The sequence below is a fragment of the Streptomyces sp. NPDC087901 genome (assembly GCF_044742205.1).
GTDB lineage: Bacteria > Actinomycetota > Actinomycetes > Streptomycetales > Streptomycetaceae > Streptomyces.
Genome location: NZ_JBIUUC010000014.1, coordinates 1 through 230,686 on the forward strand (window position 1 = coordinate 1; position 230,686 = coordinate 230,686).

The 230,686-nt window shown below is 70.2% G+C and carries 170 protein-coding genes, 5 pseudogenes and 1 riboswitch (1 of these 176 cut by a window edge); of the genes and pseudogenes, 77 read left to right on the forward strand and 98 right to left on the reverse strand.

Translation table 11 applies throughout. From position 1 onward, the window contains the following. From ACIOEW_RS32295 to ACIOEW_RS32305, 3 genes and pseudogenes are all read right to left on the reverse strand, one after another. Positions 1–83, reverse strand: a pseudogene (locus ACIOEW_RS32295) (electron transfer flavoprotein subunit beta); the annotation flags it as partial. 199 nt (positions 84–282) lie between these two features. Continuing rightward, positions 283–789 (reverse strand): flavin reductase family protein, encoded by a 507-nt coding sequence (locus tag ACIOEW_RS32300; RefSeq protein WP_362552755.1) that lies wholly within the window; start codon positions 787–789, stop codon positions 283–285. Positions 790–985: 196 nt separating this feature from the next. Continuing rightward, positions 986–1,312, reverse strand: a complete 327-nt coding sequence (locus tag ACIOEW_RS32305; RefSeq protein ID WP_362552758.1) for a thioredoxin family protein — start codon at positions 1,310–1,312, stop codon at positions 986–988. A 218-nt stretch (positions 1,313–1,530) separates the two neighbouring features. On the opposite strand from ACIOEW_RS32305, the gene ACIOEW_RS32310 reads away from it, so the two are divergent. Continuing rightward, on the forward strand, positions 1,531–2,253 hold the full coding sequence (locus tag ACIOEW_RS32310; protein ID WP_401968151.1) for a lysophospholipid acyltransferase family protein: 723 nt from the start codon (positions 1,531–1,533) through the stop codon (positions 2,251–2,253). Positions 2,254–2,366: 113 nt separating this feature from the next. Here ACIOEW_RS32310 and ACIOEW_RS32315 read toward each other — a convergent pair whose 3' ends face one another. The 4 genes from ACIOEW_RS32315 to ACIOEW_RS32330 all read right to left on the reverse strand — a co-directional run bounded on the left by ACIOEW_RS32315 (position 2,367) and on the right by ACIOEW_RS32330 (position 6,294). Next, positions 2,367–2,966 carry a transglutaminase domain-containing protein gene (locus tag ACIOEW_RS32315; protein ID WP_362552764.1) on the reverse strand — a complete coding sequence of 200 codons (600 nt, stop codon included), beginning with the start codon at positions 2,964–2,966 and terminating at the stop codon, positions 2,367–2,369. A 75-nt stretch (positions 2,967–3,041) separates the two neighbouring features. After that, entirely contained in the window at positions 3,042–4,106 is a 1,065-nt protein-coding gene (locus tag ACIOEW_RS32320; RefSeq protein ID WP_401968468.1) for a threonine aldolase family protein, read from the reverse strand. After that, a complete protein-coding gene (locus ACIOEW_RS32325) occupies positions 4,103–4,870 on the reverse strand; it encodes an SDR family NAD(P)-dependent oxidoreductase (RefSeq protein WP_362552944.1) in 768 nt (255 codons plus the stop codon). Before ACIOEW_RS32325 ends, ACIOEW_RS32320 begins: the two co-directional genes overlap by 4 nt. Before the next feature lie 26 nt (positions 4,871–4,896). Beyond that, a complete protein-coding gene (locus ACIOEW_RS32330) occupies positions 4,897–6,294 on the reverse strand; it encodes a DUF6421 family protein (protein ID WP_401968154.1) in 1,398 nt (465 codons plus the stop codon). 338 nt (positions 6,295–6,632) lie between these two features. Between ACIOEW_RS32330 and ACIOEW_RS32335 the strand changes: the two genes are divergently transcribed. After that, the gene (locus ACIOEW_RS32335) at positions 6,633–6,785 is read left to right on the forward strand and encodes a hypothetical protein (RefSeq protein WP_401968157.1); all 153 of its coding nucleotides are present in this window, start codon (positions 6,633–6,635) and stop codon (positions 6,783–6,785) included. Positions 6,786–6,837: 52 nt separating this feature from the next. Continuing rightward, positions 6,838–7,521 carry a glycerophosphodiester phosphodiesterase gene (locus ACIOEW_RS32340; protein WP_401968159.1) on the forward strand — a complete coding sequence of 228 codons (684 nt, stop codon included), beginning with the start codon at positions 6,838–6,840 and terminating at the stop codon, positions 7,519–7,521. A gap of 72 nt (positions 7,522–7,593) precedes the next feature. Here the strand turns inward: ACIOEW_RS32340 and ACIOEW_RS32345 are convergent, their stop codons facing one another. Continuing rightward, the gene (locus ACIOEW_RS32345; protein ID WP_362552776.1) at positions 7,594–8,151 is read right to left on the reverse strand and encodes a GNAT family N-acetyltransferase; all 558 of its coding nucleotides are present in this window, start codon (positions 8,149–8,151) and stop codon (positions 7,594–7,596) included. Positions 8,152–8,393: 242 nt separating this feature from the next. Between ACIOEW_RS32345 and ACIOEW_RS32350 the strand changes: the two genes are divergently transcribed. The 6 genes from ACIOEW_RS32350 (at position 8,394) to ACIOEW_RS32375 (ending at position 12,212) form a co-directional block, all read left to right on the forward strand. After that, complete coding sequence (locus ACIOEW_RS32350; RefSeq protein ID WP_401968162.1) at positions 8,394–8,984, forward strand: DUF5134 domain-containing protein; 591 nt, start codon at positions 8,394–8,396, stop codon at positions 8,982–8,984. Between the two features lie 86 nt (positions 8,985–9,070). Next, complete coding sequence (locus ACIOEW_RS32355; protein ID WP_362552782.1) at positions 9,071–10,006, forward strand: M56 family metallopeptidase; 936 nt, start codon at positions 9,071–9,073, stop codon at positions 10,004–10,006. A gap of 142 nt (positions 10,007–10,148) precedes the next feature. Further along, the gene (locus ACIOEW_RS32360; RefSeq protein WP_401968165.1) at positions 10,149–10,841 is read left to right on the forward strand and encodes a phosphatase PAP2 family protein; all 693 of its coding nucleotides are present in this window, start codon (positions 10,149–10,151) and stop codon (positions 10,839–10,841) included. Positions 10,842–10,887: 46 nt separating this feature from the next. After that, the gene (locus ACIOEW_RS32365) at positions 10,888–11,589 is read left to right on the forward strand and encodes an HAD family hydrolase (RefSeq protein ID WP_401968167.1); all 702 of its coding nucleotides are present in this window, start codon (positions 10,888–10,890) and stop codon (positions 11,587–11,589) included. A 70-nt stretch (positions 11,590–11,659) separates the two neighbouring features. Further along, on the forward strand, positions 11,660–11,839 hold the full coding sequence (locus ACIOEW_RS32370; protein WP_362552791.1) for a hypothetical protein: 180 nt from the start codon (positions 11,660–11,662) through the stop codon (positions 11,837–11,839). Between the two features lie 148 nt (positions 11,840–11,987). Continuing rightward, on the forward strand, positions 11,988–12,212 hold the full coding sequence (locus ACIOEW_RS32375) for a hypothetical protein (RefSeq protein WP_266775677.1): 225 nt from the start codon (positions 11,988–11,990) through the stop codon (positions 12,210–12,212). A gap of 279 nt (positions 12,213–12,491) precedes the next feature. Here ACIOEW_RS32375 and ACIOEW_RS32380 read toward each other — a convergent pair whose 3' ends face one another. Beyond that, complete coding sequence (locus ACIOEW_RS32380; RefSeq protein WP_401968170.1) at positions 12,492–13,982, reverse strand: LVIVD repeat-containing protein; 1,491 nt, start codon at positions 13,980–13,982, stop codon at positions 12,492–12,494. Positions 13,983–14,157: 175 nt separating this feature from the next. On the opposite strand from ACIOEW_RS32380, the gene ACIOEW_RS32385 reads away from it, so the two are divergent. Then, complete coding sequence (locus ACIOEW_RS32385; protein WP_362552796.1) at positions 14,158–14,826, forward strand: DUF305 domain-containing protein; 669 nt, start codon at positions 14,158–14,160, stop codon at positions 14,824–14,826. Positions 14,827–14,936: 110 nt separating this feature from the next. Next, on the forward strand, positions 14,937–16,310 hold the full coding sequence (locus ACIOEW_RS32390) for an FAD-dependent oxidoreductase (protein ID WP_401968173.1): 1,374 nt from the start codon (positions 14,937–14,939) through the stop codon (positions 16,308–16,310). Between the two features lie 40 nt (positions 16,311–16,350). On the opposite strand, the gene ACIOEW_RS32395 is transcribed toward ACIOEW_RS32390, so the two are convergent. Further along, complete coding sequence (locus ACIOEW_RS32395) at positions 16,351–16,734, reverse strand: ArsR/SmtB family transcription factor (protein WP_401968175.1); 384 nt, start codon at positions 16,732–16,734, stop codon at positions 16,351–16,353. A gap of 149 nt (positions 16,735–16,883) precedes the next feature. Here ACIOEW_RS32395 and ACIOEW_RS32400 point away from each other — a divergent pair, with 149 nt between their 5' ends. Next, on the forward strand, positions 16,884–17,459 hold the full coding sequence (locus ACIOEW_RS32400; protein ID WP_401968177.1) for a YdeI family protein: 576 nt from the start codon (positions 16,884–16,886) through the stop codon (positions 17,457–17,459). A gap of 7 nt (positions 17,460–17,466) precedes the next feature. Here ACIOEW_RS32400 and ACIOEW_RS32405 read toward each other — a convergent pair whose 3' ends face one another. The 7 genes from ACIOEW_RS32405 to ACIOEW_RS32435 all read right to left on the reverse strand — a co-directional run bounded on the left by ACIOEW_RS32405 (position 17,467) and on the right by ACIOEW_RS32435 (position 25,200). Continuing rightward, a complete protein-coding gene (locus tag ACIOEW_RS32405; protein ID WP_362552947.1) occupies positions 17,467–17,883 on the reverse strand; it encodes a thioesterase family protein in 417 nt (138 codons plus the stop codon). A gap of 69 nt (positions 17,884–17,952) precedes the next feature. After that, positions 17,953–19,032, reverse strand: coding sequence for an aldose epimerase family protein (locus ACIOEW_RS32410; RefSeq protein ID WP_401968179.1), 1,080 nt, complete (start codon positions 19,030–19,032; stop codon positions 17,953–17,955). 103 nt (positions 19,033–19,135) lie between these two features. Further along, positions 19,136–20,170, reverse strand: a complete 1,035-nt coding sequence (locus ACIOEW_RS32415; RefSeq protein WP_362552806.1) for a LacI family DNA-binding transcriptional regulator — start codon at positions 20,168–20,170, stop codon at positions 19,136–19,138. A gap of 97 nt (positions 20,171–20,267) precedes the next feature. Further along, complete coding sequence (locus tag ACIOEW_RS32420; RefSeq protein WP_362552809.1) at positions 20,268–21,308, reverse strand: ABC transporter permease; 1,041 nt, start codon at positions 21,306–21,308, stop codon at positions 20,268–20,270. Next, positions 21,305–22,279, reverse strand: a complete 975-nt coding sequence (locus ACIOEW_RS32425; protein WP_401968183.1) for an ABC transporter permease — start codon at positions 22,277–22,279, stop codon at positions 21,305–21,307. Before ACIOEW_RS32425 ends, ACIOEW_RS32420 begins: the two co-directional genes overlap by 4 nt. Next, a complete protein-coding gene (locus ACIOEW_RS32430; protein WP_362552815.1) occupies positions 22,276–23,946 on the reverse strand; it encodes a sugar ABC transporter ATP-binding protein in 1,671 nt (556 codons plus the stop codon). Before ACIOEW_RS32430 ends, ACIOEW_RS32425 begins: the two co-directional genes overlap by 4 nt. Positions 23,947–24,114: 168 nt before the next feature. Continuing rightward, positions 24,115–25,200 (reverse strand): ABC transporter substrate-binding protein, encoded by a 1,086-nt coding sequence (locus tag ACIOEW_RS32435; protein ID WP_326734578.1) that lies wholly within the window; start codon positions 25,198–25,200, stop codon positions 24,115–24,117. 513 nt (positions 25,201–25,713) lie between these two features. On the opposite strand from ACIOEW_RS32435, the gene ACIOEW_RS32440 reads away from it, so the two are divergent. Together ACIOEW_RS32440 and ACIOEW_RS32445 are read left to right on the forward strand one after the other, a co-directional pair. Further along, a complete protein-coding gene (locus ACIOEW_RS32440) occupies positions 25,714–28,161 on the forward strand; it encodes an RICIN domain-containing protein (protein ID WP_401968186.1) in 2,448 nt (815 codons plus the stop codon). 97 nt (positions 28,162–28,258) lie between these two features. Next, positions 28,259–30,604, forward strand: a complete 2,346-nt coding sequence (locus ACIOEW_RS32445) for an AbfB domain-containing protein (protein ID WP_401968189.1) — start codon at positions 28,259–28,261, stop codon at positions 30,602–30,604. A 93-nt stretch (positions 30,605–30,697) separates the two neighbouring features. Here ACIOEW_RS32445 and ACIOEW_RS32450 read toward each other — a convergent pair whose 3' ends face one another. Both ACIOEW_RS32450 and rph read right to left on the reverse strand, forming a co-directional pair. Continuing rightward, complete coding sequence (locus tag ACIOEW_RS32450) at positions 30,698–31,189, reverse strand: GNAT family N-acetyltransferase (protein WP_401968192.1); 492 nt, start codon at positions 31,187–31,189, stop codon at positions 30,698–30,700. A gap of 185 nt (positions 31,190–31,374) precedes the next feature. Further along, positions 31,375–33,981: a rifamycin-inactivating phosphotransferase gene (rph, locus tag ACIOEW_RS32455; protein ID WP_401968194.1), complete on the reverse strand. Its 2,607-nt coding sequence runs from the start codon at positions 33,979–33,981 to the stop codon at positions 31,375–31,377. Positions 33,982–34,445: 464 nt separating this feature from the next. Between rph and ACIOEW_RS32460 the strand changes: the two genes are divergently transcribed. Further along, positions 34,446–35,543, forward strand: a complete 1,098-nt coding sequence (locus tag ACIOEW_RS32460) for a MerR family transcriptional regulator (protein ID WP_401968472.1) — start codon at positions 34,446–34,448, stop codon at positions 35,541–35,543. A 319-nt stretch (positions 35,544–35,862) separates the two neighbouring features. Here the strand turns inward: ACIOEW_RS32460 and ACIOEW_RS32465 are convergent, their stop codons facing one another. From ACIOEW_RS32465 to ACIOEW_RS32525, 13 genes are all read right to left on the reverse strand, one after another. After that, positions 35,863–39,156 carry a LamG-like jellyroll fold domain-containing protein gene (locus tag ACIOEW_RS32465; protein WP_401968197.1) on the reverse strand — a complete coding sequence of 1,098 codons (3,294 nt, stop codon included), beginning with the start codon at positions 39,154–39,156 and terminating at the stop codon, positions 35,863–35,865. Positions 39,157–39,375: 219 nt separating this feature from the next. Beyond that, positions 39,376–41,814 (reverse strand): GH92 family glycosyl hydrolase, encoded by a 2,439-nt coding sequence (locus tag ACIOEW_RS32470; protein WP_401968199.1) that lies wholly within the window; start codon positions 41,812–41,814, stop codon positions 39,376–39,378. A gap of 268 nt (positions 41,815–42,082) precedes the next feature. Then, complete coding sequence (locus ACIOEW_RS32475; protein ID WP_401968201.1) at positions 42,083–43,180, reverse strand: NADH:flavin oxidoreductase/NADH oxidase; 1,098 nt, start codon at positions 43,178–43,180, stop codon at positions 42,083–42,085. A 141-nt stretch (positions 43,181–43,321) separates the two neighbouring features. Then, positions 43,322–43,594, reverse strand: a complete 273-nt coding sequence (locus tag ACIOEW_RS32480; protein WP_219572999.1) for a DUF1876 domain-containing protein — start codon at positions 43,592–43,594, stop codon at positions 43,322–43,324. A gap of 102 nt (positions 43,595–43,696) precedes the next feature. Beyond that, positions 43,697–44,092, reverse strand: coding sequence for a hypothetical protein (locus ACIOEW_RS32485; protein ID WP_401968204.1), 396 nt, complete (start codon positions 44,090–44,092; stop codon positions 43,697–43,699). A 36-nt stretch (positions 44,093–44,128) separates the two neighbouring features. Beyond that, entirely contained in the window at positions 44,129–47,311 is a 3,183-nt protein-coding gene (locus ACIOEW_RS32490; protein WP_401968206.1) for a glycosyl hydrolase 115 family protein, read from the reverse strand. Between the two features lie 83 nt (positions 47,312–47,394). Further along, positions 47,395–48,927: a sodium:solute symporter family protein gene (locus ACIOEW_RS32495; protein ID WP_362552846.1), complete on the reverse strand. Its 1,533-nt coding sequence runs from the start codon at positions 48,925–48,927 to the stop codon at positions 47,395–47,397. 66 nt (positions 48,928–48,993) lie between these two features. After that, positions 48,994–50,262: a glucarate dehydratase family protein gene (locus tag ACIOEW_RS32500; protein ID WP_401968208.1), complete on the reverse strand. Its 1,269-nt coding sequence runs from the start codon at positions 50,260–50,262 to the stop codon at positions 48,994–48,996. Positions 50,263–50,297: 35 nt separating this feature from the next. Next, entirely contained in the window at positions 50,298–51,398 is a 1,101-nt protein-coding gene (locus tag ACIOEW_RS32505) for an endo-1,4-beta-xylanase (RefSeq protein ID WP_401968211.1), read from the reverse strand. 175 nt (positions 51,399–51,573) lie between these two features. Continuing rightward, positions 51,574–53,988, reverse strand: a complete 2,415-nt coding sequence (locus ACIOEW_RS32510) for a glycoside hydrolase family 3 N-terminal domain-containing protein (RefSeq protein ID WP_401968214.1) — start codon at positions 53,986–53,988, stop codon at positions 51,574–51,576. A gap of 51 nt (positions 53,989–54,039) precedes the next feature. Beyond that, positions 54,040–54,933: a carbohydrate ABC transporter permease gene (locus ACIOEW_RS32515; protein ID WP_362552858.1), complete on the reverse strand. Its 894-nt coding sequence runs from the start codon at positions 54,931–54,933 to the stop codon at positions 54,040–54,042. A gap of 4 nt (positions 54,934–54,937) precedes the next feature. Further along, positions 54,938–55,867, reverse strand: a complete 930-nt coding sequence (locus ACIOEW_RS32520) for a sugar ABC transporter permease (protein WP_362552861.1) — start codon at positions 55,865–55,867, stop codon at positions 54,938–54,940. Positions 55,868–55,869: 2 nt separating this feature from the next. Then, positions 55,870–57,120 (reverse strand): extracellular solute-binding protein, encoded by a 1,251-nt coding sequence (locus ACIOEW_RS32525; RefSeq protein WP_401968217.1) that lies wholly within the window; start codon positions 57,118–57,120, stop codon positions 55,870–55,872. Between the two features lie 214 nt (positions 57,121–57,334). Here ACIOEW_RS32525 and ACIOEW_RS32530 point away from each other — a divergent pair, with 214 nt between their 5' ends. The 3 genes from ACIOEW_RS32530 to ACIOEW_RS32540 all read left to right on the forward strand — a co-directional run bounded on the left by ACIOEW_RS32530 (position 57,335) and on the right by ACIOEW_RS32540 (position 60,201). Beyond that, positions 57,335–58,393, forward strand: coding sequence for a LacI family DNA-binding transcriptional regulator (locus tag ACIOEW_RS32530; protein ID WP_362552864.1), 1,059 nt, complete (start codon positions 57,335–57,337; stop codon positions 58,391–58,393). Between the two features lie 46 nt (positions 58,394–58,439). Then, positions 58,440–58,955: a GNAT family N-acetyltransferase gene (locus ACIOEW_RS32535; protein WP_362552867.1), complete on the forward strand. Its 516-nt coding sequence runs from the start codon at positions 58,440–58,442 to the stop codon at positions 58,953–58,955. Positions 58,956–59,112: 157 nt separating this feature from the next. Beyond that, positions 59,113–60,201 carry an exo-alpha-sialidase gene (locus ACIOEW_RS32540; protein WP_362552869.1) on the forward strand — a complete coding sequence of 363 codons (1,089 nt, stop codon included), beginning with the start codon at positions 59,113–59,115 and terminating at the stop codon, positions 60,199–60,201. 147 nt (positions 60,202–60,348) lie between these two features. Here ACIOEW_RS32540 and ACIOEW_RS32545 read toward each other — a convergent pair whose 3' ends face one another. After that, a complete protein-coding gene (locus ACIOEW_RS32545) occupies positions 60,349–61,026 on the reverse strand; it encodes a uracil-DNA glycosylase (protein WP_362552872.1) in 678 nt (225 codons plus the stop codon). Positions 61,027–61,183: 157 nt separating this feature from the next. Here ACIOEW_RS32545 and ACIOEW_RS32550 point away from each other — a divergent pair, with 157 nt between their 5' ends. Further along, positions 61,184–62,245, forward strand: a complete 1,062-nt coding sequence (locus tag ACIOEW_RS32550) for an N-acetylglucosamine kinase (RefSeq protein ID WP_401968222.1) — start codon at positions 61,184–61,186, stop codon at positions 62,243–62,245. 80 nt (positions 62,246–62,325) lie between these two features. Beyond that, positions 62,326–63,249 carry a hypothetical protein gene (locus ACIOEW_RS32555; protein ID WP_362552878.1) on the forward strand — a complete coding sequence of 308 codons (924 nt, stop codon included), beginning with the start codon at positions 62,326–62,328 and terminating at the stop codon, positions 63,247–63,249. Between the two features lie 122 nt (positions 63,250–63,371). Here ACIOEW_RS32555 and ACIOEW_RS32560 read toward each other — a convergent pair whose 3' ends face one another. The 6 genes from ACIOEW_RS32560 to ACIOEW_RS32585 form a co-directional block, all read right to left on the reverse strand. After that, positions 63,372–64,442 carry a lactonase family protein gene (locus tag ACIOEW_RS32560; protein ID WP_401968224.1) on the reverse strand — a complete coding sequence of 357 codons (1,071 nt, stop codon included), beginning with the start codon at positions 64,440–64,442 and terminating at the stop codon, positions 63,372–63,374. A 147-nt stretch (positions 64,443–64,589) separates the two neighbouring features. After that, positions 64,590–66,098 (reverse strand): FUSC family protein, encoded by a 1,509-nt coding sequence (locus ACIOEW_RS32565; protein ID WP_401968475.1) that lies wholly within the window; start codon positions 66,096–66,098, stop codon positions 64,590–64,592. A 517-nt stretch (positions 66,099–66,615) separates the two neighbouring features. Then, entirely contained in the window at positions 66,616–67,581 is a 966-nt protein-coding gene (locus ACIOEW_RS32570; RefSeq protein WP_401968227.1) for an ABC transporter ATP-binding protein, read from the reverse strand. After that, a complete protein-coding gene (locus ACIOEW_RS32575; RefSeq protein WP_401968229.1) occupies positions 67,578–70,298 on the reverse strand; it encodes an FtsX-like permease family protein in 2,721 nt (906 codons plus the stop codon). Before ACIOEW_RS32575 ends, ACIOEW_RS32570 begins: the two co-directional genes overlap by 4 nt. A gap of 1 nt (position 70,299) precedes the next feature. After that, positions 70,300–73,623, reverse strand: a complete 3,324-nt coding sequence (locus ACIOEW_RS32580) for an FtsX-like permease family protein (RefSeq protein WP_401968232.1) — start codon at positions 73,621–73,623, stop codon at positions 70,300–70,302. A 161-nt stretch (positions 73,624–73,784) separates the two neighbouring features. Further along, positions 73,785–74,519, reverse strand: a complete 735-nt coding sequence (locus ACIOEW_RS32585; RefSeq protein WP_401968234.1) for an ABC transporter ATP-binding protein — start codon at positions 74,517–74,519, stop codon at positions 73,785–73,787. 415 nt (positions 74,520–74,934) lie between these two features. Here ACIOEW_RS32585 and ACIOEW_RS32590 point away from each other — a divergent pair, with 415 nt between their 5' ends. The 4 genes from ACIOEW_RS32590 (at position 74,935) to ACIOEW_RS32605 (ending at position 78,300) form a co-directional block, all read left to right on the forward strand. Beyond that, positions 74,935–75,525, forward strand: coding sequence for a lytic polysaccharide monooxygenase (locus ACIOEW_RS32590; RefSeq protein WP_401968237.1), 591 nt, complete (start codon positions 74,935–74,937; stop codon positions 75,523–75,525). 133 nt (positions 75,526–75,658) lie between these two features. Next, positions 75,659–76,144: an Lrp/AsnC family transcriptional regulator gene (locus tag ACIOEW_RS32595; RefSeq protein WP_362552901.1), complete on the forward strand. Its 486-nt coding sequence runs from the start codon at positions 75,659–75,661 to the stop codon at positions 76,142–76,144. 25 nt (positions 76,145–76,169) lie between these two features. Continuing rightward, positions 76,170–76,895: an HAD family hydrolase gene (locus ACIOEW_RS32600; protein WP_401968240.1), complete on the forward strand. Its 726-nt coding sequence runs from the start codon at positions 76,170–76,172 to the stop codon at positions 76,893–76,895. 277 nt (positions 76,896–77,172) lie between these two features. Beyond that, positions 77,173–78,300 (forward strand): serine/threonine-protein kinase, encoded by a 1,128-nt coding sequence (locus ACIOEW_RS32605; protein ID WP_401968242.1) that lies wholly within the window; start codon positions 77,173–77,175, stop codon positions 78,298–78,300. Between the two features lie 9 nt (positions 78,301–78,309). Here the strand turns inward: ACIOEW_RS32605 and ACIOEW_RS32610 are convergent, their stop codons facing one another. Beyond that, a complete protein-coding gene (locus ACIOEW_RS32610) occupies positions 78,310–79,302 on the reverse strand; it encodes an aldo/keto reductase (RefSeq protein ID WP_401968245.1) in 993 nt (330 codons plus the stop codon). 90 nt (positions 79,303–79,392) lie between these two features. After that, entirely contained in the window at positions 79,393–80,307 is a 915-nt protein-coding gene (locus tag ACIOEW_RS32615; protein ID WP_401968247.1) for an aldo/keto reductase, read from the reverse strand. Positions 80,308–80,888: 581 nt separating this feature from the next. Between ACIOEW_RS32615 and ACIOEW_RS32620 the strand changes: the two genes are divergently transcribed. Then, on the forward strand, positions 80,889–84,368 hold the full coding sequence (locus ACIOEW_RS32620) for a M28 family peptidase (RefSeq protein ID WP_401968477.1): 3,480 nt from the start codon (positions 80,889–80,891) through the stop codon (positions 84,366–84,368). Positions 84,369–84,425: 57 nt separating this feature from the next. Here ACIOEW_RS32620 and ACIOEW_RS32625 read toward each other — a convergent pair whose 3' ends face one another. Beyond that, positions 84,426–85,844, reverse strand: a complete 1,419-nt coding sequence (locus tag ACIOEW_RS32625) for a helix-turn-helix transcriptional regulator (RefSeq protein WP_401968249.1) — start codon at positions 85,842–85,844, stop codon at positions 84,426–84,428. 486 nt (positions 85,845–86,330) lie between these two features. Here ACIOEW_RS32625 and ACIOEW_RS32630 point away from each other — a divergent pair, with 486 nt between their 5' ends. Continuing rightward, positions 86,331–88,514 carry a discoidin domain-containing protein gene (locus tag ACIOEW_RS32630; protein WP_401968251.1) on the forward strand — a complete coding sequence of 728 codons (2,184 nt, stop codon included), beginning with the start codon at positions 86,331–86,333 and terminating at the stop codon, positions 88,512–88,514. A 72-nt stretch (positions 88,515–88,586) separates the two neighbouring features. Here ACIOEW_RS32630 and ACIOEW_RS32635 read toward each other — a convergent pair whose 3' ends face one another. Next, positions 88,587–91,181: a SpoIIE family protein phosphatase gene (locus ACIOEW_RS32635; RefSeq protein WP_401968254.1), complete on the reverse strand. Its 2,595-nt coding sequence runs from the start codon at positions 91,179–91,181 to the stop codon at positions 88,587–88,589. Positions 91,182–91,812: 631 nt separating this feature from the next. Here ACIOEW_RS32635 and ACIOEW_RS32640 point away from each other — a divergent pair. Continuing rightward, on the forward strand, positions 91,813–93,138 hold the full coding sequence (locus ACIOEW_RS32640) for a geranylgeranyl reductase family protein (RefSeq protein ID WP_401968256.1): 1,326 nt from the start codon (positions 91,813–91,815) through the stop codon (positions 93,136–93,138). Between the two features lie 114 nt (positions 93,139–93,252). On the opposite strand, the gene ACIOEW_RS32645 is transcribed toward ACIOEW_RS32640, so the two are convergent. Both ACIOEW_RS32645 and ACIOEW_RS32650 read right to left on the reverse strand, forming a co-directional pair. Further along, positions 93,253–93,399 carry a hypothetical protein gene (locus tag ACIOEW_RS32645; RefSeq protein WP_401968258.1) on the reverse strand — a complete coding sequence of 49 codons (147 nt, stop codon included), beginning with the start codon at positions 93,397–93,399 and terminating at the stop codon, positions 93,253–93,255. A gap of 181 nt (positions 93,400–93,580) precedes the next feature. Then, complete coding sequence (locus ACIOEW_RS32650; RefSeq protein WP_362552928.1) at positions 93,581–94,000, reverse strand: MerR family transcriptional regulator; 420 nt, start codon at positions 93,998–94,000, stop codon at positions 93,581–93,583. A 409-nt stretch (positions 94,001–94,409) separates the two neighbouring features. On the opposite strand from ACIOEW_RS32650, the gene ACIOEW_RS32655 reads away from it, so the two are divergent. Next, the gene (locus ACIOEW_RS32655) at positions 94,410–95,207 is read left to right on the forward strand and encodes an alpha/beta fold hydrolase (protein ID WP_401968261.1); all 798 of its coding nucleotides are present in this window, start codon (positions 94,410–94,412) and stop codon (positions 95,205–95,207) included. A gap of 214 nt (positions 95,208–95,421) precedes the next feature. Here the strand turns inward: ACIOEW_RS32655 and ACIOEW_RS32660 are convergent, their stop codons facing one another. Both ACIOEW_RS32660 and ACIOEW_RS32665 read right to left on the reverse strand, forming a co-directional pair. Continuing rightward, positions 95,422–96,639 (reverse strand): acyl-CoA thioesterase/bile acid-CoA:amino acid N-acyltransferase family protein, encoded by a 1,218-nt coding sequence (locus ACIOEW_RS32660; protein WP_401968480.1) that lies wholly within the window; start codon positions 96,637–96,639, stop codon positions 95,422–95,424. A gap of 271 nt (positions 96,640–96,910) precedes the next feature. After that, positions 96,911–99,484 carry a SpoIIE family protein phosphatase gene (locus ACIOEW_RS32665; RefSeq protein ID WP_401968262.1) on the reverse strand — a complete coding sequence of 858 codons (2,574 nt, stop codon included), beginning with the start codon at positions 99,482–99,484 and terminating at the stop codon, positions 96,911–96,913. Between the two features lie 134 nt (positions 99,485–99,618). On the opposite strand from ACIOEW_RS32665, the gene ACIOEW_RS32670 reads away from it, so the two are divergent. After that, a complete protein-coding gene (locus tag ACIOEW_RS32670; protein WP_351001160.1) occupies positions 99,619–99,789 on the forward strand; it encodes a hypothetical protein in 171 nt (56 codons plus the stop codon). Positions 99,790–99,976: 187 nt separating this feature from the next. Here the strand turns inward: ACIOEW_RS32670 and ACIOEW_RS32675 are convergent, their stop codons facing one another. Further along, entirely contained in the window at positions 99,977–100,165 is a 189-nt protein-coding gene (locus ACIOEW_RS32675; protein ID WP_362553633.1) for an antitoxin, read from the reverse strand. Between the two features lie 249 nt (positions 100,166–100,414). On the opposite strand from ACIOEW_RS32675, the gene ACIOEW_RS32680 reads away from it, so the two are divergent. Beyond that, positions 100,415–101,998 carry a GMC oxidoreductase gene (locus tag ACIOEW_RS32680; protein ID WP_401968263.1) on the forward strand — a complete coding sequence of 528 codons (1,584 nt, stop codon included), beginning with the start codon at positions 100,415–100,417 and terminating at the stop codon, positions 101,996–101,998. A gap of 96 nt (positions 101,999–102,094) precedes the next feature. Here ACIOEW_RS32680 and ACIOEW_RS32685 read toward each other — a convergent pair whose 3' ends face one another. From ACIOEW_RS32685 to ACIOEW_RS32715, 7 genes are all read right to left on the reverse strand, one after another. Next, positions 102,095–102,574 (reverse strand): carboxymuconolactone decarboxylase family protein, encoded by a 480-nt coding sequence (locus ACIOEW_RS32685; RefSeq protein ID WP_401968265.1) that lies wholly within the window; start codon positions 102,572–102,574, stop codon positions 102,095–102,097. Further along, on the reverse strand, positions 102,571–103,650 hold the full coding sequence (locus tag ACIOEW_RS32690; protein WP_362553625.1) for a dihydrodipicolinate reductase: 1,080 nt from the start codon (positions 103,648–103,650) through the stop codon (positions 102,571–102,573). The genes ACIOEW_RS32685 and ACIOEW_RS32690 overlap by 4 nt, the downstream gene beginning before the upstream one ends. Before the next feature lie 113 nt (positions 103,651–103,763). After that, entirely contained in the window at positions 103,764–105,257 is a 1,494-nt protein-coding gene (locus ACIOEW_RS32695; RefSeq protein ID WP_401968266.1) for an esterase, read from the reverse strand. Between the two features lie 232 nt (positions 105,258–105,489). Beyond that, complete coding sequence (locus ACIOEW_RS32700) at positions 105,490–106,368, reverse strand: transglycosylase SLT domain-containing protein (protein ID WP_401968268.1); 879 nt, start codon at positions 106,366–106,368, stop codon at positions 105,490–105,492. A gap of 5 nt (positions 106,369–106,373) precedes the next feature. Beyond that, a riboswitch (cyclic di-AMP (ydaO/yuaA leader) is annotated at positions 106,374–106,557 on the reverse strand. A gap of 296 nt (positions 106,558–106,853) precedes the next feature. Continuing rightward, positions 106,854–107,687 carry an ABC transporter ATP-binding protein gene (locus ACIOEW_RS32705; RefSeq protein WP_401968271.1) on the reverse strand — a complete coding sequence of 278 codons (834 nt, stop codon included), beginning with the start codon at positions 107,685–107,687 and terminating at the stop codon, positions 106,854–106,856. A gap of 7 nt (positions 107,688–107,694) precedes the next feature. Further along, entirely contained in the window at positions 107,695–108,744 is a 1,050-nt protein-coding gene (locus tag ACIOEW_RS32710) for a FecCD family ABC transporter permease (protein ID WP_401968273.1), read from the reverse strand. Next, entirely contained in the window at positions 108,741–109,823 is a 1,083-nt protein-coding gene (locus tag ACIOEW_RS32715) for a FecCD family ABC transporter permease (protein WP_401968276.1), read from the reverse strand. Before ACIOEW_RS32715 ends, ACIOEW_RS32710 begins: the two co-directional genes overlap by 4 nt. A 163-nt stretch (positions 109,824–109,986) precedes the next feature. Between ACIOEW_RS32715 and ACIOEW_RS32720 the strand changes: the two genes are divergently transcribed. The 7 genes from ACIOEW_RS32720 to ACIOEW_RS32750 all read left to right on the forward strand — a co-directional run bounded on the left by ACIOEW_RS32720 (position 109,987) and on the right by ACIOEW_RS32750 (position 119,664). Then, a complete protein-coding gene (locus tag ACIOEW_RS32720; RefSeq protein WP_362553607.1) occupies positions 109,987–110,982 on the forward strand; it encodes an iron-siderophore ABC transporter substrate-binding protein in 996 nt (331 codons plus the stop codon). Further along, the gene (locus tag ACIOEW_RS32725) at positions 110,979–111,776 is read left to right on the forward strand and encodes a 2,3-dihydro-2,3-dihydroxybenzoate dehydrogenase (RefSeq protein WP_401968279.1); all 798 of its coding nucleotides are present in this window, start codon (positions 110,979–110,981) and stop codon (positions 111,774–111,776) included. Before ACIOEW_RS32720 ends, ACIOEW_RS32725 begins: the two co-directional genes overlap by 4 nt. A 113-nt stretch (positions 111,777–111,889) precedes the next feature. Next, positions 111,890–113,107, forward strand: coding sequence for an isochorismate synthase DhbC (dhbC, locus tag ACIOEW_RS32730; RefSeq protein WP_401968281.1), 1,218 nt, complete (start codon positions 111,890–111,892; stop codon positions 113,105–113,107). Further along, on the forward strand, positions 113,104–114,864 hold the full coding sequence (locus ACIOEW_RS32735) for a (2,3-dihydroxybenzoyl)adenylate synthase (protein ID WP_401968283.1): 1,761 nt from the start codon (positions 113,104–113,106) through the stop codon (positions 114,862–114,864). Before dhbC ends, ACIOEW_RS32735 begins: the two co-directional genes overlap by 4 nt. An 11-nt stretch (positions 114,865–114,875) precedes the next feature. Beyond that, the gene (locus tag ACIOEW_RS32740) at positions 114,876–115,508 is read left to right on the forward strand and encodes an isochorismatase family protein (RefSeq protein WP_401968286.1); all 633 of its coding nucleotides are present in this window, start codon (positions 114,876–114,878) and stop codon (positions 115,506–115,508) included. A 5-nt stretch (positions 115,509–115,513) separates the two neighbouring features. Continuing rightward, positions 115,514–115,741, forward strand: coding sequence for a phosphopantetheine-binding protein (locus tag ACIOEW_RS32745; protein ID WP_362553593.1), 228 nt, complete (start codon positions 115,514–115,516; stop codon positions 115,739–115,741). After that, on the forward strand, positions 115,738–119,664 hold the full coding sequence (locus tag ACIOEW_RS32750) for an amino acid adenylation domain-containing protein (RefSeq protein WP_401968288.1): 3,927 nt from the start codon (positions 115,738–115,740) through the stop codon (positions 119,662–119,664). Before ACIOEW_RS32745 ends, ACIOEW_RS32750 begins: the two co-directional genes overlap by 4 nt. A gap of 27 nt (positions 119,665–119,691) precedes the next feature. Here the strand turns inward: ACIOEW_RS32750 and fes are convergent, their stop codons facing one another. Continuing rightward, on the reverse strand, positions 119,692–120,960 hold the full coding sequence (gene fes / locus ACIOEW_RS32755; protein WP_401968291.1) for an enterochelin esterase: 1,269 nt from the start codon (positions 120,958–120,960) through the stop codon (positions 119,692–119,694). A gap of 271 nt (positions 120,961–121,231) precedes the next feature. Here fes and ACIOEW_RS32760 point away from each other — a divergent pair, with 271 nt between their 5' ends. Together ACIOEW_RS32760 and ACIOEW_RS32765 are read left to right on the forward strand one after the other, a co-directional pair. Beyond that, entirely contained in the window at positions 121,232–123,034 is a 1,803-nt protein-coding gene (locus ACIOEW_RS32760; protein ID WP_401968294.1) for a hypothetical protein, read from the forward strand. Positions 123,035–123,170: 136 nt separating this feature from the next. After that, positions 123,171–124,232: a YncE family protein gene (locus ACIOEW_RS32765; protein ID WP_401968297.1), complete on the forward strand. Its 1,062-nt coding sequence runs from the start codon at positions 123,171–123,173 to the stop codon at positions 124,230–124,232. 99 nt (positions 124,233–124,331) lie between these two features. On the opposite strand, the gene ACIOEW_RS32770 is transcribed toward ACIOEW_RS32765, so the two are convergent. From ACIOEW_RS32770 to ACIOEW_RS32790, 5 genes are read right to left on the reverse strand one after another with little or no spacing between them, the layout of a single operon-like run. Continuing rightward, a complete protein-coding gene (locus ACIOEW_RS32770; protein ID WP_401968299.1) occupies positions 124,332–127,130 on the reverse strand; it encodes a hypothetical protein in 2,799 nt (932 codons plus the stop codon). After that, positions 127,127–128,239 carry an AAA family ATPase gene (locus tag ACIOEW_RS32775; RefSeq protein WP_351001216.1) on the reverse strand — a complete coding sequence of 371 codons (1,113 nt, stop codon included), beginning with the start codon at positions 128,237–128,239 and terminating at the stop codon, positions 127,127–127,129. Before ACIOEW_RS32775 ends, ACIOEW_RS32770 begins: the two co-directional genes overlap by 4 nt. Positions 128,240–128,251: 12 nt before the next feature. Beyond that, entirely contained in the window at positions 128,252–129,742 is a 1,491-nt protein-coding gene (locus ACIOEW_RS32780) for a VWA domain-containing protein (RefSeq protein ID WP_401968302.1), read from the reverse strand. Continuing rightward, entirely contained in the window at positions 129,739–131,130 is a 1,392-nt protein-coding gene (locus ACIOEW_RS32785) for a hypothetical protein (RefSeq protein WP_401968482.1), read from the reverse strand. The genes ACIOEW_RS32780 and ACIOEW_RS32785 overlap by 4 nt, the downstream gene beginning before the upstream one ends. Further along, positions 131,130–131,603, reverse strand: coding sequence for a hypothetical protein (locus tag ACIOEW_RS32790; RefSeq protein ID WP_401968305.1), 474 nt, complete (start codon positions 131,601–131,603; stop codon positions 131,130–131,132). Before ACIOEW_RS32790 ends, ACIOEW_RS32785 begins: the two co-directional genes overlap by 1 nt. A gap of 320 nt (positions 131,604–131,923) precedes the next feature. Here ACIOEW_RS32790 and ACIOEW_RS32795 point away from each other — a divergent pair, with 320 nt between their 5' ends. Continuing rightward, positions 131,924–132,355: a DUF6083 domain-containing protein gene (locus tag ACIOEW_RS32795; RefSeq protein ID WP_401968308.1), complete on the forward strand. Its 432-nt coding sequence runs from the start codon at positions 131,924–131,926 to the stop codon at positions 132,353–132,355. Positions 132,356–132,443: 88 nt separating this feature from the next. On the opposite strand, the gene ACIOEW_RS32800 is transcribed toward ACIOEW_RS32795, so the two are convergent. From ACIOEW_RS32800 to ACIOEW_RS32810, 3 genes are all read right to left on the reverse strand, one after another. After that, positions 132,444–133,226, reverse strand: a complete 783-nt coding sequence (locus ACIOEW_RS32800) for an SGNH/GDSL hydrolase family protein (RefSeq protein ID WP_401968311.1) — start codon at positions 133,224–133,226, stop codon at positions 132,444–132,446. Then, on the reverse strand, positions 133,213–133,782 hold the full coding sequence (locus ACIOEW_RS32805; RefSeq protein ID WP_401968314.1) for a PadR family transcriptional regulator: 570 nt from the start codon (positions 133,780–133,782) through the stop codon (positions 133,213–133,215). Before ACIOEW_RS32805 ends, ACIOEW_RS32800 begins: the two co-directional genes overlap by 14 nt. Before the next feature lie 184 nt (positions 133,783–133,966). Then, positions 133,967–135,049, reverse strand: a complete 1,083-nt coding sequence (locus ACIOEW_RS32810) for a glycoside hydrolase family 25 protein (protein WP_401968317.1) — start codon at positions 135,047–135,049, stop codon at positions 133,967–133,969. A 143-nt stretch (positions 135,050–135,192) separates the two neighbouring features. On the opposite strand from ACIOEW_RS32810, the gene ACIOEW_RS32815 reads away from it, so the two are divergent. Both ACIOEW_RS32815 and ACIOEW_RS32820 read left to right on the forward strand, forming a co-directional pair. Continuing rightward, entirely contained in the window at positions 135,193–136,059 is an 867-nt protein-coding gene (locus tag ACIOEW_RS32815; protein WP_401968320.1) for a M23 family metallopeptidase, read from the forward strand. Positions 136,060–136,247: 188 nt separating this feature from the next. After that, positions 136,248–138,458, forward strand: a complete 2,211-nt coding sequence (locus ACIOEW_RS32820; RefSeq protein WP_401968484.1) for a HelD family protein — start codon at positions 136,248–136,250, stop codon at positions 138,456–138,458. Between the two features lie 528 nt (positions 138,459–138,986). Here ACIOEW_RS32820 and ACIOEW_RS32825 read toward each other — a convergent pair. From ACIOEW_RS32825 to katG, 5 genes are all read right to left on the reverse strand, one after another. After that, positions 138,987–139,421, reverse strand: coding sequence for a hypothetical protein (locus ACIOEW_RS32825; protein ID WP_401968487.1), 435 nt, complete (start codon positions 139,419–139,421; stop codon positions 138,987–138,989). Positions 139,422–139,616: 195 nt separating this feature from the next. Continuing rightward, positions 139,617–140,165: an FABP family protein gene (locus ACIOEW_RS32830; RefSeq protein ID WP_401968323.1), complete on the reverse strand. Its 549-nt coding sequence runs from the start codon at positions 140,163–140,165 to the stop codon at positions 139,617–139,619. Between the two features lie 144 nt (positions 140,166–140,309). Beyond that, positions 140,310–140,753 (reverse strand): hypothetical protein, encoded by a 444-nt coding sequence (locus ACIOEW_RS32835; RefSeq protein WP_401968326.1) that lies wholly within the window; start codon positions 140,751–140,753, stop codon positions 140,310–140,312. Between the two features lie 71 nt (positions 140,754–140,824). Beyond that, complete coding sequence (locus ACIOEW_RS32840; RefSeq protein ID WP_401968328.1) at positions 140,825–141,367, reverse strand: DUF6882 domain-containing protein; 543 nt, start codon at positions 141,365–141,367, stop codon at positions 140,825–140,827. Positions 141,368–141,546: 179 nt separating this feature from the next. Further along, complete coding sequence (gene katG / locus ACIOEW_RS32845; protein WP_401968330.1) at positions 141,547–143,778, reverse strand: catalase/peroxidase HPI; 2,232 nt, start codon at positions 143,776–143,778, stop codon at positions 141,547–141,549. Positions 143,779–144,016: 238 nt separating this feature from the next. Between katG and ACIOEW_RS32850 the strand changes: the two genes are divergently transcribed. The 3 genes from ACIOEW_RS32850 to ACIOEW_RS32860 all read left to right on the forward strand — a co-directional run bounded on the left by ACIOEW_RS32850 (position 144,017) and on the right by ACIOEW_RS32860 (position 148,163). Then, positions 144,017–144,451 (forward strand): Fur family transcriptional regulator, encoded by a 435-nt coding sequence (locus ACIOEW_RS32850; RefSeq protein WP_401968333.1) that lies wholly within the window; start codon positions 144,017–144,019, stop codon positions 144,449–144,451. A 68-nt stretch (positions 144,452–144,519) separates the two neighbouring features. Then, entirely contained in the window at positions 144,520–146,586 is a 2,067-nt protein-coding gene (locus ACIOEW_RS32855) for a DUF4139 domain-containing protein (protein ID WP_401968336.1), read from the forward strand. Positions 146,587–146,594: 8 nt separating this feature from the next. Further along, positions 146,595–148,163, forward strand: coding sequence for a mucoidy inhibitor MuiA family protein (locus ACIOEW_RS32860; protein ID WP_401968338.1), 1,569 nt, complete (start codon positions 146,595–146,597; stop codon positions 148,161–148,163). Between the two features lie 121 nt (positions 148,164–148,284). Here ACIOEW_RS32860 and ACIOEW_RS32865 read toward each other — a convergent pair whose 3' ends face one another. Then, positions 148,285–148,671: a VOC family protein gene (locus ACIOEW_RS32865; protein ID WP_401968339.1), complete on the reverse strand. Its 387-nt coding sequence runs from the start codon at positions 148,669–148,671 to the stop codon at positions 148,285–148,287. A gap of 114 nt (positions 148,672–148,785) precedes the next feature. Beyond that, positions 148,786–149,268 (reverse strand): molybdopterin-dependent oxidoreductase, encoded by a 483-nt coding sequence (locus tag ACIOEW_RS32870; protein ID WP_401968342.1) that lies wholly within the window; start codon positions 149,266–149,268, stop codon positions 148,786–148,788. Between the two features lie 258 nt (positions 149,269–149,526). Between ACIOEW_RS32870 and modA the strand changes: the two genes are divergently transcribed. The 5 genes from modA to ACIOEW_RS32895 all read left to right on the forward strand — a co-directional run bounded on the left by modA (position 149,527) and on the right by ACIOEW_RS32895 (position 158,050). Then, positions 149,527–150,351: a molybdate ABC transporter substrate-binding protein gene (modA, locus tag ACIOEW_RS32875; RefSeq protein WP_401968345.1), complete on the forward strand. Its 825-nt coding sequence runs from the start codon at positions 149,527–149,529 to the stop codon at positions 150,349–150,351. Further along, positions 150,348–151,208 carry a molybdate ABC transporter permease subunit gene (modB, locus tag ACIOEW_RS32880; protein WP_401968348.1) on the forward strand — a complete coding sequence of 287 codons (861 nt, stop codon included), beginning with the start codon at positions 150,348–150,350 and terminating at the stop codon, positions 151,206–151,208. Before modA ends, modB begins: the two co-directional genes overlap by 4 nt. Next, positions 151,205–152,293, forward strand: a complete 1,089-nt coding sequence (locus ACIOEW_RS32885; RefSeq protein ID WP_401968351.1) for an ABC transporter ATP-binding protein — start codon at positions 151,205–151,207, stop codon at positions 152,291–152,293. Before modB ends, ACIOEW_RS32885 begins: the two co-directional genes overlap by 4 nt. A gap of 362 nt (positions 152,294–152,655) precedes the next feature. Further along, a complete protein-coding gene (locus tag ACIOEW_RS32890) occupies positions 152,656–156,894 on the forward strand; it encodes a molybdopterin-dependent oxidoreductase (protein WP_401968353.1) in 4,239 nt (1,412 codons plus the stop codon). Positions 156,895–157,951: 1,057 nt separating this feature from the next. Beyond that, positions 157,952–158,050 carry an SHOCT domain-containing protein gene (locus tag ACIOEW_RS32895; protein WP_362553518.1) on the forward strand — a complete coding sequence of 33 codons (99 nt, stop codon included), beginning with the start codon at positions 157,952–157,954 and terminating at the stop codon, positions 158,048–158,050. 78 nt (positions 158,051–158,128) lie between these two features. Here ACIOEW_RS32895 and ACIOEW_RS32900 read toward each other — a convergent pair whose 3' ends face one another. Beyond that, on the reverse strand, positions 158,129–158,539 hold the full coding sequence (locus ACIOEW_RS32900) for a hypothetical protein (RefSeq protein ID WP_401968356.1): 411 nt from the start codon (positions 158,537–158,539) through the stop codon (positions 158,129–158,131). 115 nt (positions 158,540–158,654) lie between these two features. Then, the gene (locus ACIOEW_RS32905) at positions 158,655–165,311 is read right to left on the reverse strand and encodes an RHS repeat domain-containing protein (RefSeq protein WP_401968489.1); all 6,657 of its coding nucleotides are present in this window, start codon (positions 165,309–165,311) and stop codon (positions 158,655–158,657) included. Between the two features lie 617 nt (positions 165,312–165,928). On the opposite strand from ACIOEW_RS32905, the gene ACIOEW_RS32910 reads away from it, so the two are divergent. Further along, entirely contained in the window at positions 165,929–169,390 is a 3,462-nt protein-coding gene (locus tag ACIOEW_RS32910; RefSeq protein WP_401968359.1) for a DNRLRE domain-containing protein, read from the forward strand. 96 nt (positions 169,391–169,486) lie between these two features. Here the strand turns inward: ACIOEW_RS32910 and ACIOEW_RS32915 are convergent. Beyond that, positions 169,487–170,088: pseudogene (locus tag ACIOEW_RS32915) on the reverse strand (alpha/beta hydrolase fold domain-containing protein); the annotation flags it as partial. Between the two features lie 492 nt (positions 170,089–170,580). Here ACIOEW_RS32915 and ACIOEW_RS32920 point away from each other — a divergent pair. Further along, entirely contained in the window at positions 170,581–170,889 is a 309-nt protein-coding gene (locus ACIOEW_RS32920; protein WP_401968362.1) for a hypothetical protein, read from the forward strand. 158 nt (positions 170,890–171,047) lie between these two features. Here the strand turns inward: ACIOEW_RS32920 and ACIOEW_RS32925 are convergent, their stop codons facing one another. The 3 genes from ACIOEW_RS32925 to ACIOEW_RS32935 all read right to left on the reverse strand — a co-directional run bounded on the left by ACIOEW_RS32925 (position 171,048) and on the right by ACIOEW_RS32935 (position 176,295). Then, the gene (locus ACIOEW_RS32925) at positions 171,048–172,871 is read right to left on the reverse strand and encodes an alkyl/aryl-sulfatase (protein WP_401968364.1); all 1,824 of its coding nucleotides are present in this window, start codon (positions 172,869–172,871) and stop codon (positions 171,048–171,050) included. A gap of 386 nt (positions 172,872–173,257) precedes the next feature. Then, positions 173,258–175,606: an ABC transporter permease gene (locus tag ACIOEW_RS32930; RefSeq protein WP_401968367.1), complete on the reverse strand. Its 2,349-nt coding sequence runs from the start codon at positions 175,604–175,606 to the stop codon at positions 173,258–173,260. Further along, entirely contained in the window at positions 175,603–176,295 is a 693-nt protein-coding gene (locus tag ACIOEW_RS32935; protein WP_362553498.1) for an ABC transporter ATP-binding protein, read from the reverse strand. The genes ACIOEW_RS32930 and ACIOEW_RS32935 overlap by 4 nt, the downstream gene beginning before the upstream one ends. A gap of 222 nt (positions 176,296–176,517) precedes the next feature. On the opposite strand from ACIOEW_RS32935, the gene ACIOEW_RS32940 reads away from it, so the two are divergent. The 6 genes from ACIOEW_RS32940 to ACIOEW_RS32965 all read left to right on the forward strand — a co-directional run bounded on the left by ACIOEW_RS32940 (position 176,518) and on the right by ACIOEW_RS32965 (position 184,160). Continuing rightward, positions 176,518–177,795 carry a sensor histidine kinase gene (locus ACIOEW_RS32940; RefSeq protein ID WP_401968370.1) on the forward strand — a complete coding sequence of 426 codons (1,278 nt, stop codon included), beginning with the start codon at positions 176,518–176,520 and terminating at the stop codon, positions 177,793–177,795. Further along, a complete protein-coding gene (locus ACIOEW_RS32945) occupies positions 177,792–178,469 on the forward strand; it encodes a response regulator transcription factor (protein WP_362553492.1) in 678 nt (225 codons plus the stop codon). The genes ACIOEW_RS32940 and ACIOEW_RS32945 overlap by 4 nt, the downstream gene beginning before the upstream one ends. 266 nt (positions 178,470–178,735) lie before the next feature. Continuing rightward, positions 178,736–179,989: a glycosyltransferase family 4 protein gene (locus ACIOEW_RS32950; protein WP_401968492.1), complete on the forward strand. Its 1,254-nt coding sequence runs from the start codon at positions 178,736–178,738 to the stop codon at positions 179,987–179,989. Next, positions 179,986–180,849, forward strand: a complete 864-nt coding sequence (locus ACIOEW_RS32955) for a hypothetical protein (RefSeq protein ID WP_401968373.1) — start codon at positions 179,986–179,988, stop codon at positions 180,847–180,849. The genes ACIOEW_RS32950 and ACIOEW_RS32955 overlap by 4 nt, the downstream gene beginning before the upstream one ends. A 797-nt stretch (positions 180,850–181,646) precedes the next feature. After that, the gene (locus ACIOEW_RS32960; protein WP_401968376.1) at positions 181,647–183,494 is read left to right on the forward strand and encodes a family 20 glycosylhydrolase; all 1,848 of its coding nucleotides are present in this window, start codon (positions 181,647–181,649) and stop codon (positions 183,492–183,494) included. Positions 183,495–183,719: 225 nt separating this feature from the next. Continuing rightward, positions 183,720–184,160 carry a hypothetical protein gene (locus ACIOEW_RS32965; RefSeq protein ID WP_362553483.1) on the forward strand — a complete coding sequence of 147 codons (441 nt, stop codon included), beginning with the start codon at positions 183,720–183,722 and terminating at the stop codon, positions 184,158–184,160. Positions 184,161–184,210: 50 nt separating this feature from the next. On the opposite strand, the gene ACIOEW_RS32970 is transcribed toward ACIOEW_RS32965, so the two are convergent. Further along, entirely contained in the window at positions 184,211–184,651 is a 441-nt protein-coding gene (locus ACIOEW_RS32970; protein WP_401968378.1) for an ATP-binding protein, read from the reverse strand. 410 nt (positions 184,652–185,061) lie between these two features. On the opposite strand from ACIOEW_RS32970, the gene ACIOEW_RS32975 reads away from it, so the two are divergent. Then, positions 185,062–185,568, forward strand: coding sequence for a DinB family protein (locus tag ACIOEW_RS32975; RefSeq protein WP_401968381.1), 507 nt, complete (start codon positions 185,062–185,064; stop codon positions 185,566–185,568). A gap of 204 nt (positions 185,569–185,772) precedes the next feature. Next, positions 185,773–186,366, forward strand: a complete 594-nt coding sequence (locus ACIOEW_RS32980; protein WP_401968384.1) for a hypothetical protein — start codon at positions 185,773–185,775, stop codon at positions 186,364–186,366. A gap of 300 nt (positions 186,367–186,666) precedes the next feature. Here the strand turns inward: ACIOEW_RS32980 and ACIOEW_RS32985 are convergent, their stop codons facing one another. Further along, positions 186,667–187,551 (reverse strand): helix-turn-helix transcriptional regulator, encoded by an 885-nt coding sequence (locus ACIOEW_RS32985; protein ID WP_401968387.1) that lies wholly within the window; start codon positions 187,549–187,551, stop codon positions 186,667–186,669. A gap of 202 nt (positions 187,552–187,753) precedes the next feature. Here ACIOEW_RS32985 and ACIOEW_RS32990 point away from each other — a divergent pair, with 202 nt between their 5' ends. The 7 genes and pseudogenes from ACIOEW_RS32990 to ACIOEW_RS33020 all read left to right on the forward strand — a co-directional run bounded on the left by ACIOEW_RS32990 (position 187,754) and on the right by ACIOEW_RS33020 (position 191,536). Then, positions 187,754–188,770: a zinc-dependent alcohol dehydrogenase family protein gene (locus tag ACIOEW_RS32990; RefSeq protein WP_401968389.1), complete on the forward strand. Its 1,017-nt coding sequence runs from the start codon at positions 187,754–187,756 to the stop codon at positions 188,768–188,770. A gap of 76 nt (positions 188,771–188,846) precedes the next feature. Next, positions 188,847–189,512, forward strand: coding sequence for an SDR family NAD(P)-dependent oxidoreductase (locus ACIOEW_RS32995; protein WP_362553465.1), 666 nt, complete (start codon positions 188,847–188,849; stop codon positions 189,510–189,512). Between the two features lie 216 nt (positions 189,513–189,728). Next, complete coding sequence (locus ACIOEW_RS33000) at positions 189,729–190,145, forward strand: cupin domain-containing protein (RefSeq protein ID WP_401968392.1); 417 nt, start codon at positions 189,729–189,731, stop codon at positions 190,143–190,145. A gap of 376 nt (positions 190,146–190,521) precedes the next feature. Next, the gene (locus ACIOEW_RS33005; RefSeq protein ID WP_401968495.1) at positions 190,522–190,974 is read left to right on the forward strand and encodes an SUKH-3 domain-containing protein; all 453 of its coding nucleotides are present in this window, start codon (positions 190,522–190,524) and stop codon (positions 190,972–190,974) included. A gap of 52 nt (positions 190,975–191,026) precedes the next feature. After that, a pseudogene (locus tag ACIOEW_RS33010) lies at positions 191,027–191,173 on the forward strand (IS5/IS1182 family transposase); the annotation flags it as partial. A 50-nt stretch (positions 191,174–191,223) separates the two neighbouring features. Further along, a complete protein-coding gene (locus tag ACIOEW_RS33015; protein WP_401968497.1) occupies positions 191,224–191,301 on the forward strand; it encodes a hypothetical protein in 78 nt (25 codons plus the stop codon). Next, positions 191,294–191,536, forward strand: coding sequence for a hypothetical protein (locus ACIOEW_RS33020; protein ID WP_401968395.1), 243 nt, complete (start codon positions 191,294–191,296; stop codon positions 191,534–191,536). The genes ACIOEW_RS33015 and ACIOEW_RS33020 overlap by 8 nt, the downstream gene beginning before the upstream one ends. A 255-nt stretch (positions 191,537–191,791) precedes the next feature. On the opposite strand, the gene ACIOEW_RS33025 is transcribed toward ACIOEW_RS33020, so the two are convergent. Beyond that, complete coding sequence (locus ACIOEW_RS33025; protein ID WP_401968398.1) at positions 191,792–192,841, reverse strand: zinc-binding dehydrogenase; 1,050 nt, start codon at positions 192,839–192,841, stop codon at positions 191,792–191,794. 74 nt (positions 192,842–192,915) lie between these two features. Between ACIOEW_RS33025 and ACIOEW_RS33030 the strand changes: the two genes are divergently transcribed. From ACIOEW_RS33030 to ACIOEW_RS33055, 6 genes are all read left to right on the forward strand, one after another. Beyond that, positions 192,916–193,491 (forward strand): TetR/AcrR family transcriptional regulator, encoded by a 576-nt coding sequence (locus ACIOEW_RS33030; protein WP_401968401.1) that lies wholly within the window; start codon positions 192,916–192,918, stop codon positions 193,489–193,491. Between the two features lie 731 nt (positions 193,492–194,222). Beyond that, positions 194,223–195,515, forward strand: coding sequence for a helix-turn-helix domain-containing protein (locus ACIOEW_RS33035; protein WP_401968403.1), 1,293 nt, complete (start codon positions 194,223–194,225; stop codon positions 195,513–195,515). 14 nt (positions 195,516–195,529) lie between these two features. Next, a complete protein-coding gene (locus tag ACIOEW_RS33040) occupies positions 195,530–196,285 on the forward strand; it encodes a toll/interleukin-1 receptor domain-containing protein (protein WP_401968406.1) in 756 nt (251 codons plus the stop codon). Further along, a complete protein-coding gene (locus tag ACIOEW_RS33045; protein ID WP_401968409.1) occupies positions 196,282–198,282 on the forward strand; it encodes a hypothetical protein in 2,001 nt (666 codons plus the stop codon). Before ACIOEW_RS33040 ends, ACIOEW_RS33045 begins: the two co-directional genes overlap by 4 nt. Beyond that, positions 198,279–199,361, forward strand: coding sequence for a hypothetical protein (locus ACIOEW_RS33050; RefSeq protein ID WP_401968411.1), 1,083 nt, complete (start codon positions 198,279–198,281; stop codon positions 199,359–199,361). The genes ACIOEW_RS33045 and ACIOEW_RS33050 overlap by 4 nt, the downstream gene beginning before the upstream one ends. A 19-nt stretch (positions 199,362–199,380) precedes the next feature. Next, a complete protein-coding gene (locus tag ACIOEW_RS33055) occupies positions 199,381–199,827 on the forward strand; it encodes a hypothetical protein (RefSeq protein WP_401968414.1) in 447 nt (148 codons plus the stop codon). A gap of 402 nt (positions 199,828–200,229) precedes the next feature. Here ACIOEW_RS33055 and ACIOEW_RS33060 read toward each other — a convergent pair whose 3' ends face one another. The 11 genes from ACIOEW_RS33060 to ACIOEW_RS33110 form a co-directional block, all read right to left on the reverse strand. Next, on the reverse strand, positions 200,230–201,303 hold the full coding sequence (locus tag ACIOEW_RS33060) for an N-acetylglucosamine kinase (RefSeq protein ID WP_401968417.1): 1,074 nt from the start codon (positions 201,301–201,303) through the stop codon (positions 200,230–200,232). Continuing rightward, positions 201,294–202,559 (reverse strand): 6-phospho-beta-glucosidase, encoded by a 1,266-nt coding sequence (locus tag ACIOEW_RS33065; RefSeq protein ID WP_401968418.1) that lies wholly within the window; start codon positions 202,557–202,559, stop codon positions 201,294–201,296. The genes ACIOEW_RS33060 and ACIOEW_RS33065 overlap by 10 nt, the downstream gene beginning before the upstream one ends. Before the next feature lie 3 nt (positions 202,560–202,562). Continuing rightward, positions 202,563–203,474 (reverse strand): carbohydrate ABC transporter permease, encoded by a 912-nt coding sequence (locus tag ACIOEW_RS33070; RefSeq protein WP_362557693.1) that lies wholly within the window; start codon positions 203,472–203,474, stop codon positions 202,563–202,565. Between the two features lie 5 nt (positions 203,475–203,479). Then, positions 203,480–204,433, reverse strand: a complete 954-nt coding sequence (locus ACIOEW_RS33075) for a carbohydrate ABC transporter permease (protein WP_401968420.1) — start codon at positions 204,431–204,433, stop codon at positions 203,480–203,482. A gap of 3 nt (positions 204,434–204,436) precedes the next feature. After that, positions 204,437–205,777: an ABC transporter substrate-binding protein gene (locus tag ACIOEW_RS33080; RefSeq protein ID WP_362557690.1), complete on the reverse strand. Its 1,341-nt coding sequence runs from the start codon at positions 205,775–205,777 to the stop codon at positions 204,437–204,439. A 63-nt stretch (positions 205,778–205,840) separates the two neighbouring features. Then, positions 205,841–206,959, reverse strand: coding sequence for an ROK family transcriptional regulator (locus ACIOEW_RS33085; protein ID WP_362557688.1), 1,119 nt, complete (start codon positions 206,957–206,959; stop codon positions 205,841–205,843). Positions 206,960–207,143: 184 nt separating this feature from the next. Further along, on the reverse strand, positions 207,144–207,311 hold the full coding sequence (locus ACIOEW_RS33090) for a hypothetical protein (RefSeq protein WP_401968424.1): 168 nt from the start codon (positions 207,309–207,311) through the stop codon (positions 207,144–207,146). A gap of 753 nt (positions 207,312–208,064) precedes the next feature. After that, the gene (locus ACIOEW_RS33095; RefSeq protein WP_362557687.1) at positions 208,065–208,559 is read right to left on the reverse strand and encodes a hypothetical protein; all 495 of its coding nucleotides are present in this window, start codon (positions 208,557–208,559) and stop codon (positions 208,065–208,067) included. Between the two features lie 4 nt (positions 208,560–208,563). Then, positions 208,564–209,079, reverse strand: coding sequence for an RHS repeat-associated core domain-containing protein (locus ACIOEW_RS33100; protein WP_401968427.1), 516 nt, complete (start codon positions 209,077–209,079; stop codon positions 208,564–208,566). 11 nt (positions 209,080–209,090) lie between these two features. Beyond that, a complete protein-coding gene (locus ACIOEW_RS33105; RefSeq protein ID WP_401968430.1) occupies positions 209,091–209,531 on the reverse strand; it encodes a hypothetical protein in 441 nt (146 codons plus the stop codon). Next, entirely contained in the window at positions 209,453–210,907 is a 1,455-nt protein-coding gene (locus tag ACIOEW_RS33110; RefSeq protein ID WP_401968433.1) for a hypothetical protein, read from the reverse strand. The genes ACIOEW_RS33105 and ACIOEW_RS33110 overlap by 79 nt, the downstream gene beginning before the upstream one ends. A 172-nt stretch (positions 210,908–211,079) precedes the next feature. On the opposite strand from ACIOEW_RS33110, the gene ACIOEW_RS33115 reads away from it, so the two are divergent. Genes ACIOEW_RS33115 through ACIOEW_RS33125 form a run of 3 tightly spaced genes read left to right on the forward strand, consistent with a single transcriptional unit; the run spans position 211,080 to position 212,929 of the window. Beyond that, complete coding sequence (locus ACIOEW_RS33115) at positions 211,080–212,498, forward strand: SulP family inorganic anion transporter (RefSeq protein ID WP_401968435.1); 1,419 nt, start codon at positions 211,080–211,082, stop codon at positions 212,496–212,498. Then, the gene (locus ACIOEW_RS33120) at positions 212,387–212,713 is read left to right on the forward strand and encodes an STAS domain-containing protein (RefSeq protein ID WP_401968438.1); all 327 of its coding nucleotides are present in this window, start codon (positions 212,387–212,389) and stop codon (positions 212,711–212,713) included. Before ACIOEW_RS33115 ends, ACIOEW_RS33120 begins: the two co-directional genes overlap by 112 nt. Before the next feature lie 3 nt (positions 212,714–212,716). Further along, entirely contained in the window at positions 212,717–212,929 is a 213-nt protein-coding gene (locus ACIOEW_RS33125; RefSeq protein ID WP_401968440.1) for a hypothetical protein, read from the forward strand. Between the two features lie 124 nt (positions 212,930–213,053). On the opposite strand, the gene ACIOEW_RS33130 is transcribed toward ACIOEW_RS33125, so the two are convergent. The 6 genes and pseudogenes from ACIOEW_RS33130 to ACIOEW_RS33155 form a co-directional block, all read right to left on the reverse strand. Then, positions 213,054–216,425: a S8 family peptidase gene (locus ACIOEW_RS33130; RefSeq protein ID WP_401968443.1), complete on the reverse strand. Its 3,372-nt coding sequence runs from the start codon at positions 216,423–216,425 to the stop codon at positions 213,054–213,056. Then, on the reverse strand, positions 216,422–216,721 hold the full coding sequence (locus tag ACIOEW_RS33135; protein WP_401968446.1) for a hypothetical protein: 300 nt from the start codon (positions 216,719–216,721) through the stop codon (positions 216,422–216,424). The genes ACIOEW_RS33130 and ACIOEW_RS33135 overlap by 4 nt, the downstream gene beginning before the upstream one ends. 98 nt (positions 216,722–216,819) lie before the next feature. Then, on the reverse strand, positions 216,820–219,237 hold the full coding sequence (locus tag ACIOEW_RS33140; protein ID WP_401968448.1) for an ATP-binding protein: 2,418 nt from the start codon (positions 219,235–219,237) through the stop codon (positions 216,820–216,822). Beyond that, a pseudogene (locus tag ACIOEW_RS33145) lies at positions 219,228–219,932 on the reverse strand (tetratricopeptide repeat protein); the annotation flags it as partial. The pseudogene ACIOEW_RS33145 and the gene ACIOEW_RS33140, both read right to left, overlap by 10 nt. A 303-nt stretch (positions 219,933–220,235) precedes the next feature. Continuing rightward, a complete protein-coding gene (locus tag ACIOEW_RS33150) occupies positions 220,236–223,952 on the reverse strand; it encodes a S8 family serine peptidase (RefSeq protein WP_401968450.1) in 3,717 nt (1,238 codons plus the stop codon). Between the two features lie 279 nt (positions 223,953–224,231). Further along, a complete protein-coding gene (locus tag ACIOEW_RS33155) occupies positions 224,232–227,939 on the reverse strand; it encodes a S8 family serine peptidase (protein WP_401968452.1) in 3,708 nt (1,235 codons plus the stop codon). Between the two features lie 206 nt (positions 227,940–228,145). Between ACIOEW_RS33155 and ACIOEW_RS33160 the strand changes: the two are divergent. Further along, positions 228,146–229,360, forward strand: a pseudogene (locus ACIOEW_RS33160) (AAA family ATPase); the annotation flags it as partial. Positions 229,361–229,936: 576 nt separating this feature from the next. Here ACIOEW_RS33160 and ACIOEW_RS33165 read toward each other — a convergent pair. After that, positions 229,937–230,686, reverse strand: partial view of a S8 family peptidase gene (locus tag ACIOEW_RS33165; RefSeq protein ID WP_401968455.1) — the end only. It continues 3,084 nt past the right edge of the window; the window shows 750 of its 3,834 coding nt (coding positions 3,085–3,834); the start codon falls outside the window, past its right edge — the gene reads right to left on this strand; its stop codon occupies positions 229,937–229,939.

Consider the following 230,686-nt stretch of genomic DNA (forward strand, 5'->3'; position numbering starts at 1 on the left):
TCCAACGTCAGGTCATCGGCGAAATGCCGGTCACCGGTCGCGTCGGGCACGTACTTCACACAGACAACGATCCTCAAGCTCACGCCGGCTCTCCTACTGCATCGTCATTTCCGGGCTGCCTTGTTGCACGCAGCATAGGCGCCTGATGGGGCGATTTCCGGTCGGGGCGACCGACGCTCCGACCGTAATATTACTCGCCAGTACACCCATTGGGTGTCCATTAAGCAAGCGCTTTGCGCTGTGATCTGGCCTACGCCCGGCGCCCAGGTGCCGCGGCGGATCTCAGTCTCGCAGAGCCGTGAACCTGCCCTGGTGATAGACGAGCGGCCTGCCGCCGCCGGCCGGGTCGCCCACGACCGCCTGCGCGATCACGATCCGGTGGTCCCCCGCCGGAATCCGTGCCACGACCCGGCAGACGAGCCAGGCGAGCACGCCGTCCAGCACCGGGACACCTTCCGGTCCGCTGCGCCAATCGGTGGACGGACCGAAGCGGTCGGCACCGCTGCGGGCAAAGGTGGCGGCCAGCTCCCGCTGGTGCTCGCCGAGTATGTGGACGCCGATGTGGTCGGACTCCGCGACGACCGGCCAGCTGGAGGACGAGGTGCCCACGCCGAAGGAGATGAGCGGCGGATCGGCGGCGACGGAGTTGAGGGAGGTGGCGGTGAAGCCCACCGGCCGGTCACCGGCGGCGGTGATCACGGCGACACCGGCGGCGTGCTGCCGGAACACGGAACGCAGGAGGTCCGGGGATGCCGTCCGGGGAGTACCGGTCTCGGGTGATGCCGTCATGGAGATGTCCTTCTGCGCGTCGGATGTGCGGGGCCGTGGATGCTCAGGCATCCGGACAGCGCGCACTCGCGTGGCGGGCGAGGTCGATGTGGACCCGGCCGTAGAGAAGGAGTTCTGGCGGCATAGCGTCAGAGTGACGATGTGTGGCACGTGCAGTCAAGAGCGTCCCACAAGGTGGGAGAAGCATCACGGTCCGTCACATCGCTTGCCCCAGCGCGGCGACGACGTCGACGGTGCGTGGCTGCCCGACAGCCCGGCGGACGACCAGGCCGGAGGCGTCGAGGACCAGAACGGTCGGGGTCCGGCTGATGCCGAGCGCGCGCACAAGAGTGAGATGCGCCTCGGCGTCGATCTCCACATGGGCGACGCCATCGACCATGCCGGCCACCTCCGCGAGGGTGCGGCGGGTGGCCCGGCAGGGCTGACAGAACGCGCTGGAGAACTGGACGAGCGTGGCCCGCTTCCCCAATTCCACGCCGAGTTGGGCTGCATCGAGCCTGTCCGCATGTGCCCGCTCGTCCACCTTCGGCCTCCTGTCAGAGCTCTACGCAAAGGATCAGCACCCGCGGCAGCCTGGGCATTCCCCACCGTTCCACGTGACGAGAATCTCGCGCCTCACGCCCGCCGAGACTGGCCACCACGACGCGTATGGGGCACGATCGGCCCAATGCCGAAAACCTACGGCTGCGTAACTTCCGCCGGGAGAACCCTCCCCAGGCGCTGAAGAAGGGTCTTCTCCAGATGGCAGAACTCGTCTATCGGCCGGTCATCGGCGCCGCTCGTACGTTTTTCAAGGCGCTCGACCTGAAGATCGACACTCAGGGTTCGGAGCACATCCCGAAGACCGGTGGCGCGGTTCTGGTAAGCAACCACATCAGCTATCTGGACTTCATCTTCACCGGGCTCGCGGCGTTGCCACAGAAGCGCCTGGTGCGGTTCATGGCCAAGGAATCGGTGTTCCGGCACAAGGTCTCGGGCCCCTTGATGCGCGGCATGAAGCACATCCCGGTCGACCGCAAGCAGGGCGAGGACGCGTACGAGCACGCGCTGGCCTCCCTGCGTTCCGGTGAGATCGTCGGGGTGTTCCCCGAGGCGACGATCTCGGAGTCCTTCACCCTGAAGAGCTTCAAGTCGGGTGCGGCACGCCTTGCCCAGGAGGCCGGCGTGCCACTGATCCCGATGGCGCTGTGGGGTACCCAGCGCGTGTGGACCAAGGGCCGCCCGCGCAACTTCAAGCGCAGCCACATCCCGGTCACCATCCGGGTCGGTGAGCCGGTGGAGGCCCCCACCGACCAGTACGCGGGCGCGATCACCCGTCGGCTGCGGGAGCGTGTGCAGGAGCTGCTCGAAGCCGCCCAGCGCGCCTACCCGGTACGCCCGAAGGACGCGAATGACACCTGGTGGGTGCCCTCGCATCTCGGGGGTACGGCTCCGACAGCCGCCGAGGTCCGCGAGCGCAGCTGACAGAGCTCTGCGGGGCCGCGGCTGAAACGTCACTCCGGCGTACGGACGCGGCCCCGGCGGGCCCTCCGCGGCCTCGGCGGAGCCCGGCACCGGCCGCTTCCAGCCACTCGTGGTCAGAGCTCTGTGGGCAGCAGGCGCCAGAGCTCCGCCCGGTCGCCGGCCGTCCGCAGGGCGCGCAGAACCTCCGGATGCGGTGCCGCGTAGAGCATCGGGTAGTCCACCTCGTTGAACTCCGGCCGGACAGGCCAGGCCAGCCGCTCCCCGTCCAGCGAGAACCGGGCGTCCACACCCGGCCGGTTGCCCCGCGGGTCCTGTCGGTCCCAGCGCGCCCGGCCGGGAAGCCGCAGTGCGATCAGACCGTGGAGCACTCCGGGATCTCCGTCGTCGTTCGCGAGCCCCTGATAGCAGAGGGCCGCGGGGATACCCTCCGCGCGCAGCAGCGCGGCCAGGGCGTGCGCTTTCGCGTGGCAGATGCCGTTACGGGTGTCGAGGACGTCCGAGGCGCGCCAGGCGACCCGCATGTCACCCGAATCGACGGAGTGGACGACGGTGTCGCGCACGAAGCAGAAGGCCGCCTCGGCGTATGAGTATGCGTCTGTCGACTCGGAACGCAACCGTGCGGCCACCTCACGCACCAGCGGGTGTTCATGGTCGATCGCGTCGTCGACGGCCAGATAAGCAGAGATTTCCGAGACCTGCTGTACGAGCTCCATGGCCGCAGAGCATAAGGAAGCGGTCGACCGGAAGTCAATGGATTTCCGGTCGACCGCATATTCATGCACCAGTGACTACTGTGTAGCCATTTCTTCCTTGAGCGCGAGGACGAACGCGTCGACATCGTCCTCGGTGGTGTCGAAGGCGCACATCCAGCGCACGTCGCCCGCCTTCTCGTCCCAGAAGTAGAACCGGAAGCGCTTCTGCAGCCGCTCGCTCACCGCGTGCGGCAACCGCGCGAACACGGCGTTGGCCTGGACGGGGTAGAGGATCTCCACGCCGCCCACCGCCCGGACGCCCTCGGCGAGGCGCTGGGCCATGCTGTTGGCGTGCCGGGCGTTGCGCAGCCACAGGTCGCCCGCGAGCAGCGCCTCCAGCTGTACCGACACGAAGCGCATCTTGGAGGCGAGCTGCATCGACAGCTTCCGCAGATGCTTCATCGCCCGGACGGCGTCCGGGTTCAGCACCACGACGGCCTCGCCGAAGATGGCCCCGTTCTTCGTCCCGCCGAAGGAGAGCACGTCGACGCCGACGGTGTTGGTGAACGTACGCATCGGAACGTCCAGGGAGGCCGCGGCATTGGCTATCCGGGCCCCGTCCAGGTGGACCTTCATACCGTGCCCGTGCGCGTGCTCGCAGATCGCCCGGATCTCGTCGGGCGTGTAGACCGTGCCCAGCTCGGTGTTCTGGGTGATCGAGACGACCTGCGGCATGGCGCGGTGCTCGTCGTCCCAGCCGTACGCCTGCCGGTCGATGAGCTCCGGTGTGAGCTTGCCGTCCTCGGTGGGCACGGTGAGCAGCTTCAGCCCGCCGACCCGTTCCGGCGCGCCGCCCTCGTCCACGTTGATGTGGGCGGACTCGGCGCAGATGACGGCGCCCCAACGGTCTGTCATCGCCTGGAGCGAGACCACGTTGGCGCCGGTGCCGTTGAAGACCGGAAAGGCCTCGGCCGTGGGCCCGAAGTGGCTGTGCATCACGCGCTGGAGGTGACCGGTGTAGTCGTCCTCGCCGTAGGCGATCTGATGGCCGCCGTTGGCGAGGGCGAGGGCCGCGAGGATCTCCGGGTGGGTCCCCGCGTAGTTGTCACTGGCGAATCCGCGTACCTGCGGATCGTGATGACGACGCGCGTCGGTCCTCACGGTTGCGGGGTCAGCCACAGGCGCTTTCCGTTCACTTCCGGGGCGGGCCTGTCCCAGACGCCGGCGATGGCATCGGCCAGCTCCTTGACGTCGGTGAAGCCCGCGAACTTCGCATTAGGGCGCTCGGCGCGCATCGCGTCGTGCACCAGTGCCTTCACGACCAGGATCGCAGCCGCGCTCTGCGGCCCCTGATCGCCCCCCGCCTTGCGGAAGGCGTCCGCGAGGGCGAGGGTCCAGGCCTCGGCCGCCGCCTTCGAAGCCGCGTAGGCGGCGTTGCCCGCGGTGGGGCTGCTCGCACCGGCAGCACTGATCAGCAGATAGCGGCCGCGGTCGCTGCGCTGCAGACCGCCCTGGAAGGCCAGCGAGGTGCTCTGGACCGTGCGGATCAGCAGCTTCTCCAGCAGCGTCCAGTCGGCGAGGTCGGTCTCGGCGAAGCTCGAGCTGCCGCGCCAGCCCCCCACGAGGTGGACCAGACCGTCGATCCGGCCGAATTCCTTCTCCGTCTTGGCTGCCCATTCACGGGCGGCACCGAGGTCGAGCAGGTCGACGGTGTCCCCGGTGACGGTGGCGCCGCCGTGGGCGTAGCGGGCCGCGTCCACCGCCTCGGCGAGCCGGGTGGCGTTCGCATCCGAGGCGACGACGACCGCGCCCGCCTCGGCGAGGCGGAGCAGTGCCGCCCGGCCGGCCGGGCCGGCCGCGCCCGCGACCGCGACGACAGCGCCTTCGAGGGCGCCGCTCCCGCTGCCCTTGCCGTTTCCGTTCATGGCCACCGCCTCCTCATGACGTGCGCTCACGCGGCCGCCTGCCCGGCGTCCGCGGCGGTGATCCCCTTGGTGGAGGCGATCACGTTCTTCAGTTTCTTGGAGAGCGCCTCATAGAACATGCTCAGGGGAAACTCGTCCGGAAGCACGTCGTCGACGAGCTTGCGGGGCGGCTGGGAGAGGTCCAGTGCATCGGGACCCTTGGCCCAGCGCGACCCGGGGTGCGGCGCGAGATACGTGGCGACCAGGTCGTACGCGGCAAACCAGTGCACCAGCTTGGGGCGGTCGATGCCGTCCCGGTACAGCTTCTCGATCTCGGCGCAGAGCTGGTTGGTGACCTGGGGGGCCCGCTCCCAGTCGATCTTCAGAGTGTTGTCCGTCCAGCGCACGACGTCGTGCTTGTGGAGGTACGCGAAGAGCAGCTGGCCGCCGAGACCGTCGTAGTTGCGGACACGCTCACCGGTGACGGGAAAGCGGAACATCCGGTCGAACAGCACGGCGTACTGCACGTCACGGCCGTGGGCGTTGCCCTCGGACTCCAGCTTCACGGCCTCCTTGAAGGCGGTGAGGTCACAGCGCAGCTCTTCGAGCCCGTACATCCAGAACGGCTGGCGCTGCTTGATCATGAACGGGTCGAACGGCAGGTCGCCGTGGCTGTGGGTGCGGTCGTGGACCATGTCCCAGAGCACGAAGGCCTGCTCGCAGCGCTGCTGGTCGCCGACCATCTCGCGGATGTCCTCGGGCAGCTCGACGCCCAGGAGCTCGACGGAGGCCTCGGTGACGCGGCGGAAGCGGGCGGCCTCGCGGTCGCAGAAGATGCCGCCCCAGCTGAAGCGCTCGGGGGCCTCGCGCACGGCGATGGTCTCAGGGAAGAGCACGGCGGAGTTCGTGTCGTACCCGGAGGTGAAGTCCTCGAAGGTGATGCCGCAGAACAACGGGTTGTCGTAGCGGGTCGCCTCCAGGTCGGCGAGCCACTCGGGCCAGACCATCCGGAGCACGACCGCTTCGAGGTTGCGGTCGGGATTGCCGTTCTGCGTGTACATCGCGAAGACCACGAGGTGCTGGAGCCCGTCGACGCGGCCCTTGGCGGGCTGGAACGCCAGCAGCGAGTCGAGGAAGTCCGGGACGCCGAATCCGTCGGCTGCCCAGCGACGCAGGTCCATGACAAGGGCGCGGTGGTACGCGGCATCATGCGGGAGCAGCGGTGAGAGCTGCTCGACCGCGACGGCCACCCGCTCCAGGGCGGTCTCGGCCGCCGCCGGGGCGGGCGCGCCCTCGGCGTCGAAGTCGATGGAGCCGTCCTTCGACTGCCAGGGGCGGATCTCCTCCACGGCACTCTTGAGCGCGGGCCAGGCCGGGTGCTCGACCACCCGCTGGGCGGAAGCTATGTCGCCGGCGGCGACGTCGTGCACAAGAATTTCCGTCATAACACTTCCTCCACGGGAGAACCTCGCGTCAAGCAACCGTATCTGTGTGCGGCTCCCCGAGACAAGTGGGGTCCTGGAAATTATCCGGCCCACCCCCCATGGTCACCGCGATTTTTCCTGTCAGCCAGCGCCTCGACGAATCCTTCCGTGCACGAGCGAGCTCCGGCAGCGGAGCTGCGGCCGGAAGCAACACGCACACGCCACACCCCTTCGCACGCCTGTCCGGCAACCCCGCGCAGGACACGCTCACGCATGAGTGACAGAGCTCGCGGCGGGCGGGCCCTTGCCGGTAGGACGGACGGCGTCCGCCCCTCGTACGCACTCGGGAGAAGCCGCGCGTGAGCATCCGTGCCGTCCTGGTCGCCGCCGTCATCACCGGATTCCTGCTCGGCACCGCCGACGTCCAGGGACACGGTGCCACTCCCCCGCGCACGGCCGACCCCCACTCCGCGACGGAACACCGGGCAGCCGGATCCACGGTCATGCCGTAGCGCCGCGTGGGTAGGCACACAGGGAGAAGCCGTCGACGGAAGCGAGAGTCCCTTGTCTTTTCTCACCATCGGTCATCGCGGGGTGATGGGTGTCGAGCCGGAGAACACGCTGCGGTCGTTCGTCCACGCCGAACAGGCCGGGATGGACCTCATCGAGCTGGACCTTCATCTGAGCAAGGACGGCGCCCTCGCCGTCATGCACGACGCCGAGGTGGACCGGACGACCGACGGCAAGGGCCCGATCGCCGAGAAGACCCTGGCAGAACTGCGCGAACTCGACGCCGGACAGGGAGAGCGGGTGCCGGTCTTCGAGGAGGTCCTCGACGCCGTGCGCTCCCCGTTGCAGGCGGAGATCAAGGACGTGGCCGCCGCCCGCACCCTGGCCGAGGTGATGCGGCGGCGCGATCTCGTCGACCGCGTCGAAGTGATCTCGTTCCACGACGAGGCGATCGCAGAGATCACCCAGCTGGTGCCGGGGGTGCGGACCGCCCTCGTGGCCAGCCGCTGGGGCAACGACCTGGTGGACCGTGCGAAGGCGGTGGGCGCCACCCGGCTGGTGCTCAACGTCCGGCGCATCACGCTGGAACTGGTCGAGAGGGCCCACGCCGACGGGCTGACGGTGGTCGGCTGGGTGGTCAACACCCAGGACCATCTGCGGCTGGCGCGCGGGCTCGGGCTCGACGGCGCGACCACCGACTTCCCGGAGATCCGCCGCGCGGGCCGTTTCACCGCGTAGCCGGCCCGCGGGATCGTGGTCACCGCACCCGCGGGATCGTGGTCACCGCGTAGCCGGCCCGCAAGCCTGGGGTCAGTCCTCGGGCAGGTCCTTGACCAGCAGTTCGAAGGCGAGGTCGTCGCGCTGCGGGATACCGAAGCGCTCGTCGCCGTACGGGAACGGGCTCAGCTGTCCCGTGCGGCGATAGCCGCGGCGCTCGTACCAGGCGATCAGCTCGTCACGCACAGAGATCACCGTCATGTGCATCTCGCGCGCCCCCCAGCTCTCCCGGACGGTGCGCTCCGCCTCGGCGATGATCACCTTGCCGAGCCCCGAGCCCTGGAGCGAGGGGCGGACCGCGAACATTCCGAAGTAGGCGGCCTCACCGCGGTGTTCGAGCTGGCAGCAGGCGACCGGCGCGCCGTCACGTTCCACTACGAGAAGCCGGCTGCCGGGGTCCTCCACCACGTCGCGCACTCCCTGCGGGTCGGTGCGCTGCCCCTGCAGGATGTCCGCCTCGGTGGTCCACCCCGCGCGGCTGGAGTCACCGCGGTACGCGGACTGGATCAGCTCCACGAGCGCGGGCACGTCCGCGTCGGTCGCGTCGCGGAAGGTCAGCTGACCCGAGTTGCGGGGCGGGGCGGTGTCCATGGTGAGGCTCTCCGTTTCTCTGCTGTCGCCGTGCGGCAGCAGCGTAACTCCCGAGTGCCGGTCCAGGGGCGGGCACCGGTCTCTGCGCTGAGCAGCCGGAACCCGACGAGCCGGCACCTCGGCGCTGCGATTCACCACCGCCGCGCGCTCCCCCTTTACTCCAGTGCGCCGCGTACGGCCGTCCCGGCGCGGGCATCGACTGGACGACGGCGATGTCGTTCGCCCGGGGGGGAGGTTCCGCTGTGCACGGACCTGCGATGTCCGGCTGGCTGCTGATGGCGTTGTGCGCGGTGACGGGCGCGTACTGCCTGCTGCGGGCCCGCGGCAGGAGCGGTGAGGAACGCAGGACGGCGCGAGCGGAGGCGCTGATGGGCTTCGGGATGGCCGCGATGGCGGTGCCGGCCGCCGTCGTCGCACCGCCCGCGTGGGGATGGGCGTCGTACACCGTGCTGTTCGGCGTCGCCGCGTTGCGCGCCCTCTGGTTCTCGCGCCGCAGCGGCCACCATCTGCACCACCTGGTCGGCTCGTCCGCGATGGTCTACATGTCCGTCGTGATGGCGCGGTCCGGCGGGGCGGGACACGGCGGTCACGCATCGCACGCCATGGCCGCCGCAGGGGGCGTTCCCCTGCTGACCGGGCTGCTCCTCGCCTACTACGCCGTATACGTGCTGCGCTCCGGCGCCCGGCTGATTCCGGTACCGGCGACGACGGCCGGGGGCGGAGCCATGGCCGGCGGCCCGCCCCCGGGCGGCTGGGGGGCGCGGCCGGAGCTGGCGCTGGCCTGTCGGCTGACCATGGGGATAGCCATGTTCGCCATGCTGCTCACCCTGTGAGACAGGGGGACCGGCAAACCGTGGCGTACGTCACTTGCTGAGCGCAGCCATACCCGCGCGTGCCATGCCGCTCATAGGCTGACGCCATGTTGGTCTCCCTCGCGCTGCTGCTGCTCGGTGCACTGGCCGCTGTCGTGACCCCGCGTCTGATGGCGCGGGCCGAATGGCCGGAGCGCGAGCCCGTGGTGGCGCTGTGGGTCTGGCAGTGCGTGGTGGCCGGTGTGCTGCTGTCGTTCGGGCTGTCCATGACGTTCAGCGCGGCGGCAGCCTGGCAGGCGGTACGCGGCCAGATGTTCGCACCCGCCCCGCACGCCGTCGTCGAGGCCTACGCACTCGCGGCCTACGGGCCGTGGTCGGCCGTGATGGCCGTACTCCTGGCCCTCGGTGGCGTGTGGACGGCCGCGATGCTGACTCGCGAGATCCGCCGCGTACGCCTGGACCGCCGGCGGCGGCGGGACGAACTCCTGGTGCGCTCACCGCTGCTGCCCGGCGAAGTGCCGGGCAGCGGCCGGCTGGTTGTTCTGGAGGGGGAACGCCCCGACGCCTGGTGGCTGCCCGGCACGGCGCCCCGGCTCGTCATCACCACAGCCGCACTGGGTCGGTTGAAGGGCCGTCAGCTCGATGCGGTGCTCGCTCATGAGCAGGGGCACGCGAACGCGCGCCACGACTGGCTGCTCAACTGCTCGGGGGCGCTGGCATCCGGGTTTCCGCAGGTTCCGGTCTTCGCGGCGTTCCGCGGCGAGATGCACCGGCTCGTCGAACTGGCCGCCGACGACATGGCTTCCCGGCGCTTCGGCCGGCTGACCATCGCCCTGGCTCTGGTCGAACTCAACGAGGACCGTGGAGTGTTCGGTCCCGGCCCGACGCCGGATGCACAGATGCCGTTGCGAGTGAACCGGCTGTTGGCGCCCGCGGGCCGGCTGACGGCCGGCCGTCGGCTGCGGCTGGCCGCGGCAGCCACGCTTCTGCCGGCGATCCCGCTCCTGGTGGCGTTCGTGCCGGCGCTCAGCGCACTGGGGTAGGCAGCCCCGGATACTGGCCGTGCCGGGGCAGGCCCCAGATCACACGGGCGGGCGACTCGGCAGCAGTCCGCCACAGCACGCGCAGAACAGTCCCGACGCGCCGGGATGGCCGTGCGCCCCGCCCGTCGGCAAGGATCCCCTCATGCACTCCCCGCCCCTCACCCCCGCACACCGCGCCCATACCCGCCCTCCGGCACCGTGGGCGGGAATCGTCTGCGGGATCCTCGCCATGGCGCTGCTGGGCCTGGTCGCCGCACGGTGGTCGCCCCTGATGCGGCTGGACCGTGACATCGCCGGAGCCCTGCACCGGCGGGCGGTGACGGAGCCCGGCCTCGTCCATGTGAACCGGGTACTCACGGACTGGCTGTGGGATCCCTGGACGATGCGCGCGCTGATCGCCGTCGCCGTGGTCGTCCTGTGGCGGCGCCGGGACCGGGTTCTCGCGGCCTGGGTGGCGGTGACAAGTCTGGTCTCCAGCCTTCTCCAGCAGGGCATCAAGGCCGCCGTCGGCCGGGAGCGCCCCCGATGGCCCGACCCGGTGGACTCCGCCCACTACGCGGCGTTCCCCTCCGGACACGCGATGACGGCCATGGTGAGCTGCTGTCTGCTGCTGTGGCTCCTGCACCGGTCCGGCACCCGCCCCTGGATCCGGCGGACGGCCCTGGCCGCTGCGGGAATCTCGGTGCTCGGCGTCGGTCTGACCCGGCTCTACCTGGGCGTGCACTGGCCGTCCGACGTACTGGGCGGGTGGCTGCTGGGAGCCGCACTGACCGCCTTCGCGGTAGCCGGATACGAACGGTTCGCCTCCCGCCATCTCACGGACGAGGATGGCTGACCAGGCATCCTTGCCCCGCCCACGGCGCGTCGACGAGGATCGGGCCATGCCGATCAAGGGTGCGCTCTTCGACTTCTCCGGGACACTGTTCCGGATCGAATCCGTCCGTTCCTGGCTCGCCGCGACCCTCGCCGAACGAGAGGTGAGCGTGGACGATGCCGACTTCGAACGGTACGTACAGGAACTGGAGGCCTCCGGCGCGCTGCCGGGCGGCCCCCCTCCGCAGCGGGTACCCGCAGGACTGGCGTCGGCCTGGGCCTCGCGCGACGAGAGCGCGCACCGGCACCGTGAGGCGTACACCGGCCTGGCCCGCCAGGTGGAGCTGCCGGATCCGGGACTCTACGACGCCCTGTACGACCGGCACCGGACCCCGGCCGCCTGGCGTCCGTATCCGGACGCCGAGGAGGTGCTCGCCTCCCTGCGCGACCGGGGCATCGCGATCGGCGTGGTCAGCAACATCGGGTGGGACCTGAGGCCGGTCTTCCGGGCGCACGGTCTGGACGCCTACGTGGAGGCGTATGTCCTGTCCTTCGAGCACGGCATCAAGAAGCCGGACGCACGTCTCTTCCACACGGCCTGCACACTTCTGGGACAGGATCCGACCGATGTGGTGATGGTCGGCGACGACCGGGGCGCGGACGGCGGGGCGTCCGCACTGGGCTGCGAGGTACGGTTCGTGCAGCATGCGCCGGTGGACGAGCGGCCGGACGGGCTGCGGGAGCTCGGACTGGCCACCGAGGTTGCCTGAATGACATGTGAGAGATGTCCCTGACGCGCCATGGGTCGGATTGTCACATCGGGGCCTTAGCCTGGTAGCTATGCCCCCGACTCCGTGCCCGTCCGGTTCCGTGCGTTCCGCCGCAATGGTGAATGAAGACATTCGCGACCTGTGGCAGCGCTCGGGCGGATGCCTGTCCCCGGAGGACGAGGAGGAGTACCAGCGACTGCTGGTCGAGTGGGCCGCGGCCACCGGCGGCAGCGCCAGGTCCGCAGCCTGAGCCACCTGCGCCGCCTGAGCCACCTGCGCCGCGCGAGCCACCAGCGGCACAACGGCCGGCGCAGGTCCGGCCTGCCAGTCTGATCTGCTGCGGAGCCGTGTTTACGGTTCGCTGTGCGGCGGCCGTCGGCGCGCCGCACCCTGGAGGCATGACTTCTCCGCCGATCGTGATATTCCGGCCGTCCCCCTCCGGCGGGCGGCGCGTCACCGTGCAGCGCGACGGGCGGGTCCAGATACTCGGTCTCGCACACTCGGATCACGATGTGATCGTGTTCCTGGAGGGTGCGGGGCTGGACGACCCCGAACGGATTCTGGACAGCCCCGAGTGGGTCGAATGGCGGGGCGGCCGGGCGCACCGGTACGAGGCCGCCTGAGACGTCTGATTCCGGCGATCCCCTGCGTCGCCGGAACCAGCCGGTCACCCCGGCCGGCCGCGCCGGCCGAGGACCGCGCGACGGACTGCGTACGTCAGCCGGCCGGTGCGGGGGTACAGCATGTCCCGGCGTGGCGGATCGGTCAATGAACACACACGCCGCACGAAAGCCGGTCCCGCCGGGCGGAGACCCGGGCGGGACCGGCTGTACGGTCCGGCGGTCGGCCGGCCACCGGGTTCAGCGGCCGGCCGACCGGCGGGCACAGCAGACTCAGAAGGTTCAGCGGTCGAAGTAGTCGGGCTGCGTCTGGACATTGAGCTCGTCCGTCCGCACCCGCTTCGCCGGGTCCGTCCGCCGGTCGTCGATCTTCAGGACGTCGAAGCCCTTGGCTATGTCGTTGGAGTAGATGTAGCCGTTGTAGTAGTACGCCGACCACGGACCGGCCGTGGTGACCTCGTCGGTACTGACGGGACCGCGCTCGAAGAAGCCGATCTCCTTCGGGTGGGACGAGTCGGTGAAGTCCCACACCGAGACACCGCCCTGGTACCAGGCCTGGACCATCAGGTCGCGGCCCTTGACCGGAATGATCGAACCGTTGTGGGCGACACAGACCTCGGTGTCGGCCTGCGGACGGTCGATCTTGAAGTAGCTGCGGAAGACGAGCTTGCGGTGGTCGCCCTTGCCCACGATGTCGTAGATGCCGTCGGCCCCGCGCTTCGGGCCGATCTCCTCGTTGCAGGTGGCCGCGCCGCCGCCGCCGAGCTCGTCGGTGAAGACGACCTTGTCCGCCCGCTGGTTGAACGTCGCGGAGTGCCAGAACGCGAAGTTCACGTTGTCCTGCACCCGGTCGATGATCTTCGGGTTCTCAGGGTCCTTGATGGAGAACAGCAGACCGTCCCCCATGCAGGCACCGGCGGCCAGGTCCTTGGACGGCAGCACGGTGATGTCGTGGCAGCCCGTGGTCTTGGAGACGCCGGGGTTGGTGGGACCGCCCGGGTTCCCGCCGTCCGGGAAGAGGACCGGGAAGTTCACGATGCGGGCCTCTTCGGGTGCCTTGCGCGGCACCTTGATAACGGATATCCCGTCGTGCGGCGGCTGGCAGTCCGGGAACGTCGTGTTCGGTGAGTACGAGGAGACGTACACGTAGACGTTGTTGCGCTCCGGGACCAGCGTGTGGGTGTGCGATCCGCACGCGGTCTCGACGGCGGCGACGTACTTCGGGTTGCGCTTGTCGCTGATGTCGAAGACCTTCATGCCCTCCCAGGAGGACTTCTCCGTGGCGGGCTGGGTGGTGCTGGAGCACGAGTTGTCACTGCGCGAGGAGTCCGTGGACAGGAACAGCAGGTTCCCGGATACGGAGATGTCGTTCTGCGATCCCGGACACAGGACCTGGGCGACCGTGCGCGGCACCTTCGGATTGCTGATGTCGAAGATCCGGAAGCCGTCGTAGTTTCCGGCGAAGGCGTACTTCCCCTGGAAGGCCAGGTCCGTGTTCAGCCCCTGGAGTGCGTCCTTGGGGACATTGGCGAGGTGGGTGATGTTGCGGCTGTGGACGATCTCGTCCACTCCGGGTACCTCACCGCTCGCGATCGCGGCGGCCGCCTCCGCCTGCCGGCTCGCGGAGACATCGGTTCGGCTCGTGGTCGCGTCACCGGGATCAGGTGTCGCGGCCGCGGGCCCGGCCATAAGCAGAGTGGCGAAGAGCCCGGCGGCGGCTGCCGCCACGCCCAGACGTCTGCGCCGCACCGGGATGGTGTGCAACGAGGTCACTGCGTCCTCCCATGGATCCGTATGTAGTTGACCGGTTCACGGACTCCGGCAGTATCGTCCTTGCCATGGGCATCTCAACAGATGGCAACAGAGACGTAATGAAAGTTTTTGATCAAAGCTGTGCGTTGACGTGCTAGGACAGAGCGCAATCACTCCTACTCCAACGGAGGTCGCTTTGTTGATTTGCCGTCAGACCCTGCGGTTCCGTGGATTCGCCCTCGGTGTGGCCGTCGCGGCAGCCGTGCTCACCTCGGCCGGCTGCGACGCGGGGAGTGGTGACAGCGGCTCGAAGTCCGGTGCCCACGAGGCCGGTTCGGTCGTGGCGCCCGGGAAGCCGGGCGAACCCGCACGGACGCTCTCCCCCTCGGAGGCCGTCAAGGAGGCCGGGGTGGACACCCCCAACTCGGCGGACGTCCGGTATGTCCAGCTCATGATTCAACACCACGCACAGGCACTGGAGTTGACGGCACTCGTTCCCACCCGCTCCCGCTCGGCCACGGTCAAGAGGCTCGCCGAACGCATCACCGCCGCCCAGCAGCCCGAGATCGGGGCGATGGAGGGGTGGCTCAGCCGCAACGGCATGTCCGGGCAGTCCGGCAAGCACGACCACGGTGCGATGCCCGGCATGGCGACGGCCGGCCAGCTGGAGGAGCTCAGGGCCGCGAAGGGGACTGCCTTCGATCAGTTGTTCCTCAAGCTGATGATCACCCACCACCAGGGGGCGGTCACCATGGCGACCGACGTCCTGTCAGAGGGGAACAATGTGCAGGTCGAGGAGATGGCCGGCGACGTCGTGGCCCAGCAGACCACCGAGATCAACCGGATGCGCGCTCTCTCCTCCTGAGGACTGACGGCACCGGAAGCGCACATCTTCCCCAAGAGCACGGGGCGCGCCTCTCCCCCGCCGGGCCCGCCGGTGCGATGCTGGAGACACCCTCAGGGAAGAGGTGCGCCGTGCTTCGTGTCGCCGTCGTCGGCTCGGGCCCCAGCGGGGTCTACACCGCCCAGGCCCTGGTGGCCCAGACCCTGGTGCCCGATGTGAGGGTGCATGTCCTGGACCGGCTGCCCTGTCCGTACGGACTCGTGCGGTACGGCGTCGCACCGGACCACGAGAAGATCAAATCGCTACAGCAGAGTCTGCGGGCCGTCCTGGAGCACGAGCACGTCACATTCATCGGCAATGTCGGCGTGGGCGGGGACGGAGTGCCGCCCGGGCGGCTGGCCGAGCTCTACGACGCGGTCGTCTACTGCGTCGGAGCGGCCACGGACCGCCCGCTGGGCATCCCCGGCGAGGAACTGCCCGGCAGCCACTCGGCGACCGAGTTCGTCTCCTGGTACAGCGCCCACCCGGATACGGCCGCCGGCCGCTTCGCGCTGCGCGCCCGTTCGGCCGTCGTGATCGGCGTCGGCAACGTGGCGGTCGACGTGGCGCGGATCCTCGCACGGGGTGCCGATGAGCTGCGGCCCACCGACGTGCCGCAGCCCGCGCTCGGTGTGCTGGCGGAAAGCCGGGTGCGCGAGGTGCACATGGCGGGCAGGCGGGGCCCCTCCCAGGCGCGGTTCACCACCAAGGAGCTCCGCGAGCTCGGCGGGCTGCCCGGGGCCCGGATGGTCGTGGACCCCGCGGAGCTCGCCCTGGACCCGGCGTACAGCGGCACGGACCCGGACTCCCCGCCGCTGCCGGCGCTGGTACGGCGCAACCTCGACGTGCTGCGCGGATGGGCCAGTGAGGCGCCCGGGGCGGGCGACAACCGGCCCAGGACCATCGGGCTGCGGTTCTTCCTGCGCCCGGTCGAGCTCCTGGAGCGCGACGGCCGGGTGGCCGGTGTCAGGTTCGCCCGGACGGCCCCGGACGGCAACGGCGGGGTGCGCGACACCGGTACGTACGAGGAGATCGGCGCCGAGCTCGTCCTGCGGGCTGTCGGCTACCGGGGCATGCCGCTCCCCGGGCTTCCGTTCGACGCGGTGCACGGGACCGTACCCCACCGGGCCGGACGGGTGCTGAGGGACGGGGTGGCGTCGCCCGGGGAGTACGTCGCGGGGTGGATCAAGCGCGGACCCTCGGGTGTCATCGGGTCGAACCGTTCGTGCGCGAAGGAGACCGTCGCGTCGCTGATCGAGGACGCACCGCTGCTCGTGGGGCGCGCGTCGGCCCCGGATCCACTGGCCGTGCTCCGGTCCTGGGGGCTGCGGCCGGTGGAGTGGGACGGCTGGCTGTCGATCGAGCGGGCGGAGGCGACCCTGGGGCGCTCGCTCGGCCGGGGGTCGGTGAAGATCCCGGACTGGCCGGGGTTGATGGGGGCGGCAGGGGGCGGCGATCCGGTGTGACGGCCGGGCGCGGTGGCCGGCCTGGAGCAGCCCTGGACCGTCAGCCCGCCTCGAGGCGGTCCGCCTGGAGGTTCGCCGCTTCGAGCACGCGGTCGAGCAGCCCGGGGAAGAGCGCCTCCAGGTCCTCGCGCCGGAGCCCGTTCATCTTGGCCGTCCCGCGGTAGATCTGCTGGACGATGCCGCTCTCGCGGAGCACCCGGAAGTGGTGCGTGCTGGTGGACTTGGTCACCGGGAGGTCGAACCGGGAGCAGGTGAGCTCGTCGTCGGCGGCAGCCAGTTCGCGGACCACACACAGACGCACCGGGTCCGAGAGCGCGTGCAGGACCGACTCCAGCCTGATCTCGCCCCGCGCGGGATGGGCCAGCGTGCGGGCGCCGGCTGCCGGGGCGGTGACTGCCTGGTCGGTGGCGCTGGCAGGGGTCACGGTCGCTCCGCATCGTCGCTTCGTCCGGGGCTCACCATAATACGAGCCCTGTCGTAGTTAGCCGAATGAGGACAGAATCCGACCTGATGGACGAATAGCGTGGTGTGAAAGCCGGGCACGGGCCCGGCCCCCTCAGGAGGCGCAGTCGGATGACGGACACCCCGCAGAGCGCACGTCCCTTCGCGCGGACCGCCGAGCTCGAATCATGGCTTGAGCAGCACCACGCCGACCGGACCGGGCTCTGGTTGAAGATCGCCAAGCGCAACTCCGGCGTGGAGTCGGTGAGTGCTGCCGAAGTCATCGATTCCGTGCTGTGCTTCGGCTGGATCGACGGGCAGCGCAAGTCCTTCGACGAGGTGTACTACCTCCAGCGGATCACGCCCCACCGCCGCCGGAGCCCGTGGTCACTGATCAACGTGGAGAAGGTCGAGGCGCTGACCGAAGCCGGGCGGATGCGTGCGGCAGGCCTCGCCGAGGTCGAGGCGGCACAGTCGGACGGGCGGTGGGCGGCGGCGTACCCCTCACAGAGCAAGGCCACCGTCCCGGCCGACCTCGCCGCGGCCCTGGAGGCGGACGAGCCGGCGCGGCTCTTCTACGAGCAGCTCAGCAGGTCGGACCGCTATCTGGTGCTCCTGCGTCTCATGACGGCGACGAGCCCCGAAGTCAGGACGGCCCGCCTCCAGAGGGCCGTGGCCTCTCTGGCGGCGGGCCGGAAGGTCCGCTGACGTCGGGTCAGCCGCTCAGCAGCTCCGGGTCCTTGGCGAGCGAGGCGAGCCGACCGGCGGGGTCGGCGACCAGTCTGCGCGTCGTCAGGTCGAGGATGCCGGCCACGCCCGTGATCTCGGCCGCCACCGTGCCGTCCTCCTTGAGGATCTGCTGGGCGACCGTGAACGTCTTTCCCTGCCCGTAGTCGAACCGGCAGGAGACCCGTACCCGTTCCCCGCCCCGCAGCTCCCTGCGGAACTTGACCGTGACCTCCAGCGCGACGGGCCCCACTCCATCGGCCAGCAGCTTCTCCTGGGGCAGTCCGGCGGCCCGCAGCAGCTCCCAGCGCGCGTGCTCGGCGTACTGGAGATAGACGGCCTGGTTCAGATGTCCCTGCGTATCGAGCTCGTAGCCCCGTACGGTCACGTCCACAAAAAAGGTCATGGACATCGAAACAGCCTGTCCCATTCCCGCATTCCCGCACCGGCCCGCCCGCCCGGGTGGCGCGTCGGTTCAGTCCGTCGCCGCGGTGAGGTGCGGGAACCTCAGCTCGGTGCGGCTGGAGAAGACTTCGTCGGGGCGCAGGACGGTGCCGGGGTAGCCGGGCCTGTTGGGTGAGTCGGGCAGGTGCTGGGTCTCCAGACAGACGGCGCTGTGGCGTTCGTGACGCCCGCCGTCGGGGGCGGCCAGGGTGCCGTCCAGCTGGTTGGCGGTGTAGACCTGGATGCCCGGTTCGGTGGTCCACACCTCCATGATCCGCTCGGCGCCGGGGGCGGTCAGCCGGGCTGCCCGGCGCAGGCCGGCCGGTGTGCCGGAACCGTCGAGGACCCAGCAGTGGTCGAAGCCGCCGGCTCGGCGCAGTTGCTCGTCCGGGAGCGCGATGCGTTCTCCGATGCCGTGCGGGGCGGTGAGGTCGAACGGGGTGTCGTACACCGCCTCGGCGGGGCCTTCCGGGATGCCCTCGTCGTCGACGGGGAGGTAGCTTCCGGCGTCCACCTGGAGCGTGTGCCCGCGGATGTCGCCCTGTGCGGCGAGGTCGAAGTAGGCGTGGTTGGTGAGGTTGACGACGGTGGGCCGGTCCGTGGTGGCGGTGTAGTCGAGGGCGAGGGTGCCCGCCGTGTCGAGGGTGTACGTCACGGCGACGTCCAGCGCACCGGGGAAGCCCATGTCGCCGTCGGGACTGTGCAGGGTGAGCCGGAGCACCGCGGCCGTGTCGGTGGCCTCACCGGCGGCTTGCCAGACGCGGGTGTGGAAGCCGTCCGGGCCGCCGTGCAGGGCGTGGCCCCGGTCGGTGGCCGGGATCCGGTACGCCACCCCGTCGAGGACGAAGCGGCCCCGCGCGATGCGGTTGGCGAAGCGTCCGATGAGGGCACCGAAGAACGGGTTCTTGCCGGTGTAGTCGTCGAGGGAGACCAGCGACCGCACCACCGACGCGGGCGCGCCCCCGGTGTCCGGCACGGTGAGACGGTGCAGGATGCCGCCGTAGGTGAGAATCTCGGCCCGGACCCCGGTTCCGGAGTCGAGCGTCCAGACATCGACGTCCGTGGGCCCGTGGGCGCCGAACGGTGTGCGGTTCACGGTGGGGCGAGGCATCAGAGATCCTTGGGACGAGCGGACGGCCGGGCGGGGCGGGGGACGGCGGGCCCTGAACAAGTCGCCGGACTCCCCATGAGGCAGAGGAAGTCCGGCGCCGGAGCTACGGTCCGGCGGGCTCGGCGGGGGGCCGGGCAACGGTGGATTCGCGGACGACGAGGCGGTATCCGGGCCGGGGGCGCCGGGGTTCGGACACCGGGTTGCCGGAGAGGCGCTCGACGAGGCTGTCGACGGCCAGCCGGGCGATGGCCTCCTTGTCCGGGGCCACCGTGGTGAGCGTGGTGGCCCCGTAGAGGCTCTCCTCGATGTTGTCGAACCCGACGACGGCCACGTCCTCGGGGATGCGCAGCCCCCGTTCGGAGAGGGTGCGCATCGCCCCGATGGCGATGAGGTCGTTGTACGCGAACACGGCGTCGGGCCGTTCCCCGCGGTCCAGGAGGGCGGCCATGCCGGCGGCCCCGTCCTCGCGGCCGTAGCCGTCGGTGACCACGACGAGCGACTCGTCGGCCTCGATGCCCGCGGCGGCGAGCTCCTCGCGCCAGCCGCGCAGCCGCAGATGGGCCGGCTGGCGCTCCCGGCCGGTGCGCGAGCCGAGGAAGGCGATCCGGCGGTGGCCGTGGTCGATGAGGTGGCGCACGGCCTCGCGGGACGCCGCCACGTTGTCGATGGCGATGTGGTCGTAGGGAGCCTCGTACTCGCGCTCCCCGAGCAGCACCAGGGGCGCGGTCTCGGTGCGTGCCATCAGGTCCTCGGTCTCCAGATGGATCGGGCTGAGGATGAGGCCGTCGATCACATGGGACCGGAATCCCTGGCTGACCAGGAGCTCCTTCTCCCGAAGTCCGCCGGTGTGGTCGACCAGCACGGTGTAGTCGTGCCGGGCGGCCGCGTCGACGACCTCTCCGGCCAGCTCCGCGAAGTACGGGTTGCCGAACTCGGGGACGGCGAGGGCGATGATGCCGGTGCGGCCCTTGCGCAGATGGCGTGCGGTGAGGTTCGGCCGGTAGCCGAGCTCGTCGATGGCCTGCTGCACCTTGGCCCGCATCTTCGGTGTGACGTGCTGATAGTTGTTCACCACGTTCGACACGGTCTTGATGGACACGCCCGCCCGTTGCGCAACGTCCTTGAGGCTGACGCCCACGGCACTCCCTGAATCGACTTGTCGCGTGTTGACGCGCGGTGGCCCGGCTCTGCCGGTTCGGCTCGAACGGTGCCGGGGCTGCGGCCCCGGCTCCGGATCAGGTGGTTCTGCGGCTGCGCGCCAGATAGCGCTGGGCCACGACGACAACGATAAGGAACCCTCCGCTGACGACCGACTGGTACGAGGAGTTCAGCGAGCCGATCTGGTTGATCAGATTCTGGATGACGGCCAGCAGCAGTACGCCCCAGAGCGTGCCGCTGATCGATCCTGCGCCGCCGATCAGGAGGGTGCCCCCGATGACGACGGCGGAGATCGCGTCGAGCTCCATGCCCACGCCGACGATGGTGACGCCGGAGGAGAGCCTGGCGGCGTTGAGCGCGCCGGCGAGTCCGGCCAGGAGCCCGCTGAGCGTGTAGACGAGGATCTTGGTACGGGCGACGGGCAGGCCCATCAGCGTGGCCGCGTCGCTGCTGCCGCCGACCGCGAAGAGCGTCTGCCCGAACGAGGTGCGCTGGAGGAGCAGTCCGCCGATGCCGAACAGCACCAGGGCGATCAGGATCGGGTAGCCGAAGCCCCAGACGCTGCCCTGTCCGAGCTCGGCGAAGGCGGAGCCCTTGGGAACCAGATAGGTGGTGGCGCCCTCGTCGGTGAACGCGAGGAGCAGGCCGCGTGCCCCGAGCAGGGTGGCGAGCGTGACGATGAAGGGTGCCATCCCGGCGCGGGCCACGAGGAAGCCGTTGAGCAGTCCGATGGCACCGCACGCCAGGAGCGGGACGAACAGGGCTGTCAGGAAGCCCCATTGCGAGGCCCAGGCGGCGAGTACACCGCCCAGGGCGAAGACGGACCCGACGGACAGGTCGATGCCGCCGGTGATGATGACCATGGTCATGCCGAGTGCCACCACCGCCAGGAACGAGGCCTGGATGGTCACACCGCGGGCGTTGTCCAGCGTGGCGAAGGTCGGGTAGATGAAGGACGCGACGATCACGACCGTGAGCAGGACCGCGAGCACGCCCTGGCGCTGGAGGAGTTCGGCGATGCGCTGCCCGGCCGCGGGGCGGGATGCGCCGCCGGCCGCTGTCGGTGTCTTCAGCGGTGCCGGGGTCCGGACCGCGGGGGCGGGTGAGGTTTCGTTCATCGGGACCGACGCTCCCGGGCGACGTAGACGGCGGCGATGATGATGGCCGCCTGGGCGATCTGTGCGGTGGAGTCGGGCAGGTCGTGCTTGACGAGGGTGGCGCGCAGCAGCTGCATCAGCAGGGCGCCGGCGACGGTGCCGAGTACCCGGATGGAACCTCCGTTGAGCGGGGTACCGCCGACGACGACCGCCGTGATGGCGGAGAGTTCCATGAGGGTGCCGAGCGAAGAGGGGTCGCTGGCGGTGAGCCGGGCGGTGGCCAGAATGCCCGCCAGGGCGGCCAGGACGCCGCAGAGCACGTACACACCGATGAGCACGCGGCGTACGGGAAGTCCGGCGAGGGCGGCTGCGGAGCGGTTGCCGCCGATGGCGACGACCTGGCGGCCGAAGGTGGTGCGCTGGACCAGGAACGCGACGGCGACCGCGAGGACGGCGGCGATGAGCACGACCAGCGGAATGCCGAGGAAGGAGCCGGTGCCGAGCGACAGCAGGTCGGGGTTGACGATCTGCTTGAGCTGACCGTCCGCCATGACCAGGGCCAGGCCGCGGCCGCCGACGAACAGGGCGAGGGTGGCGACGATCGGCTGCAGCCCGACGAGGGAGACCAGTGAGCCGTTGACCGCGCCTACGACGGCTCCGGCCAGCAGCGCCATGACGAGGGCGGGCACCAGTCCGTACCCGAGGTACAGCGGCAGCAGCGCGGTGGCCAGCGCCATGGTCGAACCGACGGAGAGGTCGACGCCCTCGGTGCCGATCACGAGCGCCATGCCGAGGGCGACGATGACGATGGGCGCGACCTGCACCAGCTGGGTGCGGAGGTTGTCCGCGGTCATGAAGTGCTCGGTGAACAGGGCGTTGAAGAGGAGGACGACCGCGACGGCGAGATAGACGCCGTACTCCTGGTACCAGGCGGGGTCGCGCAGCCGGGCGAGCGGCCGGGGTGCGGGGGTGGTGAGTGCGGCCTGGGTCATCGGGGGTCCTCCTTGGCGGCCGGGGCCTTGCCTGCCAGTGCCGGTGAGTGGTCGGCGAGGACTTCGAGCAGATGGCTCTCCGCCACTTCGTCGCCCGCCAGTTCGCCCGCGACCGCACCTCCGCGCAGGACGACGATGCGGTCGGCGCCCTCGATGAGTTCCTCGATGTCGGAGGAGATGAGCAGGACGGCGAGGCCCTCGCGGGCGAGGTCGTCGATGAGACTCTGGACCTCGGCCTTGGCGCCGACGTCGATGCCGCGGGTGGGTTCGTCGAGCAGCAGGACCTTGGGCTCCAGGCAGAGCCAGCGGGCCAGCAGGACCTTCTGCTGGTTGCCGCCGGAGAGCTCGCCGACCTTCTGCTCGGGGCTCGCGGCCTTGATCCGCAGCCGCTTCATGAAGATGTCGACGATGCGGTCCTGCTTGGCACGGGAGACGATGCCGGCACGGGAGAGGCGGGGCATCGCGGCCAGCACGATGTTCTCGCGGACCGAGAGGCCCGGCACGATGCCTTCGGCCTTGCGGTCCTCGGGCAGCAGGCTGATGCCTGCCCGGATGGCGCCCGCGGAGGTGAGGCGGCGCAGAGTGCGGCCGCCGATGCTCAGTTCGCCGGAGTCCAGGCTCAGTGCGCCGGCCAGGGCCTTCGCGGTCTCGCTGCGGCCGGAGCCGAGGAGTCCACCGAGGCCGAGCACCTCACCTGCGTACAACGACAGGGATATGTCGTGGAGCTGGTGGTCGCGCGAGAGGCCGGTCGCGGTGAGCACGGGAGTACGGGAGGCGTCGTGGCCCTCGGAGCCGAAGTTGGTGAGGCCGGAGCGCCGGACCTCGGCCATGTCGCGGCCGAGCATCATCGAGACGAGCTGCATGCGGTCGAGGTCGGCGAGGTCCCCGGTGTGGATGTGGCGGCCGTCGCGGAGCACGGTGACGCGGTCGCAGATCCGGTAGAGCTCGTCCATGCGGTGGCTGACGTAGAGCACGGCGATGCCGCGGGCGCGCAGGTCCTCGATGACCCGGAAGAGGGTCTCGACCTCACGCGGCTCCAGCGAGGAGGTGGGCTCGTCCATGATGACGACCTGGGCGTTGACCGAGACGGCGCGGGCCAGCGCGACCATCTGCTGGGTGCCGATGCCGAGGGTGTGCAAGGGCCTCTTCGGGTCGACGCGTACGCCGAAGCCGTCGAGCAGTTCGGTCGTCTCGCGGTGCATCCGGGCGAAGTCGATCAGGCCGAGCCGGTTCTTGGGCTCACGGCCGAGGAAGATGTTGCGCGCCACGCTCATCAGCGGGACGAGGTTCACCTCCTGGTAGATCGTGGAGATGCCTGCCTGCTGTGCCTCGAACGGCCGGGCGAAGGCGATCTGATCACCGGCCAGCCGCAGTTCGCCCTCGTCGGGCCGGTAGACGCCGGTCAGCACCTTGATCAGGGTGGACTTCCCGGCGCCGTTCTCCCCCACGAGTGCGTGGGTCTCCCCGGCGCGCAGGGAGAAGGAGACGTCGTCGAGGGCGACGACGCCGGGGAATCGCTTGCTCACCGAGCGGGCTTCGAGGACGGCCGCGGAGTCCGGCCCGGCGCCGGGCCCGGCGGCGGGTCGCGCGTCGGCGGCCGGGACGGGTGCCTCCTTCGCGTCGGCGGCCGACTGCGGCGGCTGCGGTACTGCTTCGGGTGGTGCCATGGCTGTTCTTGGCCTTCCGCTCTTCCAAGGGTGTGGGCCCGGGGCCGCCGTGACGGGTGGCAGCGTCACGGCGGCAGGGGGTCCGGCAGGTCCGGTACGGGCCGGGGCCGCGTACGGATCAGTACGCGGCCGGCGGCCGTCCGTCCGGGCAGGTGGGGCCGGTCTCGGTCAGAACGCGCCGCCGAGTGAGGCCTTGGCGTTGGACTCGTCGTACGCGCGGTCGGTGATGATGACGTTCTCCGGGATCTCCTCGCCGCCGTAGAACTTCTGGGCGGTCGCGAAGGCCAGCGGGCCGAAGCGCGGGTTCGACTCGATGACGGCGTTGTACTCGCCGTTGACCAGGGCCTGGACGGCGTTGCGCGTGCCGTCGACGGAGACGATCTTGACGTCCTTGCCGGGCTTCTTGCCGGCGGCCTTCAGCGCGGTGACGGCACCGAGGCCCATCTCGTCGTTCTCCGCGTAGACGGCGGTGATGTCGGGCTTGGACTGGATCAGCTGCTCCATGACCTGCTGTCCCTTGTCCCGGGCGAACTCACCGGTCTGCTGGGCGACGATCTCCAGGCCGGGGGCCTTGGCCTTGAGCTGGTCGACGAAGCCCTTGGTGCGGTCGGTCGTGACGTTGTTGCCCGAGGCGCCGAGGAGGATGGCGACCTTGCCCTTGCCGCCGGTCGTCTTGATCATCGCGTCCGCGGCACGCTTGCCCTGCTCCACGAAGTCGGAGCCGAGGAAGGCCACGTAGTCCTTGCAGGCAGTGGAGTTGACCTTGCGGTCGATGGTGAGGACCGGGACCTTCTTGGCGGCGGCGGCCTTCAGTGCCGGCTCCAGGCCGTCGGAGTTCAGCGGGGCCACGATGAGGAACTGGGCGCCCTGGGACAGCATGTCCTGGATGTCGCTGATCTGCTTGGACAGCTGCGACTGGGCGTTGGTGGTGAGCAGCTTCTTGACGCCGACCTTCTTGGCCTCGTCCTTGATGGACTGGGTCTCGGCGATCCGGAACGGGTTGGCCTCCTTCTCCGACTGGGAGAATCCGACCACGGCGTTCTTCAGGTCCAGCTTCGGCGCACCGTAGGTCTGCAGCGAGCAGCCTGAACCGGAAGAGGACTCCGGGGACTTGGCCGCCTGGGCGCCCTGGCTGCTGTCGGTGGTCGCGGTGTCCGAGGTCTCCGACTTGGAGCAGCCGGAGGCGGCCAGCGTGGCGGTGGCGGCGAGGAGGCAGGCCACGGCGAGGGTACGGGTTCGGCGCTGGATCATCATGCGCGGGAGCTCCTTGGCGGGATGACGGCACGCCGATGGGCGTGCGGTCGGGCATGGCTGGACGATGCATCGGCTGCCGCTCGGCGGCTGATGTCACTGCATTCCTCACGACCCCGCTAGCTGGACGAACTGCGGTCGTGAGAGTCTGCGCGGCCTCTCGGCGGCTCGGTTTACAACGTTATATAGGCGCCGTGGCGCAGGCGGCAAGAGCGTTGTCGATGCGTTTCCAAAATGTGTCGGAGTCACGCGGCACCGACGGACGGCTCCCGCCCACCAGCTGCCGCCGCACCCCTGGACAGTCGCCTGACGACGTGCTGTCATACCGCCGGTAGCCACTTTTCCAACGTTGCAAGCACGGTGCCGCGCCACCCCTCCGGTCGCGACGGCGTGCCTTGCCATGCGCGCGTCCGGAACCCGCCCCGGGGGCCGGTGGGCGTCATGGCAGACCCGCACATGTCATGTGCCGAACCCGAGCCGGAGCCCCGAACGGCCGGCCGAGAGCAGGAGCCCTCCATGCCCCTGAACCGCAGACAACTCATGGCCGGTGCGCTGGCCACCGTCGCCGCGACCACAGCCGCGTCCGGCCGCTGGGCCACCACGGCGACCGCGGCCGAGCACCGGGCGAAGCCGGCCAATGGCGGCCACTACTCCCCCAATGCCGCGCCCCTGCACCCGACCGCGTTCCTCAAGCTCCCGCCCGGCCGCGTCACCGCGCGCGGCTGGCTGGCGGGACAGCTGAAGCTCCAGCTGGACGGATTGTGCGGCCGCTACGAGGAGTTCTCGCACTTCCTGGACTTCACCGCCACCGGATGGGTCCGCCCCGAGCTCGGCGGCTGGGAGGAGGTCCCGTACTGGCTGCGCGGCTACACCGACCTCGCGATCGTGACCGGTGACGCCAAGGCCCTGGCCGCCGTGCGCCGCTGGTTCGACGCGATTCTCGCCACCCAGCAGTCCGACGGCTTCTTCGGACCGAAGCCGCTGCGTACGTCCCTGAACGGCGGCCCGGACTTCTGGCCCTTCCTGCCGCTGGTACAGGCCCTGCGCTCCTGGCAGGAGTACTCCGGCGACACCCGTGTCATCCCGTTCCTCAGCCGGTTCTTCCGGTACATGAACGCGCAGGGGCCCGGCGCCTTCAACACCAGCTGGATCGCCCTGCGCTGGGGCGACGGCCTGGACAGCGTCTTCTGGCTCTTCAACCGCACCGGCGACACCTTCCTCCTGGACCTCGCCGACAAGATCCACGCGAACGGCGCCGACTGGGGCGACAACCTGGTCAACCTGCACAACGTGAACATCGCGCAGGGCTTCCGCGAGCCGGCCCAGTACGCTCTGCGCAGCGGTTCGGCCGACGACACCCGGAACACGTACGGGACGTACGGCAAGGCCATGAACCAGTACGGACAGTTCCCCGGCGGCGGCTTCGCCGGGGACGAGAACGCGCGCCCCGGGCACGGCGATCCCCGGCAGGGCTTCGAGACGTGCGGAATCGTCGAGTTCATGGCCAGCCACCAGCTGCTCACCCGGATCACCGGCGACCCGCTCTGGGCCGACCGCTGCGAGGAGCTGGCGTTCAACTCGCTGCCCGCCTCGCTCGACCCGTCAGGCAGGGCGGTCCACTACATCACCAGCGCCAACAGCGTCGATCTCGACAATGTGCCCAAGACCGGCAGGCAGTTCCAGAACGGCTTCGCCATGCAGGCGTTCCTGCCCGGCGTCGACCAGTACCGCTGCTGTCCGCACAACTACGGCATGGGCTGGCCCTACTTCGTCGAGGAGCTGTGGCTCGCCACCCCCGACGGCGGTCTCGCCGCCGCGATGTACGCGAGCTGCGAGGTCACGGCGAAGGTCGCGGACGGCACCGAGGTCACCGTCACCGAGGAGACGGGCTACCCCTTCACGGACACGGTCACCCTGACCCTGAAGTCACCGAAGCGCCTGCGATTCCCCCTGGTGATGCGCGTTCCCGCCTGGTGCGACAGCCCGGAGATCGCGGTCAACGGGAGTCCGGTCGACGCCCCCGCCGGACCCGCCTTCACCCGGGTCGACCGCACCTGGACAGACGGCGACAAGGTGACGCTCCGCTTCCCGCAGAAGACCACGGTCCGCACCTGGGAGCAGAACCACGGAGCCGTGAGCGTGGACCGCGGACCGCTCACGTACTCCTTGCGGATCGGTGAGGAGTACCAGCGCATCGGCGGCACCGACCAGTTCCCGGAGTACGCGGTGCACGCCACGAGTCCGTGGAACTACGGGCTCGTCCTCGACGACCGGAAGCCGGCCTCCTCGCTGCGCCACCACACGGTCCGCCACGTCAGGGACGCCAACCCCTTCACGCTCGACGGCACCCCGCTGACCATGACCGCGAAGGCCCGCCGGATTCCGGAATGGACTGCGGACGGCGAGCACGTCGTCGCCCCGCTCCAGGACGGTCCGGCCCGCAGCACCGAGCCGGTGGAGGAGATCACGCTCGTCCCCATGGGCGCGGCGCGGCTGCGTATCACGTCCTTCCCCACAGCTGGCCCAGGTGCGGAGCCCTGGCTCTCCGACCGCTGGTACCGGATCCGCAACCGCCACTCCGGCAAGGTCCTCGGGGTCGACAACATGTCCACGGCCGACAGCGCCCACGTCGTCCAGTTCGGTGACACGGGCACCGACGACCACGACTGGCAGCTGGTCCCCGAGGGCGACGACTGGTACCGGATCCGCAACCGCCACTCCGGCAAGGTTCTCGGCGTCGACAACATGTCCACCGCCGACAGCGCCCACGTCGTCCAGTTCGACGACAACGGCACCGACGACCACCTCTGGCAGCTGGTCCCCGAGGGCGACGACTGGTACCGGATCCGCAACCGCCACTCCGGCAAGGTCCTCGGCGTCGACAACATGTCCACCGCCGACAGCGCCCACGTCGTCCAGTTCGACGACAACGGCACCGACGACCACCTCTGGCAGCTCGTCTGACCCCTGGCTGTTCCACGCAATCCCGCACTGCTCCCCGCACCGCCCGGCGCGGGGAGTTTCCCCCATGCGGGGGCCGACCGAACGAAGGAGACGACCGATGAGCCGTTTACGTACGCCCGGCCGAGGGCCGTGGTGGAGACGCACGATCGCCACGACCGGACTGCTGGCGCTGGTGTCCACCGCGCTGGTCGGGGCCGGCTCGACGCAGGCCGGCGCCGCGTCCTGGGCCCCCAAGCCCTCTCCCATGACGACGCCGTGGACCAGCCAGGTCCCCGTCGACAAGCCGCTGCCCGAATACCCGCGCCCCCAGCTGACGCGCCCCGAATGGGCCAACCTCAACGGCATCTGGGACTTCGCGGTGACCGGCCGTGACGCCGGGCAGCCCGCGTCGTTCCCCGATCAGATCCGGGTGCCGTTCGTCGCCGAGTCCGCCCTCTCCGGCATCCAGCGCAAGATCACCGAGAACGACAAGCTCTGGTACAAGCGCACCTTCACCGTGCCCGCCGACTGGAACGGGCGCCGGGTCGTACTCAACTTCGGCGCATCCGACTGGCAGACCACGGTGTGGGTCAACGGCACGCAGGCCGGGGTACACAAGGGCGGCTACGACTCGTTCGCGTACGACATCACCCCGCAGCTCAACGGCGGGACGAACACCGTCGTGGTCTCCGTGTACGACCCGACGCAGACCGGCGGCCAGGCCGTCGGCAAGCAGCGCATCAACGACGTGCAGCCGCACAGCGGCGGCGGCATCTTCTACACGGCGGCCTCCGGCATCTGGCAGACGGTCTGGCTCGAGCCGGTCGCGGCGGCCCACATCACCCGCCTGGACATGACACCGAACCTCGGCAGCAGCACCCTGCGCGTGAAGGTGCAGGGCGCCGCCGCGGCCGGGCGCAGTGCCCGGATCACCGTCTCCAGCGGCGGGACCGTGGTCGGCACGGCCACCGGGACCGTCGGCTCCGACATCTCCGTACCGGTGCCGAACGCGCATCTGTGGAGCCCGGAGGACCCGTACCTGTACGACGTGAGGGCGGAGCTGCTCGACGGGTCGGCGGTCACCGACTCGGCCGGCAGTTACGCGGGCATGCGGTCGATCGCCGTGGCGAAGGTCGACAACGTCCTGCGCCCGGTCCTGAACGGGAAGTTCGTCTTCCAGACCGGCACCCTGGACCAGGGCTACTGGCCGGACGGCATCTACACCGCGCCGACCGACGCCGCCCTGAAGTCCGACCTCCAGGCGCACAAGGACCTCGGCTTCAACATGGTCCGCAAGCACATCAAGGTCGAACCGCAGCGCTGGTTCTACTGGGCGGACAAGCTCGGCCTGCTGGTCTGGCAGGACATGCCCGCCATGGACACCGGCAAGAGCCCCGGCACGGCGGCCCGCACCCAGTGGGAGGCCGAGTTCCACGCGGTCATCGACCAGCACCGCAGCTCGCCCTCGCTGGTGATGTGGGTCGACCAGAACGAGGGCTGGGGGCAGTACGACCAGGCGCGGATCGCCGATGAGGTGAAGGCGTACGACCCGTCCAGGCTGGTGAACAACATGAGCGGCGTGAACTGCTGCGGCTCGGTGGACGGCGGCAACGGGGACGTCATCGACAACCACGTCTACGTGGGACCGGGCAACACCGCGCCGACCGCTACCAGGGCGGCCGTGCTCGGTGAGTTCGGCGGCCTCGGCTACAAGGTGCCCGGCCACGAGTGGTTCCCCGGCGGCGGATTCAGCTACGAGGACCAGGCGAGCGTCTCCGCGCTGAACAACCGGTTCGTCGGACTGCTCGACAGCATCCGCGTCGGACAGTTGCCTGCGGGCCTCTCCGCCTCCGTCTACACGGAGATCACCGACGTAGAGAACGAGGCGAACGGCCTGCTGACCTACGACCGCCAAGTGGTCAAGGTGGACGCGGCGCGGGTCCGAGCCGCGAACCAGGCCCTCATCAACGCCTCTCGGAATCCCGCCCCACCGGTGACCCTGCCCACCGGGCAGTACAAGTCCCTCCGGGTCACGACCCCGGGGTACACCGACAAGTACCTGCGCCACCAGGACGCACTCGCGTTCACCGCGGTCGTCGACGGAGCGAGCGGTGCGCTGCTGAAAAGCGACGCCACCTGGAAGATCGTCACCGGGCTGGCCAACAGCAACTGCTACTCGCTGGAGTCCCGCAACTATCCCGGGGAGTACCTCCGTCACCGGGACTTCCGCGTCAGGCGCGACGCCGACGACGGCTCGGCGCTCTTCAAGGCCGACGCCACGTGGTGTGCGGTCGCCGGCACGGGCGGGGTGCGGCTGTCCAGCGCCAATCTGCCGGGCAGCTATCTGCGCCACATCGATTCGGAGGTGTGGCTGGCCACGCCGGGCGGTACGCACGCCTGGGACAACCCGGCCACCTTCACCGAGGACACCACCTGGGCGGTGGAGGCACCCTGGGCGCCGTGACCTGACGCCACCTGTCCCCGGCCACGGCCCGGACTCGACGCTCCTGCGTCGAGTCCGGGCCGTGGCTCCACCGCGTCACTCCGGCCGACGCATTCAGGCCGGGGCCACGTACGTGTGCAGCAGCGCCGTCCGGCCGTCGGCCGTCGTCCAGTCGCCCGGGCGGCTGCCGACACGGCGCCACCCCGTGCGTTCGTAGAGAGCGATGGCTGCCCTGCCGCCGTCCTCCACCTCCAGCACCGCTCGCAGGCCCTCGGCTGCCGCAGCCGTCGTCGCGGTGTCGAGCAGCACACGCGCCACGCCTCGACGGCGGGCCGAAGCCGTGGCGAACAGCCGTCCCACCGAGGCCAGTTCCTCCGGCGGAAGTCCCGTCTGCGCCGCCAGGACGTGGTCGGTACAGGTCAGTGCCACATGCCCCAGGACGTCCGGGCCGGCCGCGGCCACCCAGGCGTCCAGCATGCCGTCGGGCGTCAGCCAGCGTCCCGGGTCCGCCGGCCACTGGGCCGGGTAGCGGTCCGCCTCGTGCACGGTGGCCAGCGCCTCGACGCATGCGGCCAGATCGTCGTCGCGACGGCGACGGGTCTCCATCTCTCCCCTTTCTCGGTTTTCTCCGTCCTCACACACCGTGCCGTCCCGGTGCCCCCGGTCGCCATGAGGGTGCAGCGGTTGCGAGTCCGGGTCGTGTGCGCGTCGCGGGTGGCGGTCGCGAGGGTCGTCATCACCTGTCGGCGCTGTCCGGCCGGACCCAAGGACGGACCTCTCGGTGTGGCCGGTCACGGCAGGATCTCGACGTATCCGTCGGTTCCGTGCACACGGATCCGCTGCCCGTCCCGGATCAGCCGGGTGGCCTGCTCAACGCCCACGACAGCAGGCAAGCCGTACTCCCGGGCGATCACCGCACCATGGGTCATCAGCCCGCCGACCTCCGTCACCAGTCCCGCGATGCCGACGAACAGCGGCGACCAACTGGGGTCCGTGAAGGCCGTGACCAGGATGTCGCCTGCCTCGAGATCGGCCTCCGCCATGTCAAGGATGACGCGGGCCCGTCCCTCGACGGTCCCGGCGGAGACCGGCAGGCCGACCAGGGCCCCGGCCGGCACGTCGTCGCGTCGGTACGCCCCGGTGACGGCTTCGCCGTCCGAGGTGAGCACCCGGGGCGGTGTGAGCGCGTGATACGAGCGGAACGCGTCCTTGCGCTGCTGGATGAGCCGGTGGTCCGCCCGGTTCGAGCGCACGACGTCGTGGAGTTCCTGGAACGTGAGGAAGAAGACGTCCTCCTTCTCAGGAAGCACATCGGCCCGCACGAGACGGTCGGCCTCCGCCAGCAGGGCCTCCTTGTAGAGGAAATAGCGGCTGATGATGCCGTACTTCGGGTACTCCCGGTACCCGATGAAGGTGCGGACCCGGTCGATCATCCGCTTGGTCTCGTCCGCTTTCCGGTCCCCGTCCGGCAGGGCCCGCAAGCGCGACAGCACGTCCTGTTCCATCTTCTGCGCCCTCTGCCGCCCCTGCTCGAAGCGCCGCCCGGCGGCGCCCGGCTCGAAGTTCCTGACGTTGTCGAGGATCACGGGCACGAGCGTGCGGGGGCGCTCGCGCCACCGCGGCCTCGTGATGTCGATCTCGCCGACGCAGCGCATGCCGTACCGGTCGAGATAGGCCTCGATGGCGTCGCGCGCTCCGGCCCCGCCCGCGAGCTTCGCCAGTTCGTCCAGGAAGGCTTCGTCCTCGGCGGGCTCGACACCCCGGAGGAACGCCACCACCTCCGGATACGGCCGGATCACGTCCGCGACATCGAGCAGCGCAAGTCCCATCTCCGAGGTGATGTTGTCGGGGGCGGACAGCGTGAGCGTGTCAGCCGCGTTCTTCTCGCCCAGCCACTCCCGCAGCTTGTCGTTGAGCCACCAGGTGGCCTCCATCCCCGCCATGATCACTTGCATGCTCAGCGGGTCGCCGAGGACGCGCTTGTGCTCGTCGAAGGCCTCCAGCAGGAATTCGAACAGCGCCGTTCCGGTCTTCGTCCGGATGTCGCGTTCCAGGACCGCGACGGACTCCCGGCTGCGCTCGATCAGCTCGGTGACGATGGCCGGATCGGTCTCGATCGGGGCGGGCGCAGCGCCGGCCGGCGGCCCGCCAGGCGCCGCGTCCGGAAGCGACGGGACGAAGCCGTCGCGGCCCAGGACGGTCTCCAGGGCGTCCCTGACCAGCGGATCACCCTTCCCCATGACCTCCAGGAGACCGGCACGGCTCGCGGGCGAGGCCAGGCGCCGGGTGACGTCGACGAACAGCCTCCCCCCGGCCTCGTGCATCGCCACCATGGCTGTCAGCTGCCACATGGAGAATCCCAGAGGTCTCATGGGGTCGGTCATCATCTGCTGATGGCCGACGGAGACGTAGACGTGGTTCTCCTCGTCGCCGGTCTCGGGGACGGGGAACAGCGTCGTGATCGGCCGGCTCTGAACGATCTGGAAGCTGTCGTCGACCAGGCACCATTCGATGTCCTGCGGGCGGCCGAAGTGTGCTTCGATCCGCCGCCCGAGCCGCACGAGCCGGACAGCCTGCGCATCCGTCAGTGCCGGCTCCTCCTGCCGCTGCGAGTCGATCACCACTTCCTGGGTACCGCCGCCCGGCAGGGCGTGAATGGCACGCTGTTTGGCGGCGATCGCCTTCTCCACGACTTCGCCGTCCCGCACCTTGAAGACGTCCGGGTTCACCAGGCCGGAGACCAGCGCCTCGCCGAGGCCGAAGCCGGCGTCCACGGTGGCGACCGTCCGGTTGCCCGTGACGGGGTCGGCCGTGAACATGATGCCGGCCGCCTGCGGGAAGACCATCTGCTGCACGACCACGGCCATGTGGACCGTACGGTGGTCGATGCCGTTGCGCCGGCGGTAGGTCACGGCCCGCTCGGTGAACAGAGAGGCCCAGCACCGGCTGACGTGCTGGAGGACCGCCGTCGGCCCCATGACGTTCAGGTACGTGTCCTGCTGGCCGGCGAACGAGGCCGTCGGCAGGTCCTCCGCCGTGGCGCTGGACCGGACGGCGTATGCGGCCTGCTCGCCGAGTGCGGCCAGCGCGCGGGTGATCGCCGCCACGAGATCGTCCGGGATGGCGATCCCTTCGATGGTCAGGCGGATCTGTGCGCTGAGCGTGCGGACGGCCTCCCGGTCATCCGGGTCCACGCGTGACAACTGCTCCAGCAAGTCGACGGTCTGCGGCGCTTCCGCCATGATCCGGCGGAAGGCGTCCGTCGTCACACAGAAGCCGGCCGGCACACGGATGCCGTCGATCCGCGACAGCCCGCCCAGGTGCGCACCCTTGCCGCCGACGACCGCGACCTGCGTCTCGTCGGCCTCTTCCAGATCCCGCACGTACTGCTCAGTCATTGCGATACCTCCGAAACAGCCGTGCTCCGTCGTACTGCGGTGGCCGGTCGAATCACCGGCACCTCCCACTCTGTCGAACCTCTTGTCGAGCACGTCCTCGTCCCCGGGCGCCGTACCTCCGCCGAGCCGGGCGGCGCGCATTCCCGCACCACCGCCCCGAGCACGCGCGACCGCACTGCGGGTCCCCGCACTGATTCGACGTCACCGCATCCCGCATACGCCGACAACAACACACGCACGTCGCACTCCGATTTCCGCAGGTTGTGGCACCGGCCGACGATTCTGCGCCATGGACCGGGCCTTGCGGCAAGCCCCCCGGCGCGCTATATGTTGAGAGTGGCAAGGAGAGAGTTCTCTCCTTGCCTTTGCCATGTCCAGCGCCCTGAGCACCGGCCGGACGTGGAGCCCTTGACCCTCACGTGGCGTCAGGCTGCATAGTCGGTGCCGTGGATGATCACTGGACCGTGGGGCGCGTGGCGGAGCTGGCAGGCGTGAGCGTCCGCACGCTGCATCACTATGACGAGATCAAGCTCGTGCGGCCGTCGGCGCGGACCGTGGCCGGGTACCGGGCCTATTCGGCCAGCGACGTGGAGCGGCTGCGGGAGGTGCTGGCCTATCGACGGCTGGGCTTCGCGCTGCGGGAGGTCGCGGAACTGGTCGGCGACCCGTCCACCGACGCGGTCGCGCACCTGCGCCGGCTGCGTGGGCTGCAGTTGGAGCGGCGTGACCGCGCTGACGCCATGGTGGCGGCCATCGACAGGGAACTCGAGGCACGGGCGAAGGGACTGAAGGTGACACCGGAGGAACAACTGGGGATGCTCGGTGCACGTCTGTACGACGCGATCGGCGGCGCCTACACGGCGACACGGCGTACCGAGCCGCGGATCGCCGCGCAGATCTGGGACGCGCTCGGGGACGCGCGGACGGTGCTGAACGTCGGGGCCGGCACCGGCTCCTACGAGCCTGCTGACCGCGAGGTCACCGCGGTGGAGCCATCGGCGGTCATGCGGGGACAGCGGCCTGCCGGCTCGGCGCTGTGCGTGGCCGCCGCCGCGGAGAGCCTGCCGTTCGAGGACCGTTCCTTCGACGTCGCGATGGCCGTCTCCACCGTTCACCACTGGGGGGACCCGATAGCGGGGCTGCGCGAGATGCGGCGCGTGGCCCGCCGCGTGGTGGTGCTCACGTTCGACACCGACGAGCCCGGATGGCAGGACCGCTTCTGGCTCACCCGCGACTACCTGCCCGAGTTCGCCGACGTCCTCGCGGAGTTCCCCTCGCTCGGTGGCATGACCGACGCGATCGGCGCACGCGCTGAGCCGGTCCCCATCCCGTGGGACTGCGCCGACGGCCTGTTCGAGGCGTACTGGCGCCGGCCGGGGGCGTATCTGGAGGATCACGTACGCCGTGGGATGTCGGTGTGGACGAGAGTCGGGCCGAAGGCCGAGCAGCGGGCGGTACGAAGCCTCGGCGACGACCTCGACTCCGGCCGGTGGGACGAGCGCAACAGCGGCCTCGCCGACCTCGACGCGGCAGATCTCGGCCTCCGCCTGCTCATCGCTTGAACCGCCTGCTCAGCGCTTGAACCGCGTGTCAGCGCTTAACCGCGTCGCACAGCTTGAACCGCGTCGCGGTCTTCGGTGTCGTGGCGACTCCTGGGCATCCCGCCGGTCGTCCCGGGTGCCGGCGCTTCGACCCGGTCCGGAACAGGCCGGCGAGAGTACGGGAGCCCGCGTCCGGGCCGTCGGACCCGTCTCATCGCCCAGCCCGCCGAACCGGCTGGACATTGCCGATCCACCGGCGCCGCTGCCCGTTGCCGCACGGAGCGACAACAGGCAGCGGCTCAGTGGTTGAGCTCTTCGCTACTTCACGAACAGCTGCCGGCTACGGCTGCTCGGTGTCGTGCAGCGCGCTCACCTCGTCGCCGGTCAGCGCCCTGTCGTAAACCGCGACCTGGTCGACGGAACCGTTCCAGAAGTCGGTGTTCCCGCCCGACCACTTGGCGCGGCCCACGGACAGCGCACCGGTGCTTACATCGGCGGTCCCGGCTGCCGCGGTCGCCGCGAGCTTGCCGTCGACGTACAGCTTGATCTCGTCACCGCTGCGTACGCCGACCACGTGGTACCACTTGCCGAGCTCGGGCTTCATCTCCAGCCGGGCGCGGTGGGCGCCCGGAGTGGAGAAGGCGAACCCGCCCTGACCGTACTGAAGGTAGAACGGGTTCTCCTGACGCCGCCCGTCCTGGCTGACGACGGTTGCGTAGTTGCCGGGAAGCGCGTCCAGCGACGCCCAGGCCGACACGGTGTAGTCACCGGTGGTGTCGACGGCCGGGCCGTCGGTCTGCGCGAACTGTCCCTCGCCGTTGAACTTCAGCGCGGAGCCCCGCACACCGGGCGCCCAGGACGTTCCCTCGGAGAGGGTGAGGTCCTTGTGGTTCGGCCCGCTGTCGGCGGCCTTGGTGCCCTCGTTCTCGTTCAGGGACCAGACGCCGCCGCCCTTGATCTCGTCCCGCTCGCCGGCGGCCGCGCCTGCGGCGATGACCTCCCGGTTGATCTTCCGCACCTGCGCGGGGTCGACCTTGATCTCCCGGCGGTCATACGTCCAGAGCCCGTTGAGCTCGTTCTCGAGGTCGGTCACCTGGGTGTAGATGGAACCGGAGAGTTCGGCGCCTGCCGCCTCCAGGTAGTGGGTGCGCGTGTTCTCCACGTACTTGGCCGTCAGGGCGTCCTTGTCCGCGACACCGCTGTAGATCGCGGTGGGCGCGCCCGGCCACATGTGGCCGGGCATCCGCAGGGTGAAGCCGCCGTGCTCACCGTCCATCGCAGCACGGTTGTCGTCCGGGAAGGCCGGGTCGGTGTTGTTGTAGTCGTGGTGGTCGATGATGTCGCCCTTGCCCGAATCGCCCTTGGAGTTACAGCAGTTGACACCGCTGTGGGCGTTGACGACGCGGGAGGGGTCAGCGGCCTGGACCTGTTCGGTGATCTTGCCGGTCTCGGTGCGGTCCCACTCGCCCCAGCCCTCGTTGAATACGATCCAGGCACCGATCGAAGGGTAGTTGTGCAGCTGCTTCATCACCTCGGCGCCCTGGTCGAGGAAGGCCTTGTGGCCCTTCTCGCCGGTGAGGTTGCCGGAGACGAAGTCCTGCCACACCAGAAGCCCCATCTGGTCGGCGTGGTAGTACCAGCGTGCGGGCTCGACCTTGATGTGCTTGCGGACGGAGTTGAAGCCCAGGTCCTTCTGCGTCTTCAGGTCGAAGAGCAGGGCGGAGTCGCTGGGCGCCGTGTTCAGGCCGTCGGGGTAGAAGCCCTGGTCGAGCTGGGCGAGGGAGAAGAACGGCTTCCCGTTGAGGACCAGCTTCTGGTAGCCGCCGACCTTGGCGACACCGAAGGACCGCATGCCGAAGTAGCTGTCGACGGTGTCCTTGGAGCGGCCGTCCTTGAGGGTGACCTCCAGGTCGTAGAGGTACGGGTCGTCGGGCGTCCACAGATGCTGCTTCGCGACCGGAACGCTCAGCTCACGGTTGGCCGGGCCGGTGACCCTGCCGACGACCTTGCCCTTCTTGTCGCGGGCGACGGCGGTGATCCGGGCGGAGTCCGAGGCGTTCTCGGAGTTGACCGTCAGGGCGAGCCGCCCCTTGTCGATGTCCGGGGTGGTCGTCAGGGAGTCGACGGCGGCCGGGGCGACGGGCTCCATCCAGACGGTCTGCCAGATGCCGGACGAGGCGGTGTAGAAGATTCCGCCGGGGTTGGCCGACTGCTTGCCCGTGGGCTGGTCGGGTCCGGTGGTGTCGGTGACCGCGACGACGATCTCCTGCGGGCCGCTGCCCTTGACGGCATCGGTGATGTCCGCGCTGAAGGCGGTGTAGCCGCCGGTGTGCTCGGCGACCTGCTTGCCGTTGACCCAGACACGGGCCTGGTAGTCGACGGCGCCGAAGTTGAGCTTCAGCCGGTTGGCCTTGCCGCTCTTGTCGCCCTTGTCGCCCTTTACGGACCAGTTCTTCGGGACGGTGACGAGCTTGCGGTAGAACATGTGGTCTTCGTGGCGCTCGAGCCCCGAGAGCTGCGACTCGACAGGGAACGGCACGGTGATGCGCTCACCTAGCGTCTTCCCGAAGACGGGCTGCTCGCCCGCCGCGGCTCCGGCGAACTCCCACGGGCCGTTGAGGTTCTTCCACGCATCGCGCACCTGCTGCGGCCGGGGGTACTCGGGCAGCGGGTGGTTGCGGTCGAGCTTGTCGCCCCAGGTGGTGGTCAGCCGGTGCGTGGACAGGTTCCCGGCCGTGCGGCTGATCTGCGGAACGGCCTTGCCGCCGACCTGGAGGCCGGCTTCGCCGTCGTACGTGACCCGGACCTGCTGGCCCTTCTGGACGGGGCCGGTCAGGGTGACGATCAGCGCCTTGGGGTTGCCGGGCGCCCGGGCGACGGACTTCACCGGGATCGGCGAGGTGTCCGCCTCGATCGTGAGGTGGTCCCCCAGCACCGAGAAGTCGCTGACCTCGTCCTCGAAGACCGCCTGGAGCTTCACACCGTCGTCCGCGACGCTCAGCCCGACCGGGTAGACCTCGAAGTCGGCCGGCGGGGTGAAGGCCGACTCGGGCACGACCTGCCTGGCGAGCGTCGGGCTGGACCAGCGCAGGAACATGTTGGCGCCACCGGTGTCCTGGAACATCTCCAGCTTGAACACGTGCGGCTCGCCGGCCTTCAGCGCGATCGGCTTGCCGGTCTGCTCGTTGTCCCAGTCCGGCTCCCAGTGGTCGATGACCACCTGGCCGTCGATGAAGAGCCGGAAACCGTTGTCGCCACTCGCCGCGAACGTGTAGTCGCCGTCCTCGGGGGCAGTGATGCTGCCGGTCCAGCGGGCCGTGGTGTTCTCTGTACGGCCGGTGGTGGACTCGAACGTGCCGGTGAGGCCGGGGAAGTTGATCTGCGGGTCGAGGGCGACTCCGCCGAGCTTGTCGAAGTCCCGCGCTCCGGGCGCGGACATGCTGTAGTACTCGCCCTTCAGCCCGTGGACGGCGGTGGCCGGATCGGCGGCCGCGAACGCGGACGTGGTCGCCGAGGCGGTGGTGGCAGCTGTGGCCGGGGTGGCCGCGGCGGCCGGGACCAGGGTGGCGCCGGCGGGTATCAGAAGTGCGGCGGCGCAGGCCGCCGTTCTGAACACGGCGCGGGATCGGGGCATTTGTCGTCTCAAGGCGTCGTCCTGTCGAGAGAGCTGAAGCGCCTCGAACCTGTGAGGCGCTGCACACAATCGAACATTGAGCCACAGCACCAAACGCAAAACAACAGTCGTGCACGGGAAATTTTCAACGATATAAATTAGCCGGGGCGGGCCCGCTCCAGGCCTGTGCCGGATCCTCGCGACCTGGGTGCGGGGATCCGGCACAGGGGTACCGTCCGACTACTGCGGCAGTCCCGAAGGGGCCGTGGCCCACGAGGTGTCAGGCGACCCGGACAGCCGGTAGACCAGCTTCCCGCCCCTGGCCAACAGGCTCGCGTCCGTCCACGACCGGTCGTGGTCACGCCCGTCGACCGTCACCGCATCGATGTACGGATGCGCCGCGTCGGCCGCCGGGGCGGTGATCGTGATGTCCCGGCCGTGCGGCCGGTCGATCACCGCCTTCGGGAACAGCGGGGCGCCCAGCAGCAGTTCGCCACCGCCCGGCGTCTGCGGGTACAGGCCCAGCGCGGAGAAGACGTACCAGGCGGACATGGTGCCCAGGTCGTCATTGCCCGGCAGACCGCGCGGGCCCGTGCCGTAGACCGTGTTCAGGATCTCGCGTACCGTCTCCTGGGTCTTCCATGGCTGCCCGAGAGCGTTGTAGAGCCAAGGGGCGTGGATGCCGGGCTCGTTCGTCGGGTCGTAGCGCAGCGCGTCGCCGCCCTTCACCGACCAGGAGCCGTCCGCCTTGTGGAAGAAGCCGTCCAGGCGACGCGCCGCGACGTCCCGGCCGCCCATCGCCTCGGCGAGACCCTGTACGTCCTGCGGGACCATCCAGGTGTACGTGGCGCTGGTGCCCTGCGCGAAGCCGCGGTCGCTGCCCGGGCTGAACGGCGTGACCCAGGAGCCGTCGAGGTTGCGGGCCTGGATGTAGCCGTTGGTACCGGCCCCGTCCGTGGCCGCGGGGTTGTACACGTTGCGCCACCAGCCGCCGCGCTCCTCGAACGCCTTGGCCTCCGCGTCACGCCCGAGCAGGTGCGCCCAGCGGCCGAGCGCGGCGTCGGCGACCGCGTCCTCCAGAGTCTCGGCGGCGCCGCCCCAGCAGTGGCAGACGTCCTGCGGCGCGTAGTGCGACTCCAGGTACTGGGCCAGGTTGGGCCGCTGACCGGTGCACTGGCCCGGACAGCCGGCGTCCGAGAGCCCGTCGTCGACGGGGACGGTCGCCTGGCGCGCCAGCGACTCGTACGCCCCCTCGTAGTCGAAGTTCCGTACCCCCATGGCGTAGAACGTGGCGAGGGTGGCCGCGGTGGGGTCACCGGTCATGACATGGGTGGCGCCGTTGATGTGGACCCAGCGGTCCCACACGCCGCCGTTCTGGCGGGCGAAGTTGTACAGCGACTGGGCGAAGTCCCCGGCGATCTCCGGTTTGAGGAGGGCCAGCAGTTGTATCTGGGCCCGGTACTGGTCCCAGCCGGAGAAGTTGCTGTACTGCGCCCCCTGTCCGCGCTCGATCCGGTGCGGCCGCCCGTCCATGCCGGGGTAGCGGCCGTCGGTGTCGCTGACCAGGTTGGGCTGCATCAGGGAGTGGTACAGCGCGGTGTAGAAGGTGGTGCGCTGGGCCTCGGTGCCGCCGCCCGTGCGTACGGAGTTCAGTTCCCGGTCCCAGCTGCGGCTCGCGGCGGCCGCGACGTCGTCCACCCCCGCACGCGGGGCGATCTCCGCCTTCAGGTTGGCCTCGGCGCCCGCCTGGCTGACGTAGGAGATACCGATCCGCATGCGGACGTCGTTGTCGGACGTGGTGTCGAAGCCGACCCAGCCGCCCGATCCGCGGCCCGCCCGGTCCGCTCCGGTGGCGTAGCCCTCGCCGCCACTGCCCGTGGTCGAGCCGGGGGCGAGCGTGCCGTCCTTCCAGGTGCCGGTGGAGGAGAAGGCTCGGTCGAAGGAGGCGCTGAAGTAGAGCCGGTAGTAGCTCTTGCGGTTGTTGGTACCGCCGTTGGCGCGCCGGCCGCAGAAGGCGCCGGTGAGCACCGAGCCGGTGACCTTGCGGTGCGCGGTGTCGATCCGGACCTGGGCGTCCTCGCTGCCGTTGAGCGAGTTGGAGACCCGGAAGAGAAGGTTGGCGGGCTTGCCGGCCGGGAAGGCGAAGTCGGCCACGCCCGCACGCCGGCTCACCGCGAGGTCGGCGGTGGCCCCGGAGTCGAGACCGAGGGTGTAACGGCCCGGGACGGCGCGCTCGTTGTCGTGCGAGAAGTTCGCTGCGTAGACGGCGTCCTTGGTGTCGGCGGACGGCGACGAGGTGACGTCCCCGACGAACGGCATGACCGGGATGTCACCGGCCGCGCCGGGGTTGCATCCTGCGCCGTTGACATGGGTGAGGCTCAGTCCGCGCAGCCGGGTGGCGCCGTACTCGTAACCGTTCGCGGCCCCGGTGCTGGTCTGGTCGCCCGTGGTGCTCGTCGGCGACCAGGCGATCATCCCGTACGGGAGGGTGGCACCGGGAAAGGTGTTGCCGCCGTTGGCGCTGCCGATCAGCGGGTCCACGTAGGCGGTGGGGCGGGTGACGGGCGCCGCGGCCTCGGCGGCGGGGGGCAGGACGGCGGCGGCCAGCGTGCCTGTGATGACCACGGCGGCTGTTCGCGCGGCGAGGCGCCGAGTCGCGGTCAGCGGTCTGGGGGGCATGTCGCGGTACCTTCCGGGAAGTTCGGACAACGTTGTCACAGCCGGGGTCCAGACGGTGACAACAGTGATCGATTCGCGGCCGAGCGTAGATCCCCGTGGCGCAGGAGGGAATGCCTCAGCCGCCATCCCGGGTGAATGCACGGTGAACGGATGCCGCGATCCGGACGGCACGCACCCAACCGCCCTCCCCGCGCGCCCCGGACCGGCCGTCGGGGGACGGCCGGCCGGGGACCTGCGAGAAGGGCGGAGGAGCGTTCCGGATGTTCGGTCAGATCGCGTAGTCGTACTGCTCGGGGGCGTGCACGGTACCGCTCAGCTCGCGGGCCGCATACCGCACCCATGACGGGTTGCGCAGCAGTTCGCGCCCGAGGAGCACGGCGTCCGCGCTGCCTTCGGCGAGGATCTTCTCCGCGTGCTGCGGGTCGGTGATCAGGCCGACGGCCGCGACGGGAAGCGAGGTCTCCCGCTTCACGCGCTCGGCGAAGGGGACCTGGTAGCCGGGTCCGGTCGCGATGCGTGCGCGGGGGGCGTTTCCGCCGGTGGAGACGTCCAGCAGGTCGACTCCGTGCGCCCGGAGTTCCCCGGCCAGGCGCACGGTCTCGTCCGCGGTCCAGCCCTCGCGCTCGTCCTCGGCGTTCTCGGTGAGCCAGTCCGTGGCGGAGATCCGGAAGAACACGGGCAGGTCATCGGGCCATACCTCCCGTACGGCGTCGACGACCTGGAGGGCGAAGCGGACCCGGTTCCCGTAGCTGCCGCCGTACTCGTCGGTGCGGTGGTTGCTGTGCGGCGAGAGGAACTGACCGATGAGATAGCCGTGCGCTCCGTGCACCTCGGCGACCTGGAAGCCCGCTTCGAGCGCGCGGCGCGCGGCCTCGCGGAAGTCGGCGACGACTGCCTGGATCTCGTCGACGGTCAGCTCGTGCGGCACCGGGTATCCGGTGTCGAAGGGCAGCGGGCTGGGGCCGACGGGCGTCCAGCCGTGCGCTTCGGGGCCGACGGGTCCGCCACCGGTCCAGGGGGCCGCGGTGGATGCCTTGCGGCCGGCGTGTGCCAGCTGGATTCCGACGGCCGAACCCTGCGCCTTGACGAAGTCCGTGATCCGGCGGAACGCCGCGACCTGGGTGTCGTTCCAGATGCCAAGGTCGGCCGGGCTGATGCGCCCCTCGGGACTGACGGCCGTCGCCTCGGTGAGGATCAGACCGGTGCCGCCGGTTGCGCGGGCGGCGAGATGCGCGAAGTGCCAGTCGGTGGGGACACCCACGCCGGGCCCCTCCGCCGCGGCGCTGTACTGGCACATGGGTGCCATCCATACCCGGTTGGGCACGACAAGCGACCTCAGGGTGAAGGGCTCGAAAAGGGCACTCACGACGGACTCCGTTTCGCCGGGTACGGAAGGATCGCTAGTACGATACATCCCGTACTACGACGTCCGTCAAATTACGACGCCTCTCGTACAAGAGGGCGGAACGGAGAGCCGCGGCACCACGCCCCTCAGGTCAGGAGCCCCTCAGGTCAGCGGGTACGACGTACGGCCGGACGCTTCGTCGATCTCGTCGTGGGCCTTGGTCAGCAGCTTCATCGCCAGTTCGTTGAGTGCCCTGGCCCCCGCGATCTCCTCGCCCACCCTGGGCTGTTCGGAGTCCGAGGGATGGCGGCTGGCATAGCCGTGGGCGCGGACCTCGCTCCCGTCGGAGAGCCGCACGAGAGCGGCCGCGCGGGTGCGGTGGGTGTCCTCCTCGAATTCCAGCTCGATGTGCCATCCGACAGCCGTCTGTGTCATGGCGCTCACCTCCGGAGCCTCCCCTCCAGGGTGCGCCCCGCACCTTGGTGGCGCGCGACGGGACGGGGCGGCATGCGGACGGATACGCGGGCGCCCGCGGGCTCAGGCCCCGGGCCGGCGGCCGCGGCGGCGCAGTGTGATGAGGGCGTCGGCGTCGTAGAGCTGGTTCCAGCTGCGGCCGGCGCCCGACTTCCAGGTGATGTGGGCGGTGGCACCGTCGATCCGGACGGCGTCCACGGTCATGGCGCGGTCGCCGTCGCGTACGTCCCCGCGGCGCAGTTCGTCCGCCCTGACCGTGACCGGGTCCGCCGACCGTGCGCTCTCGGCCTCTTCCGCCGCGAGGACGAGAGCGGTGGCCAGTTCCCGGGCCCGGGCAGGGGTGCAGATCAGCGAGAGCTCTCCCGTCGGTGTGCCGGCCCTGATCTCGACCCCCGCACCGACGGGGGTGATCTCCAGGTGGCCGGCCGGCGCACCGGTGTCGTCGTTGCCGCTCTTCATTCGCTCTGCTCTCCCCTTGCCCGGACCCCGGGCTGCTCAGTGCAGCCGGAGGCTCTCCGGCGGGCCCAGGTAGCTGGGCTTGAGGCCGCCGGTGTCGACCACCAGGTTCTGCAGCACCACCGTGGGGTCGACCATCCAGAATTTCAGCACATGCACACCGGCGGCGGTGATGTGGTGCACCGTACTGGTGACGTTGACGTTGTCGGAGGTGTTGCGGGCCCACTGCGCGTTCATGGTGCCGTCGTCGGCACCCGTCACCTTGGTGACGTTCACCGGCTGCGGTGCGGCGTCGTCGAAGGAGACCGCGTACGTCAGTCCGTCGGTCGGCAGCGGATTGTTGCGGGGCGACAGATACGCGTGGACGGTGACCGGGCCGGTCGTGAACAGGCTGACCCGGTACTCCAGCCGCGGGCTGTTGCCGCCCGGCGTCTGCCGGGCGGCGGTGACCGGGAAGGGTTCCATCCCCGCGCCGGTCCGGCCGATGTCCGGAATGCGCTGCCAGCTGATGCCGCCGCCGTCGACGGCCCGGCTGTAGTGGTCGGCCTCGACGGAGACGTACCCGTTGGCCTCGACGAAGCCGTCCAGGCGTGAGCGGGACAGCTCCGGACGGTCGACGACCGCCTTGACGACCACCTCCGCCCCGTCCGGCCCGCTGACGGTGACCGGCACCTCGGTGACCCCCTTCGGAGCCCTGGCCCAGTCGACGCGCAGGGTGATCCGGTCCTGCCGGCCGACCCGGCCCCGGACGCGGTCGGCGGTCAGCCAGGAGGCACCGGTGCGCACGCGGTAGTCGAACGGGGCGCTGCCCCGGTTGAACACCTCGATGTACTGGGCGGGCTGGCTCTGGTACGGGCTGAAGACCGGCAGCACGGCCGGGCTCTGCTCGTGCGGCCACCATGCGGCCGAGCCGTCGACGGCCACGCCCATCTCGGCGCCGGCCGGCAGGTCGATGCGCTTGACCGCCGGGAAGAGCACGTCCTTGAGCGCGACGTTGTTGATCTCGGGCTGCTGCCAGGGGGCGTTCGGGCCGTAGCGGGCCACGTCGCCGTAGTCGATGTGCGGCTGGGTCTGGAAGCCCTGCCACTTGCCCCCCGCGACCTGGGTGTTGAAGCGGTCGGCCAGGGCCAGGTCGTCGGCGAGCCGGGCCTCGGCGGCGGCCGCGAGGTCGTTGGTGAGAGCCCGGCCCTGTGCGGCGTAGTGCAGGTTGGTGAACTCGGCCTCGCGCAGCGCGTACAGATTGGCGGTCGCCTGCACCTCGTAGCCGACCAGTTCGTACCAGGCGTCCTGGGTGGAGGCCGGCAGCCTGCGCCCGACCCGTTCGGCCTGGGCTCCGAGCGCCCGCCATTCCTCGGTGACCCGCTCCAGTTCGCGGTAGTCGACGATGCTGAACGGCGTCGCCCGGTCGTCGTAGACGATCGCCGAGCCGTCCGTGGCCGGGTCCTTCGCCGCGTCGACGGTGATCTTCCGGTTCAGGAGCTCGGGCTTGCGCCGCGACTGGAGCCGGGCGTACGCGCGCAGTACGGCGGCCACGTCGGCAGCCTGCTTCTCACCGAAGTTCTGCCGGGCGTACCGCTCCTCCCACTCGGGCAGCCGGTCCAGGGTCCAGCGCTCGGGGTTCCAGGCGTACTCCAGGAAGAACTGCGTGGGCAGTTCGTTGCCCTTGAGGTCGCCGACGTTGGTGATCCACAGTCCGTGGTTCCCGTAGGCGACGGACTGGTGGAGCTGGTCCCACATGTTGGGCAGGGAGGCGGTGTCCACCCACTTGTAGTTGCGGCCGACCCCCACGTAGTCGAAGTGGTAGTAGAGGCCGTAGCCGCCTTCGCGGGCGTCGTTCTTCAGGTCGGGCAGCTTGCGGATGTTGGCCCAGTTGTCGTCGGTGAGCACCACCGTGACGTCGTCGGGGACCCGCAGTCCGCGGTCCCAGTAGCGCTGGACCTCCTTGTAGAGCGTCCAGACCTGCGGAATGGTGGTGACGTCCTTGCCGGAGACCTCGGCCAGGATCTGCCGCTGGGTGGCGATGATCTCGGTCATCAGCTCGATGCCGTCGCCGTCGGGCAGGCTGACGTCGCCGTTGCCGCGCATGCCGAGGGTGACGACGCCCTCGAAGTCCTCGTCCTTCATCCGCCGGATGCCGTCGGCCCAGTAGGCCTTGATCGCCTCGGCGTTGCGGCGGAAGGACCATTCGCCGGTGCCGCCGTAGGGATCGTGGCCGGGGGTGGTGACGGTGCCCGCGCTGTCGCGTACCGCCGCGACCGCGTGGCGGTTCCACTCCTCGATGCCGCGCATCATGGGGGCCTCGTGCGAGGTGCCCATGACGACGCCGTACGCCTTGGCGGTGGCGTGGTTGAGCGGGTCGTCCTCGGCGAACGCGCGCCCCCAGACGGCAGGCCAGAGGTAGTTGGCCTTGAGCCGGAGCATGACCTCGAAGATCCTGGCGTAGAAGTCGGCGTTGAAGCCGCCCTCGAAGCCGGGCGCCTTGCCGGGGCCGAAGTAGGCGGGAGCCCAGGTGCCGAGCGCCGGGTTCTCGTCGTTGACGAAGAAGCCGCGGTACTTCACCGCCGGGGTGCCCTGGGTGTGCCGGCCGGGCAGCACATGTATCTCGTCCCGTTGTACGGGGACTACGTCGTCCCACCAGTACCAGGGCGAGACACCGATCCCGCGCGAGACGTCGTACGTACCGAAGATCGTGCCCCGCTGGTCGCTGCCCGCGATCACGAAGGCACGGTCGACGCCGGGCAGCGGCTTGTCCACGACGGTCTGGAGGCTGGTCTCCCACTTGCCACGGATCGCGGAGACGTCGAGCTTGCCCCGCGCGATGAGTCCGTCGATCAGCGGGCTGCGGCCCACGGTGCCGATGATGGTGATCTCGCGCCCCTTGGGCGCCGCGCCGTGCGAGAGCGCGGGACGGACGCCGGTGACCCGTTCGATGTCGCTCTGCAGGTCCCCCGCCACGCGGACGACGCCGGCCCAGTCGCGGTCGCTGACCAGGATCGGGGCCGCACTCCCGTTCCTGACCAGTGCGAAGCTGCCGCGCCGGGAGGTGAACGAGATGTACGCGCCGGGGTCCGTCGGCCGCGACGCAAGGCCGCGCCCGGTCGCGGATGCCTCTGCGGACAGGCCGAGGAGGGAGCCGAGAGGTGTCGCGGTGAGTGCGGCGAGGCCCAGTCCGAGCCCCAGCACTGCTCTGCGGCCTGTGTGCTGCGGGACGTTGTCGTCCATACTGCTCTCCTATTTGTTCATACTCATGACAAATTGGGTCGATGGCTGCCCGGAACAGTTCTCCGGGCATGGGCCGTGCCGGGTCAGCCGGCGGAGCCGGGCACCACGGGCTGCGGCTGCACGGCCGCGGCGGGCTCGTCGTCGCCGTCCGGGCCGGAGACCGCCGCGACGATCGCGTCGGCCGTCGCGTCGGGTTCGGGGGCGAGGAGGCCGACGACGACGTACACCACCAGCGAGGTCACCAGCGGGGTGACGATGATCAGGGTCTGGTCGGTGCTGTCGAGCACGAACTTCACCAGGACGTAGCCGATCAGCCCGAGCCCCCAGGAGGACAGAGCCGCCCGCGGACCGCACCGGCGGAAGAGGGGAAGCAGACCGAGAAGCATCGGGATGGAGATCGGGCCCATCACGGCGGCGACCAGGCCGACGATGATGCCCAGCACTCCCCCGAAGTGATCGGCCTCGATGGCGACGACCATGCTGATGCCGATGAACACGACCGTGCAGACCCGGGCGATGAGCAGTCCGGTCGCCGGGGGCAGGTTCCTGGCGCCGCGGACGAGGGCCGGAATGATGTCGCGGGTCACGACGGCGGAGACCGCGTTGGCATCGGAAGATGCCATGGCCATCGTGTGCGAGAACATCCCCGCGAGAGTCAGTCCCACCAGACCCGCCGGCAGATACGACTCCGCCATCAGCGCGTAGACCTTCTGCGGGTCGGTGATGTCCGGCAGCAGCACGGCCGCGGCGAGCGGCGGGAACAGCAGGACCGCGGGCCACACCACGTACAGCACGGCGGACAGTCCGGCCGACCGGCGGGCGGCCTTCGGGGTGTCGGTGGCCATGTATCGCTGGGCCAGGTTCCACATGCCGCCGTTGTACTCGAAGAGCTTCACCACAACGTACGCGCCGAGGAAGGTGGCGGTGTACGGCCCGACCAGCGGATGGCCGTGTCCCTCGGGCAGCCGGTGCCAGATCGTGCCGAGGCCGGATATGCCGTCGCCGAGCCTGTCGAGGACGACCCAGACCATGGCCAGGGCCGCGAAGCCCTGGATGATGAACTGGCCGAAGTCGGTGAGCGCGTCGGCCCACAGCCCCCCGACGGTGCAGTACAGCAGGGTGACCACGCCGGTGATCAGGATGCCGGCCGTCATGGACATACCGGTGAACACGTTGAGCAGGATCGCCACCGACGCCCATTTCGCGGCGACGTCGAAGACCTTGAGCAGGGCACCGCTCCACGCGAGCGCCTGCTGGGTGGGGACGTTGTACCGCTTGGCGAGGTACTCCAGCGGCGAGGCGACGGCGTACCGCTGCCGCAGCCTGTTCCAGCGCGGGGCGAACAGCCAGGCACCGACGCCGGTGCCGAGGGCGAGCGGCAGGAACGCCCAGACGTAGACGGTGATTCCGTAGCTGTAGGCGATGGCGGCGTACGCGACGAACACGGCGGCGCTGTACCCGGACATGTGGTGGGAGATGCCGGACAGCCACCAGGGCATCCGGCCGCCACCGGTGAAGTAGTCGCTGACGTCACCGACGCGCTTGTGCGACCAGAGACCGATGAGCAGCATCACCAGGAAGTAGCCGCCCAGGGCGGCCCAGTCGAGAGGGGCCATGAGAGATCCTCGATGTCCTGTGAAGGGGTGTGGGGCCGCGGAGCCGGTGGCGGGCTCCGCGGCGGGTCACCAGCGCGGTGACTTCTTCTCGTAGCCCGGGTCGATCCGCTGCATGTAGCCGGTGTCGTCCCGGTTGCGCAGACCGCAGCCGAGGTACTGCTCGTGCAGCCGGGCCAACGCGTCCCGGTCGAGCTCCACACCCAGCCCGGGCCCCTTGGGGACCCGGACCGCTCCGTCGGCGAACTCGAGCACGCCGGGCTCGACGACCTCCTCCGTCTTCCATGGCCAGTGGGTGTCACAGGCGTAGGTGAGGTGGGGTGTGGCGGCTGCCAGGTGGGTCATCGCGGCGAGACTGATGCCGAGATGGGAGTTGGAGTGCATGGACAGCCCCATGCCGAAGGTGTCGCAGATCCCGGAGAGCAGTCTGGAGCGGTGCAGACCGCCCCAGTAGTGGTGGTCGGAGAGCACCACCTGTACGGCACGCTGCTCGACGGCGGGCGCCAGATGCTCGAAGGCGACGACGCACATGTTCGTGGCGAGCGGGATCGGGGTCTGCCGCGCCACCTCTGCCATCCCCGTGAGTCCGGGCGTGGGGTCCTCGAGATATTCGAGGACCCCCTCCAGCCGGCGTGCCACCGCCACCGAGGTGGGCACGCTCCAGGCCGCGTTCGGGTCCAGCCGGAGCGGCACGCCGGGGAAGGCGTCGCGCAGGGCGAGGACCGCCTCGATCTCCTCCTCCGGCGGCCAGACGCCGCCCTTGAGCTTGACCGCGGTGAACCCGTACTCGGTGATCATGCGCCGGGCCTGGGCGACGACGGCGTCCGGATCCAGCGCCGCGCCCCAGTCGTCGGGGTCGGCGCCCGGGTGTCCGGCCCACTTGTAGAAGAGGTAGGCGCTGAACGGGACGGAGTCCCGCACCGCCCCGCCCAGCAGATCACTGACCGGGCGGCCGGCGGCCTTCCCCTGAAGGTCCAGACAGGCGACCTCGAACGGGGAGAACACCCGGTCGACGGCGCTGCTGGCCGTGATCATCCCGGTCAGTCCCGAACCGCCGGTGCCGTCGTCCCCGGCAAGGGCCTCGGCCACCTTCCGGTGCATGGCGCCGAGTGCGTACACATCCATCCCGGTGAGGGCGTCCGCGGCCGCCCTCAGGCGGCGCAGATGACTCTCGTCGGCGTAGGTCTCGCCGAGCCCGACAAGCCCTTCGCCGGTGTCGACCTCGACGATCGCCCGTAGTGCGTACGGTTCGTGCACGCCCACGGCGTTCAGCAACGCCGGGTCGCGGAAGGCCACCGGGGTGATTCTCACCCCGGTGATCCGGAGGCTGTCAGTCATCGCGGCGCCCCTGTGTGGCCGTTGTCATCGCATCCTCATCGGTCCCGGCCGGCGGCAAGCTTCAGGTCCTGGCTCATGGCGTTGTACGCGGCCTTGGCCCGGTAGTTCTCGTCGAGGACGTTCGCCGCACCCTCGCCCGTGAAGACGCCCGGAACCCAGGAGTACTTGTCGGTGAAGCCCCACACCGTGAAATCGGTGCAGTGCTCGGTCAGCAGGCAGCCCCGCAGCAGTACGTCGTAGGCCTCCGCCTGTGCCTCCAGCTCGGTGTTGTCGGCGGGCATCGGGATGCGGACGTCGGCCTCGGTGATCGCGGTCTCCAGGCCGAGGTCGTCGAAACGCTTCATGTTGGCGGCAATGTCGTGCGGAGCGTTGTACTGGACGTCCAGGTGTCCCTGGATGCCGACGCCGTGAACCGGCACGTGCTCCCTGCGGAGCTGTGCGACGAGGTCGTGGAGGGCATTGCTCTTGGCGTTGACACCCTCGACGTTGTAGTCGTTGATGAAGAGCGTGGCCTTGGGATCGGCCTGGTGCGCCCAGCGGAAGGCGTCCGCGATGTAGCCGGGGCCGAGCTTCTGCAGCCAGATGCTGTCGCGCATGGTGCCGTCGTCGTTGAATGCCTCGTTGACGACGTCCCACTGCCAGATCTTGCCCTTGAAGTGGGTCACCTCGTCGGTGATGTGCTTGTGCAGGATTTCCCGCAGCTCATCGGCCGTGAAGTCGCCGTTGTTCAGCCAGGCCGGAAGCTGGCTGTGCCAGACCAGGGTGTGGCCCCGGACCAACTGGCCGTTCTTCTTGGCGAAGTCCACCAGCTCGTCCGCGCCGGACCAGTCGTACGTGCCGCGCTGCGGCTCGACGACCTCCCACTTCATGACGTTCTCGGGGGTGACGGAGGTGAACTCGCCCGCCGCCTTGGCCCGGTAGGGCGCGTCCGCGGCCAGTGCCGCCATGTCGACTGCCGTGCCGATGCGCAGGCCGGCCCGCTTGCCGAGGCTGCCCAGGGTGTCGCTGACGGGGGGCTTGGGCTTGCCGTGCGATCCGGAGTGTTCCGGGGCCGCGGAGGCGCTGAGGGTGAAGGAGGAGACGAGCAGGGCCGCGGCGGTCGTGCCGATCACGGCGGCCTGGGTTGTCTTGCGCATGACATATCCCTTTCGGTGGGCGCGTGTTCGCCGGAACCTGAATGCCGGAATCGACGCGCGTTCGATGAAGATGCTTCGAAAGTTTCGTGAACCTCCCCGCATCCGGCGGGGAAGCCGCTCGGGGCAGCGGGGAGGTTCACGAAAAGGGATGGTGCGGCTGTGCGGGCGGTGCCGGTCAGCGCGCGGCCGGCTCCGGTACGGGTGCGGGCTCGACCGAGGTGCCACAGACCAGCCGTCGCCGGTGGTCGACGATGCGCTCGGGGCCGGTGAGCCGGAGCCGCAGGGTCCGGCGGATCCCGGCTGTGTCGCTGGAGGTGGCGAGCCGCAGTTCGAGGTCGCCTGGCTCGACGACGCGACGGCCGCCGATGCCGGTGAAGGACGCCAGATCCGCGTGGAAGCGGAACCGGACCCGGGCGGCCGCGCCGGCGGCGAGCGGGACCTTGGCGTAGCCGATCAGCCGCGCCTGCGGCCGGGTGGTCTGGGCAACCGGGTCGTGGAGGTAGAGCTGCACCACTTCGGCACCCTCGCGCTCCCCGGTGTTGCGGACCGTGACCTCGACGTCGGTGGAGCCGTCGGTGGGAATCTCGGCCGGGGCAGGATCGCCCTGCTCCCAGTCGAAGGTTGTGTACGACAGACCGTGCCCGAAGGGGTAGAGCGGTGTCGGGTCCAGGTTGCTGACCCCGCTCACCAGCCCCAGCGGCGGCTGCAGATACGTCCACGGCTGACCACCCGGACCTTGCGGCACGCACACCGGCAGCCGGCCGGAGGGGTTGACCCGGCCGGAGAGCACTCCGGCCAGCGCCGGACCGCCCTCCTCACCCGGGAAGAAGGCCTGCACGACGGCTGCCGTCCGGTCCGCCCACCGTCCCAGCCCGTACGGGCGGCCCGTCAGCAGCACCAGGACCACCGGGGTACCAGTGGCCAGCAGGGCCTCGAGGAGCTCGCCCTGTACACCGGGCAGCGACAGATCGGCCGCGTCGCAGCCCTCGCCGGACGTGCCGCGGCCGAAGAGACCGGCCCGGTCACCGAGCACGGCGACGCAGACATCGGCGTCCCCGGCCAGGCGGACGGCATCCGCGATGCCGGAGGTGTCCGTGCCGTCCACCTCGCAGCCGGCGGCGAAGTCGACGCCGGAGCCGGGGAACTCCCCGCGCAGCGACTCCAGCACCGTCGGCACGTCGATCCCCATATCGAACTCGGGGTGCGAGACGCCGACGTGGCTGGGGAAGGAGTAGCAGCCGAGCATGGCCAGCGCGTCGTCGGCACGGGGCCCGACCACGGCGATCCGCCCTGTGTCCCTCAGCGGCAGAGTGCCGCCGGGGTTGGCGAGCAGCACACAGGCCTGCTCGGCGAGCTCCCGGGCCAGGGCCCGGTTCTCCGGCGGGTCGAGGTCGACGGTGTCGCGGGCCTTCTCCGGGTCGGCTCCCTTCAGCGCGGCGGGCAGCGGCGACCAGTCCGGGTCGAGCAGTCCGAGTTCGCACTTCTGGAGCAGGACGCGGTGCAGGGCACGGTCGACGAGCGCCTCGTCCACCGCCCCGTCCCGTACGGCGGCGACGAGGACGTCGCCGTAACTGCGGACGGTGGGCAGTTCCACGTCGACGCCGGCTCCGAGGGCGAGCCGCGCGGCGTCCACTCGGTCGGCGGCGACCTTGTGCAGGGTCTCCAGGAAGCCGATGCCGAAGTAGTCGGCGACGACGGTCCCGGTGAATCCCCAGGTGTCCCTGAGAAGACCGGTGAGCAGGGCCGGGTCGGCGGCCGCTGGCACGCCGTCGATCTCGGCGTACGAGTGCATCACCGAACGCGCCCCGCCCTCCAGCAGGGCCATCTCGAAGGGCGGCAGGATCACGTCCGCCATCTCACGGGCCCCGGCCCGCACCGGCGAGAGGTTGCGGGCACCGGCCGAGGCCGCGTAACCGGCGAAGTGCTTGAGCGTGGAGATGATCCCGGCGGACTCCAGTCCACGGACGTACGCGGTGCCGATGGTGGCCACCAGATAGGGGTCCTCGCCGATGGTCTCCTCCACCCGGCCCCAGCGCAGATCGCGCACCACGTCCAGGACGGGCGCCAGCCCCTGGTGGACGCCGACTGCGCGCATGTCGGCGCCGATCCGGTGGGCCATCTCGGCGACCAGCTCCGGATTCCAGGCCGCGCCCCACGACAGGGGGACGGGGTAGGCGGTGGCGCCCCATGCGGTGAAGCCGGCCAGGCACTCCTCGTGGGCGAGGGCCGGGATGCCGAAGCGGCCGGCCTCGGCGATCCGGCCCTGGGCGCGGGCCAGGGCGAGGGCGCCGACGCCGGGGTCGACGGGGGCGGTGCCGAACGGCCGGGTGAGCTGGCCGAGGCCACGGGTCGTCAGGTCGTCCCAGTCCACCGGGTCGACCATGTCGTTCTGGTGCGGGGCGACCCCGTCGCCGTCGGCGTCGGCACCCACCCAGATTCCGTACAGCTGAGCGGCCTTCTCCTCCAGGGTCATCCGGGGGACCAGGTCGGCCACCCGCTCCTCCGGGGTGAGGGAGGGATCGCGCCAGGGGCCGTCGACGGCGGGTGCCGCTTCGGTCCTGCGGGCGTGCGGGACAGGGGGGATTGCCATGGCGGCAGGGGTTCCTCTCAAGAGTGCGGTGGTACGGGCGGCATGGAGGCGCTACTTGCCGCCCACCCCCATCAGTCCGTTGACCAGTGCCTTCCGTGCCACGAGGTACACAGCGAAGATGGGCACGACGGAGAGCACGATCGCGGCCAGCACGGCAGGGATGTTCATCCCGAACTGGGACATGAAGTTGAAGAGACCCAGCGTCAGCACGCGGTTCTCCTCCGACTGGGTCAGGATCAGCGGGAACAGGAAGCCGTTCCACGCCTGGAGGGCCGTGTAGATGGCCACGGTGCTGATGCCCCCCTTGGACATCGGGATCGCCAGCTGCCACAGCATCCGCAGCGGCGTGGCGCCGTCGAGTGCCATCGCCTCGTACATCTCCTCGGAGACGTCGCGCATGGTGCCGCTGAGGATCAGCACCGCGACCGGCATCGCGAACGCCGCGGTCGGCAGGATGATCGCCGGCAGGCTGTCGTACAGGCCCATCTTGCTGATCAGCAGGTAGAGCGGCACGATCACCGCCTGCGCGGGGATCGCGACGCCGAGCAGGAAGGTCCGGAAGGCGAGCGAGGAGAGCCGGCTCCGGGTCCGTACCGCGACATAGGCGACGGGTACCGCGAGCACGAGCACGATGACCACGGTGGACACCGCGACGATCGCGGTGTTGGTGAGCATCGTGGAGAAGCCGCTGTCCAGCACGGTGCGGTAGTTGTCGAGCGTGGGGTTGGTCGGGACGGCCAGCGGATCGCCGTTGAGCGCCTCGTCCTGGCGCATGAGCGACGAGGAGATCAGCGTGTAGAGCGGGACGAGCACAAGCACGAGCCAGACCATCGAGCCCAGACCGGCCAGTGGGTTGCCCCACTTCCTGCGGCGCCGGGCGGCGGCCAGCCGGCTTCGGGTCACGGGCGACGTGGGGCGCGCCATGGGGCGGGTGTCGATCGACATCTCGTCACATACCTTCCCGGGTGGACCGCATGTTCCCGAAACCGCTGAAGCGCACGAGGATCAGCGACAGGGCGGTGGCCACCACGACCAGGGCCGTCGCGATCGCCGCGGCATAGCCGAGGTCGTAGGTCTGGAAACCGGTCCGGTACATCAGGTACGGCAGCACGGTGGTGTCCGTGCCGGGGCCGCCCCTGGTCATGATCAGTACGGTGTCGAAGTAGGTCAGCGAGCCGACGATCATCAGGACCGAGGAGGTCGTGATGGTGTGACGCAGCTGCGGCAGGGTGATGTGGAAGAACTGCCGGAACATGCCTGCCCCGTCGATCTCCGCCGCCTGGTACAGGACCTGCGGGATCTGCCGGGTGCCGCCCTGGTAGATCAGGGTGTGGAAGGGCATGAACTGCCAGCCGCCGACGAACGCCACGGTGAGCAGTGCCCCGGTGGACGAGCCCATGACGTTGGGGTCGATGCCGACCCAGGGCCCGATCTTCTTGATCACGCCGAAGTTGGGGTCGAGCAGCGCGTGGAAGAGCATCGCGATGGCCGTGGTGGAGAGCAGCAGCGGAATGAAGAAGACCGCGGAGAGCACGGCCCGGCTGCGCTGCTTGCCGGCCGCCCAGACGCCGAGCAGCAGCGCCACCGGGGTCTGGAACGCCCAGCTGACCGAGGTGAGCAGCAGGCTCAGCCAGGCCGCCTGACGGAACTCCGGGTCCTTGAACAGCCGGGTCCAGTTGTCCATGCCGATCGGTGTCGGGGAGTTCAGCCCGTCCCAGTGGCAGAAGGAGAGATAGACGGCGATCGCCAGCGGGACAATCGCGAAGAGGGCGAAGAAGAGGATGCCGGGCAGGGCCCAGGCGACCGACGGGCGGCCGACGTTACCGGCGGCCGCCTTCCTTCCTCCACGCACCTTTTTGTACGAAGAGACGTGGGACATTGTTACTTGACGGCCTTCATAGCGGCGACGAACTGCTCGGGCGTGGACTTGCCGGCGAACAGCTTGCTGATCTCGGTGAGCAGCGGGGTGGCGTACCGGGACTCCAGTGCCTGGTCCCACGAGAGCGTGAAGCTCGGGGCCTTCTGGACCATGTTGTACTGGTCGGTCGCGTACTTCGGGTTGGGCGATCCGCTCAGCATGGAGGCGGCGTTGGACGTGGTCGGTACGTCACCGTTGTCGACCAGGGCCTGGGCGTAGGACTTGGAGGCCATGGTCTTGAGGAAGGCTATGGCCTCGTCCTTGTGCTTGGTACGGGAGTTGATCGACCAGTAGTTGGTCGGGTTGCCCACCACGTCCGCCGGGTCTCCGACGCCGCCGGCCACGGTCGGGAAGTTGGCCCAGCCGAGGTCGTTCTTGGCGAACTCCGGCGCCTTGCCGAGCTGGGTCGAGTACTCCCACGAACCCATCAGGTGCATGGCCGCCTTGCCCTTGCTGAGCAGGGTGGGGGCGGCACCGCTGCCGTAGTCGACGGAGTTGAAGTTCTTGCCGAAGGCTCCCCCGTCGACCAGTTCCTTGACGGTCTGGGCGGACTTGAGGACCGCGGGGTCGCCCCACGCGGAGGAGTCCCCGTTCTGGATCTTCCTGAAGACCTCGGGGCCGCCGATCCGGTCGAGCAGGTACTCCATCCACATCAGCTCGGGCCACTTCTCCTGGCCGCCGAGCGCGAAGGGGGTGATGCCCTTGGCCTTGAACGTGGTGATGGCCTGCTGCATGTCCTCCCAGGTCTTGGGAGCCTCCAGCTTGTTCTCGGCGAAGAGCTTCTTGTTGTAGAAGAGCATCACGGGCTGCATGCCGCGCATCGGCACCCCGTAGATCTTTCCGTCGAGGCTGCCCGCCTCGACGATGGACGGGAGGAAACCGTCCTTGAGGGTGGCGTCGTTCTTGACGGTCGAGGTCAGGTCGACCAGCTGGCCCGCGTCGAGGTACGGCTTGATGGAGCCGCCGCCCCAGTTGTAGAAGATGTCCGGGGCGCTGGGCGAACCCATGGCGCTGCGCAGCTTGTTGACGTACTCGGTGCCCGGTACCGGGATCAACTTGACCTTGACCTTCGAGGTCTTGTTGAACTCCTTGACCGCCGCCTCCTGGATCTTGACGGCGTCGTCACCGTAGACGTACGCGGTGAGGGTTCCGCCGCCGTCACCGCCGCTGTCGCCGCCCGATCCGCAGCCCGCCAGCACGCCTGCCATGACCATGGCCGCACCGGCCGCGGTCCATCTCGCCGCACGCGTACTCTGAGTGAATATTCCCGACCGCATGACCGCACCTCTGTCGAATGTTTCGGCGTTGCTTGCGAATGTTGCCGGAACCGTACGGTCGTGTTTCGGGCCAGTCAAGGGGTCGGGCGCGGAGAATTTTCCTCAGGGACCCGCTCCTCCCTCCTGGCACCGGGCAGTTACGATTCCCTGTATGAGCCCCGCAAACGTCCAGTCACATCAGGAGAAGGCGCCTGCCGGCGAGTCGTCGGACGGCACCGCCACCCTGGCGGAAATCGCCCGAGCGGCCGGAGTCTCGGCTCCGACAGTTTCGAAAGTGCTGAACGGGCGTGCCGACGTCGCCCCCGGCACGCGCACCAAGGTGGAGGAGCTGCTGCTCCTGCACGGCTACCGCCGCCGGCGCGGTTCCACGACCCAGTCGCAACTGATCGATCTGGTCTTCCACGAGCTGGACAGCGCGTGGGCGATGGAGGTCGTGCGCGGCGTCGAGAACGTCGCGCGCGAGGAAGGTCTGAGCCTGGTGCTCTCGGAGAGCGCGGGCCGCCTCACCCCGGGGCAGACCTGGGTGGACGGCGTACTGGCCCGCAGGCCGGTCGGGGTCATCCTGGTCCTGTCGGACCTCACCGCTGCCCAGCGCGCCCAATTGACCAGCCGCAGCATCCCGTACGCGGTGGTCGACCCGGCCGGTGATCCTGGCGACGACGTCCCGTCGGTCGGGACGACGAACTGGCAGGGCGGGCTCGCCGCCACCCGCCACCTCACGGGGCTCGGGCACCGCAGGATCGGGGTCATCAGCGGACCGTCGCGCATGATGTGCAGCCGCGCCCGGGTGGACGGCTACCGCGCCGCCCTGGAGACCGCGGGCCTGCCGATCGACCCCGACCTGGTCCGCGAGGGCGAGTTCCAGCACGAGGCGGGCTACGCCACGGGCATGGAGCTGCTGCGCATGGCCGACCGGCCGACCGCCATCTTCGCCGGGAACGACCTGCAGGCGCTCGGCGTGTACGAGGCCGCGCGCGAACTGGGACTGCGCATCCCCGAGGACCTCAGCGTGGTCGGCTTCGACGACCTGCCGCTGACCCGGTGGATCGGGCCGCCGCTGACCACGGTGCGCCAGCCGCTCATAGAGATGGCCGAGACAGCGGCCCGGCTGGTCCTCGACCTCGGCCGGGGCCGGCAGCCCGCGACCACCCGGGTCGACCTGGCCACCAGTCTGGTGGTGCGCAGCAGCACGGCCGCCCCCGGCCGCTGAACATTCCCGTTGCGACGGCGGGCGCACGTACGTACCGTCGCCCGGCATGAAGACTCCTGTCCTGCGCACGCGGCGATTGCTGCTGGAGCCGTACACGCCCGCCGACGAGGAAGAGTTCGTGGCGCTCTTCCAGGACGCCGGCGTGGCGCGCTGGATGGGCGACGGCCTGGCGCCGGAGGCCGAGGACCGGGCACTGTTCGGGCGGCTCTTCACGAAGGTGTACGCGCAGGACCTGTTCGGCGTGTGGCTGGTGCGGCACGGCGGGCGCGCGATCGGGCACGCGGAGATCAAGCCGTCCCCCACCCCCGGGGTGGACGGCCACGAGATCGTCTATGCCGTCGCACCCGCGGCGTGGGGGCAGGGGCTGGGCACCGAGATCGCCGAGACGTTGGTCGCCCATGGCTTCGGCACCCTGGGCCTGGCCGAGGTGCACGCGACCGTGGACGCCTCCAATGAGGCGTCGCTCGCCCTGCTGAGCCGGATCGGCTTCCGTCATGTCCGTGACATCACCGAGGACGACGGGGCCACGACCCGCCTCCTGACCCGCCCGAAGCTGCCCTGAGCGGACCTGGACGCCAGAGCCCCCGCCCCTGCTTCGCGGCGCACGCCGCCGCCCACGACGGAAGCGGCAGTGTCCGGAGCCGTCCTGCGCGCCACTGTCAGTGGCCGGGTGCAGACTGGCCCGTATCCGGCACAACGGCGTTTCGGGAGGTTCGGTCATGACCGATGTTCTGCTCACCGTCGGCACCCGCAAAGGGCTCTTCATCGGCCGCAGGCGCGGCGCGGAGTGGAAGTTCGAGGGCCCGCATTTCAATGCGCAGGCAATCTACTCGATCGGCATCGACAAGCGCGGAGACGTTCCCCGTCTGCTGGTCGGCGGCGACAGCGCACACTGGGGCCCCTCCGTCTTCCACTCCGACGATCTGGGTGCGAGCTGGGTCGAGCCGAAGCAACCGGCGGTGAAGTTCCCGGAGTTCACCGGGACGTCGCTGGAGCGGGTCTGGCAGCTGCACCCGGCGGGCCCCGAGGCGCCCGACGTCGTGTACGCGGGCACCGAGCCGGCCGCCCTGTTCCGTTCGCGGGACAGGGGCGAGTCCTTCGAGCTGGTGCGCCCGCTCTGGGAGCATCCGACGCGCTCCAAATGGGTACCGGGCGGCGGCGGCGAGGGGCTCCACACGGTACTGACGGACGAGCGGGACCCGCAGTCGGTCACGGTCGCCGTCTCCACGGCCGGTGTCTTCAGGACGGCGGACGGCGGCGAGAGCTGGGTCCCGGCCAACAGAGGGGTGTCGGCGGTCTTCCTGCCCGATCCGGACCCGGAGTTCGGTCAGTGCGTCCACAAGGTCAGCCGGGACGCCGCCGACCCCGACCGGCTCTACCTGCAGAACCATTGGGGCGTGTTCCGCAGCGACGACGCCGGGGACCACTGGACGGACATCGGCACGGGCCTGCCCTCCGACTTCGGCTTCGCGGTGGCGGCGCACCCGCACCGCGCGGACACGGCGTACCTCTTCCCGATCAACGCCGACGCCGACCGGGTGCCGGCCGAGCACCGCTGCCGGGTCTTCCGGACCACCGACGCGGGCAACAGCTGGGAACCCCTGTCGTCGGGGCTGCCGGACGGTGCGCATTACGGCACGGTGCTGCGCGACGCGCTCTGTACGGACGACGCCGATCCGGCCGGCGTGTACTTCGGCAACCGCAACGGCGAGGTGTACGCGAGCGCGGACGACGGGGACAGCTGGCAGCAGCTCGCCTCGCATCTGCCGGACGTGCTGTGTGTCCGGGCGGCCACCGTCGAGGGGTGACCCGGGGGCGCGCGCCGACGGTGAACCGGGGGCGCGCCCCGATGGTGACCGGGCGTCGTTCCGGCGGTGGGCGGAGGGGTCCCGCCCCTGACAGAGCGGTGCGGTGACGGGTCCGACTCTGGCAGGCCGGTGCGGTGACGGGCCCGGCTACGGCAGGCGCCAGTCCACCGGCTGCGCCCCCTGGCGGGTCAGGAGCTCGTTGGCCTTGCTGAAGGGTCGCGACCCGAAGAAGCCGCGGTCCGCCGACATGGGTGACGGGTGGGCGGACTCGACCGCCGGGAAGTCCCCCAGTGACGGCAGCAGATTCCGTGCGTCGCGGCCCCACAGGATGGACACCAACGGGGTGCCCCGCGCGACCAGCGCCCGGATGGCCTGCTCGGTGACCTCTTCCCAGCCCTTGCCCCGGTGGGCGGCGGGCTTGCGGGGTGCGGTCGTCAGTGCCCTGTTCAGCAGCAGCACGCCCTGCCGCGTCCACGGGGTCAGGTCGCCGTTCGACGGGCGGGGCAGCCCCAGGTCCGTGTGCAGCTCGCGGTAGATGTTCTCCAGGCTGCCCGGAAGCCCGCGAACCTCGGGTGCGACCGCGAAGCTCAGCCCGATGGCCATGCCCGGTGTGGGGTACGGGTCCTGACCGACGATCAGCACCCGCACCTCGTCGAAGGGCTGCTGGAACGCGCGGAGCACGTTCGCCCCCGAAGGCAGATACGTGCGGCCCGCCGCGACCTCCGCACGCAGGAAGTCCCCCATCTCGGCGATGCGCCCCGCCACGGGGGCCAGTGCCTGGGCCCAGCCGGGCTCCACAACTTCGTTCAACGGTCGCGCTGTCACAGGACTCACCCTACCGGCGTAACGGCAGGTGCCGTGCGAGTCCCCCGCCCCCGGTGAACTCGCAGGCCGGACAGGACTGTCGCGACACCCCAGGCGCTTCGCGAAGCGCCTGGGGATAGGCTGCCGCCGTCATTCCTCTGCTTACGGGAGCCGCTCCATGGAGTCACACCGGCATGCGCCCGGGGAGTACGTGCTCGGGGTCGACTCGGGCGGTTCCGGGCTGAGGGTGGCACTCGGCACGGTGGGCGGGGACGCGGCCCTGGACACAGTGGTGTGCGCCGAACCGGTACGGACCGGGCCCTCCGGCATCGACGCCGCCCACCTCCTCGATCAGTTGCTGCCCGCGGCCCGGCAGCTGCTCGCCCGGCACGGCGGCGGCGGCCTGATCGCCACCGCGGCCATCGGGGCGGCGGGCATGGCCACACTCGGCGAACAGCTGCGCGCCGAACTGCCCACGGCCCTGGCGGACGCGCTCGGGCTTCGGCAGCTGGCGCTCGCCGCCGACGCGGTGACGGCGTACGCGGGGGCGGTCGGACAGCGGCCCGGAGCGGTCGTGGCAGGCGGCACCGGTCTGATCGCGCTGGGCACGGATCTCACACAGTGGCGCAGGGCCGACGGCTGGGGTCATCTGCTGGGCGACAGCGGAGGCGGCGCCTGGATCGGGCGGGCCGGGCTCGACGCGGCGATGCGCGCCCATGACGGGCGGCGCGGCGGCTCCCCGGCCCTGCTGGCCCGGCTGGAGGCGGTGTTCGGCCCGGCGGTGGAACTGCCCGGCCTGCTCTATCCGCGTACCGACCGGCCCGCGGTCCTGGCCTCGTTCGCTCCCGAGGTGGCCGCGTGCGCGGCCCACGATCCGGTCGCCGAGGAAATCCTCCGCGACGCCGCCGAACACATCGCCGCAGCGGCCGCCGCCGTGTGCCCGAAGGCCGGAGCGGACGACGAGGAATGCGAAGTCGCACTCACGGGTGGCCTGTTCCTGATGGGCGAGCCGCTGCTCGTACCGCTGCGCGAGGAACTGGGACGGCAGCTGCCGCACGCACGGGCCGTCCCCGGTTCGGGTGATCCGCTGACCGGTTCGCTGCGCATCGCGCAGGCGCTGGCCACGGAGGGTCTGCGGCTGCCGCTCCATCCCACGCTGCTCCGGGTCACCGTGTCAGGGCAGGAACCCGGTACCCCCCAGGGGGCCACAGAGCGGGGTAGTCGACCGGTAAGCCACTGATCGGATAAATACGGACAGACAACGCTCGACCGGCCCCTCCCTGAGCAGCGGGGTACCCAAAACCAGTAGCATGCGGCGCCATGAGCACCCCCACTGGGCCCGCTTCCGGCCTGCCTGTACGAATGCCGCGACCTCGCCAGTCCGGACGGCACCGCCGCCCGGAGCCCGTGGTCGCACCTGAGGGCGCTGCCGCGCTCGTTCTTGCCGTTCCCGGTACCCCCTCCTCGGCCAGCCGCAGTCTGGCCGAAGAGGTGATCAGCATCGCCCGCTCCGAGCTCCCCGGTCTGAACGCCCTGATCGGCTACCTCGACGGCGACGACGCCGAGTACCCCACTCTTGCCTCCGTTCTCGCACACGCCGCCGCCGAGCGCATCGCGCGCTTCGAGCAGGCCAAGGCCGTCGGCCGCGAGGTCGCCGAGCCCGAAGGCCCGGCCGCCGTCGTGGTGCCGCTGCTCGCGGGACCCGACAGCACGCTGGTGCAGCGGATACGCCGTGCGATCGAGGACAGCCAGGCTCCGGCCGAGCTGACCGATGTGCTCGGCCCGCACCCGCTGCTCGCCGAGGCACTGCACGTGCGCCTCTCCGAGGCCGGTCTCGCCCGCGCGGACCGCGCCAGGCTGTTCACCGTGGCCACGGCCGCCGACGGCATCGTGCTGGCCACCGTGGGCGGCGAGGAGGCCGTGCAGGCTGCGGGGATCACCGGCATGCTGCTGGCCGCGCGGCTGGCGGTGCCCGTGATGGCCGCCGCGCTCGACGTCGAGGGCTCGGTCGCCTCGATCGCCGAGCAGCTGAGGGGCTCCGGCTCGCTGCAGCTGGCCGTGGCGCCCTACCTGGTGGGTCCCGAGGTGGCCGACGGCCTGCTGGACGCCGCGGTGAAGGAGGCGGGCTGCGCGAGCGCCGAGCCGCTCGGCGCGTACCCGGCGATCGGCAAGCTGGTGCTGTCGATGTACATGACCACGCTGGGCATCGCTCCGGCGGTGGCTCAGGGGGCTCAGGTCCACTGATCCACGCCGCAGGCCGGGTGCGCCGTCCATCGCGGGAGCGGGGTGGCCGACGCACCCCGCTCCGCCCGTGACGCACATACGCCCCGGGGCCCGTTCACGGGCCCCGGGGCGTATGCCGTTCCTCAGGCGAAGATCACGCAGGAGGCCGCCGGGACCTCCAGGGACCCCTTCGGCGCCGGGACACCGGTCTCCGGGTCCACGGCGAACCAGCTGACGTTCCCCGACCGCTCGTTGGCGGCGTACAGCCGCCGGCCGGTGGGGTCGAGGGCGAGGTCGCGCGGCCAGTGCCCGCCACAGCTCACGGTCGTGACCAGGGACGCCTGCTCCCCCGTGGCGTCGAGGGCGAGCACGGAGATGCTGTCGTGCCCGCGGTTGGCCACCCAGAGGAACCGGCCGTCGTGCGCGACGACGACCTCGGACGGATAGCTCGCCGGGCCGGCGGCGCCGCGCGCCTCCGAGGGCAGCACGGGCGCCTCACCGACGGCTTCCAGGAGCCCGGCGGCGGCGTCCCACCGGCACACCGTGACGGTGGGCTCCAGCTCGTTCAGCACATAGGCGTGGCCGCCCGCGGGGTGAAACGCGAGATGGCGTGGCCCGGTGCCGGGCCGCAGCACCGTCTCACCGTGCAAGCGCAGCTCCCCGGTGTCCGGTTCGAGCGCGCAGATCCGTACGGAGTCGGTTCCGAGGTCGACGCTGAGCACCCAGTTTCCCGACGGGTCGGGGAGGACCTGGTGGGCGTGCGGTCCCTCCTGGCGTGCGACGACCGGACCGCTGCCCTCGTGCGCGAGGACACAGCCGGCCTCGCCGACCGAGCCGTCCGCGAGCACGGGCAGGACGGTGACGCTGCCGGAGCCGTAGTTGGCGGTGACCACATGGCCGCCCGCCAGTGCGAGGTGGGTGGGGCCGTTGCCGTCGACCAGCCGGGTCTCCCCGAGGGGCCGCGGGACGTCCTGACTGATGTCGAGGGCCGCTGCCGCACCCTTCTCGGTCTCGCTGACCGCGTAGAGAACCGCGCCGCCGGGGCCGGTGCCCCGGCCGAGCGCGAGGTAGGAGGGATCGGGTACGGCGTCCGTCGCACCGAGGACGGTGAGCGCCCCGGTCTCCTCGTCCACGGCGGCGACGGTGATGCCGCGCCCGCCCGCCGAGGTGAACGACCCGATGAATGCCCGCCCGGCACCGTTGTTGCTGTCCACCGCACTGCCTCTCTCCGCCGACTGACCGCGACGACGACGGCCGCCGCGATCTTCCGCGGCGACCGTAGCAGTGCTGCCTTTTGGTCTGGACCAGGGGTACGGAGTCAGGGGTACGGAGTCGGGGGCGGGATGGACCGGGTTGCGGGATCAGGCCGGGAGGAGAGGCGCGCGGGGCGCGGCGTGGAGAGGTGCGGCCAGTTCGGCGAGTGCGCGCTCCAGGCCGTGGAGGTGGGCGAGTGCGGGCGTGGCTGCCGCGTGTGCCGGGAGGCCCCCGGTCACCGTGGTGCGGGCCGGGCGCTCGGGCGCGGTGAGCGCCTCCACGGCGCTCTCGACGCGCCAGCAGGCCGCGGCGAGCCGGGCGTCGTGGGAGGCTTCCGGGTCCGCCGCCACGGAGGCCAGTCCGCGCACTTCACGCGCACAGTCGTCGAGCAGGGCGAGCACGTGCCGTGCCCGTCGTTTGCGGGCCCTCATCGGGTTGAGCGGGTGCACCAGCGGAGCGAGCGACAGGCGCACCCGGCCGAGGATCGCCTCCAGTTCACCGACCCGCCGCGGTGGGTCGGCATCCTCGCTCCCGGCGAGCCGTGCGGCCGCCTCCGCCGTGCACGTGTGCACGCACCGCAGCGCCCGCTCCACCCACACCTCGGTCACCGAGTGCGTGGTGACCGGCAGCACGAACAGCACCGCCAGTACGGCACCGAGCGCCCCGACCCCCGTCTCGGTCACCCGCAGCATGAGCAGATCCGCGTCGAGCACACCGAGCAGTCCGTACAGCATGCTCGCCATCACGGTCACGGCGAGCATCATCCAGGTGTAGGAGACAGCGGCGGCATAGAAGATCCCGAACACGCTGATCGCCACGACCACGGCGGCCACGACCGGCTCGTGGTGCAGCGGCACAGCCACGGCGAAGCCCATGCCGATCCCGAGCACCGTCCCCAGGAATCGCCTGAACCCGCGCACGACGGTCTCACCCCTCGAGGTCGTGGCCACGAACACCCACCAGGTGGCGCCGACCGCCCAGTACCAACGCTGGTCGGAGAGCACCTGCCCCACGGCGAGCGCGAACCCTGAGCCCAGCGTCGCCTGCACGGCCTGCCGTGTCGTGATCCGCGCGAGCCCCGCTCCCCCGGCAGGGAGGGCGACTGCCACGGGTGCCGCAAGGCGCCGCTCGTAGCACCACACCCCGAACCGCACCACCGACGACGCGACGAGCGACAGCAGCACGGCCACGTACAGCTCGGGCAGCCGGCCGGGAACGGTGTGCAGGAACTGGGCGGAGAAATAGGCCATGAAGCCGAACACGCCCAGCGAGTGCCCGCGAGGTCCCCACCGCCGCGCGTAGACCCCCGCCCCCACGACCGCGAGGAACGCCAGGTCGCGCGCGACGGGCACATCGTGCAGCACGGCCGCGAGCGTGAGCACCGGGAGGCCGACGACGGGGAGGAGCGCGGTCGTGGCCGCCTGTCCACGCACCGTCGGGTCGGTCACCGTGAACAGGGCGAGCAGCGCGGCCAGGCCACCGGTGATGGCCGCCGCCAGCGAGTGCCCGGCCGCCCCGCACAGCGTCACGGCGAGCCCGATGCCGAGCACAGCCCGGGACGCGAACCGCAGCCGGATCCGCCCCGGATCGTGTGCGACGAACGCCCTCTTCAGCACGTTGCCCCGCCCCTTTCGCGCATGGATCAGCGCAGACATGAAAAAAGCGCCACACAGATCCCGGGGGGACCCGCAGCGCCATTGATAGAACCATTCCAGCACCTGAAGAGCTAATGGTTCAACTTGGACCAGCACCTATGGACCAATGGCCCATGATCTCCACACCTTGCCGGGCCACAGCAGAGCCAACGGACCAGCCTGCCGCGACGCCCTCACTCACCGGACCCGATTGCGTTCCGCGCTCGCGGGCCGCCCTTCCGGTCCGAGGCCCGTGGGCGCAGGATGCCCCGGGGCGGATGGAGCCGCCGGCCGGGCCCGGGGCCCCGTCGAAGAACATCTCCTCGATCCGGACGTGGTCGTGGAACCACTCCAGGTGCCGCATGTTGGACACGGCGGTCCGCATACTGGATGTTTTCGGGCGTTCCGACAACGGAGGGGGTCCCCCCAGCCATTGAGGCTACGGGGGAGAGGTGCCGCAGCTGTCGTCGCGCGCCCGTCAGGGATTACGGGGCAGCCCTTAGCGCCCGGCCGTGTCGTCGGGCCAGATGCCTATGTGATCGGGTTCCAGCTCCAGCATCACCCGGTCACGCATGCCCAGGGCGTCGGTGTGACCGGCGGGCAGCTGAAGGCGGCCCGCGCGGTCCAGCATCGCGTACTCCCTGGCCACCACCGATTCCTCGCCTGTCGACGCGTCGACCTCCGTGCGCCGCAGGGTCTCCGTGGAGGTGCGACCGTCGCGAATGGCCACCGTGCGGCGGACCTCGGCGGCCACCGACTGGTCGTGGGTGACGACCAGGATCGTCGTGCCGAGCTCCTGGTTCGCCATACGCAGCGCGGCGAAGACCTGCTCGGCCGTCTGGGAGTCGAGCTCTCCCGTCGGCTCGTCGGCGAGCAGCACCGACGGTTCGTTCGCCAGTGCCACCGCGATGGAGACGCGTTGCTGCTGGCCGCCGGACATCTGGTGCGGGCGGCGGTCGCGGCAGTCGGCTACCTCCAGCAGGGAGAGCAGCGATTCGGCGCGCGCGGCCTGTTCGGCCTTCTTCCTGGTACGGCCGGCAAGCTGCATCGGCAGCGTCACGTTCTGCACGGCGCTCAGATACGGAAGGAGATTGCGTGCCGTCTGCTGCCAGACGAAGCCCACCACCTCGCGCCGGTAGCGCAGCCGGTCCTTCGCGCTCATGGTCAGCAGATCGCACCCGGCCACCTTCGCGGCGCCGGCCGTCGGCTCGTCCAGACCCGCCAGGACGTTCATCAGCGTCGACTTGCCGCTGCCGGACGCCCCGACCAGCGCCATCAGCTCCCCCTCGCGGACCAGCAGGTCGAGCCCTTGCAGCGCCTGCACCTCGACTCCGTCCGTGGAGAAGATGCGGACCAGCCGGTCGCAGGTGATCAGCGCGTCGTGGCCGTACTCGGGCCGGTCGCGCCGGGCCGCCGCCCGGCGTTCCAGCTCGCCGAGGGTGACGCCCGTGGAGGACTCGGTCATCGCGTGTCTCCTACCCTGAGTTCGGTCGTTGTCGTACGCCGGGTGATCATCCAGGCCTGCGCGGCGGCCACCGCCGACGCGATCGCCACCACGCCGAGCGCGGGCAGCAGCAGACTCACCGGATCGGCGCGCAGCTGTACTTGGCCGAGCGATGCCGCCTGCCCGGCCAGCGCGAGCCGGCCGAGATCGATTCCGGGAGCCAGCAGCAGGATCGCCACCCAGCCGACCAGCGCACCGCCCACGGCGGCCAGCAGAGCCTGCGGGAGGTTCTCCAGGATCAGCAGACGGCGCCCCTGCCGTCGGGTCAGGCCCATGGTGCGCAGCCGAGCCAGCATCGCGGTTCGCTCGGCGGAGGTCTGGAGCAGTGAGAGCACCAGCGCGAGTACCGCGTACCCGGCTCCCGCTGCCGCGGCCACCGCGTAGATCCGTTCGGCACCGCTCTGCACGGGGGACGTCGTGAACCTGTCCCGTTCTTCGGAGCGCAGCTTCACGGTGCCGGAGCCCGCTGCGCGGGCCGCTGACTCGAGGTCGGCGCCGGCCACGGAGGGCCCGGATATCAGCAGCATGGAGGCGGGGTGCCTGCCCTGCAGACCTGCTGCGTCGACCACCAGGAAGTCTCCATCGGTGACGGCGGGAGTGGTGGTGCGCACCATGTCCACGCGGACCGAGAACGGGCCGCCCGCCTCGCCGATCTCCGCCGTCCGGCCGTGCAGCCGCTCGGCGACGGCAGGGGAGGCGAGCGCGGGCAGCGCTCCGGAGGTCTTCCGCAGTTCGGCGGCCCGGAACGAACCGAGGCCGGTGCGGCCGGCAAGACGCGCGTACGAATCGGGGTCGACGGCAAGCAGCGTGACGCGCTCGAGCCGGCCGTCCCGCAGGTCCAGGTCGAACTCCCGGTATACGGGCGCGACATCGCTCACCCCGGCCACCTTCCGTACCGCCCCGGCCAGCTTGTCCGGCAGCCCCTGGTCCGCATCGATCCGGGCATCGGCACCGACGGCGGCCAAGGACGCCCGGTCCCGGGCATCGGCGACACCGGAGAGTACCGAGCCGCCGAACGCCACCGTGGTCAGGGCCACGAGCAACGCCAGCAGCGGAAGCACGGTGGTGGTGGCGGAGGAGCGGCCCGCACGGGCGAGTGACAGAAAGCCGACCGCGCCGCGCCGCCGCGCCACCGGCAGCGCCACGAGCCGCAGGGGCAGCGGATACAGCCGTACGAGCAGCAGCGCGGCGATCACACCCACCAGTACCGGGGCGGCGCTGATCAGTGCGTCCGCGTCGCCGTCCGAGGTGCCCCGGCGCCGCAGTGCGGTGACGGCTGCCACGGTCAGCACCAGCAGCGTCAGTTCGGCCACGGTCCGGCGGCGCGACGGCCTGGCCCGTACGAGATCGTCCCGGTCACCGTGCAGGCGCGGCCGCCGGTGCAGGAACGCCGCCCTCAGCGGGAGCGTGGCGCAGGCGAACAGCGCGACCGCGGCCGAGGCGAGCAGCGCCGGCAGCGTCCGGCCCTCGGGGACGACGACGAGCGCGAGCGCGCAGCCGAGTGCCGCGCCGGCCAGCACGGGAGCGGCGACCTCGGCGAGCAGCCGCCACGCGATACCGCGGACCGAAGCGCCCCGCGAGCGGAGCAGAGACAGCTCGGCGTTCCTGCGCGAGGCGGCCAGGCCGGCGGTCATCAGCAGGACGACACCCGCGACGCTGCCGATGCCGAAGGCCGCGACGGCGACCACGGGGTTGATGGCGGCACGGATGCCGTCGAACTCGATGAGGACGTCGTCCAGGCCGGTGCTGGTCTCCAGCTGCGGCGCGACCTCTGCGCGCAGCGCGCTCTGCAGCGGGCCGTGTTCGAGGGAGGCGATCGTCTGCGTGATCCGGGGCAGGTCAGCGATGTCCATCCCGGCCGGGTCGGGAGCGACACGCCAGTAGGCCTCGGTGTCCACGGTCATGGACAGCAGGACGGGTGCCGCTTCGGGGGCCAGCAGCAGTGCGCCGTGCCAGTACGGCAGAGGGGGCTGATCCGGAGTGTGGAGGTACGTCGGCGTGCGCAGCACGGGTTCGACGGACCAGTAGCTCTGCTGCGGCCGCAGCGGTTCGACGATGCCGGTGACACGCACGGCGAGGGGTGCGCCGTCGGCCCGCGGCACATGGACGGTCGAGCCGGCCTTGATGTGCAGCGACCTGGCAGTGGCGGAGGTGACCGCTGCCTCGACGGTGGCGGTGTCCGGGGTGACGGACCCCGCGGTCGCCCTGGGCAGCTGTCCCGAGGTCAACGTGGAGTGCTCGGCGACTTCGGTCTGGGCGGACAGGGTGAATACCGGGCGGCCGCCGTTCAGCTCGGGCAGCCACTCGTCGGTGGCCTCCACCGGCTTGAGGGTGCGTGCTCCGTAGGTGGACTGGCCGGTGTCGACGCGCAGAGAATCCGGCAAGGCGGCCAGGACCTGCTGGTAGTTCTCGGTCAGCCGAGGGGCCCGTAGCGCCTCGGTACTCTTTTCCGGTTCACCGTCCACGTCCTGCCACGGATCGCTGCTCAGCTGGATGACGCTTCGACCCGGTGAGGCGGCACTCACCTCGTGGCGCAGGCCCCGGCTTTCGTACGCGTCCACCGCGCCCGGGAACGCCGCGGCGAGGAACGAGGTGACCAGGACGAGGAGCAGCAGGGCGACGGCGGGCCCGGGTGCCGTACGCAGCCGGGTGCGGACCCAGGGGGCAGCAGCCTTCATATCACTCGCCTCCCTGGACACGCAGCGCCGCGGCGGGATCGCCTCGACGCATCGCCAGCGCTGCCACGATGAGCACGGGTGCGGCGGCGACTCCCGCGACCAGCAGCGCCACGCGCCCGAGCGGCAGTTCCACCAGCACACTCGGAGCAGGCTGTGTGGCCTGTCCGGTCAGCACGATCAGTGGTACGACGGCACGGGTGAGCACCGCGCCGAGGGCGAGCCCGATCAGCAGCCCGAGCCCGATCAGCAGTGACTGCTCGACGGCGAGCAGCCGGGCCAGTTGGCGCCGCGGTGCACCGAGCGCCCGGAGCACCGCGAACTCCGCCGAGCGTTCCCGCAGCGTTCCCACCGCGCCCACCGCGAAGCCGACCGCGGCCAGCGCCCCGGCGACGAGGGCCACCGCGAGCAGCGCCGACTGCGGGCCCGCGCCGAGCGGATCGTCGTGCAGGTCCTCGGCTATCTCGTCACGCACCTGGATCTGGGTCGGGTCGATCTCGGCCCTGTCGCGCAGGGCGGCCGCGACCTCTTCCGCGGCCCCGCGCTCGGTGAACAGCCACCATTCGGTGGGCGGGAACGCCGAGTCGGGACGGGTGGCGAGCACCCGGTTGACGGCTCGCAGATCGATCAGCAGCGCGCCGCCGTCGGTCGCGGGCGTGGCGGCCGGGCCGAGGGCGCCGGCACCGGGCCCGGTGGTCGGAACACCGCGGAGGGCGCCCACGATCTTCACCTTGACGGGGCCTCCGGGCATCGGGATGTCGATCATGGATCCGGTCTTCGCACCACTGGACTCGAGGAAGCGGTCGGTCGCGAGCGCGGCCGGCGGGGCCGGTTCCTCACGCTTGGCCGTGACCCGGACGGTGACTGTGCGCTTCGGGCCCCATTGGTCCTCGAACACCACTCTGCCCGTGTGGTAGGAGACGTCAAGGGGTGCCCGGGACGACGAGCCCACGGCGGTGATCGCGGGGCCGCGCTCGTTCCTGGACGAGTCGGGCTCGATGCTCACTGTGGCCTTCGCCTCCCACGCGAGCTCCTTCGGCACGGTGACCCCGCGGGTGGCGCCGTCCGCGGTGACCGAGCGCATCCCGCCGATGGTGAGCCGCTTGGCGGCGATCCGGTCCGGATAACCCGCCTCGTCGAACTCCACCCCGGTCAGCGCCAGCGGACCCGCCGGCCTTCCCGCCGGGGCGTCTGCCGCCTTGGCGAGGTCGACGGTCATCGCGTGCGGCTTGCCGTCCGCCGCGGGTGTGTCCGACTGCAGCCGGTAGGGCACTCCGAAGCGGTCCTCGAAGGTGAGGGTGACGGTCGTGCCCTCTCGCTCGTGCGGGCCGTCCTCGGCGGCGCTCCGGGTGACATCGAGGACAAGGCGCACCGTGTCATCGGGCAGCAGCACACCCGTGGGTGCGGTCTTCCCCGGGCGCAGGGTCCTCAGCAGCTTGCCCGGGTCGGTGTCGGCCAGGTCGTCCCGCAGCCGCAGTTCCGTGCCTGCGAGCCCGGTGTCGAGCGCGAGTACGGTGGCCTGGCGTCCGCCCGAGAGACCGAGCCCGGTACGGGCGGCCGGCACCGCTGCCCGTACGCCCGGCATCCCGTCGTACACACCGCCCTGGCCGAACTGGGAGGTGCCGCTGCCCAGTACGCGTACCGGGGCGCCGGCCCGGAAGTCCGCCTGGTCGTCCTGCGAGCGGTCCCAGGACGCGCCCTGGCCGATCGCCAGCATGCCCATAGCGACAGCGAGCACCAGCAGCAACACCGGTCCTGCGCCGCGCAGCGGTCTGCGGCTGATCTGCCAGCCCGCCAGCGGGACGGTCAGGCCCCGGCCCGCGGTCGCCCGCCGCTCGGCGAGCTTCGCCGTCGGCGGCAGCAGCCGCAGGGTGAGGACGGTCCCGGCCAGCAGCGCCAGCGCCGGCGCCACGACGAGCAGCGGGTCGATGCCCAACTCGCCCTCGCGGTCACCGCTGAGGGCGCCGCCGCCCGAGGTACTCCGGTCCAGCTGCCAGAACGCGACGGCTGCGACGGCCACGAGTGCGATGTCCGCGCCCGTCCGCAGCGGGGCGGGCAGCGTGCGGCCGCGCCCGCGTGCCGCCACTGCCGCGGTGAGAGCCGGGGCCACCACGGCCGCGGCACAGGCCAGCGCCGCCACCACACCGACCAGCCAGACCCCCGCGGTCGGACCGGTGTCGACCCGCAGCTCGATTCTGGCCAGCAGCCCCTGGCCGGCGAGCAACCGGGTGAGCGGCCCTGCGAGCAGCGGCGCGCACACGGCGGCGGGCAGCGCGAGCAGCAGCGCCTCCAGGGCGGAGAGCGCGGCGAGACGGCCACGCGACGCGCCGCGGGCCAGCAGCACCTGGGTTTCGCCCGCGCGTTCCGTGCTCAGCAGCCGGGCCACCAGCAACAGCGTGTACGCGGCGAGCAGCACCAGCTGCAACGAGATGATCAGCAGGGTCGCCCTGGACACGAGCAGCGCCCGCTCCAACGCGCCGAGGACGGCGGGCAGCGAGGTACGCGTGGTGACGCCGTTCTCCAGCCCCGGCTGGGCGGCGACGAGCTTCTGGCTGTTCTTCGCGGCCGTGCGCAGTGAGTCGATCCGGTCGGCGCCGAACGCGGCGAAGTCGGCTGTGGCCAGCCAGGACACACCGCCGTGCGTGATCCGGCCGGACCCGAAGGCCGCGGTGTCCGTCAGCAGCGGCCCGTACGTCAGAAACGAGTCCTTGTGCACACCGCGCCCGCCCAGCTCGTCCAGCTGCCAGTACGGATCGTTCCGGTCGACGGGACGGTAGACGCCGGTGACGCGTATCCGCACCGCGGGACCGCCGAGCCGGTCGGCGAGGGTCAGCACCCGCGGCCCCGGCAACAGTTTCAGCTGCGTCGCGGCGGCCTCGGGCACGGCGACCCCGACCACTTCGCCCTGTTCCGCCGACGGCCAGGCGCCCTTCGTCAGGCGGACCCGCGAGCGGTCCACCAGGGCGAACGTGGTGAGGTCGGGTTCGCCCTCGCGGGCGGCCGGCGGCTGCAGACCTCGCGGCAGTGCGTACGGTCCCGAGCGGTCGAACTGCCGCAGGGTCACCGGCAGCCCGTCGAAGGACTGCCGGGCTCCGCGCCGGACCTGTACGGCCGCGACACGGTCCGCCTCGGGACTCTCCGCCTTGATGATCAGCGAGGCGGAGGCCGCGTCCCTGGTCTGCAGGGCGTGACGCAGACCGGCGTCCCCGACGGAACCCGCGAAGGCGGCGAGGGTGGCCAGTACGGCGGTGGTCAACAGCACCGCCAGCAGCGCCGCCGTGACCAGCAACCGGTGTGCGCGGACGCGCAGAAACACAAATCCCGTCACCGGTCTCCCCCGAAGCGCCTTGTGCACATCCCCCGAAAACTCTTTCGAAGGGGATGTTTACAGAGACTGCGCTCGGAGAACACCGCTCCCAGCCATGACTTGATCGGATTGTGACCGGATTTCGGTGCGTGAACACCGAAATGCGGCACTCCGGCCGTGAGTCAGACGTGCTCGACGATATGGCCGTCGTTGAGTTCGAGCACCCGGTCGGCCAGGCCCAGCAGCTGGGCGTCGTGCGTGGCGACCAGCGCCGTCACGCCCTCGGCCCGCACCACGGCACGCAGCAGCTCCATCACCGCCAGCCCGGTCTCCGCGTCCAGCTGGCCCGTCGGTTCGTCGGCGATCAGCAGGGCGGGCCGGTTGGCGAGTGCGCGGGCAATGGCGACACGTTGCTGCTGGCCGCCGGAGAGCTCACCGGGCCGCTGCTCCGCATGGTCGGCGAGTCCGACCAGCGCGAGGAGCAGCTCGACCCTCTCGTCGCGCTCCTTCGGATCGGTTCGGCGCAGGCGCATCGGCACACCGACGTTCTCGGCGGCCGTCAGGATCGGGATCAGACCGAAGGACTGGAAGATGAAGCCGATCCGGTCGCGGCGCAGCTCCAGCAGGCCGTCCTCACCGAGGTCCGCCAGACCGGTGCCGCCCACGGTGACACGGCCCTCGTCGGGGGAGTCGAACCCGCCGACCAGGTTGAGGAGTGTCGTCTTGCCGGAGCCCGATCTGCCCTTGAGCGCGACCAGCTCACCGTGCGCCACGTCGAAGGAGACGCCGCGCAGGGCGTGGACGGCGGCGGCCCCGGAGCCGTACGAACGATGCAGGTTCTCAACCCGCACCATGGGTTCCCCGTCCCTGCCCGCCGCGACGGAGGTGCCGGAGTGCGCGCTGATGTTTTCTGTCATGAAGAGCCCCCCGTGCGGAATCGGTCCGGCCAAGTATGTGCAGGGGCATGCGTCCGGGCAACGGCGGGTGGCCGCCGGAAGTCCTGCGGCCGCGGTGGGCCCGTCCGGCATCGGAGGACGCGGCCGTGCGTCGCTCCTTCGGCAAGCCGGCCGGGGCCCTCCACCTCGTCGCAGTGCCTCCGCAGCCCCGCCACGAGACTGCCCCGCCGCGGGGGAGGTCCGCAGTCGTGAGCGCCGGGCAGGGTGGCCTCACCCCCCCTTCTCCCATCGGCCCGAGCCGCTTGATTCCGGCAGCCGCCGCTCCGCACCGACGGCTCCTGACGGTATGGACACACCGAGTTGACATCACCACGCTCACCCTTGGTCTAGACCGCAGAACTCTCCGGACATCACCCCACATCTCCAGGAGCGACGTATGCGCAGAAAGATCACTTCCTTACTGACCGGGCTCGGCCTGGCCTGCGTGGCGCTGTTCGCCACATCCGGCAGCGCGCAGAGCCACGGCTACACCGACGCGCCGATCAGCCGCCAGCAACTCTGCGGGATCGGCACCGTCAAGCACTGCGGCCAGATCCAGTGGGAACCGCCGAGCGTAGAGGGGCCCAAGGGCTTCCCCACCCGCGGACCGGCCGACGGTCACATCTGCTCGGGCGGCATCGGCCGCTTCTCCGAGCTCGACGACCAGCGGGACGGCGCCTGGCCCGCCACTCAGGTCTCCGCCGGGCAGAACTACACCTTCCGCTGGCGGATCGAGGCCCGGCACGCGACGACCGACTTCCGGTACTACATCACCCGGGACGGTTACGACCCGTCCCGGCCGCTCACCCGGGCCGACCTCGAACCGCAGCCGTTCCTCACCGTTCCCTTCGGCGGCAGGCAGCCCGGCTCGACCGTGTCCCACTCGGGCGTGCTGCCGCAGAAGGCCGGCAAACACCTGATCCTCGGCGTCTGGACGATCTCCGACACGGGCAACGCGTTCTACGCCTGCTCCGACGTGAACTTCTGACGCCCCCACCGCCCCCGGCCCCGTGCCCGCCTGCGCGAGGAGCCGGGGGCGGACCTGGGACGCGGCGGACCGGCAGTGCGCCATTGGTACAGTCGCTGCCCCGACCGACGTACCAGGGAAAGGCCGGCGGACCATGGCGGTGGACGCACTCGACACCCGGATCCTGCGGCTTCTCATCGAGCAGCCGCAGACGAGCGTGCGCGAGTACGCACGGATCCTGTCGATCGCCCGGGGCACCCTCCAGGCCCGTATCGACCGCCTCGAACGGGATGGTGTGATCACCGGCAGCGGCCCGTTCGTCTCCCCCGCCGCCCTCGGCCACCCGGTGCTCGCCTTCGTGCACCTGGAGGTGACGCAGGGCCATCTCGACGATGTGGGTGAGGCGCTCGCCGCGGTGCCGGAGATCGTCGAGGCCTTCTCCACCACGGGAGGCGGCGATCTGCTGACCCGGGTGGTGGCGCGGGACAACGGGCACCTGGAGGACGTGATCCAGCGACTGATCCAGCTTCCGGGCGTCGTCAGGACGCGGACCGAGGTGGCCTTGCGCGAACGGGTACCGCACCGCTTGCTGCCGCTGGTGGAGTCGGTGGGCCGGACCGCTCCATCCGGCCGGGGCTGATCGCCTCACTGGGATCATGGCTGCCATGAACTCATCACCTGCAGGGGCCCCTTCGGTCATCTTCGACCTGGACGGCACCCTCGTGGACAGCGAACCGAACGCCTACGAATCGGTTCGCCTGCTGCTCGAACGGTACGGCGTGCCCGACTTCACCTGGGAACAGAACGCCCGCTTCATCGGGATCAGCAACCCCGAGGCGCTGACCGTTCTGCGTGCCGAGTACGGCATCGGCGCGTCCGTCGACGAACTGGTGGCGGGTCAGGACGCGCTCTATCTGGACCTGGCGAGGAAGTCGACCGAAGTCTTCCCCCGCATGCGGGAGTTCGTCGAGCTGCTGCACGGCCGGGGCATCGCCATGGCGGTGGCGTCGGGCTCGTCCCTGGCCGGGATCGAGGCCGTACTGACGAGCACCGGCCTGGGCGCCTTCTTCACCACGTACGTCTCCGCCGACGAGGTCAGGCGCGGGAAGCCCGAACCGGATGTGTTCCTGGAGGCCGCCCGGCGCCTGGGTGCCGCACCTGCCGACTGTGTGGTGGTGGAGGACGCGGCACCCGGCGTGAGGGCCGCGCACGCTGCGGGGATGCGCTGCATCGCGGTCCCCTACGCGACGGCGGGCGCCACCGATCCGGTGTTCGCCGCGGCGGGGCTGCTCTTCCCCGGCGGGCAGGGCGAATTCACCGCGCAGGCCACGTATGCATGGCTTTTCCCCGGAACCGCACCGGAGCGGGGCCGGCCGGGTCCGGCTGCCTGACCCGGCGGGCACCGCCGTCGCACGACGCCTGCCGCCCCGTCACCGTGCGGGCGGCCGGGGCGGGGTGACGGCCGGTCGCCCCGGGTCCGCGCGCCGGATATCCTGATCTTGCCGCGCTCCCCACCCCGTCCCTCGTTCCGGGCGAGGTCGCCGCCGCGGCGGCCGGAGCGGTCCTCGGCCCGGGCTTTTTGAGATACGCGAGCTATTCGAGATAGGTGTGCACAGGGTGCTGGTTGCTGGTCGGTACCGATTGATAACCGCCATCGGCCGTGGCGGGATGGGTGAGGTCTGGCGGGCTACGGACGAGGTCCTCGGCAGGGCCGTGGCCGTGAAGCTGCTGCTGGGCGAACACGCCGACGAGTCGGCGACCGCACGGTTCCGGCTGGAGGCCCAGACCGCCGCCCGGCTGAGCCACCCGCATCTGGTGGCCGTGTTCGACTTCGGGTCATGGGAGGACCGGCTCTTCCTGGTGATGGAACTCGTCGAGGGCAGGAGCCTCTCCGACCTGCTCCTGGCACAGGAGCGGCTGGGTCCGGAACAGGTCGCCCGGATCGCCGGCCAGGCGGCCGCCGGACTTGCGGCGGCCCACCGACAGGGCATCGTCCACCGGGACATCAAACCGGGGAACCTGATGCTGGACGCCGAGGGCTCAGTCAAGATCGGCGACTTCGGGATCGCCCAGTTCGTCGACGACCCCTCTGCCGCCCTCACCACGACGGGTCACATCGTCGGCACGAGTCTCTACCTCGCTCCGGAACGGGCCCTCGGCCGCACCGCAGGTGCCGCCTCGGACATGTACTCCCTCGGCTGTGTCATCTACCAACTGCTGCTCGGCCAGCCGCCGTTCCGCTCGGACACCCCGACCGCGACCCTGTACCAGCACGTGGACACGCCTCCCGTGCCGCTGCGGCAGCGGGGGGTCGACATGTCCGCGGCCTTCGACTCGTACCTGTTGGGCCTGCTCGCGAAGCAGCCCGAAGAGCGGCCCAGCGCCCAGCAGGTCGCCGACTGGTTCCAGAGCGAAGCCTGGCGAGGGCGGGCGGAACCGCTGCCGCAGCACCGGCCCGCTCCCCCGCGAGCTCCGGCCGCGGCCTACGCGCCGACGACGGCGCCTGCCGCGCAGCGCCCGGGTGCGGACTCCGGCGTTCCGACGACGTACCGGCTGCCCCAGGCGCACGGCCGGGGCCGGCGTGCGGCGGGCAGACCCCGGAACAACCGGCGGCGCAGCACCCGCGAGGCGATCAGACGCCGGCCCAGAGTGGCCAGCGCCATCGCGGGCACGATCGCCTTCCTCGCCGCCGTCTACCTGGGGATGAGCCTGTTCTCGCCCGAATCCAGCTCGGCCACCACCCCGGACGGCGGCACCTCCACGAGCGGGCCGCCGTCCCCCGCACCCGGCCGGTAGCCGGGCCCGTCACCAGCGGTCGTGCACCGCCGCACGGATCCTGCGGTCGTAGAGGTCCCGCACCGCGTCGAGCGCGCTCTGCGGCAGCGGATCCAGCGCCGCCGCAGCCGCGTTGGCCCGGGTCTGCTCCACCGAACGGGCCCCGGGGATGACGCTCGTGACACCGGGCTGCTGAATGATCCAGCGCAGCGCCGTCTGTGCGGGCGTAGCTCCCTCGGGAGCGAATCCCGCGAACTCTGCCGCCGCCGCCAGCCCGGTGCCGTACTCGATCCCGGAGAAGGTCTCGCCCTGGTCGAACGCCTCTCCATGCCGGTTGTACGTGCGGTGGTCCTCGGGTGCGAAGACGGTGTCCGCTGTGTACTTCCCGGACAGCAGCCCGGAGGCGAGCGGCACACGGGCGACGATGCCGACCCCGGCCGCGCGCGCGGCCGGCAGGACCTCGTCCAGCGGCTTGAGGCGGAACGGGTTGAGGATGATCTGCACGCTCGCGACACCGGGGCGGGCGATGGCCGTCAGCGCCTCGGCACACGTTTCGACACTCACCCCGTAGGCGGCGATCCGCTGCTCGGCGACCAGCGTGTCCAGGGCGTCGTAGACCTCGTCCGAGGAGTAGACGGCCGTGGGCGGGCAGTGCAGCTGCACGAGGTCGAGGGTGTCGACCCCGAGGTTGGCCCGCGAACGGTCGTTCCAGGTACGGAAGTTGTCCAGAACATAGTTCTCCGGCACCTGCTCGGCGCGCCGGCCCATCTTGGTCGCCACCAGGACGCCCGCGTCGGGGCGCTCCTTCAGATAGCGGCCGATGAGCTGTTCGCTGCGTCCGTCCCCGTACACGTCGGCGGTGTCGAAGAAGGTGACGCCCGCCCCGACGGCGGCGTCGAGGACGTCGAAGGCGTCGGCCTCGCGGACCTCGCCCCAGTCCCCGCCGAGCTGCCATGTGCCCTGCCCTACGACCGATACGTTCCGTCCGGTCCTGCCCAGTTCTCGCTGCTCCATGACGATCATGCTACGTCCGCCGGGTGGCCGGTCCAGGGCGCCGCCGCGGCGGCCGGAGGCACCGGGGCGGGACACCTCGTTCCCCGCCCCGGCCGGCGGTCAGCCGGCGTCCTGCCCCAGTGCGGTCAGCCGCGCGGCCTCGTCCTCGGTGAGCCGCAGGGCGCCCGCCGCCACGTTGGCTTCCAGGTGAGCGGGGTTCCCCGTGCCCGGGATGGCCAGGACGTGCGGACCCCTGCGGAGCGTCCAGGCGAGCCTGACCTGGGCGGGAGACGCGTCGTGGGCCCGGGCGATGTCGAGGAGCACCTCGTGCTCCGCGGTGATGTCCGCGCCGGCCTCGCGGCCCCCGGCGGCGATCGCGTAGAACGGCACGAAGGCGATGCCGAGTTCACCGCAGGTGCGCAGGATGTCCTCGGAGTCGGCGCGCCGTTCGCCGATCCCGTATCTGTTCTGCACGCAGACGACAGGTGCGATGGCCCGGGCCTCGGCGATCTGGTCCGGCCAGGCGTTGGACAGGCCCAGGTGACGGATGAGGCCCTCCTTCCGCAGGTCGGCCAGCGCACCGAACTGCTCGCTGATCGGGGCGGGCCCGTTCATCCGCAGGTTCACCACGTCGAGGTGGTCGCGGCCGAGCTGCCGGATGTTCTCCTCGACCTGTCCGCGCAGTTCCTCGGGCCTGGCCCAGTTCAGCCAGTCGCCGCCGGGGCCACGGCCGGGGCCGACCTTGGTGGTGATGACCAGGTCGTCCGCGTACGGACCGAGGGCCCGGCTGATCAGTTCGTTGGCCGAGCGCAGTGGCGAGAAGTAGAACGCGGCCGTGTCGATGTGGTTCACGCCGAGTTCAACGGCCCGGCGCAGCACGGTGATCGCCCGGTCCCGGTCGTGCGGGCCTCGGTCGTTGCCGAACGCGGCACCGTTCTGAGTCAGGCGCATGGCGCCGAAGCCGATGCGGTTGACCGTCAGATCGCCGAGATTCCAGGTACCGGCAGCCGCTGCGCCGGTAGTTGCCGAGATCAAGAGTGAAGCCTTCCGTGTGAGCGATGATGCAGGAGCGGCCAAGTGATGGTGCGCCAAATAGCTTGCATGACACGCCGCTTCATGATATGTTGGCGCCAACGCGTCTGTCGCTTCAATCACTTGGTGCGAGTGCAGGATAGATCCGTTCCGACATTCTGTCCAGCCCTCTTCCACCCCTCGTGCTTCAACAGTCCGGTCGGCCCCCCGCTTTCGCGCGGATCGCCGGACTGCACGACGGCTCCGTGCACGGCTGGGCCGAGACCCCGGTCGCACGACTTCGGTACGGATGCGGCGCCTCGGGCGGCGCCCGGTGACCACCGCGACATCCCCCTTCACCGCTCCTCCCTGTGTGCCGGCTGTGCGATCGCACCATGGCGACTTGACCAGACTTGCCAAGTCCCTTGCCTGCACTCCCAGTTCGTTGACGAGGCCATGGCTACGTGTGAGTGTTCGGTCGCCCGATCACGGACACCACCTGGGCGGACGACCGGCACCGGCAGCACGGGCGGGTCCGTCTCCCCGTGCCGCTGCCCGTGACCGAGGTCCCCACGAACCGAGGAGCCTCGATGAAACGCAGACCGATGACGGCCGGGACAACCCTGGCCGTCCTCGCCGGAATGCTGGTCGCCACCAGTGGCCAGTCAGCTTCTGCAGAACCGTCCCCGCCGGCCCCGACCGCACTCTCGGCTGCCGTGTCGGCAGCCGACCGGGCAGCGGCCAGTGGTCTCGACGCCCTGGCCAAGGGGCCCGAGGAGCGGTACGAACGCCAGATGGTGACCCCCTGGGTCAATGGGCTCTACTCCATCGCGTACGAACGCACCTACCGCGGCCTGCCGGTCGTCGGCGGTGACGCCGTCGTCGTGGCCGACTCCAAGGGCCGCATCCGCGGATCCCAGTCGGCCGTCTCCCGGCGCATCAACGTACCGGTCACCGCGACCGTCTCCGCCGGGGCCGCAGAGACCGCCTCGCGCAAAAGGCTCCGCACGGTGGAGCGGGTAGACAGCCACCGCCTGGTCGTCCGGGCCACCGGCACGAAGTCCCGGCTGGCCTGGGAGACCGTGCTCACCGGCCGGACCGCGAAGGCACCGAGCCGGCTGCACGTCTTCGTCGACGCGGGCACCGGTGCGGTGCTCGACAGCTACGACGACGTCAAGGCCGGCACTGGCAACAGCCAGTGGAACGGCCCGTCCCCGCTGTCCATCAACACCACGTCCTCCGGCGGCAGTTACTCACTGCGCGACCCGGGCCGTCCCGGACTGAGCTGCGCCGACTACAGCACCGGGAGCGTCTTCACCAAGTCGAGCGACTCCTGGGGCACCGGCAGCGCGTCCAGCAAGGAGACCGGCTGCGTCGACGTGATGTGGGCGGCCCAGCACGAGTGGGACATGCTGCGCGACTGGCTGGGGCGCAACGGGCACGACGGCAACGGGCGCGGCTGGCCGGTCAAGGTCGGACTGAACGACGTGAACGCGTACTGGGACGGCTCCACCGTCTCCATCGGCCACAACAACGCCAACCAGTGGATCGCGGCGATGGACGTCGTGGGCCATGAGTTCGGCCATGGCATCGACCAGTACACGCCCGGCGGCGCGAACAACGAGTCCGGCCTCGGGGAGGCGACCGGCGACATCATGGGGGCGCTGACCGAGGCGTACACCAACGAGCCCGCCCCGTACGACGACCCGGACTACACCGTCGGCGAGAAGATCGACCTGGTGGGCGACGGGCCGATCCGGATCATGTACAACCCCGGGCAGATCGGCGACCCGAACTGCTACAGCTCCTCCATACCCAGCACCGAGGAGCACGCGGCGGCCGGTCCCCTCAACCACTGGTTCTATCTGCTCGCCGAGGGCTCGAACCCCGGCGGCGGCAAGCCTTCCAGCCCCACCTGCAACAGCTCCACCGTCACCGGTGTGGGCATCCAGAGTGCCGGCAAGGTCTTCTACGGCGGCATGCTGCTCAAGACCAGCGGCATGACGTACAAGCGCTACCGCACGGCCACGCTCACTGCGGCCAAGACCCTCGACGCCACCTGCGTGCTGTTCAACCGGGCGAAGTCCGCCTGGGACGCGGTCAGCGTCCCCGCCCAGAGCGGCGACCCGACCTGCGCGCCGAACGGCAACAACGACTTCTCGATCTCTCTGGACCCGGCCTCCGGCTCCGTGAAGCCCGGCAGTTCGGTGACCGCCACGGTCCGGACGACCGTTTCCTCCGGCAGCGCGCAGAGCGTGAACCTGTCCGCGAGTGGCCTGCCGAGCGGCGTGACCGCCGCCTTCAGCCCCTCCTCGGTGCAGTCCGGCGCGACGTCGGTCATGACCGTGTCGACGACGTCGGCCGCAGCGCCCGGGGCGTACACCTTCACCGTGAAGGGCGCGGGCACCCAGGAGCACACCGCCCAGTACACGCTGACCCTCACCGACGGCGGCGGTCCCGGTGGCACGCCCCCGGACATCAGTGTCGCCAACGTGCAGGCCCACCTCGCCCAGCTGAACACCATCGCCTCGCAGAACGGCGGCAACCGGCGGGCCGGCAGCAGCGGTTACACCTCCTCGCTCGCCTATGTGAAGGGCAAGCTGCAGGCGGCCGGCTACACCGTCAGCGAACAGACCTGCACCACCTGCACCTACCGCGGCAACAACCTGATCGCGGACTGGCCGGGCGGTCCGGCCGACCGGACCGTGATGTTCGGCGCCCACCTGGACGGAGTGTCCGCCGGTCCCGGCATCAACGACAACGGTTCCGGTTCCGCGACCCTGCTGGAGAACGCACTCGCCCTGGCCCAGCAGAACCCGACCATGACCAAGCATGTGCGCTTCGCCTGGTGGAACGGCGAGGAGCAGGGTCTGGAGGGGTCCGAGTACTACGTCGGCCAGCTCACCGCCGCCCAGCGGACCGCCATCACCGCGTACTACAACTTCGACATGGTCGCCTCCACCAACGGCGGCTACTTCATCAACAACCTCAACTCCGCCGCATCGGCCCCGATGAAGGAGTACTGGACCTCGCTCGGCCTCGCCCCGGAGGAGAACGTCGAGGGCCAGGGGCGCTCCGACGACTACTCGTTCCAGCAGGGCGGCATCGCCACCTCGGGGTACGCGACCGGCGCCAGTGACACCAAGTCCTCCGCCCAGGCCACCAAGTGGGGTGGCACCGCGGGCCGTTCGTACGACCCGTGCTACCACCAGTCGTGCGACACCACGGCCAACATCAACGCGACCGCGCTGGACCGCAGCGCGGACGGGGTCGCCTACACGGTGTGGAAGACGGCCGTCGGCACCACCGCCCCCGCCGACGACTTCTCCGTCTCGGTGAACCCGGTGTCCGGCAGCGTCCAGCCGGGCGCCTCCCTCACGGCAACCGTGTCCACGGCCACCACCGGCGGTTCGGCGCAGAGTGTGCGGCTCACGGCCTCCGGTGCGCCGAGCGGGGTCACCGTCTCCTTCGCCCCGTCCTCCGTGCAGTCGGGCTCGTCGTCCACGATGACCGTCTCCGCCGGGGCCCAGACCACCGCGGGTACGTACACCCTCACCGTGACCGGGACGGGCACCGCCACCCACACCACCACGTACTCGCTGGTCGTCGGGGGCGGCGGCACCTGCCAGGCGCGGCAGGTCGTCGCCAACGGCGGCTTCGAGAACGGCACGACGCCGTGGACCCAGTCTGACGGGGTCATCAACAACAGGACCTCCGAGAAGCCCGCACACAGCGGCGCCTACCAGGCCTGGTTCGGCGGCTGGGGCAGCACCCACAGCGACACCGCCACGCAGTCACTGACGGTTCCGGCGGGCTGCGCGACGTACCGGCTGTCGTTCTACCTGCGCACCGACACCGCCGAGTCGGCGGGCGATGCGACCGCCTACGACACGTTCACCGTGAAGCTGGGTTCCCGGACGCTGGCCACGTACTCGAATCTCGACGCGAGCAGCGGCTACGTCCAGCAGTCCTTCGACGTCGGCTCCGCCGCGGGGCAGACGGTGACGCTGGGGTTCACCAGTAAGGAGGACGCCTACCTGCAGACCAGCTTCGTCCTGGACGATGTGGCACTGGACGTGAGCTGATCCACCGCCGGGGGAACAAGGGGGCGGGGCGTGATCCTCACGCCCCGCCCCTGCGTGTCAGCGGACCACCACCGCCAGTCTGCTGACGAAGTCGTCGGTCTCCGGGCTGCCGGCGGGGCGGGCCGCCAGTCTGGCGTGGAGCCCGCGCAGCTCCTGGCCGAGCAGCGTCGCCGGATTCACCTCGGTGGTGTCCAGGACCGGGCCTGCCACGGCGTGCGCCGCCGCCGGGTCGCCGGCGCACGCGTGGGCGTCGGCCATCCGGGCCAGGAACAGCATCCGCGCCGAGTGCATGCCGGGTGGCAGCAGGCCGAGCGCTGTGCGGGCCGCCCCGACGGCGCGGAGCGCGAAACGACGGTCACCGGTGGCCACGGCGAGATCGCGCAGTGCGCCGGCCGCACCGGACTCCACGCGCAGGCGTACCGACGCGACGGAGAGCCAGGGCGCCTCCGTCTCGTCGCGTTCACCGGCCCGGTCCATCTGTGAGCGGGCCCGGTCGATGTGCCTCAGGGTCCGGGCGGCGTCGCCCCGGACCGCGTGCCCGCGCGCCTGGTACAGATCGCTCATGGCGCCCGCCCAGTGCCGGCCCGCGGCGGCCTGGCCGATGGCCCCACCGTAGGCAAGCGCCGACGGCCCGTCACCCTCCAGCCGGGCCAGGGTGCTCATGTCGCTGAGAGCCGCGACCTGTGTCCCGACGTGACCGGCCATGGCGGCCCACAGCAGTGAGCGGTCGAGCCAGGCCATCGCGGTCCCGTTGCGGCCCCACAGCAGCCGCAGACAACCGGCCGACTGCGCGTACTCGGCTGCCAGAGGGGCCAGTTGACGCTGGTACGACGCCGCAGGAAGCGCCATCCAGCGGAGCATCGCGTGCAGGGTGCGCTCGACGACAGCGGTCGCTCCCGGCCAGGCACGTTCCTCGTCGGTGCGCAGACAGACTGCGAGCAGGGCCGTCAGCGCGTGCACCGTGTCGCTGTCCAGGGCAGGGCGGGACTGCGTCTCCGGGCCCAGTGCGCAGAAGGCCGCATGCAGGGCGATGACGTCCGTGAGTGCGGGGACCGAGCAGCCGTCCCTGCCGTGCACCGGGCAGACGAGTCCGTAGGCGGGCAGGCTCGCAGGAAGGACGGTCCCCGGCGGAAGCATCGCCAGAAGCGCTCCCCCCGCGGGCTCCCCGGGCAACGGCCCCCGCCGTACGGCGGCAGGCGTGCCGGGCCGGCCTCCCGCGCGCTCCCGTTCCTCCGCCGCCTCGCAGGCCGCCAGCAACTCTCCCTCGGCCGACAGCAGTTCGTCGAGCCGACGGGCCAGCGGCAACGACGTCCTGCGGCTGCCGTGCTCCAGTTTGCTGATCGCAGTGTGGTCGTAGCCGACCCTGGCACCCACCTGGGCCTGTGTGAGCCCGGCCCGTCTGCGCCACTGACGTAACCGGGTACCGAACGACCGCCATACCTCGGCGGTACGGGCGTCCGCCGGCACAGGACCCATGCCCTCGCTCACCCGGAACCCCGTCGCGCCTGGTCAAGGACGCCACGCGTACCACGCTCACGGCTCATGCCCCGGAGGATAGCGAGCGGCCGTGCCCGCTGTCCCCCACGTGTCGACAAGATGTCCGGTAACAGGCGCAGCGGTTGCCGGTGCACGCGTCCACCGATTCTTCACGCAGGTTTCCCCAGCCACTCCGGTTGCGGTGGCAACGGCATGCCGCCCCTCCCCCGCATCTTCTGGCCAAAGCATCACCATCTGAACCGACGAGCCGTCAGACCTCGCACAGTGAACGCATCAAGGCGTAGGCAATGAGGTCAATCGTGAGATATCAGTCGTCAGTTCTTGTTCTAAACAACGCCGGTTCAAGCGGGTGTTGCACACCTATTGACGCGTGGGGACGTGAAGGAGAAGTATCCCATCGGCCGGAGAGAGCGCTCTCCGGCTTCGTGTCGTGCACCCGTACCGCGACTCAGGAGACAAGCCCCCATGTACGCACCCCCCTTGTTCCACAGACACGCGCCATCGACCGGGAGAAGACGGACCGGCGTGCTGGCCGCCGTCACCGGCCTCGTCGTCTCGCTGCTGGCCTTCATGCCGTCCACCTCCGCGAGCGCGGCACCCTCGCTGCTCTCGCAGGGCAAGACGGTGACCACCTCCAGCCAGGAGAACGACGGCAACCCCGCCACCGCCGCCGTGGACGGCGACAACGGCACCCGCTGGTCGAGCGCGTTCTCCGATCCCCAGTGGATCAAGGTCGACCTGGGCTCCGCCGCCTCGGTCAGCCAGATCGCGCTGAAGTGGGAGGCCGCCTACGCCAAGAGCTACCGGATCGAGTTCTCCACGGACAACAGCACCTGGAGCACCGCCTACTCGACCGCGACGGGCCCCGGCGGCACCGAGACGCTGAACGTCTCCGGCACCGCCCGCTACGTCCGGCTGACCGGCACCACCCGCGCCACCCAGTACGGCTACTCCCTCTGGGAGTTCCAGGTGTTCGGCACCACCGGCGGCGGAGGCGGCCCGCAGATCCCCGGCGGCGGCGACCTCGGCCCGAACGTCCTTGTCTTCGACCCGTCGACACCGGGCATCCAGGCCAAGGTCGACGAGATCTTCAAGCAGCAGGAGTCGGCGCAGTTCGGCACCGGCCGCTACGCGCTGATGTTCAAGCCGGGCACGTACAACAACATCAACGCGCAGATCGGGTTCTACACCCAGATCGCCGGCCTCGGCCTCAAGCCGGACGACACCACGTTCAACGGTGATGTGACCGTCGACGCCGGGTGGTTCAACGGCAACGCCACGCAGAACTTCTGGCGTTCGGCCGAGAACCTCGCGCTCAACCCGGTCAGCGGCACCGACCGCTGGGCCGTCTCACAGGCCGCCCCCTTCCGCCGGATGCACGTCAAGGGCGGGCTCAACCTCGCACCGAACGGCTACGGCTGGGCGAGCGGCGGGTACATCGCCGACAGCAAGATCGACGGCCAGGTCGCGCCGTACTCGCAGCAGCAGTGGTACACCCGGGACAGCTCCATCGGCAGCTGGGGCAACGGCGTCTGGAACATGACGTTCTCCGGCGTCGAGGGCGCACCCGCCCAGAGCTTCCCGAACCCCCCGTACACCACCCTCGACACCACCCCGGTCTCCCGCGAGAAGCCCTTCCTCTACCTGGACGGCAACGACTACAAGGTCTTCGTCCCCGCCAAGCGCACCAACGCGCGCGGTGTCTCGTGGAACGGCACCCCGCAGGGCGAGTCCATCCCGCTGAGCCAGTTCTACGTGGTCAAGCCCGGTGCCTCCGCCGCCACCATCAACGCGGCCGTGCAGCAGGGCCTGCACCTGCTGTTCACGCCCGGGATCTACCACGTGGACCAGACGATCAACATCGACCGCGCCAACACGGTCGTGCTGGGTCTCGGTCTCGCGACGATCATCCCGGACAACGGGGTCACCGCCATCAAGGTCGGTGACGTGGACGGCGTGAAGCTCGCCGGACTGCTCGTCGACGCCGGTCAGCAGAACTCGCAGGTGCTGGTCCAGGTCGGCCCCGACGGCGCCTCGGCCGACCACGCGGCGAACCCGACCACCGTCCAGGACGTGTTCGTCCGGGTCGGCGGCGCGGGCGCAGGCAAGGCCACCACCGGCATGGTCATCAACAACGACGACACGATCGTCGACCACACCTGGCTGTGGCGCGCCGACCACGGTGACGGGGTGGGCTGGGAGACCAACCGCTCCGACTACGGCCTCCAGGTCAACGGTGACGACGTGCTGGCGACCGGCCTGTTCGTCGAGCACTTCAACAAGTACGACGTGCGCTGGTCCGGCGAGAGGGGCAAGACGATCTTCTTCCAGAACGAGAAGGCGTACGACGCCCCCAACCAGGCCGCCGTCCAGAACGGCAGCACCAAGGGGTACGCGGCCTACAAGGTCGACGACTCCGTCACCACCCACGAAGGCTGGGGACTGGGCAGCTACTGCTACTTCAACGTCGACCCGACCATCCGTCAGGACCACGGCTTCGAAGCACCGGTGAAGCCCGGAGTGAAGTTCCACGACCTGCTCGTCGTCTCCCTCGGCGGCCAGGGCCAGTACGAACACGTCATCAACAACACCGGATCCCCCACGTCCGGTACAACCACCGTCCCGTCGAACGTGGTGTCGTTCCCCTGACGCATCGTGTGAGGTGAACGAACGTCACGGGGCCCGGCAGTTGCTGCCGGGCCCCGTCCCGTCGGCGTTCGACTACTCGGACGGCGGCCCGTCGAGCGCCTGCTCGGACCAGATGACCTTGCCGCGCCCGGTGTAGCGGGTGCCCCAGCGCTCGGCGAACTGTGCGACCAGGAACAGGCCCCGTCCACCCTCGTCCGTCGTCGCGGCATAGCGCAGGTGCGGGGAGGTGCTGCTGCAGTCCGACACCTCGCAGATCAGGGCCCGGTCGTACAGCAGCCGCACGCTGATCGGCTCGGAGCCGTACCGGATCGCGTTGGTGACGAGCTCGCTCAGGATCAGTTCGGTGACGAACCCCTCCTCGCCGAGGCCCTGCTCGTTGAGCCAGCGGATGGCCTCCTTGCGGATGCCGCCTACGGCCGAGGGGTCCGGGTCCACCTGCCACTCGACGCGGCGTGCCGGGTCCAGGGTGCGGGTGCGGGCGACGAGCAGGGCGACGTCGTCGCCCGGTCGGGTGGGCAGCAGGGCCTCCAGCACGTCGTCGCAGGTCTCCTCCGGTGTGCGGTCCCGGACGGCCAGGGCGTTCCGCAGCTGCTCCATGCCCTCGTCGATGTCCCGGTCTCGGCGCTCCACCAGACCGTCCGTGTACAGCACCAGGCGGCTTCCCTCGGGCACCTCCAGCTCGGTCGCCTCGAAGGGCATGCCGCCGATCCCGAGCGGCAGGCCGGCCGGGATCTCGGGGAACTCCACGGTGCCGTCGGGCAGGACGAGTGCGGGCCCGGGGTGACCGGCCCGGGCCACACAGACGCGCCCGGTGACCGCGTCGTAGATCGCGTACAGACAGGTGGCCCCGGTGATCGCCCCGCCGCCGGCCGTCCCCTCCTCCTGGTCCATCCGGAGGACGAGTTCGTCGAGGTAGCCGAGGAGTTCGTCGGGCGGCAGGTCCAGCGTGGAGAAGTTGTGCACCGTCGTGCGCAGCCTGCCCATGGTGGCCGCGGCGTGCAGCCCGTGCCCGACCACGTCGCCTACAACGAGCGCGACCCGGGCACCGGACAACGGGATCACGTCGAACCAGTCCCCGCCCACCCCCGCCTGCGCCGGCAGATAGCGGTAGGCGACGTCCAGGGCGTTCTGCTCGGGAACGCCGCTCGGGAGCAGGCTGCGCTGCAGGGTCACCGCCATCTCGTGCTCACGTGTGTAGCGCCGGGCGTTGTCGACGCTGACCGCCGCCCGGGCCACCAGTTCCTCGGCGAAGGACAGGTCCTCGGTGTCGAAGGGGGCCTCGTTCTGCGCGCGCCAGAAGTTGGCCATCCCGAGAATGACGCCGCGCGCGTGCAGGGGTACGGAGAGCAGTGAGTGGAATCCGTACGCCAGGATCCGCTCCGCCTGTTCGGGGTCGGGCAGGCGCCACTGCTGGGACGCGGTCAGGTCCGGCACCAGCCAGGTGTGGCCGCTGCTGCTGCCGATGCCTTCGGCACTGGTGGGCACGAATCCGATGACACGGCCCAGCGGGTAGAGCGGATGGTCCGGGCCGACGCCGCCCACGGCCGTGCGCCGCATGTCCATGACGCCTCCGGAGGGAGGCTGCGGTTCCTCCCCGCGCAGTACGGAGTCGGCGAGGTCGACCGTCACGCAGTCGGCGAATCCGGGCGCGGCGACCTCCGCCAGCTCCTGCGCGGTCGTGGTGACGTCGAGCGTGGTCCCCATGTGGGCGCCCGCCCGGTACAGGAGCAGCAGCCGCTCGCGTACGGTCTCCGCCCTGCCCATGACAGCCCGGAGCTCCGTGGCATCCCGGAGGGTGGCGACCGTGCCGGGCGGGCCGCCGCGCTCACCCGTGGGGCGGAGGTTGACGGCCAGCAGCCGGTTCCCGGCGGACCGCACCTCGTCCGTGGCGGCCCGCCCGGAGGCCAACAGCTCCGCCGTACGGGGGTCCAGTCCCAGATCCGCCACGGCGCGGCCCTCGGCGTCGGTGGGCAGGTCCAGGAGCCGGCGGGCCTCGTCATTGGCGAGGACCAGCCGGCCGTCGGCGCCGATGATGAGGACGCCCTCGCGGACCGCGTGCAGCACCGCGTCGTGGTGTTCGTACATCCGGGTCATCTCGGCCGGGCCGAGGCCGCGCGTCTGGCGGCCCAGACGGCGGCTCACCAGGGCCGCGCCGCCCGCCGTGAGGGCGAGTGCGGCCACCGCGGCGCCCAGGGCGAGCGGGATGCTCGGGTAGGCCAGCTTGTTCACCGTGTCGACCTTGATGCCGACGGAGACCAGTCCGGCGGCCGTGCCGTCGGGCCGCTGGACAGGCACCACCGAATTGACAGCGAGTCCGCGGCTGCCGGTTACGGTACGGGTGATGGGCTTGCCCTCCAGGGCCTCCTTGTACGGGCCGAGGATGTGCTTCCCGATCAGTGCGATGTCGGGGTGGGTGTAGCGGATGCCGTTGGCCCCGGCCACGACGACGTATTCCACTCCGGTGCTCCGCCGGATCTCCTCGGCGCGGGGCTGCAGGAGGACGGTCGGGTCCTTGCTGTCCAGGGCCGCCGCGATGCCGGGCGCGTGCGCGAAGGTCTCCGCGACACTCAGCGACCGGGCCCGGGCCACGTTCATGGAGTCACGTCTGCCCTGCACCACCAGAGCGACGACGGCCGTCACGATGAGCAGCGTCACGATTCCCAGCATCAGGAAGAAGACCTGACCGGCGACGGTGTGGACCCGGAAGTGGGCGCGCAGCCGACGGCCCGGTGAGGACCGCCCGGGATTCGGGCCGGAAGGTGCAGGCTCGTCACCGCCCGGGCGTCCGTCATCGTGCCGATGCGGCTGCCGGGCGGAGTGGTGAAACCGCGTCCGGAACCGACCTGTGCCACCCACATCTTCAGGTTTAACACGATTTGGCGGCCCCGCCCGTTCGGGGCCCAGCTGCGTTCATGACCGCCGGACGTCCGCTGGACGTGTGAACGGCGCACCGCCAGGGCATATGACGGATTAACGACAGGAGGTGGTGTCAGTGGGCCGCATCAGGATCGTCCGACGTCCCCAGCTTCCCTCCCGGCCACAGCCGCCGCTCGACCTGCGCACGCCGTCCGGGCGCCCGCTGCCGTACTGAACCGGCTGCTCCGGCGCCGCTCAGCCATTGCCCTCGGGGCCGCACTCAGTGCGGCCCCGAGGCGCGTTCCAGGGCGTTGCGGGGCGTGCGCCGGGCGTGTTCCGGGCGTGTTGATCGCCCCTGCCGCGGAGCGGCGCGAACCGGCAGGATGTCGGTGTACAGGTCGCCGTCCGCGGGCGGCGCAGGCCGTACCAGGAGAGGGTTCCCATGCGGGAAGCGCACGCAGACCGGTCCACCCCCGACGAGCATTCCACCCCCGGCCCGGCCGAGGACGCGGAGGTGATCGTGGTGGGTGCGGGGCCGGCAGGTTCGTCCGCCGCCTTCCACCTCGCCAGGGCGGGCGTCGATGTGCTGCTGCTGGAGAAGTCCGCGTTCCCCCGGGAGAAGGTGTGCGGCGACGGCCTCACCCCTCGCGCGGTGCACCAGCTCATCCGGATGGGCGTCGACATCAAGGCACCCGGCTGGACGCGGTCACGCGGGATGCGCTGGGTGACCGGGGACCGGCAGGTGGAGATCGACTGGCCCGCGCTGGGCGGCTACCCGGACTTCGGCCTCACCCGCAGCCGGCACGATTTCGACGACATCCTGGCACGGCACGCGGTGGCCGCCGGGGCCCGGCTGCGCACCGGCGTGAAGGTTACGGAGCCGGTGACCGACCGGACCGGCCGGGTCATCGGTGTCACCACGGTGTCGGGGACGGCGGAGCCTGTGGTGCACCGCGCTCCGGTCGTCATCGCCGCCGACGGCGCGTCCGCGCGGCTCGCACTGGCAATGGGGCTGCAGCGGGACACGAAGCGGCAGATCGCCACGGCGGCCCGACGCTACTACCGCAGCCCCGAGCGTTCCCGGGAGGAGTTCCTGGAGCTCTGGGCCGATCTCCGCTTTCCCCGGAGCGACCACTATCTGCCGGGGTACGGCTGGATCTTCCCGATGGGTGACGGCCGGGTCAACGTGGGACTCGGCGCGATCCCCCATCGCCGCCACGGCAAGGCCGACCTGCGGGCCACCCTGGAACGGTGGCTGGCGCGGACGCCACAGGAGTGGGGGCTGCGCGAGGAGAACGCCGAGGGGCCCGTCCGCAGCGCCGCGCTGCCGCTCGGCTTCAACCGTCACCCGCTGTACACCAGGGGGCTTCTCCTCGTCGGCGACTCAGGGGGCATGATCAGCCCCTGGAACGGTGAGGGCATCGGCCAGGCGATGGAGGCAGGAGAGGTCGCGGCCGAGGCGACGGCGCTCGCGCTGGCCCTGCCGGCCGGCCCGCGGCGGGAGAGGGCGCTGCACCACTACCCGGTCGAGATGAACCGCCGCTGGGGCAGCTACTACCGGCTCGGCAACACGGCCGCCGACCTGGTCTTCAGCCGCTCGGGGTTCCAGCCCGTGCTCAACCGCTACGTGATGGGCTCCCCGTTCCTGCTCAACACCCTGGCCCGGCTGCTCACCAACCTCACGGACAAGCCCTCGCGCGACGTGATCGACCATGTCCTGAACACCGCGGTGCGTCTCGTCCCCGCTCCGGACGCCCGCCGACGCTGACCGGAATTCCCGGTACCGCAGGGCCCGGCGGAGCCGGGGGTCCGGCGTACTCGCCGGGCCCCCGGCTCCGCCGCTGTTCTTCCGCGGCTCGTACGGCCGGCTCGGACGCCGGCGTCACCTGGGCCCGCCGACGCCGCCCGCCCGGGGGTGGCGCCGGCGGACTGCTCCGTACCGAAGGCGCGCAAAAAAGGTGTCGACTCCTGCGGTGACCACCTTCGCCACGTCCGCGGGGTCGAGCGGCCGGGTGCCCAGTGCGCTCATCCCTGGCAGCTCCTCTTCGCACTCACCGCGATCGTGCCGGCGATCCGGGTGCTGCCGGCCGACCCACCGCCGGGCGGCGACCGGCGCTGGAGCATCCGTTGACCGCCGGGCTCGACGACTGCTGGGCCGCACTGAGTGGGACCGCCGGGAACGCGCAGGAGATGGGTTGCGGGTTCAGGACCTACACGAAGGGCTGCGGTGATTGATTCCCGCGCACATGCAGATCGTTCCCCGGGGCACTGATCAGGTGGTCCGGAGCTGCGGCGATGACGGTGTCGAGCATGGTTCGCGACGCCTGCAGCTCGTTGATGGCCTCAGTGATGCGTTCGCGTTCTCGCTGCAGCTCGTTGATGGTGTCCGAGCACACGGGGGTGAGGGCCGGGCCGTCGACGCAGACGCAGGGCAGGATCCTGGCGATGATCTTCGTGGCCAGGCCGGAGGCCAGCAGGCTGCGGATGCGCCGCACCGTGTCGATGTCCACCTCGTTGTAGACGCGGTAGCCACTGGGGAGCCGGGTCGGGTGGAGCAGGCCCTGTTCCTCGTAATAGCGCAGCAGCCGTTCGCTGACGCCGGTTCGCCGGACCATCTCTCCGATGCGCATGTGACCTGCACCTCACTGCGTTGACTCTCACATTGATGTGAGACTTTAGCGTCGGCCGTATGACGACGAACAGCGCGGTCCCTGGCGGTCACGGTCGCCGGACGCTGGTGCCCCTGGGGATGCTGGGCATCGCCCGCCACCGGGCCAGATCCGCTGGGCGGCTGCCGCCACCGTACTCATCCTCGGCGTCGTCGACGCCGCCCTGATCCCGCTGCTACAAGACCGTGCACTGGCGTCCGCCCCCGAGGCGCCCACTCCGGCGACGGCGACCTGCCGTGGATCAGCGCGCTGATGACGCTCGCCGCCGTCGGCCTCGCCGCCGCCGCCCGGCGACGCCGTGTTCAGCCCCGCACCCCGATGACCTGCTGCGTCCAGTAACCCCCTGAGAACCCGAAGGAGAGACATCCACATGTCCTCAACTGCTCTGCCCTCTTCCTCCCTTGGCCGCATCGTGCGCGGCACCGGCCCGGGCCTGCTGCTCGCCCACGGCGCCGGCGGCGGCATCGACGCCAACTTCGGCCCCATCCTGGCGAGCCTCGCCGCCCACCACACCGTCGTGGGACCGGACTACCCCGGCACCGGCCGCACCCCCCGCGCCGAAGCCCCCCTCACTCTGGACGCCCTGGCCGACTCCCTGGTCGCCACCGCCGTCGAGGAGAACGTGGACACCTTCGCCATCGCCGGATACTCGCTCGGCAGCCCCGTCGCCATCCGTGCCGCCACCCGCCACCCCGACCGCGTCACCGGCCTCGTCCTGACCGCCGGCTTCGCCCACCCCAACCCGCGGTTCCTGCTGGCCGCCCGGCTCTGGCGCGACCTGCTCCGTTCAGGCGACCTCGAGCATCTGGCCGCGTTCGTGTCCCTGATCGGGCTGAGCGCCCCCACCTTGGACGCCGTCGGTCAGGACGACCTGGACACCGCCCTCAAGGCCACAACGACCACGATCCCGTCCGGCACACTCGAGCACCTGGACCTGCTCATCGACCAGGCTGACGTCCGCGAGGACCTGGCTGCCATCACGGTGCCGACCCTGATCATCTCCACCACGCTCGACCAGTTGGTCACGCCCTACCACCACCGGCAACTCGCCGACACGATCCCGGGCGCCGAGTACGCCGAACTCTCCACGGGGCACCTGCCTTTCGTCGAACGCCCCGAGGAATGGTCCGCGCTCCTCCTCGGCTTCCTGGACACCGCCTCTGCCTGACGGCGGCCCCACGGCCGCCCGGGATGGGCGGTGGGCAGGGATCGCGCTGAACTCCCGTTCCCTCCGGTGCCGGTGACGTCGCAGGCGTCATGACCTGGCTCCGAACATGGCCCGAGAAGCAGTGTCTTGCACTCAAGCCGCACTTCATCATTGGCGCCGGTCAGCGGCTTGAGTGTGGGGAGTACCGGGCGGTCGAGTTCTCCACGATGCCGTTTCACCCTCCGAGAAGCCTGAGCACTCGGGGCCAACCATCCTCCTGTGCACGGGCGTTCCCGGCCGTAGTCCCACCGAGGTCCATGTATCCGTTCGAGATGGGGTTCTTGGCGTAGCGGGCAGTGGGGCTGTACGGGTACCAGCCGATGTGGTGGCCCGCGTTCTTGTAGACCAGGGCCTCGCGCAGAGCGCCCTGGCGCGCATGGTCGCGTTCGATGTCGCGGGCGGCTTCGGCAGAGGGCCAGAGCCTGTCTTCGTCACCCGCGATCGCCAGAACGCCGCCGTTCACGTGGTCGAGCGGAATCGGATAGAGATCGACCGGCTTGTCGTCCCGCGTCCATGCCACGCCATGCGGGTAGCCCGGCGTGGTGTTCCGGGAGGGAGCGTAGAGCACAAGATCGCTGACGAGGCCGGGGTATGAGTGAGCGAGAAGTTGGGCTGCCTCCGTCCCACGGGAGACTCCGATCACGGCAGGTCGCCGAGTCCCTGTGCCGTAGTTCCGGTCCAGGAACCGGACGGCCGTGGCGAAGTACTCCAGTTTGATGTTCTCCAGACTCTCCGGGCGCCCTGGGCAGCCGAAGTAGCACAGCGCAAGAACAGGGTGCCCGTGGGAAGCGAGCAACGCGGCGGCGTACGGATTGCCGGAACCGCCCTCCGAGCCGCCGATGGTCAGGACCGGCGCACGTCGTGGCGAGTGGGGCGGCGGCAGATAGAGGGCCCCGTACACGCCGTTCCTGCCCCCGCTCAAGGCCTGATAGGTCGTGCCTTCGCTCATCCACGTACGCGTCAACGAACGCGTCGCGATCTGCTTGCCACCCGCCCTCACAGCGAGCGTCACGTTGTACGACGCCTGCTGTTCCGGCACCTTCGGGAAGAACGCCGCCTTGTCCGCGTCCTTCTGATCCGGCCTCATGGACCAGAACAGCCCCATGCCGTCAACGCCGTGGTAGGTGCCTGAACCTATGCGTGCCCTGTCCAGGTCCACTGTTCCCGCATCGTCCGCGGTGACTACGGCCCGGCCTGTCCACCGAACGTCTTGACGGTCCACTGAGCCTGCTGTGACGGTGACCTCCTCGTGCGGGTGCAGGCCCGAGACCCGGATCCGGACCGCCTCGTCGGCCAGGGACTCAGGCCGATCCACCTGGATTCGTGCCCGTGCACTGTGCTCGGGGCCCGACGAACACGCACCCGCGCCCGACAGCGCCAAGCAGCAGGCCATCACGACTGCACAACTCCGCCACACCTCAAGGACCTTCACACCCACGGCGCGCCCCCTCGAATCCGCTTCACTGCAATAGCTGCACAGGGAAGCCAATCACGCGGGACGGCCCTCCTTACCGAAGTCCGTGCAGCCGGAGACGAACTCGTCGAACCTTGGACACCCGTTTACCTATGCCGCGTCCACTGCGAGCGCCGGGGCGCAGATCCAGGTGAATTTGCCAAAGACTCCGACTCCGACTCCGACTCCGGCATTCGTCATTCCGAGCCGGTCAAGGAGTTCGCATGCCGCCTGCCGGGCGGGCGCCGTAGTCCTCACGGGTGGTACGGACGCCGTCGCCGTCAGGGGCGGCCCACCGGGCGGCAAGAAGCAGGGCGATGTCGTCGGGACGGTCCGCGGCCTGCCTGGCCCGGCCGATCACATGGTCCGCCGTTTCGGCCAGGGAGGCCGGCCCGAATCCGGCGATCGTGCTGCGCAGCCGCTCGACGCCCACGTCGATGTCCGTACCCGACTCCTCGACCATGCCGTCGGTGTACAGCGCAAGCATCGCTCCCGGGGCGAGGTCCAGTTCGGTGACGGGGTAGGCCGCTTCGGCGTCGATACCGAGCACGATGCCACCCGGCAGGTCCATGACCTCGGCCGTGCCGTCGGGCCGGCGCAGCACGGGCTGCGGATGGCCGGCCCGCACGGCCAGCGTGCTGCCGGTGGCCGGGTCCAGGACGATGTAGCAACAGCTGGCGAACTGGCCGGGATCGAGATCGATGAGCAGCCGGTTGGTGCCGCTCATCACCTCCTGCGGATCGTGTCCGCTGAGCGCGAAGGCCCGCACCGCGCTGCGCAGTTGGCCCATGGTCGCGGCCGCTGCGACACCGTGGCCCTGTACGTCCCCGATGACCAGGGCCAGCTTCCGGCCGGTCTCGATGACGTCATACCAGTCGCCGCCGACGTCCATGTCCTGGGTGCCGGCGAGGTAGCGGCCGGCGGTGTCGACGCCCTCCACGACGGGCAGCCCGTGCGGGAGCAGGACGTCCTGCAGCCCGCGGGCAAGGGCCGCCTCGGTGTCGTACCGCTGTGCTCGTTGCAGGGCCTGGGCGATGAGGCCGGCGAGGGCCGTCAGGACCGTGCGCTCCTCCGGGCTGAAGCCGCGCGGCTGGTCGAAGCCGAGGATGCAGGAGCCGACGTGCCGTCCGGACGCGATCAGGGGCAGGAAGGCGCGCGCGCCGACGTCGGTCTCCATGGGGATGCCGGGGTACGCGGCGGCCAGTCGCTGCATGGATTCGAAGAAGATGGGGCGCCCGGTGGTCAGTGTCTCGACGCCTGGGATGCGGGCGTCCAGGGCGACACCGTCGAACCGGTTCAGGAAACCGTGGGGGAAGCCGGTCTCCCACTCCAGGTAGAGGTGGCGCTCCTTCAGCAGGTAGATCGCGAGCTGGCGGCCGCCGAAAGCGGGGAGCAGTTCCTCGGTGACCACGGCGGACACCTGCCGGGCGGTGACGGCCTCGGTGAGGGCGATGGCCAGCGCGACCGGCCTGTAGAGCGCGGCGGAGCGGTCGGCCGGAGAGCCGAGGCCCAGCCCGGGCGAGACGACGGACCCCGGCGCGTAGACCGGCTGTTCGGCAGGGGCGAGCACGGCGGTCAGGCCGTCGTGACCGGGGTACAGGGACACGGAGAGCCAGGGTGGAGGGGTGCGCCGGGCCAGGAAGTGGACCGGGGCGTCGGAGAGCATCGCGGCGCGGTAGTGGTCCTCGTAGGCGGGGTTCGCGAACCACGGCAGGGCCTCCCAGAGCACCCGCCCGACCAGCTCCGACCGGGGGCGGCCGAGGATCTCCTCGGCCAGGCCGTTGATGTAGGTGATCCGGGCGAAGCGGTCGAGGGAGAGGATGCCGCGCGGCAGCCGGTCGGCAGCCTCGGCGACGACCGGGCCGATGCCCAGGTCCACCAGGAAGCCGGTCAGATGGGTTGCCGCGCCGGTATCCCCGCCCTTTCCCCGGCGGCCCGAGACCTCCAGCAGGTGCGAGCGTCCGTCGGGACCGCGCAGCCGCATCCGGCGGACGACCGGCCCGCCGGAGGCCGCCGCCTGGCGGGCCAGGGCCCACAGCCCGTACACATCCTCCGGCGCCAGCCGCGCCGCCAGTGCGTCGATGGTGCCGGGGAACCCGTCCTGCCCGGTGCCGAGGATGGCACACAGCTCGTCGTCCGCACCGACCGCTCCGGTGTCGAGGTCCCAGTCGAAGCGGCCGATCCGTACGGGGGGTGAACTGCCTGCCGGCAGCTGTACGGGAAGCGGCTCCTCGTCCCACTCCACTGCCGTCCCCGCGGACTGCAGGCCGGCCAGCGCGGAGCCGAGTCCTTCGGCGATGCTCCGCAGCCTTTGCCGGTCGGCGGTCTCCACCGGCGCCCCGGGGGTCGCCGCGCGCAGCACGACCAGGACGCCGACCGGCTTGCCACCGCTGACGACCGGCATGTAGAGGGAGCCGAAGGGGAACGGCAGTCCTGCCATCAGCTGCGGGAAGCGACGCATCGCCTCCTCCGCGTCGGCGAGGTGCACGGCCCGGCCCGACCGGAACGCCTCGGCGACCGGGAACGGCCGGTTCACATGCATCCGCCACCAGGGACGGAACAGCGGCCCGGGCAGTCCCGCCAGCACCGCGAGCCTCAGGAGGCCCGGGGTGAGGGAGCGCAGGTAGACGCCGCCGGCTTGTCCGCCGGTGGATTCGATCGCGTTCACGACAGCCTGGGCGAGCGCCAGCGACAGTTCGTCCGGCGCCCGGCCGGTCCCGAATCTCCCGGACACACCGCCCCCCTCACTGAGCGGCTTACGCCGGACCGCGCCGTACCAGGTCACACAGCCAGCATGCTCCCCGGCCGCCGTGACGCGCACTTCGGAGCGTGCGACGCGGCGGCCGAAATGCACCCTTCGTACTTGTATGCAACTCTGAAGGCGGCCCATCGTCCGACATCCGCACAGGAGGCACGATCATGGGCAAGAAGCAGAGCCGGCAGAACCGCGGCGCCCGCAGCGGAGGTCATGAGCACTCCGCGACCACGGAGGCCAAGGAGCAGACAAGCGCGGCACCCGCGCCCGACGCGGTGAAGGCGATCTCCGAGCAGGTCTCCCACAAGCGCGAACGGAAGTTCGGCCACAACTGAGCTCCCTCCACCCCGGCGCCACCACGTGGCGACATGACGAAGGAGCGGCAGCCACCGCGAGGACGGCGGCTGCCGCTCCTTCGTCATGTCCCGACCGACGCACATGACCTCCGCCCATTCGGGCGGAGGTCCTGCGCGGGTCCCTGCGCGGGTCCTGCGCGAGGGGCCGGGCGGAGGGTACGGCGCACTATCGCCCGTCGGAGGGCGGCCGGCGGTCACCGAGCTGGTCATTGAGCTTCTGCTGAGCGGAATCGACCTGGCCGCTGTACTTGTCACCCGTCTTCTTGTCGACGAAGTCGCCACCCTTCTCGACTCCCTGGCGGGCCTGGTCGGGGTGCCCCTTGATCAGGCCCTTGATCTTGTCGAGCATGCTCATGACTTTCCTCCTCATGGAACGCTGACCTTCCCAGCATCCATGCGATACCCCGGCGCCGCACGCCGGGGCGACGCCCCTCCCGCCGGCGGGAGACGGCCGGCGGCCGGGCAAATTACCCATAGGTATGTAGTGACTTCTCACGCCACGGCCAGTAGAACTCGTTCCCATTCGATCGAGAGTGAGGAACGTCACATGGCGGATTCGAGCTTACCCCACAAGGGATCGAGCAGTGTCTCACGTCGCAGATTCATGGCTAGAACAGGTTTCATCCTGGGAGCCGCTGCGCTCTCCGGTCACGCCACCGCCGCCCAGGCCCGTACCACCGGCGCAGCCGTGATCGGCAGCGGGGACCATGTCCCCGTTCTGGTGATCGGCACCGGGTACGGAGGTTCCGTCGCTGCCCTGCGGCTCGCCCGCGCAGGGGTCCACGTCCACATGGTCGAGATGGGAATGGCCTGGGACACCCCAGGGGCGGACGGCAAGATCTTCGCCAACACGACAAAGCCCGACGGCCGTTCGTACTGGCTCCGCACTAAGAGCAAGCAGCCCCTCAGCAACTTCCTCGGGTTCCCCATCGACAGGGCGATCCCCCGCTACACCGGCATCCTGGACGCCGAGGACTTCAGCGGCATCACGGTGTACCAGGGGCGCGGAGTCGGTGGCGGGTCGCTGGTCAACGGCGGCATGGCGGTGACGCCCAGACGTGAGAACTTCGGTGCCGTCCTCCCGTCGGTGAACGCCGACGAGATGTATGCCACCTACTACCCGCGCGCCAACGCCGGGCTGGGGGTCGGCACCGTCGACCCGGCATGGTTCGACAGCGTGGACTGCTACCAGTACGCCCGGGTCGGCCGGAAGCACGCCCAGCGCTCCGGTTTCCCGTTCGTCTTCGTGCCCGATGTGTACGACTGGGACTACATGGAACAGGAGGCGGCAGGCACCGTACCGAAGTCGGCCCTGGACGGTGAGATCCTCTACGGCAACAACTACGGCAAGAAGTCGCTGCAGAAGACCTACCTCGCCCAGGCCGCGGCGACGGGCAACATCACCATCTCGCCGCTGCATCAGGTGACTTCGGTCGCTCCGGCGTCGGGCGGCGGCTATACGGTCGTCATCGACGAACTCCGCACCGACGGGAGCGTCGCGACCACCAAGACGGTCATCGCGGACAAGGTGTTCTTCGCCGCGGGCAGCGTCGGTACGAGCAAGTTGCTGACCCGGCTGAAGGCCACGGGAGCACTGTCCGGCCTGAACGACGAGATCGGCAAGGGCTGGGGCGACAACGGCAATGTCATGTGCGGCCGCGCCAATCACGTGTGGGACGCGACCGGCGCGGTCCAGTCGAGCATTCCGTGCGGCGGCATCGACAACTGGGCCGCCGGGGGCGCGTTCGCCGAGGTCGCACCGCTGCCGACCGGGATCGAGACGTTCGCCTCGTTCTATCTGTCGATCACGAAGAACCCGAACCGTGCCCAGTTCTCCTGGAACGCCGCCACGGGCAAGGTGGACCTGAACTGGCAGACCGCCTGGAAGCAGCCCTCCATCGACATGGCGAAGACGATCTTCGACAAGATCAACGCCAGGGAGGGGACGATCTACCGGACCGACCTCTTCGGCGTCTACAAGATCTGGGGCGACCACCTCACCTACCACCCGCTCGGCGGCGCGGTCCTCGACAGGGCAACCGACAACTACGGCCGCCTGCACGGCTACACGGGCCTGTACGTCATCGACGGCTCGTTGATCCCCGGCAACACCAGCGTCAATCCGTTCGTCACCATCACGGCGCTCGCCGAACGGAACATCGAGAAGATCATCGCCACCGACCTGTGACAGCGGGTCAGAACGGGCGGGACCTCCAGTAGGAGGCGACGGGCAGGCCTCCTACTGGACACGCGCGCTGCCGGGCCTGCCCCGCCGACAGCCCCTTCAGTGCCCCGGCAGCACGCACACGGCGTCGAGACCCAGCACGTGGTTGAGCCGGCCGAACGCAAGCCATGAGCCGATGCTCATGCTCAGTTCGACGATCTCGTGCTGGCTGTAGTGCGCGGTCATCCGGGTCCAGAACGCGTCGTCCAGGCCGTGATGGTCCAGGGCGTACCGCTCGGCGTACTCGGCCGCCAGCCGGGTCCGGTCGTCGAAGGCCTCGGTGCTGCGCCAGTCGCTCACCGCACCGGCGAACTCCTCCTCGACCTTCCGACCGTCACGTTCGGTGCGCCAGTCCAGGCAGAAGAGGCAGCCGTTGATCTGCGCGATGCGCAGCCTCGCCGCCTCGAACTCACGGAGCCCGAGCGTCGTGTGCTCGTACACCGACAGCGAGAAGTTCGCGGCGGCCATGCCGATGCCGGGGACCATGTCGCCCCATACGTAGCCGATCGGTTCCTGGCCCTCGGGGATGTCGATGATCATGGCTGCTTCCTTCCGAATCGGCCGGCTGCGGGACGCAGGGGGACGTCGAGGGCGTCGTAGAGTCCGGGGTCCGCGTCCACCAGCCAGTCGATGGCGTTCACCAGCCGGCCGACCGCGGTGGCGTTGCCGCCGGCAGAACGGTTCTCGCCCTCGTCGGTGGCCTCGACGGTGACCTCGATGCGCGGGCGCCCCTCGATGATCACCCGGTGGGCACCTGCGCCGTCGGGCGGCGACGGCCAGTCCGGGGCGCACGACGGATGGATGCGGGTGATGTGCTCGATGACGATGCGGGGCTCGCCCTCGACGATGCCCTGGACCTCGAAGCGGACCGCGCCCTGGGTGCCGGCCTCGAACTCGCCCATGGTCCTGGTCGTGACGGTGGTTTCGAGCGGCCGCCGGGCCATGGTCTCGCGGATGTCGTCGAGCTCCACGCCCAGGGCCCTGGCCATCAGGCGTATCTGCCCGCCCCACACCATGGTCGGCACGGAGGCCGCGAGCATGAGCGGCTCGTACTCCATGGGATGACCCATGCCGATCAGGTGGCGGACGGAATCGGGCTGGTCGTAGGTGGAGTAGTCGAAGATCTCCTGGCAGCGGATCACGTCCACCGTGGAGCCGAGTCCGCTGATCAGCAGGGGCAGTACGTCGTTGCCCCAGCCGGGATCGACGCCGGAGACGAAGAGCGATCCGCCACCGCCGGCGACGGCGGCAAGCACCGGTTCGCGCAGTTCGGGCGGGGCCCCGCGCTGGTCGTAGAGCGCGTACAGCGCCGGGGTGACGACGACGGCTCCCCCGGCCACCGCCCTGGTGATGTCGGCCAGCGCCTCGTCGGGGCGGATGTCGCCGGAGGCCGCGTAGACGACGGCTCGGGGAGCGGTGGCCAGCACCGCGTCGATGTCGTCGGTCGCGGCGACGCCCAGATCGCGGTCGAGGCCGGCGAGGGCGCCCGCGTCACGGCCCACCTTGCCGGGGTCGTGGACGAGTACGTGCGCGAGTTTCAGGGCCGGATGGGACTCGACCGCGCGGATGGCCGCGCGGCCGACATTGCCGGTACCCCAGACCACCGTGGAAATCATGCGGCGGAGGGTAGCGCGCGGGATGAAAGGTTCATAGTGGCATCGCGCACCGGGTTGGGCGGGTCCCGGGGCGGGCCCGTCGGGCCCGCCCCGGTCCGCTCCGCAGGGCGTCGCTACTCGTCGATCGTGGCCCCGTATCCGGCGCCCGTCTCCGGACCGCCGAACGGCCGGGCGTCGAACGTCCACGAGCCGGAGGCCGTCACGCCGCCCGAGCCGGCCGAGAACACCCAGACGACACCGTTGCCGGCGTTCTCTCCGGGCGCGGCGGACAGCAGACCGAACCGCCCGTCCTTGTCGGGATCGGTCAGCCGCACCTGGCCGCCCCAGCGGTCGCCCTTCTCCGGCGCGCCCGGCACGTTCAGCGAGTCCTGGTCCCATGAAGCGGCGCCGGTGGCGGTCAGTCCGCCGGCCGCACCGCGCAGCACCCACACGGCGCCCGCGTCGGCGACCGTGCCGATGTCCTCGCCGGGGGCGCCGATCGCCACATCCGCGTACCCGTCGCCGTCGGTGTCCGCCACGGAGAGGTCGGCGCCCCAGCCGTCGCCGGCCTCCGGGACTCCGGGGACGCCCGTGGTGTCCTGCGTCCACCAGACGGGCGGGGTGCCCGGGCCCTCGGCACCGACGGGTCCGTCGCCCAGGCTGCCGTAGTACACACCGACCACGCCGCCGGTCATCGACTCGCCGCCGTCGTCGGGGCTGCCGGGCTCCCCGGTGACGAGGTCGTCGTAGCCGTCGTTGTTGATGTCGCCGGAGGCGACGGCGGGGCCGCCGCGCAGATCGTGGTCGTACCGGAGTCCCTGGACCTCGCCGAGGAAGAGCGCGGACCAGCCGTGCCCCGGTTCCCCGCCGACGGTGACGCCGGAGATGACGAGGTCGGCGAGACCGTTGCCGTCGTAGTCGCCGGTCGTCATGGCCCGGGGCACGATCTCCCGACCCGGGGTGCCGGGGATGCGGCTGCTGCGGGAGGTGGGCGCCGGTGCCCCGGCCTTACTCCGGGCCGCCGCCTCGTACTGGTAGAGAGTGAGGTCGGTGCGGTCGGTCACGGCCAGCTGGTCGCCGGGGATGTCGGGGCTGAAGTGCGCCGCGGCGAGTGCACTGCCGAACCTGGCACCGGCGACGGGCTCCTCGGCCTGCAGCCAGTCGCTGTCCGCGCCGGAGAGCCCCTTCGCGGAGCCCCACAGGACAATGGTGCCGCCCGCGTCGGTCACCGGTTCGATGTTCTCGCCGGGGAGGCCGACGACGGCGTCGTCGTACCCGTCCCCGTCGAGGTCGCCGGAGGCCAGGGCGCGGCCGAAGCCGTCCCCCGCCTCGGCGGCGCCCGGCACGCCGGTGGTGTTCTGGCTGAGGACGGCGCCCCGGGTGGTGCCGATGCCGCCCGGCCCGCCGTACTGCACGGTCACGTAGCCCGCGCCCTTCTTGCCGCCGACGGTCCCGCCGGGCGCGCCGATGAGCACGTCCTCGTAGCCGTCGCCGTTGAAATCGGAGTTGCGGTCGTCCGCGTGCGTTCCGCCGGGGGCGCCGGCGTAGGCGGAGGGCGCGACGACCGCGGCCCCTGCCATCAGGAGGAATGAGGCCGCGACAACGGCGGCCGAACGGTGGGTGCGCACGAGCGGCTCCTCGGTTCAAGGATGACCGGGCGAGGGCCTGTCGGACCATGATCCGCCCCCAGGCCCCTGGTCCGGGGGACGCCGGGAAGAGCCCGTTGTCCTCCTGGCGCCCTGTTGGACCGGCTCTGCGGCACAAGGGTTGTACGGCATCGCGAAAGGGGTGGAAGGGAGCAGCTCAGCTCCCTTCCACCCCTGTTCACGATTCCGCCCGGAAGCGGGGGATCGCGGTGGGTCAGTAGGCCCCGAAGACGTTGTCGATCGAGCCGTACGTGGCGGCCGCGTAGTTGCACGCGGCGGTGATGTTGGCGACGGGGTCCAGGATGTCCAGCGAGGTGCCGGGCACGTGGTAGGCGTCGAACGTGGGCTGGATGACCTGGAGGAGGCCCTTGGACGGGGTGCCGGCGGCGGCGTTCGAGTCCCAGTTGTTGACGATCTGGGGGTTGCCCGAGGACTCGCGGATGACGTTGCGGTGGATGCCGTCGTAGCTGCCGGGGATGCCGTTCTCCGCCATGACGGCGAGGGACTCCTTGATCCAGCCGTCGAGGTCGTCGGTGTACGCCGTCTCGCTCTGCGCGGGGGCGGTCTCCACGGTCTCCACGGCGACGGGCGTCGCCGTCCGCTGGGAACGGTCGGCGCGGTCGGTGCTCTCGGCCCGGTCGGCCGACGGCTGCGAGGTGCTGCCGGAGGTGTTCTCCGCCTTGAACTCGCTCTTGGTCGCGGCCTTGGGGGCGGCGGCCGCGGACTTGGCGCCGATGGTCAGCTTCAGGCCCGGGTGAATGAGGTCGGGGTTGCCGCCCACCGCACTCCGGTTGTCCTGGTACAGCCGCTCCCAGCCGCCACTGAGGGAATGCCCCCGGGCGATCTTGGAAAGCGAATCACCGGAGACCACGGAATAGGTGGTGGATTCGGCCTTCTGTACGGCAATTTCCTTGCCGGTCACGGAAGTCGGGGCTGCGGCCTTTTCTGCGACGACCGCCTGAGCGGGGGCGGCAGAAGCCGATCCGGCCGCGATCAGGGGGAGTGCGAGAACGACTCCGCCCGCACTCACGGCGATGAAACCGCGGGTCAGGGAGGTGGACTTGGAACGACGGTGCTGACCCTTGAAGGGCATGGCGCTTTTCCTCTCCGCCGCCTGCGAGGTGAGCTGTCGGGTTCGGACTGGAGATGTCCGGCCGCACATGGCGACTTCACCCCTAGCCGCTCCGGATTCCGGACCGGCGGCAAACCTGGGTCCCCCGCTCCTGCCGCACGTGATGTGGTCGGGTTACCGGACGGCGGCAGGATTCGGCGTTCCATCCGGATTGACGGTGACCGTAAGCGAGAAAGGGCGGACGAAACAAGCCCGGAATTCCTGATCACAATTGATTTGCAAGATCAATAAAAGGAAATATGCGACGCCGGTCACATGCGGGCGGGTCAACTTTCTTGGCGCGACAGGGAACCGAAGCCTCCGGTTGCGCGTCCGGGGCGGGAAACGTGACGCTGGCCACTGTGCCCGAAAGGGGCGATTTGCCGGGTATTAGAAAGGTGCGCCTCACGAAAAAGCGACCTCGATGAGCATTTCCGACACTTCTGAATAATCGCCCAATCAGGACATTATGGAGCGAGTGTCGGCTGTGCGGCCGCACCGGTCCGGCTGCGCGCCACCACGACCGGTGAGCCGTCGCCCGGGGCGCGGAGTATGTCCGCGTCGAGCGCGTACAGCTCCTTCACCAGGGCTTCGTCGACCGTCTCGCGGGGCGCACCCTGGGCGATGACGCGGCCGCCCTTCATGGCGACGAGCAGATCGGCGTAACGGGCCGCGGCGGCGAGGTCGTGCTGGACCATGACGACGGTTCGGCCGGTGGCCGCGACCTCGCGGACGAGTTCCAGGACCTCGACGGCATGCCCGAGGTCGAGGGCGCTGGTGGGTTCGTCGAGCAGCACGACCGGGGTCTGCTGGGCGAGGACCATCGCGAGCCAGCAGCGCTGGCGCTGGCCGCCGGACAGCCGGTCGATGCGCTCGCCGGCCAGTGCGGTGGTGCCGGTGGCGTCGAGTGCGTCGCGCACCGCCTGCTCGTCCTCGCGCGACCACTGGCGCAGCAGCCCCTGGTGCGGGCTGCGGCCATAGCGGACCAGACCGGCCACGGTGACCGCCTCGGGAGCGCGCGGCGACTGCGGCAGCAGGGCGACATGGTGGGCGGCCCGGCGCCGGCCGGTCTGCCAGATGTCCGTCCCGTCGATCAGCACCGTGCCGGACTCGGGCCGGTGGAGCCGGGCGACGGTGCGCAGCAGGGTCGACTTCCCGCAGCCGTTGGGACCCACGATCGCGACGACCTGTCCGGCGGGGACGGTGAGGCCGACGTCCTCGACGACGGGGCGGCCCGGGTATCCGGCGTGCAGACCACGGACTTCGAGGCCCGCCTTCGTACCGGTCGGATTCTCGGTCATGTGCGGCTCACGCCTTTCCGGCGGCCGGGTCGGGCCGCAGCAGTACCCACAGGAGGAAGGGGCCGCCGAGGACGCTGGTGACGACCCCGACGGGAAGTTCGACCGGAGCGGCGACGCGTCCGATCGCGTCGGCCGCGGCGATCAGCGCGGCTCCGGTCAGCGCCGAGCCGGTGACCGGCACGCGGGTGGGGCCGGTCAGCCGCTGGGCGAGGATCGGCGCCGCCAGTGCCACGAAGGCGATGGGGCCGCCGACCCCGACCGCCGTACCCGCCAGCAGTACCGCGAGGACGAGAGCGACGGTACGCACCCGACGCAGATCGACTCCGAGAGAACTCGCCACCTCGTCGCCGAAGCGCAGCAGTTGGAGGCGGTGCCCGGCCGCCAGCGAGAGCGGGACGAGGAACAGCAGGGCCACGGCCAGCGGCACACCGGCGTCCCAGTCGCGCCCGTTGAGGCTGCCGACGGCCCAGAGGAACACTCCGCCCGCCGTGTTGTCGTTCTCGCGCGACATGATCAGGTCGCTCACCGCGCCGATGAAGGTGGAGACGCCGATCCCGGCCACCAGCAGCCGGTAGCCGGCACTGCCCGCTCCCCCGGCGCACAGGACGACCAGGACCGCGGCGGCTACGGCACCGAGCGGCCCGAGCCACCAGTTGCCGACCATGCCGGTGGCGGACCCCGCGGCGGCGGCGACCACGGCCGCGGTGGCGCCCTCGTTGACCCCGACCAGGTCCGGCGTGGCGAGGCGGTTGCCGGCCAGGGTCTGGGTGAGACAGCCCGCGATGCCGAGGGCGGCGCCGACCAGCAGACCGGTGAAGACACGGGGGAGCCGGAAGTCCCGCACGATCATGACGGTGCCGGCATCGCCGGTTCCGAGCAGTCCCGAAAGGGTCTCCGGCAGGGTCATTCCGGTCGAACTCGCCATCACCGCAAGGGTGATCAGGAGTGCCAGCAGCGGAATGAGTACCGCTGCGGCCAGCGCGCTGCGCCTCGGGAGGAGCCAGGACAGCGTTCCGGTGCGGAGCACCACGCTGTCCGGAGGGGTCACGTCCGTCATGCCGGGACCCCCGCGGTGGACAGCCGGGAGGAGCGGGCGATCCACACGAGCAGAGGGCCGCCGACGAAGGCGAGCAGCACACTGACCGGGGTCTCCCAGGGCCGGATCACGATCCGGGCGAGAATGTCCGCGATGATCATGATGTCGGCCGCGATCAGGGCGGCCAGGACGAGTTGGGCGGTCATCCGTGCTCCGGCCAGCGCCCGGGCGGCGTAGGGCGCGAACAGCCCGAGGAACGCGATGGGCCCGGCCACGGCGACGGCACATCCGGCGAGCAGTGAGACGGCCCCGGCGACGACGAGGCGGATCCGGCCGGGATGATGGCCGAGGGAGCGGGCACCGTCGTCCCCGAGCCCGAGCGCCGCCAGCGGGCGGGAGCAGCCGAGCGCGGTGAGCAGGCCCACCGCGATCAGGGGCAGCAGGGGCAGCAGGTCGGAGTTCTCGATGCCGGCGAGCGAGCCGATCGTCCAGTATCGGTAGGTGTCGAAGGTGGACTGAGTACCCAGCAGGACGTACGAGGTGAGGCCGTGGAAGGTGGCGCCGAGCGCCGATCCGGCCAGGACGAGCCGCAGCGGGGAGCCGCCGCCGCGTCCGGAAGCGGCGAACAGGAGGACGGCCGCGCTGGCGACCATGCCTCCGGCCAGGGCCCACACCAGCAACGAGGCGGGCGAGTCCGCCCCGAAGTAGGTGAGCCCCAGCACCACGGCGAAAGCGGCCCCCGAGTTGACGCCGAGGAGTCCCGTCTCGGCGAGGGGGTTGCGGGTGGCGGCCTGCAGGAGACACCCGGCCGTCCCCAGACACGCCCCGACCAGGACCGCGGCGAGCGTGCGCGGAAGGCGCACGTCCACGACGGCGAGGCGCAGTTGAGCGTCCGCGCGGGCAGAGGGATCGCCGACGAGATAGTCCCAGGCGCCTCCCGCCGAACTGGAGCCGGTGCCGATGAGCAGGGACAGCAGGACGAGGGCCGGCAGCAGGAGCACAAGACCTGCGGCCGGCCACGCGGCCGCTGGTCCCTCCCGTGGCGGGGTTTCGGTGGGGCGGGTTTCGGTTTCGGGCCGTCCCCCTTGCACGATCGACATATGGTTAGCCTAACCTAAGTAGACCGGGCCGGACGGCGGCGGCCCCCAGGGCTCCCCCATGTCCTGAAACCGCGTCAATCGCCCTGCTCTGCCCCCTTTCGGTGCGGCGGAGCAGACCCCGGACCGACCTCACTTCACTCGAACACAACGGAGATTCCAGACCATGGACCCCCATTCGGCCTTCCCTTCCCGCGGCCTCGTCCGCCCCTCGGTGGCGGTCTCCCTGATCGGCATCTGTGCCCTGGCGTTGACCGCCTGCGGGTCCTCCGACGCTTCGGAGGGGTCTGACGGTTCGGGCGCGTCCAAGTCCGCGGCGACGACTCAGGTGACAGACGCGACCGGGACGTCGGTGAAGGTGCCCTCGTCACCCCAGCGTGTGGTCGTCCTCAGCGAGATGGACCTGGACGCGGCTCTCGCACTGGGCGTGAAGCCGGTGGGCCTGACCGCCGGCCGCGGCCAGAAGGGCGCTCCCGCCTACCTCGCGGACCGGGCGAAGGACATCCCCGTGGTGGGCGCGGTCACCGGACCGGACATCGAGAAGGTCGTCCAGGCCAAGCCGGACGTGATCCTCGCCGGCCAGCTCGCCGACGAACAGGTCCTCCAGCAGCTGCGCAAGGTCGCGCCCACGGTCGTCACGATCGACGGCACCAAGGACTGGAAGAAGGCGCTCTCGCTCACCGGGAAGACGCTCGGCAAGGGCAACCAGGCCGAGGCGTTCCTCGCCGACTACGACACCCGGGCCACCACCCTCAAGAAGGACCTGGGCGCGGAGGCCGGCAAGAGCGTGTCCGTCGCCCGCTACTCGGCCAAGGGCTCGGCCGTCATGCAGCAGGGCGTTTTCATCAGTGACGTCCTGAAGGACCTCGGCTTCACCCGCCCCGGCATCCAGAACGAGAAGGGCGAGGGCCACTCCACGCCGATCAGCGACGAGAGCCTCAAGGAAATCGACGGGGACTGGCTCTTCATCGGCACCCTCACCTCCACCGGTTCGGACCAGGACCTCGTGGACGAGCTGTCCAAGAAGCCCGCGTACAAGCAGCTCAAGGCCGTGAGCAACGGTCATTCGACCGTGATCGACGGCACCAAGTGGACGAGCTTGGGCGGCGCGCAGGCGGCCGTCTCGGTACTCGACGACATCCGCAAGGCCATGGTCAAGTGAATCCCGCCCCGGAACTCACCGGCCGGCTCGCCCTCGTGACGGGGGCGGGCCGCGGGATCGGCGAGGCCGTGGTGCACGCGCTCGTCGAGCGCGGTGCCCGTGTCCTGGCCACCGACGTCGCCCCCGACGGCGTCAACGCGCTCGCCCGGAAGTACGGCGAGCAGGTCACGGCCCGCACCCTCGACGTCACGGACTCCGCAGCCGTGGAGACACTCGTCGCGGAGGCCGAGGACGCGCTCGGCCCGCTGGACATCGCGGTCAACGTCGCCGGAGTACTGCGATGTTCGGCCGTCGCCGACCTGACGGACGAGGACTGGGCAGCCACCTTCGCCGTCAACACCAACGGGGTGTTCCACGTCTCACGGTCCGTCTCGCGCCGGATGGCCGGCCGTCGAACGGGAAGCATCGTCACCGTCGCGTCCAACGCCGCGGGCATCCCCCGCACGGACATGGCCGCGTACGCGGCCTCGAAGGCCGCCGCCGTCATGTTCACCAAGTGCCTCGGCCTCGAACTGGCGCCCCTGGGAATCCGCTGCAACACCGTCTCACCCGGTTCGACCCTCACCGACATGCAGCGTGGCATGTGGCCGTCCGGCGACGCGCAGGACGAGGAGGCCGCTGCCCGACGGGTCATCGAAGGGGACGGGGCGAGCTATCGCACAGGCATACCCCTCGGCCGGATCGCCGACCCGTCCGACATCGCCGACGCCGTCGCCTTCCTCGTGTCCGACCGCGCGCGCCACATCACCCTGCACGACCTCTACGTAGACGGCGGCGCCACGCTGCGGGCCTGACCCGCCCCGCCCGGCACCGCCTCCACGTGGACGGCGGTGCCACGCCGCGGGCCTGACCCGCCCGCCACCTTCGACAGCGGATCGCAGTCCTCCCCCACTGGAGCCAAGAAGACATGTCTGCCTCACTGCGCGTACCCACCGCCCCGCACCGGGCCGCCCCCCGGACCCCCCCTCCCTCCTCGCCCGGTGCGGCCACCGCACTGCTGGACGCCTACCGGCCCGGCACGGACCGCTTCCTCGCCTCGTCGCGCCGGACCCTGCTCGCATCCGGCGTCGCAGCCGAAGTCCCCGACGACACAAGGCCGTTGACCACCCGTGTACGCGAGGTGCTCGCTGCCCGGCGGCGCGCCGGCGACCCGGCGCCGATCGTCGTGGGCGCACTGCCCTTCACACCGGGCGCCCCCCACTCACTGGCGGTCCCGCAGTCCGTCCGCCGGACATCGGCCCTGTGCGAGGACCCGCTCATCGCGCTCCCCGGCCCTTCGGCCGAGCCGGGCACCTGGCAGACCCGGGAGGTCCCCGAGGCCGGCGCGTACACCGCGGCGGTCGCCGCCGCGGTGCGGCGGATGCGCGCCGGGGAGTTCGACAAGGTCGTCCTCGCCCGCACCCTGGAACTGACCTCCTCGCACGAACTCGACCTGCCGGGCATGCTGCGCCGGCTCGCGCAGCACGACCCGAAGGGCTACACCTTCGCCGTCCCCAGCGGGCCGGGCCGTACCCTGATCGGTGCCAGCCCCGAACTCCTGGTCGCCCGCGCCGGAAACGTACTCACGGCCAATCCACTGGCCGGCTCCGCTCCGCGCAGCGAGGATCTGGCCGAGGACGTGCGGCGCGCGGCCGCGCTGCTGGAGTCTCCCAAGGACCTGCACGAGCACGCCGTGGTCGTCGCCGCCGTGCGGGAGGCTCTCGCCCCGTTCTGCGTGAGCCTCGACGTCCCCGAACGCCCCACGCTCGTACGGACCGCGGCCATGTGGCACCTGTCGACGACCGTCACCGGAACGCTCACGAACCCCGCCACCTCCTCCCTCGACCTCGCTTCGGCGCTGCACCCCACGCCCGCGGTGTGCGGCACCCCGACCGACACGGCTCGCGCCGTCATCGCGGAGTCGGAACCCTTCGACCGCGGCGCCTACACCGGCATGGTCGGCTGGCAGGACGCGGACGGCGACGGCGAATGGGTCGTGACGATCCGCTGTGCCGAGGCCGAGGGCCGCTCGCTGCGACTGTTCGCCGGCGCCGGTGTGGTGGCCGCTTCCTCGCCCGAGGCGGAGACCGCGGAGACCGCTGCCAAGTTCCGCACCTTCCTCAGCGCCGTGGGGGCCACGCTGTGAGCGCCGCCCCGCACGACGACGCCCCCACCTGGCCGGCCGGCTTCGCCGAGCGGTACCGCGCGGCCGGCCACTGGCGCGGCGAGACGTTCACCGGCGTGCTCCGGGCGCGCGCCGCCGCCCACCGCGACCGTGTGGCGGTCGTCGACCCCGCGGACGGGCGCCGCACCCGGACGTACGGCGAACTCGACGAGCGCGCCGGCCGCCTGGCGGCGGGGTTCGCGGCCCGGGGCATCGTCAGGGGCGACCGGGTCGTCGTCCAGCTGCCCAACGTCGCCGAGTTCATCGAGGTCGTCTTCGCCCTCTTCCGGATCGGTGCGCTGCCCGTCTTCGCCCTGCCCGCCCACCGGGAGACGGAGATCGGCTACTTCTGCTCGTTCACCGAGGCCGTCGCCTATGTGATCCCGGACCGGCACGCCGGCTTCGACCACCGTGCGCTGGCGACCACGGTGAAAGCGCGGACTCCCGGACTGAAGCATGTGTTCGTCGTCGGTGACCCGGGTGAGCACACGGCGCTGTCCGACGTGCCGTGCGAGGACTCCGGTCCGATCGACGGGCCGGAGCCGCACGACCTGGCCTTCCTCCAGCTTTCGGGCGGCACGACCGGGGTGCCGAAACTCATTCCGCGCACGCACGACGACTACATCTACTCGCTGCGCGGCTCCAACGAGATCTGCGGCGTCGACGAGGACACCCGCTTCCTCGTGGTGCTGCCGGCCGCGCACAACTTCCCGATGAGTTCACCGGGCTGGCTCGGTGCGCTGTACGCGGGCGGCACGGTCGTCCTGTGTCCGCGACCCGATCCGGCGACGGCCTTCCCGATCGTCGAGCGGGAACGCGTCACGATGACGGGGATGGTGCCGCCGCTCGCCCTGGTGTGGACCGAGGCCGCGCCGGACGCGGAGCAGGACCTGTCCAGTCTGGAGCTGGTCCTCGTCGGAGGTGCCAAGTACAGCGAGGCGGCGGCCCGTCGGCTGGAGCCCGCGCTCGGCTGCCGGCTCATGCAGGTGTTCGGCATGGCCGAGGGCCTCGTCAACTACACCCGGCTGGACGATCTTCCGGAGACCGTGGTCACCACGCAGGGCCGGCCGATCTCCGATGACGACGAGATCCGGATCGTGGACGACGCCGGACAGGACGTCGCCGAGGGGGACTTCGGGCACCTTCTCACCCGCGGCCCGTACACGATCCGCGGCTACTGGCGCGCCCCCGAGCACAACCGGACGGCCTTCACCGAGGACGGCTTCTACCGCACGGGCGACATCGTGCGCCGCACCGCGAACGGCAGTCTCGTGGTCGAGGGACGGGCGAAGGACCAGATCAACCGGGGCGGCGAGAAGGTCGCGCCGGAGGAGATCGAGAACATCATTCTCGCCCACCCCTCCGTGCACGACGTCTCGGTGGTCGGTGTCGCCGACGCGTACCTGGGCGAACGCACGCTCGCGTACGTGATCCTTCGCGACGGCGCCGAACCGATCAAGCCGGTCGCGGTGAAGCGGCACGTGCGCGAGTGCGGAGTCGCCGCGTACAAGGTTCCCGACCTCGTCGAGTTCGTCGATGTCTTCCCGCAGACCGGGATCGGCAAGGTCAGCAAGAACGGACTGCGCTCCGGGTCCTCCCCCGGCTCCCCCAGCTCCGCCTCCGGGTCCTTCCCCGACTCCCCCGACTCCGTCTCCGTCTCCGCTCCTGGCCCGGACTCCGCCTCCCACTCGGGCTCCGCTCCCGCCGAACAGCACCGAGTCCGCTCCGCGCGGCACTGAAAGGCCCTCCCATGGCACTTCCCGCCATCGCCCCCTACCCCCTGCCCCGCGTGGACGAGCTTCCCGTGAACCGGGTCGCCTGGACCGTCGATCCGGCGCGCGCCGTACTGCTCGTCCATGATCTCCAGAACCACTTCCTCGGTGCGTACCGCTCCGGCGAACAGCCGCTGACCGGCATGCTCGACAACACGGCCCGCATCATCGAGGAGTGCCGCGGCGCCGGCATCCCGGTGGTCTACTCGGCGCAGCGCGGCGGCCAGACCGCTGAGGAACGCGGGCTCCAGCTCGACTTCTGGGGCCCCGGCGCGGCCGACGACGCCGAGGCCCTGGCCATGCCGGACTCCGTCGCGCCGGCGGCCGGTGACACGGTGCTCACCAAGTGGAAGTACAGCGCGTTCGTCCGTACCGACCTCGAAGCCCTGATCCGGGAGTCGGGCCGGGACCAGCTGGTGATCACGGGTGTGTACGCCCACATCGGAGTGCTCATGAGCGCCGCGGACGCGTGGATGCGGGACATCCAGGCGTTCGTCGTGGCCGATGCCGTCGCCGACTTCTCGCGCGAGGACCACGACATGGCGCTGCGCTGGGCAGCGGGCCGCTGCGCGGCCGTGACCACCACCGACGCCCTCCTGAAGGAGATCTGAGTACCGTGGCCCTCACCCTGGAGCAGATCCGCAACGATGTCGCCGAGTCCCTGGGCGAGGAAGCCGCGGACATCCCCCTCGACGAGAATCTCCTCGACTACGGCCTCGACTCGGTCCGCATCATGGCGCTGCTCGGACGATGGCGTCGCGACCACGATGTGCGGGCCGACTTCGCCGATCTCGCCGAACAGCCCTCCATCGAGGCCTGGTCCCCGCTGCTGGGGGTCTCATGACGGTCCTGCTCACCGACGCGACCGGCACCACGACGGACGGGCCGGGCACCGAACTGCCGTTGACGGCCGCGCAGTCGGGCATGTGGTTCGCGCAGTCGCTGGATCCGCTCAGTCCGGCGCAGAACACCGCGGAGTGCCTGGAGATCGACGGGCCCCTCGACCCGGAGGTGTTCGCCGCGGCGCTGCGCCGGGTCACCGCCGAGGCGGACGCGCTGCGCGTCCGGGTCGAGGACGGGCCGGAAGGTCCACGCCAGATCGTCGCGGCCTCGGTCGGCCTCCCGTTCACCGTGCACGACCTGCGGGGCGTGCCCGACTCGGACCGGCAGGCAGAGGCGTGGATGCGCGCCGACCTCGCCGAGCCGTGTGATCTGGTGGCCGGACCGTTGTTCCGGCATGCGCTCTTCCGCGTCGGGCAGGAGCGCTGGCTCTGGTACCAGCGGATCCATCACCTCGTCATGGACGGCTTCGGCTACTCGCTGCTCGTCCGGCGCACGGCCGAGATCTACTCGGCACTCGTCCGGGGCGGGGATCCCGGGCCCCGGCCTTTCGGAACGCTCACCGACCTCGTCGCGCAGGATGCCGGCTACCGGGCGTCGGAGGCGTTCGCGGCAGACCGCGCCCACTGGTCCGATGCTTTCGCCGACCGGCCGGAGGTGCCGAGGCTCGCGGGCCGTGGCGCGCTGCCGTCGCGTACGTTCCTGCGCCGCACCGCCCACCTCGGACCGTCGGCCACCGAAAGGGTGCGGGAACTCGCGACGCAGCTCCGGGCGACCTGGCCGGAGGTGCTGATCGCCGCGCAGGCGCTCTACACCTCCCGGGCCACCGCCCGCTCCGAGGTGGTGCTCGGGCTGCCCATGATGGGCCGGGTGGGATCGGTCGCGCTGCGCGTACCGGGCATGGTGATGAACGTGCTCCCCCTGCGGCTGACCGTCACCCCGGGCGCGAGCTTCGCCGACCTGGTGCGCCAGGTCGTGGTGGGCATCCGCACGGTCCGCCGCCATCAGCGCTACCGCTACGAGGACATCCGCCGCGATCTGCGGCTGCTCGCCGAAAGCCGGGGCCTGGTGGGCCCGCTCGTCAATGTGATGCCCTTCGACTACGACGTGGACTTCGCGGGCGCGTCGGCCCGGGCCCGCAATCTGTCCGCGGGCCCGGTCGACGACCTGACCGTCAACATCTACGACCGCGCGGACGGCCACGGGCTGCGCATCGACCACGACGGCAATCCGGCCCTGTACGACGAGGACGCGCTCGCCGCCCATCAGGAGCGCTTCCTGAACCTCGTGGAACAGCTGACCGCGACGGACCCGCACACCGCGCTCGCCGCACACGGCATCACGGTCCCTGCCGAACACGACCTGGTCGTCCAACAGTTCAACCGCACGGAACGCGCACTGCCGCCGACGACGCTGATCGGACCGATCGAGGCGCAGACCGCCCGCACCCCGGACGCGACCGCGCTGGTGTACGAGGGCGTCTCCCTCACGTATGCGGAGCTGAACACCCGCGCCAACCGGCTGGCCCGGCACCTGCGGACGCTCGGCGCCCGGCCGGGTGCCGTGGTGGCGGTGGCGGTCCCGCGCTCGGTGGAACTGATCGTCTCGCTGCTCGCCGTACTGAAGGCGGGAGCCGCCTATCTGCCGCTCGATCCCGAGTACCCGGCGGAGCGGATCACTTACATGCTGCGGGACGCGGCACCCGTCTGTGTCGTCACCGACCGTGCGGACCGCCTCCCCGACGACGCGGCCACGCAGCAGGTCGTCCTGGACGGCCTGGACGTCTCCGGATACCCGTGGTGCGATCCCTCGCGCCCGCTGACGCCCGCACACCCCGCGTACGTCATCTACACCTCAGGATCCACCGGCCGCCCCAAGGGTGTCGTCGTCTCGCACGGCGCGATCGACAACCGGCTTCGCTGGATGCAGGACACCTACGGACTGACGGCGGACGACCGGGTACTGCAGAAGACGCCCTCGTCCTTCGATGTGTCCGTATGGGAGTTCTTCTGGCCGCTGCGCGAAGGTGCGGCGCTGGTCGTCGCGGAGCCGGGCGGTCACAAGGACCCCGGCTATCTGGCCCGGCTGATCCACGAACAGGCAGTCACCACCTGCCACTTCGTGCCCTCGATGCTCCAGGTCTTCCTCGCGGAGGCGGACCCCGGCGCGTGCGCCGGGCTGCGCCGCGTGCTCTGCAGCGGGGAGGCGCTCCCCCGGGAGACCGCGCACGCCTTCGGGCGCGGACTGCCGCATGTGGAGCTGCACAATCTGTACGGGCCGACGGAAGCGGCCGTCGACGTCACCTTCCACGCGTGCGCGACGCACGACACGGGGCCCGTGCCGATCGGGCAGCCCGTGTGGAACACCCGGCTCTATGTGCTCGACGCCGCGCTGCGGCCCTGTCCGCCGGGGGTGCCCGGCGAGCTGTACCTGGCGGGCCGCCAGCTGGCAGACGGCTATCTGAACCGCCCGGAGCTGACCGCCGCCCGGTTCGTCGCCGACCCTTTCGGGGCCCCTGCCCAACGGATGTACCGCACCGGGGATCTGGCGCGCTGGACGAAGCAGGGCGAGGTCGAGTACCTCGGACGTACCGACCACCAGGTCAAGCTGCGCGGGCAGCGCATCGAGCTCGGTGAGATCGAGGCCGCGCTGGCCGCCGTGGCGCGGGTGGACGGGGCCTGTGCCCTGGTGCGTGAGGACCGGCCCGGCGAGCAGCGGCTCGTCGGTTATGTGACGGGAGCCGCCGACCCCTCGACGGTGCGGGCAGCACTGGCCCGCGCGCTTCCGGAGCACATGGTGCCGTCGGCGGTGGTGGCGCTCGACGCCTTCCCCCTGAGCCCCAACGGAAAGCTGGACCGCCGCGAACTGCCCGCCCCGGTCTTCACCGGCGGCGGAAGCGGGCAGCGGGCGATGAGCGCCGGCGAGGAGGCGCTGACGCGGCTGTTCGCGGAGGTGCTCGGGGCCGCTGCGGTGGGCCCCGAGGACGCGTTCTTCGATCTGGGCGGGACCTCACTGCTCGCGGTCCGGCTCGTGGCGCGGGTGCGGGAGGAGTTCGGCACCGAGCTGACGATCGGTTCGCTGTTCGAGGCGTCCACACCTGCCGCGCTCGCCGCCCGGATCGACGACGCCGGAACCGCGTCCGCGGACGCCCTGGACGTCGTCCTGCGACTGCGTGGCGGCAGCGCGCGAACACCGCTGTTCGCCATCCACCCGGCGGGCGGCATCGCCTGGTGCTACGCCGGGCTGTCCGCCCGGCTGGGCTCGGATCAGCCGTTGTACGGCATCCAGTCACGCGGCCTGGTCCGCGACGAACCGCTGCCGCGAACGCTGGAGGACGAGGCCGCCGACTACGTCCTGCGCATCCGCGAGGTGCAGGCGCACGGCCCCTACCGTCTGATGGGCTGGTCGGTGGGCGGGGTCCTCGCGCACACGGTGGCGGTGCTGCTCCAGGAGAGCGGCGAGAAGGTGGAACTCCTGGCGCTGCTCGACTCCTTCCCTGCCGAGCAATGGCGGGAGCGCCCTGCGCCGGAGGAGGGCGACGCCCTCACCGCGGTGCTGCGCATGGCGGGCTTCGAGCGCACCGGCGAACGTACCCGTGAGGACGTGCTCGCCACGCTGCGCCGGGCGGGCAGTCCACTCGCCGGGCTCGAGGACCGGACTCTGTCGAAGATCGTCGACATCGTGCCCAACCATGCCCGCATGATGCGTGAGCATGTGCACCGGGGTTACGACGGCGACCTCTTGTTCTTCACCGCGGCCGCTCCGCGGGCGGAGGACTGGCTCACCCGTGAGGCGTGGCGCGCCCATGTGACGGGCACCGTCGTCAACCACGATCTTGACTGCACGCACCCGCAGTTGCTGCAGGACCGCTTCCTCGACACCATCGCGGCCGTGCTCGCGGACCGGCTGAAGGAACTGGACGCCTGACCGGCACCCCGCCTCCGCCCGCGCAGGTCAGGCGGAGGCGGTGCCCGGTGTCAGCAGGTCCGTCAGACCGTCCGCGAGTTCCGTACGCCAGCAGAGGTAGTCGTGACCGCCGTTGAACTCCCGGTAGGAGGCGTCCTGGTAGCCGGCGGAGGCGAGCGTGCCGCGCAGTCGGCGCGCAGCGGGAAGAGCCACCCACTCCTGCTCACCGAAGGAGAGCCAGAACCGGACCGGCAGGCGCGGGGATTCGGCGATCCGCGCGGTGAGCCACTCCGCTTCCGGGCCGTCCGGCCACCAGAACGAACCCGACTGCGCCAGCACGTTGCCGAACCGGCCGGGCGCGGTGAGCGCCGCGTAGGCGGCGGTGAGTCCGCCCAGGCTCTGTCCGGCGACGACGGTGCGTGCGGGGTCGTCCGTGACCGGCAGACGCGTGGCCGCCCAGGGCAGCAGTTCATCCGTGAGGAACGCGACGAAGTCCGGGCTGCAGGCAAGATCCGACCAGCGCGTGTCCGCGTCGACGGACTCCGGCAGCAGGGCGACGAGCGGGGGGATGCGCCCGTCGGCGATGAGGTTGTCCAGCAGATGGGCGAGACCGAGGTGCGGCTGCCAGTGCTCCCCGTCCAGGACGACGAGCACCGGCAGTTCGGTCGCCCCGTGGGCGCCGGCGGGCCGGTACGTCCATACGCGCCGGCTGCTGCCGAGGTGCTCGGAAAGGACCTCGTGCGCGGACGCCTCTCCCCGGGCGACGTCCGGTCGCGGCAGCCAGTCCCGGGCGCTGGGGGCGGCAGGGAGCTCGGCGTAGGAGACCGGGTCACCACTCCAACGGCGGGGAAGCGAACGGTGGTTGAGTGGATCATGGCGACGCAGGGTGCGCAGCCGGTGCCAGTAGTCGGCCGCTTCGGGGCCGGGGCCCTCGCCCTCGTCGACGTAGAAGTCGTACGTGCCCCGCCAGTCGTGCCGCAGGCGCAGTGTCCAGTGCCAGACATCCGTGCCGGGCACGTGCTCCATCAGGTTGCCCTCGGGGGCCCGCGGGTCACCCAGCTTGTTGGGCAGCACCTGCACAGCGCGGGTGCCGGGCGCGCCGCGCCAGAGGAACGTCACGGCGACGTGGCCGTCGCCGCCCAGCGGGTCCGGCCCGACGAGCGGCGTGCCGGATCCGGCCACCCGGGCCCAGAACTCCTCGGCTTCACCGGGGCCCGGCAGGGCGCACACGGGGTCCATGAGCCGCGTCAGCGGGTCCGGCCGCACCGTCCTGGGCGGTCGCTTCGGGGCGTCCTGGGGCGGTACAGACGTGATCATGAAAAGTGGCTCCGAATGACGAGGCTTTCAACTTAGGGTCACCTTACCTTTCGGCACCACGGGTCCACCACGGACCCGTCGCGGACCCGTCGCCGACTCGTCACGGGCATACACCACCTCGCGACCGCGCGTGGGCCCTCAAGCCATTTCTCACATTCTTAGGTTAGGCTCACCTAACTTGGTGCTCAACGCGGGCTTGCCCCGACGCCGTTGACTTCGCACCCCTGAACCACCCCCTCCCTCACTCTCCGCCTGCCAGGAGCAGCCCGCCATGAACCCCGACAGACCCTCCCGCGCCCCCATGCCCGCGACCGCCTCCCGCGCCAGAATCAGCCGCATGGCCGCGCTGGCAGCCGGTGCGACGCTCGGCCTCGGCGCCCTGGCCGTCCCCCTGGCCACCGCGAGCAGCGGTGGTACGCCGACCGGGAGCGCGCTCGCCCTCGTGGCCGACACGACCGCACCCACGGTCGTCCTGGGCGCGGCCACGGTGAAGCCGGGCGGCGAAGTACCGTTCACCGCTTCCGGATTCCCCGCCGGCGCCACACTCAGTGTCAAGTTCGACGACAAGACGCTCCTGGGGCAGTTCCCCGTCGGCGACGACGGCAGCGTCGCGGGCGCCGTCACCGTGCCGACCGACGCCGCGGTGGGCGGCGAGCACTGGCTGCGGTTCCTGGCGCCACAGACGAGCGTCAGAAGCGAGAACCTGTCGGTGACGGCCGACGCGCCGTCACCGACCCCCACACCCACACCCACACCCACACCCACACCGAAGCCCACACCGAAGCCCACGGCCACCGCGACCCCGCCAACCGCGCAGCCCACGGTCCGGCTGAGTGGTTCCGAGGCCACGGCGGGCGGCAAGGTCTCCTTCACCCTTTCCGGGTTCGTCAAGGGCCAGAGCGTCACGGTCAAGCTGGACGACAGCGAGATCATCGGGCAGTGGACGGGCGCGGTGAGCGCCGCAGGCACGTTCTCCGGCACCGTGACCCTCCCGAAGTCGACTTCGAGCGGGGCGCATTGGCTGCGCTTCCTTGCTCCGAACCCGTCCACGAGCCTGCGCGCCGACTTCTCGGTGAAGGCCGCGGGCACGGGCGGCACGGGCAGCACCGGCGGCTCGGGCACGGGTGGTGGATCCGGCGGGACGACGGACACCAGCGGCACGACGGGCGGCTCCGGCACCGTCGGCGGCTCCGGCACCACGGGCGGCTCCGGGGGCAGCGCCGCAGCGTCCGCCTCGATCACGGCGGGCTCACAGGTCGCCGCCGGCGGCAAGGTCTCCTTCCGGGTGACCGGCTTTCCGGCCGGGGAACAGCTCACCGTCAAGCTCGACGACTCCGAGATCATCGGGCAGTGGCCGGACGGCATCGGTGCCGACGGCACCCTTTCCGGCACCGTGACGATCCCGGCATCGGCGACGAAGGGGGCCCACTGGCTGCGCTTCCTCGCCCCGAATCCGTCGACGAGCGTCCGGGCGGACTTCACTGTCACCACCGGCACTTCCGCAGACTCTTCGGCCACCGGTGGCACCAACGCATCCGGCGCCGCGGCCACCCCGGTACCGGCGGCGTCGGGCGCACCGGCGGCCGCCTCCAACTCCCGTGGCGCCAAGGCCGAGATCACCGCCGGCCAGGTACAGGCGGGCGGCACGCTGCACTTCGCGGTGACCAAGTTCCCGGCCGGCCGGACGGTCACCGTCAAGCTCGACGACGACGCGATCCTGGGCCAGTGGAAGACCGACGCGAAGGGTTCGTACGAGGGTGATGTGACCGTCCCGGCCGGTACCTCGACAGGGGCGCACTGGCTGCGCTTCCTCGCGCCGGAGCCGGCCACCACGCTCAAGGTCGACTTCGAGGTGACCGGAGCGGACGGCACTCCGGGCAGCGCCCCGGCATCGGGCGGCGCCGCACCGGACACCGCACCCCTCACCACCACGGCCGCGTCCCTGGAGAGTTCCGTCTCGTACGCGACCATCGCGTGGTCGGCCGCGGCCGCGGCGGTGGGCGGAGCGGCCGGCGCCGCGGGCACGACTCTGTTCGTGGTCCGCCGTCGGCGCCCCACCGCCGACCAGGGCTGACGCTTCCCGAACACCCCTCACGCCCAGTCGAGTTGTTAGTCAGATCACACACCTGAAAGAGCGTTACTTAGGTAAGGCTAAGCTAAGTTTCAGGAGTACAGATCCTCATTGAACGCACTCAGGAGTTGACCTCAGCATGACCTCACCCACCCGCAGTCCGCGTCGCACCGGAACCTGTGCGGCCATCGCCGTCGTGCTCGCCGCAGGCAGCACCGCGGCACTGACGGGCACCGCGACCGCGCAGAGCCGGCCGACTGCCTCGGCGGTCACCACCGCACCGGTCGCCGCCGGCCTCTACCAGTCCTCCTACTCGGAGCGGAACCACGTCCTGTGGACCACCTCCTCGGTGGGACGGCCCCCGGTGACGAACTCCGCCCTGACGAAGGTGGACCCGCTGACGCTCAAGGTGAAGGCGACCTACACGCCGCCGGTCACCGACGCGGCCACCGGCGCGGTCGAAGCGGTCTACGGGGTGGCGGTCGACGACGAGCACAACACCGTCTGGACCACCAACACCCGTAACAACTCGGTCGCCGTCTACAGCCAGCGCACCGGCAAGCACCTCGCCACGCTTGCGAACGTGGCCCACGCCCGGGAGATCGTCGTCGACGAGCGCCACGACACCGTGTGGGCAAGCTCCTACGGGGACGGCACGCTCGTCGCCTTCGACAGCCGCACCCTCAAGGAGAAGAAGCGCGTCACGGTCGAGGGTTCGGGCCCGGCCGGCCTGGCCCTGGACGAGAAGTCCGGCACCGTCTACGCCGCTGACCTCACCAACGACCAGATCATCCAGGTCACCACGCGCTCCACGACCCCGCGGCTCATCCCCACCGGTGACGGCCCGATCTCCGTCTCCCTGTCCCAGGACGGCCGCACCGCCTACACCGCCAACCAGACCGGCGGGGACGTCTCGGTCGTGGACCTCCGCAAGGGCCTCGTCACCAAGTCCGTGGCCACCGGTGCGGGTCCGCTGTCCGTGGCCACGGACAACCGCTCGGGCAACGTGCTCGTGGTCAACCGCACGGACGCCACCGTCTCGGTCGTCGACCCCGGCAGGGGCAGCGTCGTGGAGACCGTGGCCACCGGCGCCAACCCCAACCACATCGAGGTCGCAGGCGGCTCCGCGTACGTCGTCGACAAGTCCGGCGCGGGCGCCGACGGCAAGGACCAGCTGCACCGCATCCGCCTCGCACGCTGATCCCTCATCACCCTCCGAAGGGGTCCGCCCCACCGTGTCACGCGGTGGGCCGGACCCCTTCGGCGCCATCGGGCCGCACCCCCGGCCCTCAGCCGGCCCTCACCCGGCCAGCAGCGCTTCCAGAGCCACCGCGGTATCCGGGTGTCCACCGACCAGGGCCACGCCTGTCCGGCCGGAACCGGGGCTCTCCCATGTCCCTTCACAGCCCAGCAGAGCTGCCACCGCATCGCAGGTCCCGGGGTGTGCGGCCAGCAGCGTGCACCCACGGGCGGTCTCCCGACGGCCGGCCACCGGCACCTCCGGCTGCACGCGCCACGGCGGTATCCACGTGTCAAGCGCTCCGAGACGGCCGGGGAAGGTCCGTCCGGCCTCGCGGATGAGCAACGGGGCCAGGTCGGCGCCGCCCGCACGCAAGGTGGTGACCAGGGTCGGCAGCCAGGGCAGGAGCACCGGGTCGGGCAGCCGTCCGAACGCCTGCGACACCGCCTCCACCACGAAGTCCGTGAGCCCGGGAACGGGTTCCAGCGCGTGGACCAGACCGCTGAGGTAGCGCGGGTACGCGGGCACCACCAGGGGGTTGCCCAGCAGTTCGTCGCACCGCGACCGCAGCTCCGCACGGGAGAGTTGCCCGAGCTGCACCTGCGCCGCCCACAGCAGCGCCGTCCTCGACGGCTCCCGCGGATGCGACTGGGCCATGGCCAGCTGGAGCTGGGCGCGGTCGCAACCCAGCGACAGGGCCAGGTTCTCCATGCTGAAGAGGAAACCGAGCATCGCCGCCACCTGGCGGACTGTGGCGTCGTCGTCGGTGAACGACATCGGCAGCAGGGTGCAGTAGTGCGCGTACCCGGTCTTGACGAACGACTCGATCCACGGCGGCAGAACCGGCTCGTTGGTGCGGTAGTACGCCAGCAGCCGTCGTACCCGACGCAGCACCTCCGGTGCACCGTCGACGCTGCGTTCGGACGCCAGCACCTCCAGCGCACGGGTGCCCAGCTCGTCGGCCAGGCGGCTGCTGCGCAGGTACAGCGTCGCGTCCTCGACGGCTTCCAGGACACTCGCCGCAGTGGCCTGCGGGGCGTACGCCGTGCGGCGCAGCCGCTGCTCCAGGACCTGCTCGATGCTGACGCCCTCGTAGCCGAGCTCGATGAGGGCCCGCTGGTGGGTGCCGAGCGCCAGGTCCCACGACTCCTGGATCGACCGCTCCCCCAGACTCCGCTCGCCCATGATCGGCCGCGCGACGCCCGGTGGCAGCAGCCGGCGCAGCATCCACAGGACGTCGGAGCACCTGGCCAGCTCCGGCCGGGAGGCGATGTCGAGGAGCGCCCGCTGCACACCGCGCTGTTCGAGCCGCAGATTCAGGGCCGCGAGCCGGTCGTGCACATCACGGGCCAGCGGCGGCAGGGCGTCGTAGCCGACCTGGCCGACCCGGTCGCCGCCCATCATGATTTCCACCAGACGGCGCACATCGCGCCGGCCCGGCACGGTGTCCTTCTCGATGCAGGTGACGGCCGCGTCCTGGAAGTCGTACGGCGTCGGCCTTGCCCGGTCGCGCATGCCGGCCAGCAGGATCGACGTCTCGAACACCGCGATGGCGTCGGCGGTGGAGGCGAGATAGCCGTTGCGGCGGGCGGCGCGCACGATCTCCACGCACCAGCCGAGCAGTTCGGCCTCGTCCAGCCGGTCCAGGACGGGCGGGCGCCGGAGGAATCCGGACAGCTTGTCCGAGGGTTCGGCCGTCGGTCCGGGGACCGGCGCGGCCACGGCCTTCCTGACCCGCGGCTTCTTCCCGCCGGCCTGCCCGGCCAGGCGGTACGGCTCCACGCGGGTGCGCCGGACGTTGTTCGCCCAGACTGTCGCGGCGATCGACACGGACCCGGCGGCGAGACCGAACTGCGCCTCGATCGCCGCGTGGCTGGACGGGATCAGTCCGTGCTGCCACTTCGTGGCGGTGCGCGGGGAGATCTCGAAGGTGTCGCTGCCGTGGACGCCGAACTCCTCGACACGGCTGGCAGCGTGGAAGGCACCGCAGATGTAGAGGCCGTCGGCGGGGTCGGTACCTGTCGCGGCCAGATGGGCGCGCATCCGCGTCCACATGTGGCGTTCGCGGTCCTCGTCCACGCGTACCCGGTGCGGGTCGCCCGGAGCGAGGTGCCGGAAGAGGCTGCCGATCAGGAGCATGACCTGGCGGTAGGTGTCGTGGTCGCCTACGCCGAGGGGGAGCTCCACGTACTGGTGCCACCACTCCGACCAGTGCCGCACCTTGCCGTGACGCAGCAGGTGCTCCTCCAGTTCGGCGAAGCGGGGCCGCAGGTCGCCGATCCCCACGCCGACCGCGTCGCCGTGCAGTGCGGCCTCCTCCTCGGCGGGCGGTGCGTCGGAACCGGGCGATGCCGGGTCGTCATCGAGGTGCTCCGCCCGCGCGTCCCACTGGTAGACGTGATCCGACGAGCGGTCGACGAGGACCAGTTCCACGCCCGGTGTGTCCAGTGCGTAGGCGATCGCCTGGTACTCGGCCGAGGCCTCGGTGATCGGGGCGACCACCGACAGCGGGGCCCATTCGGCCGGGAAGCCGTCGGTCTCCGTCGCGAACGCCTGGACCGCCACGGGGAGTCTGCAGTTGCGCAGCTCGGCCAGGAGCGGAGCCATGTCCTCACACAGCTCCAGGTAGACCACCTTCGGCTGCTTCTCCCGCAGCCGGCGCGCCATCGCGATCGCCGAGGCGGGTGAGTGGTGACAGACGGGAAAGATCTCCAAGGGCTCCCGCACAGCACGGTCCACGTCGTCGACGATGCCGAGGAGGATGCCCTCCAGGGCGTCGGGTCCGTCGGCGAACGTCGCGGCGGCCTCCTGCAACTGCGTGCGCAGCTCCTCGAAGCTCCGCTCGTGCGTGCCGGTCACGACAGGGTGGCGATCGTCTCGCGGCCGCCCTCCAGGAACTCGGGCCAGGATCCGCCCTCTTCCTTGCTGCGGGGTTCGACGACGCCGTGCAGGTACTTGTTGAGAATGGCCAGGTCCTCGGGATCCCGCCGGGCCAGCGAGCCGACGAGCGAGGATGCCAGCGTGCGGGCGGTCAGGTCGCGTTCACCGAAGAAGTTGCCGTGCAGGATCGCGTCCTCCAGCACGCCGATCTGTTCGGCCGTGGACAGGGCCGACTCCAGCTTCTCGTCGTCGCTGCCGGCCGCGGCCGCGGAGGCGCGCAGGTCGGCGAAGCTCTGCAGCAGCACGTCGAGGAGCGTCGGGGGCACGTCGAGCTCGATGCTGTGGCGACGCAGCAGTTCCTCGGTACGGAAGCGGACGATCTCCGCCTCGCTCTTCTTGTTCGTCACCACCGGGATGCGTACGAAGTTGAAGCGGCGCTTGAGCGCCGAGGACAGGTCGTTGACGCCCCGGTCACGGCTGTTGGCCGTGGCGATGACCGAGAAGCCCGGCTTGGCGAAGACGATGTTGTCGCTGTCCAGTTCGGGCACCGAGATGTACTTCTCGGACAGGATCGAGATCAGCGCGTCCTGGACGTCGCTGGTGGAACGGGTCAGTTCCTCGAAGCGGCCGATCGCACCGGCCTCCATCGCCGTCATGATCGGTGAAGGGATCATGGACTCCCGCGACTGTCCCTTGGCGATGACCATGGAGACGTTCCAGGAGTACTTGATGTGGTCCTCGGTGGTGCCGGCCGTGCCCTGCACGACCAGCGTGGAGTTGCGGCAGATCGCGGCGGACAACAGCTCGGCCAGCCAGCTCTTGCCGGTGCCGGGGTCACCGATGAGCAGGAGGCCTCGGTCGGAGGCCAGGGTGACGATGGAGCGCTCGACGAAACTGCGGTCGCCGTACCACTTCTGCGTGATCTCCCGGTCGAGGCCGTCGGCACGCTCGGAGCCCAGGATGAAGAGGCGGACCATCTTCGGCGAGAGCCGCCATGAGAACGGTTTGGGGTTGTCGTCGACGGACTCGAGCCACGCCAGTTCCTCGGCGTACTTGATCTCGGCGGGGGCGCGCAACAGGTCTGACATGAGAGGCCCTTTCTAGGCGAGGAACGTCTTGAGCTCGTGGACGAGCTTGCGGATGTGGCCGGAGAGCACCGGCGTGCCGAGGGCCTTGAAGCGTTCGCGGAACCAGGGGTTGACCTCCTGGCGCCCGGAGCTGGTGACCGACCCGACGGGGATGAACTTCACTCCGGAGCGGTGGACGGCCTCGATGCCCTCGAACAGCGGCTGCGATCGGCCGAACTCGTAGAAGTCGGAGATCCACACCATCACGGTGTCCTTGGGGTCGGTGATCTTCGGGCGGGCCATCGCCATCGCGACGGGACCGTCGTTGCCCCCGCCGAGCTTGGTGCGGAGCAGCGTCTCGAAGGGGTCGTGCACCCAGGGCGTGAGGTCGAGCGCCTGCGTGTCGTACGCGATCAGATGGACGTCCACCTTCGGAAGTCCGGCGAAGACCGATGCCAGGATGGTGCAGTTCACCATCGAGTCGACCATCGAGCCCGACTGGTCCACGACGACGATCAGCCGCTGGGGTGTCGTCTTGCGCGCGGTGTGCCGGTAGTAGAGGCGGTCGACGTACAACCGCTCCTCCTCCGGGCTCCAGTTGGTGAGGTTCTTCCAGATCGTGCGGTCGAGGTCGAGATTGCGGAACACCCTCTTGGGCGGGACGGAGCGGTCCACTGCGCCCACCGTGGACTTCTCCACCTGGGTGCGCAGCACTTCGGCGACCTCGTCGACGAAGCGGCGGATCAGGGCCTTGGCGTTGACCAGGGCGATACCCGAGAGGTTGCTCTTGTCCCGCAGCAGCTGCTCGATCAGCGACATGCTGGGGGTGAGCTGCGCCGCGAGTACGCGGTCGGCCAGCACCTCCCGCAGGTGCATCCGCCGGACGAGGTCGGCTTCGAGGGCGCCGAGCTCCGGCCCGATCGTCGGGATCAGCCGGGCAAGGTCGGGATGCGCACCAGGTCCGGATCCTCCTCCCCCGGTGCGTCCGCCCCGCAGTTCGCCGGGCGCGCAGCCGAGCGCACGCTCCAGCCACCCCGCATCGGACTGCCAGCGCGCCAACTGCCCGGCGGTGACGGTGCCGGAGCCGGAGGCGAAGACGTTGAGGAGCACCTTCGACACCAGTGCCGCCCGCCGCACCTCGGCGGCCCGGTCCCGTACGCCGTCGTCGGGCCCGGGGGCCATCAGGCCGTCGAACTCGTCGGCAAGCTCGGGATGGCGTTGCACGACCGAGTCGACCGAGGCCTGCGGGTCCAGCAGTGCGGACGGCAACCGGAGGTCCTCGACGACGGCGAGGCTCGCCGACTCCAGCGCGGGCTGCTCCTCGGGGTCGAAGAGCCTGGCGAGGAGACGCCAGTACAGGACCTGACGGCGGTTCTCGTGCGGATCGGCCTCGGGCGTGCGCGGAGACGCCGACGGGTCCGGCACGGACGGGTGCGGTTCCTGTAGTGCCTGTGGTGCGGACGGCTCCGGCACGGACGGGTGCGGCGCGCACGGCTCCGACAGGTCGGTCATATGCTCCGTCATTTCCGCAGCAGCCTTCCCGCGCGCTCCCTGAGGACGGCGACGGCGTCGGTGGCGGCCTTCTCGGCCCTGACACCGGCCTTGTCGGTCGTGCCGCCGGCCCAGCCGCCGGCGTGCAGGGCGACGCCCTTCTTCCGCACGGTCGTCTCCACGGCCAGGGGCTGGAGGCGGTAGCGGCCGGCATCCCAGCGGAGCAGAGCGATGCACGCGCCGGACGCGGCGACGGCTTCCGGCGTGAGCGGCCCGGCGGCCGGGATGCGGTCGGTGTCGACCTCCAGCGGGTGGCCGGCCACGGTGAAGGTCAGTGCGCCGTCGTTCTGTTGAACGGCGTATCCCTCCAGGAACACGGGCACGGCGATGCGCGCCGGATGGCGGTCCAGCGGCGCCGTGACCGCTTCGGTGGCGGCGGGCAGGGCGACGCGGGCCGTGACAAAGGCGTCGGCGCTCTCACCCGCACGCGCATGTGCGTCGCGCCAGATCAGGTCACCCTCACCGGTGACCGGCATGGCGTCGAGGTCCATCGAGCGGCCTTCGCCGACGGCTGCCAGAAGGGACATGTGCGGACGGAGCAGCTGCCAGATGCCGGCTCCGACCACCGTGTCGGGCTTCGGCACCGCCATGCCGGCCCGCACCAGCCGGGGTGCGGTGCCGTCGGCGGGCTCGAACACGGCGTGGACCTGAGCCTGTACAGCGGTGGCGTGTTCGTGCAGATCGACGCCGAGGGGCAGGAGCCGGCCGGTGGCCGTGCCCGTCACGGGCACCTCGGCGGCGCCGGGCAGCGTCAGCAGCATCGCCCGGGACCACAGGTCGGCCCAGCGGCGCGTCGGCACGCGTTCCAGCGCCGCACCCGGGCAGGATGCTGCGAGTTCGGCTGCGAATCCGTCGAGCAGGGTCGCGAGCCTGCGCAGAGCGGGGTCCGGGAGCATCGCGGAGACGACGGGCGCCGCCCCCGAGACGACCTCGTGGTCCATTCCCTGCCAGCCGACGCGCGCCAGATCGGAAAGCCAGGAGCGGGCCGCGGCCGACAGATTCACCGCCGGCCGGCTCTCGGCCGCCGGCATCTCCGCCGCGACGCCACGCGCTCTGCCGGTCGCTTCGCCGACGCGGCTCATCAGGGCGTCGTGGACGGAGCCGAGCAGCGCGGTACGGGCCGCGGCGAGGGCGGTGAAGTCGTCCTCGCCCGCCGATCCGTCGGCAGCCCGGCCGGCCGCATCGGCAACCCTCGCGGCCAGTGGTGTACCCGCGACGGCGTGGCCGAACTCGGCGAGGGCCGCGGCCCGGTCGGGCCGGGGACGGAGCAGACCGTCGACGAGCGCCTGGTCGAAGGAGTCGACGGCCGCCAGTGCCTCGTCGAGCCCCGGGACGGTTTCGAGGAGCAGATCCGTGCGCATCACGCCACCGTCCTCGTCGGCGGGAACCACTGCATCTCCGGCAACGGTGCCGCGCTCGGCGCGAGTTCCAGATACGCCAGGTGGCGCAGGAACCGGCTGAAGACGGGGGCTGCGTCCTTGGTGTCCGCCTGCTCGGGGCGGGTACCGCTCATGCCGGCCTCGACATTCGACGCGCTCGGCTGCTCCCCGCTCGCCGTCTCCACCTTCAGGTAGCGGGCCACGCGCTCGGCGCCGTACTGCAGCACCGCCTCGTTGATCAGGGCCCGGATGTGATTGCAGAACGAACCCCGCGCGCCACCGCAGGGCCGGTTGTTGTTGGTGCTGCAGGCGAACGCGTACGTGCCGGACGCGACCGACGAGACGTACACCCGGCCGATGTCCGAACCGCTCGACACCACACCCTGCAGTCGCCCGCCGGCCAGCTCGACGAACGGGACCTTGGCCAGTTTGCGTGGCCGCGCGGGTGCTGTCACCCGTGCCGTGCTCGACCTCTCCCAGTCCGACAACGCACCATCTCCTATGCACCGAGGGGGCGTCCACGCCACAGTGGCGGAACACGACTGAACCTACGTGCGACCACTGACAACGCAGGTCGCTCACGTACTCGGGGCAGGCCGGTTACCTGCTCGGGGCAGGCCGCTCACGTACTCGGGGCAGAACGCGTGGAACACCGCCGCCGCGCCCGGCACCTCCTCGGGCGGTGCGTGACAGCGCGGCAAGCAGGTTCTCCCGACCGGGGCACGGCCGAATTGCGGCCTACCGGACCCGACGGCCTGTATGGACCCTGTCGTGTATGGGGGACAACGAGAATTCCGCCACCGGTCCGGACCGACCCGACGACGCATCGCAGGCGGCCCTCGAAGGTGCCACCGCACCGCCTCCGCCCGCCCCGCCCGAGTGCCCGCACTGCGGCCTCACCCTGGACCGCCGCCCGACCCACTACGACGGGCACTGGGTCTTCCTCGAACCCGGAGTCGTCGTCGCCGCCCACACCGTCCCGCCGCGCCGACGCTGGATCCTCACCCCGGACGGCAGAGCCATGAACCTGTGGGACGCCGAACCGCTGCCCGGCGCTCACTGCCGCATAGCGCACCGCGCCGTCTGCCCCTGCCTTGCCCGCGAGGACGCCCCCTCATGGATCACCGCCCTCCGGCGGAGGAACGACCACCGGGCACAGCGGCTGTTCGACGTCCCGGACACATGGGGCCTGCCCGACGCCGGCTGACGGACGTCCGGCGCATACGGGCGCTGCGCTCACGTCAGCCGGCGGACGAACGGCTTCCGGCCCATCTCCGGCTACGCGCCCCAGGTCATCAGGAAACGACGCCGAAGGGCAGGAGCTGCGGGCGCTTGGCGGTACGTCCGTCGCCCGAGGACCGACCGCGCAGCCGGCGGCCCAGCCAGGGGCCGAGGAAGGCGGCCGCCCACCGCAGTTCGGCCCCTGCGGACCGCAGCCCCTTGGGGAGCACCTGGGGCGGAAGGGGGTGCGTCCAGGCGTCGTCGCTTCCTGGCAGGTCGACGGCCTGGGCGACAGCAGCAGCGATGCGTGCGTGGCCGAGGGGGCTGGTGTGGAGCCGGTCCACGCTCCACAGGCGCGCATCGGTGGCCACCGGGTGCAGGTCGATCTCGGCGACCGCGACCCCGTGGCGGGCCGCCGCGGCACGGATATGGGTGTTGAGGTCCGCCACCCGGGACCTGAGAGGCCGGGCGGCAGGCGCCACCTTTCCCACGTCGGGGAAGGTCAGGGTTGCCACCTGGGCCCCGGCGGCCGTCAGCGCGGCGAACATCTCCTCCAGGTGCCCGACCACCTCCGCGGCGTCGAACCGCGGCCGGAGCACATCGTTGACCCCGGCGACGACGGTGGCCAGGTCGGGGCGCAGGGCCAGCGCAGGGCCCAGCTGCTCCCTGTGTATCTGTCCGGCGACACGCCCTCGGACGGCCAGATTCGCGTACTGAAGACCCGGGTTGGATGCCGCGACATGCTCGGCGAACCGGTCCGCCCAGCCCCGCAGGCCCACGGTGTCGTCCCCGTCACCGATCCCTTCGGTCTGGCTGTCGCCCAACGCGACGTACCGCAGGTACTCACCGCTCGGCATGGATTGCCTGCCTTTCCCGCAGCACGGCCGTGGTCCGCAGGCACCAGTCCCGGTGGCCCTGCTCGAAGGCCACACCGCGCAGACACGTCAGGTACGGCCCGATCCGGTCGCCGTGGCGGAGGAACTCCGCCTCGTCCGCATCCCCGCGCATCTGGCGCAGCAGCTTGTCGAGGAGCCCGATCTTCGCCTCGGCCGCGGACACGCGCTCTTCGAGCTGTTCGATCACCCGCGCGGTGCCGACGCGGTCGGCGGACTGGACCTTGACGAGCAGGTCGTCTCGGATGAACGACGGCTTCGACGGAGTTGCGGCGAATTTCTCCAGCTCGTCACGACCGGCGTCGGTGACGTGGAAGAGACGTTTGTTGGGCCGGGTCTCCTGAACCACCTGCCGCCCGGCGACCAGCCCTTCCTTCTCCAGCCTGGCCAGCTCCGTGTACAACTGCTGGGGCAGGGCATGCCAGAAGTTCGCTACGCCGACGTCGAACGCCTTCGCCAGTTGGTATCCGCTGTACTCGCCGTCCAGCAGCGCCGCCAGCACGGCATGTCGCAAGGCCATCGAAGCAGCCCCTCCTTCTCCTCGCCGGTCAGCCCGGTGGCACCGGCCGCGATGCATCGTACTCAAGGATATGACTAGTCATATCCTTGAGTACTGCGGATGGCACATCACAGCCCGCCGTCGACCTGCCCGCCTACCCGTCCGCCTGCCTGCCCCGCGCGGGAGGTGTCGGCCGTGGTGTGGGTCAGTCCCATTGGTCCTGGTTGATGAAGCGGCTGAAGCCTCGCCAGGAGTTGGGGCCCATCACGCCGTCGATGGGTCCGGTGTAGCCGTGGGCTGCGGCCAGTCGTTGGACCGCTGCCCAGGTGTTGGTTCCGGGTGCGCCGTCGAGGGGTCCGGTGTAGCCCCAGTTCCGCATGTTCGACTGGAGCGCGGCGTAGGTGTTGGGGCCCGGGACGCCGTCGATGGGTCCGGTGTACCCGGACTGGATCCGTAGCCAGTTCTGTGTCCGCTTCCACATCACCGGGCCCGGGACACCGTCCTGCTCCGTCGACGTCTTCGGCAACCCACCACCGGTCGGCGGGTCGGTCGGCTCGGTGAGTTCGAACGCCCAGGAGCGGGCGAGGTTGAGATCGACCGGAGAGGCGCCACCGGCGGACCCCACGGAGGTGTACTGGTGGGCCGCCCAGTCGGGGTAGCGGCCGCCGAGGTCGGGCGCACCGGGCCAGGTGCCGTCGTTCGGCCCCCAGGAGGCTGCCCACAGATGGGCGCCGGCGGCGATCGTGCGGCTCCAGGCGCCGGACCGCAGTGCGCCGGTGCTGATGTAGAACCAGGGAACGTAGCTGCCGACCCGCTCCCGCACGCGGTTGAACCAGGCGGACACATCCGCGTCGTCCCACAGACGGGTCGAGTCGTCCAGCACCTCGACATCCAGCGCGAGTACGTCCCCGACCCGGTAGTCGTGCAGATGGTCCACGAAGTAGTCGGCGGCAGCAGCGGGGGCGAGGAAGTCCCCCGACAACCAGTAGTGGCCCACCCGCAGTCCGGCGGCGCGTGCTCCGTCGACATGACCGGGATAGGAGGACGTGGTGTAGGGGCCCTCGCTGAGCTGGCACCCCCCGGCCTTGGCGATGACGAAGCGCCGGCCCTCCGCAGCCACCCGGGCGTAGTCGATGCCCTGCTGGTAGTTCGAGACGTCCACGCCTTCCAGGTCCGCCGCCTCGGTACGGGCCGGAGCGTCGGCATCCGCGGCACCGGTGGCCAGGACGATTCCGGCCGGGGCCAGAGCCGTCGCCACGGCGCCTCGAATCAACGTTCTCCTACGCATGTCTCCTCCGGTGGGGACGGGATCCCGACGCGGATGCGCCGGGGGTGAACCTGTCATGCGCTTATCAAAATCTATGCGCGTAGGTTACCGTGGCCCCGCACCCCTCTGCCAGGTCAAGTCGCAGCATTCACAAGGGAGTTGGCGTGAGCGAGCACCATGGATCCGAAGACGGCCGGGAGATTCGGCCGCGGCTCGAGATAAGCAGGCGCACCCTACTGCGCAGCTCGGTCACCACACTCGGCCTGGCGGCCGGAGGCGTGCTGTTCTCGGGCAACCCCGCTCAGGCCCTGGACATCTACAACCCGTTCAGCGGCTATCAGATCACCGGCACCTGGCAGGACCACCTCGACAGCGGCTCCCTGGGCGGAATCGACTACGGGATGGGAGTCGGCACCTCACTGCCGGCCGCGGGCGCCGGAGTCATAACAAACATTCCGGACAACGGCACCGGTGGGCACACGGTGACCATCACCCACAGCGACGGGTACCGGACGCAGTACATGCATCTGTCGCAGTTCCTGCTGGCCAACGGCACCTCGGTCGGCAAGGGGGGAATCGTCGGCCGTTCCGGAGGTGCCGTCGGTGCGCCCGGTTCCGGAAGCTCCACCGGGCCGCACGTGCACTGGCATCTGATCACCCCGGGCGGCACCCGCGTCAACCCGCTGAACTACCTCGGGGGCGGTGGTGGGTTGCCGAAGACGTCGACGGAGCAGGACGGTGTCCCGGGCCCGGTGATGTGGAAGCGGACACAGAACTGGCTACGGATCCAGTCCGGGTACACCGGACCCATCGACGGCGTCCCGGGCCCCAACACCTACGCCGCGCTCCAGTCGAACATGCGGAACTGGGGCTACACCGGACCCCTCGACGGCGCACCCGGAACCAACACCTGGGCAGCGGTCCAACGACTTGCCGCAGCCCACGGCTACACCGGACCCATCGACGGCGTGATGGGCCCCAACTCCTGGCGAGGCTTCAGCCGCTTCATCAACCAGGACCAATGGGACTGACCCACACCACGGCCGACACCTCCCGACAAGCGGCAACAGAAAACCCCCGGTCCACATTTGTGGACCGGGGGTTTTTCCGGGTATATTGATTCTTTCTGTGCGCCCACAGAAAAGGCCCCACTCGGGGGGCCACTAAGCAAGACCATATCCGGCAGGGAGCAATTTTGTCAACTCGGGAAATCGATGAATTGCAGAAGGAGCAGGAATTCATCGACCGGCTCTACGACCGTGTCGACGCGCTGCGCGGAGTCACCGCTCAGCACGTCGAGGACGCGCTGACGCCGGTCGGCAACGGGCTGCAGGCCCGTCTCGAGCGCGATGTGCTCGTCGCCGAACGCTCGGGTCTGCTGGCCGCCCTGAACGCGGTGGACGGCTCACTGTGTTTCGGTCGCATCGATCTCTCCGACGGCACCGCGCACCATATCGGCCGCATCGGAATCCGCGAGGACGACACCGCGCACACGCCGCTGCTGATCGACTGGCGTGCGCCGGTCGCCCGCCCCTTCTACCTCGCCACCGGCCACACGCCCATGGGGCTGCGCCGGCGCAGGCACATCACCACCGAGGGCCGCGCCGTCACCGAGCTTCACGACGAGATCCTCGACGTCGGGGACCGGCAGCGCACCGGCTTCGAGGACCCGAGCGGCGACACCGTGCTCCTCGCGGCCGTGAACTCCGCCCGGACCGGCCGCATGGGCGACATCGTGCGGACTATCCAGGCGGAGCAGGACCGCATCATCCGCGCCCCGCACCGCGGTGTGCTCGTCGTCGAGGGCGGGCCCGGTACCGGAAAGACGGCGGTGGCACTGCACCGGGCGGCCTTCCTCCTGTACGAACACCGTGAGCTGCTCGCCAAGCGCGCCGTCCTGATCGTGGGCCCCAACCCGGCCTTCCTGAGCTACATCGGCGAGGTGCTGCCCGCCCTCGGCGAGACCGGGGTGCTGCTCGCCACACAGGCCGAGCTCTTCCCCGGCGTCCACGCCCACGGGACCGACACGCCCCGCGCCACCGCAGTCAAGGGCGCCGAGCCGATGGCGGAGGCGCTCGCCATGGCCGTACGCGACCGGCAACTGCTGCCCGAGCCCGGGGCCCCGCTGATCATCCGGCACGACGACGGGGACCTGATCCTCGACTGGGAGATCGCCTACGAGGCCCGGCAGGCTGCACGCGAGACCCGGCTGCCGCACAACCTCGCCCGCCCGCACTTCGCGTTCCGGATCATCGACGCCCTCACCGCACAGCTCACGGAGCGCATCGGGGCCGACCCGTACGGAGGTCCCAACTTCCTCGGCCCCGACGACATCGCCCAGCTCGGCAAGGGTGTCGCCGTCAGCAAGGCGGTGCACAGCGCCGTCGACGAGCTGTGGCCGCCGCTCACCCCGGAGGGGTTCCTCAGCGACTACCTGGCCGACCCCGTCTACGTACCGGCCGAGGACGCCGAGGCGATCCGGCGCGCGCCGGGCGACGGGCGGTGGACCCCCGCCGACGTACCGCTGCTCGACGAGGCGGCGGAGCTCCTCGGGGCCGACGACAGCGCCGAGCGGGCGGCCGCTGAGGCCGAGCGTCAGGAGCGGATCGCATACGCGCAGGGCGTGCTGGAGCTGTCGAGGGGCTCGGAGTCGTTCGAGTTCGAGGACGAGGAGTCCGAGGTCCTGGCCGCCCACGACATCATCGACGCCGAACGGATGGCCGAGCGGCAGGAGGAGGCCGACCACCGCAGCGCGGCCGAGCGCGCCGCCGCAGACCGCACCTGGGCTTTCGGGCACATCATCGTCGACGAGGCGCAGGAACTGTCGCCGATGGCGTGGAGGCTGCTGATGCGCCGCTCGCCCACCCGCTCGATGACCCTGGTCGGCGACCCCGCGCAGACCTCGGAGGAGGCCGGCGTCGGCTCGTGGGAGAAGATCCTCGGGCCGTACGTCGCCGACCGGTTCGAGCACGTCGCGCTCAAGGTCAACTACCGTACGCCCGCCGAGATCATGGAGCTGGCCGCCAGGGTGCTGCGCACCCGCGACCCGTCCTTCGAGCCGCCCGCCTCGGTGCGGTCCACCGGCGAGGTGCCGTGGGTGCGGGAGGCCGGGGCCGACCTGGCGGGCGCGGTTGCCCGGGCGGTCCTGGAGCTGACCCCCGAGGAGGGACGCCTCGCGGTGATCGCGCCGCGGGCGCTCCACGGGGAGATCAGTGCCCCGCTGGAGGGTGTCACGGCCGGCGCCGAGCCCGATCTGACCCACCCGGTGGTGCTGCTCGATCCGCGGCAGGCCAAGGGGCTCGAGTTCGACCACGTGCTGGTCGTGGAGCCCGCACTGTTCGGAACCAGTGACCTGTACGTTGCGCTGACCCGGGCCACGCAGCGCCTGGGCGTCATCCACCGGGAGGAGCTGCCCGAGGCGCTGCGCTGAGCCCACCCGGGCGGCCGGCCTGAGCGCCTCGGACCGGTTCAGCCATCCGCCGGGAGAGCCAGGCCAGTGCGGGCGGCATCCGGTACTCCACGGCGTGGTGACCCGCGTCGAACAGTTCGAAGCGTATGACGTCCTCGTCGGCCCCCAGCCTCGACGAGGACGTCACGGAAGGCCTGCGCCCCCCAGGTCCAGGGCTCGGGAGCACGACCCGGCGGACCGCCGCAGCCTGCTCGTGACCTTGACCGGGCACGGACACGAGGCGTGGTCGTCCACGATCGGCGACCAGATGGCGACCGAACACGCTCTCCTGGCCCCGCTGTCCGAAGCCGACGGGAGCAGCTAGTGGTCCTGCTGCGCAAGGTCGCGCCGGCGGCGGAGTCGGAGGGCTCCCCTTTGATGCCGTCCGTAGACTGATCCTGGCTCGAGTTCCCCTCTGCGGCCGACCCGTTGTTCCAGACGTCCGGATCGGCGTCGGGATCGGCGTCCGGATCTCAGCCGCGTCGGTAGCCGACGCGGCAATCTGCAGGGTCAGGCCAGATCGGGGTCGGTGAGGTCGAGGCGCAGCTGGTTTCTCCAGTCATTGGTGAAAACGGCGGTCGCTCCCTCATAGCGCACCCCCACAAAGGGGTTCGAGTTCCACATCACGGCCACCCACCGCAGGGACTGGTCGATGCCCAGACGGGCGAGGTAGCCGACGTTACCCATCCCGCTGCCGCCGCCGCACATCCATCCCGTTCCGTCCGGCAGCAGGCTCTCGAAGTGAGGGTTCGCCTCGGTCGTGCCGCTCACCTCGATGAGCCGGGCCACGTCGACCGGCCCTCCGAGACGGAACGGGATCGGCTGGCCGGCGTCTGGGTGGTAATCCCCGGGACCGTCCACATGCACCTCCAGGCCGGTGTCGTCCGGCCGGTACAGCGCGTCGTCGTAGGGCATCTCTCCGGCCGCCCACAGCCGCATGACCATTCCCACAGACCCACCCCGCCGACTTCGTGATCCCGTACGTACAGCACGAGTTCATCGATTACCCGCACAGCACATCATCGCGTGCCCTGGCAGTGGCGCTCCGGCCACACGATTCAGCGACCGCTCAGCCGAATTCCGCCTTCGGGAAACACGCGGTGATTCCGACGAACGCGGCTGAGCGGCCGAAGGGGCAGGCTATTCGCGGCCTGCGCGGCGGAGCTGTGCCGAGAGGTGATGCTGGAGCGGCCGGCCGACCGCCGCGAGGTCGTGGACGAAGTCCAGCGTGCCGTCGTCCGTCAGCGTGTAGCGCCGGCGGGTCGCGTCGACTTTCTTGGCCGTGGGAGCGAGGGCGACTTGATGGGTGGCGAGGTCCGCCACGCCGTCGACCGCACGGCCGGTCATCATCTCCGCTACACCGGTGGGCTGAGTGATCAGCGCTTCCACACACCCTTCCGGCTGCATCCGCCACCAGCCGCTCTCCCGCGCCGAAGGCCGCAGCGGCTCGCCGTCCGCGTCCAGCAGCCAGGCGCGCGCCTCGTAGTGGAGGAACGGCCGCCCGTCATGGCTGAAGGTGACCTCCTGGCCATAGACGAATTCCTCCTCAAGAGTCGGATACCCGCCGCGCCCCCGGCCGGTCCAGCTGCCCAGGAAACCGAGCAGTGGCTCCAACAGGGGGTGCGGCGCGGGCAGTTCGTCCGGCCGAAGGGCATCGCCGAACGGGTGCTTCCGGGCGGGGTCGGGCATGAGGTGCGCTCCTGGGTCGGGGCCATTTCCGGTGGGCAGCCTAACCAGGCCGCCCGCCTACGCGACGGATCACGCGGCGAGGGGGCGGCCGGCTTCGAGGATCCACACCCGCACCACAGCTGTCGCCCCCCTATGAGGGGCGAACTATGCGGGGCGAAGAACGGGATCGATCTCCGCCAGACCCTTCTGCAGCCGACGGGCCCCCCGGGCGACACGGTCGTCGGTGCCGTCCGACAACTCCTCGCAGAGCCGTAGCGCCTCGTCCAGGTCGTCCGAGAAGATGCTGAAAACGTCGAAGGCCGCGGTGTGGATGTAATCGGCGTGATTGTCGTTGGCGACTGCCAGTGCGGACGCGACCATCGTCAGTCCCGCCCTGTCCTTTCGCCGAAGCAGTCCCTCAGCGGTCCGCCGGGTGACGAAGGTGTCACCGGAGTCGAGCAGAAGCCTCAGCAGCGGCTCTACAGCCTCTTGCATCTCGGCGAACCCTGCCAGACTGTGGCCGGCATCCGCTCTGTCACGCCAGTCCCCGCTCCGCCCGAGTTCGCCAAGCGTCGCGACGACCGCACGCCGCAGGTCACTGTCCACCATTTCCCCTCACTCGCGCGATGCCGGTCGGAATGCCGTCGAGGCGCCCTGCCGGACGTTCGCCGGGACAGCCCTTAGTGGACATCGACAGTGAAGGTGGACGTGCTGCCGTCGGCAGCGGTCAAGGTGACAGGCCCGAACGTGATGATCGCGACGGAGCCGGCTCCCGGACCCCGATAGAAGCCGGCGGCCCCGGTGATCCGGACGGCCAGACCCGCGAGGGTTGCCGCGGCCTGCTCGTCGGCCTCGGTCTCCGGTTGGGCCAGTGTGTGGTGGCCATGTGTTTCTGCCCAGTCCCGGACGCTACGGGCGCCGCGACTCATCGCCGGGAGGATGCTCTCGTTCGCCCAGGCCCACAGCCATGAGCCCGACGAAGCGCTGAAGCTGGCCAGGATCTGCGCGGGCGCCGTCGCGGTCCTGTCAGGGAAGGTCCATGTGATGAGGCCGGTCCTCTGGTCCAGTCCCCAGCGGTCCGCCGAGCCCAGCCCCCAGGACATGTGAGCACGAGCCAGCTGGTCGATCATGTCTTCGCCCTGGAGCGACAGCGTGCTCAGGTCAGCCGGATCCACACCCTGAGCAGGACTCTCCGGCTCACCGGCCCGCTTGAACAATCCCATGCCGTGAAGTCTGCCAGAGGCCACTGACCAGCCGGCAGCACCCCTGTGCCCGGACACCACGCCGCAGCGCGCAGCCCGCACGGCCGGGACGGTCCCCTGCCATCCGGCGCGAACCCGCCGAGGACCGGCGGCCCGGCGGCGGCCCGGGCCGGCCCTCGGGGGCCGGCCCGGACTCATGCTCAGACGAGGTCGAACCGGTCCAGGTTCATCACCTTGTCCCACGCGGCGACGAAGTCCTTGACGAACTTCTCCTTCGCGTCGTCGCTCGCGTAGACCTCCGCGACTGCGCGCAGCTCGGAGTTCGAACCGAAGACGAGGTCGGCGCGGCTGCCGGTCCACTTGATCTGCCCGGTGGCGGCGTCGCGGCCCTCGAACGTGCTCGCGTCGTCGGACGTGGCCTTCCACGTCGTGCCCAGGTCGAGCAGGTTGACGAAGAAGTCGTTGGTCAGGGACCCGGGCGTCTCGGTGAGGACACCGAGCGAGGACTGCTGGTAGTTGGCACCCAGGACACGCAGACCGCCGACGAGAACCGTCAGCTCGGGGGCGCTCAGGTTCAGCAGGTTCGCCCGGTCGAGCAGCAGGTACTCGGCGGGCAGCCTGTTGCCCTTGCCGAGGTAGTTGCGGAATCCGTCGGAGGACGGCTCAAGCTCGACGAACGACTCCACGTCCGTCTGTTCCTGCGACGCGTCGACGCGGCCCGGGGTGACGGGGACCTCGATGCCGAAGCCGGCGTCGCCGGCGGCCTTCTCGACGGCTGCGGCGCCGGCGATCACGATGAGGTCAGCGAGCGATACCTGCTTCCCGCCCGACTGGGCGGAGTTGAAGGCCTCCTGGATCCCCTGGAGGCTGCGCAGCACCGTCGCCAGCCGGTCCGGGTCGTTGACCTCCCAGCCGTTCTGCGGTTCGAGGCGGATGCGTGCGCCGTTGGCGCCGCCCCTCTTGTCGCTGCCGCGGAAGGACGAGGCGGACGCCCACGCGGTGGAGACGAGCTCGGTCACCGACAGGTCCGAGGCGAGGATCTGCGCCTTGAGAGCGGCGATGTCCCCCGCGTCGACGAGTTCGTACGTCCGGGCGGGAAGCGGGTCCTGCCACACCAGGGTCTCCGCCGGGACCTCCGGGCCCAGGTAGCGGACGACCGGACCCATGTCACGGTGCGTCAGCTTGAACCACGCGCGGGCGAAGGCGTCGGCGAACTGGTCCGGGTTCTGGTGGAAGCGCCGCGAGATCTCCTCGTAGGCGGGGTCGAGCCGGAGCGAGAGGTCCGTCGTCAGCATCGTCGGCGCGTGGGTCTTCGACGGGTCGTGCGCGTCGGGGACCGTGCCTGCGCCCGCGCCCTCCTTCGGCCGCCACTGGTGCGCGCCCGCGGGGCTCTTGAACAGCTCCCACTCGTAACCGAAGAGGATGTCGAAGAAGCTGTTGTCCCAGGTGGTCGGGGTGTCGGTCCAGATGCCCTCGAGACCGCTGGTGATGGTGTCGGCACCCTTGCCCGTGCCGTACGTGCTCTGCCAGCCGAGGCCCTGCTGCTCCATCGGGGCGGCCTCGGGGTCGGGGCCGACGTTGTCCGCGGGTCCCGCACCGTGGGTCTTGCCGAAGGTGTGACCGCCCGCGATCAGGGCGACCGTCTCCTCGTCGTTCATCGCCATGCGGCGGAACGTCTCACGGATGTCGCGGGCCGCGGCGACCGGGTCCGGAGTGCCGTTGGGACCCTCGGGATTGACGTAGATGAGGCCCATCTGCACCGCACCGAGAGGGTTCTCGAGCTCGCGGTCACCGGTGTAGCGCTCGTCGCCCAGCCACTCGGTCTCGGGGCCCCAGTAGACGTCCTCGTCGGGCTCCCACACGTCCGCCCGGCCGCCGCCGAAACCGAAGGTCTTGAGGCCCATCGTCTCCAGGGCGACGTTGCCGGTGAGGACGATGAGGTCGGCCCACGAGAGGTTCTTGCCGTACTTCTTCTTGACCGGCCACAGCAGGCGGCGGGCCTTGTCGAGACTCGCGTTGTCCGGCCAGCTGTTGAGCGGGGCGAAGCGCTGCTGACCGGCTCCGGCGCCCCCGCGCCCGTCGCTGATCCGGTAGGTGCCGGCGCTGTGCCACGCCATCCGGACCATGAACGGGCCGTAGTTGCCGAAGTCGGCGGGCCACCAGTCCTGCGACGTCGTGAGCACATCGGCGATGTCCCGTTTCACCGCCGGGAGGTCGAGGCTCTTGAACGCCTCGGCGTAGTCGAACTCCTCACCGAGCGGATTGGCCACGGCAGGGTTCTTGGCGAGGATCTTCAGGTTGAGCCGCTCCGGCCACCACTGGCGGTTGCCGCCGCCCTGGGTCGGGTGGGGCGCGCGACCGTGCGCGACCGGGCAGCCACCGGCCTCCTCTGTCTTCGGGTCGGTGACGATCGCGTCGTGGTTCTCAGTCATGGAAATCCTTCCGGACGGGGCGGATCACGGTGCTGAGGAACTTCGGACGGTGGAAAGGCAGGGCCGGGATGGCGGGGCGAGCGGCCCGTCTCCTGAAGTCACCTGCTTTTCCGCGCTGCTGTCCTGTCCCTTGGCTGTTAGCCGGAACTGATCCTACGATGGACATAGTCCAAGTCAATACGAACGACAGGCGTGTACGGATCCATTCGCAGGACTACGCACAGATGGGCTGGTGGGCATGAGTGACCTGCTGCAACGGCTTCGGGCACGTGGCTGGCGGATGACAGCTCAGCGCAGGGTGGTCGCCGAGGTACTCGCCGGTGAACACGTCCACTTCACCGCGGACGAGGTGCTCGCCCACGCAGTTTCCCGGCTGCCGGAGATATCCCGCGCCACCGTCTACAACACCCTCGGCGAGCTCGTCGCGCTCGGCGAGGTGATCGAGGTGGCCACCGACGGCCGCGCCAAGCGCTACGACCCGAACGCCCACCACCCCCACCAACACCTGGTGTGCTCCGGCTGCGGCGCCATCCGGGACGTCCACCCCGTCGGCGATCTCCTGGCGGAACTCCCGGAGTCGGAACGGTTCGGCTTCACCGTCTCCAAGGCCGAGGTGACCTACCGGGGCCTGTGCCCGGGCTGCGGCCCCGCCCGGCCCGTACGGATGACCTGACCCGCACGGACAAGCAGACCGCCCGGGCGTAGGCTTCGTTCACCATGGACGCGGCGGGGGCGGAGCGCATGACGGCTGAGTCGGCACAGAGGTGGGAATCGATCCTCGATTCCGTTGTCGTGTACGCGCAGGGCGCCCTCTGTCGTCGCCTGGCCCGGGGCGGTGTGCCGTCCGACGGCCGGGTGCGGGTGACGGGGCTGCCCCGCTCACTGGACCCGGGCTCGTTGCGGGTCAGGGTCCTGGGCACCCCCGGGGCGCGTGTCACCGAGGCCCGGGTGGAAGTCGAGGCGGAGTTGCCGGGCACGGACGCTCCGGACCCGTTGCGGCGCGAGTACGAGCGGCTGAGCGACGCGTACACCGCGGCGCAGGGGCGCCGGGACCGGCAGTTGAGCGTGATCGAGGAGGTCAGGGCTCTTCACCCGGTCCCGCCTGCCCGCAAGCGCGAGGACCCGCACCGCCGCACCCCGGCCGACGCGTGGCTGGAGCTCGCCGACTTCGTCGACGAGCGGCTGACGGGGCTGCACAACCGCCTCGCCGAGCTGGAGGATTCACTGCGCGACGTCGAGCACGATCTCGCGGTCGCCGCGGACAGGATCGAGCGCGCATCCACCGACGCACCGTCGGCACACGTGGAGACCACGGTCTGCGCGCTCCTGACCCTCGACGGTGCCGGTGGAGCGGGCGACGCCGAAGTGGAGCTGGAGCTGGAGTACGGGGTGCCGGGCGCTGTCTGGGTGCCGGCGTACCGCCTCACCCGCCGTCAGGGCGACGGCAGCGGGCACCTGGTGCTGCGCGCCTCGGTCGCCCAGCGGACCGGCGAGGACTGGACCGGCGTACGCATCGCGCTGGCCACCGCCGACCTGCGGCGCCGCACCGACCTGCCGAGGCTCCGCTCGGTACGGATCGGACGCAGTCAGCCCGCCCCCGCACCCTCGGGCTGGCGCGAACCCCCGGCCGGACTCGTCGACCTGTTCAACGGATACGACGGGGCGGGCCCCGGCCCGGAGAGGGCCACCGGACCCGTGGCTGTCGGGGCCGCCGGCGCTGCACCCATGGGCGCAGCGGTTGAATCCGCGTACGGCCCCGTTCCGCCGCCTCCCCCGCCGTCGCCGGCGGCGCCGGGCAGCTGGGGCGGCGCTCCCCCGGAGGCATTCGGCAGCGGAATGCCTGACCTCGCGCCGCCGCTGACGGGCCTGCCACGCAACAGGACACGATCCGGCGCCGGCCCTGTCGGGGGCGCACCCGCACCCCCGGCTCCCGGCATGGCCGCGCCGCCGCCTCCGGCGCCGGTGGCCGGTCCGCCGCAGCCGAGCGGCGCCGAACTCGATTACGCCGCCCTCGCGTTGTGCGGCCCGGACGAGCAGGGCGGTCGCAGAGGCCGGCTGTTCCCCGGCTCCCGCTTCGACCCGGTGGCGGCCGAGTACCGCCGCCGCGCCGAAGCGGTGGCCGCACTGCCGTTGCCAGGACAGGCCGTGCGGCCCCGCGAGTCGGCCGGGTCCTTCGACCACCGCTTCGACGCCACCGCGCGCGCCGACATTCCGTCGGACGGCACCTGGCACACCGTCACCGTCGGCGAGATCCCCGTCGGGCTGCGCACCGAGTACCTCTGTGTGCCGTCCGTGGAGCCGGTCGTGTACGCCACGCTGCTGCTCTCCAACGCCACCGACCAGGCGCTGCTGGCCGGTCCGGTGGAGGTCACCGTCGACGGCGAGTTCCTGCTGACCGCCGCGCTGCCCACGCTGGCTCCCGGCGGTGTCCGCCGGGTAGGGCTCGGGCCGGCCGAGGGCATCAGGGTGACTCACCGCACGAACGTGCACGAGTCGACCTCGGGCCTGCGCAACAACACCACCGTGCTCGACCACCGCGTCCACGTGGAGCTGGCCAACCGGCTTGCGAGGCCCGTCACGGTGGAGGTTCACGAGCGGGTGCCGGTCACCTCCGAACCGGACGTCAGGATCGAGGAACGGGCCGACTGGACGGCACCCGCCGACGGTGCGGGCCCGGATCGGCACGCCCCGGGCACCCGGGTCTGGCGACTGGATCTGCCCGCAGGCGCCACTGCCGCTCTCGACGGCGGCTACGAGATCCGCATCCCGACCGGCAAGGCCCTGGTCGGCGGCAACCGCAGGAGCTGACACACCCCATGTCCACGGACCCGAAGCCGAACCCGGTCGCCCTTCCCGTCACCGCCGTCACCTGCCTCGAGGATCGCGCCCACATCGAGCGCGCCGTCGTGCTCGACCTGAAGGCCGGCGTCCAGCGGCTGCTTCTGGGGCCGGTCAGTGCGCTGGCGGTCGACCGGACCCTCCATGCCGAGTTGGCCTCCGATCACCCCGCGACGGTGCTCGACGTGCGGATCGTCCGCAGCTGGACGCCGCGCGAGCCGTCGCCGCCCACGGCCGACGACTCCGCTCTGCGCCACCGCGTACACACCCTCGCAGGGGAGCAGCTGGCCCTGGGACAGCGCCGCGACCGGCTCCACGCCCGCCTCGGCCTGCTCGGTCGCCTCGCCACCGATCTGCTGCGGGAGATCGGCGAAGGCGCCGGGTCCGGGGAGACGGAGCAGGACCGCTGGTCCCGCGAGCTGGACCGGGTCGATTCCGAGCGCGACACGCACGCTGAAGAACTCCGGGCCGTGGAGGCCCGGTTGGCGTCGCTCACTTCCGAACTCTCCGACCTTCAGCGGGCGCTGCAGCTCTCGGAGGAGGAACCAGCAGAGCTGGTCGGCCATATCGAGCTGACCGTGGAGGCCGCAGCCGCCGGACCTGTCGGGCTGCGCCTGAGCCACCTCACCCCGTGTGCGCTGTGGCGCCCCGCCTACCGGGCCGTGCTCGACGGGGACTCGCTGACGCTGGAGACCGACGCGATGGTCTGGCAGCGCACCGGTGAGGACTGGTCCGGCGTACGGCTGACCCTGTCAACGGCCCGTTCGGCGCTGGCCACCGAACCGCCACGGCTGGACGAGGACCGGCTGACGCTCAAGGACCGCTCCGCAGCGGAGCGCCGCACGGTCGACGTCGAGCTGCGCGAGGAGGAGATCGGGGCCCTCGGGCCGGCCACGGTGCTCGGCCTGCCGGGGGTGGACGACGGCGGCGAGGCGCGGGTACTGAGCTCCCCCACGCCGGTCTCGGTGCCCGGTGACGGCCGCGCCCACCGGGTGCGTCTCTCCGCATTCACCGCGACCGCGCCCAGCGAGTACGCCTGCTCACCGGAGTTGTCCCCCCTGGTCACCCAAGTGGTGCGGTTCGACAACCTGTCCGGTCACGCGCTGCTCGCCGGGCCCGTGGACCTGGTTCGCGGCAACGGATTCAGCGGCCGCGGCACGCTGGACTTCACCGCCCCCGGCGCCCCTGCCGAACTGGCCTTCGGCAGCTGCGACGACTACAGGGTGGTCCGCCATGCGGAGGAGTCCCGCGACACCGCCGCCATCACCCAGCGGACCGTGATCACTCGCACGGTCCGGCTGCACCTGTCCCGGTTCTCCGCCCCCGGCGAGCAGGACGACCGGGTGGTCGCCCTGCGGGAGCGCGTTCCCGTCTCCGAGGTCGCGGCGGTGACCATACGCGTACACAAGGATTCCTGCTCCCCGCCGCCCGACACGATCGACGCCGAGGGCATCGCCCACTGGGACGTCACCCTGCCGCCCGGCAGCCGCCGCACGGTGACCCTGGTCTACGAACTGTCGGCGAGCGCCAAGGTCACCGGGCTCTGAGTCCGACAGGCCACTGCGCGCCCGGCGCGGTGGCCCTTCCCCGGCCCGCGCCCTCGCCGCGCGGCGTCACCTCTCGCCGCGGGCGGGCCGCCAAGACACCGGCGGCTCCGTCCCGGCTGCCTCAGGACGGCGGCGGCGCGGCCCGCTCGGCCTCGCTCCGGAGAACGCAGAACTCATTGCCCTCAGGGTCCGCCAGGACCGTCCAGCCCGCGCCGTCGGGTTCCCGGCGATCGGCGACAAGAGTGGCACCGAGACTCAACAGCCGCTCGACCTCCTCCTCGCGCGAGGTCGTCGGGCGCAGGCACAGGTGCATTCTGTTCTTGACCGTCTTCGGCTCCGGCACCTGGTTGAAGTGCAGCAGCGGGCCCACCGGCAGCAACACTTCGGTCTCCGGGGCTCCCGGTCTGTCCTCCGGATGCAGCGGGCACCCCACCACCTCGCTCCAGAATCGAGCCAGGGCATAGGCATCCGCACAATCGATCGCCACGTTCTGCACCACCGAGATCATGCGGATGAGCCTGCCCCAGGCAGCGCCGGCTGCGCCAGTCGTCTCACCGGTCGCACCTCGCCGTCACCGTACGGACACCGCAGTGGCACCGCTCTCTGTCCGCACGGTTCGGTGTCACTCCCACGAGCCGTACCCGCCGTCCACGCGCACGGCGTTGATGCCGCTGATGTGCCGCGCGCCGCAGCGATCCTGCGGGAGGACGAGCTGCGGACCGGCGTGGTCGAGCCTGGTGCCGTCGATGGACGCCGCCAGCAGCACCCGGGCCCGCCCGAAGCCGGGATCGATCTCGGCCCAGGACAGCAGGGCGTGGTGGCCGTCCGCGCCCGACACCGCGATCAGGAAGCGCAGGCGGTCCTTGCGGCGGGTCAGGTCGAAGCGGGGCCCGGCACTCACGAGCACGTCGTGCAGCAGCGGTCCGGTGAAGCGGTGGTGCCGGATGCCGCTGGTGGCGCACTCGAAGCTGACGTCGGACTCGTGCTGCGGCCTCGAGAACAGATCGGGCACCGTCAGACGGGCCGGACGGGACAGATCGCCGGTGAGGGCGAGGTCCGGCACCGTGCCGGCGGTCGTACCGGCTGCTGAGAGGGACTGACTCACGGACTACCACCTCCCGGGTGACCGTACCCGGACCCGCACCCCGTACAAACGCACATACCACCTACGGCAATCACGATTCCGACTCATGCGAAGCAACAGAAGACTTTTACCTCGCATCTGCGGAAGTATTATCAGCGCATGCGCACCCGCCGCGGATGCAGTGATCGATTCGGCCGACGTGGCCGTCGAGAGACCGCAGAGGGTCCGCCAGGACCACAGGTGATTGTGTCCGTCAGGACAAGAGGGAGCAGACCCGTGATGACCCGTACCGTGCGCCGGACCCGCCGGACGCTTCAGGTGGCCGGTGCGGCAACCGCCGCCCTGCTGGCTCTGAGCGCCTGTTCGTCGTCCGAGGACACCTCGTCGGCGGCGCCGGGCTCCTCCGCGTCCACCTCGTCGGAGAAGCTGTCCGGGACGGTCACCGTGTTCGCCGCCGCCTCCCTCAAGGAGAGCTTCACCGCCCTGGGCAAGGAGTTCGAGAAGGAGCACCCCGGCACGAAGGTCACCTTCAGCTTCGGCGGCAGCGACTCCCTCGCCGCGAGCATCACCGGCGGTGCCCCGGCCGACGTGTTCGCCTCTGCCAGCCCCAAGACGATGAAGATCGTCACCGACGCGGGGGGCGCCTCCGGCGCGCCCGCCACCTTCGTCCGCAACCAACTGGAGATCGCCACCCTGCCGGGCAATCCCGACAAGATCACCTCGCTGAAGGACCTCACCTCGTCCGGTCTCAAGGTGGTCCTCTGCGACAAGGAGGTGCCCTGTGGCGCCGCCGCCCAGAAGGCCCTCGACGCCGGCAAGCTCAAGCTCACCCCCGTTTCCTACGAGCAGGACGTGAAGTCCGCTCTGACCAAGGTCGAGCTGAAGGAGGCCGACGCGGCCGTCGTCTACAAGACCGACGTCCACGCGGCGGGCGACAAGGTGGAGGGCGTGGACTTCCCCGAGTCCGCGGACGCCGTCAACGACTACCCGATCGTCCAGCTCAAGGACACGGAGAACGCCGATGCCGCCAAGGCGTTCATCGCCCTGGTGCAGTCCTCAGAGGGCCAGAAGGTCCTGACCGAGGCCGGGTTCCTCAAGCCGTGACGAAGCCCGACAAGGCCGACGCCGCGACCAGCGCCCTCCGGGGTGGGCCGCGGCGCCGGCGCGTCCGGACCGGCGGCAGCCGAGCCGTGCCGCTGCCGCTTCTGGTGCCCGCACTGCTCGGCCTGGCGTTCCTGATCGTGCCGCTGCTCGCCCTGCTCGTACGGGCTCCCTGGACCAGCCTGCCCGAGCTGCTGACCAGCGCCGAGGTATGGCAGGCGCTCCAACTGTCGCTGGTCTGCGCCACGGCCGCCACCGCGGTGAGTCTCGTCATCGGTGTGCCGCTCGCCTGGCTGCTTGCCCGCGTCGAGTTCCCCGGCCGCGGCCTCGTGCGGGCGCTCGTCACCCTGCCGCTCGTCCTTCCCCCCGTGGTCGGAGGTGTGGCGCTGCTGATGGCACTCGGCCGCAACGGCATCGTCGGGAAGACGCTGGACGACTGGTTCGGGATCACCCTGCCGTTCACCACGGCGGGAGTCGTGATCGCGGAGGCGTTCGTCGCGATGCCGTTCCTCGTGATCAGCGTCGAGGGGACCCTGCGCGCTGCCGACCCGCGCTTCGAGGAGGCTGCCGCCACGCTCGGCGCCTCCCGCTTCACCGCGTTCCGCCGGGTCACGCTGCCGATGATCGCGCCCGGCATCGCCGCGGGCGCCGTGCTGGCCTGGGCTCGCGCCCTGGGCGAATTCGGTGCGACGATCACCTTCGCCGGCAACTTCCCCGGCCGAACCCAGACCATGCCGCTGGCCGTGTATCTGGCGCTGCAGAGCGATCCGGAGGCGGCCATCGCCCTCAGCCTGGTCCTGCTCGCCGTGTCCGTCGCGGTGCTGGCGGGCCTGCGCGACCGTTGGATGACAGCAGGATGACCCAGACCCCCGATTCCGCCCGCAGCGTCCGCTCCGGCGTATCCGATGAGGGCCTCGACGCCCACCTCGTCGTCGAGCGCGGCGCCTTCCGTCTCGACGTGGCTCTGACCGTCGCACCCGGCGAAGTCGTCGCCCTGCTCGGTCCCAACGGCGCCGGCAAGACCACTGCCCTGCGCGCCCTCGCCGGCCTGACCCCACTCACCGACGGCCATCTGCGGCTGGACGGAACCGTGTTGGACCGTATGCCGCCGGAATCCCGCCCGGTCGGCGTCGTCTTCCAGGACTACCTGCTCTTCCCGCACCTCACCGCCCTGGACAACGTGGCCTTCGGGCCCCGCTGCCACGGCGCGACCAGGACGGCGGCCCGGGCCCAGGCCGCCGAGTGGCTCGACCGGCTGGGTCTCGCGGACCACGCCGGCGCCAAGCCACGCAAGCTGTCCGGCGGCCAGGCCCAGCGTGTCGCCCTGGCCCGCGCGCTGGCCACCCGCCCGCGCCTGCTGCTCCTGGACGAGCCGTTGGCGGCGCTCGACGCCCGCACCCGCCTGGAGGTCAGATCGCAGCTCCGGCGGCACCTGGCCGAGTTCGAGGCCGTCGCCGTCCTGGTCACACACGATCCGCTGGACGCCATGGTGCTGGCCGACCGCCTGGTCGTGGTCGAGGACGGCCAGGTCGTACAGGAGGGCGCACCGTCCCATATCGCCCGCCACCCCCGTACGGACTACATCGCTCAGCTGGTCGGCCTGAACCTCTACCGGGGCACAGCCGACGGCCACACCGTCCGCCTCGACGCCGGCCCTTGCCTCACCACCACGGAGGCCCTGTCCGGCCCGGTCTTCGTGGCCTTTCCGCCGAACGCGGTCACCCTCCACCGCGAGCGGCCCGCCGGCGCCAGCGCCCGTAACCTCTGGCGCTGCGAGATCGCGGGCCTGGAGACCCACTCGGACCAGATCCGCGCCGACCTCACCGGAGAGCTCCCCCTCACCGCCGACCTGACCACAGTCGCCGCCGCGGAACTCGACCTGCATCCGGGCGCGGCAGTCTGGGCGACGGTGAAGGCGACGCAGACCCACGCCTACCCCGTCTGAGGACGCCCGGGCGGGGACACGTTCACGGTCTGCGAGGCACCACCCGCTGATGAGGTCGACCGCGGTCTCGCTCGCACCCCTGTGAGAAGGCACCGCCTGCTCATGCCGCAGGTCAGGCCCGCTCCAGCACCTCCGCGCAGAGGCCGCCGCCGAGGCGCCCTGCGCCCGAGGGCCGCAGCGTCGAGATGAGCCGGCGACCTCACATGCCGACGCCGGGACGTGTGCGTGAGGTGTAATCCCGGGCGCTCCCGGGGCGTGACGGAGCGGAAACCCGATCTTTCTACGGTGCTGGTCATGGGATCGGCTGCAGCGAACTGCGCGGGCCCGCTCGAACGGTACGCAGGCCGGAAAGTGGAGGTTCGGTGCCAGCTGGCTCGAAGAAGGACAGTGTCCGTACGGTCTGTTCGTACTGCGGGGTCGGCTGCGGAATCGTGCTCGGCATCACACGGAACCCCGCCGACGGCCGAAGTCGCGCGTCGAAGGCCTCCGGCGACAAGGCTCACCCGGCCAACTTCGGCCGCTTGTGCACCAAGGGCTCGACGAGCGCGGACATGATGGCCGCGCCAGGCCGTGCGGCCACGGCGCTGGTGCGCACGGAGCGGGGCGCCCAGCCCGCCGAGAAGCACGTGGACGAGGCGATTGCGTCGGTCGCCGGCAGGCTGCGGACGATCCTGGACGAGCACGGGCCGGACGCGTTGTCCTTCTACGTGTCCGGGCAGATGTCCCTGGAGGCGCAGTACCTGGCGAACAAGCTGGCCAAGGGCTTCGTCCGGACGAAGCAGATCGAGTCGAACTCCCGGTTGTGCATGGCCTCCGCGGGAACCGGATACAAGCTGTCGCTGGGCGCGGACGGCCCGCCCGGCTCGTACCAGGACTTCGACCGCGCGGACGCGTTCTTCGTGATCGGCGCCAACATGGCCGACTGCCACCCGATTCTCTTCCTGCGCATGATGGACCGGATCAAGTCGGCCGGGGCCAGACTCATCGTCGTCGACCCGCGCCGCAACGCCACCGCCGACAAAGCCGATCTCTTCCTCCAGATCAAGCCCGGCACCGACCTCGCCCTGCTCAACGGCCTGCTGCACCTGCTCGTCGAGAACGGCCACACCGACGAGGCGTTCATCGCCGAGTTCACGGAGGGCTGGGGGGAGATGCCTGCCTTCCTCGGGAACTACCCGCCCGAGAAGGTCGCGGAGATCACCGGCATCCCCGAGAGCGACATCCGGCAGGCCGCGCAGTGGATAGGTGAGGCGGGTGAATGGATGAGCTGCTGGACCATGGGCCTGAACCAGTCCACGCACGGCACCTGGAACACCAACGCCCTGGTCAACCTACACCTCGCCACCGGCGCCATCTGCCGCCCGGGCTCCGGGCCCCTCTCCCTCACCGGCCAGCCCAACGCCATGGGCGGCCGGGAAATGGGTTACATGGGGCCCGGCCTGCCCGGCCAGCGCTCCGTCCTGGTCGAGGCCGAGCGCGCCTTCGTCGAGAACCTGTGGGGTATCCCCGAAGGCTCCCTGCGTACCGAGGCCGGTCACGGCACGGTCGAGATGTTCGAGCAGATGGCCGCCGGCGACATCAAGGCGTGCTGGATCATCTGCACCAATCCTGTCGCCTCGGTCGCCAACCGCAAGACCGTCATCGCCGGCCTGGAGGCGGCCGAACTCGTCATCGCCCAGGACGTCTTCGCCGAGACCGAGACCAACGCCTACGCCGATGTCGTCCTGCCCGCGACGCTGTGGGCGGAGTCCGACGGCGTCATGATCAACTCCGAGCGGAACCTCACCCTCGTACAGGGCGTCGTCGACCCTCCCGAGCAGGCGCTGCCCGACTGGCAGCTGATCGCCCGGGTCGCCTGCGAGATGGGTTTCGCCGACGCGTTCACCTACGCCTGCGCCGAGGACGTGTTCGAGGAACTCAAGCAGGCGTGGAACCCCAGGACAGGATGGGACCTGCGCGGCGTGACCTACGAACGGCTTCGCACCACCCCCGTCCAGTGGCCGGCACCGGCCGCAGACGGTCCGGACCGCAACCCGATCCGCTACCTCAACGACGGCGTCAGCCAGACCCTGCTGGAGCGCGAGGACAGGACCCGCCCCCGTCTGGCCTTCCCGACCGCGAGCGGACGCGCGCAGTTCTTCGCTCGCCCGCACCTCCCGGCGGCGGAACTCCCCGACGACGACTACCCGTTCGTCCTCAACACTGGCCGCCTGCAACACCAGTGGCACACGATGACCAGGACCGGCAAGGTCGCCAAGCTCAACAAGCTCAACCCCGGTCCGTTCGTGGAGGTCCACCCCGAGGACGCCGCCGCCCTGGGGATCGGGGAGGGCGATCACGTGGAGGTCGCCTCCCGCCGGGGGCGCGCCGTACTCCCCGCCGTGGTCACCGACCGCGTACGTCCTGGCAACTGTTTCGCACCGTTCCACTGGAACGATCTGTTCGGCGAATACCTCAGCATCAATGCCGTCACCAACGACGCAGTCGACCCGGTCTCCTTCCAGCCCGAGTTCAAGGTCTGCGCCGTCACTCTCGCCAGGACGGTCGCCCCCGTGCCGGCTGCCCACCCGAGCACCCAGCCGGAGGCCACCCCCACCCCCGCGCCGGCACCGGCACCGGCACCGGCCGCCGCGGACTCCCCCGTCCACGCGCTCGCCACACTGTTCGGCACCACCGGCCTCGCCCCCGCGCCCCTGGCCGAGCACGAACGCCACTACCTGTCCGGCTACCTTTCCGGCCTCGCCCTGACACCACCTGCCGGACGCGTGCCCGTCCTGCCGCCAGGCGCCCCCTTTGACCCGGGCCACGCCCTGTGGGTAGACGGGGTCCTCGCCGGCATGTTCTCCCGCACCGCCGTGCCCGCTGCCACGGCTCCCGCCCCCGTGCCCGCGGAGGCCGGTGCCCCGGCCGCCGACAGGACCGCACCGGCCCGCCGCCTGGTCATCCTGTGGGCCTCGCAGACCGGCAACGCCGAGGAGTTCACCACAGGCGCCGCCGCCCGCCTCGCCCAGGCAGGCCATGCCCCCGAACTGCGCCCCATGGCCGAGGCGTCGCCGGCGCACCTCACCCCCGACACGGACCTACTCCTTGTCACCAGCACCTTCGGTGACGGCGACGCACCCGACAACGGCGCCGACTTCTGGCAGGCGCTGTCCGGCCCCGACACAGGACGGATGGAGGGAATCCGGTACGCGGTCCTCGCGTTCGGCGACTCCGACTACGCCGACTTCTGCGGCCACGGCCGCCGGCTCGACGAACGGTTCGACGCCCTCGGGGCCACCAGGCTGATCCCCCGTTTCGACTGCGAGCCGGACTTCGAAGAGGCCGCCGAGCAGTGGCTCGACCAGGTCGTCAGCGCCCTGACGGCAGCCGCCGGCCGACAGCCTGTTTCAGCGGGCGCCGACGGAACCGCCGTCGCCGAACCCACCGGCGCGACCGCCCCCACCATCGTCACCCCGCCCCCCGCCCCCGCACCGGCCGGCTACACCAAGGCATCGCCCTTCGCCACCCTGCTCGTCGGCAACAGGCGGCTGAGTCTGCCCGGTTCCGGGAAGGAGGTCCGGCAGTTCGCCTTCGACACCCGCGACGGCACACTCGCCTACGACGCCGGGGATGCTCTCGGCGTCCGGCCGACCAACGGCACCCCGCTCGTCGCCGAATGGCTCGCCCTCACCGGACTCGACCCAGCCGAACCGGTCGACCTCGGCGACGGCTCACCCATCCCCCTCGAAGAAGCACTGCGCACCCGCCTGGACATCTCCCGCATCACCACCGAGCTGCTCAAGTTCACCGCTGACCGCACCGGAAGCCATGAACTGAAGCGCCTCCTGCGCGCCGACAACAAGGACGCCCTCGCGAAGTGGAGCTGGAGCCGCCAGGCAGCCGACGTCGTCGCGGCATTCCCCGTCCGGGCTTCGGCGGCGGAGTGGGCGGGGGTCCTCAGGCGCCTCCAGCCCCGTCTGTACTCCATCTCCTCCAGCCCGCTCGCCCACCCGGGCGAGGTCCGCCTCACGGTCTCCGTCGTCCGCTACACCAACGACCTCGGCCGGAACCGTAAGGGGGTGTGCTCCACCTACCTCGCCGACTGCGCGGACGACGGCCCGGTCCAGGTCTTCGTGCAGCGCTCCCCGCACTTCCGCCCGCCCGCCGACCCCGCCACCCCCATGATCATGGTCGGGCCCGGAACCGGCGTGGCCCCCTTCATCGGCTTCCTCGAAGACCGCCAGGCCCGCGGCCACACCGGCCCCAACTGGCTCTTCTTCGGCGAGCAGCGCCAGGCCACCGATTTCTACTACCGCCAGGAACTGGAGGCGTACCGGGCATCCGGCCATCTCGACCGCCTCGACCTCGCCTTCTCCCGCGACCAGCGCAACAAGGTCTACGTCCAGGACCGGATGCGCGAACACGGCCCGCGGCTGTGGCAGTGGCTCCGCGACGGCGCCCACTTCTACGTCTGCGGCGACGCGGCGCGCATGGCCAAGGACGTCGACCACGCGCTCGCCGGCATCGTCGCCACCCATGGCGGAATGGAGAACGACGAAGCCGCCGCCTACGTCAGGCGCCTGGCCGCGGACAAACGCTACGTCCGCGACGTCTACTGACGGCACGTCCTGCTCGGGCGGCCCTTGTCCTGGTCCCCCGACGGCCTGAGCCCGCACGCGGCCGAGGCGGCCCTGCACGCGTACGCCGCGACCGGCAGCCCCTGCGCGACTCCGCCGCCATCGCCGCGCTCACGAAGCGGGCGGGCTGGGAGGTCCACCGGACCATCGCGCTCGGCTGGGGCGCGGAGGCCGCAGTCCTGCGCCGACCCTGACATCCCCACCCCTCCAGGCCCTGGCTGGGACGCGGTTGGCCGATCCGGGATTCCCGGAGCGGCCAACCGGCCGACGTTCGGCGCGGCCGTCCCCGCAGCCGGCGCAGGGCGCCGCGCGACGTTGCGCTTCCGCGACTTCTGCACGGAGTTCGGATTCAGGCCGCGTACGAGGTCGCTCAAGTGGCCGACCGTCAAGGAGCCCCACGCTGACGGAGCATGGCGAGGCGTCGATGTGGATTCCGCCGCATTGCGCGCAGGTCGTTGACCGAGCAGGTCCGCGCGCTGCTCACGTGTCCGTGACTGCGCAGCGTGAAGTCGCCGCCCGCGGACCTGCTCCATGCTCCCCGTACCGCTCCCGGCCGTGACCCCGTTCTCGCTCACCTCCGTCACACACCATCTCGACCCACTTGTACGATTTTGAGTCGACGGGCGACGAGACACCCCCGGCAATGTTCGAGATGCAATAAGGATTGATCATGGCGCGCGTACAAACAGGCTGCCCCGACTGCAAGCGATGCACCAACAGTGCCGTCGGTGAAGGCGCCCGGAAGGCAGGCCGTTGGACCGCGGGCATCGCGACCATGGGTCTCAGCGAAGCAGGCATGGCGTTCACGCGTAACTGCCGAGGGTGCGGGCACGCCATGTCTCTCCACGACCGCCAGGACAACGGCGCGCTCACGCGAGACCCGGATCACCGTGGCACCCCGGTCGTATCCGGGCACGCAGCCCCGTACCCGCCCGCCCCGGCTCCCGCGTGGGGTGCACCCGCGCCCGCGCCCGCCGCTCCCGGGTGGGGAGCACCTGCCCCGGCTCCGGCAGCCCCCGCTCAGAGCTCGCAGGAGATCATGGATCTCCTGCGGCAGCTCGGCGAACTGCGCGATGCGGGTGTCATCTCTCCGGGTGAGTTCGAGGCGAAGAAAGCCGACTTCCTCCGACGGCTCTGACCTCACGGGATTCACCTGACGGGCCCAAGCGGCAGGACGGTTGCCGGGCGCACCCGGCAACCGTCCGCAACGCTCCCGTCAGCTGCGCCCGGCCCATGCCGTCCATTGCGGTGTGAGCGGGACGCCGAAATCCGTCAGTTTCTCCAGGACGTAGTCCCTGGTCTCATCGGTCATGAAGGCGCAGGCCGCGTCGAGCACGTCCAGGTCGTCGAGCAGGAGCTCCAGCACCTGGAACCAGAACGCGTCGTTCAGTGTCGTGTCCGTGCTGCGCAGGCCGAGATCGACGTATGCGAAGCAGCGGCGCAGGAGATCCTCGTGCGCTGACGGACGCCGTAGCGCGGGCATCACCAGTGGGTCGGCGAAACCGTCCCTCAGGAGCGGGAAGAGAAGCACTTCCCCGTCCGCGTCCTCCTCCGCCAGGAGCCGAACGGGCTCCGCGGTCTCGGGCACCATGTCCAGGAGAATCTCCTGCACGTTCGAACGCGTCATGGTGGACGCCCGCATCCATTCACCTTCTCGATAGAACCGGCGGTGCGAGAGTACAACGCGCCGCCCCGCCCCTCGCCGCCTCGACGACGGGAGCGGGGCGGGGCGGCGAGGGGGGTCAGGCGATACAGGCGTTCGGATTGTCGTCACACGGGGACGACATGCTGCTGTCCTCCACCCCGAACGGATCGACTATCCCCTCGAACATCTCCCACAGACCGCCGCCCCAGCCGTGCTCCTCGATCAGGGCCGGCGCCTGGGCCACGGTCAGCACTCCCCCGGCGATGCCGAACCCCTTGGCGAATCCGCTGACATGCGGTGCCTCGCCCTTGGGGACGGGCCAGGGGCTCTTGCCACGGATCTCGAACTTCCGGCCGGTGAGATCAGCCATCTCGGGCTCGTCGAGGACCTTGGCACGGTTCTTCGTCAACGTCGCCTGCAGGAGCGGGTTCTCCGCCACCATCTTCCCGTAGACGCCGGTGAGGTCCTCGGCGTTCAGGGCCTTCCACAGCTCGGCCGCTTCGCTCTTGGCCACCTTCATGTCCTCGTCGGAGAGCATGACGTCAGTGGCCTTGGACTTGCCCTGTTTCGCCCTGACCCGGGCCTCCCTGTCCTTGCCCATCACGTCGGCCAGTCCGCTCATGGCAGCCCATCCCTTCTCCAGGTGCCAGAGCTTCACGGTCGGCTGTCCGTGGTTGAACTCGTTGATCAGAGCCGTCGCGGTCTTGCCGTCACCGAGGCCGCCCAGCACCTGCGGCCGGAGGTAGAGGTTGGACAGGATTCCCCGGAGCTTCGTGTTCTGAACATGCGGAGGGCTCGCCCGGGGCTTGTTGAGCCCCGGATTGTGTGCCTGGCGCGCCTTCTGCGCCTCGTACGCCTGCCTGTCCGGGTCGTAGAGACCGGTGGGGTCGCGATGGGTGACGGGGTTGTTGCGGCTGTAGGCGTAGCCGTTCATCTGCAGGGGGTCGGCCGAGTCCATGACCGGGTCCGCCGAGATGAACCGTCCCGTCGACTGGTCGTACTCACGGGCTCCCAGATGGGTCAGGCCCGTGTCCTTGTCGTCGATTCCGACACCCAGGTAACTGCGGCTGTCGGGCCAGGTGGCGGGCTGGGTGCCCCGCGCCTCTCCGTACGGCTTGAACGCCCGGCGTGTGAGGGGCTGCCCCGCGGCCATCTCGACCGCGGTGGTCCCGGTACCGAGATGGTCGGCCAGCAGAACGTGCAGCTTGTGGCCGGTGATGGCGCCGTTGACGGTCGACCGCACCACGGTGGGGGCGCCGTCCTGCGTGTACGCGCGGGTGGCTCGCGTGATCTTTCCGCCCGCGGTCCTCAGCTCGGTCTCCCCCAGGTACAGGACACTGCCCGAGGGGGTGGACTCCAGGATCCGGTTGCCGTCGGCGTCATAGACGTAGGTCGTCGTCACACCGTCGGAGGTGATCTTCTCGAGCCGGTTCTCGGGGGTCCACTCCAGGTCCTGCGTCACGTCCGCCAGATCACGGACCTTCGTGTTGCCCGCCAGGTCGTAGGTGTAGCTCGCGCCCCGGCCGGCCGGTGTGGAGGTCACGTCGGTCAGGGTGTGCGGCTGAGTGACGGTCGTCGGCGAGGTGCCGTTGCCGGTGACCGTCGTCCCGTAGCCGTAGGCGAGCTTCGTGACCTTCGTGGGGTCCAGCGGGCTGTGCTCGGTCATCCCCGCCCGGTTGCCGATCACATCGAAGGTGTAGCTGTCCCAGTAGGACGTCGGGCCCACCGCGACGGAACCGGTGGCCGGACCCGCGGCGGCGAGCGAAGCGGCCAGGGCCGGGTCGGGGGACGACGAGTCGGTGTCCTCGGCCGCGTCCGGAGCGTCGGCGACCGGACCCGATGCGGGCTCGGCGTCCGTCCGGTTTCCCCACACCGCACCGCCTGCGGCCTTGCAGCCGGTCCCGTTGCCGCTGCCGAGCGTGGTGACGGAGGACGTCCACGCGTGAACGAGCTCGCCCAAGGCGTCATAGGTGAAGCACTGGTTGTCCCAGACTGAGGTCGCTCCGTCGGTCACCTTCCGCGCGTCGGAGGTGACGTTGCCCGCGATGTCGTAGGAGTAGAAGTCGTCCGAGATCCGGTGCGAGTTCGCGGTCTCACGGTCGGCCACCTTGCGCTGGAGACGGCCGGTCGTCTCGTCGGTGAAGCTGGTCGTCCAGACCCGGTAGGGCTGCGGGCCGCTGACCGTGCGCAGCGTCTCGCCGTACGGGGAGTAGGTGACGTCGGACGTGTACCAGTTCAGTCCGGACGTCGACACGGGCTGGCCGTCGCTGTTGTACCGGGTGACGACCTTCTCCGCGGCCAGGCCGCCCGCCGCGGGCAGCGTCGCCGAGAGCTGTTTGCCCGTCGCCGAATACGTGTACGCGTAGGTGTAGGTCCCGGAGACACCCGTGGTCATGGCGTTCGCCGGGATCACCGTCTGACGGCCGGTGGGCCGGTAGTCGGTGTCGTATCCGGTCACCTTGCTGATGTAGTCGCCGCTCTTGTCGTGGCGGATCGAGGCGACCGGCTTGCCGAGGGCGCCGGCGGCGTCGAAGGTGAACTCCTTGACGGGAGCGGCCGTGGGTGAACCCTCGCGGACCGCCTTGACGCGACCCAACTCGTCGTACTCCGTGTAGGTGATGCCACGGCTGTCCTTGACACTGGTCCGCCGGTCGGCGCCGTCGTAGCCGAACAGGCTCTCGCCGGTGTCCGGGTCCGTCGCGGTGACCGTCCGGCCGCGGGTGTCGTAGGTGTACGTCCAGGTGTTGCCTGCCGGGTCCGTGACCTTCTTCCGGTTCCCTCTGACGTCGTACTCGTATTCGGTGCCGCGCCACTGGGAGGACTCGGAATTCGTGTACTGCTGGATCTCCGTGACGCGGCCGCGAGCGTCGGTCCAGGTGTTCGTCGCCGGTGCCGCGCCGCCGGCCGGCGCGACGTAGGTGCTGGTGTCGTGGTAGGCGGTGACGGAGGCGTACTGCGGTTCGCCCAGCAGGATGGAGGAGACCCGGACGGGCCGCTCCAGACCGTCGTAACGGGTCCTCGTGAGGCTCGGGACAATGCTGTCGGACGCACGCTTGAACTGGGCGGCCTGCGGGTCTCCGGCGGTCAGGTAGGGCTTGGTCTGCTCACGGACCAGGCCGTGGTCGTTGTAGTACGTGTCCGTGATGATGCGCCCCGGACCGCTCGCGTCGCTCTGCGTCTGGACCTGCCGCATGAGCCCGTCGTACACGGTGACCTGCTTGGCATAGCCTCCGTCGTCCTTGAGGGTCTGCACGGTCACTGCCGTCGGTCTGGTCACGGTGGGCGTGGCGACGGCCATCTGATAGGCGATCTGCACGTTGGGCGACTGGGTTCCCGCCGAACGGGAGGCCGACCACCCCTTCACCAGCCTGCCGAGACCGTCGTACTCCATGCGTGTCACCCGGCCGTTGGCGTCGGTGACGGTGAGCGGAAGGGCCCGACCGGGGTCGAACGTGGTGACCTCGGGGTGTCCCTTCGCGTTGATGGTCCTGATGGACGTGACCGGGCCGCCGCTGTCGGCCGGGGTGTACTGGGTCTCGGTGACTCCGCCGTCGGGCTTCTTCAACGTGCGGACCCGCCCCAGCGGGTCGTACGTCGAGACGGTGAGAACCGAGTGGGCGGTGCCGCCGCCGTCGATGTCGGCGACGGTGGTGGGCAGCCCCTTCGTCGGCACCGCGCCCCACGCCAGGCCGTCGTAGGAGGTCCGGAGCGATCCGGTCACCTCGGTGGCCGGATCGGCCGCTTCGAACGCGGCGCACGACGTGGCGGTGGAGCGAACGGACTTGGCCAGGCCGATCAGCCCCTTGTCGGGGTTGTGGACGTACTCCGTCCGGGCACAGGTGTAGTCGCTGAGGGTCTCGCCCGTCCCGTTCGGCTTGACGACGGCGCTCTCGACCTGGACGGGGAGCCCGTAGTCCGGATCGACCTCGGTCCGGGTGCGCACGGCCCGCCAGCTGGTCTCGACCGTCTGGATCGCGTCGGACCGGGCGATCCCGGTGCGGTGTGCCAGCAGGGCCGCCGCGCCGCCGTCCCGGTCCCGTGACGCCGTCTGCTTGGACCAGGGGTAGTTGAGGGTGCGCGAGAGAACGCGGCCTCCGCTGCCGTCGTACGTGAGCGTCTCGGCGACCATGCCGGCGTACTGGTCCTGGTCGTCGGCGAGGAGTGTGACGGCGTTCTTCGAGTCCTTCACGGCGCCGCCCATCCCCTGGAAGTACCGGGTGACAGCGTAGGACTGGGTCTGCGGGCTGCCGCTGGAGGGCACGTTCTTGCTGCCCTCGACGGTGACCACCTGCCGGTAGCCGCGCCAGTCGCTGTAGGTACGCAGGTCGGGCTTGGAGAACTCGTCGTCACTCTTGGCCCAGGCGGCGCCGCTGTAGTTGTACTTGGTGGTGATGCGGTCGGAGACGCCGGTGATCTTGTCGGTCTCGGTGACCGAGTCCACCACGTACTTGTTGAACCAGGAGAGCGCGGGCTTCTCGTCCTCGCCGTCCGGGGACCAGCGGGTGGGGAAGCAGGCGTTCGTGTTCTTGTCCTGGGCCACCGATGGCTGGGTACGGCAGCCGCCCTTGTAGATGACCTCGATGTCCGCGCCGTGTTCGGTGGAGATCGCTCCGATACGGGGCCGGGTGAAGCCGGGGCGCGGGTCGGACGACGAGGTCGGCACGAGGTTGCGGAGCTGGCGGTCCTTCAGGTAGCTGCCGAGGGGGTGATCGGCGGCGACCACGTACGGGGAGAAGCTCACGCCCGCGTCCGAGAGCAAGGTGCCGGCGGAGTCGCCCGGAGCGAAGCCCCTACGGGTGATCTTGTTGAGCCACAGGCCGGGCGAGGTGTCGTACCAGTCGCGCGGGAAGCTCTGCTGGAGGCCATAGGTGTCGACCTTGGCCAGCGCGGTGCTGCCGGGCCGGGCCGACTCGGTGGTGACGGACTCCAGCCGCTTCCTGCTCCAGAAGGACGGAAAGGCGGGGCAGAGCTTCGAGTCGGACTTGCAGTTCAGGTTGCCGGGGGCGTCCCACCAGGGGCGGTAGGAGGCAGGATCCTTGGTGTTGTTGAACGCGGCCTCGTCGCAGGCGGAACCGGCCGCCAGGCAGCGTTCCTTCACGTTGAACACGACGCGTGCGGAGGGCGAGGTGAGCGAGGTGGTGCGCAGACCGTACTCGATGCTGGTCGGGTAGCCGCCGCGGATGTACTGCTCAGGTGACTTGAACTTCTTGTTCGGGGCGTAGTAGTTGGTCTCCTGGGCCCAGTTGATGATCATCGCGTTCCCGTGGACGTCGACGACCTTGTCCAGACCCCAGTACCAGGCCTGCTGCTTCTTGGTGGAACCCTCGGTGCAGCGCGAGTCGGCGAACGCGGCGGCGTGGCAGGGCTCGCCGGGGTGGTTGCCGTAGACGGGCACGGTGAACACGGACTTGGTGTCGGCGTGCCCCCCGCCGACCTTGTTCAGGCCGAACGAGTACTGCATACCGTCGGGCAGGGTGACGAGCCAGTACTCGCCGTTGTCGTCGCCGTTGACGCCGTCGCCGGTCTTCAGCTCGACACGGGTGCCGTCGTCGCTCTTCGGGCGGTAGGTGTTGGTCGTGCCCACCCTCACCAGCTCGATGGTCTTGCCGCCGAGGGACATCACGGCGTTGTAGGACACCCAGCAGAGGTCCGAAGTCTTGTACTTCTTCTCCTTGTTGTTGGGAGCGCCCGCGTCCGTGTCCTTTCGGTCGTCCTGGCAGGTCCGGTAGCGACGCTCGATGTGGCCGGGCTCGTAGTCCCAGCCCTCACCGATCCATGACGCCTGCGGGGAACTCGTGGAGGTCTTGCCGTCGACGGCCTGGGACGAGTAGTCGAAGGAGATCTGCGGGGTCGGGCCGGCCGGCGGGGCCGGGACCGTCAGCGGGTAGGACCACGTGAACGCGCCCGAGGAACTGCCGGCCGCCCACTTGCCGTCGCCGATCAGCGGGGTCGCCTTGAACGAACCGCCTTCGCCCGCACCGGAGTCGACCGCACCGACAACAGCCTTGTCGCCGCCCGCGGCAACCGTGGTGGCGAACGCGGTCCGCTCCGCGGTCGGGGACATCAGTGGAGCGGAGGCGGGCGTCACCGTGCCGTCGGCCGCGGTGTCGACCGTAGCCGTGAGCGTCCTGCCACTGGTGTCGTTGGTCGTCTCCAGTTCCTGGTAGGTCCGGCATTCCTCCAGGTCCGGGGTGGTGAGGTAGCACTCGGGGAACTGGACGAAGCGCAGACGGGAGGCCCAGTCCGCGCCGTAGAGGTTCTGGTACGCCTTGTAGTCGAGCTCGACGGAGACAGGTACCGAGGCTCCGGCGGGGGCGGTCACGGTGAGCACCGCGCCGTCGACTCCGTCGGCTGCCGGGGCCGCCCGGTCGAGGATGCCGACCTGCCAGGTGCCGGTGGGCATCTCGGCGCCGGGCGCGCGGCCCAGTCTCACCGGCAGGCTGCCGGCCGGGACCGGTGCGGGATCGGTCTCGGCGGCCGAGGCGGACTTCGCGCCGGATGCCTTCTGCTGGACCGCGCTGCCGAAGGTCACTGGCGCGGTGTCACCGACCGGAGGGCTGGTCGTGCCGGCGGGCGCCTCCGTGGTGTTCTCCGGCGCCTCGGCCGCGATGCTTTCGAGGTTGGCATCGCGCGTCGATCCGTCGATCAGCTTCTCCTGGCCCAGCTTCTCCAGGACGAGCTCCTCGCGTGGCACCTCCGCCTTCGAAGGGTCGGGCGGGAGGGCGAACGCCTGCACAGGCAGCAGAGCGAGCATCAGACCGGTGGCGATGACCGTGAACACGGCGGAGCGGCGGCGCCTTGGGCGCACGGACGGCAGAACGGGCACAGCGTGGTCCCCCCGGACGACAGGAGCGGCGCCTGCCAGTCCACAGGCAATGCCACTTGCTACGAAGGCGTTGATTCTGTGGTCACGCTGTGAAGAAAAGCCAGGCGAAATCGCGCATGCGTGATCATGATCACATCAGGTAAGCGATCAACTGCAACAAGTGCCATACAGAACGGGCGAAGCTCCCGCCGCACCCGATGAGCGACTCAAGTGGATCATTGGGATCCCATCCCCCACTTCCCCCCTGAAAGCCCATCAAATACACGTCGGATTCGTACCTTTGACCACGGAAGGCGCACTTTCCGGCACCCGTGGAACCGCATCGACGGCACGTCCGGGCTGCCGACGGCTTCCGCACCCCACTCCACGGAGGGGCACCGTCCGGCTGCGGTCGGCGACCGCCGGCAGGTGACGCGGTGCCGTTCCTGGGTCATGATCTGCTCGCGTCTTCACACTCTGTGCACAACGGCGTGAGGCGTGAAGGAGAGGAGTGACCGGTCGGCGGTCCGTCACCGAGCCGGTATCAGGGGGAGGAAAGCGCGCGTATGAAGAGCAGTTGGCGGCCCACGGCCAGACGCAGGACGGCTGCCACGATCACGGTGGCCGCGATCGTGGCGTCCGGGATGACCTATGCCGGGCTCCACAGGTCCGACGCCCCAGCGGGCCGGAAGGCAGCACCCGACCGCGCCACCGCTGCGCCGCTGGACGAGGCGGGGGCGGCATCGAAGGCGGGCAGGACCGGTTCACCGGTGGAGGCGTCGGCGCTTCGTACCGCGTACTCGACGACCTGGGCGCGCCCGGACGGTCTGCTTCAGCGCCGCATTCACACCAGCCCGGTACGGGCCAAGGTGGGGGGCCGCTGGAAGGCCATCGACCCGAACCTGTCCCGGGTCGATGGCGGCTGGTCCCCGAGAGCCACCAACACCCGCATGACCTTCTCTCCCGGAGCGGCGGGCAACGGTTCGACGCGGGCCTCGCGAGCCACCATTCGCAGGACCTCCCTGGTCACCGACGCGGGAACGGCCGGCGGAAACGCGCTGGTGACCCTGACGACAGGCGGCCACGACATCGTGCTGACCTGGCCGGGGCCCATCCCGCAGCCCATCATCGACGGCCCCCGTGCGCTGTATCCGGAGATTCTGCCGGGTGCGGACCTCCTGCTGACGGCGGACGACGGCGGGTTCGCACAGCTCGTCGTGGTGAAGAACCGTCAGGCGGCCGCCGATCCCCGCGTGGCGCAGCTCTCGTACGGCCTGTCCTCGCCCGACCTGCGCTTCCTGCTGGACCCGACCAGCGCGATACTCAGCGCCGTGGACGCCGAGGGCGAGGAAGTCGCCGTGTCCCCCACGCCGTTGATGTGGGACAGCTCCGGGACACCCGCGACGTCCGACGGCGCCGCGGGCTCGTCGGATCCGCCGCCGAGCAGCGAGCCCGAGCCGACCGACACGCCCGGTGGCGGATCCGTCAGCGAGGAGCCGTCCGCCTCCCCCGAGCCGACCGGCACCGTCAACGACGGTGACCAGGGCGACACCTGGAACGAGGTGCTCACCGAGGCGACGGACGAGGCGCCCGACCCCTCCGCCACGGAGCCGGCCGGAACCGAGCCGCCCGTGCCGGCCGAGCCCACCCCCGAACCCACCCAGACCGGGCCGGCCGCGACGCTCTCACTGACCGCTCTGTCCGGCCCGCAGCCCGATTCCCGCGGAACCCTGGTGGAGGCCGATCTCTCGGGCAGTGACTGGCTCCTGACACCTGATCAGGCATTTCTGACCGACCCGGACACCGTGTACCCGGTGTTCATCGACCCGTCGGTGAAAAAGCACACCAACGACTGGACCACTGCCTACAGCCGTCACCCCAGCGCGAACTTCTACAACGGACGGAACTTCAACAAGGGCGGCACGCACGAGGCCCGGGTCGGCTTCGAGTCCGACACCTGGGGCACCTCCCGGTCGTTCTTCACCATCGACTGGGACGCCGACCTCAAGGGCGCCACCGTCCACGAAGCGACCCTGCGGGTCCTGGAGACGTACGCGTGGTCGTGCAGCCCTCGCCGGATGGACATCTATCTCACCGGTGAGATCAGCTCCAAGACCACCTGGAAGAACGCACCGAAGATGACCAGCGCCAACAAGCTGGCCAGCCGCAGCTTCGCGCACGGCTGGAAGTCCGCGTCCTGCCCCGACAAGTACGAGGCGTTCAACGTCAAGCCGACCGCCCAGCGCGCCGTCAACGGCGGCTGGAAGACCATGACGCTCGGCTTCCGTGCCACGGACGAGAGCTCGCAGTACTCCTGGAAGAAGCTCCAGGCCGACGGCGGCAACGACCCCTACGTCGACCTGCTCTACAACCGTCCGCCCGCCGCACCCACCGCTCTCGACCTCGATCCTGAACTGAGCTGCGACACCACGGCGCCGTACGTCAATGTCGCCGCCTCACAGATCACGTTCTGGGCCAACAGCTCCGACAAGGACGGCAACCTCGCCACCGTCCGCTTCGAACTGTGGCCGACGGGCGGCAGCGGAAACCTGCTCGGCTCCAAGGCCAACGTCTCCGTCGGCAGTGGGACCTCCTCGGCGCGCGTCCACACGAGCCCGCTGGCCACCACCGGCCTCAAGAACGGCGTGACGTACTCCTGGCGTGCGCGATCGGTCGACAAGTACGGCGCGACATCCGGCTACACACCGGCATCGGCCGTGCCATGCCGGTTCGTCTTCGACAACGCCAAGCCGTCACCGCCGGTCATCACCTCACCGCACTTCCCCGACGCCGATGGCGCGGACGACGGTTTCGGCAATGCTCCCGAGGACTCGAAGTGGAGCACGGTCAAGTTCGGCACGGCCGGCACCTTCGTCTTCAAGGCCGCCCAGACCGACGTGGTGAAGTACGAGTTCAGCTTCAACCAGGGCTCGTACGTCTTCGCCGCCGCCCGGACCAACGGCGCAGCGGTCACCACGCTGACCACCGTCTCGAACGCCAAGCCTCCGCTCGCCGGACCCAACGTCCTCTACGCGCGGACGGTCGACGACGCCGGGAACAGGTCCGAGCCGCGTAAGTACCTCTTCTACGTCACCCCGCGCGACCAGGCCGACGCCCCCGGCGACTTCGGCGGCGACAAGCTCCCCGACCTGATGGTGGTCGACGGCAACGGCGACCTGCGCGCCTACCCCTCCGAATACACCACCGACCTCACCAAGGGCACCGGCCGACTCGGCTTCTCCGGATCCGCCGGCTACCAGGACAACCCGGCCAAGGATCCCCGTGGCGACGACGGCGAACCGGCTTACGTCGGCGCGCCCAGGGGGTACTGGAAGAACACGCTGATCACGCACCTCGGTGACATCTACGGCGGCGACGGACTCCAGGACCTCGTCGCACGCCGGGAGAACAAGCTGTGGGTCTACCCCGGCGACGGCTACGGCGCCGTCAACATCGAGAAGCGCCAGGAGATCCTCCTGCCCGCCAACGCGCCCAAGCCCGACACCATCACCCAGATCGTGTCCGCCGGAGATGCCACCGGCGACGGGCAGGCCGACTTCTTCGCCACCGTCGGTGATGCCATCTGGGCCTTCGTCGGCTACAACGGCGCCACCGTCGACCGGGCCGTACAGCTCTCCAGTTCCCCCTGGACCGCTCGCGACATCGTCACCGTGCAGGACATCACCGGTGACGGGGTCACCGACCTCGTCTACCGCTCCGACGAGTCCGGCCGCCTCCTGCTGCGCACCGGGAAGAAGGCCACGGGCGGTGGCGTCGACCTCAACTCGCTTGCCGCCGCGGTCAACTCTGCCGATGGAGCGGACAGCGTCTACGGGGCGAGCGGCTGGGGATCCGCCTCCATCCGGTTCCTCTTCGGCACTCCCGATGCCAACGGGGACCAGATCCCGGACATCTGGACGCTCAAAACCGATGGGACCGTACGCTTCTACGCCGGTTCCCGGACCGCCCTGTCGGGGTCCGGAACCCAGATCGTCACCGGGTGGCAGAACAAGATGGCCATCGGCTGACACCCGGGGCTGCGCGTCCGCAGGTCCGGCCGGCCACGGCCGGACCTGCGGACGCGTCAGGCCCCATGACCCGCCCCGCATCAAAGGGGCGTGCGCTCAGCAGGCAGGTCCGCTGTTTCCATCGGGCTGTGCGAGGATGCGCCGAAGCCAGCGGGTACGGGCGTCCCGGGCGTCCTGGCTGAGAGCTGCCCGTGGTGCGATGGTGTCGAAGCCGTGGAAGGCTCCGGCCATACATGCAGTTCGGCTTGGCCACCGGCCTGCCAGATCGCATGGGCGTAGGCCACGCCCTCGTCCCTGAGAGTCTCGGCCGATCCGACATCGATGTAGGCCGGGGGCAGCTTCGACAGATCCTCGGAACGCCCGGGAGCCGCATAGGGCGACAGGTCCCGGGCTCCGTACCGTGCACCCAGCACTGCCTGCCAAGCCGTTGCGCCGGAGGTTCGGTCCCAGGTGTCGACTCCGGCCATCTGGTGGCTGGAGAAGGTGTTGTTACGGTCGTCGAGCATCGGACAGAGGAGCAGTTGCCCGACCGGCGCGGGCCCGCGCCGGTCACGGGTGAGCAGGGCGAGCGCCGCGGCGAGTCCGCCGCCGGCGCTCTTTCCGCCGACAACGATGCGATCCGCGTCAACGCCCAGCCGGGCCGCGTGCTCAGCCACCCAGACGAGTCCGGCGTAACAGTCCTCCAACGCTCCCGGGTGCCGCCTCGTTCGGCGGGATGGCCTGTCATGAGTGCAGGCAACGCTCGCCCGAAGTCCATGTGGCGCAGTCAATCACCGGCCGGGCGGCGGCCACAACGCCCCGGTGAACGTCACAGGGCGGGATCATCAGGGAGCGTGAACGTGTAGGCACGCTGCGCGGCGCAGCCCTGGCAGGTACCGGCGAACCGGGAGAGGAGGCGATCTTCCGCCCGGGAGAGGATGTTGCGCCAGAAAGGGGGTGCTGGTCCACACCCGAGCGCCCCCCTTGATTCAGCGTTCCGTCAGTACATGCAAGGTAGTTGACCGCGCCTCAGCCTGTCGGGGCAGGCTGGAATGTGTGACCCGGCCATGTCCCAGCGGGGCCGCCGCGCCTGGGACCGCCGCTCCTGAGGGTCCGGAGCTGAGGGTCCGGAGCTGCGGGGGTTGACCTCAAGTCAGGTTGAGCTCCTAGGTTCGGGTGCGCCGATGTCGACGTATCGGAGAGGAAGAGCCATGAAGACGCTGGTGTTGGGAAGGACGCCCGCCCGAGTGACGGCGGTGCTGGCCACGCTGCGCGCGGACGGTTTCGCCGCGGAGGGAGTGAGCACCGACGAGGAGGCCCGGAAGCTGTTGGAGGCCGAGGAGTTCGGAGTGCTGATCATTGGCGGGGGCGTGAGGCCGGACTCCCGCGCCGCGATCAAGGAGTTCGCGGCGGAGCACCGGGTGCGGCGGGTGATCGACGGCGCGCTGTCGGAGCCCTTCGACGCCTACGTGCGGCGGGAGTTCGAGCCGCTGATCCGGGAGGTGGCCTCCAAGGAGTGACAGCCGGTCCGCCCAGGCGTCGATCCGCACGAAGCCCGTACCGCTTCAGCTCGATCGCCGAGTGCCAGGGCACAGGAGGACCTCGGTCCGTCGGGCCGGGGCGCGCGCATCCCGTCCCCTGTCCGGGCGCGCGCCCGGGCAGGGGACGGGATCAGGGATCAGGGGGTGACGATGGGGAAGTTGGGTTCGGCGGTGTCGAGGAAGTCGACGAGCCTCTGGAGGACGGCGGGGTCGCCTTGCGTGGTGATGCCGTCGAGCCCGTGGCCGGCGACGACGCCGAGCAGCTGGGGCTTGGTCAACGACAGGGTGAGGTCGGGACTGCCGGTGATGGCGGCGCCTTCACTGGTGCGGTAGGTGAGGGCCCCGTTGGACAGCGTCAGATGCCAGGTGCGGTCGAGGTCGGTGAGGTGCCAGTCCATGGTCAGACCGGTGTCCCAGGCACGGGGGCCGTCGATGCGGATGGCGAGGGTGTCGATGACCTGGTCGACGGAGAGGGCCATGGCCATCTCGGGGTTGCCGAGGTCGACGCCGATGGTTGCCAGGGTGCCGCGCAACTCCATCGCGGCGGTGAGGTAGAAGTTGCGCCAGGTGGCGTTCTCCGCGCCCTGTCCGAGCCGGTCATAGACACCGGCCAGGGCGTCGCGGGCCCCCGCATGGCCGGGTTCGGCGAAGACGGCGTGGTTGAGGAGGGTCACGGCGAAACGCAGATCGCCGGCGTCCGCGTACTGTCGCCCTTTGGCGACCAGGGCCTCGATGCCGCCGTAGTCGGCGGTGAACCGCTTGGCCAGCTCGGTCGGCGGGTGCTCCCACAAGTGGGCGGGGTTGCCGTCGAACCAGCCCATGTACCGCTGGTAGATCGCCTTGACGTTGTGGCTGACCGATCCGTAGTAGCCGCGGGCGGCCCAGTTCTTCTCCAACGCCGGGGGCAGGGCGAAGTCCTCGGCGATCTCCGGACCGGTCAGCCCCTGGTTGAGCAGGCGCAGGGTCTGGTCGTGGAGATAGGCGTAGAGGTCGCGCTGGGCGCTGAGGAACGCGGTGAGCTCCTGCTCACCCCAGGTGGGCCAGTGGTGGGAGGCGAAGACGACATCCGCCTGCCCCTCGAACATCACCAGGGCCTCGTTGAGGTAGTGCGCCCAGATGCGGGAGTCGCGGACGACCGCGCCGCGCAGGGTGAGGACGTTGTGCAGTGTGTGGGTGGCGTTCTCGGCCATGCACAGCGCCCGGTGGTCGGGGAAGAGGAAGTTCATCTCCGAGGGGGCTTCGGTGCCGGGGGTCAGCTGGAAGACGATCCGTACTCCGTCCAGGGTGAGTTCCTGACCGGTGTGGGTGATGTCCACGGTCGGGGCGACGAGGCTGACCGTACCCAGGGAGGTGGCATTGCCCAGTCCGCAGCCGATCTGTCCCTCGGGGCTCCTGGGCAGCCGCATGCCGTACATGAACACCCCGCGGCGGCTCATGGCGTTGCCCGCGTACACGTTCTCCGCCACGGCGTGCTCCATGAACCCGGACGGGGCGACGATGGGGATGTCGGTGACCCCGTGGGGGACGATGGCGCGGGACCCGCCGAAGTGGTCACCGTGCGAGTGGGTGTAGATCATCGCCGTCACCGCGCGCTCACCGCGGTGTGCGCGGTACAGGGCCAGACCGGCCGCGGCCGTTTCCGTGGACATCAGCGGGTCGATCACGATGACGCCGCTCTCCCCCTCGACCAGCGTCATGTTCGACAGGTCCACGCCCCGGACCTGGTAGATGCCCTCGGTCACCTCGTACAGGCCGCTGCGCGCGCACAGCCGGCCCTGACGCCACAGGCTCGGGTTCGCGGTGTCGGGACAGTCGGCGTCCATGAAGTCGTACGCCGAGGTGTCGAACACCACCTTTCTCGACTCGTCCTTCACGACCGGATCCGGCAGCGCCGCGATGAATCCGCGATCGGCGTTCCTCTCGGCAGTGGTGTCCTCGAACGGCAGGTCACTGACACGCATGGGCTCTCCCCGGCTCATCCTCATGAACACGTACGTAACCCATTCACCTGTACAGACCACGCGGCCGCTCGGACGAGTAGCCCGTACGGGTGGCACCCGCCGGCGCCACCCGTACCGGGAAGTCGCTCCCCCCGTATGCGCTCCCCCCGCTGCCGCGGCCGGGCACCGGCCCTGCAGTCGTGACCGCCCACCGCATCCGGTGATTCGGCTCTGCTTCCCCCAACCCGCCGCTGGCGTGCTCCGCCTGCAATGCGCTCGGCCCGACCACCCGCACCACTCGGCCGGGACGGGGGCAGGCGCGTGCCCGCGCCTGCCCGGCTGCCTGGCCCCCGCGGGTCCACCGGACCTGACCCGACGGTTCCCGCGCTGACGGCCGCCACCGGCCGCTACTCCGTGCGGAGCGCCGTGGCCGTACGGGTCTTGGCCGCCCAGCCCGCCGGGAGCATCGCGCCCACCATGGCGATGGCGATGCCGGCCAGCCCCAGCAGGACCAGTTGCCCGGGTTCGTACACCTCGAGGATCGACGGCGGCAGATTGGTGCCCCCCGCGTGGCCCATCACCGGCAGCACATAGCCGTGCAGCGCGTACCCGGCCGGGACGCCGATCAGGCCGCCGAGCACACCGATCCCGGCAACCGAGGCGAGCACGAGGCTCACGGTCTGCCGCGGGGACATGCCGAGCGCCTTGCAGACGCCGATGTCATGAACGCGTTCCCGGGTGTCGAGGACTACGGAGTTGAGCACTCCGAGGCCCGCGACCGAGACCAGCATGAGGGTGAGCAGTACGGCCATCGCGTTCAGGACGAGGATCATGTTCTCCCCTTGGGAAGGGGAGTTGGCCATGACGTCGCCGCCCATCGGCTGCACCACTGAGTTCAGCTTCTGCGCGTACTCGGCGGAGGAGACGCCCGGCTTCACCTCGATGAGGAAGTCCTGGGGCTCGGCCCCGGTGAAGGTGGCGAGGTCCATGGTGAGACGCAGGCCGCCGTCCGAGGTGTCGAACACCTCGCCGACGATCTTCAGGGGCTTCGTCTGCTTCTCGTAGGTCACCTGGACCGTGTCACCGATCCTGGTGCCGGTGCGCTCCAGGAAGCCGGTGGGCACCACTGCCTCCCCCGGTGCCGCGAACCAGCGCCCGGAGATCATCTCGTAGCGGCCGGAACCCGTCTCGCCCTGGTAGAAGCCCGCCCGGACCGTGCCGGAGATCCCGGGCACGATGACGTCGTCCTGCGTCAGGCCGTAGTACGAAGCGGTGCCGGCCTGCGCCTCGATGGCGGCGCGCACCTCGGCGGGGTCGGCGTTCGGAGCCGGCCGGCCGCCGGGACGGGGCTGGCCGCCCTCCGGTCTGGAGGCGATCACGGTGACCTCCGCCCGCTCCTCGGGATCCGCCGCGGCGCCGACCGCGTTGAGGGACGAGGTCAGCCCCAGCGCGAAAGTCGCCGCGACCGTGCCGAAGGCCACCGCGAGAAGCAGCGCGAGCGCACGGACCGGGTGGGCGAAGGGGCTCGCGAGGCCGTACGTCACCGCTCGCGGCAGCGGCAGCCGTCCCGCCGCCCGGTGTGCCCACTGGCCTCGCCCGGAGCGTGGCGCCCGGCCGACCGCGATGGCCTCGACGGTACGCAGCCGGCCCGCCCGCAGCGCGGGGACCAGGGCCGCGACGCCGACGATGAGCACGGTGACGGCCACCACCAGGACGTCCACCCACCAGGCGACGGAGAGCGAGGCGGTGCCGTACACCGACTCGGTGTCCGCCAGCAGCGGCACGGCGAGGAGGTTGCCCAGGACGACGCCCAGCGCGATACCGGCGCCGGCCGGGATCAACGCCTGGGCCACATAGGCCCGGACGACCTCGCGCGGGGTGAAGCCGATGGCCTTGAGGATGCCGATCCGGCGCAGACCGGTGCCCACCGAGCCGCTGATCACGCTGCCGACGATGATCACCGACATGATGATGCCCAGCACGCCGAAGGCGATCAGGAACGGGATGGTCGGCGCCGCGCCCTGGTCTGCGGCCCGCTTGGCGTCCAGCCAGGACTGGGTGCCCACCAGTGCCCCCGACGGTACGGCGGCGGCGAGCTGCTTGCGGCCGGCGGCGATCTGCCCCTTCGTCCCCGCGGAGTCGAAGCGGTAGAGCATCTGACTGGTCTCCGGGCTGTCCTCCGAGGCCAGCGCGCCGACCTGGGCGGGGGTCGCCCAGGCGTCGGCGGTCCTGGCGGCCGAGATCGCGAGGCCGACGACGGTCAGGCCCGGGCTGTTCGCGGCGTCCGAGGCCTTGAGGACCATGCCGAGCTCGAAGTCAGGTCCGGCGACGGACGCGGTGAGCACGATCTCACCGGGCTTCTCGGCCCAGCGGCCGGAGCTCAGATTCAGATCGTCCACCTTGCTCTGCGGACCGGTCCGTCCGACCAGCGTCAGCGGCGTCATGTGACCGCCTCGCTCGTCCACCGGGCGGATCGTCGTGGTCGGATACGGGCCCGCGCTCGCGCTGACCCCGGGCAACTGCCCGGTCTCCTCGAGCTGCGCCGCACTCACGTCGTCCGGATCGAACTGCGCGGTGATGTGCGCCCCGCGCTGCTCGGCGAAGGCGTGGTCGAAGGGGGCGTCGGCGGCAACCATGAGCGACCCGGCGACCACCGCCGAGGCCGCGGCCATCATCGTGGCGATGGCGATCACTACGGTCTGCACCCGGCGTCGGCCCACACCGGAGCGCACGACCCGGCCGAGAACGCCGCTCATCGGACGGCCTGTGCGTGCGTGTCGAGCGCGAGGTGCCCGTCGACCAGGTGGATGGTGCGGCCGGCGCAGGATTCCGCGAGAGCCAGGTCGTGTGTGACCAGCACGATGGTCTGCCCGCCACGGTGCAGATCCACCAGCAGCTCCCGTACGTCCTGGCCCGAGGCGCTGTCGAGCGCGCCGGTGGGCTCGTCGGCGAGCAGCAGCGCGGGCCTGTTGACCAGTGCCCTGGCCACCGCGACCCGCTGACGCTCGCCCCCGGACAGCCGGCCCGGATAGGCGCGGGCAAGCTTGGAGATGCCCAGCACCTCCATCAGCTCACCGGCGCGGACCGCTGCCTTCTTCCTGGCCGTCCCGGTCAGCTGGGCGGGAAGCTGGATGTTGTCAGTGACGGTGAGGTCGTCGAGCAGATTGAAGAACTGGAAGACCATGCCGATCTGCTCGCGGCGGAAGCGGGCCAGGGCGTGTTCGCTCAGCTGGTCGATCCGCCGCCCGGCCACAGTCACGGCGCCTCCGGTCGGCTTGTCCAGGCCGGCGACGAGGTTGAGCAGGGTGGACTTGCCGCTGCCGGAGGGGCCGGTCACGGCGAGTGCCTCGCCCTCGGCGACGCTGAGGTCGATCGGTCCGAGCGCGGGAGCACCGGCGCTGTCGTAGCGCTTGGCCACGCCCTCCAGTTGGATCACGTGAGTCATGGGAGTTGTCCGTCCTTACGGTCGAGAAGGCGCACATGTCTTGGTCGGCCCAGCGAACGTAGGGGCGCGTGCACTTGGGGCGCGTCGTCCGCGGCACGGACATCCGGCCCTCCTCTCGGAGGAACCGGCCGCGGGGTCATCCCTGCGATGTACGCCTGCGGGACGGTGCCTTGGTCACGAAGACGGACGCGCCTCCGGGCCGAGGAGCCGCACAATGTGCTGATGGAGACGGAAGACCGGCGTCGGTGGGTCGGGCAGCTGCGCGATTCGCTGCGCCCGGAGCCCAGACCTGCTCCGCCCTCGCCCGGGGCGGTGCGCTTCGACGTGGTGCTGGCCCTCGTGCTGACCGTCGTTGCGCTGTTCTGGGTCGCGCGCTATCCCGACGCCGGACACCTCGTCCGGATCGACCAGGACGCCTTCTCCCCTCCAGGCCCCGAGCGCCCCATCGTGGTGCAGGAGGCGGAGCACTCGTCAGTGATCTGGCCCTTTGTCGTGCTCTCGTCGCTACCGCTGGCGGCCCGGCGCCGATATCCGCTGGCGGCGTTCGCCATGGTGATGTTCGCGACCCTGGTCATGGTCGACGACGCCTCCTGGATGAACGTGGTGACCTGCGTCATCGGCGCGTACAGCGCCGTCGTCCACAGCCGCTACCGGATGCGGGCCATGGCCGGAATGGTCGTCGCCGCCGTCCTGGCCGGCCTCGCGTTCCGGGAGACGGAACCCATCCTGCCGGGCTGGTCGAGCCCGGCAGTCGTGCTGTTGATCGCCGGGGTGGTGGCCAGTCTCGTCCGCTTCTGGCAGCGGCAGCTGAGTGCGAGCCAGGACCGCTACGCGCAGCTGCAGGAGGCTCAGGAAGAGGCCACGCGCCGGGCCGTCGAGGAGGAACGGGCCCGGATCGCCGCCGAGTTGCACGATGTCGTGACCCACAATGTGAGCGTGATGGTGATTCAGGCGGGCGCGGCACGCAAGGTGATGGATGCGGCGCCCGAGCGTTCGAAGACAGCGCTGCTCGCGGTCGAGGCCGGGGGGCGGGCCGCCATGTCCGAACTCCGCCATGTGATGGGCCTGCTCGCAGCGCCGGACAACGAGCGACCCGACGGCTTCGAACCCCAGCCCGGGCTGGGGCAGCTCGACACCCTGGTGGAGCGGGTACGCGCCGCCGGGACACCGGTGCACATCGCCGTGACGCTGCCCCCGGAACCGCTGCCGCGCGGGGTGGACCTCGCGGCCTATCGCGTCGTCCAGGAAGCGCTGACCAACACGATCAAACACGCGCCCGACGCCGAGGCATCCGTGACGATCGGCTACGCCGAGGACTGGCTGGAGATCGAGATCGCTGACACCGGCGGAAAGCGGGACGCCGTGCCGGCGGTAGGCAGCGGCAGCGGCCTCATCGGACTGCGCGAGCGGCTGGCGATCTACGGCGGCGAACTGACGGCCGGTCCGACCCTTGCCGGCGGCTACCGGATCAAGGCCCGTGTCTCCTGGCGGATCGCATGAGCCGGCCGAGCCTGCGCGCCGTCGTCGCCGACGACCAGGCCCTGGTGCGAACGGGCTTCGGGATGATCCTGGCCGCGGACGGCATCGAGGTGACGGCCGAAGCGGCCGACGGGGCCGAGGCGGTCGCCGCCGCCCGTCGCACACGGCCCGATGTCGTTCTCATGGACATCCGGATGCCCCGGATGGACGGCATCGAAGCGACCAGGCGAATCCTCGCCGACGGCCGGGACAGCACCCGCGTCATCATCCTGACCACCTACGACCTCGACCACTATGTCTACGCCGCCCTCACCGCCGGCGCCAGCGGCTTCCTGCTCAAGGACGTCAGCCCCGAGCACCTGGTGGCCGCCGTACGACTGGTGCAGTCCGGGGACGCCCTCCTCGCACCCTCGATCACCCGCCGTCTGATCGAGCGCTTCGCCAGCCGCGAGGAGCCGGGGGCCCCCACCGTGCACCGCGAACTGTCGGACCTGACCCCGCGCGAGCTCGAGGTGCTCCGCCTGCTCGCGACCGGCCTCAGCAATGCCGAACTCGCCGAGCGCCTCTTCCTCAGCCCGACCACGGTCAAGACGCATGTCGGCCGCATCCTGTCGAAGCTGGACCTCCGTGACCGCGTACAGGCCGTGGTCCTCGCGTACGAGACAGGGCTGATCGTCCCGGAAAGCGGCGCCTAGAAGGCGTCCCGCGTGGGGAGTTGGCGGTGCCCAGCAGGTGCGAGCGGTGTTGACCACGGACGCCGGAAGCCACGCTTGACGGGTGTTCTGCCTTCCCGGCGTCGGGAGTTGCAAGGGGGGATGGGGGCCAGGCGTCGGGGCTGCGGTGAGAGCCCGGGGGGCGTGTCTGGTGAGGAGCCTCGCCGGTGGGTTACGGCAGGGGATCTTTTGTCACGCCAAAGGGTTACGCAGGCAACCTTCCGTAGGTGCCGTCCGTCATGTACGGCATGAAAATCTCATTTCTTATACACAACGCATATGGGATTGGAGGGACGATCACCACGACGTTCAACTTGGCTGGAGCGCTGGCCGATCGGCACGATGTGGAGATCATCTCGGTGCTCCGGAGCCGGGAACGGCCGAACCTCACACCCGACCCGCGCGTGCGGCTGCGGCCCCTGGTGGATCTGCGGCACGAGAAGAACGACCCGCGGCATCTGACACCGGCGAAGGTCTTTCCCTCGTCCGAGTACCGCTACCGGGAGTACAGCGCGCTCACCGATGAGCGCATCAGCGAGGCGCTGGCCTCACTCGACGCCGACGTCGTCGTGGGTACCCGCCCCGGCCTCAATGTCCACCTGGCCCTCCAGGCCCCCGCGCGGACGGTGCGGGTCGGACAGGAACACCTCACGCTGGACAACCACCCGCCGCGGCTGCGCAACGTGCTGCGCCGGGTCTATCCGCGCCTGGACGCGATCACTCCCGTCACGGAGGCCGACGCCGCCGCCTACCGACGCAAGATGCGGCTACCCGGCGTGCGCGTGCAGGCGCTGCCCAACAGTGTCCCGACCCCCACCCTCCCGCCGGCGGACGGTCGCGAGCGTGTCGTGGTTGCCGCCGGACGGCTGGTGCCGGTGAAGCGGTTCGACCTGCTGATCGAGGCCTTCGCCGCGGTCGCCGCACAGTATCCCGACTGGAAGTTGCGCATTTATGGCAGAGGCGAGGAGCAGGAGCGGCTGCGTGGACTCATCGACCGGCTCGGGCTGTACAACAACGTGTTCCTGATGGGTGCGGTGACCCCGATGGAAGCGGAGTGGGTCAAGGGCTCGATCGGGGCGGCGACCTCCAGTTTCGAGCCCTTCGGCATGACCATCGTCGAGGCGATGCGCTGTGGGCTGCCTGTCGTGAGCACCGACTGTGCCTACGGCCCCGGCGAGATCATCGCCCCCGGTGAGGACGGCAGGCTCGTTCCCGTCGGAGACAGGGACGCACTGGCCGGCGCCCTGCTGGACCTCGTGGGCGACGACGAACTGCGCCGGCGCATGGGGCGCACCGCGTTGGAGAACTCCCGGCGTTACGCCCCCGCCCCTGTCGTGGCCCAGGCCGAGCGGCTGTTCGAGGAATTGCTGGCGGCCCGGAGCGCGGGCCGGCCTGCGCGCGGAACGGAACACGCCTTGGTGAGCAGCGGCTACGCGACCAGGGACACCATGCTCGTCGCGGCCAGCAGTGTCGTGAGGGCCGTACGGAAGGCGCGGCGATGAGTGGCAGCGACGGCGAGGGCGTGAACGGACCGGTGGAGAAGCCCCGCGGGGAGGTGACGGTGGAGGAGGAGGGGCGGTTGCTCGTGCGCGTACGGTTACCCCTGCCCGCCTCGGCACGTCCCCGGCTGCTGCTTCAGCTGCGCCCGAACAAGGGGAAGCCGGAGGAGACCGGCCGCTACGTCGAGCTGGAGCCCGCGGGACAGGACCAGTGGCGGGCCGTGGTGGAGGCGGAACCTGCTCTCGAGGAAGGCCGCTGGGACGCCTACGTCGTGGGCGCGCCGGGCGAGGAGCGCACACCGCTGTTGCCCGGCCTGCGTGATCTGCGCGCGCTGGTGTCCGGCGGGGGCGACGGCCGGTCCACGCCGGTGGCGGTCCGGATCCCGTACGCCACCAAGGACGGCCGGCTCGCCGTACGGGCCTGGTGGCGGGCCAGGCACGCGGAGGCCGGCCGGATCGTCCTCGCGGATGACTCGATGACCGTGACGGCGCGGCTGTTCGGCGCCCGGCTGGGTGAGGGCGCGGCGGTGTCGCTGAACCGACGGGGGCAGAACTCCACCGTACGGCAGATCGCACTCCGGGCCGAGGGGGGCCAGGACTTCTCGTTCACCGTCGACTACGGGGACCTCGTGGCGGAAGACGGAGGGCCGGGCGCCGGGGAGGCACCGGTGTTCTGGGATGTGTACGTCCGCGCGGCCACCGGCACCCCACGGATCCGGGTGGCCCGGCTGCTGGACGACATCGCGGACCGCAAGGCGGTCTTCGTCTACCCGGCCGCCGCACTCGACGGGGTAGCGGCGCGTCCGTACTACACGGTCGACAACGACCTCTCCGTGGAGGTCGCACCGCGGCGCGCACGGTGAACGTCGGTACGCGGCAGCTGTGTTGACTGATCGAGAGACAACCTCAGCGCCCGCGTGTTGTTGACGGACCGACAGGTGACTCCGACCTGCTGCGGGGTTGGGCCACCGACAGGTGGCTTCAGCCCGCCGCGAATTGAGCCGCCGCCCGTTTGCCGCCCCCGCTGCGCGCAGCGGGGGCGGCAAACGGGCGGCGATGGAGATCCGGCAGCCGGCTCGTCCTCACGGCCTTCGTCGTGGTCACGTGCATTCCTTGGTCGGAGCACACGATCAGTTGGAAGTGAAGACGCCAAGCCGCCCTCAACTCGGTACCGGGGCGGTCGCGTCGGCCCGATTCCTCCGAACGCTGCGCTCGGCACTTCCCGGGCAAAGTCGGTGAGTGCCGAACATTCACGCCGGAATCTCTCGGCAGCCGCCCACCGCGTGAGGCATGGACTCGCGGGTCGGAGTGCTTGGACTTTCCGACGCCGGTGCCTCGGCGCCCGAAGCCCCCACCTGCTTCTTCACTCGTTCATCCACCACCGCGCGGCAGCAGCCTCGATTGAGAGGTCTACACCTCTTGACGGTGCGAGGGTGCGCCGCAACCCTGTGGGCACCGCTCTTGGAACGCTCTGAGGGCTGTCTCCACCGATCGGCGAAGGCAGCTCCTGTCCCTATTCACGCCCATCCCCCCGGAGAGATCTGTGAATCAACGGAAACCGGCGCGTAGAGCAATTCTGGGCAGCTTCCTGCTCGTCCCTCTTCTCTCCATCACCGGTACTTCCCCCGCCGCTGCGGAGGTCAACACAGCGCCTCCCGGCGTGGTGCCCGCTCTGCAGCAGTGGACCGGTGGCACAGGCAGTCTCACCCTCACCTCGTCGAGCCGCATCGTCGTCCCCCGTGGTGCGCCGGCCGCTCTGCGGTCGCTGGCGGCCCAGGTTGCCGCCGAGGCTGCCGAACTGACCTCATTGCGGCTCACCACGGCCACGGGAACCCCTCGTGCGGGTGACATCTCCCTGCGCATCGATGCCTCCGCCGACTTCGGCTCCGCGAAAACCGAGCTGCGTCCCGAGGCGTACCGTCTCACCGTGACAAGCGGCTCCGTCGAGATCGTCGGAGGAGGCCGGAAAGGCGCCTACTACGGCACCCGAACTCTCCTGCAGTCGCTTCTCGGGTCCGCCAACCGCGACAGCATTCCGGTCGGCACCGCCGTGGACTATCCCGACTACGCCGTCCGCGGCTTCATGCTCGATGTCGGGCGACGGTACTTCACGCCCGAGTTCATCAAGTCCTACCTGCACTGGATGGGTTGGCTGAAGCTCAACACCTTCCAGCTGCACCTCAACGACAATGAGATCCAGGCTCCGGGCGGTGACTGGTCGCAGGCCGTCTCCGCGTTCCGTCTCAAGAGCAGCAACCCCGCCTTCGCGGGACTTGGTGCCGACCAGGGGTACACCCGGCAGGACTGGAATTCCTTCGAGGACACCGCCGCCGCCAACGGCGTCACGATCATCCCCGAGATCGATGCCCCTGCCCATGCGCGCGCCTTCGTCAAGTTCAAGCCCGAGATCGGACTCGACGGTGGCAATTCCGACCACCTGGACCTGAGCAATCCGGCCGCCACCGAGTTCATGAAGAGCGTCTACGCCGAGTTCGCGCCGTGGTTTCGCGGCCCGACGGTGCACATCGGCATCGATGAATACCCGACGTCGCTGGTCTCGCAGTACAAGACGTACGTCAACACCATCGCCCCCTACGTGCGGTCACTGGGCAAGAAGGTCAATGCCTGGGGAAGCTTCAGCGCAATGTCGGGCGGCGGCGCGGGCTACGACAAGAGCATGGTGATCAACAGCTGGAACAACGGCTGGTACTCGCCCAAGGCGGCTGTGGCTGACGGCTACAAGGTCATCAACTCCAACGATGGCCTGCTCTATGTGGTCCCGTTCGCGAACTACTACCACGGCCAGGGACTGGACGGCCAATACATCTTCAACAGCTGGGAACCGCACGTCTTCGGCGGAACCAGTGATCTCACGCCCCAGGACCCCATGCTCCTCGGCGCCATGCCTGCCGTGTGGAACGATCTTGTCCGCGCCACCTACACCGAACTCGAGGTCCACGGCCTGGTCGAGAAGAGCTTTGCCGCACTCGCCCAGAAGATGTGGTCCGGCACTCGCGCAGGAACCAATTACGCCGCGTTCCTGAATCGGGTGGGCACCGTTGGCCAGGGCCCGGGAACTGCGTACCTTCCCGACACGGTCGCCAAGCCCGAGCCGACACCCGGAGACCTTGCCTTCAACCGGGCCGCAACGGCCTCCTCCTCGGAGACGGCGAGCCTGGTGCCGTCGAACGCGGTGGATGGCACCCCCAGCACTCGCTGGGCGAGCCAGTACACCAACAGTGAGTGGCTGGGGGTCGACCTCGGCAGCCGTCAGCAGTTCTCGAAGGTCAACCTCGACTGGGAGTCGGCCTACGGCAAGGACTACGACATCCAGGCCTCCGACGACGGTACGACGTGGCGGACCGTGGCTCAGCGCCGCGGCCTGGCCAAGGCCGGCGCCGACACGCTCACGTTCCCTGCCACCACGGCTCGATATGTCCGCATGCAGGGCATCACCCGCGCCACCGGTTACGGCTACTCCCTCTACTCCTTCGAGGTCCTGCCCTGAGCACGCGTCTCAACGGAGAACGGGGGTCACCGCCGTTCGCGGTGGCCCTTGTTCTCTCGAGGCGGGCGGGCGGCCGTCCTCGGCGGCCGGTCGCTCCGACGCCGCCCGGAGGACCCCGACTGACAACCACGGGGGGATCAGGCGGCGCCCGGCGCGGCCGCCCCTGCGCTGGGGCTACGGGGCCCGGGTGCGCGGGGTGGCGGCCGGGCAGGCTAGTTTGCTCGGATGAGTCTCCTTGATGATGTGGCCGAGCGCGACGGCTGGCGATGCTGGGTGTGTGACGAAGCTGTCGACCCCGACGAGTCGGTGAACGACCCGCGGGGGCCCAGCGTCGACAGCCGGACTGCCGACCGGAAGGCCAAGGTCGCCGAGCGGCTCGCACACCGCGGATGCAACACCCGCAAGGGCGCGGTCAAGGTGGCCATCGCCTGGCCGGACCACCTGTACGTGGTCGAACCCGCGCCGCTGATCACCGTTGCCGGGAGGCTGGAGCGCAAGGGGGGCCGCGAGATGGTGGGGCGTTGTCCGACCAGGCGGGACGCCCAAGAGGCGGCGGACTGGCTGGTGGACCGGTTCTCCCGACTGGTACCCGGGCTTCCGGTGACCGCCGACATCGAGCCGGGCGGCGGTCAGTTCCTCGTCATCCTGGCCACCGGCCGCCGCTGACCAGGGATCACCGGCGCACACCCGCTTCGAGCCGAACCGTCGGCCCGAACTCAGCTGACGTCCCGGCCATGCCGAGGCTTCGGAGCGCCGGGTGGTACGAAGCACGCGGTGACGGTCTTGCCCGACGCCTGTGGATGCGTGGTCCAACCGTCGGCGAGCGCGTCGACGATGGCCAGTCCGCGTCCCCCGGTCGTCGTAAGGTCTTCGGGCTGCTTGGAGGGGGGCAGGGGATCGGAGTCGTGCACACTCACGTGCAGGCAGTGGCCGTCCCAGGTGAGAACCAGCTGGGCGTCGCTGTGCGCATGCACGTGCGCGTTGGTCATCAGCTCGGAGACACTGAGCAGTATCGCGTCCACTGTCTCGGCGGCGGCCTTGGTCCACTCCAGGGACGCCAGATGCTCCCGCGTCCACCGACGGCCGGCCCGCACACCTTGCGACACCGGAAACGACTGCGCCCACCCCATCGCACGCAACGACGTGTCCTTCGCCATCGACCCTCCCTCACTCCGCTCTCCTCCCCCTCCTACCCCCTGCTTCGAGGCACACGCGGCAGCCCCGGCACACAGCCCGGCCGGCGTCCCGAAGCCGGAGCGGAAAGGGGTCCGTCCCTGGGAGCGCTCGAACGGACGGCGAGATCCACGTGCCACCCCGGCCCGCCGGCCTCAGCCCGCATTCCGATGGGCCGCGTACGGCAGCCAGCTCGCGTAACCGCCCTGGTGGATACCGTGCAGCTCGATCCCGTGGAAGCACGCGCCGAGGGCTTGTCCGGCGGATCATGTCGGGCGGCCCACCGGCGCTGCGGTGCTGTATCGACCCGCCGGACAAGGATCTGGGTGAAGCAGGTGGTGCCCGTCGATAAATACCTCGACAGCGGGCGCGACGGTTGGGGATGCTTCGCACGATGACCAGAATCAATGACACACCGCCTGCGTGGGACGAGCGCACCCAGCTCACCACGTTTCTCGACTACGCACGTAACACAGCCCGCGCCAAATGCGAGGGCCTCTCCGCGGAGAACGCACGCAAGGCGCTCCTGCCGGGCTCACCGCTGATGACCATGAGCGGAGTGATCAACCACCTCCGCTGGGTCGAGTACTACTGGTTCCAGGTGGTCTTCCTCGGCGAGAAGGACCTGGCCCCCATGACGGATGAGGAGCCCGACCGCGAGATGCGTATCGCCGTCGACTTCCCGCTCACGCAGTTGCTCGACGAGTACGCCCAGCAGAGCGCCCGCTACCGCGAACTGGCCGCCGGGAACGACCTGGACAAGCAGGCCGAGGGGACCATCCGCAACGGCCTCCACGTCGACCTGCGCTGGATCCTCCTCCACCTCACCGAGGAGACAGCACGCCACAACGGCCACCTGGACATCCTGCGCGAGATGCTCGACGGCAGGACCGGCGAGTAGGGCCTGTCCGGCGGATCGTGGCGATGGCTGCGTGTGCCCGTGAGTTACAGCATCTTCCTGGTCCGGTTCCTGCGACGGAGAGGTAGTCGCCCTGGACACTGGACGGCTCCGACAGGCGAGGGAGCTGTAGGTGGCGGGCGGTCGGCCCGCTGCACGAAGTGTGTCCGTACCCTGGCACCTTCCCGACGGAAGGAAACACGACACGTGGAGCTGCGCAGCATTCTGGCCGGCCTCGACCGTTGGTTGGCAGAGCATGCTCCGGGCGACTACCGGCAGCTGATGCCGCCAGCGGATCCGGCGCGGGTTGCCGCCCTGGCAGCGGGGGCCTTCCGGGTTCACGAGGACGTGCTGGTCCGGTTGTCCACGCATGACGGCTCGCAGCGTGATCCGGTGCCGGCCGCAGGTGCCTTCGTCCCCTCGGACTTTCCGCTTCTGGGGGTGTCCGGCATGACGCATGGTCTGGCGGACATGGTGGAGGACGTCGAGCGGGCCGTGGCCGACGGCGAGGAGGAGTTCATCGTCGGCCTTGAGGCGCACATGCTGTGGTTACCGGTCGCGAGGAACCACACCGGCGGCGAACTCGTTGTTGATCACCGGCCTGGCGGTGACCACGGGGCGGTCCTGGAGGTGGACCCGTCCACCGGTGTGAACGGAGTGAAGCGGTGGGACAGCATGTCCCACATGTTCGCCTCGGTTCTGGGAGCCCTCCAAAGCGCATCCGTACTCGTGACCGGCAGCGGAGTGAAGACTGCGCCCCGCATCGAAGAACCCGGCGATGCCCTGCCCCACGTTGTCTAGGACCTCTACTACGGCTAAGGGCTGTCCCGTGGGACGTATCCGACGGGACGACGGACTCGCCGAGGGGTTGGACCGTTCCGCCTTGTACGGGGCGTGGTGATCTTTCCGATGCCGAGTGGGCCCAGCTGGAACCGCACCTGCCGACGAACGTCGGGCGAGGCGGGCGTCCGGAACGAACCGAGTGCGGCAGGCCCGGCGGCTCATCGGTCATGCACGTGCGGAGTGACGGGGCATCAGGAGTGGCCGCAGCCGCCGATATCGCGAAGTTCCACGCTCCAATCGGCTCCACCGCGACCAGGATCAGCTCGTCGCGGAGGGTTCCGTGATGTCGAGATCACGCGTGGCGGCCCAGGACGCGAGGAGGCGTAGTCCCTCTTCGGAGGGGGAGCCGGGTTCGGCGGTGTAGATGGTGAGTGTCAGGCCGGGTTCGGCGGCCATCTCCAGTCCTTCGTAGGCGAGGGTCAGTTCGCCGACGGCATGGTGGTGGAAGCGTTTGGTGCCGGTGCCGTGGTGGCGGACGTTGTGGGCGCCCCAGCGGGTTCGGAAGTCGTCGCTTCGGGTGGAGAGCTCGCCGACGAGGTCGTGCAGGCCCTTGTCGTGCGGGTTGCGGCCGGCTTCGGTGCGCAGGATCGACACGGCGACATCGGCAGCCTGCTCCCAGTCGGGGTAGAAGCGCCGGGACGCGGGGTCCAGGAAGTTGAACCGGGCCAGGTTGGCCTGGTTGTGGGTCGCGGCGTAGACGTCGTCGTAGAACGCGCGGCCGAGCTGGTTGGTGGCGAGCAGGTCCATGCGGCCGTTGCGCACGAAGGCCGGACCGGCGGTCACCGCGTCCAGGACCCATTGCAGGCTGCGGTGCGCCTTCCACTGGGGGGTACGCCGCCGGGGGCGGGTCAGGGCGTCGGAGCCGTCCGCCGCGTGGGCGAGGTTCAGCAGGTGGGCGCGTTCGGCGTCGTCGAGCTTCAGGGCGCGGGCCAGGGCCTCCAAGACGGGCGGGGAGGCGCCGGCCAGGTTGCCGCGCTCCAGTTTCGCGTAGTACTCCACACTCATGTCCGCCAGTGCGGCGACTTCGCTCCTGCGCAGGCCGGGCACCCGGCGCCTGCTGCCGGAGGGCAGTCCCGCCTGCTCGGGGGTGATCTTGGCTCGCCGCGAGGTCAGGAACTCGCGGACCTCTGCTTGGTTGTCCACGCCTTCGACGGTACGTCCCGTACGCGGCCACAGCGATGTACTGGCAGTACACCCCTTGACCGTGACTGGCTCCGTGCGCCGAGAGCGGGTTACCTGGATGAGGTGGTGCTTGTCGCCTGGCCTGGCGACAAGCACCAGGCCCTTCACCTGGCGACGACCACTCCCCCGGTACGTCGCCTCGGCTCGCAAAGGAATCCCACTCATGCGTGGCGCAATGATCTATGCCCCCGGCGACATCCGCTTCGAGGCGCTGGACGACCCCAGGATCCTCCATCCGACCGACGCGGTCATCCGCACCGCCGTGACCTGCGTGTGCGGCTCGGACCTGTGGCCCTACCGCGGTCTGGAGCCGATGGACGAGCCGCACACGATGGGCCACGAGTACGTCGGCTTCGTCGAGGAGGTCGGTTCCGAGGTCACCTCGGTCAAGCCGGGCCAGTTCGTGATCGGCTCGTTCGCCACCTCGGACAACACCTGCGCGAACTGTCGGAACGGCTTCCAGTCGAGCTGTCTGCACCGCGAATTCATGTCCACCTGCCAGGCCGACTACGTGCGCATCCCCCATGCTCAGGGCACCCTGGTCGCCACCGACCAAGTGCCGGGCGAGGAGCTGTGGCCGAGCCTGCTGGCCGTCTCCGATGTCATGGGCACCGGCTGGTGGGCCGCGGAAGCCGCCGAGGTGAAGCCCGGCTCGACCACCGTGGTGGTCGGTGACGGCGCGGTCGGCCTGTGTGCGGTGATCGCTGCCAAGGAGATGGGCGCGGAGCGCATCATCGCCATGTCCCGCCACGCCTCCCGGCAGAAGCTGGCCCGCGAGTTCGGCGCCACCGACATCGTCGCCGAGCGTGGCGACGAAGGCATCGAGCGCATCAAGGAGCTGACCGGCGGGATCGGCGCCGACAGCGTGCTGGAGTGCGTCGGCACCGCGCAGGCCATGCAGCAGGCCCTGCGCTCCGCCCGCCCCGGCGGCAACGTCGGCTTCGTCGGCGTCCCCCACGACGTCGCCGTCGACGGCCAGGAGCTGTTCTTCTCCCACGTCGGACTGCGCGGCGGCCCCGCCCCCGTACGCCGCTACCTGCCCGACCTCATCAGCCTCGTCCAGTCGGGCCGAATCGACCCGGGCAAGGTCTTCGACCTCACCCTGCCGCTCAACGAGGTCGCCGAGGGCTACCGGGCGATGGACGAGCGCCGTGCCATCAAGGCGCTCCTGAAGCCCTGACCAGGGGAAATCACCCATCCGAGCAGCGTTCCCGAGCTCTGACCGACCCCATTCCGATCATTGGGAGGAACCCTTCATGACGACCTTCGCCCTTGTCGGCGCCGGTCCCGGCCTCGGCCTGGCCTGCGCCCGCCGCTTCGGCGCCGCCGGCCACGCCGTCGCCCTCCTCTCGCGCAACGCCGAACACCTCGGCCCTCTCGTGGCCGAGCTGAACCGAGACGGTATCCAGGCCCGCGGCTACACCGCCGACGTCCTGGACCCCGATTCCCTCGTCACCGCCCTGCGACGGGCCGGGGACGAGCTGGGGTCGGTGGAGATCCTGCAGTTCAGCCCGGTGCCCCGCGCCGACTTCATGAAGCCGGTCCTCGACACCAGTCCGGCCGACCTCGATGATCCGCTCGCCTTCTCCATCAAGGGCCCGCTGACCTGCGTGAACGCGGTCCTACCCGGGATGCGGGCGCTGGGGCGCGGCACGCTGCTGCTCGTCAACGGCGGCAGCGCTGTCCGCCCGCACCCCGACCGCGCGGGTACCTCGATCGCGTTCGCCGGTGAGAGCGCCTACGCGGCGATGCTGCACGACGCGCTCGCGAGCGAGAACATCCACGCCGCCCAGCTCATCGTGCCCGGAGCCATCAGCCCGGACTCCGAACACTCCAGCCCGAGCGCGCTGGCCGAGCGGCTGTACAGCCTGCACACCGATCGGGACGGCTTTCGGCACTACGCCGAACCGATGCCCGACTGAACCAGGAGACCTCTGTCATGCCCCGCACCGACCTGCCCTGCGTACCTGTGCTCGGGCGGTCCTGATGGCGGCACTGAAGCTGCTCGCAATGAACGACAGCACCACCGCGCGGGACTTTGCCGCACTGCTGCCGCTCACCCCGATCGCCGACCGGCGCCACTCCTCCTGAACCTGCCTCCTCACCCCAACGGCCCCCACCTGACAAGGACAAAGACCATGGAGCACATCACCTCGACCCCGACGGCCAAGGCGCCGGCCGAGCGGTTCACCGGCGACGTCTACCTCAACATGATCGAGGCCCCTGCCTCACCCGCCCACCTCGCCAGCGCCCTGGTCCGCTTCACGCCCGGCGCCCGCACCAACTGGCACAGCCATGCCAACGGCCAGACCCTCTACATCACCGACGGGGTCGGCCTGGTCGGTACCCGCGACGGCAACGTCGTGCGTGTCAGCGCCGGACAGATCGTCAAGTGCCCGCCCGGTGAGGAGCACTGGCACGGCGGCACCGACACCACGCTCATGGCGCACATCGCCATGGTCGTGGGCGACGCCGACGGCGACGGCACCACATGGCTCGAGCCAGTCACCGACGAGCAGTACGCCCACGCCCTCAGCAGCCAGGGCGGGAGCTGACCCGCCCTCACGCGGCGGGCTTGCGCGCACAGACCGGTCGCCGGTCACCTGATGCGTGAGGTGGGCCTTCACGTCGGTCAGGAACCGGTCCCTGGTCATGGCCGCCGCGCCGTCGGCGTACAGCACACCCCCACCCAGCCTGCAGGCGGCCTACCGGGCCGAGCCCGGCGTGGCCCGCTTCCACTCGAAGCTGAAGGACCATTTGGCACCGGCCCTGACCGCAGCCCTCCCAAGGGCTGTCCCGCAATGGCTCTGCCTGCTGGCACACGTGCCGCGCCGCTCTGTACTGTGCGGGTCCGCACCTGTCAGGGTTGCGGAAAATGCAGGATCGCTGAGGAGACGGGGTGGGCGCATAGAGCGCATCGGTGGATTGTTGATGGGCTGCGGGCCTTCGGTGTTGGAAGCGCTCAGGACTGCCGGGTGGAGAGCGGGACGACGGATCGGCACTGAGACCTGGACACAACAACTCGTGGCGGCGGAGTTCGAGCTCAACGACGTGGCGAAGGCGGTTTGGGCAGAGTTCGGCGAACTGACGATCGAGAGCTCTCCTGCTCGTGTCCCTTCCTCGTCACTGCGCCTGGATCCCGTTGACGCCTGTGTTGATGCGTCTGCCGAGGCTCAGAGGCTGAGGCTCCGATATGGGGAGAGCTACAGCCCTCTGGGCATGTGGTCAATCCAGTACAGGTCATACGTGGCGGCCAGCGGGCGTGTCATCGCCGTGGGACCGGGCGTCCTGTGGCAGCTGGGCACCAGCTTCGCAGAGGCACTGATTTACGTGGTGGATGGCGATGGCGGTGCCGATCGTACCGAGCGGGCAGCATGGCTGTGACTCCTGCGCATACCGCCTCAGGAACGCTCCCACCAGGTGAGATGATCTTGCGGTGTCTGGTGTGATCACGGCGTCGGAGCCGTCTTGGATAGCCCCGTTCACCGGGCTGAGCCCGCGTGTCTTCGGCAAGCTGGCGACGGCCCTGCGCCGCGAACGCGTGGATCCGGTCCGCAATGGGCGCCCGTGGTCTCTTCCGCTGGGGTCGACGGTCACCGCAGCTGGGACGCGGACATCACCGTGCGCTGGAACGTGAAGGACGGGGAGCCCTTCACTCTCCGGCTGCACAACGATGTGCTCACCCACGTCGTCGGCGGTCGGCATGCCTAAGGGCTGGATCGCCGCGCCGCCGGACGCGTTTGCCTCGAACGGCCAGGTCACGTCCCGGATCAGCCCGCGCCTGATCGACCTGTTCTCCGCGCTGGCCACCGGCACCGTGGGCGCCTTCGCTCCGGTACGCATACACCTCCAGGCCGGCGCGAGCGCCCTGGTGCTCGACTGCATGGGTTACGGGGCGCGGCGCCGCCGGGTCTGCGCGCGGCGGGGCTCACCCTGCCGATCCTGACGCCGGGTGCCGTGGTGGGAACTTCCCAAGCACTCTCGACCCGCTGCTGGTCCGAGGCGGCGGACCAGGGCGCTTGAAAGTCCCCGCCTGCCCCGCGGTGTCCGGTAGGCCCTAGCGGCCCGGGTCGGCCAATCGATGCCGACATTCTGCTCGCGGACGGCCACCACCGTGCCCTGGAGTGCCTACGTCTTCCACGGCACCGTCACCGCCGCGGCGGTCCGCTCATGGCTCCGCCCGTGATCCGTCGGATGGAACTCAGGGGCGCATGACGATCTTTCCCACATGCCCCCTGCGGGAGAGTTCTTCCTGCGCCTGAGCGGCCTGGTCCAGCGAGAAGGTCGCCGCGATGACGGGCTGGACCTCTGCCCGACGAGCCAGGTCCATGAGGAGATCGAAATGCGTGGGCGTGTGCATCGCGGAACCGATCACCTGGGCGTTGTGCAGGTAGAGACGGCGCACATCAAAGGTCACGCCGTATCCACCGAGTGCGCCGGCGATGACCCACCGGCCCCCTTCGCGCAGCAGCGGAAGCCCCTCACTCACCAGCTCGCCGGCCACGACGTCGAGTGCGACGTCGATGCCCTCCGGGGCCGCGGCGCGAATCTGCTCGGCGAGGTCGCCTGCACGGTCGATGACTTCGTGCGCGCCCGCTTCGCGAACCGCGTCGATCTTGGGTCCACTGCTGATGGCGATCACCCTTGCGCCGCGCGCTCGGGCGATCTGCACCAGCGCGATGCCGACGCCGCCGGACGCTCCCGAGACCAGGGCGGTTTCTCCCTTCTGCAGCCTGCCTCGCTCGATCATGCCCAGCGCCGTGCCGTAGGCGGTCGGCAACGTCGCGAGCTGGTCGTCGGTGAGCGGAGATTCGGTCACGTCGTGCACACGCTTCACCGGCGCTGTCGCGTACTCGGCGTACCCGCCGTCGCGTTCGCTGCCCATCAGGCCCACCGGGTTGGCATCCGGCCCTTCGGCGTCGTAGATCGCGGGGTCGACGACCACTCGGCGTCCGACGAGACTCCCGTCCACGCCGGTCCCGACTGCCATGACCCGGCCGGCCACGTCTGCGCCCTGGATGCGCGGGAAGTCGATCGGGCCCCGCCAGCCCGACAGCGCCTTCGGGTCGTCCGGGCGGCCGTAGGCGCCCTCCCGGGTCCACAGGTCGGTGTTGTTCAGCGCCACCGCGGCGACCTGGACCAGCATCTCCCCTGCCTGAAGGGCAGGGACGGCAACCTTCGTCAGCTCAAGGACCTCCGGTCCTCCGTGCCTGGTGATGCGCACCGCTCGCATGAAATCGGACACACCCATCGTCTGAACCTCCTCGCAGGTATACTGATCTGTAAACCTCCCCCACCGTACACCGATCAGTGAAGGGAGCCGTCGTGCAGGAAGTGCGGCCTCTGACGCCGGCCGGCCGTCGCATCGTGGCGGCCGCCGACGAGTTGTTCTACAACCGCGGCATCACAGCGGTCGGCGTGGACCTGATCGCTGAGCACTCAGGGGTAACCAAGCGAACCCTGTACAACCAGTTCGGTTCGAAAGACCACCTCGTGGCGACCTATCTCACGGAACGCGACCAGCGCTGGCGGTCGCTTGTCCGTGCCGCCGTCGACGCCGGCGACACTCCCGCCAAGGCCGTCACCGCCCCCTTCGAGGCACTGCGGACATGGAGCGAGACCAACACCCGCGGGTGCGCCTTCATCAACGCGCTGGCCGAACTCCCGGACCCCTCACATCCCGCATACCGCATCGCCGCGAACCAGAAGCTCTGGCTGCTGAACCTGTTCAAGGAACTAGCCGCCGTGGCGGGCTGCTCGCGCCCGGCCACCCTCGCCACCCAACTCCTCGTGCTCCACGAGGGCGCTCTCGCCACCCAGCCCCTCTCGCTCGACAGCCTTCCGGAGAGCACTGACCTGGCACGAGTCCTGGTTCAAGCCAGTACATCGCCCCGCCAGTAGCGCGTTACGACAGGTCCGGCAGCCGGAGTTCCTGTAGCGGGTACTCCGGCTGCCCGTCCTGCTTGGCGGCCTTCGCCGGTCACCTTCAGGCATCGCGGCCCTGAGCAGTTCCGCAGAGCGGATGCTGCGGATGCTCCGCGAGACGGCCAGCGGCACCTGTGCGCCGGTCGCGAGGTCCTGTGGGGCAGCCGGCAGCACCCAGCCGGTGGTCAGGTCTGAGTCCCTCCTGGTTGCGCTCGACGAGTGCCGCCAGTTTCACACCAGCCTGCGCATCAGCCCGGGTCGTCCCCTTGCCGCGACCAACTGCCGTCGGCATAGGGATTACTGAAGCTGCTGCGCTCCATGGATGCGCAGAACTGACGGATCGGGTGTGAGGCGGAGGCCGTGTCTCCACCCCACACGGCGTGGCAATCCTGTTATGGGCGCGTTCGATGTTCGTGCTGCCCGCGTGTTCCTGTGCGGTGTTCTCGCTGACGACTTCAAAGTTTTCGGTGAACCTCTCTGTCCCGCCCTTTACTCCCTGGCGGTGTGCGTCCGTGGGGTGAAGGGGCGCACGAGCGGCACCTCGGTGATCGCCACGCCCCAAGCAGCTCTCGATTCGGGGAGTAGCGCCCCTCACCTGCGGAGAAGGAAACGGGAAACAGCATCGATCACCTTGTCCGTCCGGCTGGGTCTGCCGCACGCTTACCTGCGAACGCCTTCGCCTGGACGGATCGGTTCTGGAGGTTCCCATGCCACAGCCGTCCACCGGGTTCGGCGAGGAGCTGAGGAAGCGTCGTCTGGACGCAGGACTCAGCCTCACCGCATTGTCTGGAGCCGTGCACTACAGCAAGGCGCAGCTGAGCAAGGTCGAACGAGGCCTCAAGGCGCCCAGCCGCGATCTCGTCCGACTGTGCGACGCAGTCCTCCAGGCCGACGGAGCACTTGTCGCCCTGGACACCAGACCTGTTGCCGACACACCGCTTGTGCAGACTCCCGACGAGATTGATGAGGAGGAGTGGACCATGCAGTTGTCACCCGACGGCCCGAGCTGGTTCCAGCCATTAGGACGGCGACAGGTCGTGGGGGCCGGCGCCGCCTCGTTGATGAGATTGAGCACGGGCAGCCCGGGGCCGGTCTCCCAGGCTTCAGGTGCGGGCATGCTGGAGGCATCCCGCTCTCTGTTCACGCACTACCGGCGTCTGGGTCAGAACGTTGAGCCCGGACTTCTGCTGCCCGGCCTGATCGCCCAGACCCACACGCTGCGGGAACTGTCCGTGCATGCCGATGACAGCACCCGCCGGGATCTCCTGGCGCTCGGCTCCCGCTATGCCGAATATGTGGGCTGGCTGATGCAGGAAACAGGGGACGAGCGTGCGGCGTTGTGGTGGACACGGCGCGCGGTCGATCTGGCGGCTGCCGGCGGCGACCGCGCGCTGGGTGGCTACGCATTGGTCCGCAGGGCGCTGATCACGTTGTACCAGGATGACGCGGCGCAGACCGTCGCCCTGGCACAGCGGGCCCAGTGCGGCACGCTGCCACCGCGGATTCGCGGACTGGCGGCGCAACGCGAGGCCCAAGGACACGCCCTGGCAGGCGATCGTGACGCCTGTTTGCGCGCTCTGGAGCGGGCGCGCACGCTCCTTGCCCACCAGGACGGCGGCGCCGGCACCCCGGTGATCGGCAGCATGCACCTGCCCGACTCGGTCGGCATGGTCACCGGCTGGTGCCTGGTCGACCTCGGGCGCCCGCGGGAGGCCGCAGAGGAACTCGACCGGCAGCTCGCCCTGGTCTCCCGCGACGCGGTCCGCACCCAGGTGCGGTACGGGGTACGGCGGGCGTTGGCCTACGCATCGGGCGGCGAAATCGATCACGCCTGTGCGGTGACGGAGCGGCTTCTCGACGGCGTCGCCGCAGTCCGGTCCGCGACGGTCACGATCGATCTTCGGCGCCTCGCCCGCCTCTTGGCTCGGCGTCCCACGCACGCTGCCGTACGCCGACTTGCTCCGCGCCTCGGCACCTTGACGCGCCCGCCCACATCCTGAGGAGAGGATCAGCGATGACCGACGTATTCATCAACTATCGGACAGGGGACGGCGAGAAGACCGCCGCCCTGATCGATCAGGAGCTTTCGCGTCGCTTCGGCAGCGCCCGGATTTTCCGCGCATCAAAGTCCATCGCTCCCGGCCAGGCATACCCCGATGAACTGCTGAGCGGCCTGCGTCGCAGCGCTGTGCTGCTGGCTGTCATCGGCCCGGACTGGACGAACTTCCAGGCCCGGCTGCGCGATCCCGAGGACTGGGTTCGCAAGGAGATCACGGAGGCGTTCGCCTGTGAGCTTCCCGTCGTCCCCGTACTGGACGGCCGAAAGACGGACCGGCTGACCAAGGCCGACCTGCCGGACGAACTGGCCTGGCTCGCGGAGATCCAGTCCATCCCCTTCAGCACACAGGACACAGAGACAGGCCTCAAACGCCTCGGCGACGTGGTGGCCGACATGGTCCCGGGTTTGCGTGACTTGGACCGGGACATCGCCTCTCCGTTCGCACCCGATTCGGTGACAAACTCGATCGGGGATGTGAGCGGAGCGGCCGTACAGAGCCATGACTTCACCGGCGATGTCGGCAGTATCGTCGTCAAAGGGTCCACCGGGCCCGTCCACACGGGTCAGGGCGACATCTACCAGAACTCCCGCAATGAGTCGGGCGGTCGGCACTTCTCGGGTAACGGCATGACGTACTTCGAGGGCGACCACCACGGTGACATCCGGCACCGGTTCGGTGAACCCGGCGCGCACGAGGACGACGACCGGTGAGCGTACGCAGTGGCAGTACGCGGGTCACGGGCACCAACGGGCCCCTGCACAACGGCACCGGGGACATGTACGTCACCATCGGCGCCGACCGGCCGGGCTCGGGCAGAATTTCATTCCGGCGTGTCGCCGACGACCAGCTCGCGTGGCTGCGGCGCGTGCTAGTCGCTCCGCCGGGTATGGGGAGCGCCCGCTTCGAACTGGCCAGCACCGGCACCGTGATCCTGGACGGGGCACCTGGCAGCGGCCGGACCTCGGCGGCCCGCGTACTCCTGCGCGAACATCACAAGGACGTCGGCGCCTTCCGGGAACTCTTGCCGGGCGAGGAAGGCGAGCTGCCCCTCGCTGACCCGGAGCTGATCGGATTCGGAGACCGGCTGCTGCTGGATCTGTCGGCTGCCGGCGCTGTCCAATGGGCCGCCGCCCGGGCCGACCTCTCCACCCTCCGCAAGGGCGTACACGAACAGCACGCACATCTCGTGGTCGTCATGCCTCATGGAGGTGGTCTCGACTCCGACCTCCAGCGGTACAGAGTCGAGATTCAGCAGCCATGCCGTGAGCGGGTCCTGCGGCGGCACCTTCGCCTGCACGGGGTGCCGAGCGAGCAGTACCTCTGCCCCGATCCCACCGTCGCGGATGTGGTGCGGGAGCAGAGGCCGCTGCGGGAAATCGCGGACTTCGCCGACCTGGTACGGCGGGCGCGCGAGGCCGCCGCATTGGGCGAAGGGTTCGCGCAATGGTGCACGACTGCCCAACGAGCGCGGGCCGACCGGCGGGAAGAGGTCGCCGCCCTCGTTGCCAGGTTGGGCGACAGTTCTCAGAGAGCGCTGCTGATCACCGTCGCCATGCTCCATGGCGCTCACGCCGACGTCATCCACCGCACTTCTCAACTCCTGCTGGACACGGTCGGTTCGCCGCCCGACGAGCTCCCACTGCTCCAACGTAAGGATCTTTCCCAACGCCTGGTGGAGACCGGCGCCGGTGCGGGACCGGACGGTCACGTGCGGTTCAGGGAGTTGGACCACGACTCAGCCGTCCGCGCCCACTTCTGGGACCACATGCCCGACCTTCGCCAGCACCTGGGCATGTGGACCGCGCGCAGCGTAGACCTGAGCGACGCCCACATCACCCAGGAACTCCGCGACGGCGTCGTGGCGAAGCTGGCCGGTGAGTATCTGCGGACCGGTCGCGCGGAAGGGCTGGCATCGCTGGCCGAAGCCTGGGGCACGACGGCCACGAGCAGGGCCGGGCTGGAGGCCGCCGTCCAGGCACTCACCTGCGGTCTCGGTGACCCCTTGCACGCACGGAGCTTCCGCGGCTGGATCTACCAGTGGTGCATCGGCAAACAGCTGAAGGAGCAGTACGCACAGGTCCTGGTCCGTGTCTGTGCCGACGTCATCGCAGCCAGCCATCCCGACCAAGCCATGCTCCGGCTGTACTACCTGGCTCGCTGCGAGCACAGCACCTCCGGCGCGTTGCAAGCGCTGAGTGACCTGGTGGAGACCAGCCACCGACTGAGGCGTAGATTGCTCCACCGGCTGGCACGCTCCGAATTCTCGCAGGCCGACCTCGACATCTTCCTGCAGGCGGGCGTCGCCGAGGCGCTGACCCGCCCGTACGACAGCGGGCACGCGCTGGTGGAAGAGAAGAGCGTGCAGGCTTCCGTGACCACCTGCTGGCAGGCCGTATTGATGGGGTTGCCTCGGCCGGCATGGCAGCCGTACGCGGAACGCTGGATGCACACGGCGGCTGATGCCGGGCAGGGTGGCCTCCTGCTCGAACTCCTCGTCGCGGCCGCCGACCGGTGCGAGAGCCGGCGCGGTGCAGCCTTCGCGTCGCTGTACTCCACCGCCCGCGACGCCGAGCACACCGCGCCCGGCGGCTCCTCGTGCGCCGCGTCCACCACCGATCTGCTGCTCCAGAAGATCTGCTCGGCTCAGCGCCGGAGCCGGCCGACCACACCGCCGCGCGCGGCATCACCCAGGGGGACCGAACGGTGACAACCGGATGCAAAACGACAACCGTCTTCCTCACCATCCTGTGCGGTCTGGTACTGATCATCCTCGGCCTGACGGAGCGGTGGCCCTCGTGGGCATGGCCGGCACTGGCGGTGCTCCTCATAGCGGCCCCGGCCCTGGCCCTCAAGATCGCCGGGCACCGCCGCGGCTCCGTACCGGTGGCCTTCGAGGAGCACATCACGGCCGCTCCCATCGAGCGCACGGATCACCAGGTCACCCGCGTGGCACTTCCCAGTCGATGGGCCGATTACGACTTCTTGATCTCCGCAACCGTTCGCTGGTACTCCCTCGACGCGTCGCGTCCCGGCCGGGTACTCAACCCGGCGGGCCTCGCAGCCGAAGCCGTACTGGACCGCGCCCGAGCGATCACCGAGCAGCGGGAGCCCAGCCGGGTCTCACTCGTCCAGCACGAGCTGAGCGGCGCCCTCAGCTCGCTGCTTCCTGACAGCACGGGACAGCTCCAGGCCATGGCGGAGAATGTGCGGCTCACCCTGGACGAGCACGACCAGGAACGCCTGGACAGCCTTGCCGGGGTACGCAAGGACCAGGCTGTCTGGGAGCACCAGCGGAAGTACGAGCAGAGCAAGCGCAAGTACCTGGGCGAAGACGTACTCAAGGACACCGGCAGCGCCGTGGTCTGGTGGCTCGCCAAGAATGACGAACAGGTGGAGAGGACTGTGGAAGACCTCGGCCTGCTCGCCCGGCTCACCTCCGCGGCCAACGACACCGACGTACCCGAACGGCTGCGGGACCTCATCCCTCAGCCGCGTGAGGAGCAGGACGGGCAGGTGCCCTTGGACGGACAGGAAGCCCCATCCGGCCGAACACCGACGGCCGCGGACCACCTCGCGGACGCGCTGAACGCTCTGGGATTCGAGGACGCCGACACCCAAAAGAGGCTGCTGGCCAAGCAGTTCGCCGACGCCATCAGGGACCAGGACCAGCACGAGACGGCTGACGATCTGGTGAGCCGGTTCGACCCGCCGGCGGCCTTCACCCCAGTCGACGGAGAGCCGCCGGACAGCATCGGCGGCGCAACCCGACCGCCGTCCGGGATCTGAACCCCTAGAAGAGGAAGCAATGGAAGCCGAGTTCTCCGCTCTCGCCGGCTCGGGAGCGACCACGTTGCTCTCACTCATCGTCACCGACTCCTGGACGCAGGCGCGTGCACTCGTAGGACGGCTCTTCTCCCGTGCCGGTGCAGGCGGCACCACGATCGCCGAACTGGACGCCGCACGGACCAGACTGCTTGCCGCCGACGTCGGCGACGCGCAAGCCACCCGCGAGATCACGGACCGATGGCACAACCAGCTGTACAGGCTTCTACAGACGGCCTCTGTCACCAGCGACGAACTGCATGAGGTGCTGGCCTGTCTCCAGCAGATGGTCAGCACGTCCGCGGCCCGTCCGGTACCCGTTCACAACAACATCAACGGCGGAGTTCAGCAGGGCCCGGTGATCCAGTCAGGCCGGATCACCGGGCTCACTTTCCATGTCCATGGCACCGGTTTTCCTGTGCAGGACTGAGATATGCGCGAACCGATCTCACTGACCGGAGGGCAGTCGTGCGCATCACTTCAATTGGTGCGGCCGGACTTCCCCTCTACAGTCCCCCCGTAGCCACTCACTGACCGAGAAAGCTCAGCCGCACCTGACGGTTGGCGTTATCGACGTTCGCGTCCATCAACTACGCAAAAGACAACCCCGCCCCTACTGTCCAGCGCAAGCGCTCCGCGCGAGTGAGGACCGGCTTCGCCATGCTGAAGCGCCGCCTGATCACCCAGGCGCGGCATAACCCTCCGGCCCGCACTACTCTCCGGGCGAAGCCGCTCATGGCCGAGGAGCCGATAGCTCCATCCGGATTCCGTCCCCAGGTCACACAGTCGGTTCGGCATCGGCCGAGATGAGCTGATGCCGCGCAGCTGACGGCTACCCCGATGTGACGGTGGCCCGGCCTCCGTGGTCGGAACGGTGCGAGGCGTGCGGATGGCCGGTGGACCGCAATGGGTCCGCGATTCCGGTGGTCGTCCCGTAGTGGGCCCTGGAGCGGGCGTACGCCTCCGGGTCCGCGCCCAATGCGTCGAGCCCCAGCAACACCGCTCCCAGCACGGGCCGTTCGGCGACCACCCGCACCTCGGCCTGCGGAGCCCTCTGCGCCATCAAGGTGCGGATGCGGACGTCCAACTGTGCGTGGCGGGCCGCCAGGACGCTGCCGCCCAGGAGTACCGGCACCTTCTCCGTGAGCAGGCCGAGGCGGGTAAGGGCGACGGTGGACATCGCCACGACCTCGTCCGCCATCCGGTCCACCACGGCACGCGCGACCCGGTCCCCGCCCGCGGCCGTCGCGAAGAGCACCGGCGTCAGCTCGTGCCTGCGGTGCGGTGCGAGGTGCGCAAGGTGCAGGGCTTCGATCAGCGCGTACATGGACGGGAGCCCGAAGTGCGCGGGCAGCGTCCGCATCAGCGCGGTGGGCTCGCCGCGGCCGTCCTCGGCACGTGCGGCGAACCACAACGCCTCCTCGGCCAGGCCGCTGCCCCCGCCCCAGTCCCCGGAGAGACGGCCGATGGCTGGAAAGCGCGCGGTCCGGCCGTCGGGCAGCATGCCCGCGCAGTTGATCCCGGCGCCGCACACCACGGCCACACCTCGCGGCTCGGCATCCTCCGTCAGGCCGGCACGCAGCACCGCGAAGGTGTCGTTGCGTACATCGACGCTCCGGGCCCAGCCCCGGCGCCGGATCGCCTCCGCCAACTGCGCCTCCTCGACGGGGAGATCGGCGTTGGCGAGGCACGCGGAGACATGCCCTACGCCGGCGGCGCCCGCCGCCGCGAGTGCCTGCTCGACCGCTTCGGCGAGAACGTCCACTGCCCGCTCGACGCCCACCCGGGGCGGCTGGAAGCCACCGCCCCGGGCCGCACCGAGGACTGTGCCGTCAACGGCCACGCAAGCGACGTCCGTCTTGCTGTTCCCCGCGTCGATGGCGAGGAGGGAAGCGGTCAGGCCCACGCGAGGTGCTCCCGGTTGTGCGCGATCAGCTTGTCGGTGAGCGCCTCGGCGTACTCGAACTGGCCGATCAGGGGGTGCGCGAGCAGCGCCTTGAACACTCGGTCGCGGCCACCGCGCAGCGCGGCCTCCAGCGCCAGGTCCTCGTACGCCGTCACGTTGGCGATCAGACCGGCGTACAGGGGGTCGAGCTCCGGCACGGGCAGCGGGGTGGCCCCCTTCGCGTCGATCGCGGCCTGGACCTCGATGACCGCGTCGTCGGGGAGGAAAGGCAGGGTGCCGTTGTTGGCGGTGTTGACGACCTGGATGGGTGAGCCGCCGGAGCCGAGCAGGCTCGAGGCGAGGTCGACGGCTGCCTCGGAGTAGAAGGCCCCGCCGCGCTTGGCGAGCAGGGCGGGCTTCTCGTCCAGCGCCGGGTCCCCGTACATGGCGAGGAGTTCCTTCTCCATCTCGGCGACCTGGGCCGCCCGCGAGGGCTTGGTGCCGAGCTCCCGCACGACCTCGTCGTGCGCGTAGAAGTAGCGCAGGTAGTACGAGGGAACCACGCCGAGCCGGTCGACGACCGCCCGCGGCATGTGCAGGTCGCCGGCGAGGGCGTCGCCGTGCTGGGCGATCAGCCGCGGCAGGACGTTCTCGCCCTCGGGGCCGCCGAGACGCACCCCGAGCTCCCAGCTGAGGTGGTTCAGCCCGACGTGGTCGAGGTGCACCTCACCGGGGGTCACATCGAGCAGCCGCGCGAACTTGCGCTGGAAGCCGATCGCGACGTTGCACAGGCCGACGGCCTTGTGGCCGGCCTGGAGCAGGGCGCGGGTGACGATGCCGACCGGGTTGGTGAAGTCGATGATCCAGGCGTTCGGGTTGGTGCGCCGGACGCGCTCGGCAATGTCGAGCACGACCGGGACGGTGCGCAGGGCCTTGGCGAGGCCGCCGGCCCCGGTGGTCTCCTGGCCGATGCAGCCGCACTCCAGCGGCCACGTCTCGTCCTGGTTGCGGGCGGCCTGGCCGCCCACGCGCAGCTGGAGCAGGACCGCGTCGGCGTCGGCGACGCCCGCGTCGATGTCCGAGGTGGTGACGATCTTCCCCGGGTGGCCCTGCTTGGCGAAGATCCGCCGGGCCAGGCCGCCGACGAGTTCGAGCCGGTCGGCCGCCGGGTCAACGAGCACGAGCTCCTCGACCGGCAGGGTGTCCCGCAGCCGTGCGAAACCGTCGATCAGTTCAGGTGTGTAGGTGGACCCGCCACCCACTACTGCGAGCTTCATCAATCAGCCCTTTACTCCGGTGAGTGTGACGCCTTCGACGAAGGCCTTCTGTGCGAAGAAGAAAACGATGACGACCGGCACCATGACGAGCAGCGTCGCGGCCATGGTCAGGTTCCAGTTGACGGCATGGGCGCTCTTGAACGACTCCAGTCCGTAACTCAGCGTCCAGGAAGCGGGGTTCTGGGCCGCGTAGATCTGCGGTCCGAAGTAGTCGTTCCAGCAGTAGAAGAACTGGAACAGCGCGATGGCGGCGATCCCCGGCTTGGCCATCGGGACGATGATCGTCAGCAGCGTGCGAAGCTCCCCGCAGCCATCGACGCGGGCCGACTCGATGTACTCCTTGGGGATCGTCAGCAGGAACTGCCGCAGCAGGAAGATCGAGTAGGCGTCGCCGAACGCCATCGGAATGATCAGCGGCCACAACGTGCCCGAGAGGTGGAACTGTTGGGCCCACACCAGGTACATGGGAATCACGATGACCTGGGGCGGGAGCATCATCGTGGAGATGACGAGGATCATGAGACCTCGCCGGCCGCGGAAACGGAACTTGGCGAGCGCGTAGGCGACCGGGACGGCCGAACAGACGGTGAAGAGCGTGCCGAGCCCGGCGTACATCAGCGAGTTCTTCCACCAGGTGAGGAAGCCCTCCGTACGAAAGACGGCCGTGTAGTTCTCCCAGTGCCAGGAGTCGGGCCACAGGTCGCCGCTCATGGCCTGCGCATCGCTCATCACGGACGTCAGGAACACGAAGACGAACGGCAGGACGAACAGCAGCGCGACGGCCAGGGCCACACTGTGGACGGCGATCCAGTTCAGCACGCGTTTGCGGCGGGCGCGCGCGGCCGCGGGGCCCTGCGCGCGTGAGGTGGACGGGGCCCTGGTGCCGGGCGGGGCTTCGATGGTCGTAGTGGTCACCGGAATCAGTCCTCCGCCGAGAGCAGGCCCGAGCGCTTACGCATGAGCAGCATGGTCACGGCCATCGCGATGGCGAACAGCACGAGCGACAGAACGCACGCCGCGCCGGTGTTGAAGTTCTGGAAGCCCATCGAGTAGACGAGCTGCGGAACAGTGAGGGTCGAGTGGTCCGGGTAGCCGGGCTGGATGACCGAGCCCGGGCCGATCGAGACCCCGGAGGCGAGCTTCCCGGCCACCAGGGCCTGCGTGTAGTACTGCATCGTCTGGACGACGCCGGTGACCACCGCGAACATCACGATCGGTGTGATCGACGGCCAGGTGACGTAGCGGAACCTGGCCCACGTACCCGCGCCGTCGAGCTCGGCGGCCTCGTACTGCTCCTTCGGTACGTCGAGCAGGGCGGCCATGAAGATCACCATCAGGTCGCCGATGCCCCAGAGCGAGAGCATGACCAGGGACGGCTTGGCCCAGTTCGGGTCGTTGAACCAGTTCGGACCGTTGACCCCGATGGCCGAGAGGATGCCGTTGACCGGCCCGGTCGCCGGGTTGAGGAGAAAGACGAAGGCGACCGTCGCGGCGACCGGAGGCGCCAGATAGGGGAGGTAGAAGGCCGTACGGAAGAAGCCGGGGCCGGTCTTGATCTTCGTGATCAGCAGCCCGAGCGTCAGCCCGAATACCACCCGCAGCGCCACCATGATCACGACCAGCCAGAGGGTGTTCCACAGGGCGGGTCCGAACAGCGGCATCTGCTCGAAGACGTAGGTCCAGTTCCGCAGGCCGACGAAGGTCGGCCGCTGGATCTGGTTGTAGTGCATGAAGGAGAAGTAGACGGTGGCGACCAGCGGATAGGCGAAGAAGACGCTGAACCCGATCAGCCACGGGGAGAGGAAGCCGAGTGTGCGCAGTCTGCGCCGCGTCGGCAGGGAAAGGGTGAGGGCCATGGTGTGGTGCTCCCGCATCGGTCAGCTCTTCGACTGAAGGGTGTCTGCGTCGATCTGTTCGTCGAGCTCGCGCAGCCCCTTCTGCAGGTCAGGGATCCGTCCCGCCTCGGCGGAGTAGGAGAAGTCCTGCAGCGACGTGATGTACATGCCGCCGGTGGTGGACTGCGGCATGGCTTGGCTGTACTTGTTCTGCGCGATGTCGATGAACGCCTTGAACGCCGGGTCGGCGTCCAGGTCGGGCGACTTCAGCGCCGCGTAGGTCGAGGGCACGTTGTGGATCGCGTTGGCGAAGTCCACCACCTGACGGGTGTCCGTCGTCAGGAACTTGACCAGCTCCCAGGCCGCGTTCTGGTGCTTGCTGCTGTGGCCGATGCCGGTGACCGTACCGGTCAGGTAGCCGCGCCCGTACGTGTCCGCCTGGTCGTCGGGCACCGGGAGCGGGGCCACGCCCCAGTCGAAGTCCGCCTTGGCCTCGTTCAGCATCAGACCGCGCCACTCGCCGTCGAGGTGCATGGCGAGCTTCCCGGTGAGGAAGGCGTTCTGTGCGGAGGACTCGTCACCGAACGAGGTGCGGAACTCCTCCAGGGCGCCGTAACCGCCCTGCGCGTCCGCCAGTTCGCCGACGACTCGGTAGAAGTCGGTCGTCGCCTTCTGCCCGGCGAGGGCCGAGTGGCCGTCCTTGTCGAAGTACGTGGGGCCCCACTGGCTGAGCAGACGGTCCGGACTGTTCTGGTACAGCCGGAAGTTGGGCATGAATCCGACCCGCTCGTACGAGCCCTTGCCGGAGCGCACGGTCAGTTTCTTCGCGTCGCTGACGAACTCCGACATGGTCCGCGGCGGGCGGGTGATGCCCGCCTCCTGGAACGCGTCCTTGTTGTAGTACATGCCGAACGCGTCCGCGAGCAGCGGGAGCGCGCACTGATTGCCTTCGTAACTCGTGTACTGCAGAAGACTCTTGGGGAAGACCTTCGTCTTGTCGACGCCGGTCTTGTGCAGGAACGGATCGAGGTCCGCCCACATCCCGGATTCGCAGTACTGGCCCACGTTGTTGGTGGTGAACGAGGTGATCACATCGGGGGCGCTGTCGCCGCCGGCCCGCAGGGCCTGGTTGACCGTGGCGTCGGAGACGTTGCCGGTCGCCCGGACATGGATGTTCGGGTGGAGCTTCTCGAAGCGGGCGATCGAATCGTTGATCGCCTTCACTTCACCTGGTGATGACCAGCCGTGCCAGAACTTCAGTGTGACGGGGGCGGTGACGTCGTCCTCGGCGCTGCCGACGCCGGGGTTGGCGCAGCCGGACAACACCAGTCCGGCCGTGGCGAGTGCCGCGGATACGCACGTGCGTATGCGCCATCGCTGCATGGCGACTTCCTTTGCGCTGGTCTCCCCCGCTGGGGAGTACGGAAGAGGGGGTGGTGAGGGGGGTCAGGCGGAGGTGTCGAAGACGGTGTGGCGTGCCCGGGTCAGGGCGCGGCGCAGGGCTCCGATGAGGATGGGGTCGCCATTCAGGTCGCTGATGCGGAGCTCGGGCCGGGGAAGCGCGAGGCCGGTCATCTCCCGCTCCACGAGGGCACGGAGCGCTTCGCCGCCGGCCTGGGCAACCCTGCCCGACAGCACGACGAGGTCGGGGTCGACCACGGCGACGACCGAGGCCAGGCCGGTGGCCAGCCGGCGGGCGAGCTCCTCGCGTACGGAGTCGTCGGCGAGCGCCTCCTCCAGCGAGGCGGTGCCGCCGGCAAGGCGTCGTACGGCGGCCGCGGCGACGAGGCTCTGGAAGCCGCCGCCGCCCTGCCCTGCTCCCTCGCGTGCGAGAGGTGCGCCGGGCAGGGGCATGTAGCCGATCTCGCCCGCTCCCCCGGTCGCGCCGCGCAGCAGTGTCCCTTCGAGCACGATGGCGGCGCCGACACCCTCGTCGATCCAGGCCAGCACGTAGTTGTCCCGGTCCCGCGCGGCGCCGTCGTACTGCTCGGCGAGCGCGGCGAGGTTGACGTCGTTCTCGATGTCCACGGGGGTGCCCAGCACCTCGGCGAGTTCGCCGCGCAGGGTGCGGGAGTGCCAGCCGGGCAGGTGGGGGGCGTAGCGGAGCTGTCCGCTGCGCGGGTCGATGGCTCCGGGCGTGCCGATGACGGCGGCCTCGATGTCGTTGTGACCGAGCCCGGCCTGGCTGAGGGCCCCGTCGACGGCCTCGGCGACAAGCTGGGCGGTGCGGTGGCGCACGTCCTCGGCGACGGCGCTCGCCGCGATGTGACAGCGGCCGGCCTCCTGTCCGGCGATGTCCGCGACGATCGCGGTGATGCCGGTGGGGCCTGCGGACAGTGCGGCGACGTACCCGGCGGAGGCGTCGACCTCGTAGAGCAGTGCGTTCGGACCGGGGCCTCCGGTCTGCGCCCCGACCGCCCTGGCGAGCCCGGCGCTCTGCAGGCGCTCCAGCATCTGCGAGATGGTCGCCTTGGAGAGGCCGGTGAGTTCGCCGATGCGCGCCCGGGTCAAGGCGCCGTGCGCCACGAGGAGGTCCAGGGTCGCGCGGTCATTCATCGCACGCATGGTGCGCGGGGTACCCGGGGTTCCCCTCACCGGAGCGGCCATGGAGTGGCTCCTCGTTGAATAGTTAGGACACTTTCCGATCTATTCGAGGAATGTAGGTCCGGCCGGCAAGGGCGTCAAGGGGTGTTCTCGCAGGAGAAGGCAAGCAAAATCAGGGCGAAAGCCGGGCAAGTAGGTGCATGCCTCATGCATTCGGGGCGGCAGATCCGGCGGACTGGTCCACACCCGGACCCTCGGTCATGAACTCCGCCCCCAGTTCGGCCGGATGGGCATCCGAGGACAGCCCGAACATCGCGTCCGGGCCGGACATGTCGTAGGGAATCCCGGGGAACGGGCGCCCCAGCGTCTCCACGATCCGACCGCTCCCGTGGAGGCGCCGAGCTGCCCTGACGCGCACCTCGTAAACCATTCGACGAGCAGCTCGTCACGCACGTACAGCTCTTCGCCGTCCTGGTACCGGAGCCCCCGGCATTCCGCTCCCGCCGGTGCGCCTCCGCGTCAGCCCTCGGACTCGCTCATCGGCGCCCATGTCCTCGCCTCGCAGGACGGCCGGCTCGTACGGCCCTGGCCAGGGCTGGTGGCCTTCCATTTGGTACGGCCGGAAAGCGCTCCTGCTGCCGGCGCCGCAGAGCTATCCGAGGAAGCTCAGCCGCACCTGACGGTTCGCATTATCGACGTTCGTGTCCACCAAACTCCGTTAAGTCAACCCCGAGGATAGCTGGCGCCCGGGCACCTGCAGCCGCCCATTCGAGGTGTACGAGAAATACGAGGTAGCCGCTGCACGCCGCGCCGCCCCTGCTGCTCGAAGCTGCCGCCTGGAGCGCAAGACTGGGGCGGGGTTCCACACGTCTGGATGGCACCAACACGGCCCTTAACCTGGTCAGCGGCCACGTGCTCGGAGACCCTGGCGCCGGCTCCGGTGAAGCCACCAATGAGCTCCACCCGCGCTTCGAAACTTTCATGGATTCCCGATTTTTTGACACCTACGACACTTCGGCTCAATGCCACAGATGCGAGTATCCCTTCGTTGCCGCCGACCGTGATTGCGCTCTTTACTATTCGGCGGCAGTCACGTTGCATGCCCCGCCTTGCGGCGGTCCGACGTCTACCAGGGGTGCCTACGAGGCTTGCGCAGCCAGAATCTGTCTGGCTCTGCACCTGAGGACGGATTCAGCCACGGCCGGAGCTCACCCGAATCGTCAGGCACCGACTCACGATTGAAGCGATTGTCCAACTCTGCCAGCAGAGGGGACAGTACCGCCTGAGCTTCATCGTTCAATTTGCCCAGGTCGGTCTGCAGTCGGCTGCGTGAGTCCAGATCATTGACGTAGGCGCTGATCGGATACTGCCCCGGCAGTTTCCACCCGGACTCCATCCGGCGCACAAGATTTTCCCAGGACGAAAACAGATTTCGCATGGAATACAATGGCTCTGTAACTTTTTCACGAACTATGGGAGCGAGTCCTTCCAGTTCGGTTTCCAAACGGCAAGCGTCGTACTTGGCGATGCTATTGATTGCCGATCGATTGAGGCGTGACCATGCCTCGTCCGTTTGGGGTGCATCCGATGATCCGTGCTGAGATCTCGAAATTGCGTTCATGGCGCTACTCCTGGAGTTGTCGCAAGTAATAACTGTAGCCGTCGCTTGGTTGCATGAAGCTACCGTTGGATCCCTCACGGATTAGCATGGTGCCAGTCGGATCATCCCACCACGCCCATCGAGGGTTACCCGACGGGGTGTCCCTCATCTTAATGCCAGGCTTTGCGGTCATCATGTCCTCGAGGTACTCGGGAATGTCCACATCCTGCACCCCCGGAATTCCTCGCTTATTGATGTCACCGTGTGCAGCGATTTTGTCGGCGAGCATGCTGAGTTTGCCCGCCTGGCTCGCGGGGTCGGCTTGACCGATGTATGCCTTGAGCCCAAGCAGGTCAAACCATAGGTGGGGATTTCGGACATACGCGATGGGGTTGGGTGCCGGGATGAGGCCGAGGGGATCCGGAGATACATAGCGGGCAGTTTCCAGATCATAGTAGCGATGGAAATCGTAGTGGAGCCCAGTTTCAGGGTCGAAGTATTGACCTGGGAATCGAAGCGGAGTATAAGTCGTGTTCTTCACTGACCACGACGTCACTCCCCAAAGCGTGCGGCGATTTCACCTGCCTCACCTATGAGCTCACTGGGGGTTCCAATGAGGTCGGTGACTATGGCGAAGAATCGCTCATCAATTACCTCTTGTGAAGTCTCCGCGGTAATGATGCGTTCCGTCTGGGCTATCGGGCGTAGGCCGTCATAATCCCAGGTGAGGCAGACAGGGCACGACAACTCTCCACTATAGTGGATCTGTTCACAGAGGACCGCACCGTCCCAGGAAAACAGTATCTTTTCCAGAACAGTACGTCCGTCGTCTGTAACGCGAACTTTCGCAATGCGTCGCCCGAGCACGTCATAGGTATATCGCCAATTCTGACCCTCAGGAGTGGTGACCGACCTCAGGCGATCCTCGGCGTCCCACTCGTAGCGCCAGTTCTCGGGCTTGCGCGAGAGCCGAGTTTTTTGGCGGGAGACCATTCGCCCCTGCTTGTCATGAACGTACGAGTGCGGCCAGCGTGCTGGATGGTGGTTCCGCGGTAGGAGCGTTCCACCGCTGCTTCGTGGCCCTGGAGGCTTGACGGCCAATTTGCGGACGTCTGGTTCCCAGCTGCGTCGTACGCGTACCGTTCCGTCCAGCCAGAAGCATGTACGTCCGTAATGCGACCAACGGCATCGAGGTCGTATGCGCTTTCGCCGGCGAGTTGATCGCCGACTCTCGCTATGCTGCCATCTGCCCGATAGGCGTAGTCGCGACGCTGGAGACGCCGACCCCGAGCTGTGATGTCCAGAGTGGCGAGGCGACCTGACGAATCCAGGGTGTGCGCCAGCGTGATCGTCTCATTGATGTGGCGGACGAGCTCCCGCCCGGCAGGGTCGCGCTCGAACGATACTTCCCGTCCGGATGTCGTGAGATGGTTGCGGCGCCCTGCGGCATCGAAAGTCCAGTCGCTCACGGCGCCGCGAGGGGTCATCCTCCCGACGCGCCGACCGAGTCGGTCGTACCGGTAAGTAGAAGTGCGTCCATCCACCGTCTCCGAGCGCAGACGGCCATACCGATCCCGTATCCGAGAGAGCTTCGCGGTTGCGCCTGTCGCTGAGGCGAGCTCGTCAAATACGTCGTATTCAAGGGTGGTTATCTCGCCATCATTGTCCTTGAGGACTATCTTGTCGAGACTGTTGTATCCGTACCGAATGGTTTGGCCGAGGACGTTCGTTCTTGAAGTCATCCGGTTGGCCGCATCGTAGGTATACGTGACGGTGCGACCATCGAAATCGGACTCAGAGTTGAGGCGACCGACCGAATCGTAATCGTAGCGCCACTCCAAGCCCTGGGGATTGGTGACACTCGTCATGCGCAATTCAACATCGTGACTGAACTCGAATCGAGACCCATCAGGCCCGGTTCGCGCTACGAGAAGATCGAAGTCGCCGTATTCCGAGGTGGTGATGCGTCCCATCGCATCACTGTGCGCAATGCACATACCTTCCCCGTCGAACGTCCAGCTCTGTTCACTGCCGTCCGGCATGACTTGGCGCGCCAGCTGACCTTCTATTGCCCATTCCAAGCAGGTGGTCGCCCCGACGGCGTCAATGATTTTAATCTTGCGGCCGAAGGCATCCCGCTCGATACGATTGACGGCACCCAGGGAGTCGGTGATTTCTTCGGGCAGCCCCGCTCGGTCGCAGACCATGAATGAGGTTCCCCCCATGGCGTCAGACACCGACGTCAGATGTCCCAGCTCGCCGTACGAGAAATGTGTTGTGGCCCCGCTGGGATCGGTGACAGACGTTCGGTTGCCTTGCTCATCGAACGTTTGACGCGTTATGAGCCCGGCAGCATCGGTGATCTGCACCGGAAGCCCCATCTCGTTGTACTGCGCACTCGACCGGCGTCCGTCCGGTCGCTCCACCACTGTCGGCCTACCGCAGCCGTCGTATGTGAACCGACTGACGTGTCGCCTTCCGCGTCGATCTCCAGGCGCTGGTCAACGGCAGCGTCGCCGAGACCTGCCGGTGCCCAGCTGGATGAGGAACTACCGCAAGGGGCTGCTGCGCGGCGACATGCTCGGGGCACTCACGGCGTGGGCCCTGATCGTCCCCGAGAGTGTCGCGTACGCGCAGATCGCCGGTGTGCCTCCGCAGAACGCGTTCTACGCCGCCCCGGTGGCTCTGCTGGTGTACGCGCTGTTCGGGCGGCGCTCCAACTTCCTCATCATCGGCGCGACATCCGCGGCGGCTGTCCTGTCCGCCGCGACGGTGTCCGACATCAGCGGCGACACCAAGGACGCAGTCGGGCTGTCGGCCGCCCTCGCGGTCATCGTCGGAGTGGTCCTGCTGGTCGCCGGCCTCGCCCGCCTCGGGTTCATCACCAACTTCCTCGCCGAACCCGCCCTGGTCGGCTTCCTGTTCGGAATGGCCCTGACCATCGTCGTCCGCCAGGGCGCCAAACTCGCCGGCGTCTCCAGCGGGGACGGCAACTTCTTCGAGCGGCTGTGGACCCTCCTGAGCAAGGCACCCGACTGGTCGCTCGCCACACTCGCCGTCGGAGCGGCCTCACTGACGCTGCTGTTCCTGCTCGAACGGTTCGTACCCCGCCTGCCCGCCGCGCTGATCGTGCTCGTCCTGGGACTCGTCCTGTCCGCGGCGCTGGGCCTGAAGGACCACGGCGTGGACATCGTCGGCAAGATCCCCTCGGCCGTCCCGGTTCCGCATCTGCCGGGCATCCCGGCCGAAAACTGGATCGCCCTGGCCGCGGGTGCGCTCGGCGTGGCCCTGGTGGTCTTCGCCGAAGCGTTCAGCATCGCCAACCGCTTCGCCCGCGAGCACGGCCAGGAGGTCGACGCCGACCGGGAGATGACCGCGGTCGGCCTCAGCAACATCGCCGTCGGCCTGGTCCGGGGCTTCGTCGTCTCGGGCAGCGCGTCGCGCAGCGCCGCCGCCACCGGTGCGGGCGGCCGTACCCCGATGGTGTCCCTGATCGCGGCCGCCCTGATCCTGCTGACCGGGGCCTTCCTCACGCCGCTCTTCACCGACCTGCCCGAACCTGTCCTGGGCGCCATCGTGATCGTGGCCGTACGCGGCTTCATGAGGGTGGGCGAACTGCGGCGCTACGCGACCTACGACCGGCGCAGTCTGTGGGTGGCCCTCACCGTACTGAGTCGGAGTGCTGCTCTTCGACCTGCTGCCCGGGCTGCTCCTCGCCGTGGCGCTCTCCCTCGTCCTGTTCATCGCCGCGGCCAGCCGCCGCAACGTCGCGGTCTTCGGGCGCCTGCCCGGAACCCGTCTGTACGGCACAGCACCCGGACGCCGCCACGACCCCCGGCGTACTCGCCGTGCGGCCCGACGGAAGCCTGTTCTTCGGCAACGTCAACCGCGTCCGCCTCGCCGTCCGCGACCAGGCCGAGCGCACCACTCCTCCCCCGCGAGCCGTCGTCCTGGACCTGACCGGCAGCTACCGCCTCGGAATCCCCGTCCTCGACGCACTCGACGAAGTGAGAGACGAACTGGCCGTGCAGCGCATCGACCTGCACCTGGCTCACGTTCGGGCACGCGCGGAACTGGAGCTGACCCGTCACCCCTTGGCAGGCCACCTCGGTCCGCACGGTCTGCACCACACCGTGGACCAAGCCGTCTCGGCGGCGACCGGACGATCGGGGTGAGCCATGGCCCGCCCTGGATACAGCGAGCTGCCCTCGGACGTGAAGGACGTGGAGGTCGCCGCGACAGTCCGCAACGGGCTACGCCTCTTACTGAGTCGTGTACGCGACAACCGGTTGGCAAGGATCACCGAGCTCACCGGCCTCGACATCGCCTCTCCACGCGGCAACGCCCTGGCACTGGCCGCCCTGCTCCTGCGCGGCAACGCAGCCTGGTGACCGTCGCGGGAGCAGGGGCGTGATGTGCCGGTTGCGGTGCTCTCGACGGAAGGGGATCTCGCCCGTACACGCACCGAAGCCGGGTGCCCCGGTCCGGAACCGGAGGCACCCGGCGTGGCGCGTGTCAGCGTACGGGGATCGCCCTCGGAAGGGCGAGGTCGAGCGAGCCGCCGGCGCTGTCCCGCGCGGCAAGCCGCAGGCCGAGGAAGCCACCGGACACCAAGGAGGACGGCCGGGCTGTCAGGTGAAAGCGCCCGTCGTGGCCACCCAGCGCCGCGGTCCGCGTCCAGGTCTTGCCGCCGTCGGCGGTGACCCAGGCGCGGACGCCGTGGAGCCGGCCCTGGGCTCCGGTGAGCTGCGCCGTCACGTCGAGCGCCCGGCCGGGGCGAGCCCGGTTGAGGTCGTCGAGCGGGACGTCGAAGGTCGCGTTGAGCAGGCTGACCGGGGCGGTCTCGGTGCTCGCGCGGCCGTCTGCGGAGAACTTCCAGGTGGCGGTCCCCTCACCGCCCATCGGGAAGATGCCCTGCGAGGTGAAGGAGCGGGTCAGTTCGTATGAGGCGGGGCCCGCATCCGCGAAGGTCTCGTCGATCGTGCTGCCCTTGTCCGCGACGAGGACGCCGTCGCGGTACAGGCGGGTGGTGGAGGACCAGCGCTGGGGGACGTTGAAGTCGGCGTACATACCGGGCCGGCCAACAGCGTTGACGCTGTCCTGGATCCCCAGCTGGAGCCGCGCGCCGGTGATCTGTCCGCCGGCGGCCATCGAGAGAGGGCCCTCGAAGTAGGTGGCCTTGGTGGTACGGCCCGGGGTGTAGGTGAACTTCTGAGGGCTGTAGTCCATCACCACGCCGAGGGCACGGCGGTAGCTGAAGCGCAGCCAGCTGACGCCCTGGGCGGTGATGTACTCGGTGCGTGAGCGGGGCACGGTGAGGCTGGAGGGCGAGGTGACGTTCAGGCCGGTCAGGCCGGTGCCGTAGGGCGTGCTGCCTTCCTGGTAGCGGAGGCTCTCGTTCATACCGCGATGGGTGGTGTTGACCTTGGCGAGCTGGCCGAGGTCGCGGTGGGTCAGGATGTGCCGGGGGTCTGCGGGCACCTTGTCGGACGTGAAGGCCAGGTCGTACAGCACGGAGCTGTCGCCGGCGAAGTGGTCGCTCTCGGCGTCGGCGAGCCGCCAGTGCTCGTTGAACAGGACGGTGCCGAGGTCGGCGTCGGTGGTGGGGGTGATCCACAGGGCGTCGGTGCCGAAGGGCCCGTAGGCCCCGCCGACCAGGACTGTGTCGCTGAGCCCGTACTTTCCGTCGTCGGTGCTGCGTCGCACGTTGGCCGTGAGGGACTCCTGCCGGGTGTCGCGGCCCTTCACGGACGCGTTCCAGGGGCGGCTGGTGCGGGCGTCGAAGACGATGGTCTTCTGGTTCGCGGCCAGGTCGGCGCTGACGACGGCCAGCTGGTTGATGCCGTCGATCCGCATCGAGAGGGTGGCCAGGCCGATGTAGCGGCCGTCGGGAACCCGGACGGTCGCGGTCCCGCTGGTGCCGATGGGGAACGCGTACGTGCTGCCATTGTCCGCGTTGAGCAGGTTGACCTGGCCCGCGGTGGGGTTGCCCGCCCGGTCGAGGTTGCGGATGGTGAGGTTCTTGGCCCGGTCCAGGACCAGAGGTATGCGGAGGTCAGTGGCACCACCGGTGGCCGTGAGTGCCCCGGAATACGCTCCGGACGGGGTGCCGTCGGCATTCGCGGTGAGGGTCACCTTCGCAGAACCACCCGCGGGGAGGTCGACGCGGGGCGGAGAGGCGCTGACGATGCCGGCCGGGGCCTGCGCGCCCGCGGCGGCCAGGGTGGCCCCGAGGTCGAGCGTGGTCGCCACGCCACCGGTGTTGGTGAGTTCGACGGTACGGGTGATCGGTCCGCCGTCGGCCTCTGCCTGCCCGAAGTCGACCGCGCCGGTGTCGGCCACGACGGGCTGCTTCAGCGCCGCGTCGACGTTCACGACGCCGCTGCCCACCTCTTGGACGACCTGGTTCACGGCCGGTGCGGTCGCCGTGGACATCAGGGTGTGCTTGAGCCGGTCGGCCGACCAGTCGGGGTGTTCCTCGGCCAGTACGGCGGCGGCGCCCGCTACGTGCGGGGCGGCCATCGACGTACCAGAAAGGGCCGTGTAGCGGGGGTCGGACTGGATGGTGCCGATGGTGACACCCGTGGCGCGGGCAGCGACGATGTCGACGCCGGGGGCCGCGATCTCGGGCTTCACGGTGCCGTTGAAGGACGGGCCGCGAGAGGAGAACGAGGCGGTGCCACCGTCGGAGTCGACGGCCGCGACGGACAGGGCGTGCGGCGCGATGGAGGGGGCCGAGACCGTGGAGACTCCGGGACCGCTGTTGCCCGCGGACACCACGAACAGCGTGTCGGAGGAGGTCGCCAGGTCTTCGAGAGCCGTCGTCACCGCGTCCTTGCCGTTGGTCGCGCCGCTGCCCAGCGACATGTTGACGACCTTCGCGCCCTGCGCGACCGCCCACTCCATACCCGCGATGACCTGCGAGTCGGAGCCGGAGCCGTCATCGCCGAGAACCTTGCCGACGATCAGATCGGCGTCGTAGGCGACACCGGAACGTACACCGGGTGCACCCGCCCCGCTGCCCGCGACGGTCGCGGCAACATGCGTGCCGTGGCCCACCTTGTCCAGGATTCCGCCGCTGCCGGTGAAGTCGGCGGTCGCGCTGATGCGCCCTTCGAGATCGGGGTGCGTCTGATCGGCACCCGTGTCGAGGACCGCCACCTTCACGCCCTTGCCGGTACGCCCGGCCGCCCACGCCTTGTCCGCACCGACCTGTGCGAGGTTACGGTCCAGGGCGTCGGCCTTCACCTTGCCGTCGAGCCAGATGCGGCTGATGCCCTTGAGCTCGCCGGCGTCGGCGCCGAGGACACGCGGCGCAGTGCCGCCGGCGGCGGGGGTCGCGTCCGCGAGTTCCCTGCCAACCCGGTCCGCGTCGTCCTTGTCGAGGACGGCGGTACGGGCGTGCAGGGAGGCGAACTCCCGCTTGGCCGGGAGCAGTCCGCCGGCCTCCAGCGCCTCGGGCTCGGCGGTGGCCGCGTGCTGCACGATCAGAGGCACCGAGTCGCGGTGCGCATCGTCGAAGCCGTCGCGGATCAGCGCGCTGACGTTGAAGAGTTCGGGGTCGAGGACCGTGCCGACCTGGCCGATGACGTCACTGGGATAGAAGTACGCGTCTGCGCCGTCGTCGCTGCGGGTGAGGATACGGCCGGGTGCCGCGCCCTCCGGCGGGGCAGCGGTGTACGACGTCGTCCCGTCGGGCGCGGTGGCCATGGTGATCCGGTCACCGGTGATGAGGGTGACTGATGCGGTACGGACCGGGGCCGAGGCAAGGGCCGGGGTGGCGACAGCGGTCTCAGGTGCCGGTGCGGCAGCCGCGCCGAGTGGTTGCGCCCAGAGCAGGGAGGTGGCGAGCATCAGGGTCAGGTGCGCGCGATAGCGGCGTCTCACGAGATCTCCGGAAGGTCGGTGGAAGCGAAGGACGGTTCTGCGTGGGCGGGCACGCGTAGCAGGAACGAGGTGGCGTCCGCGGTCTCCTCGGTGGCCAGGACGGTGACACCTGCGGCGGAGCACCAGTCGGGGAGTACGGCACTCACGTGCCGATCGACCGTGACCACTTCGAGAAGGCCCTCCGGAGGCAGGTCGTACAGGCGTCTTTCGAGCAGTGCCTGTACGCGTTCCCACGGCTCACCGCCCGCGTCGACAACGGCGGTTACGGTGCCGTCGGCACCGGTCGTAGCATCCATGGGCCTCCCCCCGTTCGGCCCGCAACTGGACGTCGCGGCCCGGGACCAGGGCCGCGGGGAGAACTTAGCCAGTGGCCGTTACCCGGCGATTACCGTGGTCACGGAGTGCTGGTGACAGGGGCCTCGCGCAGCTGGACAAGCTCTGCCGCCAGCCGTCGCATACCAGCTCCGACCTGCGGATCTCCGCTGTCGCCGAGGGCGTTGGCGCACTCGGCCAGCGAGGTTTCCGCCTCGTCGAGACGCCCGGTGTGCAACCGGACCTCCGCGAGGGTGACGAGGGTGTAGGGCAAGCACCAAGTGGCGCCGAGAGTCCGGGCGAGCGCTACCGCGGACTCCGCGAGCGCGTCGGCCCGCTGGTGGGCGCCGACGAGGAGTTCGGCCCCGGCGAGGTTGCTCTGGTCGAACGCGAGGACCGAGGGGTCACCGATCCGTCGGGTGAGGGCGACGGCCTGCCTGGCATGATCGCGGGCCGCTTCCAGACGGCCTTCCTTGCGGGCGAGTTCACCGACCACGGACAGGGCGCTGGACTGGAGGGCCACATCGCCTGCCCGGGTGGCGGCTTCCAGCGCCCGGCCAGCGGTCAGTCGGGCGTCGCGGGGGCGTTCGGCGACGAGCAGGGAGGCGGAGCGGACGGTGAGCAGCCGTGCCTGAAGCGGGAAGCGTACCCGCTCGGGGAGATGCGCCATGGCGTCCTCTGCCCGGTCGGCGGCGTGCGCGGCGTCGGCGGGGCGGCCCGCGTGGAAGCTGAGGGCCGCGGTGGAGACGTAGAGGGTGGCGCGTTCCTCCGCGGTCGCGGTGGCGACGGTCTCGGCAAGTTCGGTGAGGGCGGTGAGCCCTTCCTCGGGCCGGCCCGACCGACCGAGTACCTCGGCCAGTGACACCGTGGCACGCCGGACCCCGGGGCTGTCGCCCGCGTCGCGCAGGTCCCGGTGGGCGCGGCGCAGCACGTCCTCGGCCTCGCTGTAGTGGGCGGCGCGGCGCAGGACGTCGGCCCAGTCGAGGCGGGCGAGGGAGGCGGTGGGGTCGCCGGTGGCGTCCAGCCGAGTGATCAGCTCCTCGTAGTAGCCGCAGGCGGTGTCGTTGGCGTAGAGGGCGGCGGCGCGCTGTGCGGCGCGGCGGAGGAATTCGGGGGCGCGGTTGTCATCTGCGAGCGAGAGGTGGTAGGCGACGGTGTCGACCGCGTCGGGCCGTACCTCCAGTACGGCGTCCGCGTATGCGGAATGCAGCAACCGCCGCGCCCCGTTGCTGAGTTGGTCGGCGCAGGCGAGGCGGACCAGGGGGTGGCGGAAGGCGTAGCCGGGGCTGGGGCGACCGGCGACGACGCTGTCGCGTTCGTCAACGACGCCGGCTTCGACGGCTGCGTCCAGCGCGGCGATGACGGCCGGGCTGCCCAGCGGTGGATGAAGAGCGCGGGCGACGACCGGCTCCAGTTCGGCCAGGGCTACCGTTCCGCGCCCGGCGACGGCGAGCGCGGAAAGGGCGCGGCGAGCGTCGACAGGCAACCGGGCCAGCCGCTGGGCGACCAGACCGCGGATGCGGTCGGGGATCTCGACGCCCTTGCGGGTGGCCCCGGCGCGGACTCCGTGCGAATGGCGTTCGGAGGGCCGCCCAGCAGCAAGTTCGAGGGCGAAAAGCGGGTTGCCGAGGGAGAGTTCGAAGATGCGGGAGGCCTCCGCGTCCTTACTCCCGCATGCCTGCTCGCGGGCGGCGAGAGCGGCGAGCTCGTCGCAGTGCGCGCGGCCGAGCCGCAGCAGATCGATCTCGACGGCCATCCGGCGGCTGATGAAGGCGTCGAGGGCGTAGGCCTCCCCGCCGCCCGTCCTGGCGGGTTCGTCGCGACGGGTGCCGATGAATCGCCAGCGCCGGGGGTGGGCGGTGCGGACGAGGTGGTGCAGCAGGCTGAGCGAGCCGGGGTCGGCGGTGTGCAGGTCGTCGAGGGCGACCAGGACGGGCCTGACGGCGGCGAGGTCGGTGAGCATGCCCGACACAGCGCGGAAGAGTCGGGCACGTTCTTCCTCGGGGCTGCCGACGGCGGGTGGCTGTGCCCCGAGGCTGGGCAGCAGGGCGGTGAGGGCGGGGTGTTCGGCACCGATCGCGGCGCGCTCCTCAAGGGGACAGGCGGCGAGATAGCTGTCGAGCGCCTCGGCGAAGACACCGTAGGGAGTGTGCCCCTCGGCCTCGTGGACCGCGCCCCACAGCACGGTGACCCCGCTCCCGGCGGCGCGCCGGGCGGCCTCGGCGACGAGCCGGGTCTTGCCGATCCCCCCTCCCCCCGGACGAGCACCAGCGCACTGCCGGTGGTCGAGGTGGCGTGCTCGGTGAGGAGACCCAACGGCCGCTGACGGCCTATCAGGGGCAGTGGCGCTGGCTGCCGTATGGCCGCGGGCAGTAACTGTGGCCGGGTACCGACCAGGACGGGTTGGCGCGGGGCGATGTCGGCGAGCGCCGAACGGTGCAGTTCCTCGAACTCGGCGGAGGGTCTTACGCCCAGCTCGTCGGTGAGCACCTCCCGGCATGCGTGGTACTGCTGGACGGCGAGGCGCGGCTGCCCAGTGCCGAGGAAGGTGCGCGCGAGCAGCAGGTGCCGGGCTTCGTCGGTGGGCATTTCGTCGACCGCGGTACGCAGGACTTGGAGGGCCCTTTCGGGCCGGCCCTGGGCGATCAGCCTCTCACTGAGCCCTGAGGTGAGTTGCTCGCGCAGCCGTCCCAGTGCCGCCCGGGGAGCTTGGGCCCAGTCTTCGTACCGGTCCTCGGGCAGGAGTTCGGGCCCGAGAGCGGCGTGCGCGGCGAACATCGCGTCAAGGTCTCCCGTGCGCAGCGCCTCCCGTGCGCAGGCCTCCCGCTCCTCGATGTCCACCAGCACCAGGTCGGGTGCCAGCCTCAGCAGGTCGCCTTCGCTGAGAACGTAGGCGGAGCCGGCGCGGGGGGCCAGTTCGGGTTCGAGGGCGTGGCGGGCGGCGTGGAGGGCGACGCGGAGGTTGCGCAGTCCGGTGACAGGGTCGGCCTCCGGCCACATCATGTCCATGACCTCTTCGCGGTGCCGGATACGTTCCGGCGCCACCGCGAGGAATTTCACCAGGGTCCGCCCGGTGGTGCGCCGCCAGCGGTCTGCGACCGGCGCACCGTTCTCCCTGCTGGCGCGGAATCCGCCGAGGAGCTGGATCCGGAGTGGGACAGGCCCGGCTCCGGACTGCGCTGCGGCTATGGGCATGTCAGGAATCCTAGCGATCAATCCCTCTCCCAACGAGACCCGATTCTTCCCACGGTGTCAGGGCTCAATCACTCCGGTTTCGCGCGGAGCGGCATGGTGGCGTTATGGCGTATGCCGCAGCATTCACGAAGCGGCCAGGTTCCGCACCCGATCTCACCCTTGTTGACCCAAGGGCCCATCGCGGCAGTCCTTTTGGACTCGTGACAAGAGGCGCCGGGCGGGCTTCTGCCCTCCAGACGCCTCTCGCTCAGCCCGTCACGGCTTGCGTAGTCACTCCCGCATCTCCTATGACGCCGGTGTGGGTCACTTCACGACGCGAACCGCGTTGATGACGGTCTGGTCGATGCTGCTCCCTGCCTCGTTCTCACCGTGGATGCGCAGGGACACTCCCCCGGAGCCCTTGGGCGCCTTGAAGCGGACGCTCGCTGCATACGAGGTGACGTGGGCGGTCAGCTTGTGCCAGGTCGCCCCGCCGTCGTACGACACCTGCACCGACGCCTTGGTGACCCGCGACGACGACTTGTCGGCGTTGCGGAAGGCGACATTGAGGCGTTGTTCCGCCCCGGCCTTGACGGTGCTGTCGAGGCTGACGCCGTCCAGGTCGTAGTCGGCGTGCAGCAGGGGCAGGGACGTCCAGCCGATGCCGTCCGGCTGCGCCGAGCTGAACTTCCAGGCGGTGTGCGCCTCGGTGCTCACGTTCCACCAGGGAGCAGTGCGCTTGGCGTCGAGTTCGAAGCGGTACTCGGACTTCTCCGCCGGAAGGCCGGTGATCTGGACGAACGGGTAGGTGCTGGTGCCGAGGAGGTCACCGTCGCGGTAGGCGCGGAACTCGTCCACGTCGCCCGCAGTGATCGAGGCACCCTCCCAGGAGCCTCCGGTGGCGGAGGCCCACACCGGGAACTGGACCATCATCCCCTCCTCGTCGCGGGACGGAGTCAGCCCGCTGCCCGGAGCGTTGACGGACGGAGGCGTGGTTGAGCGCACGACCGGCTTGAACCACTCCTCCGTGACGGTCTTGCCCGGCTGGTAGGGGTGGAGCAGGGACACGGTATGGGCGCCGTTGCCGACCGGCGTCACCACCCGCTGCCACTTGGTGTTCCTGGCATCGAGGTAGACATGCTGGGTCGCGCCGAAGGCCACCTCGGCGAACGCGCCGTTTCCCCGTTCGGTGAGGTTGCTGTAACCGAGCCAGCCGTCCTGGCTGTTGCCGAGCGTGGCGGGGTCGGCGGCGGGTGAATACGTCTTGAGGTCGACCTCTGCCAGGTCCTTCTGCGCCGGGGAGTAGGTCTGGTCGGCGGGGATGCCGTCAGTCACACCGCGCACCAGGCCGTACACGTACGACGGGTAGCTCTCGACCGTCAGGTCGATGGCGACCTTCCGCTCCTTCAGCTCGGCCGCGACCTTGTCGCCCTTGCCCTTGGGAACGCCGAAGACCGGGACGGTCGTTTCGACCGTCCCCACCAGGCGGTCGTCCACGCTGTTGACCATCATGACGGCCGACGCCCCCGCTGCGACGAGCCTGGGGATGACGGTGTAGATGCTCTCTCCACCGACCCGGACCAGGGCCACCTTTCCCTTGGGGGAATGGGCTGCCACATCGGCCTCGGCCCCCTGGCCCACGTCCGCCACCTGAAGGCGGCGGGTGCCGTCCCAACGCCCCGAAGCGAGATAGGACTCGGCCGCCAGGTCCTCGGCTCCGTGGCGCAGCTTCGCCTTCGCCACGATCGGCGGGCTCTGCAGCATCCAGTTGACGGTCTGGCCGAAGACGCCGTCTTGCGGCTTCGCACTCGGGATCGCCCACTGGTGACCGCCGGCGCGGCCCAGCACATAGGTGGCGCTGGCGCCGATGGACTGCTCGGCAGACTTTCTGCTCACGCTGAGGACGAGGCTGCGCAGTTCACTGCGGGTGGGAGTCTTTGCCTTGATGGGCACGGCGGTCCGGCCGTCCGCGGTCACCGAAAGGTCCTCGTCGCCGACGACGACGTCCGGAAGGCCGAACGAGACGGTCTCCAGCCCCTTGCGCAGGTGGCCGATGACCGCGTAGCGCCCCGGCTGGAGCGAGGCGGTCGTCGTGCCGCCGGCGCCCAGGTGCGCGTTCAGGGGCGGGTTGTTGCTGCGCAGGTTGTAGATGGTGATCGCGCTCGACGAGTCGGCCGGAGTGCCGTCGGGCATCACCCCGTTGACGGCCATCTTCACAGTGGGCTGGAGGCGGTTGAGCGCCACGGTCGCGTGCGTGGTGACGCCGACGGCCGTACCGGTCACGGTCCCGGTGTAGGAGCCGTACGTCGTGGCGAGGTCCGGGGCCACCGTGACCTCGACGTCGCTGCTGCCGCCAGCCGGGATGGTCACCGAGTCGGCGCTCAGGGTGAGGGCGCCCGGCACGACAGTGCCGCCGTCCTGCTTGAGGTCGCCGGACAGGGCGAGTGTGACCGCCTTGTCCGCGGTGTTGTGGAACGTGACCGTCCTGGTGAGTGGAGCGGTCGGTCCCTTGGGAGAGATGGTGCCGAAGGAGGCGTTGGTGGCCCACACCGACTCATGCACCGCAGCAGGTACGTCCGTACGACCGGAGCCCTCGGCGAAGGCGCCGCCGTCCAGGACGCGGGCCCCCGACATCAGCGCGCCCTTGATCTGGGCGGCGTCCCATTCCGGGTGGGCCTGGGCGACGATGGCTGCCGCGCCCGCAACGTGCGGGGTGGCCATCGAAGTACCACTGGCTGCCGTGTAGTTCCGGTCGGCAGGCGTGCCCATGGTGGTACCCGCGGCCCGCGCGGCCACGATGTCGACGCCGGGAGCCGCGATGTCGGGCTTGAGAGCGCCGTCGTTCAGGCGGGGGCCCCGGCTGGAGAACGAGGCGAGCTTGTCCGCCTTGTCTACTGCGGCGACGGTCAGCGCGGCATCTGCGGAACCGGGCGATCCGATGGTCGTCGCATCGGGTCCGGTGTTGCCGGCCGCGATGACGAACAGGGTTCCGGTCTCGGCGGTCAGGTCGTTGACCGCGGTGGAGAGCGGGTCGGTACCGTCGCTGGCACCACTGGTGCCCAGACTCATGCTGATGACCTTGGCGCCACTGTGCGCGGCCCAGTCCATCCCGGCGAGAACGGAGGAATCGCTGCCCTGCCCGCCGTCGTTGAGGACCTTGCCGACGAGGAGGTGCGCGCCCGGTGCGACGCCCTTGTACTTACCTCCGGACGCGGCGCCCGAGCCTGCGACCGTGGAGGAGACTAGAGTGCCGTGGCCGTGGTGGTCGACGGCGTCGTCCGTATCGGTGAAGTTGCGTGCCTCGGCAATGTGCCCCGCCAGGTCGGGGTGGGTGGAGTCGACGCCCGTGTCGAGGACCGCGACCTTCACGCCCGTACCGTCGTAGCCCTCCGCCCAGGCATCGGGCGCGCCGATCTGCGGCACGCTCTTGTCGAGCGTGGTGGTCACCTTGGCGTCGAGCCAGATCTTCCGGACGCCGTCGGCCAGCTTCTTCGTCGTCGCACCGTCCTTCTTGGCGCGGAGCCCGGACCAGAAGGTCTGTATCTTCGCGGGTTCGACCCGGGCGGCCGATGCCCGCAGGGCAGCCACCTTGCGGACCCGTGCGGCGCCGGCCGGGACGGGGTCGGAGGCTTTCGCGCCCTGGACGATCAGTGGCAGGTCCGCACCGTCCGCGTAGCCCTGCTCGATGAGGGAATCCACGTCGAACAGGCGGGGGTCGAGGGTGCCGGCGGCCAGCAGGTCGCGGGCCTCGTCCGGGATGACGGTGATGTCCGTGCCGTGCTGCTGGATCTCCGCAGCGCCGGCCGGGCTGTCCGCGTCCGGCTTGAACGCGACGATCTGCTGGTCGCCGGTCCCGCTGACGACGACGCTGTCGCCGGTGATCAGTCGTACCGTGTGGATCGCCGATGCGGTCTTCGCCGGGGTGAGGGAAGTGAGGCGTGGCCCTTCGTCGGGCCTCGCTCCCGCTGGTGTCGCGGCACCAGCGGCCATCAGCGCGGTCAGCGCCAACGCCACAGATCCCTGGACCAATGGTCTGCGCATGGTCAGGCAACTCCTTCCAACGGGCCCGGAGTTCGAGCCCATCGGAAGCCTGTACGGCGATGGATGCACCCCGCAAGGACGGCCGGACGGCGCATTTGTGACAGGTCACAACAGTGCCCTCAGGACGGCATCTGGGGGGCCGAAGGGTAATGGCGGGATATCGCCGCCCCGTGGGACGGCGCTCGTCACTCTGTCTCCGCCGGGCCCCGAAGCAGGCCGGAAGCCGTGCGTACCCCCCACGGGACGCACGGCCTCCGGCGATCTGAGGAGCCGGCGGGCTCAGCGCACGTGCACGGCGTGGATCACGGTCTGGTCGATGGTGCTGCCGGACGCGTTCTCGGCGTGGATGCGCAGGGAGATCCCGGTTGCGCCCTTCGGGGCGGTCAGCCTGCCGGTGAGGACCTCCCCGTCGGGCCGGTCCGAGACCTTCCGCCAGGTGACGCCCTCGTCGTAGGAGACCTCCAGAGCCGCCTTGGTGAGTGCCGGCCGGGTGCCGTCGGCGTTACGGAAGGAGACGGCCAGACGGTGGCTCTGACGGGCCTTGACACTGGAGTCGAGTGCCACGTCGTCCAGGTCGTAATCGGCCCGGATCAGCGGCAGCCGGGCCGTGGTTGCCTCGTCGACGTGCGCGGAGGAGAACGACCAGGCGGTGTGTTCCTCCGTGCTGACGGACCACCACTTGTTGTTCCGCTTCGCGTCCATCTCGAATCGGTACCTGCTCTTCTCCTGGGGCAGATTGTTGATCTCGACCCAGGCGTTGGGCGCCCTGCCGATCAGGGTGCCGTCCTGGTAGGCCCGGAACTCGGTCTGGTCCCCGTCGGCGTTGTCGCCGCCGAACTCGGAGAACTCCGATCGGCCCGTGACGTACTTGGGGATGGTGACGATCATGCTGTCACCGGTACGGGTGGGCTGCGTCTTCGAGTCCCCGCCGGTGCCCGCGTGCAGCACCGGCTGGAACCAGTTCTCCGTCGTCTCGGTGCCCGCCTTGTACACGGTGAACGGCCCGGAGTGGGTTTTTGCCGACAGGTATCCCGAGGGGAGCACCTGGCGCATCCACTGTGTGTCGGCGGCGAGCAGGTAGGCGTGCTGCGTGGTCCCCAGGACCCTTTCGTCGGGGGTGCCTATTCCGACGCCGGTGGCCGCACTCACACCCATCCACGAGGCCTGTGTGTACAGGTTGTCCGTGGTGGTGGCCGGCGCGGGCGAGTAGTCCACCGTGCGGACGTCCGCGAACTCCGACCGGCGGGGGGCGTAGGTCTGGCTCGCGGGCACCGCGCCGAGGTGCCCCTTCACGAGCCGGTAGACGTAACTGGGGGTGAGCTCACCGGTCATCCGCACGGTGACAGGGCGCCGGGCGAGTGCCGCCGCGACCTTGTCCCCCTCGCTCTTCGGCACGGTGAACGCCGGCACGTCGGCTGCTGCGCCGATGGCGAGCGGCTCGTCCGCGCTGTTGACCAGCATCACGGCCGATGCGCCGGCGGACGCCAGTCGGGGCAGGACGTCGTACACGGACTCCCCGCCCACACGGACCAGGGCGAGCTTTCCGGTGACATCGTGGGCGGAAAGGTCGGCTTCCGTTCCGTTTCCGGCATCGATCGCGGTGAGCGAACGCTTGCCGTCGAACCGAGAGGTCGCCGTCACGTACTGAGTGGTGAGATCCAACGGTCCGCCCGGCAACTGGGCGCGGGCCGAGATCGGGCGCGAGCGGAGGTTCTGGGCGACGGTGGACGTGAGAACGCCGTCCTGGGGAGCGGCCGACGGCAGAACGTACGAGCCCCCGATCATCCCCGACAGGATGGCGGTCACACCGATGTTCTGCTCATCCGACCGGCGAGAAAGCGCGATGCTCGCAGGAGCCAGTTCACTGGGCTTGGGCGTCTTCGCTCGGATCAAGGCCGCCTTGCGGCCGTCGGCGGTGAGTGTCAGGTCGTGGTCGGTGACGTTGATGTCCGGCAGGACGAACGACATCGTCTTCGTGCCCCTGAACGCATGGCCCAGGACCGTGTAGCGGCCGGCCTTGAGCTGAGCGATGGCCGAACCGTCGGTGTTCAGCGGCAGACGCTCGGGAGCATCGTTCGACCTGAGGTTGTAGACCTCCAGGCTCGAACTGTCGGGCGTGGTCCCGTCCGGCATCATCACCTTCAGGCCGACCTTGAAGGTGGGCAGATCCCTGGTGAGGGCGACGGTCGCATGGGCGCTGATGCCGTCGCCGGTAGCCGTGACGGTTCCGGTGTACGTGCCGCCGATGGCCGCGACGTCGGGATCGAGGGTGACCGGGACGTCCTGGCTTCCGCCCGCGGGGACCGTGATGCGGTCCGCGCCCAGGGTCAGAGCGCCGGCGATCTCGTCTGCCCCGTCACGCGTGAACGTGCCCGACAGGGTGAGAGTGACGGCTTTGTCTCCGGTGTTGTGGAAGGTGACGGTACGGGTGACCGGATCGGAAGCCGTGCCCTGCTCGTACCTTCCGAAGGAGGCGTTGGTGGCCCACACACTCGCCTGAATGGCGGTGACCAGGTCGACCCGCCCCGATCCCTCGGCGAAGGCGCCGGCGGGCAACACCTTGGCGCTGGACATCAGGGCGCCCTTGATGTCGGCGGCCTTCCAGTCGGGGTGTTCCTGAGCGATGATCGCGGCCGCGCCCGAGACATGCGGGGTGGCCATCGAAGTGCCGCTCGCCGAGGTGTAGTACGTGTCGACCGGAGTGCCCATGGAGGTGCCGGCAGCGCGAGCGGCGACGATGTCGACGCCCGGTGCCGCGATATCCGGCTTGAGGGCGTTGTCCCCGAAGCGCGGGCCTCGGCTGGAGAAGGACGCGATCCTGTCCTGCTTGTCGACCGCCGCGACGGTCAGCGCCGCGTCCGCGGCGCCCGGGGTGCCCACCGTGGACGGATTGGGCCCGACGTTACCCGCGGCTACGACGAAGAGGACCCCGGTCTCCTCGGTCAGGGCGTTGAGAGCCTGGCTCATGGGATCGGTGCCGTCGGTGAAGGTGTTCGAGCCGAGGCTCATGCTGACGACCTTCGCACCGCTGTGCGCGGCCCACTCCATGCCTGCCATGACGCCGGACTCCGTACCGGAGCCGTTGTCGCCGAGCACCTTTCCGATCAGGAGCCTGGTGCCGGGAGCGACTCCCTTGTACTTCCCGCCTGCTGCAGCACCCGAGCCCGCGATTGTCGAGGCGACATGCGTGCCGTGGCCGAAGCGGTCCACGGTGTCCGCAGCGTCCGAGAAGTTCCTGGTCTCGTCGATGCGGTCTGACAGGTCGGGGTGCGTGGCGTCGACGCCCGTGTCGAGGACCGCAACCTTCACGCCCTTGCCGTCGTAGCCTGCGGCCCAGGCGGCAGGTGCGCCGATCTGCGGCACACTCCGGTCGAGGGTAGGTGTGACCTTGCCGTCGAGCCACACCTTCTGCACGCCGTCGGCGAGCTTCTTCGCGCTCGCCCCGTCCCCCGCGTCACGGAGCCCGGACCAGAACTTCTGTGCGTCGGCCGCCTCGACCCGGGTAGCGGTGGCGCGCAGGGCAGGCAGTCGCCTGACTTGGCGCGAGGCGGCCGGAACCGGGGCGGAGACGCTGCTGCCCCGCACGATCAGCGGAAGTTCGGCGCCGTCCGCGTAGCCCTGGTTGATGAGCGAACCCACGTCGAACAGGCGCGGGTCCAGGACGCCGGAGTCCAGGAGAGGCATCGCCTCCCGGGGGGTCACCGTGATGTCCCCGCCGTGCTGCACGATCGCGGCGGTTCCCGTCGGGCTGTCGGAGTCGGGGAAGAACGTGGCCTGTTTCTTGCCGCCTGCCTCGGTGACCACGACGCGGTCACCGGTGATCAGCCGCACGACGTGGGTGGCGTTCGAGTCAGCTGACGGTCTGAGCGCGGTCACGTCCGGGGGTCCGGCCTGGGAAGCACCCGCCGGCGCGGCGAGAGCCGCCGCCGTCAGGGCCGTCAGGGCCAGCACCGCAGGGACCGAGCCCGGCCTGAGGCGTCTTCGCATGATGAGGTGGTCCTTCGCTTCGGAGTCACATGACACGTCCGATGCGGAACGCTCCCAGGGCCCACAGGCCGGGTACAGACTCAGCGGTGGCGCTTTTGTGTGTCTGACACCTTTGCGCCACGGCCCCCTCGCGGAGGGTAATGGACGGGTAACGGCCACCTTCTAGCCTGCCGATGACAGCATCCGGCGGGCGCGGAGGTGCTCCTATGACCTCGTCCACGGCACAGCACCTGGACATCCACCTCATCGGCGGCTTCCACATCGAGCGGGGCGGCTTCGGCATCCCCGAGAAGCGCTGGACGCGTCCGGGATCACGGCGACTGCTGAAGACGCTCGCGCTGGCCAGGGGGCTTGAGCTGCCCCGGAACCGCCTCGCGGCGCTCCTGTGGCCGGACGCCTCGCCTGTCGATGCGGCCGGCAGCCTGCGCGTGGCCCTGCACGCCGTACGACGTGCACTGGAGCCGGACCTGGAGCCGGGCGCCACCTCCGCCTACGTGCTGTCGGGTTCCGGTGGAGTGCTGCGGCTCGCGCCCGGTCTCGTACGGGTCGACCTGTGGACGCTGTCCGCGGCGGTCCGCGCCCGCCCGGCACCGGCGCCTCACGTGCTGGAACGGCTCGCCACCTCACTCGTACCGGAACTGCTCCCCGGCGATGGCAACGAGCCCTTCCTCGTGGAGCGGCGTCGCGACCTTGCCGACCTGCGCCGGGAGACCGTGCTCGCTTTCGCCGCCGAGCGTCGGGAAGCGGGGCGGGCCCCGGAGGCGACCGGCCTGCTGCGCCAAGTGCTCAGAGCCGATCCCGCGGCCGCCGACGTGTGCCGTGTACTCCTCGAACTACTTCTGGAGCAAAGGCGCCACGGAGAAGCCGTCCAGCTCTACCACCTGCATCGGCGGACGCAGGCAGAGGCGTACGGGCTGGTCCCGGACCCCGCACTGCGCGAGCTGTTCGCCCGCGCGCTGGCGGACCCTCAGCCCTCCCGTCGGAGGGCGCAGCCGCCGCAACCGGAGTTCGTCGGCAGACAACGGGAACTGGCCGTCCTCACGACGCTGCCTCGCCCGTCCGACCCCCCGGTGCTCACGGTGACGGGCGCACCGGGCGCCGGGCTGACCCGGACCCTCGAGGAGGCCGCCGCCCGGCTGCGCGGAGGCGGTGCGCACGTACTGCACCTGCGGGGCTCCGACCGGGGACACAGCCCCTACGCGAGCCTGCTCCATGCGTACGACGACTTCACCAGAGCCCTTGAGCCGGACGCCCGCAGTCTGCTGGCCGAACGCTGTCCCGAGCTCGCGCAGGCGCTGCCGGGGCTCCACGGCGTACACCATGCTCTGTCGGCCGCCGCCCTCAACGATCTGACGGTGCTGCCCGAGGCGCTTTCCGGCAGCCGGCCCGTCGTCTTCCTGGTGGATGACTTCGAACGGACGACACCCCACGTGCGCGTCGTCCTGCACCAGGTGATGCGGCGCTGCGCCCGCCGTCCCGTCCGCCTCCTGGTGGCTCACCGTGCGCCCGAGGATCTGCTGCAACTGACCGGCGGGCCGGCCCGGGAGATCGAGCTGGGGCCGCTGAGTGCGGCGGAGTGCGCGCGGTTCGGTGATGTGCACCGCGGACCGGAGGAGAACCACCGGCTCTCCGGCGGATATCCGCTGTTCGCAGACGCACTGGCCCGGGGCACCCTGAGCCGCGAGGCCGTCCTGAGCCGGATCCGGCATGAGGCACCCGCCCTTCGGCAGGTGCTCGAACTGCTCTCGCACGCCCCCGAAGGACTCACCCCCCGCCAGTTGCTCAACGCCTCCGGGGCACGGCACGGACGCGGCGGGATGCTGTCGGCGCTGGACCGGGCCCTCCGCATCGGCTGGGTCCGCCGGCAGCGTGGTTCGGTGTACCGGGTGACTCCGCCCGCTGTCCGCATGGCACTTCTGTCGGAGGACGCGGACGAGCGCCGCCGGCCGCTGGGAGTGGCCGACGGCGCTACGTCGTCATTGCAGTTGTCCGGCACGCTACTTGAGTGCGTAGGCCCGGGTGATCGTCTCGGTCGTGCGGGCGCTGTGCCCGTCGCGGATCTCGGTCCTCAGGGCGACGAAGCCATTGGTCTTCGCCAGGGCGGGGTGCCTGACGGTGACGGTGAAGGAGTCGATGTCCTTGCGGTGGACTTCGGCCGCGGTCCAGGTAGCCCCGTCGTCGTAGCTCACGGAGACCCTGGCTCCGGCCATCGCGGTGGAACCCGTCCAGCCCTTGGCCCGATCGCCGCTGACCGTGAGGGTGAACTTCTTCCCTGCCGGGGCCCGGTTGAGGACGTCGACCGGAAGGTCGTAGTGGGTGAGCACCACCGGAAGGGTGGCGCAGACGCTCGCGCCCTCGATCACCTCACCGCAGTTCTTGACGGTGCTCCTGGCCGGTGCTCCAGAGCGGAAGCTCCACTCGGTGCTGACCTTGGTACCGAGGGTCACGCCGTCGAAGAGGTAGGGGCGGGCGGTCGTCTGCACGATGCGGTAGTCAGCAGCCCGGTCCACCATCAACTTTTCGAGGTCCGCGACCTGTTCACCGCCACGGAAGTAGGTCCACGTCGGTACGCGTCCGCTGACGAGCGAGTGCTGCGGGTCACCGTCGCCGCCCACGCTGTCCGTCAGGACGGTCCCCTTGTCCGTCCGGCAGAAGGAGCAGGGAAGTTCGGTGTGGGCGGACGGGTGCATAGGAGCTCCGAACCAGGTCGCCCCGTAGCTGCGTCCCGGCCGGTCGTAGCGCGCGAC

What these genes read in the sequence shown, in the direction of transcription:
- ACIOEW_RS32300 (WP_362552755.1), bottom strand. Translation starts at nt 789, where the DNA reads ATGACGGCATCACCCGAGACCGGTACTCCCCGGACGGCATCCCCGGAC.
- ACIOEW_RS32310 (WP_401968151.1), top strand. Translation starts at nt 1,531, where the DNA reads ATGGCAGAACTCGTCTATCGGCCGGTCATCGGCGCCGCTCGTACGTTT.
- ACIOEW_RS32315 (WP_362552764.1), bottom strand. Translation starts at nt 2,966, where the DNA reads ATGGAGCTCGTACAGCAGGTCTCGGAAATCTCTGCTTATCTGGCCGTC.
- ACIOEW_RS32325 (WP_362552944.1), bottom strand. Translation starts at nt 4,870, where the DNA reads ATGAACGGAAACGGCAAGGGCAGCGGGAGCGGCGCCCTCGAAGGCGCT.
- ACIOEW_RS32330 (WP_401968154.1), bottom strand. Translation starts at nt 6,294, where the DNA reads ATGACGGAAATTCTTGTGCACGACGTCGCCGCCGGCGACATAGCTTCC.
- ACIOEW_RS32345 (WP_362552776.1), bottom strand. Translation starts at nt 8,151, where the DNA reads ATGGACACCGCCCCGCCCCGCAACTCGGGTCAGCTGACCTTCCGCGAC.
- ACIOEW_RS32355 (WP_362552782.1), top strand. Translation starts at nt 9,071, where the DNA reads ATGTTGGTCTCCCTCGCGCTGCTGCTGCTCGGTGCACTGGCCGCTGTC.
- ACIOEW_RS32360 (WP_401968165.1), top strand. Translation starts at nt 10,149, where the DNA reads ATGCACTCCCCGCCCCTCACCCCCGCACACCGCGCCCATACCCGCCCT.
- ACIOEW_RS32365 (WP_401968167.1), top strand. Translation starts at nt 10,888, where the DNA reads ATGCCGATCAAGGGTGCGCTCTTCGACTTCTCCGGGACACTGTTCCGG.
- ACIOEW_RS32370 (WP_362552791.1), top strand. Translation starts at nt 11,660, where the DNA reads ATGCCCCCGACTCCGTGCCCGTCCGGTTCCGTGCGTTCCGCCGCAATG.
- ACIOEW_RS32375 (WP_266775677.1), top strand. Translation starts at nt 11,988, where the DNA reads ATGACTTCTCCGCCGATCGTGATATTCCGGCCGTCCCCCTCCGGCGGG.
- ACIOEW_RS32400 (WP_401968177.1), top strand. Translation starts at nt 16,884, where the DNA reads ATGACGGACACCCCGCAGAGCGCACGTCCCTTCGCGCGGACCGCCGAG.
- ACIOEW_RS32405 (WP_362552947.1), bottom strand. Translation starts at nt 17,883, where the DNA reads ATGACCTTTTTTGTGGACGTGACCGTACGGGGCTACGAGCTCGATACG.
- ACIOEW_RS32410 (WP_401968179.1), bottom strand. Translation starts at nt 19,032, where the DNA reads ATGCCTCGCCCCACCGTGAACCGCACACCGTTCGGCGCCCACGGGCCC.
- ACIOEW_RS32420 (WP_362552809.1), bottom strand. Translation starts at nt 21,308, where the DNA reads ATGAACGAAACCTCACCCGCCCCCGCGGTCCGGACCCCGGCACCGCTG.
- ACIOEW_RS32425 (WP_401968183.1), bottom strand. Translation starts at nt 22,279, where the DNA reads ATGACCCAGGCCGCACTCACCACCCCCGCACCCCGGCCGCTCGCCCGG.
- ACIOEW_RS32430 (WP_362552815.1), bottom strand. Translation starts at nt 23,946, where the DNA reads ATGGCACCACCCGAAGCAGTACCGCAGCCGCCGCAGTCGGCCGCCGAC.
- ACIOEW_RS32435 (WP_326734578.1), bottom strand. Translation starts at nt 25,200, where the DNA reads ATGATGATCCAGCGCCGAACCCGTACCCTCGCCGTGGCCTGCCTCCTC.
- ACIOEW_RS32440 (WP_401968186.1), top strand. Translation starts at nt 25,714, where the DNA reads ATGCCCCTGAACCGCAGACAACTCATGGCCGGTGCGCTGGCCACCGTC.
- ACIOEW_RS32445 (WP_401968189.1), top strand. Translation starts at nt 28,259, where the DNA reads ATGAGCCGTTTACGTACGCCCGGCCGAGGGCCGTGGTGGAGACGCACG.
- ACIOEW_RS32450 (WP_401968192.1), bottom strand. Translation starts at nt 31,189, where the DNA reads ATGGAGACCCGTCGCCGTCGCGACGACGATCTGGCCGCATGCGTCGAG.
- rph (WP_401968194.1), bottom strand. Translation starts at nt 33,981, where the DNA reads ATGACTGAGCAGTACGTGCGGGATCTGGAAGAGGCCGACGAGACGCAG.
- ACIOEW_RS32465 (WP_401968197.1), bottom strand. Translation starts at nt 39,156, where the DNA reads ATGCCCCGATCCCGCGCCGTGTTCAGAACGGCGGCCTGCGCCGCCGCA.
- ACIOEW_RS32470 (WP_401968199.1), bottom strand. Translation starts at nt 41,814, where the DNA reads ATGCCCCCCAGACCGCTGACCGCGACTCGGCGCCTCGCCGCGCGAACA.
- ACIOEW_RS32480 (WP_219572999.1), bottom strand. Translation starts at nt 43,594, where the DNA reads ATGACACAGACGGCTGTCGGATGGCACATCGAGCTGGAATTCGAGGAG.
- ACIOEW_RS32485 (WP_401968204.1), bottom strand. Translation starts at nt 44,092, where the DNA reads ATGAAGAGCGGCAACGACGACACCGGTGCGCCGGCCGGCCACCTGGAG.
- ACIOEW_RS32490 (WP_401968206.1), bottom strand. Translation starts at nt 47,311, where the DNA reads ATGGACGACAACGTCCCGCAGCACACAGGCCGCAGAGCAGTGCTGGGG.
- ACIOEW_RS32495 (WP_362552846.1), bottom strand. Translation starts at nt 48,927, where the DNA reads ATGGCCCCTCTCGACTGGGCCGCCCTGGGCGGCTACTTCCTGGTGATG.
- ACIOEW_RS32500 (WP_401968208.1), bottom strand. Translation starts at nt 50,262, where the DNA reads ATGACTGACAGCCTCCGGATCACCGGGGTGAGAATCACCCCGGTGGCC.
- ACIOEW_RS32505 (WP_401968211.1), bottom strand. Translation starts at nt 51,398, where the DNA reads ATGCGCAAGACAACCCAGGCCGCCGTGATCGGCACGACCGCCGCGGCC.
- ACIOEW_RS32510 (WP_401968214.1), bottom strand. Translation starts at nt 53,988, where the DNA reads ATGGCAATCCCCCCTGTCCCGCACGCCCGCAGGACCGAAGCGGCACCC.
- ACIOEW_RS32515 (WP_362552858.1), bottom strand. Translation starts at nt 54,933, where the DNA reads ATGTCGATCGACACCCGCCCCATGGCGCGCCCCACGTCGCCCGTGACC.
- ACIOEW_RS32520 (WP_362552861.1), bottom strand. Translation starts at nt 55,867, where the DNA reads ATGTCCCACGTCTCTTCGTACAAAAAGGTGCGTGGAGGAAGGAAGGCG.
- ACIOEW_RS32525 (WP_401968217.1), bottom strand. Translation starts at nt 57,120, where the DNA reads ATGGTCATGGCAGGCGTGCTGGCGGGCTGCGGATCGGGCGGCGACAGC.
- ACIOEW_RS32530 (WP_362552864.1), top strand. Translation starts at nt 57,335, where the DNA reads ATGAGCCCCGCAAACGTCCAGTCACATCAGGAGAAGGCGCCTGCCGGC.
- ACIOEW_RS32535 (WP_362552867.1), top strand. Translation starts at nt 58,440, where the DNA reads ATGAAGACTCCTGTCCTGCGCACGCGGCGATTGCTGCTGGAGCCGTAC.
- ACIOEW_RS32540 (WP_362552869.1), top strand. Translation starts at nt 59,113, where the DNA reads ATGACCGATGTTCTGCTCACCGTCGGCACCCGCAAAGGGCTCTTCATC.
- ACIOEW_RS32550 (WP_401968222.1), top strand. Translation starts at nt 61,184, where the DNA reads ATGGAGTCACACCGGCATGCGCCCGGGGAGTACGTGCTCGGGGTCGAC.
- ACIOEW_RS32555 (WP_362552878.1), top strand. Translation starts at nt 62,326, where the DNA reads ATGAGCACCCCCACTGGGCCCGCTTCCGGCCTGCCTGTACGAATGCCG.
- ACIOEW_RS32570 (WP_401968227.1), bottom strand. Translation starts at nt 67,581, where the DNA reads ATGACCGAGTCCTCCACGGGCGTCACCCTCGGCGAGCTGGAACGCCGG.
- ACIOEW_RS32575 (WP_401968229.1), bottom strand. Translation starts at nt 70,298, where the DNA reads ATGAAGGCTGCTGCCCCCTGGGTCCGCACCCGGCTGCGTACGGCACCC.
- ACIOEW_RS32585 (WP_401968234.1), bottom strand. Translation starts at nt 74,519, where the DNA reads ATGACAGAAAACATCAGCGCGCACTCCGGCACCTCCGTCGCGGCGGGC.
- ACIOEW_RS32590 (WP_401968237.1), top strand. Translation starts at nt 74,935, where the DNA reads ATGCGCAGAAAGATCACTTCCTTACTGACCGGGCTCGGCCTGGCCTGC.
- ACIOEW_RS32595 (WP_362552901.1), top strand. Translation starts at nt 75,659, where the DNA reads ATGGCGGTGGACGCACTCGACACCCGGATCCTGCGGCTTCTCATCGAG.
- ACIOEW_RS32600 (WP_401968240.1), top strand. Translation starts at nt 76,170, where the DNA reads ATGAACTCATCACCTGCAGGGGCCCCTTCGGTCATCTTCGACCTGGAC.
- ACIOEW_RS32605 (WP_401968242.1), top strand. Translation starts at nt 77,173, where the DNA reads ATGGGTGAGGTCTGGCGGGCTACGGACGAGGTCCTCGGCAGGGCCGTG.
- ACIOEW_RS32610 (WP_401968245.1), bottom strand. Translation starts at nt 79,302, where the DNA reads ATGATCGTCATGGAGCAGCGAGAACTGGGCAGGACCGGACGGAACGTA.
- ACIOEW_RS32620 (WP_401968477.1), top strand. Translation starts at nt 80,889, where the DNA reads ATGACGGCCGGGACAACCCTGGCCGTCCTCGCCGGAATGCTGGTCGCC.
- ACIOEW_RS32625 (WP_401968249.1), bottom strand. Translation starts at nt 85,844, where the DNA reads ATGGGTCCTGTGCCGGCGGACGCCCGTACCGCCGAGGTATGGCGGTCG.
- ACIOEW_RS32630 (WP_401968251.1), top strand. Translation starts at nt 86,331, where the DNA reads ATGTACGCACCCCCCTTGTTCCACAGACACGCGCCATCGACCGGGAGA.
- ACIOEW_RS32635 (WP_401968254.1), bottom strand. Translation starts at nt 91,181, where the DNA reads ATGCTGGGAATCGTGACGCTGCTCATCGTGACGGCCGTCGTCGCTCTG.
- ACIOEW_RS32640 (WP_401968256.1), top strand. Translation starts at nt 91,813, where the DNA reads ATGCGGGAAGCGCACGCAGACCGGTCCACCCCCGACGAGCATTCCACC.
- ACIOEW_RS32645 (WP_401968258.1), bottom strand. Translation starts at nt 93,399, where the DNA reads ATGAGCGCACTGGGCACCCGGCCGCTCGACCCCGCGGACGTGGCGAAG.
- ACIOEW_RS32650 (WP_362552928.1), bottom strand. Translation starts at nt 94,000, where the DNA reads ATGCGCATCGGAGAGATGGTCCGGCGAACCGGCGTCAGCGAACGGCTG.
- ACIOEW_RS32655 (WP_401968261.1), top strand. Translation starts at nt 94,410, where the DNA reads ATGTCCTCAACTGCTCTGCCCTCTTCCTCCCTTGGCCGCATCGTGCGC.
- ACIOEW_RS32660 (WP_401968480.1), bottom strand. Translation starts at nt 96,639, where the DNA reads ATGGCCTGCTGCTTGGCGCTGTCGGGCGCGGGTGCGTGTTCGTCGGGC.
- ACIOEW_RS32670 (WP_351001160.1), top strand. Translation starts at nt 99,619, where the DNA reads ATGGGCAAGAAGCAGAGCCGGCAGAACCGCGGCGCCCGCAGCGGAGGT.
- ACIOEW_RS32675 (WP_362553633.1), bottom strand. Translation starts at nt 100,165, where the DNA reads ATGAGCATGCTCGACAAGATCAAGGGCCTGATCAAGGGGCACCCCGAC.
- ACIOEW_RS32680 (WP_401968263.1), top strand. Translation starts at nt 100,415, where the DNA reads ATGGCTAGAACAGGTTTCATCCTGGGAGCCGCTGCGCTCTCCGGTCAC.
- ACIOEW_RS32685 (WP_401968265.1), bottom strand. Translation starts at nt 102,574, where the DNA reads ATGATCATCGACATCCCCGAGGGCCAGGAACCGATCGGCTACGTATGG.
- ACIOEW_RS32690 (WP_362553625.1), bottom strand. Translation starts at nt 103,650, where the DNA reads ATGATTTCCACGGTGGTCTGGGGTACCGGCAATGTCGGCCGCGCGGCC.
- ACIOEW_RS32700 (WP_401968268.1), bottom strand. Translation starts at nt 106,368, where the DNA reads ATGCCCTTCAAGGGTCAGCACCGTCGTTCCAAGTCCACCTCCCTGACC.
- ACIOEW_RS32705 (WP_401968271.1), bottom strand. Translation starts at nt 107,687, where the DNA reads ATGACCGAGAATCCGACCGGTACGAAGGCGGGCCTCGAAGTCCGTGGT.
- ACIOEW_RS32710 (WP_401968273.1), bottom strand. Translation starts at nt 108,744, where the DNA reads ATGACGGACGTGACCCCTCCGGACAGCGTGGTGCTCCGCACCGGAACG.
- ACIOEW_RS32715 (WP_401968276.1), bottom strand. Translation starts at nt 109,823, where the DNA reads ATGTCGATCGTGCAAGGGGGACGGCCCGAAACCGAAACCCGCCCCACC.
- ACIOEW_RS32720 (WP_362553607.1), top strand. Translation starts at nt 109,987, where the DNA reads ATGGACCCCCATTCGGCCTTCCCTTCCCGCGGCCTCGTCCGCCCCTCG.
- dhbC (WP_401968281.1), top strand. Translation starts at nt 111,890, where the DNA reads ATGTCTGCCTCACTGCGCGTACCCACCGCCCCGCACCGGGCCGCCCCC.
- ACIOEW_RS32740 (WP_401968286.1), top strand. Translation starts at nt 114,876, where the DNA reads ATGGCACTTCCCGCCATCGCCCCCTACCCCCTGCCCCGCGTGGACGAG.
- ACIOEW_RS32750 (WP_401968288.1), top strand. Translation starts at nt 115,738, where the DNA reads ATGACGGTCCTGCTCACCGACGCGACCGGCACCACGACGGACGGGCCG.
- fes (WP_401968291.1), bottom strand. Translation starts at nt 120,960, where the DNA reads ATGATCACGTCTGTACCGCCCCAGGACGCCCCGAAGCGACCGCCCAGG.
- ACIOEW_RS32760 (WP_401968294.1), top strand. Translation starts at nt 121,232, where the DNA reads ATGAACCCCGACAGACCCTCCCGCGCCCCCATGCCCGCGACCGCCTCC.
- ACIOEW_RS32765 (WP_401968297.1), top strand. Translation starts at nt 123,171, where the DNA reads ATGACCTCACCCACCCGCAGTCCGCGTCGCACCGGAACCTGTGCGGCC.
- ACIOEW_RS32775 (WP_351001216.1), bottom strand. Translation starts at nt 128,239, where the DNA reads ATGTCAGACCTGTTGCGCGCCCCCGCCGAGATCAAGTACGCCGAGGAA.
- ACIOEW_RS32780 (WP_401968302.1), bottom strand. Translation starts at nt 129,742, where the DNA reads ATGACGGAGCATATGACCGACCTGTCGGAGCCGTGCGCGCCGCACCCG.
- ACIOEW_RS32785 (WP_401968482.1), bottom strand. Translation starts at nt 131,130, where the DNA reads ATGCGCACGGATCTGCTCCTCGAAACCGTCCCGGGGCTCGACGAGGCA.
- ACIOEW_RS32795 (WP_401968308.1), top strand. Translation starts at nt 131,924, where the DNA reads ATGGGGGACAACGAGAATTCCGCCACCGGTCCGGACCGACCCGACGAC.
- ACIOEW_RS32800 (WP_401968311.1), bottom strand. Translation starts at nt 133,226, where the DNA reads ATGCCGAGCGGTGAGTACCTGCGGTACGTCGCGTTGGGCGACAGCCAG.
- ACIOEW_RS32805 (WP_401968314.1), bottom strand. Translation starts at nt 133,782, where the DNA reads ATGGCCTTGCGACATGCCGTGCTGGCGGCGCTGCTGGACGGCGAGTAC.
- ACIOEW_RS32810 (WP_401968317.1), bottom strand. Translation starts at nt 135,049, where the DNA reads ATGCGTAGGAGAACGTTGATTCGAGGCGCCGTGGCGACGGCTCTGGCC.
- ACIOEW_RS32825 (WP_401968487.1), bottom strand. Translation starts at nt 139,421, where the DNA reads ATGGTCATGCGGCTGTGGGCGGCCGGAGAGATGCCCTACGACGACGCG.
- ACIOEW_RS32830 (WP_401968323.1), bottom strand. Translation starts at nt 140,165, where the DNA reads ATGCCCGACCCCGCCCGGAAGCACCCGTTCGGCGATGCCCTTCGGCCG.
- ACIOEW_RS32835 (WP_401968326.1), bottom strand. Translation starts at nt 140,753, where the DNA reads ATGGTGGACAGTGACCTGCGGCGTGCGGTCGTCGCGACGCTTGGCGAA.
- ACIOEW_RS32840 (WP_401968328.1), bottom strand. Translation starts at nt 141,367, where the DNA reads ATGGGATTGTTCAAGCGGGCCGGTGAGCCGGAGAGTCCTGCTCAGGGT.
- katG (WP_401968330.1), bottom strand. Translation starts at nt 143,778, where the DNA reads ATGACTGAGAACCACGACGCGATCGTCACCGACCCGAAGACAGAGGAG.
- ACIOEW_RS32850 (WP_401968333.1), top strand. Translation starts at nt 144,017, where the DNA reads ATGAGTGACCTGCTGCAACGGCTTCGGGCACGTGGCTGGCGGATGACA.
- ACIOEW_RS32855 (WP_401968336.1), top strand. Translation starts at nt 144,520, where the DNA reads ATGACGGCTGAGTCGGCACAGAGGTGGGAATCGATCCTCGATTCCGTT.
- ACIOEW_RS32860 (WP_401968338.1), top strand. Translation starts at nt 146,595, where the DNA reads ATGTCCACGGACCCGAAGCCGAACCCGGTCGCCCTTCCCGTCACCGCC.
- ACIOEW_RS32865 (WP_401968339.1), bottom strand. Translation starts at nt 148,671, where the DNA reads ATGATCTCGGTGGTGCAGAACGTGGCGATCGATTGTGCGGATGCCTAT.
- modA (WP_401968345.1), top strand. Translation starts at nt 149,527, where the DNA reads ATGACCCGTACCGTGCGCCGGACCCGCCGGACGCTTCAGGTGGCCGGT.
- ACIOEW_RS32885 (WP_401968351.1), top strand. Translation starts at nt 151,205, where the DNA reads ATGACCCAGACCCCCGATTCCGCCCGCAGCGTCCGCTCCGGCGTATCC.
- ACIOEW_RS32895 (WP_362553518.1), top strand. Translation starts at nt 157,952, where the DNA reads ATGGATCTCCTGCGGCAGCTCGGCGAACTGCGCGATGCGGGTGTCATC.
- ACIOEW_RS32900 (WP_401968356.1), bottom strand. Translation starts at nt 158,539, where the DNA reads ATGACGCGTTCGAACGTGCAGGAGATTCTCCTGGACATGGTGCCCGAG.
- ACIOEW_RS32905 (WP_401968489.1), bottom strand. Translation starts at nt 165,311, where the DNA reads ATGCTCGCTCTGCTGCCTGTGCAGGCGTTCGCCCTCCCGCCCGACCCT.
- ACIOEW_RS32910 (WP_401968359.1), top strand. Translation starts at nt 165,929, where the DNA reads ATGAAGAGCAGTTGGCGGCCCACGGCCAGACGCAGGACGGCTGCCACG.
- ACIOEW_RS32920 (WP_401968362.1), top strand. Translation starts at nt 170,581, where the DNA reads ATGAAGACGCTGGTGTTGGGAAGGACGCCCGCCCGAGTGACGGCGGTG.
- ACIOEW_RS32925 (WP_401968364.1), bottom strand. Translation starts at nt 172,871, where the DNA reads ATGCGTGTCAGTGACCTGCCGTTCGAGGACACCACTGCCGAGAGGAAC.
- ACIOEW_RS32930 (WP_401968367.1), bottom strand. Translation starts at nt 175,606, where the DNA reads ATGAGCGGCGTTCTCGGCCGGGTCGTGCGCTCCGGTGTGGGCCGACGC.
- ACIOEW_RS32935 (WP_362553498.1), bottom strand. Translation starts at nt 176,295, where the DNA reads ATGACTCACGTGATCCAACTGGAGGGCGTGGCCAAGCGCTACGACAGC.
- ACIOEW_RS32940 (WP_401968370.1), top strand. Translation starts at nt 176,518, where the DNA reads ATGGAGACGGAAGACCGGCGTCGGTGGGTCGGGCAGCTGCGCGATTCG.
- ACIOEW_RS32945 (WP_362553492.1), top strand. Translation starts at nt 177,792, where the DNA reads ATGAGCCGGCCGAGCCTGCGCGCCGTCGTCGCCGACGACCAGGCCCTG.
- ACIOEW_RS32950 (WP_401968492.1), top strand. Translation starts at nt 178,736, where the DNA reads ATGAAAATCTCATTTCTTATACACAACGCATATGGGATTGGAGGGACG.
- ACIOEW_RS32955 (WP_401968373.1), top strand. Translation starts at nt 179,986, where the DNA reads ATGAGTGGCAGCGACGGCGAGGGCGTGAACGGACCGGTGGAGAAGCCC.
- ACIOEW_RS32965 (WP_362553483.1), top strand. Translation starts at nt 183,720, where the DNA reads ATGAGTCTCCTTGATGATGTGGCCGAGCGCGACGGCTGGCGATGCTGG.
- ACIOEW_RS32970 (WP_401968378.1), bottom strand. Translation starts at nt 184,651, where the DNA reads ATGGCGAAGGACACGTCGTTGCGTGCGATGGGGTGGGCGCAGTCGTTT.
- ACIOEW_RS32975 (WP_401968381.1), top strand. Translation starts at nt 185,062, where the DNA reads ATGACCAGAATCAATGACACACCGCCTGCGTGGGACGAGCGCACCCAG.
- ACIOEW_RS32990 (WP_401968389.1), top strand. Translation starts at nt 187,754, where the DNA reads ATGCGTGGCGCAATGATCTATGCCCCCGGCGACATCCGCTTCGAGGCG.
- ACIOEW_RS32995 (WP_362553465.1), top strand. Translation starts at nt 188,847, where the DNA reads ATGACGACCTTCGCCCTTGTCGGCGCCGGTCCCGGCCTCGGCCTGGCC.
- ACIOEW_RS33000 (WP_401968392.1), top strand. Translation starts at nt 189,729, where the DNA reads ATGGAGCACATCACCTCGACCCCGACGGCCAAGGCGCCGGCCGAGCGG.
- ACIOEW_RS33005 (WP_401968495.1), top strand. Translation starts at nt 190,522, where the DNA reads ATGGGCTGCGGGCCTTCGGTGTTGGAAGCGCTCAGGACTGCCGGGTGG.
- ACIOEW_RS33020 (WP_401968395.1), top strand. Translation starts at nt 191,294, where the DNA reads ATGCCTAAGGGCTGGATCGCCGCGCCGCCGGACGCGTTTGCCTCGAAC.
- ACIOEW_RS33025 (WP_401968398.1), bottom strand. Translation starts at nt 192,841, where the DNA reads ATGGGTGTGTCCGATTTCATGCGAGCGGTGCGCATCACCAGGCACGGA.
- ACIOEW_RS33035 (WP_401968403.1), top strand. Translation starts at nt 194,223, where the DNA reads ATGCCACAGCCGTCCACCGGGTTCGGCGAGGAGCTGAGGAAGCGTCGT.
- ACIOEW_RS33040 (WP_401968406.1), top strand. Translation starts at nt 195,530, where the DNA reads ATGACCGACGTATTCATCAACTATCGGACAGGGGACGGCGAGAAGACC.
- ACIOEW_RS33055 (WP_401968414.1), top strand. Translation starts at nt 199,381, where the DNA reads ATGGAAGCCGAGTTCTCCGCTCTCGCCGGCTCGGGAGCGACCACGTTG.
- ACIOEW_RS33065 (WP_401968418.1), bottom strand. Translation starts at nt 202,559, where the DNA reads ATGAAGCTCGCAGTAGTGGGTGGCGGGTCCACCTACACACCTGAACTG.
- ACIOEW_RS33075 (WP_401968420.1), bottom strand. Translation starts at nt 204,433, where the DNA reads ATGCGGGAGCACCACACCATGGCCCTCACCCTTTCCCTGCCGACGCGG.
- ACIOEW_RS33080 (WP_362557690.1), bottom strand. Translation starts at nt 205,777, where the DNA reads ATGCAGCGATGGCGCATACGCACGTGCGTATCCGCGGCACTCGCCACG.
- ACIOEW_RS33085 (WP_362557688.1), bottom strand. Translation starts at nt 206,959, where the DNA reads ATGCGTGCGATGAATGACCGCGCGACCCTGGACCTCCTCGTGGCGCAC.
- ACIOEW_RS33095 (WP_362557687.1), bottom strand. Translation starts at nt 208,559, where the DNA reads ATGAACGCAATTTCGAGATCTCAGCACGGATCATCGGATGCACCCCAA.
- ACIOEW_RS33105 (WP_401968430.1), bottom strand. Translation starts at nt 209,531, where the DNA reads ATGGTCTCCCGCCAAAAAACTCGGCTCTCGCGCAAGCCCGAGAACTGG.
- ACIOEW_RS33115 (WP_401968435.1), top strand. Translation starts at nt 211,080, where the DNA reads ATGAGGAACTACCGCAAGGGGCTGCTGCGCGGCGACATGCTCGGGGCA.
- ACIOEW_RS33125 (WP_401968440.1), top strand. Translation starts at nt 212,717, where the DNA reads ATGGCCCGCCCTGGATACAGCGAGCTGCCCTCGGACGTGAAGGACGTG.
- ACIOEW_RS33135 (WP_401968446.1), bottom strand. Translation starts at nt 216,721, where the DNA reads ATGGATGCTACGACCGGTGCCGACGGCACCGTAACCGCCGTTGTCGAC.
- ACIOEW_RS33140 (WP_401968448.1), bottom strand. Translation starts at nt 219,237, where the DNA reads ATGCCGGGAGGTGCTCACCGACGAGCTGGGCGTAAGACCCTCCGCCGA.
- ACIOEW_RS33150 (WP_401968450.1), bottom strand. Translation starts at nt 223,952, where the DNA reads ATGCGCAGACCATTGGTCCAGGGATCTGTGGCGTTGGCGCTGACCGCG.
- ACIOEW_RS33155 (WP_401968452.1), bottom strand. Translation starts at nt 227,939, where the DNA reads ATGCGAAGACGCCTCAGGCCGGGCTCGGTCCCTGCGGTGCTGGCCCTG.